This window comes from Escherichia sp. 93.0816, assembly GCF_013368855.2.
Taxonomy (GTDB): Bacteria; Pseudomonadota; Gammaproteobacteria; order Enterobacterales; family Enterobacteriaceae; genus Escherichia; species Escherichia ruysiae.
Genome location: NZ_JABWNC020000007.1, coordinates 1 through 198,315, shown reverse-complemented (window position 1 = coordinate 198,315; position 198,315 = coordinate 1). Strand labels below are relative to the sequence as shown.

Below are 198,315 nucleotides of genomic sequence, written 5' to 3'. Positions count from 1 at the left end.
TGATGGTGATACCACGAGCTTTTTCTTCCGGCGCGTTATCGATCTGGTCGAATGCACGAGCAGCACCGCCGTAGGTTTTAGCCAGTACGGTGGTGATTGCAGCGGTCAGAGTAGTTTTACCGTGGTCAACGTGGCCGATAGTACCAACGTTAACGTGCGGTTTTGTACGTTCAAATTTTTCTTTAGACACGGCTATATTCCTTACTATAGTGCTCTCCCCTTCAGGAGAGAGCACGGGACTTTGGTATTAACCCTGAGGCTTATTTACCACGGGCTTCAATTACGGCCTGAGCAACGTTACTCGGCGCTTCATCATACTTCAGGAATTCCATAGTGTATGATGCGCGACCTTTGGTCAGAGAACGCAGCTGAGTTGCATATCCGAACATTTCAGACAGCGGTACTTCAGCGTGGATCTTAACGCCAGTAACTTCAGATTCCTGACCTTTGAGCATACCACGACGACGGCTCAAGTCACCGATAACGTCACCGGTGTTCTCTTCCGGAGTTTCTACTTCAACCTTCATGATCGGCTCAAGCAGAACTGGTTTCGCTTTCTTAAAGCCTTCTTTAAAGGCGATAGAAGCAGCCAGTTTAAACGCCAGTTCAGAGGAGTCAACGTCATGGTAAGAACCGAAGTGCAGACGAATACCCATGTCTACTACCGGGTAGCCTGCCAGCGGGCCTGCTTTCAGCTGTTCCTGGATACCTTTATCAACGGCCGGGATGTATTCGCCAGGGATTACACCACCTTTAATGTCGTTGATGAACTCGTAGCCTTTCGGGTTAGAACCCGGCTCCAGCGGGTACATGTCGATAACAACATGACCATACTGACCACGACCACCAGACTGTTTCGCGTGTTTACCTTCAACATCGGTAACTTTCTGACGGATAGTTTCACGGTAAGCAACCTGCGGTTTACCTACGTTCGCTTCAACGTTGAATTCACGCTTCATACGGTCAACGATGATGTCGAGGTGCAGCTCGCCCATACCCGCGATAATGGTCTGGTTAGATTCTTCGTCAGTCCATACACGGAAAGACGGGTCTTCTTTAGCCAGACGACCCAGAGCCAGACCCATTTTTTCCTGGTCAGCTTTGGTTTTCGGTTCAACTGCGATGGAGATTACCGGCTCAGGGAATTCCATACGTTCCAGAATGATCGGCGCATCCGGGTCACACAGGGTGTCACCAGTGGTTACGTCTTTCAGACCGATTGCAGCAGCGATGTCGCCCGCGCGAACTTCTTTGATCTCTTCACGTTTGTTAGCGTGCATCTGAACGATACGACCGAAACGCTCACGTGCAGCTTTCACGGAGTTCAGTACGGTATCACCAGAGTTAACCACACCGGAGTAAACACGGAAGAAGGTCAGGTTACCAACAAACGGGTCGGTAGCGATTTTGAACGCCAGTGCAGAGAACGGCTCGTCATCACTTGCGTGACGCTCAGCCGGAGTGTCTTTACCGTCGTCCAGGATACCGTTGATCGCAGGTACGTCAACCGGGGATGGCAGGTAATCAATTACCGCATCCAGCATCGCCTGAACACCTTTGTTCTTAAACGCAGAACCACAGGTTACCAGGATGATTTCGTTGTTCAGAACGCGCTGACGCAGAGCACCTTTGATTTCTGCTTCAGTCAGTTCTTCACCACCCAGGTATTTCTCCATCAGCTCTTCAGAAGCTTCAGCTGCGGATTCGATCAGGTTCTGGTGCCATTCGTTAGCCAGTTCAACCATGTCTGCCGGGATATCTTCGTATTCGAAGGTTACGCCCTGGTCAGCGTCGTTCCAGTTGATAGCTTTCATTTTCACCAGGTCAACAACACCGGTGAAATGTTCTTCAGCACCAATCGCCAGCTGCAGCGGAACCGGGTTCGCGCCCAGACGGGTTTTGATCTGGTTAACAACTTTCAGGAAGTTCGCACCCATGCGGTCCATTTTGTTAACGAACGCAATGCGCGGAACTTTATATTTGTTTGCCTGACGCCATACGGTTTCAGACTGCGGCTGAACACCACCAACTGCGCAGTAAACCATTACCGCACCATCGAGAACACGCATGGAACGTTCTACTTCGATTGTGAAGTCAACGTGCCCCGGGGTGTCGATGATGTTGATGCGATGCGGCTCATACTGCTTAGCCATACCAGACCAGAATGCAGTAGTCGCAGCGGAAGTGATAGTAATACCACGTTCCTGCTCCTGCTCCATCCAGTCCATGGTTGCAGCGCCGTCATGAACTTCACCGATTTTATGGTTTACACCGGTGTAGAACAGAATACGTTCGGTAGTAGTGGTTTTACCGGCGTCGATGTGCGCACTGATACCGATGTTACGGTAGCGTGCGATGGGTGTTGTACGAGCCATTTGTTTCCTCGTTTATCTTTTAGGCGTTCAATTTAAGTAGCCCAAAGCGGGCTGCTTACTGGAAGCGCCCGCCTGGTGACTAAAACTCCGAAGGGATTACCAACGGTAGTGTGCGAACGCCTTGTTGGCTTCGGCCATACGGTGAACGTCTTCACGTTTCTTAACTGCAGTACCTTTGTTTTCTGCAGCATCGGAAAGTTCGTTCGCCAGGCGCAGAGCCATGGATTTATCACCGCGTTTACGAGCAGCTTCAACGATCCAACGCATTGCCAGAGCATTACGACGAACCGGACGGACTTCAACTGGTACCTGATAAGTAGAACCACCAACGCGGCGAGACTTAACTTCGACAGTCGGGCGCACGTTTTCGAGAGCTACTTCGAATGCTTCCAGTTCAGATTTACCAGAACGCTGAGCCAGGGTCTCCAGCGCGCTGTATACGATAGATTCGGCAGTAGATTTTTTACCATCTACCATCAGGATATTTACAAATTTAGCCAGCAGTTCTGATCCGAACTTCGGATCCGGCAGAATTTTACGCTGACCAATGACGCGACGACGTGGCATGGAAATACTCCGTTGTTAATTCAGGATTGTCCAAAACTCTACGAGTTTAGTTTGACATTTAAGTTAAAACGTTTGGCCTTACTTAACGGAGAACCATTAAGCCTTAGGACGCTTCACGCCATACTTGGAACGAGCCTGCTTACGGTCTTTAACGCCGGAGCAGTCAAGCGCACCACGTACGGTGTGGTAACGAACACCCGGGAGGTCTTTAACACGACCGCCACGGATCAGGATCACGGAGTGTTCCTGCAGGTTGTGACCTTCACCACCGATGTAGGAAGTCACTTCGAAACCGTTAGTCAGACGAACACGGCATACTTTACGCAGTGCGGAGTTCGGTTTTTTTGGAGTGGTAGTATATACACGAGTACATACGCCACGTTTTTGCGGGCATGCTTCCAGCGCAGGCACGTTGCTTTTCGCAACTTTGCGAGCACGTGGTTTGCGTACCAGCTGGTTAACTGTTGCCATTAAATAGCTCCTGGTTTTAGCTTTTGCTTCGTAAACACGTAATAAAACGTCCTCACACAATATGAGGACGCCGAATTTTAGGGCGATGCCGAAAAGGTGTCAAGAAATATACAACGATCCTACCGTTACCAGGCGACCTGGCTGGTGTGCTTAACCGTAAGTCTGACGAAATCAGTATAGTCAATGGGAGTGATATCGTTCGAAATTCGACCAGCCAAACCACGAGCGATGAGGTCTTCGTTCAGGGCATAGACCTTAATGGGGGCATTACGCAAACTTTCAAGGTAGCGGTTACCATCAGCTGCGGCAGTGACGCCATCCTGCAATAACAGCAGTTCATCCCCATCGCTGAGCAGACGCAGCAGCGCAGGAAAATCCGTCAGCCAGGGTGAGCGATGTAATGTATGCAGCATGTACGCCTCAAAATCTCAAAATAACATCATAGTTGCCGAGTTCCCGACGCAATGCTTCTGCTTCGAGCGGAGTGACTTCTACAACAAAGGGTGTCTGCGGATCTAACCCACGTTCACGCAGTGAAGCCGCACAAACCCAGCACTGTTCAATGTCATACAGCCCCAGCAGTTTAAAGGTTGCGATATAATCACGCGCCAACACCACATCGGGCTTTTGCCCTGGCAGAAGCTGAAAAACGCCATCGGCAATAAAGAAGACGGCGAGCTCGTCAGTTAATGCAGAAGTCGCCAATAAAGCATCTAATCCTTCACGACCTGCAGCTGTACCATGAGGTGCAGTAGAAAAAACAAACGCAATTCGTTTCATCAGAACTGTACCACCCTGTCACAGGTCAGCGAGGCTTCAGCCAGAGCGCCAAGGCCACTTAAGGTAAAGCCCGGCTGGAGATTTGCAGATGCCAGACCGAGTCTTCCAGCTTCAGTTTCATCGACGATACCGCGACGCAATGCTGCCGCCACGCAAATATTCAGCGCCACGCCATGTTGTGTATTCAGTTGTTGCCAGCCGCGCACAAGGTCAAATTCATCACTTGCCGGAGAGGTCAATTGGTTAGCGTTATAGACCCCTTCCCGATAGAAAAAGACGCTGTTTAACTCATGGCCTTCTGCTATCAGCGCCTGCGCAAACTGAAAGGCACTACTCGCCTGTTGCGTACCGTATGCTGGCCCGGTCACCACGATGGCAAAACGCATTACTTATCTTGCCCCTGGAAATCGCCGCTCTTGAACTGGCGGATGTAGAGATAGACAGTGTGTTTGGAGATGTTCAGACGGTCAGCAACCTGGTTGATCGCGTCTTTAATATCGAAGATCCCTTTCTCGTAAAGATTCAGCACGATCTGGCGATTTTTAGCGTTATTGGCAACATTGCGATCGGCATTCACTTCTTCAATGGTGAACTCCAGCGTTTGGGTAACCAGATCTTCAACAGAAGACGCAAAGTTGACGCTTGAACCGACGTCCGGGGTTTCTGGCGGCACAAAGGTACTCATAATCTGCGAGAAGGGAACATCAAGATTCATATTGATGCACAGCAGACCAATTACACGCTGTTCGCGGTTACGAATGGCGATAGTCAGGGACTTCATTAATACACCGCTTTTGGCGCGAGTAAAATAGCATTTAGAAACGCTGCTATCCGCCCCCGTCATATCGTGCAGCATACGCAGCGCCAGATCGGTAATCGGCGAACCAATCTTCCGGCCTGTATGTTCACCGTTGGCAATACGAATGGCTGAACATTTTAAATCCTGCAAAGAGTGCAAAACGATTTCACAGTGGGAGCCAATGAGCATCGCTAACCCGTCCACCACCGCTTCGTAGGATTTCAGAATATCAAAATCGGTCTGGTCGAAAGGACGTTGATCCAGTAAATCCAACTCACTGGTTTCGTTGGTTAAAAGCGACCTGGACATGAAAAAAAACACTCCTTTTCAGGAGCCTGTCGTTAACTTTTCAGGGCAGGCTCATTAATGATGCGGGTAACTAAATTAATACAGCGAAGGTTCCGCTTTCCAGCACTAATTATATCCGGCCTGTAATAAAAAAAACCGCCGCCTGGTCAGGCGGCGGTTTTTAATGCTTATTTTTTAGCAGAATCTGCGGCTTTAGCATCGGCTTCTGGCTTCGCATCAGCCTTCGGCGCTGGTTTCACATCCAGCAACTCTACGTCAAATACCAGAGTAGAGTTTGGTGGGATCCCCGGAACGCCCGCTTTACCGTAAGCCAGCTCTGGTGGAATAACCAATTTGATCTTGCCACCTTTCTTGATGTTCTTCAGGCCTTCTGTCCAGCCAGGGATCACGCCGTCCAGACGGAAAGAGAGCGGTTCACCACGGGTGTAAGAGTTATCGAACTCTTTACCGTCGATCAGCGTACCCTTGTAGTTCACTACAACAGTATCGCTGTCTTTCGGTGCTTCGCCTTTACCGGCTTCTACTACCTGATAAACCAGGCCAGTCGAAGAGGTTTTCACACCTTTCTCTTTGGCAAATTTCTCGCGGTACTCTTTACCTTTAGCTTCGTTGTCAGCCGCGTCTTTTTCCATCTTCGCCTGAGCAGAAGACTTCACGCGAGCTTCAAATGCTTGCAGAGTCTGTTCGATCTCTTGATCGGAAAGTTTGCTCTTATCAGCAAACGCATCCTGGACACCAGCGATCAGCTGATCTTTATCCAGCTTAATGCCCAACTTTTCTTGTTCTTGCAGTGAATTTTCCATGTAACGACCCAGCGAAGCACCCAGTGCGTAAGCTGATTTCTGATCGTCATTTTTGAACGCTGCTTTGCTGTCAGCAGTTGTAGCAGGTTTCGCCGCTTCGGCAGCAAAAGTAATTGGTGTATGCAGGGCAACGGCCATTGTGGTCGCCAGCAGCGTTACTTTAAACAGTGATTTCATCCATATCTCCAGGATCGGGGCATCTCACCCCAGGGTTAACTATTATCAGAAAGGTACTATAAAGCGTTGTCGGATAAATCTACATACAGACACGCCCTATTATCATCTATTTTCAGACTCTTTTTGTTTAAATTAGTTTCGATGTCGCGAAATGAGTGCTGTCTCTGGCAGCAAAGTTAAGTAGAATCCGCAGCGATCATTCGACCAAAGAGGTGAACCATGCAGGATTTATCAATGGAAGCACGCCTGGCAGAGCTGGAGAGCCGACTGGCTTTTCAGGAAATCACCATTGAAGAACTGAACGTCACGGTGACCGCTCATGAAATGGAGATGGCAAAACTGCGCGATCATCTGCGTCTGCTGACCGAGAAGTTAAAAGCCAGCCAGCCGTCGAACATCGCATCGCAGGCTGAAGAAACGCCACCGCCGCATTATTAAGGCGAAAAAAAAGCGGGTAAGTCCCGCTTTTTTGATACCTTTACGGTATTAGTGGCAACCGCAACCGCCGTTACCTTTACCACCACAGCAGCCTTCGCCACCGTGTTCATGACCGTGATCGTGGCCATGACCACCGCAGCAACCGTCATGGTCGTGATCGTGGTGATGATCGTGCGCGCCATGAACGTGACCATGAGCCAGTTCTTCTTCGGTCGCTTCGCGAATCGCCACAACTTCAACGTTGAATTTCAGGTTCTGCCCCGCCAGCATGTGGTTACCATCAACCACGACGTGATCGTCTTCAACCGCAGTGATCTCAACCGGCACCGGGCCCTGGTCGGTTTCAGCCAGGAAACGCATACCTACCTGCAGTTCATCAACGCCCATAAATACGTCTTTAGGAACGCGCTGCACCAGGTTTTCGTCGTACTGACCGTAAGCGTCGTTCGCGCCAACAGCTACATCAAATTTGTCGCCAACTTCATGACCTTCCAGCGCCGTTTCCAGGCCAGAGATCAGGGAACCGTGACCATGCAGGTAGTCCAGCGGCGCACTCACCGGAGACTCATCAACCAACACACCGTCTTCTGTACGTACCTGATAGGCCAGGCTGACCACCAGGTCTTTTGCTACTTTCATGATATCTCCTGAGCATGGGAAGAATAGTGGCGCAGATTGTATCGGAATTCTGCTGCCGTGTACTCACTAGCTTAAAAAAACTCGGCGCATATCGCTAGTCCGGATGAAAAATCCCAATCACTTGCTCATCTTTGCGAACGTGATCGCGGGCTTCTTTATCGGCTTCACGCATCTGATGCCCACACTTAACACATTCAACAATATCAATATTATTTTCGCGCCACATCGCCATTGAGTCTTGCGCCTGACAGGCCGGGCATTTCGCGCCAGCAATAAAACGTTTTCGGATTGCCATCTTCACCCTCTACTCAAATTCATCCCAGCCATCCATTTGGCGTCGTTCTTGTTGCATTTCACGCTGGAAAATCTCTTCCAGTTCGCGTCGGGCTTCCCTGGCGCGAGAAATTTGTACGGTATCAGCGTGCATCGGGATGAGTTCCCGCAGCATTCGCATATCCAGGCGACGAAAATGCAGTTGTGCCCGCTGCGCCTGATGTGGATGCATACCTAGCGACACTAACGTCTTGCGCCCCAGCTCTAACGCACTGGAGAATGTTTCACGGGAAAACTGTGTCACCCCTGCTTGTAATAACTCATGTGCTTCGACACGTCCGCGCGCTCGCGCAAGAATATGCAAATGCGGGAAGTGCTGCTGGCATATTTCCACCAGCTTCATGGTGTCTTCAGGCTCGTTACAGGTGATGACGATAGACTCTGCGGCCTCTGCACCTGCGGAGCGCAACAGGTCAACCTGTGTGGCGTCGCCGTAATAAACTTTGTAGCCATATTTGCGCATCAGGTTAACGGCGCTGATATCCCGCTCCAGCACGGTAATGCGCATTTTATTCGCCATCAGTAAACGACCAATCACCTGACCAAAACGCCCAAAGCCCACGACAATGACCTGCGGTTTATCATCGTTGACCCACGGTTTTTCATCTTCTTCTTCCGTTCCGTTAAACTGGCGGGATAGCCATTTATCCACCAGCTTCATCAGCAACGGCGTGGTCATCATGGAAAGCGTCACCGTCACCAGCAACAGCGCCATCTGGTCGCCCTGGAATAAGCGTTGCGAAGAAGCGGTAGAAAAGAGGACAAAGGCAAACTCGCCGCCCTGACTCAACACGCCAGCAAACTGCATCCGCTCTGAGCTACGCACGCCATACAATCGCGCCAGCAGATACAACACGAGAATTTTCACCGCCACCAGCACAACCACGCTTATCACTACCCACAGCAGATGGGTATAAAGCACCCCGAGGTTAAGCGACATCCCGACGGAGATAAAAAATAGCCCGAGCAACAAGCCCTTAAACGGATCGATGGCCGTTTCCAGTTCATGGCGATATTCGCTTTCCGCCAGCAACACGCCCGCAATAAACGTACCGAGCGCCATCGACAGCCCCAGCGCATCCATAAACAACGCAGAACCCAGCACCAGCAGCAGCGTCGCGGCGGTGAACACTTCCCGCACGCCAGAAGCCGCAATAAAGCGGAATACCGGACGCAGCAAATAGCGCCCACCAATCAACATGCCGACAAATGCCAGCACCTTCATGCCGATCTTCATCCAGTCGAAATGTTCGTCTGCCGACCCCGCCAACAACGGCACTAACGCCAGTGCCGGGATCACCGCCAGATCCTGAAACAGCAGTACCGAGAAACCTAACTGGCCGGATTCGCTGCGATTCATCCCTTTCTCACGCATCAGTTGCAGTGCCATTGCGGTTGAGGACATCGCAAGGCCAATGCCACCGACCACCGCCGCCTGCCAGGCGAAATCCGTCAGCATCAATAATCCCGCCAGTAACGCCGCGCTTAGCAGCACCTGTGCCGCGCCTACGCCAAAAATCGAACGCCGCAGTTGCCAAAGCTTGGAAGGATTCAACTCAAGGCCGATGATAAACATCAGGAACACCACGCCGAGTTCCGAAAAGTGGAGGATCTCATCGACGTCGCTAATAAACCCCAGCCCCCACGGGCCAATTGCAATCCCTGCCAGCAAATATCCCAACACAGCGCCAATACCCAGCCGCGATGCCAGCGGCACCGCAGCCACCGCCGCGAAGAGAAACAGCACTCCTGCGAGTAAAAAATCGGAACCTTCCATCAGCGGCCTCCTGGAGACAGCGGATTTGCCAGCCAGTCACCGTAGGCTCTGGCGTGACTCGCCAGCTCCTGCGCGCTTTGCCGTCTCGCCCAGTAAATAATGATGGGACTTAACCAATGCATCCGGCACATGCCCGCCGCCAGTTCAAAGGGACGCAGAACATCGCTCATCGGGTAGCGATTCAATGCGTCATAACGGTAAGCACTTTCCGGCTCGCCGGTGGTAATCACGCTACGCCAGTACTTTCCCGCCAGTTGGTTTCCTCCCGGCCCGCTGGCAAAACCACGGCTTAATACCCGGTCCAGCCACTCTTTCAGTAGCGCCGGACAGCTATAGGTATAAAGAGGATGCTGAAAGACAATCACCTCGTGCTCGCGCAGTAATGCCTGCTCACGGGGGATATCAATAAAAAAGTCGGGATAGTGCGCGTAAAGATCGTGCACGGTAACATTGCTGAGCTGCGTGGCCGGTTTAAGCAGTACCCGGTTTGCCACCGAGTCCTGAGATTCCGGATGGGCATACAGCAGCAAAACTTTCGCTGGCTGAGACATCATCCCCCTCCCGGTATGGTTTTTGTGTATAGTCGCTGTTTTGGGCTACCATTGCGCCCGGTGCGGCAGCTCGCCCATACATTACATTATCATAATGATAAGTTAACATAGTCTGAACATACGGCGCCTTATGATTGTTTTTTCCTCGTTACAAATTCGTCGCGGCGTGCGCGTCCTGCTGGATAATGCCACCGCCACCATCAACCCCGGCCAGAAAGTGGGTCTTGTGGGTAAAAACGGCTGCGGTAAATCTACCCTGCTGGCACTGCTGAAAAATGAAATCAGCGCCGACGGCGGCAGCTACACCTTTCCTGGTAACTGGCAACTGGCGTGGGTGAATCAGGAAACACCGGCGCTACCGCAACCTGCGCTGGAATATGTCATTGATGGCGACCGCGAATATCGCCAACTGGAAGCACAGTTGCATGACGCCAACGAACGTAACGACGGGCACGCCATCGCCACCATTCATGGCAAGCTGGATGCTATCGACGCGTGGAGTATTCGTTCCCGCGCCGCCAGCCTGCTGCACGGCCTCGGTTTCAGCAACGAACAACTGGAGCGCCCGGTGAGTGATTTCTCCGGTGGCTGGCGTATGCGTCTTAACCTCGCTCAGGCGCTGATTTGCCGTTCAGACTTGCTGCTGCTCGACGAACCGACTAACCACCTCGATCTTGATGCGGTTATCTGGCTGGAAAAATGGCTGAAGAGCTATCAGGGCACGCTGATCCTGATCTCCCACGACCGTGACTTCCTCGATCCGATCGTCGATAAAATTATTCATATCGAACAACAAAGCATGTTCGAGTACACCGGCAACTACAGCTCATTTGAAGTGCAGCGCGCTACCCGTCTGGCGCAGCAACAGGCGATGTATGAAAGCCAGCAGGAGCGCGTAGCGCATCTGCAAAGTTATATCGACCGTTTCCGTGCCAAAGCGACTAAAGCGAAGCAGGCCCAGAGCCGCATTAAGATGCTGGAGCGTATGGAGCTGATTGCCCCCGCGCACGTCGACAACCCGTTCCGTTTTAGCTTCCGCGCACCGGAAAGCCTGCCTAATCCGTTGTTGAAGATGGAAAAAGTCAGTGCGGGCTATGGCGATCGCATTATTCTCGACTCGATAAAACTTAACCTGGTGCCAGGTTCGCGCATAGGTCTGCTAGGCCGAAACGGCGCGGGTAAATCGACATTAATCAAACTGTTAGCCGGTGAACTTGCGCCAGTCAGCGGTGAAATTGGCCTGGCGAAAGGGATCAAGCTCGGCTACTTCGCCCAGCATCAACTGGAATACCTGCGCGCCGACGAATCGCCTATTCAACATCTGGCACGTTTAGCACCGCAGGAACTAGAGCAAAAACTGCGTGACTACCTCGGCGGCTTTGGTTTCCAGGGCGATAAAGTGACGGAAGAAACGCGCCGCTTCTCCGGTGGGGAAAAAGCGCGCCTGGTGCTGTCTTTAATCGTCTGGCAGCGTCCGAATCTGCTGCTACTCGACGAACCGACTAACCACCTTGACCTCGACATGCGCCAGGCACTAACCGAAGCGTTGATCGAGTTTGAAGGCGCGCTGGTTGTCGTTTCGCACGACCGCCATTTACTGCGTTCCACTACTGACGATCTTTATCTGGTTCACGATCGTAAAGTCGAACCGTTCGACGGCGACCTGGAAGATTATCAACAGTGGTTAAGCGACGTACAAAAGCAGGAAAACCAGACCGACGAAACACCCAAAGAGAACGCTAACAGCGCCCAGGCACGTAAAGATCAGAAGCGTCGGGAAGCGGAGCTGCGTGCGCAAACCCAGCCGCTGCGTAAAGAAATCGCCCGTCTGGAAAAAGAGATGGAGAAGTTGAACGCACAGCTGGCGCAGGCGGAAGAGAAACTCGGCGATAGCGAACTGTACGACCAGAGCCGTAAAGCAGAACTGACCGCCTGCCTGCAACAACAAGCCAGCGCCAAATCAGGGCTGGAAGAGTGCGAAATGGCGTGGCTGGAAGCCCAGGAGCAACTGGAACAGATGCTGCTGGAAGGCCAAAGCAACTGATGGCGCAGATAACGACGACCGATGCCAATGAATTCAGCAGCAGTGCTGAATTCACCCCTATGCGCGGTTTCAGCAATTGTCATCTCCAAACCATGCTGCCGCGTCTGTTTCGTCGTCAGGTGAAATTCACCCCGCACTGGCAGCGGCTGGAGTTGCCCGACGGTGATTTTGTCGATCTCGCGTGGAGTGAAGATCCCGCACAGGCGCAGCATAAACCGCGTCTGGTGGTCTTCCACGGTCTCGAAGGCAGCCTCAATAGCCCTTATGCGCATGGTCTGATCGAGGCAGCGCAAAAGCGCGGTTGGCTGGGCGTAGTGATGCATTTTCGCGGATGCAGCGGTGAACCAAACCGGATGCACCGCATTTATCACTCTGGCGAAACGGAAGACGCCAGTTGGTTTTTACGCTGGCTGCAACGCGAGTTTGGTCACGCGCCAACGGCTGCCGTCGGCTATTCGCTCGGCGGTAATATGCTGGCCTGTTTGCTGGCAAAAGAGGGCAATGAGCTCCCGATTGATGCGGCGGTGATTGTCTCTGCGCCGTTTATGCTGGAAGCCTGTAGTTACCATATGGAAAAGGGCTTTTCCCGCGTTTATCAGCGTTACTTACTGAACCTGTTAAAAGCCAATGCTGCGCGCAAACTGGCGGCCTACCCCGGAACGCTGCCGATTAATCTCGCACAGTTGAAATCGGTACGTCGAATCCGCGAATTTGACGATCTAATCACCGCCAGAATTCACGGCTACGCTGACGCTATCGACTATTATCGTCAGTGTAGCGCCATGCCGATGCTGAACCGGATCGCCAAACCGACGCTGATTATTCACGCCAAAGACGATCCGTTTATGGATCATCAGGTGATCCCGAAACCGGAAAGTCTCCCCCCGCAGGTGGAGTATCAACTGACTGAACATGGCGGTCATGTTGGCTTTATTGGCGGTACATTACTTCATCCGCAAATGTGGCTGGAGTCACGCATTCCTGACTGGTTAACAACGTATCTGGAGGCGAAATCATGTTGATTCCGTGGCAAGACCTCTCCCCCGAAACGCTGGAAAATTTAATTGAAAGCTTTGTGTTACGTGAAGGCACCGATTATGGTGAACATGAGCGTACACTTGAACAGAAAGTCGCCGACGTCAAACGCCAGCTACAGTGCGGAGAAGCGGTGCTGGTATGGTCGGAACTGCACGAAACGGTCAATATCATGCCGCGCAGTCAGTTTCGCGAATAACCTGCAACCGTCGGCGGACGAGATAATAATGATAACCAGGTCATGGAGTTACTATGTCTGCCAAACATCCGGTCATTGCAGTAACAGGGTCCAGCGGTGCGGGAACCACCACCACCAGCCTCGCGTTTCGTAAAATATTCGCGCAGTTAAATCTGCGCTCAGCCGAGGTAGAAGGCGACAGTTTTCACCGCTACACCCGCCCGGAAATGGACATGGCGATCCGCAAGGCGCGCGACGCCGGGCGGCATATCAGCTACTTCGGCCCCGAAGCTAACGACTTCGGCCTGCTGGAACAAACCTTCATTGAATACGGCCAGAGCGGCAAAGGGAAATCTCGCAAATATCTGCATACCTACGACGAAGCCGTACCGTGGAATCAGGTGCCTGGTACGTTTACCCCGTGGCAGGCGCTGCCAGAACCCACCGATGTGCTGTTTTATGAAGGTTTGCACGGCGGCGTGGTCACACCACAACATAACGTCGCGCAGCATGTGGATTTACTGGTTGGTGTAGTGCCTATCGTTAACCTGGAGTGGATTCAAAAACTCATTCGCGATACCGGCGAGCGCGGGCACTCGCGAGAAGCGGTGATGGACTCGGTAGTTCGCTCAATGGAAGACTATATCAACTACATCACACCGCAGTTTTCTCGCACCCATATTAACTTCCAGCGCGTCCCCACCGTTGACACCTCAAACCCCTTCGCTGCAAAAGGCATCCCATCGCTGGATGAAAGCTTTGTGGTAATCCATTTTCGTAATCTGGAGGGAATCGATTTCCCCTGGCTGCTGGCGATGCTGCAAGGCTCGTTCATTTCCCACATCAATACATTAGTGGTGCCGGGCGGCAAAATGGGTCTGGCAATGGAGTTAATTATGCTGCCGCTGGTGCAACGACTGATGGAAGGGAAGAAAATCGAGTAACTCTGCTATTAAGCCGGATAAAATACTCTCCGGCTTCACAACGGGATAGTTAAATTACGCGGCAACCACTTCATACGAGTGAGTAATATTCACCGCTTTTTCCAGCATCAACGCGACTGAGCAATACTTCTCGGCTGAGAGATCGACCGCACGCGCAACCGCTGCGTCTTTCAGGTCACGACCGGTGACGATAAAATGCAGATTAATGTGCGTAAACAGGCGTGGTGCCTCTTCGCGGCGTTCAGAAGTCAATTTTACTTCACAATCGACCACATCCTGACGCCCTTTTTGCAGGATAGAAACCACATCAATTGCGCTACAGCCACCTGCCGCCATCAACACCATTTCCATCGGACTTGGCGCTTTATCGCCAGAGTTGCCATCCATTAAAATCTGGTGACCAGAGGCGGACTCGCCCAGAAAGGTTAACCCTTCGACCCACTTCACACGCGCTTGCATAATCGAAACTCCATTGCGTCAATTTTCCTGACAGAGTACGCGTACTGACCAAATCGCGCAACGGAAGGCGACCTGGGTCATGCTGAAGCGAGACACCAGGAGACACAACGCGAAAGCTATGCTAAAACAGTCAGGATGCTACAGTAATACATTGATGTACTGCATGTATGTAAAGGACGTCACATTACCGTGCAGTTCAGTTGATAGCCCCTTCCCAGGTAGCGGGAAGCACATTTCGGCAATCCAGAGACAGCGGCGTTTTCTGGCTCTGGAGAAAGCTTATAACAGAGGATAACCGCGCATGGTGCTTGGCAAACCGCAAACAGACCCGACTCTCGAATGGTTCTTGTCTCATTGCCACATTCATAAGTACCCATCCAAGAGCACGCTTATTCACCAGGGTGAAAAAGCGGAAACGCTGTACTACATCGTTAAAGGCTCTGTGGCAGTGCTGATCAAAGACGAGGAGGGTAAAGAAATGATCCTCTCTTATCTGAATCAGGGTGATTTCATTGGCGAACTGGGCCTGTTTGAAGAAGGCCAGGAACGTAGCGCATGGGTACGTGCGAAAACCGCCTGTGAAGTGGCTGAAATTTCCTACAAAAAATTCCGCCAATTAATTCAGGTAAACCCGGATATTCTGATGCGTCTCTCCGCACAGATGGCGCGTCGTCTGCAAGTCACTTCAGAGAAAGTGGGTAACCTGGCGTTCCTCGATGTAACGGGCCGCATTGCACAGACTCTGCTGAACCTGGCAAAACAACCGGATGCCATGACTCACCCTGACGGTATGCAAATCAAAATTACCCGTCAGGAAATCGGTCAGATTGTTGGCTGTTCTCGTGAAACCGTGGGGCGCATTCTGAAGATGCTGGAAGATCAGAACCTGATCTCCGCACACGGTAAAACCATCGTCGTTTACGGCACTCGTTAATCCCGTCGGAGTGGCGCGTTACTGAGTAGCGCGCCATTTTGTTTAACCCGATGTGGCGCAGACTGATTTATCATCCCGATATCAACTATGCACTACGACAAACGCTGGTGCTATGTTTGCCCGTGGCCGTTGGTCTATTGCTTGGCGAATTAAGACTCGGGCTGCTCTTTTCCCTCGTCCCCGCCTGTTGCAATATTGCGGGGCTTGATACTCCCCATAAACGTTTTTTCAAACGTTTAATTATTGGTGCGTCGCTGTTTGCCACCTGCAGCTTGCTAACACAACTACTGCTGGAAAAAGATATCCCCCTGCCATTTCTGCTGACGGGGTTAACGTTGATACTTGGCGTTACTGCCGAGTTAGGGCCATTACACGCAAAATTACTTCCCGCATCACTGCTGGCAGCTATTTTTACCTTAAGTCTGGCGGGATACATGCCCGTCTGGGAACCATTGCTCATCTATGCGTTAGGTACACTCTGGTATGGGCTGTTTAACTGGTTTTGGTTCTGGCTCTGGCGCGAACAACCGCTACGCGAGTCCCTTAGCCTGCTGTACCGTGAACTGGCAGATTATTGCGAAGCCAAATACAGCCTGCTTACCCAGCACACCGATCCTGAAAAAGCGTTGCCACCGCTGCTGGAACGCCAGCAAAAAGCGGTCGATTTAATTACCCAGTGCTATCAGCAAATGCATATGCTTTCCGCGCAAAATAATACCGATTACAAGCGGATGCTGCGCATTTTCCAGGAGGCGCTGGATTTACAGGAACACATTTCGGTCAGTTTGCATCAGCCGGAAGAGGTGCAAAAGCTGGTCGAACGTAGCCATGCGGAGGAAGTTATCCGCTGGAATGCGCAAACCGTCGCCGCTCGCCTGCGCGTGCTGGCTGATGATATTCTTTACCATCGCCTGCCGACGCGTTTTACGATGGAAAAGCAAATTGGCGCACTGGAAAAAATCGCCCGCCAACATCCGGATAACCCTGTGGGGCAATTCTGCTACTGGCATTTCAGCCGCATCGCCCGCGTACTGCGCACCCAAAAACCGCTCTATGCCCGTGACTTACTGGCCGATAAACAGCGGCGAATGCCATTACTTCCGGCGCTGAAAAGTTATCTTTCCCTGAAATCGCCAGCACTGCGTAATGCCGGACGATTGAGTGTGATGTTAAGCATTGCCAGTCTGATGGGCACCGCGCTGCATCTGCCGAAATCCTATTGGATACTAATGACGGTATTGCTGGTGACGCAAAATGGTTATGGCGCTACTCGCCTGCGGATTGTGAATCGTTCTGTAGGAACCGTGGTTGGATTAATTATTGCAGGCGTTGCGCTGCACTTTAAAATCCCTGAGGGTTACACCCTGACGCTGATGCTTTTCACTACGCTCGCCAGTTACCTGATATTGCGCAAAAACTACGGCTGGGCGACGGTCGGTTTTACCATTACCGCTGTATATACCCTGCAACTGTTATGGCTGAATGGTGAGCAGTACATCATCCCTCGTCTTATCGATACTATCATCGGCTGTCTGATTGCCTTCGGCGGCACAGTTTGGCTGTGGCCGCAGTGGCAGAGCGGCTTATTGCGCAAGAACGCCCATGATGCCTTAGAAACTTACCAGGAGGCCATTCGTCTGATCCTCAGTAAAGATCCGCAACCTACGCCACTAGCCTGGCAACGAATGCGGGTTAATCAGGCGCATAACACCTTGTATAACTCATTGAACCAGGCGATGCAGGAACCGGCGTTTAACAGCCATTATCTGGCAGATATGAAACTGTGGGTAACGCATAGTCAGTTTATTGTGGAGCATATTAATGCCATGACCACGCTGGCGCGGGAGCACCGGGCATTGCCGCCGGAACTGGCACAGGAGTATTTGCAGTCTTGTGAAATCGCTATTCAACGCTGTCAGCAGCGGCTGGAATATGATGAACCGGGTAGTTCTGGTGACGCCAATATCATAGACTCGCCAGAGATGCTGCCACACGAAGGCGCGTCTGGCACGCTGGAGCAGCATTTACAACGCGTTATTGGCCATCTGAATACAATGCACACCATTTCAGCGATGGCCTGGCGGCAGCGACCACATCACGGGATTTGGTTGAGTCGGAAGTTACGGGATTCGACGGCGTAATATCATCATTGCCAGAAGTAAACCGTAGGTCGGATAAGGCGTTTACGTCGCATCCGACATGCTTTGCCTGATGCGACGATGACACGTCTTATTACGCCCCAACTACCTTCGCCACCGCACTGGCGAAACGTTGCATCCCTTCATCGATATCCGCATCTTCCACCACCAGCGACGGCGCAAAACGCATCACATCCGTCCCGGCGTTCAGCACCATAACACCCGCATCTGCGCCCGCATAAAGGAAATCACGCGCCCGACCTTTGTACTGTGGCTTAAGCTCTGCGCCAATCAACAGCCCCATACCGCGAATATCGCTGAACACATCGTACTGTTGGTCGATCTTCTGCAAATGGTCAACAAAACGCTGACGTTTCGCGCGAATGCCTTCCAGCACTTCAGAGGTATTGATGATATCAAAAGCCGCACCCGCAACCGCACAGGCCAGCGGGTTACCGCCGTAGGTGGAACCGTGAGAACCAGGATGAAACGCAGAAGCAATCTCCGCCGTGGTCAGCATGGCGCTAATCGGGAAGCCGCCGCCTAACGCTTTCGCGGAAGTCAGAATATCCGGTGTCACGCCATAGTGCATATAAGCAAACAGATCGCCGGTACGCCCCATCCCGCACTGCACTTCATCAAACACCAATAATGACTGATGTTGATCGCACAGCTCACGCAGGCCCTGCAAAAACTCTGGCGTCGCTGCCGTCACGCCGCCCTCGCCCTGAATCGGCTCAACAACTACCGCGCAGGTGTGATCATCCATCACTGCTTTCACTGCGTGGAGATCGTTAAAGGGAACGTGGATGATGTCTGCCGGCTTTGGCCCAAAGCCGTCGGAATATTTCGGCTGCCCGCCCACCGAGACGGTAAACAGCGAGCGACCATGAAAAGCGTTATGGAAGGCAATAATTTTGGTTTTGAATGGGCTATGACGCACACAGGCGTAATGACGCGCCAGTTTGAAGGCGGTTTCGTTAGCTTCCGTGCCGGAGTTCATAAACACCACGCGTTCGGCAAACGTTGCCTCAATCAGTTTACGCCCAAGACGCAGCGCCGGTTCATTGGTGAAAACGTTACTGATATGCCACAGAGTTTCGCCCTGGGTTTTTAACGCATTCACCAGCGCAGGATGGCAATGTCCCAACGCCGTAACTGCAATACCACCCGCGAAATCGACATACTCCTTGCCTTGCTGATCCCAGATTCGGCTGCCCTGACCTTTTACCGGAATAAACTCTGCCGGAGCATAAATCGGCAGGATCACTTCATCGAAAGTCGCGCGTGTAATTGCTGTTTGTTCAATTGCCATCTCATGATCACCCTGTTACGCATAAACCAATGTGAAATTATAATCACAAAATATGCATAAAAAATCACTGAATGGCAATCAGAAATCAGCGATGCAGGAAATTAGCCAGCAGTTGATGTCCTTGTTCGCTGAGAATACTTTCCGGGTGGAACTGCACGCCTTCAAGCTCCCACTGGCGATGGCGAATCCCCATAATCTCGCGAGTTTCGCTCCAGGCAGTCACTTCAAAACACGCTGGTAATGAGCCAGGTTCCACCACCAGTGAATGGTAGCGTGTCACGGTGAGTGGATTTGCCAGCCCCCGAAATACCCCCAGGTTGTTATGCGTAATCGGTGAAGTTTTACCGTGCATAACCTTTGCGGCGCGCACAACTTTGCCACCGAAAGCCTGCGCCATTGCCTGATGACCGAGGCAGACGCCAAGAATCGGCAAGCGCCCGGCGTAGTGACGAATAGCCTCAAGGGAGATCCCGGCTTCATCGGGCGTACAGGGGCCTGGCGAGATGACAATTTTCTGCGGTTTAAGGACGTCGATATCCGCCAGCGTCAACGCATCGTTGCGCTTAACCAGCACATCCGCCCCCAGTTCACAAAAGTACTGGTAGAGGTTCCAGGTGAAAGAATCGTAGTTATCAATAAGCAGGATCATGGCGGCTCCGGTACGAAAGAACCGCGCTATTTTACTCAGATTCCCCGGCTTCGCTTACCACTTTGCTAAATATCGTCTGCAGCGCAGAGAGATCGCCCATAGCCCCGCTCTGATTTGCCTGATTCCAGGTCTCTTTTTCGATACCCTGCCAGCTCAGTTGATAGCCTGCATGAATCGCCAGTTGCTCGAAGAAGATCCGCTGTGCCAAGCCACTTCCTGCACGGAATGGATGCAGGACATTGATTTCACAATAGTAATGCGCCAGCCGCTCGACGAACTTCGCTTTCTCAAGACCGACCAGATAACCTTCTTCCTCCAGATCCTGCATCAGGGCATTGCCCTCTTTTTCAATATAGGCAAAGTGGCAGAACGGTGTATCCCCCTGATAAATATCGACTTCACGCAGTTGCCCCGCCCAGTCGAAAATATCCTGATACAGCTGGCGATGAATAGCACGCAAATGCGGTAAACCACGCACCAATGGACCAAGCTCAATGGTCGCGGCACGCAGCGCCGTCATTTCGTAAGCCGCCTGCTCCAGCCGCTGCTGTTGGCGGATATCCAGCCGATTACGCATGATATCGAGGCCAGGATAGAGATACGGGTCGCGCCCTTCGCCGAATTTATCGCTCATAGTGCCTCCTTAGCTCTTCAAGGCGCACCAAAGCCTCAGCGGCAGTCAGTGTCACCAAAGGGATCTCAACACCTTCGAGACGACGGCTGGCCTGAAAATTACGATTACGCTGAAGCTCCCAGAGGCGGGACTTTTGCTTATCGGTGAGTTTCTTCACTTAATGCCTCCCTGAACGTGTCCGTTTGCCACAAGTATAAGCGGCAAATCCGGGTTACGCCGGAAGAGCAGATGCGCGGGCAAGATTGCCCGCGCGAGAAATCGTTACGGCAGGACTTTAGCAGAAAGGATAACTACTGGCTTTGACGGCACATTCTGGTATGGACCAACGTCATGAGTCGGCACCTGGGAAATCTTATCGGCAACGTCCATACCTTTCACCACTTTACCAAAGACGGCGTAGCCGAAATCACGCTGACCGTGGTCGAGGAAGGCATTGTCGGCTACGTTGATAAAGAACTGACTGGTTGCGCTATCTTTGTCCGCAGTACGCGCCATAGCAATAGTGCCGCGCGTATTGCGCAGACCGTTATCAGCTTCATTTTTGATTGGCGGATTTGGTTTTTTCTGCTGCATCTGCTCGGTAAATCCACCGCCCTGAATCATAAAGCCAGGGATAACGCGGTGAAAGGTGGTGTTGTTATAAAAACCGCTGTTCACATAATCGACAAAGTTTTGCACTGATACCGGTGCTTTCTGGCTATCCAGTTCCAGTTCGATATTACCAGCAGAGGTTGTTAACAATACGTGCGGATCCCCTTTCGCTGCCATTGCTACGGGTGAGAGAGCAGAAAGAGCGAAAACAGCTACGAAAGCTGCCAGGGTCGATTTGAACATGAGATTTCCTTAACAGAGCAGAAAAAAAGCAAGTGGAGAGATTCTAAATAGCCTTCAATGACAAGGCCATTCCTTTACCTAATTTTACGTACTTGAAATATATGTAACCTGATGATCACTTTTATTCCGTGATCAGAATCACTTTAAAGTTTGCAAATTAGCAACCGTTTGCAATTAAATATTTAATCAGATCACAAAATCACCTAAAATCGCCCGCTCGCGGCATATCCACTATGCCATTTTATCTTTTAACGCAGGCCAATCATGACTAACAGCAATCGCATCAAGCTCACATGGATTAGCTTTCTTTCCTACGCACTGACCGGTGCGTTGGTTATTGTCACCGGGATGGTGATGGGAAATATCGCCGATTATTTCAATCTGCCTGTTTCCAGTATGAGTAACACCTTCACCTTCCTCAATGCCGGCATTTTAATCTCTATCTTCCTCAACGCCTGGCTGATGGAAATTGTCCCGCTGAAAACGCAGTTACGTTTTGGCTTTCTCCTGATGGTGCTGGCGGTTGCCGGTTTGATGTTCAGCCACAGCCTGGCGCTGTTCTCGGCGGCGATGTTCATCCTCGGGGTGGTCAGCGGCATCACCATGTCGATTGGTACATTCCTGGTAACGCAAATGTATGAAGGGCGCCAGCGCGGTTCCCGTCTGCTGTTTACCGACTCCTTCTTCAGTATGGCAGGGATGATTTTCCCGATGATCGCCGCATTTCTGCTGGCGCGCAGCATTGAGTGGTACTGGGTTTATGCCTGCATCGGGCTGGTGTACGTCGCTATTTTTATTCTGACCTTCGGCTGTGAGTTCCCGGCGCTGGGCAAACATGCGCCAAAAGCTGACGCCCCGGTAGCGAAAGAAAAGTGGGGGATCGGCGTGCTGTTTCTCTCGATTGCTGCTCTGTGCTACATCCTCGGTCAGTTAGGTTTTATCTCCTGGGTGCCAGAGTACGCCAAAGGTCTGGGCATGAGCCTGAACGACGCGGGTACGCTGGTGAGCAACTTCTGGATGTCGTACATGGTCGGCATGTGGGCGTTCAGCTTTATTCTGCGTTTCTTTGACCTGCAACGTATTCTGACCGTGCTGGCAGGCCTGGCTGCGATTCTGATGTATGTCTTTAACACCGGAACACCAGCGCATATGGCGTGGTCTATTCTTGCTCTGGGCTTCTTCTCCAGCGCAATCTATACCACCATCATCACCCTGGGTTCCCAGCAGACAAAAGTGCCGTCGCCAAAACTGGTTAACTTCGTACTCACCTGTGGAACCATCGGCACCATGCTGACCTTTGTGGTTACCGGTCCGATCGTAGAGCATAGCGGTCCACAGGCGGCACTGCTCACTGCAAACGGTCTGTACGCTGTGGTATTCGTGATGTGCTTCCTGTTAGGTTTTGTCAGCCGTCACCGTCAGCACAACACCCTGACCTCTCATTAATTGCCAATGCCGGGCGGCACTTTTGTCGTCCGGCTTTTTCCTCTCATCTCCCGCAACGTGCCTTCATCTCTATAAATGCTTTTATTTTGTCTATTTTTTGCACAAACATGAAATGTCAGACAATTCCGTAACTTAAGAATATTTATACAAATCAGCAATATACCTCTTAAGGAGTATATAAAGGTGAATTTGATTTGCATCAATAAGTGGGGTTGCTGAATCGTTAAGGTAGGCGGTAATAGAAAAGAAATCGAGGCAAAAATGAGCAAAGTCAGACTCGCAATTATCGGTAACGGTATGGTCGGCCATCGCTTTATCGAAGATCTTCTTGATAAATCTGATGCGGCCAACTTTGATATTACCGTTTTCTGTGAAGAACCGCGCATCGCTTATGACCGCGTACACCTCTCGTCTTACTTCTCTCACCACACCGCCGAAGAGCTGTCGCTGGTGCGCGAAGGCTTTTACGAGAAACACGGCATCAAAGTTCTGGTCGGCGAACGCGCTATCACCATCAACCGTCAGGAAAAGGTGATCCACTCCAGCGCCGGGCGTACCGTTTATTATGACAAGCTGATCATGGCGACCGGTTCCTACCCGTGGATCCCGCCGATCAAAGGTTCTGATACTCAGGACTGCTTTGTTTATCGCACCATTGAAGACCTCAACGCGATTGAATCCTGCGCCCGTCGCAGCAAGCGCGGTGCCGTTGTTGGCGGAGGCCTGTTAGGTCTGGAAGCCGCTGGCGCACTGAAAAACTTAGGCATCGAAACCCACGTTATCGAATTTGCCCCGATGCTGATGGCGGAACAGCTTGATCAGATGGGCGGCGAGCAGCTGCGTCGCAAAATCGAAAGTATGGGCGTGCGCGTTCACACCAGCAAAAACACCCTTGAGATTGTGCAGGAAGGTGTCGAAGCGCGTAAAACCATGCGTTTTGCCGACGGTAGCGAGCTGGAAGTTGACTTTATCGTCTTCTCTACCGGTATCCGTCCGCGCGATAAACTGGCAACTCAGTGTGGTCTGGACGTTGCTCCGCGTGGGGGTATCGTAATCAATGATTCCTGCCAGACTTCCGATCCGGATATCTACGCTATCGGTGAATGCGCAAGCTGGAACAACCGTGTATTTGGTCTGGTAGCACCAGGCTACAAAATGGCGCAGGTCGCCGTTGACCACATTCTCGGTAGCGAAAACGCTTTTGAAGGTGCTGACCTTAGCGCCAAGCTGAAACTGCTGGGCGTGGACGTTGGCGGTATTGGCGATGCGCATGGTCGTACACCAGGCGCGCGTAGCTATGTTTACCTCGACGAAAGCAAAGAGATCTACAAACGCCTGGTTGTCAGCGAAGACAACAAAACCCTGCTCGGTGCGGTACTGGTGGGCGATACCAGCGACTACGGCAACCTGCTGCAACTGGTGCTGAACGCTATCGAACTGCCAGAAAACCCGGATTCCCTGATCCTGCCAGCGCACTCCGGTAGCGGTAAGCCATCTATCGGTGTAGATAAACTGCCGGACAGCGCACAAATCTGCTCCTGCTTCGACGTCACCAAAGGCGACCTGATTGCTGCTATCAACAAAGGCTGCCACACCGTTGCGGCGCTGAAAGCCGAAACCAAGGCCGGTACTGGCTGCGGCGGCTGTATCCCACTGGTAACTCAGGTACTGAATGCGGAACTGGCGAAACAGGGTATCGAAGTTAACAACAACCTGTGCGAACACTTTGCTTATTCGCGTCAGGAACTGTTCCATTTGATCCGCGTTGAAGGCATTAAAACCTTCGAAGAACTGCTGGCGAAACACGGCAAAGGCTACGGTTGTGAAGTTTGTAAACCGACCGTCGGCTCGCTGCTGGCCTCCTGCTGGAACGAATACATTCTGAAGCCGGAACATACTCCGCTGCAGGATTCTAACGACAACTTCCTCGCTAACATCCAGAAAGACGGCACCTACTCGGTGATCCCGCGTTCTCCGGGCGGTGAAATCACCCCGGAAGGACTGATGGCAGTGGGTCGTATCGCGCGTGAATTTAATCTCTACACCAAAATCACCGGCTCCCAGCGTCTGGCAATGTTTGGCGCACAGAAAGACGATCTGCCGGAGATCTGGCGTCAGCTTATTGAAGCTGGTTTCGAAACCGGTCATGCCTATGCGAAAGCACTGCGTATGGCGAAAACCTGTGTGGGTAGCACCTGGTGCCGCTACGGCGTTGGCGACAGCGTGGGTCTCGGCGTGGAACTGGAAAACCGCTACAAAGGCATCCGTACTCCGCACAAAATGAAGTTCGGTGTCTCTGGCTGTACCCGTGAATGTTCAGAAGCTCAGGGTAAAGACGTGGGTATCATCGCCACCGAAAAAGGCTGGAACCTGTACGTCTGCGGTAACGGCGGCATGAAACCACGTCATGCGGATCTGCTGGCGGCGGATATCGATCGCGAAACGCTGATCAAATATCTCGACCGTTTCATGATGTTCTACATCCGCACCGCCGACAAACTGACGCGTACCGCGCCGTGGTTAGAAAACCTCGAAGGCGGCATTGATTACCTGAAAGCGGTGATCATTGACGACAAGCTGGGGCTGAACGCACATCTGGAAGAAGAGATGGCGCGCCTGCGTGAAGCGGTAGTGTGTGAGTGGACTGAAACGGTCAATACGCCGTCTGCGCAGACTCGCTTCAAACACTTCATCAACAGCGACAAGCGTGACCCGAACGTACAGATGGTGCCAGAGCGCGAACAGCACCGTCCGGCAACGCCGTATGAACGTATCCCGGTAACTCTGGTGGAGGACAACGCATGAGCCAGTGGAAAGACATCTGCAAAATCGATGACATCCTGCCTGAAACCGGCGTCTGCGCGCTGTTAGGTGACGAGCAGGTAGCAATTTTCCGCCCGTATCACAGCGACCAGGTGTTTGCGATCAGCAACATCGACCCGTTCTTCGAGTCCAGCGTGCTGTCACGCGGGCTGATTGCGGAACACCAGGGCGAGCTGTGGGTCGCCAGCCCGCTGAAAAAACAGCGTTTTCGCTTAAGTGATGGCTTGTGCATGGAAGACGAACAGTTTTCCGTCAAACATTACGAAGCACGAGTGAAAGACGGCGTGGTACAACTGCGCGGTTAATGTTTTAACGGGGGGCGCAATGCCTCCCCTTTTTGCATTGTCCTGTAATGACCTTCGGTATATTGCAGGGCATTTTTTAAACTTTTTGTTTTATTTTTTGTTTTTATTTTTTAAAGGATAATCAAATGTTTACAGACACTATTAATAAGTGTGCGGCTAACGCTGCGCGCATTGCACGCCTGTCAGCAAATAACCCGCTCGGCTTCTGGGTCAGCTCTGCAATGGCAGGCGCGTATGTGGGTCTTGGGATCATCCTGATTTTCACGCTCGGTAACTTGCTCGATCCATCTGTTCGTCCTCTGGTGATGGGCGCGACCTTTGGTATCGCCTTAACGCTGGTCATTATCGCCGGTTCTGAACTGTTCACCGGACACACCATGTTCCTCACCTTTGGGGTGAAAGCGGGCACCATCAGCCACGGGCAAATGTGGGCAATCCTGCCGCAAACCTGGCTGGGTAACCTGGTCGGTTCCGTCTTTGTTGCCATGCTTTATAGCTGGGGCGGCGGTAGCCTGCTGCCGGTAGATACCAGCATCGTTCACTCCGTCGCGCTGGCTAAAACCACTGCACCGGCAATGGTACTGTTCTTCAAAGGCGCATTGTGTAACTGGCTGGTTTGCCTTGCAATCTGGATGGCGCTGCGCACTGAAGGTGCGGCGAAATTTATCGCTATCTGGTGGTGTCTGCTGGCATTTATCGCGTCCGGCTATGAGCACTCCATCGCTAACATGACGCTGTTCGCGCTCTCCTGGTTCGGCAACCACAGCGAAGCCTACACGCTGGCGGGTATTGGTCATAACCTGCTGTGGGTGACGCTGGGTAATACTTTATCGGGCGCCGTATTCATGGGATTGGGTTATTGGTATGCTACGCCGAAAGCGAATCGTCCGGTTGCGGACAAATTTAATCAAACTGAAACGGCTGCAGGTTAATCAGTAAGGGGTTTTTACGTGGATCATTTGCCTATATTTTGCCAATTACGCGATCGCGACTGTCTGATTGTCGGCGGTGGTGATGTTGCGGAACGCAAAGCAAGGTTGCTGTTAGACGCGGGCGCTCGCTTAACGGTGAATGCATTAGCGTTTATTCCACAGTTCACCGCATGGGCAGATGCAGGCATGTTAACCCTCGTCGAAGGGCCATTTGATGAAAGCCTTCTCGACACCTGCTGGCTGGCGATTGCCGCGACGGATGATGACGCGCTTAACCAGCGCGTCAGCGAAGCCGCTGAATCTCGCCGCATCTTCTGTAACGTGGTCGATGCGCCAAAAGCCGCCAGCTTCATTATGCCGTCGATTATTGACCGCTCACCGCTAATGGTAGCGGTCTCCTCTGGCGGCACATCTCCGGTTCTGGCGCGCCTGCTGCGTGAAAAACTCGAATCACTGCTGCCGTTGCATCTGGGCCAGGTAGCGAAATATGCCGGGCAGTTACGCGGTCGGGTGAAACAAAAGTTCGCCACGATGGGCGAGCGTCGCCGTTTCTGGGAAAAATTGTTCGTTAACGACCGCCTGGCGCAGTCGCTGGCGAATAACGATCAGAAAGCCATTACTGAAACGACCGAACAGTTAATCAACGAGCCGCTCGACCATCGCGGTGAAGTGGTGCTGGTTGGCGCCGGCCCTGGCGATGCCGGGCTACTGACGCTGAAAGGTCTGCAACAAATTCAGCAGGCTGATGTGGTGGTCTACGACCGTCTGGTTTCTGACGATATTATGAATCTGGTACGCCGCGATGCTGATCGCGTTTTTGTCGGCAAACGCGCGGGATACCACTGCGTACCGCAAGAAGAGATTAACCAGATCCTGTTGCGGGAAGCGCAAAAAGGCAAACGCGTGGTGCGTCTGAAAGGCGGCGATCCGTTTATTTTCGGACGTGGTGGCGAAGAGCTGGAAACACTGTGCAACGCGGGCATTCCGTTCTCGGTGGTTCCGGGTATTACCGCAGCTTCCGGTTGCTCTGCCTATTCGGGTATTCCACTTACGCATCGCGATTATGCTCAGAGCGTACGCTTAATTACCGGACACTTAAAAACCGGTGGTGAGCTGGACTGGGAAAACCTGGCAGCAGAAAAACAGACGCTGGTGTTCTATATGGGGCTGAATCAGGCTGCGACTATTCAGCAAAAATTGATTGAACACGGAATGCCAGGCGAAATGCCAGTGGCGATTGTCGAAAACGGCACGGCAGTAACGCAACGCGTGATTGACGGTACGCTTGCGCAGTTGGGCGAGCTGGCGCAGCAAATGAACAGTCCGTCTTTGATTATTATTGGCCGGGTCGTTGGCCTGCGCGACAAATTAAACTGGTTCTCAAACCATTAATTAAATAAAATTTTAATCAAGGTCGGATATTTCCGACCTTTTTTATTCACAATAATCATCATATTAATTTTTATCTTCAGCAGACATAAAACAACTTTTTAACCAATTTGTTTTTTAACAACCACCCACAGTTACAGTGGCTTACAAATATAATCGAAATATTAATAGTCCACACACTGACGTGTAATAGATATTCCTGTATTGTTTCTGACGAGCAGCTTGCTTATATTCACATAGATAATGAATATTACTCGATATATTTTACATAGGGAATGAAAATGAATAAATTTATTAAAGTAACACTGGTAGGTGCAGTACTGGCTACATTAACTGCATGTACTGGTCATATTGAAAACCGTGACAAGAACTGCTCTTACGATTACCTGCTGCACCCGGCAATTTCTATTTCTAAAATCATTGGTGGCTGCGGTCCGACTGCACAGTAATCTCTTAACATAAATCGGTTAATACCGGTTTAATTGTCTGACGCCCTCTGTTTTCATCAGAGGGCGTATTTGTTTTTACCTTGCCTTTGAAAATATCGTTCACAACATTAAACGCTGGCAATACTCTCACGCAAAATCCGCAGCACCGTCTCTTCACCGCTACGATTCGGATTAATGCGAATCGCACAATGTTCTAATTGCGGATTCGCCTGGCGAAACGTTCCGGAAAGGCGATAAAAGAGCGGCGGGATCTCATATTTCGACTCCGCACCCACCGGATACGGCAACGCGCCGCGTTTCTGCGCTTCTGCCAGTACCCTGGCGGCAATCGGCTGATGAAATTCCACAATCAACACTTTCGACTGTGCATTGGCAATCACCGCGCTTTTCACTTCCGCCACTGCGCCACCGTTAAGTAAAGCCAGCAACCGTTCAGATACCCCCGCCTGCACCGCATGCATCACCGGCGCGAAAACCAGCCCACGCAAGACTTCCAGCGCCTGAGCGCCCTGAATCTGGCTGCCGCCGGAGTAAAGCGTGGCGCGAATACGGTTGATAACGTCGGCATCGCCTACCACCGCACCAACACCCTCTGGCCCAAACAGCTTGAAGCAGGAAAATGTCGAGACATTCGCCCCGCATTCGCAGCCGATTCGCGCCACCTTCATTACCGCATAGTTATCATCGGTTAACGCAGGAACGCCAGCAGAGCGCAACGTTGCCAGCACATCTGCCAGAATGTAGCGATCCTGCGGCTGCTGCCGCGTATGCTGCACCAGCGCCGCATCAGGTTGTTGCTCGTCTACGACCTGCTTAAGCGCCGACAGGTCATTGAAATCAGCAGTAATAAGCGTCAGCCCCATCTGCTCAATGATGACGCGCGTCGTCGGATAAACGGGCGCGTCATGCACCAGAAGACGCTGCCCTGGTTTCAGCAAAGCCGCCAGCCCGGCACGAATCGCTCCTGTGCCAGCGCCTTGCACCAGCACCGCCGCTGGCGCATGAAACGCATCTGCCAGCACCTGCTCCACACGCTGGGTAATGCGAGGCTGATTCAGCCCCGGCGTTAATCCCAAATCACCGCAGGTAAGAAATTCGCTACCAGGAAAATGGCGACAAATGCTATCCACCAGCGCAAACTGCTTCTGCTGCGCTTCAGCAAGGGTCAGACTTTTCAGAGGAAACGTCTTCATAGGTGCATTCCTTAAGCCGGAACAAACAGGCCAAGCCAGTAAAGAACATTCAGCAGGATGCCGGTGATCATTACTGCCACGACCGGCGCCGCCATTTTTTGTACCGGACGACCGAGAGATTCGTTGAGGAAGTAAATGGCAACCGCAATAGAGAATCCGGTATAACCCGCCATCTTAATTGCCGCGAAAATAGAACCGACCAGCAGCGCCACTTCCATCAGCATATTCATGGCGTTACGGATGTTATCCGACGCATTACGCACTGACGGATAGCGCCCCAGCCATTTGCCGATCGAACGAAGTAACAGGACTTCCGCCGAAATAACTACGGCGCCTAATACCGCCGCAATCATCGGATTCGGCGAGAGATAGCCCACCGCATAAACAAAGGTAAAGCCCGCAACTGCATACACACCCGTAGCTAACGCGGTGGTGGCAATCAACGGTACAAAACCCAGCCCGCGCATAAATTCTGCCAGTGCCGCCTGGTTGATCAGCGTTTGTGATTGTTCCGGCGTTACGCCTGCGGAGTACGCTTTCTCCAGAGTGAAGATCGACACTTCGCTACCGGCAAAAATCTTCATACTGGCAACGGCGGCGATCAGCGCCCCGACAATGGCGATATACGGTAAATTTTTGATAATCCGCGACGTGCGCTCTTCAAACACCGAAAGCCCGCTGGCATCGATATCATTTTCATCACGATGACGCAGGTCATGAGTAATGGCGATCCCCAGCAGCATTACCATGCCAATAAAGATTTCGATGGATTCCGGGTTAAGATGCGGGAAATAGCGCACCACCACCACACGGGTCATCAACACGACGGCAGCGGCGATCAGGCTTTGCTTCCAGCCAAACTGGTAGAAAATCGCCACCAGCGGGAAAAGTGCAAAAGCAGAAACTACCGGCGAACTTAATTCCCCAAGGCTACCTAATACATCCACCGGCAGTGCGGTCAGCAACTGGTTTACCGGCAACAGGCAGGTGAGGATCAGTACCCCCCAGATCGCGCCAAGACCAAACGCCATCAGGCTGTTTATCGCCAGTACGCCGAGAATATCGGTAGGAAGAAAAAGCAGCCATGCATTGAGCAGGCCGGTTTTCAGGGTAAAAGAGATCCCCACCGAGGCCACAAAACCGATGCTCAGACCGAAAGCGATACTCCCCGCCTCGCGACGGTTCATATAGCCTTCAATCAGTTGCGGCAGGATCGGGCGGATACCGTCATGAAAAACAGCCGCCGAGCGATGCGCCAGAAGCGATGTCATACCGGTCAGGCACGCCACCAGGATAATCTGGATATACAGATCCATAGTCGTGCCTTTTATTTCAGATGGTTAATCAGCATCGGAATCGCATGTTCGACGTGCTCAACGGAAAGGCCAAACGCCACCTTTCCTTCGGCGATCATTTTAGCGATATGCTCGTCTTTCGCTTTGATACCCGGCTTGGCAATGGTGCAACTTTTGTTATATCCAATCACCGCGATGGCAATCGACAATGCCGCACCTGCTCCGGTATTACACGCGCCAATGTAGTAATCCAGTTGCCCGGATTTCACTTTCATCGCTGCTTCCATGTCGTTGTGAATGAAAACTTCAAAACAGCCTGGAGCCGTCGTTTCAATGGTTTTTTTAATCTGCTCACGCTGTAAGCCTGCAACGCCAATCTTTTTCATGAGTCTGTCCTTATTGGAAAAATTGAGAGGGATTTTCACGTAACATCACATCCACATCGGCCTGGCTGAATCCTGACTGGCGCAGTTGTGGAATAAAGGTGGTAAATAAATAGTCATAGCCATAACCACCGTTGGCTTTTAAATGGGAGCGACGCGTAATATCCATCGACAGCATGACGCGGTTCAGTAATCCACGGTCGCGTAGTGCATGAAGCATCGCAATGCGCTTTTCGTCCGGGTAGTAACTGTTCTTGCCGATGGTGTCGAACTGCACATACGCGCCGAGTTCGATCATCTTCAAAATGTTGTCGAGGTTGTCTTTCAGATCGCAGTGACCAACGGTGACGCGCGAAAGATCAACTCCGTGGGCTTGCAGCAGAGCCAGTTGTTCCAGCCCCATCGTGCTAAATGACGTATGCGTGGAGATCGGGCGTCCGGTCTGGTTATGTGCCAGCGCGGCGGCAATAAACACCTTCTCTTCCAGCGGCGTAATCTTCCCTTCGCTGGAGCCGATCTCCGCGATGATCCCGGCTTTCAGTTCCGTGCCATCGATACCCTGCTCAATTTCATCGACCATCTCCTGCGCCAGTTCCTGCACGCTGCGGGTCGCCACATGTTCCGGGAAAAACGCGTCCTGGTAATAACCGGTACAGGCCACCACGTTGATCCCCGTCTCGCGCATTACATCGAGCATAAATTGCGCATTGCGCCCCATGTAACGGTTGGTCATCTCAATCACATTACGCACGCCCCGGGTCATCAGGTCGTTCATCTCCTGGCAAATGAACGCATACTGATCAAGGCGGCAGTCCACGTTGTTTTTAAAGCCGGAAAGATCAATATGCAGATGTTCATGGGCGAAGGTGTAGCCCGTCGGATCAAAACTCATAGGGTGTCTCCTGCAAACCGGAGGGAGGAAAGAAAAGAGCGACCATTTTGTGGCGGTGGCGCACGGAAAAATTCACACACGGTAGCCCCCACATCAGAAAGCGTGGTGCGCACACCGAGTTGCGTGTGGATCAGCCCTTGCTGATAAACCAGCACTGGCACCACTTCACGGGTATGGTGGCTGTGACCAATGGTCGGATCGTTACCGTGATCCGCCATTACGACCAGGCAATCATCTGGCTGCATCGCCTCAATAAGCCGGGCAAGGTTACGGTCAACGACCTGCAAACGTTCGGCATAACGTGCGACGTCTTCTGCATGACCAGCGAGGTCGGTTTCCTGGATATTGATGCAAATAAACGCCGTCGGATGCGTGTTAAATTCGTCGAGGGTGATATCCATAATCCGCTGGCTATCCACCAGGTTTTGCCAGCTCACGCCATAAGGATTGCTGACGATATCTGCCACCTTACCCACCAGCACGGTTGGCACGCCCGCTTCATACAGTTTTTGCGGCACTTGTACTTTCTCATCGACGCCGTAGCCCATATGCACGACCTGGAAGCCGTTGTCATAAGCGCCAGAGCGCGGCGCATTGATACCAATAAAGCGCCCTTCTTTGCTTTCTGCGGCATCGATAATGCGTTGACTGTCGGTTAACAGGCCGCCAAATGTAATGACCCGACCGACCTGTACCTGCTCACGCACGATACGACCAATTTTGATTGCGTCGTCAAAAGAGATCACAGAGAGGTTGGCGGTGATGTTATAGACCTGGCCTAAATCCGCCTCGAGATTATCGCCAATCGCAACCGCCTGATTGACCCACAGAAATTGCAGATCATCGCCACGGCGCTCCACCTGCCAACCGGCGGATACTAATGCCTGCTCAACACGGTCAATCACATCGCGAAAGGGCATCCGCAGCGGCGGTAACGGGCGCGTGCCTAAAATTTCCTGATGCCCCATAAAGGTATCGCCACCTTCATGTTGCAGCTCTGCCACGCCCCAGGTTGCGGAGTCTGACGGCTGCATATCGCCTGGCGCATAACCCAATGCGTTGATTAGCCCCAGCTTCTCCAGCGTTGGTAGCTGCAAATGCGGCAACTGGCTCAGGATGTGACCACAGGTATTCGCCCCGGCATCCTGCGGACGCACCAACGTGACATCTTTCATTGCCCCTACGCCAAAGCTATCGATCACTAACACCACAAATCGCGCCATTACGCCTCCAGAGGGTTGCCGAGACTGTCATAACGACCAACGATTTTCGGTTCGCCACGGTGAATACCGGACACCAGCACCACATCGCTACGGGTGACAAAAATCTGCGTGCGAAAACAAAGCACCACTGCACTGCTTACCGGATGCTCGCCTGCCAGCGACAGGGTGTAGTCGATACTGCTGTCATCCACAGTTTTGAGATTGGTTTCAGTAATCTTTTGATTTTCTGGCGTAAATACCAGCGCATGTTGCGCATGACCACGACGGTAATAGCCGCCGCCGTAGCAGTAGCTATCACCACGAAAATGATGGGATATTTCGCTTAACCAGAGCATGGCTACGCGTTCAGGCTGGTCGCCCTGTTGGTTTGCCGGAATGGTGCCCGTCAGCGCATGACCGGGTTCGGCATGAGTAACACCGTATTCCGCCAGCAATGGCAGCGAAGTACAGCTGGTTGCTGAAGGCGCGTTCAGTTGCTCAATCGCAATACCAGATTTCGCCAGTTGATCCCGTGCTTGTACCAGCGTGTGAAGATTCGGCGTCGGCAAAACTTTCCCGGCAGCCTCATCCCAAAGCAGGCAGGGGAAATGGGTAAGTCCCGCCAAATGCAGCCCCGGCAGTTTCTGAATTTCAGCAACCACCTCGTGCAGCGAATGCTGTACAAAACCGCTCTCCTGCCCCGGATAAAGAAAATCATCGTCGCTATAAACTTTGAGCAGCACAGACTGAATCCGCCCCGCTTTCACCGCTGCCGCAGAAACCTCCTGCGCTTTGGCAAGGGTAAACACGGTGATGACGTCAGTGCCCTGTTCAACGGCATCAGCGATCTGGTGACAAGGGATTTGTACCAGATGCCCCTGATGCGCCACCGGCAAACCTGCGCGGCGCATCACTCGCGCCTCTTTGTAATCCACCGCCACAATGCCGCTGTAGCCCAGCGCCAGCAGTTTTTCCGCCAGCCACGGATTGCGACCGAACTGTTTGGTCATCAGATACAGCTCAATACCGTAAAGCCGCGCCGTCTCAATCAGCCGCTTACCGTTTTCCAGTACCTGATCCACGTCGACAACCCAACTGTCCGGGGCTATCTTGCCCTGCTGCCACAGGTTTAGTGCGGCAGAAATCAGTGCCGGGTTCTGGCGTTTCAATGCTTCTACAAACATCTTGTTGCCTCGTTCCTGTTCCTTGAATCAAATATTCATTTTTTTGAATATTTAAGTTATGCGACGTGGATTTGCTGTGGGCTTCAGACCTCTTCGTTAGCGGCCATCCATAATCCATAAAGGTTGGCCAGCAAATAGCCTTCTTCACACGGGTTAACTTCCAGCGCGAATCCCTGCAATAACACCTGGTGCAACTGCATGATCGCTGGCCAGTGGCTACATTGCGCCAGTTCAGCCAGCAATTCGTCATCCAGTGGCTGGATCTGTTCGCCGCGACGACTGCGCATCAGCGCACTCGCCATATGTATCATTGCCATCGTTCCTTGCTCACTGCGCACTGGTAGATGGCATTCTGTTTCCAGTACGTTGACGACCTGCATCATGCCTTTGCAGATGTCCTTATCGATGACCCCTGCATCGCAAAGCAGGTTGAGTCTGGTTTCCATTTTAGATGCCTTTCGTTTAATAACTGGGTTCCTGTTCCCCACTGACCACTCGCTGTTGATGGGCAAGCAGGGCGTGTTTATCAACAACCGCACGCAGCAATTGTTGCATCGGGTAATCATCGGCTCGCGTCAAAACCACGGCTTCAGTAGCCTGTAAAAATCGCGGATCGTCTGTTAGCGGCGTCGCTTCTAATCCCTGCATGGTCAGTTCGCTTTCCGCTACCACATTCCAGATAACCGCATCGACATCGCCTTTAACAATGCGTTGTAAACTCTCGTGATAAGAGAGATCGACTCGCTCCACATCGCTACTGCCAAAAAAGACATCGGTCATGATCTTCTGATCTGCAGAACGGTTATCCAGCCCCACGCGCTTCACGTTACCTGACTCCCCTTTACGGCAAATCAACTGGTGCTCGCCAACGTAGGTATGCGGCCCCAACTCCAGCGCAAGACATAAGCCTTTTTGCGTGAGATAACTTTCCGCCGCCAGTCGCGAAACTACGGCCATGTCATAGACACCGTTAAGCAAACACTCCACGCGAATATCCGCACCACGCATATGTGCATAGTAAAAAGGAATGCCATCAAACTGAGCTTTTAACCCGCTCGCTAAACCTTCGTACAAGCGGGTATAGGGCAAGGGCATCGCACATACCACATTATTGATATCAACATGGGTCAACAGTGCTTTGTTATCCATCTCTACCAGATAACTGCCATTGCGCCCTCGACGTTCAATCCGAATCGCGCCGCTTGACTCCAGATTTTTTAACGCGGCCTGCGTCAGGCCGACGGACGAACGGCATTCAGTTGCCAGTTCATCTATGGTTTTCAGGCGATTACCACACTTTTCACCTAACAAATAACGAGCCAGCGTCGTGATGACGACGCCTTCTTTTTTGATAAACGTTCGACGCATAATAAATTTTCAATAAAATGAATATTTATATCTTCATGAAAATGAAGATAAGGCGCAACAAAGAGATGTGGAAACGGCGAGATGCTTCACATTTTTTGGGGTTATTGCAAATAAGGACGTAAAAAAACCGGGTTTCCCCGGTTTTTGGTATCAATAGTGAATTATGGTTTCGCCACAAAACCAATCGCTTCGTAAACCGCTTTCAACGTACGGGAAGCGTGTGCGCTGGCTTTTTCTGCGCCGTCTTTCATTACCTGTTGCAGGAAGGCTTCGTCATTGCGGAAACGGTGATAGCGTTCCTGCAATTCAGTCAACATACCGGAAACCGCTTCAGCTACTTCGCCTTTCAGGTGACCATACATCTTGCCTTCGAACTGTTTTTCCAGTTCCGGGATGCTTTGACCCGTTACCGCAGAAAGGATATCCAGCAGGTTAGAAACGCCCGCTTTGTTCTGCACGTCGTAGCGAACTACCGGCGGCTCGTCGGAGTCAGTGACCGCACGTTTGATTTTCTTCACTACCGATTTCGGATCTTCCAGCAGACCGATAACGTTATTGCGGTTATCGTCAGACTTGGACATCTTCTTGGTCGGCTCCAGCAGCGACATTACGCGCGCGCCAGATTTCGGAATAAACGGCTCCGGTACTTTAAAGATATCGCCATACAGCGCGTTGAAACGCTGGGCGATATCGCGGCTCAGTTCCAGGTGCTGTTTCTGGTCTTCGCCGACCGGCACCAGATTGGTTTGATACAGCAGGATGTCCGCAGCCATCAGCACCGGATAGTCAAACAGACCAGCGTTAATGTTCTCGGCATAACGCGCAGATTTATCTTTAAACTGCGTCATGCGGCTCAGCTCGCCGAAGTAGGTATAGCAGTTCAGCGCCCAGCCTAACTGCGCATGTTCCGGCACGTGGGACTGAACAAAAATAGTGCTTTTCTCAGGATCGATACCGCAAGCCAGGTACAACGCCAGCGTATCCAGCGTCGCTTTACGCAGCTTCTGCGCATCCTGGCGCACGGTGATCGCGTGTTGGTCAACGATGCAGTAAATACAATGGTAATCATCCTGCATGTTTACCCACTGACGCAGCGCACCCATGTAGTTACCAATGGTCAATTCACCTGAAGGCTGTGCGCCACTAAAAACGATGGGCTTAGTCATTTTTCGATTCCTGATTTTCGCTTTGCGGAAGCCCTAATGCGGGCAGAAGGTCATTTATAGAGTGATAAATTACATCAGGCTGGCTGAGATCGATAGCCTCGCCGTAGTTATATCCGTAGGTTAAGCCAACTGAAGGGCAACCGGCTGCTTTTGCTGCCTGAATATCATTGCGTGAGTCGCCAACAAACAGCATCTGTTGTGGGGCAATGCCCATCCGTTCAGCCACCAGTAGCAGCGGATCCGGGTGTGGTTTTTTGTTTTGTACGTCATCGCCACCGATAACCACGCTAAAGTATTTTGCGATATCCAACGCTTCCAGCAGCGGCGCGACGAACGGCGTTGGTTTGTTGGTGACCAGACCTAGCGGCAAGCCTTTAGCCTGCAACGCGCCAAGCGTATCGGCCACGTGCGGGAACAAAAACGTCCCTTCTTCGGCAACCTCGCCATAATAGCGATCGAACAGCTTACGCAGAATACGTACTTGCTCTTCTGCCGGAATGTCGTCATCAACGGGCGGTTTACCCATCGTTTTACGCAGTGTCGCACGTTCCTGACGCGCCCAGGTCAATGCCCGCTCCATCAGCACATCTGCGCCATTACCAATCCAGGTAATAACACGCTCTTCGCCTGCGACGGGCAACTCCAGCGCATACAGCGCCATATCTACCGCAGCAGCCAGACCGGGAGCACTGTCAACCAACGTACCGTCGAGATCGAAGGCAACGCCGCGAATATCTTCAAACTTACTCATGACTTACCTTTGCCAGTTCACTGCGCATTTCATCAATGACTTTTTTATAGTCTGGCTGGTCGAAAATAGCGGAGCCAGCGACAAACATATCCGCGCCCGCCGCAGCGATTTCGCCAATATTGTTCACCTTCACGCCACCGTCCACTTCCAGTCGAATGTCGAAGCCAGACTCGTCGATACGACGACGTACTTCGCGCAGTTTATCTAACGTTTGTGGAATGAAAGACTGACCGCCGAAACCAGGGTTGACGGACATCAGCAGGATCACATCCAGTTTGTCCATCACGTAATCCAGATAGCTCAGCGGTGTCGCCGGGTTAAATACCAGCCCCGCTTTACAGCCATTTTCTTTAATCAGTTGCAGCGTGCGGTCAACATGCTCGGATGCTTCAGGATGAAAGGTAATGATGCTGGCACCTGCGGCAGCGAAATCCGGCACAATGCGATCGACCGGTTTCACCATCAGATGTACGTCGATAGGGGCGGTAATGCCGTAATTACGCAAGGATTTCAGCACCATTGGTCCAATCGTCAGGTTGGGAACATAGTGGTTATCCATGACGTCAAAATGCACGACATCAGCGCCAGCTGCCAGGGCCTTTGCGGTATCTTCACCCAGGCGGGCAAAATCAGCCGACAGAATTGAGGGGGCAATCAAATACTGTTTCATCCGCTTCTCCTTGAGAATTATTTTTTTGCGGGTGAAACGACTCCTGGTTTGTACAAAGCCAGCAGTTCGTCCACCTTTTTACGTGTGCCGCCGTTGCTGCTTATACTGCGTCGAACTTTGACGACATGCAATTTTGCGCGCTGATACCACTCGCGCGTTAGCGCCGTATCATGGTTAGAAATCAGTACCGGGATCTGACGGTTAACCAGACCTTCGGCGATCTCCGCCAGATGCGCTTGTTGTTCAAGAGTAAAACTGTTTGTGTGATACGCCGTAAAGTTGGCGGTCGCAGATAGCGGTGCATAAGGCGGATCGCAATAGACGACGGATGCATCATCTGCGCGCGCCATGCTATCGGCGTAAGACTCACAATAGAAAAAGGCATTCTGCGCTTTTTCAGCAAAGTGATACAACTCAGCTTCCGGGAAATAGGGTTTTTTGTAGCGACCAAACGGCACGTTAAACTCGCCGCGCAGATTGTAACGACACAGACCGTTGTAACCGTAGCGGTTCAAATATAAAAACAGTACCGCCCGGCGGAACGGATCCTGGCTTTTATTGAACTCTTCGCGGAACTGATAGTAAACCTCGGCGCAATTTGTCTCAGGAACAAACAGCTCGCGGGCAGCCTGCACGTACTCATCAGTACGCATCTTCACAATGTTGTAGAGGCTGATCAGATCGCTATTGATATCGGCAAGGATATAACGAGAAAAGTCGGTGTTGAGAAACACCGACCCGGCACCCACAAAAGGTTCAACCAGACATTCACCCTTAGGCAAATGCCGTTTAATATCATCAAGCAGGGGATATTTGCCCCCTGCCCACTTCAAAAAAGCGCGATTTTTCTTCATGCTGACTAACTAATTACACCTTCTCCGGCTGTGGAGAAAGCTCCGACAGCATCCAGCGCTTCAGGCAACTCCCGCAACGATAAACCATTGCGGGAGATAACCTTGATTACTTCAGATCGGCCTGTACCTGACGCAGCGGTTTCGCCCACGGGTTTTTGGCCTGAACATCGGCTGGCAATGTAGATACCGCTTTTTTCGCTTCTTCTTTCGAAGCATACACGCCAGAAACCAGTACATACCACGGCTGACCATTACGCGTCGTTTCATAGACAACGTAGTTTTTCAGATTCTCTTTCTTCGCCCAACCGTTCAGGTTGTCGTAGTTAGAAGAACTGCTCAGCTGCAGAGTGTAATGGCTGGACGGTGCCGATTTCAACGAACCAACATTACCTGCGGTCTTCGCTCCAGCGGCTGGTGTTGCCGTGGTTTGCGCCGGAGATGCCGTCTGTACTGGAGCCGTAGTCGCCGTCTCTTTTGGTGCTGGCGTTGCGGCTGGCGTAGAAGTCGCAGCCGGTGCCTTCGTGCTCGCCACAGGTGCAGCAGGTTCAGTACGCTTCGGCGTCTGTGCTACCGGCTTCGGTTCCGTTTTCACGGTTGCTTGTGGTTTTTTCGGCTCAATCACTGCCTGCTGACGTGCTGGACGCGTGGTGGTCGGACGTTCAACGGTTTGCGCTTTCGCCGTATCACGCGATGCGTTGCCATTACGAACTGGCGCTACAGTCGCGGGTTCAGTCGGCAGCGTGGAGTTGACCGCCACATTGTTCAGCTGTTGCTGATTTTGCGGCTGGGTCAGCGCGTTATTCAGGTCACCCTGCACTTCAACACGTTGTTGACCATCCATTGCCGCCGGGGTTTGCCCCTGAGTCGGCGTAGAAGAAATCGGCGGCAGAGAAACATCCTGCTGGGTATTTTCCGCAGACGTGGTTCCCGGCGCTGGTTGCACACCATTCGCCTGATCGGCCGCATTGCCAGCAAGATCAATACTCTTCTCGCCAGACGCGGTTTGATCGCTGGAAGAGGTCGAGGGGGCTTTTAGCGCAGAACCGATACCGATGATCAACAGCAGCAGAACCAGAATACCGACGCCCATCATCATATACTGACGAGAAGCCGGTTTGCTGGCTGCTTTTTTGCGCTTACGCGGACGACGCTCTACGCGCTCTTCATCCACAGCTTCATCTTCGGAATCATCAATTTCTTCTTCGATTTCCGGTTCCTCATTGCGCTCTTTTTGCGCACGAGTCGGACGGCGATCGTCAGTTTCATCAAGTTCGATATCATCAAAATTGATCTGCGGTTCGCCACGTTCAGTACGTTCTGAACGCTCAGAAGGTTGACGAGAACGACCAGTACGACGATCGCTGGGATCGGGTTTCAGCTCGTCTTCTGGTTTGAATTCATCCATTTAACACCCCACTAAAAGGTTAATGCTTACCACGTTGCAATTAACCTGAAGCTAATAGACCACTTGATAAGCGGCCTGACCTTTCTTGTTGTTACGCTGATTGACAATCGGCAATAGCGTTAAGGACAAGCTCGTGCGATACACCGCCGCGAACTTCACTCTTACCAATTGCCAGCGGAAGAATTAAGCGCATCTCTCCCGCAAGGACTTTCTTGTCACGCAGCATATGCGGTAAATACGCCTGCGCGGACATTTCGCGCGGCCCATTAACCGGTAATCCAGCCCGCGTAAGCAGGGTAATAATACGCTGCGTTTCGGCAGAACTAAACTGCCCGAGACGTTCCGACGTTCGCGCCGCCATCACCATACCCGCCGCGACCGCCTCACCGTGCAACCAATTGCCATACCCCATTTCCGCTTCAATAGCATGACCAAAGGTATGTCCCAGATTCAGTAAAGCACGTAAGCCGGATTCGCGCTCGTCGGCGGCAACAACTTCTGCTTTCAGCTCACAACAACGACGAATACAGTACGCCATTGCCGAACCATCCAGACTGAGCAGCGCATCCAGATTATCTTCCAGCCAGTTGAAAAACTCACCGTCAAGAATAATGCCGTATTTGATGACTTCCGCCAGCCCCGAAGCTAATTCTCTCGGGGGAAGCGTTTTCAGACAGTCGAGATCCACCACCACTGATGCTGGCTGATAAAAAGCGCCAATCATATTTTTACCGAGGGGATGGTTGACTGCGGTTTTGCCGCCAACGGAAGAGTCTACCTGTGACAGCAATGTCGTCGGGACTTGAATGAAGCGAACGCCGCGCTGATAGCTCGCCGCTGCAAAACCGGTAAGATCGCCTACTACGCCGCCGCCAAGCGCCACCAGCGTCGTATCGCGACCGTGCGGCTTTTGCAACAACGCCGTAAAAACGGTGTCGAGTACTGCCAGGCTTTTATACTGCTCGCCGTCAGGGAGGATAACGCTATCAACGTTAACACCCGCCTGTTCAAGTACGCCGCGAACTTTATCGAGATACAGAGGAGCCAGGGTTTCGTTGGTGACCAACATCACCTGCTCACCCGATTTCAGCGGTAAGAATGAAGCTGGTTCGTTAAACAAACCAGATGCGATGGTAATTGGGTAACTACGTTCCCCGAGAGTGACGACTATCCTCTCCATAACGCGACATCCACCTTAATTACTGTACCCGCAGACGAGTGTATATAAAGCCAGAATTAGTTGCTTTCCAGCATGTGAATAATCTGGTTTGCGACCACTTTGGCGCTTTGATCATCAGTACGAATGGTCACGTCGGCAATCTCTTCATACAGCGGATTGCGTTCATTAGCCAATGCTTCCAGAACTTCACGCGGCGGTGTTTCAACGTGCAGCAACGGGCGTTTTTTATCACGCTGCGTGCGCGCAAGTTGCTTTTCGATGGTCGTTTCAAGATAAACGACAACGCCACGTGCGGAAAGACGGTTACGCGTTTCGCGGGATTTCACAGAGCCGCCGCCAGTAGCCAGCACAATACCCTGTTTCTCGGTCAACTCATTGATGACCTTTTCTTCGCGATCGCGGAAGCCTTCTTCGCCTTCTAAATCGAAAACCCAGCCCACATCAGCTCCGGTTCGTTTCTCAATCTCTTGATCGGAATCGTAAAATTCCATATTGAGTTGTTGAGCTAACTGGCGCCCAATAGTGCTTTTTCCGGCACCCATAGGCCCAACCAGAAAGATATTGCGTTTCTCTGCCATTTTTTCGGTACTACTAAGACTATTCGTTAATGATAAACCCGCTTCGCTCAGAGAGCGCCGCAGGACATGAACTGAAACCTCATAAGATATTGCGAGAGTCAGACTGAAAATTATCTCAATACTCCAGCGGGTTTGGCAACTGAATAAATTGCCCATCCCTCTGCATATCTGGTCGCTGCAGGTGCACTGCCTTGCTATCACCGCTCTGGCGATAAATCACCGGGTAAGATTAGCCTAAAAAAGACAGCAAAATGCCGCGTGAAAGATAAATCACCATCATAAAACGCAGGTAACAAAGAGCACCGACTCTCAAATCGGTACTCCTTGTATGCTAAATACCTGCGCGCGTCAAATAGATGAAACATGTTCAGCATGAAAACATCGCCGTTTTCGAGGTAGTTTACTCACTGGAAACCAACCGTGGCGTGATAAATACCACTAACTCGCGTCGTTCATCTTCTTTTCCATCATGACGAAATAATTGCCCGAACCAGGGGATGTCGCCCAACAGCGGTACGCTATCCTGACCCGATTTATTTTTACGGGTAAAAATGCCACCCAGTGCCAGCGTTTCTCCGCTTTTTACCTCAACTTGCGTTTCGATCTCCTGCTTATCAATCGCCAGCACTTCGCCATCAGCTTGTTGTAGCACCTGCCCCGGAACGTTCTGGCTGATGTGTAATTTCAGTCGGATGCGACCTTTTTGTAATACCGTGGGCGTGACCTCCATTCCCAGCACTGCCTCTTTAAATTCCACCGACGTCGCGCCGCTTTCACCACTGGAAACCTGATACGGGATCTCGCTCCCCTGTTTAATGCTGGCAGGCTGGAGATGTGAGGCCAGCAGACGCGGGCTGGCGATAATATCCAGTTGCTGTTTTTGTTCGAGCGCGGAAAGCTCCAGATCCAGTAAACGCCCGCTGATGCGCCCAATGTTAAAACCGACATGTGTTGTCGCCGTCGCTACGGAGAGATCGCTACCGAGCGTGGTCACTTGCCCAACGCCGCCAGTTTGTTGCGCATCGGCCAGCGTCCATTTCACCCCCAATTCCCGCAAACTTTTTTCATTAATGGTGACAATGTGCGCCGACAGTTCAACCTGCCCGACCGGCAAATCCATTTGCGCTACCCATTGTTCCAGCGCACTTAACGCCGTTTTGTTATCACGCAGCAAAAGGCGATTAGTGCGTTTATCGACGGTCATGCTGCCTTTGGCGCTAAGTAGTTTCTCCCCTGCTTTCGCCAGCTCTCCGGCGTCGGCGTATTGCAGAGTAATATTGCGATTTTCCAGCGGCAGATTTGCCTGCACCCGCGCCTGTTCAGCCTCCTGACGGGCGATATTGTCATTCTGCCAGGCAACAGAATGCACTGAAAGAATGTTGCCTTCCTGGCGCGTTATCAGCCCGGCGCTTTTCACTACGGTTTGTAGTGCCTGTTTCCAGGGAACGTCAGTGAGATGTAACGACACCGTACCATTGACGTCTGGCGAAACCACCAGGTTTAACTTCTCCTGTTCAGCCAGCGCCTGTAACACCTGAGCCACCGGAACGTCATCCACCATCAGCGTCACTTTTTGCGGCTTTGCCGCCTGTACGCTGGGTATCATCATCAACAGTAGTGCGGCTATCCATTGCTTCATTTTTATCTCCTTGCCGTTGCCACAACCACTGTGGCGGTTCGCAGTTTTTTCCGGTTCCCAGCGTTAATGTTTCTGGCGTCAGTTGTAAAATTGTCCAGCCATTCTCCAGCACATCGTTTTGCTGCACCCGTCGCCATTTTTTTTGCCCATCTTTTATTACGCCAATAACGCGCTCGCCTCGCCCTACCATCCCCTGATAACGCCACTGCCTAAGTTCGCTTACCCGGCATAGATCCTCCGGCGGCTTAAAAGGGTCGCGCATACCGGTTAAAAGGCACAAGGCAATACCTGCCAACAACCAGCGTTTAACCCCCATGCGGCATCTCCAGTTGTAGCGTGAACAAAAGAGCGCCACCTTCCACGCTTAACAAAAAACGGCTCACGCTGACGTTGCGCTCTGCCAGCCGTGTAAATGCCGACGGCACAGCTTCCCAGAACGTTTTCAACGCCAACTCGCCTCCCTGAGCGGATGGATGCCAGTAAAGCAGTTGCGCGCCGGGCAACTGAAAATCCAGTGGCGAAAAGGGCAACGTCTTTTCTTCAATGATGGGAGTGGTGTCTACCAGGCGATAAAGTGCAGTCCATTGCTGGTGATTACTTGCCCGCAGTCGAATTAATGCGTCACTCTCTTCATGGTGTGTCGATGAAAGAAAAATGAGCGTAACTAACATCAACAACCAGACTGCCCAGCAAAACTGGCGGATACGGAGTGATGTCGCGAACCACCAGTCAAAAAGAGTGTTCATCGTTAACCGTCCTTGTTAACTGATACTCAAATTGCCAGCGACCTTGAGCATCCTGCTGCGTGGCTCCACGCTGATTGAGCTGAAAAGAAGCATCCTGGCGGAGTGCTTTTTCCAGTGCGTTTAGCGCAGTAATGTTCGTCACAAGTCCCTTTACCTCCAGCGTTCCCTGCTGCCAGCTTATCGTTGTCAGCCAGGCATGTTCGGGTAAAAGCGCCGCCAGTGACTCCAGCGCAGATTGCCAGTCGCGGGTAAATTGTCGCTGGCGCTGACGTTGCAAACGCTGTTCGCGTAATTGTTGGCGTTCAAGCAAACGTGGTTTACTGGTTTGTAGGGTGCTGGCGCGTTGTTGTTCCGCCTGAAGCAAAACAGCGTCAACGCGTACTTCAGCGTTGGTTGTCAAACGCAGCATTAGCGTTATCCCGACAACCAGCAGCAGAGGAGCAACGAACATCAGCAACCAGAAACGAAGAAAGGCCGTCCGGCGTTGCTCTCGCCAGGGCAAAAAATTGATTGGCGGATTCATCAGTACCCCTCCCCAAGCGCCAGCCCCAGCGCGATAGAGAAATCTCCACCTGGCGGCGGTAGCGGCGGCTGACGCACAGAAACCGCATTCCAGGGGTCAAATCCGCCTTCGCCGCATATCGCGAGACTTTCAGAATTAATGGCTAACGTCGCGGCCAGTTCATTCGCGCTTGTCATCCCTACCGCCAGTTTGCGCCCCCAGCTATAACGTGTCGCCCATAGCCACTGTTCGTTATCACGCCAGGCCAGACATTGCTGATGAGAAGGTAAAAAAGGCAGGAATCGCTGCAAAGCGCAGGCGTCTGGGGTAATCGCACTAACGTGAATACGCAATCTTTCTGCCAGGCTAAGCAGCGTTGCCAGCTCTTTGCTTTGCGCAGCGGTCACGTTATAGGCGGGACTTAGCGAATCTTCGCTGTAATCAAAGCGCAGGGAGTCCGGTTCCATATCCAGCTCGCGAGCCATCGTACCTGTCAACCAGGCCATTTGCTCCCGTTCGCCCAGGGACATTGCCGGTCGCGGAAATGCCCTTTGTAACGTTCGGCTAGCGGGAAATGCCAACATAATGTGATGACGGTGTGGCAGTTCACGACTCCACGGTAACAACGTTTTAGTCAGCCGTTCCGCATCAATAATGCGCCCATCTTTGATAATGTCGGTCGCCAGCGGCAAACGCCACCAGCGTTGCAAAAAGCATTCTTTCGCGCCACGCACGATAGCAACCGCCACCGCTTCTTGCTGTTGTAAATGCAAACCAATTTGCCAGGTCTTAAATGCCATTGTGATGATCTCCTTATCCCCCGTCACTCTGACGGGTATATCAATGCGTCTGGCTTGCCTTTATACTACCGCGCGTTTGTTTATAAACTGCCCAAATGAAACTAAATGGGAAATTTCCAGTGAAGTTCGTAAAGTATTTATTGATCCTTGCAGTCTGTTGCATTCTGCTGGGAGCAGGCTCGATTTATGGCCTCTACCGCTACATCGAGCCACAACTGCCGGATGTGGCGACATTAAAAGATGTACGCCTGCAAATTCCGATGCAGATTTACAGCGCCGATGGCGAGCTAATTGCTCAATACGGTGAAAAACGTCGTATTCCGGTTACGTTGGATCAAATCCCGCCGGAAATGGTGAAAGCCTTTATTGCGACGGAAGATAGCCGCTTCTACGAGCATCACGGAGTTGACCCTGTGGGGATCTTCCGTGCGGCAAGCGTGGCGCTGTTCTCCGGTCACGCATCGCAAGGGGCGAGCACCATCACCCAACAACTGGCGAGAAACTTCTTCCTGAGTCCAGAACGCACGCTAATGCGTAAAATTAAGGAAGTCTTCCTCGCGATTCGTATTGAACAGTTGCTGACGAAAGACGAGATCCTCGAGCTTTATCTGAACAAGATTTATCTCGGTTACCGCGCCTATGGTGTCGGTGCTGCGGCACAAGTCTATTTCGGTAAAACCGTCGACCAATTGACGTTGAACGAAATGGCGGTGATTGCCGGGCTGCCTAAAGCCCCTTCCACCTTCAACCCGCTCTATTCAATGGATCGAGCCGTCGCGCGGCGTAACGTCGTGCTGTCGCGAATGCTGGACGAAGGGTATATCACCCAACAGCAGCTTGATGAGACACGCACCGAAGCGATTAACGCCAACTATCACGCACCGGAGATCGCCTTCTCAGCGCCGTATCTCACCGAAATGGTACGTCAGGAGATGTATAACCGTTACGGCGAAAACGCTTATGAAGACGGCTATCGCATTTACACGACCATTACCCGCAAAGTGCAGCAGGCCGCACAGCAAGCCGTGCGTAATAACGTACTGGACTACGACATGCGTCACGGCTATCGCGGCCCGGCCAATGTGCTGTGGAAAGTAGGTGAATCAGCGTGGGATGACAAAAAGATTACCGATACGCTGAAGGCGCTGCCAACCTATGGTCCGCTGCTACCTGCCGCTGTCACCCGCGCCAACCCGCAGGAAGCGACAGCAATGCTGGCGGACGGAACATCTGTGACGCTGCGTATGGAAGGGATTCGCTGGGCACGGCCTTATCGTTCCGATACTCAGCAGGGACCGACGCCGCGTAAAGTGACCGATGTTGTGCAAACAGGCCAGCAAATCTGGGTTCGCCAGGTGGGCGATGCCTGGTGGCTGGCACAGGTGCCGGAAGTGAACTCGGCGCTGGTATCGATCAATCCACAAAACGGTGCGGTTATGGCGTTAGTCGGTGGCTTTGACTTCAACCAAAGCAAATTTAACCGCGCTACCCAGGCACTGCGTCAGGTTGGTTCGAATATCAAGCCGTTCCTCTACACCGCTGCGATGGATAAAGGTCTGACGCTGGCAAGTATGTTGAACGATGTGCCGATTTCCCGCTGGGACGCAGGCGCGGGTTCTGACTGGCAGCCGAAAAACTCACCTCCGCAGTACGCCGGTCCAATCCGTTTACGTCAGGGGCTGGGTCAGTCGAAAAACGTGGTAATGGTACGTGCGATGCGAGCAATGGGCGTGGACTATGCCGCAGAGTATTTGCAACGCTTCGGCTTCCCGGCACAAAACATTGTCCACACTGAATCGCTGGCACTGGGTTCCGCTTCCTTCACGCCGTTGCAGGTGGCGCGCGGGTACGCAGTGATGGCTAATGGTGGCTTCCTGGTCGACCCCTGGTTTATCAGCAAAATTGAAAACGACCAGGGCGGCGTGATTTTCGAAGCGAAACCGAAAGTAGCCTGCCCGGAATGTGATATTCCGGTGATTTACGGTGATACGCAAAAATCGAACGTGCTGGAAAACAGCGACGTTGAAGACGTGGCTATCTCTCGCGAACAGCAGAATGTTTCTGTTCCGATGCCGCAGCTTGAGCAGGCAAATCAGGCATTAGTGGCGAAGACTGGCGCGCCAGAATACGCTCCACACGTCATCAGCACACCGCTGGCATTCCTGATTAAGAGCGCCCTGAACACCAATATTTTTGGTGAACCTGGCTGGCAGGGCACCGGCTGGCGCGCAGGTCGTGATTTGCAACGTCATGATATCGGCGGGAAAACCGGGACGACCAACAGCTCGAAAGATGCGTGGTTCTCGGGTTACGGACCAGGCGTTGTGACCTCGGTATGGATTGGCTTTGACGATCACCGTCGTAATCTCGGTCACACCACGGCTTCCGGAGCGATTAAAGATCAGATCTCCGGTTACGAAGGCGGTGCGAAGAGCGCCCAGCCAGCATGGGACGCTTATATGAAAGCCGTTCTGGAAGGTGTACCGGAACAACCGCTAACGCCGCCGCCGGGTATTGTGACGGTGAATATTGATCGCAGCACCGGGCAACTGGCCAACGGCGGCAACAGCCGCGAAGAGTACTTCATTGAAGGTACACAGCCTACACAGCAGGCGGTGCGCGAGGTGGGAACGACCATTATCGATAATGGTGAGGCACAGGAATTGTTCTAAAAACGACGCCCGGCAGCGTTAATGTTGCCGGGCTTTTACTATGGAAGATGTCGATGAAAATGGAAAGTCACTCTCCTTCTCCTTCGGAGAATTGCAGCGAAAGTAATCGTCAGTTCACCCGGCAATATGCCCCATTCAGCCTTAACCAGACTGATTTTCTAACCATCTACGGCCTTGTTTTACGAAGGTATCATCCCGATAAAGTGCCACGCCTACACAAAGCGGCTCTCTATGACATCATTGCTGTCACGTTTTTCTTGCTATTCCCTGCATCTCTCGTGATTTTAGGGATATTTAATATAGAAATTGAATTATCAGTCTGGAATAACGTCACCGATGACCTTCTGTTTATCCTCAATAAAAACAAAGTATTAGTTATCGTATTTTGGCTACATGGTATGTTTTTTTCAGTAAAGACCTACTGGACAAGGTATAAGCAGAAAAAAGCACAGTCTGATATCTACAATCAAAACGCAATAACGGAAGGATTGAACTTTCAAATCGATGAGACTGGTGTTAAATGCTGGAAAAAATCTGGCACCCACAGCTTTTGTGTCTGGTCAGAGATAAATGACCTTATCCCCTATAAAGATATATTTGTATTGGTTATGAACAAGTCAAGTTTTATATGGCTGAGTGATAAAGAAGAGGAAGCACTGGCGTTTATTCACGAAAAACTCGCCCAGTCACGCCAGCCTGCATAACCAGGGGCTTTACAACCGCCCCTGCCCCTTCAACCACTCGCGCACGAGGAACAGCGCACTGACATTGCGCGCTTCATTGAAGTCAGGCTCTTCGAGCAAATCCATCATATGCGCCAGCGGCCAGCGAACCTGCGGTAGCGGCTCTGGCTCATCGCCTTCCAGCGATTCCGGGTAGAGATCCTGCGCTACCACAATATTCATTTTGCTGGAAAAGTAAGACGGCGCCATGCTGAGTTTCTTCAAAAAAGTCAGATCGTTCGCACCAAATCCCACTTCTTCTTTGAGTTCGCGGTTTGCCGCTTCATAGACACTTTCACCGGGGTCAATTAACCCTTTCGAAAATCCTAACTCGTAGGATTCGGTTCCCACCGCGTATTCGCGGATCAAAATCAGGTGATCGTCCACAATTGGCACAATCATCACGGCTTCCCGGTTGGTTGGACGCATTCGTTCATAAACACGCCGCACGCCGTTGCTGAACTCCAGATCCACGCTTTCGATGGTAAACAATCGGGAACGGGCTACAGTTTCAACATTCAGAATGGTGGGTTTTTGTAATGATTTGCTCATCGTGGAATCTATGCTGTGAAATCAGCAGTTATTGTGCGATATCGGACACGCATTCGGCAATGTGAATTGCATGTTATTTACATTTACGTAACTTAATAAATAATCATTCTCAAATCAAATTAAAAGTCAATAGGTTGAAATAACTCTAGGAATTTGCTGATATTCCGCCCTCAGAGGGTTTGCTATGATCACCGGTCACTGGGATGCGCTTAATGATGCTCAAGTTCAACTCCACGCTTGCCGATAGCCAACCGCAGAATCCTATATTGTGTCCAGGATGCGACTAATCACACCTGACAAATTAAGTAAGATGGGGAAAGCATGAGCACCATTGTGATTTTTTTAGCTGCTTTGCTGGCCTGCTCACTACTTGCGGGATGGCTGATAAAGGTGCGCTCCAGGCGGCGTCAACTGCCCTGGACTAACGCCTTCGCTGATGCGCAAACGCGCAAACTCATGCCTGAAGAACGTAGCGCCGTTGAAAATTATCTCGACAGCCTGACGCAGGTTTTGCAGGTTCCTGGCCCGACGGGTGCCAGCGCAGCCCCCGTTTCACTGACGCTGAACGCTGAAAGCAACAACGTCATGATGCTGACACACGCCATCACGCGTTACGGCATTTCGACCGACGATCCTAACAAATGGCGTTATTATCTCGATTCGGTGGAAGTCCACCTGCCCCCGTTCTGGGAGCAGTACATCAACGATGAAAATAGCGTTGAACTGATCCATACCGATTCGCTGCCGCTGGTTATTTCTCTCAACGGTCATACGCTGCAAGAGTACATGCAGGAAACTCGCGGCTATGCGTTACAGCCTGTCCCGTCAACGCAGGCGTCGATTCGCGGTGAAGAAAGCGAACAAATCGAACTGCTCAATATTCGCAAAGAAACGCACGAAGAGTATGCGCTTAGTCGCCCGCGTGGGCTACGCGAAGCGTTGCTGATTGTCGCCTCTTTCCTGATGTTCTTTTTCTGCCTGATTACCCCGGATGTATTTGTCCCGTGGCTGGCTGGCGGTGCGTTACTGCTGCTGGGAGCTGGTCTGTGGGGGCTATTTGCGCCACCGGCAAAATCATCCCTGCGGGAGATCCACTGTCTGCGTGGTACGCCGCGTCGTTGGGGATTGTTTGGCGAAAACGATCAGGAACAGATCAACAATATTTCGCTCGGTATTATCGACCTGGTCTATCCCGCGCACTGGCAACCTTATATTGCCCAGGATCTGGGGCAGCAAACGGATATCGATATCTATCTTGATCGGCACGTGGTACGTCAGGGACGCTATCTTTCACTGCATGACGAAGTTAAAAACTTCCCGCTGCAACACTGGCTACGCAGTACGATTATCGCAGTGGGTTCGCTGCTGGTGCTGTTTATGCTGCTGTTCTGGGTTCCACTAGATATGCCGCTGAAATTCACCCTCTCGTGGATGAAAGGTGCGCAGACCATTGAGGCCACCAGCGTTAAACAACTGGCAGATGCCGGAGTACGTGTAGGCGATACCTTACGTCTTAGCGGTACAGGAATGTGTAATATCCGCACTTCAGGCACCTGGAGCGCGAAAACCAATTCACCGTTTTTACCATTTGACTGCTCGCAGATCATCTGGAATGACGCCCGTTCATTGCCATTACCAGAATCTGAGCTGGTCAACAAGGCCACGGCACTGACCGAGGCAGTAAACCGCCAGTTGCACCCGAAACCGGATGATGAATCTCGCGTCAGCGCCACATTGCGTTCAGCAATTCAGAAATCCGGCATGGTACTGCTCGATGACTTTGGCGACATCGTGCTGAAAACCGCCGATCTCTGTGCCGCCAAAGATGATTGTGTTCGGTTGAAAAATGCGCTGGTGAATCTCGGCAACAGTAAGGACTGGGACGCACTGGTAAAACGCGCTAACGCTGGAAAACTCGACGGCGTGAATGTATTACTCCGCCCGGTGAGCGCAGAATCACTCGATAACCTGGTGGAAACCTCCACAGCACCATTCATTACTCATGAAACGGCGCGAGCGGCGCAATCACTGAATAGCCCGGCACCGGGAGGATTCCTGATTGTCAGCGACGAAGGCAGCGATTTTGTTGATCAGCCCTGGCCTTCGGCATCACTTTACGACTACCCGCCGCAAGAACAGTGGAACGCTTTCCAGAAACTGGCGCAAATGCTGATGCATACGCCGTTTAACGCCGAAGGCATCGTCACCAATATTTTTACCGATGCCAACGGTACGCAGCATATCGGCTTGCACCCCATCCCGGATCGCTCCGGCCTGTGGCGCTATCTGGGCACGACATTGCTGTTGCTGACGATGCTGGGCAGTGCCATCTATAATGGCGTACAGGCCTGGCGTCGTTATCACCGTCATCGTACTCGCATGATGGAAATTCAGGCCTATTATGAAAGCTGCCTGAATCCACAACTGATCACCCCTTCAGAAAGCCTTATCGAATAACACGTTTGCGCGGCAGGTTATGCTACCCTGTCGCGCAAATTGCTTCACTCTGGAGATTTCCCTCATGCATATCAACATTGCCTGGCAGGACGTAGATACCGTTCTGCTGGATATGGACGGCACGTTGCTCGACCTCGCCTTCGATAACTATTTCTGGCAAAAGCTGGTGCCTGAAACCTGGGGCGCGAAAAACGGGGTCACGCCACAGGAAGCGATGGAATATATGCGCCAGCAATATCACGACGTGCAGCATACGCTAAACTGGTACTGTCTTGATTACTGGAGTGAGCAACTGGGTCTGGATATCTGTGCGATGACCACCGAGATGGGACCGCGCGCCGTACTGCGTGAAGATACCATTCCGTTTCTTGAGGCACTTAAAGCCAGCGGTAAGCAGCGAATTTTGCTCACCAACGCGCATCCGCACAACCTGGCGGTAAAACTTGAGCATACCGGTCTCGACGCGCACCTTGATTTATTACTTTCCACCCACACATTTGGTTATCCGAAAGAGGATCAGCGGTTATGGCATGCGGTGGCCGAAGCTACGGGTCTGAAAGCTGAAAGAACGCTGTTTATCGATGACAGCGAAGCGATTCTCGATGCTGCCGCGCAATTTGGTATTCGTTACTGCCTCGGCGTCACTAATCCCGACTCAGGGATTGCTGAAAAACAGTATCAGCGCCATCCGTCACTGAATGACTACCGCCGCCTGATCCCCTCGCTAATGTGAAGGAGACGCCATGAAAGAAAAACCTGCTGTTGAGGTTCGACTGGATAAATGGCTATGGGCCGCCCGTTTTTACAAAACCCGCGCGCTGGCTCGTGAAATGATCGAAGGCGGTAAGGTGCATTACAACGGGCAGCGCAGTAAGCCGAGTAAAGTCGTCGAACTGAATGCCACGCTCACTCTGCGCCAGGGAAATGACGAGCGAACGGTAATCGTGAAGGCGATTACTGAACAGCGTCGCCCCGCCAGCGAGGCAGCCTTGCTGTATGAAGAGACTGCACAAAGTGTAGAGAAACGCGAAAAAATGGCGCTGGCACGTAAACTTAATGCCTTAACCATGCCGCACCCGGACCGACGCCCGGACAAAAAAGAGCGCCGCGACCTGTTACGATTTAAACACGGCGACAGTGAATAACTGTCACCTGCAAGAGAGATGATTATGCCGCAACATGACCAATTACATCGCTATCTGTTTGAAAACTTTGCCGTGCGCGGCGAACTGGTAACCGTTTCGGAAACCCTGCAACAGATCCTTGAGAATCACGATTATCCGCAGCCCGTTAAAAACGTGCTGGCAGAACTGCTGGTTGCGACCAGCCTGTTAACCGCTACGCTGAAGTTTGATGGTGATATCACCGTGCAGCTGCAAGGCGACGGCCCGATGAATCTGGCGGTTATTAACGGTAACAACAACCAGCAGATGCGTGGCGTGGCGCGCGTACAGGGCGAAATCCCGGAAAATGCTGACCTGAAAACGCTGGTTGGCAATGGTTACGTGGTGATCACAATTACCCCAAGCGAAGGCGAACGCTATCAGGGCGTGGTTGGTCTGGAAGGTGATACCCTGGCGGCCTGCCTGGAAGATTACTTTATGCGTTCTGAACAGCTGCCGACGCGCCTGTTTATTCGCACCGGCGACGTAGACGGCAAACCGGCTGCGGGCGGTATGTTGTTGCAGGTAATGCCTGCGCAAAATGCCCAGCAGGACGACTTCGACCATCTGGCGACGCTAACCGAAACCATCAAAACCGAAGAGTTGCTGACCTTACCGGCAAACGAAGTGTTGTGGCGTTTGTACCACGAAGAAGAGGTGACGGTTTACGATCCGCAGGATGTTGAGTTCAAATGCACCTGCTCGCGTGAACGTTGCGCCGACGCGCTGAAAACGCTGCCGGATGAAGAAGTGGATAGCATCCTGGCGGAAGATGGCGAAATTGACATGCATTGTGATTACTGCGGTAACCACTATCTGTTCAATGCGATGGATATTGCCGAGATCCGCAACAATGCATCGCCGGCAGATCCGCAGGTTCATTAATTAGTTTTTCCGGCAGAGATAACTCTGCCGGATTTCATGACGCAATTGCCTGATGCGCTGCGCTTACCAGGCCTATGAAATAAATCGCAAATTATTGTTGGTCAGATACAGCATCGTATCCGATAAAAGCGTTGTCACTTACTTAAGTTTATTTCCAGCGTTTCACCATCTACCGTCAGATCGCGCCACGCTTTCGGCCTCGTCCCCAGTTTTCCATCCTTCGCAGCTATGAGTAATTTTTCTTTCGTTATTTTGCGCGGAAGTAAACTCATATCAAGCGCGTCCCATTCTTTTCTGGCTGAGTCAAAGCCATAGACAATGACTCTGTCATCATTAAAAACAAACAGGATCCGCTCCGCCTGACCATCACTATTCAGATCTTGCTCGACCAGTACGCAGGCGTCTTTTTCAATACAGGTCATCACGTTATAGCGTTCTTTGATTAAGGCCGACCAGAATGTCGCATCCGGTTTACCTGAACCTGGGGCAATTACCACATTATCGGCTAATGCTTTTTCCGATACCTGCTGCTGAAGATGTTGCTTCCCATCAAACGCCATCAGCAGATCCCGTGCGCGTTTCGGGTCTTTCATATACTCGGCATCGCTTTTCAGCGACTCAAGCGCCGCACGGCCATAGCGACCGCTCTGTTCGAGCATGTAGATACTTACCTGGTCTGGCGTGTTTTTGCTGCTCTGATAACGCGCCATATGACTGTTCACGCTAATACGCATACTGTCCAGCACCGGCGAATTAAGAAGCACCAGTATCGCCAGCACCAATAACGAAACCGTAAGGTTCACTTTGCTCTGAAAAACAAGGGGATTTTGCCCTTTACGCCAGACAATACTGACAAAATATCCCAGCGACCAAACCAGTAACACCACCACAACCAACACGCCATGCAAGCGTTCGGTAGTCCAGCCGTACTGAGCGACCCGCAGCCATAACGCCCAGGCGGCGACTAACACATACAATGGGGCGACCAGCAGAGCGGTTTTAATCAGGCAACGCAACGGACCAGTCCAGGGAAGTGACGCTTTTTGCGGATCGCGGACAATGGTCATTAAGAGCAATTGCAAAAAGGCCAGCGTCAAAAGCAACCCGGCAGCAGAGATGTGGCGAGAAATCGCGCTCAGACCCGTAAACGGCAGGGTGATAATAAACATCAGGGTTAGCAATGATACTAACGGCAGCAACCCCGTGGCGATTAACGTGAACAACTTTTGAATGGAGTCGATTAAACGAGACTGTGTCCGCGCAAGGATCACCGCCAGTGCGGTAACCAGACCTGACGTAAGATAAATAAACCAGTCGGTTGTAAAAAAGAGCGTTTTAAAAAACGTGATACCAACGAGTTTAAACAACTCACTCCACAGTAAAAGCACCAGCCACGTCAGGCCATTGGCGATAAAAATCACCAATAATATAAGTACGTTATGCCATAGCGACTGGTAAAAATAGCTATAGCGGGTACTGTCATTACGCTCACGCAGACTCTGTTGTATCCACGGCAGCAACATCATTCCCATCAGCAGCAGATAACACCCAAAATCCCAAAGCGCCTTTTCCGCTCTCCAGGGACTCATGCCATCAATTTGCCACTTCAGCCAGCCGCTCATCCCGAGAGTGGCAATCAACACTATCGCCAGCCATCCCCAAAGTCGCTTCTGTTTGAAGGACACTACAGAAAATAACAAAACGGATGAAAGCGCCACGGTCGCAGGCACGCCATAAACTATCCAACTGTTATTTTTACCGGCGAGCCAGGAGATCAGCAGGTAGCAAACTAATCCCTGGAGTAATCCGGTAACAACCATTCCCCTGCGTGTCGCGGGTGAAATCTCAACGTTTTCCATGTTGGTTATCCAGAATCAAAAGGAGAGGTAATTATCGCATCCAGGCCGGACTAATTTGTTTTTCTCAGAAAGTAATCAAAAAAAGTTAGCGTGGTGAATCGATACTTTACTCGTTGAATTTGCATCAATTTCACTCAGGAATGCGATTACACTCGCAACATTCTCGCCATATAAACCAAGTTTTAACCTTTTAAGAACATTTTCCACACCTAAAATGCTATTTCTGCGATAATACCAACCGTTTCGTGACAGGAATCACGGAGTTTTGTCAAATATGAATTTCTCCAGATACGTAAATCTATGAGCCTTGTCGCGGTTAACACCCCCAAAAAGACTTTACTATTCAGGCAATACATATTGGCTAAGGAGCAGTGAAATGCGCGTTAACAATGGTTTGACCCCGCAAGAACTCGAGGCTTATGGTATCAGTGACGTACATGATATCGTTTACAACCCAAGCTACGACCTGCTGTATCAGGAAGAGCTCGATCCGAGCCTGACCGGTTATGAGCGCGGGGTGTTAACTAATCTGGGCGCCGTTGCCGTCGATACCGGAATCTTCACCGGTCGTTCACCAAAAGATAAGTATATCGTCCGTGACGATACCACTCGCGATACCTTCTGGTGGGCAGACAAAGGCAAAGGTAAGAACGACAACAAACCTCTCTCCCCTGAAACCTGGCAGCATCTGAAAGGCCTGGTGACCAAACAGCTTTCCGGCAAACGTCTGTTTGTTGTAGATGCTTTCTGCGGCGCTAACCCGGATACTCGTCTTTCCGTCCGTTTTATCACCGAAGTGGCCTGGCAGGCGCATTTCGTCAAAAACATGTTTATTCGCCCAAGCGATGAAGAGCTGGCAGGTTTCAAACCTGATTTTATCGTCATGAACGGCGCGAAGTGCACTAACCCGCAGTGGAAAGAGCAAGGCCTGAACTCTGAAAACTTCGTCGCGTTTAACCTGACTGAGCGTATGCAGTTAATTGGCGGCACCTGGTACGGCGGCGAAATGAAGAAAGGGATGTTCTCGATGATGAACTACCTGCTGCCGCTGAAAGGCATTGCCTCCATGCACTGCTCCGCCAACGTTGGCGAGAAAGGCGACGTTGCAGTGTTCTTCGGCCTTTCTGGCACGGGTAAAACCACCCTTTCCACCGACCCGAAACGCCGTCTGATTGGCGATGACGAACACGGCTGGGACGATGACGGCGTGTTTAACTTCGAAGGCGGCTGCTACGCGAAAACCATCAAGCTGTCGAAAGAAGCGGAACCCGAAATCTACAACGCTATCCGTCGCGATGCGCTGCTGGAAAACGTCACCGTGCGTGAAGATGGCACTATCGACTTTGACGATGGTTCAAAAACCGAGAACACCCGCGTTTCTTATCCTATCTATCACATCGAAAACATCGTTAAGCCGGTCTCCAAAGCAGGCCACGCAACTAAAGTTATCTTCCTGACCGCAGATGCTTTCGGCGTATTGCCGCCGGTTTCTCGTCTGACTGCCGATCAAACTCAGTACCACTTCCTCTCTGGCTTCACCGCCAAACTGGCCGGTACTGAACGCGGCATCACCGAACCGACGCCAACCTTCTCCGCCTGCTTCGGCGCGGCGTTCCTGTCGCTGCACCCGACTCAGTACGCAGAAGTGCTGGTGAAACGTATGCAGGCGGCGGGCGCGCAGGCGTATCTGGTTAACACCGGCTGGAACGGCACTGGCAAACGTATCTCGATTAAAGATACCCGCGCCATTATCGACGCTATTCTGAATGGTTCGCTGGATAACGCAGAAACCTTCACTCTGCCGATGTTTAACCTGGCGATCCCGACAGAACTGCCTGGCGTTGACACGAAGATCCTCGATCCGCGTAACACTTACGCCTCTCCGGAACAATGGCAGGAAAAAGCTGAAACGCTGGCGAAACTGTTTATCGACAACTTCGATAAATACACCGACACCCCAGCGGGTGCCGCGCTGGTAGCTGCTGGTCCGAAGCTGTAATGGTTTGAAGCTGGAGAATATCTATCCAGTATCTTATAGAAAGCAAAACGGGAGGCACCTTCGCCTCCCGTTTTATTTACCCTTCTTTTGTCGCACCCTGCGCCCGCGTTACCGGCAATGGCAGCCAGGCGCGAATGGAAAGCCCGCCCCGCTCGCTGGTGCCAAGTTCCAGCATCCCGTTATGGTTATCGATAATCCGCTGCACAATCGCCAGCCCTAAGCCAGTGCCACTGATAGTACGCGCACTGTCACCACGGACAAACGGCTGGAACAGGTGCTTACGCTGCTCCGGTTCAATACCTGGGCCGTCATCTTCCACCTGGAACCAGGCACGATTCGGCTCCGTGCCGCTGCTGACTTTAATCCAGCCATTGCCGTAGCGGGCAGCGTTGACCACCATATTCGCCACCGCGCGTTTAATTGACAGCGGGTGCATTTTCACTTCAATGCTGCCCGGCTCAAGCGCGGTATCAATTTCCCGCTCATAGCCACTTTCGGCGGCAATCACCTCACCAAGCACAGCGTTAAGATCCGCCAGTTCCATCGGCATTTCCTGCCCGGTGCGCAGGTAGTCGATAAATTGCTCAATGATGGCGTTGCACTCTTCGATATCTTTATTGATCGATTCTGCCAGATAGCTATCCTGCTCGCTCATCATCTCGGTCGCCAGGCGAATACGCGTCAGCGGCGTGCGCAGGTCATGGCTTACCCCCGCCATCAGCAGCGTGCGGTCATCCGCCAGTTGCTTAACACCAGCCGCCATATGGTTAAAGGCGCGGGTAACCGAACGCACCTCCGAAGCGCCATATTCACGCAGCGGCGGCGGAATAATCCCTTTACCGACCTGCAAAGCAGCATGTTCGAGATCGACCAACGGTCGGTTCTGAATACGAATAAACAGCCACGCACCGCCTATCGCTAACAGCATTATCGCCAGCGTATAGCGGAACAGCGGGGAAAAATCGCCCTGATGAATTTCGGTTAGCGGCACACGCACCCAAATATTGGGCGACAGCCAGGTTTTCAGCCAGACGACAGGCGAGCTTTTGTTGACCTCGACGCGAACTTCCGTCGGGCCGCCAAGCTGCTGCGCCATCTGATGGCTTAAGAATTCATAGTGTTGCGCCCAACGCAGCCCGGCCTCTTCGGCGGCTTCATTGGAGTAGAGAGAGATCCCCAGCTCACGGTAGATCTCCCGACGAAAAGCGGGAGGCACAACTAACTGCGTACCGTCCTCCAGTTGCAGTTTGTCAGTCATCAACATACGCACTTCGTACGCGAGGACTTTATTAAACTGCTGGAGACTCGGCAAAATCGCGAAGTTCAGCACCACCAGATAAGTGGTCACCAGGCTGACGAACAGCAAGGTGACGATGAGCAATAACGTGCGGGCAAATGAACTTCGTGGCGAGAAGCGCAATCGCCTCATGCTTTAGAACCGTCCGGCACGAAAACGTAGCCCAGACCCCAGACGGTCTGAATGTAACGCGGATGCGCCGGATCTTCTTCCACCATGCGGCGCAGACGTGAGATCTGCACGTCGATGGAGCGTTCCATTGCGGAATATTCACGACCACGGGCAAGGTTCATTAGCTTATCGCGAGAGAGCGGCTCACGCGGATGGCTGACCAGCGCCTTCAGTACCGCAAATTCACCGCTGGTGAGCGGCATCGGCTCATCTTCACGGAACATTTCGCGCGTACCGAGGTTAAGTTTGAACTTACCAAAAGCAATTACTGCTTCTTCCTGTGACGGCGCGCCCGGTAGTTCGTTCGCCTGACGGCGCAACACTGCACGAATACGAGCCAGCAATTCACGCGGGTTAAACGGTTTTGGAATGTAATCGTCAGCGCCAATCTCCAGGCCCACGATACGGTCCACTTCTTCCCCTTTCGCCGTCACCATAATGATCGGCATCGGGTTACTCTGGCTACGAAGACGTCGGCAAATCGACAAGCCATCTTCACCAGGTAACATCAAATCCAGTACCATAAGATGGAAAGATTCACGAGTCAGCAGGCGATCCATCTGTTCTGCATTAGCGACGCTTCGAACCTGGAAGCCTTGTTCGGTGAGATAACGCTCCAGCAGCGCGCGCAGGCGCATGTCGTCATCGACCACCAGAATCTTGTAGTTCTCTTGCATTCTTTGTACTCCCAAAGGTTCGCAACAATTTGTAAGCGTGTATTCTTAAAAAAGCTTACGTTCGTCACCAGCAAAATCTGGTATGAATTTCAGCCTAAATTGTTACAAAGCATATTAAACAGCAGCTTAAGTATACAATTTATTCGGCGAAACATTATTGATTCTGTTGATATGATCACGTTATACCCAATGTGCGCATTATCAAACAGACAAAGGGAATCAACGAGATGAAAACGCCCCTGGTTACCCGGGAAGGGTATGAAAAACTCAAACAAGAGCTAAATTATCTCTGGCGTGAAGAACGCCCGGAGGTCACAAAAAAGGTGACCTGGGCCGCAAGTCTGGGCGACCGCAGTGAAAATGCTGACTATCAGTATAATAAAAAGCGCCTGCGTGAAATCGACCGTCGCGTGCGCTATCTCACTAAATGCATGGAAAATCTCAAAATCGTCGATTATTCCCCGCAGCAAGAAGGCAAGGTCTTCTTTGGCGCATGGGTAGAGATTGAAAACGACGATGGCGTGACTCACCGTTTTCGAATTGTCGGCTATGATGAAATTTTTGGTCGTAAAGATTACATCTCTATCGATTCCCCGATGGCTCGCGCATTGCTGAAAAAAGAAGTCGGCGATCTGGCAGTAGTGAATACGCCTGCCGGGGAAGCGAGCTGGTATGTTAATGCCATCGAGTACGTAAAACCGTAAGGAAGAGTCTTAACCTCCAGCCTTTGGCTGGCATTTTTGCCAGCCAGTCCGTATAACTATCCCCTGATTTTTGATCCGAAAAGATGAACTCAAACCATGATGAATGATTCGTTCTGCCGCATTATTGCGGGTGAAATTCAGGCGCGCCCGGAACAGGTTGAAGCCGCCGTTCGCCTGCTTGACGAAGGGAATACCGTGCCGTTTATCGCACGTTATCGTAAGGAAATCACCGGCGGTCTGGATGACACGCAGTTGCGTAATCTGGAAACGCGTCTGAGCTACCTGCGTGAACTGGAAGAGAGACGTCAGGCGATCCTCAAGTCTATTTCTGAGCAAGGTAAACTCACCGATGAGCTGGCGAATGCCATCAACGCCACCTTAAGCAAAACCGAACTCGAAGACCTCTATCTGCCCTACAAACCTAAACGTCGTACCCGTGGGCAAATCGCTATTGAAGCAGGTCTTGAGCCGTTGGCCGACCTGCTGTGGAACGATCCATCACATACGCCGGAAGGCGCCGCCGCACAATATGTTGATGCCGATAAAGGCGTGGCAGATACCAAAGCCGCGCTGGACGGCGCGCGCTATATCCTGATGGAACGTTTTGCCGAAGATGCCGCCCTGTTGGCGAAAGTGCGTGATTATCTGTGGAAGAACGCGCATCTGGTTTCTACGGTGGTGAGCGGTAAAGAAGAGGAAGGGGCAAAATTCCGCGACTATTTCGATCATCATGAACCGCTCTCAACGGTGCCTTCTCACCGCGCACTGGCGATGTTCCGTGGTCGTAACGAAGGCATACTCCAGCTTTCGCTGAATGCCGATCCACAGTTCGATGAGCCGCCGAAAGAGAGTTATTGCGAACAAATCATTATGGATCACCTCAATCTGCGCCTGAACAATGCACCGGCGGATAGCTGGCGTAAAGGCGTGGTGAGCTGGACGTGGCGCATCAAGGTACTGATGCACCTGGAAACCGAACTGATGGGCACCGTGCGCGAACGTGCGGAAGATGAAGCGATTAACGTCTTTGCCCGTAACCTGCACGATCTGTTGATGGCAGCCCCAGCCGGACTGCGTGCGACGATGGGACTCGATCCGGGTCTGCGCACCGGGGTAAAAGTCGCAGTGGTCGATGCAACCGGCAAGCTGGTGGCGACCGACACCATTTATCCGCACACCGGACAAGCCGCAAAAGCGGCGATGACCGTTGCCGCTTTGTGTGAAAAACATAACGTTGAGCTGGTGGCAATTGGTAACGGCACGGCTTCCCGCGAAACCGAGCGTTTCTATCTCGACGTGCAGAAGCAGTTCCCGCAAGTGACTGCGCAGAAAGTGATCGTCAGCGAAGCAGGCGCATCCGTTTACTCCGCTTCCGAACTGGCAGCGCAGGAATTCCCGGATCTGGATGTTTCTCTGCGTGGCGCAGTGTCTATCGCTCGTCGTTTGCAGGATCCGCTGGCAGAGCTGGTGAAAATCGATCCGAAATCTATCGGCGTGGGTCAGTATCAGCATGATGTCAGCCAGACGCAGCTGGCTCGCAAACTGGACGCAGTGGTGGAAGACTGCGTTAACGCCGTTGGCGTTGATCTCAACACCGCTTCCGTTCCGCTGTTAACCCGCGTGGCAGGTCTGACGCGCATGATGGCGCAAAACATTGTTGCCTGGCGTGACGAGAACGGTCAGTTCCAGAACCGTCAGCAACTGTTAAAAGTGAGCCGCCTGGGGCCAAAAGCCTTCGAGCAGTGCGCGGGCTTCCTGCGTATTAACCACGGAGATAACCCGCTTGACGCTTCTACCGTTCACCCGGAAGCCTATCCGGTGGTTGAACGTATTCTGGCGGCAACACAGCAGGCGCTGAAAGATCTGATGGGTAACAGCAGCGAACTGCGTAACCTGAAAGCCTCTGACTTTACCGATGAGAAATTCGGTGTGCCGACGGTAACCGATATCATCAAAGAGCTGGAAAAACCGGGTCGTGACCCACGCCCGGAATTTAAAACCGCTCAGTTTGCCGATGGCGTCGAGACGATGAACGACCTGCAACCGGGAATGATCCTTGAAGGCGCAGTCACCAACGTCACCAACTTTGGTGCGTTTGTCGATATCGGCGTGCATCAGGACGGCCTGGTTCACATCTCATCATTGTCGAACAAGTTTGTGGAAGATCCGCACACCGTGGTGAAAGCGGGTGACATTGTGAAGGTGAAAGTGCTGGAAGTAGATCTTCAGCGTAAACGTATCGCCCTGACCATGCGTCTGGATGAGCAGCCAGGTGAAACCAACGCCCGTCGCAGCGGCGGTAACGATCGCCCGCAAAACAACCGCCCGGCAGCCAAACCGCGCGGTCGTGAAGCGCAGCCTGCCGGTAATAGCGCGATGATGGATGCGCTGGCGGCGGCAATGGGCAAAAAACGTTAAACGTCCTGGTTGGCCTACGGTTCGAATTTGCACGAAATCGTAGGCCAGATAAGGCGTTCACGCTGCATCTGGCAACTCACAACGAGCGCCTTGCCTGACATAAAAATGCCGGAAATTATCTCCGGCATTTTTATTCCACAGCTAAATCCACAATATATTTTTGCCAATATTTATCACTGCATTAACAATTAAAACCTTAATTAAACATTAACCAGCCCTAATAATTCGCCATTCGGATTATATTTTTGCTGCGATATAACCTTGAGCCACATCAACATTGAGTCAGATTATTATCTAAACCAACATTCGCACACATTTTAAGTATTGCTGATAGAAACCATTCTCATTATCATTGTGTTGTTGATTATTTAATCTCTCCTTCGTTGGCAAATCATCTGGTCTCATGTCGCTGTCAAACGCCCCATGAGGTAGTTATCCAGTTAATGAGAAACAAGTAGGCCCTTATGCAATACACTCCAGATACTGCGTGGAAAATCACTGGCTTTTCCCGTGAAATCAGCCCGGCATATCGCCAAAAACTGCTTTCTCTTGGCATGTTACCTGGCTCCTCTTTTAATGTGGTGCGCGTCGCTCCACTCGGCGATCCCATTCATATCGAAACCCGTCGTGTAAGCCTGGTATTACGCAAAAAAGATCTGGCCTTATTAGAAGTGGAAGCGGTTTCCTGTTAATACGGTGAGAATAACAATGAAAAAATTAACCATTGGCTTAATTGGTAATCCAAATTCTGGCAAGACAACTTTATTTAACCAGCTCACCGGTGCACGCCAGCGTGTAGGGAACTGGGCTGGCGTTACCGTCGAACGTAAAGAGGGTCAGTTCTCCACCACCGATCATCAGGTCACTCTGGTTGACCTGCCTGGTACTTATTCTCTGACTACCATCTCATCGCAAACTTCTCTGGATGAGCAAATCGCTTGTCACTACATTCTGAGTGGCGACGCCGATCTGCTGATTAACGTGGTGGATGCGTCTAACCTTGAGCGTAACCTGTACCTGACACTGCAACTGCTGGAACTCGGCATTCCCTGCATCGTGGCGCTGAACATGCTCGACATTGCCGAGAAGCAAAATATTCGCATTGAAATTGATGCGCTGTCGGCGCGTCTTGGCTGCCCGGTGATCCCGCTAGTTTCCACGCGTGGTCGCGGTATTGAAGCTCTGAAACTGGCGATTGACCGCTATAAAGCCAACGAGAATGTGGAACTGGTGCATTACGCGCAGCCGCTAATCAATGAAGCCGATGCGCTGGCGAAAGTGATGCCGTCGGACATCCCGCTGAAACATCGCCGCTGGCTGGGTCTGCAAATGCTGGAAGGCGATATCTACAGCCGCGCCTACGCCGGTGAAGCGTCGCAGCATCTGGATGCTGCCCTCGCCCGTCTGCGTAATGAGATGGACGATCCGGCGCTGCACATTGCCGATGCACGTTACCAGTGTATTGCGGCCATCTGCGATGTGGTAAGCAATACTCTGACGGCAGAACCCAGCCGTTTCACCACGGCAGTGGATAAAATTGTGCTCAACCGATTCCTCGGTCTGCCGATTTTCCTCTTTGTGATGTATCTGATGTTCCTGCTGGCTATCAACATCGGCGGGGCGCTACAGCCGCTGTTTGACGTCGGTTCCGTGGCACTCTTTGTGCATGGTATTCAGTGGATTGGCTACACGCTCCACTTCCCGGACTGGCTGACTATCTTCCTCGCCCAGGGTCTGGGTGGCGGTATTAACACCGTTCTGCCACTGGTGCCGCAGATCGGCATGATGTACCTGTTCCTCTCCTTCCTCGAGGACTCCGGGTATATGGCGCGTGCGGCATTTGTGATGGATCGTCTGATGCAGGCGTTAGGCTTGCCGGGTAAATCCTTTGTGCCGTTGATCGTCGGTTTTGGTTGTAACGTACCGTCGGTAATGGGCGCACGAACCCTTGATGCACCACGTGAACGCCTGATGACCATCATGATGGCACCGTTTATGTCCTGCGGTGCTCGTCTGGCAATCTTCGCAGTATTTGCTGCCGCGTTCTTCGGGCAGAATGGCGCGCTGGCTGTGTTCTCGCTGTATGTCATCGGTATTGTGATGGCTGTACTGACGGGACTGATGCTCAAATACACCATTATGCGCGGTGAAGCGACGCCGTTTGTCATGGAGCTGCCGGTCTATCACGTACCACACATTAAGAGTCTGATTATCCAGACCTGGCAGCGTTTGAAAGGCTTCGTCCTGCGCGCCGGTAAAGTGATTATCATCGTTAGCATTTTCCTGAGCGCCTTCAACAGCTTCTCGCTGAGTGGGAAAATCGTCGATAACATCAACGACTCGGCGCTGGCCTCTGTCAGCCGCGTGATCACTCCAGTCTTCAAGCCAATTGGCGTGCATGAAGATAACTGGCAGGCAACGGTTGGACTGTTTACTGGCGCAATGGCGAAAGAAGTGGTGGTCGGTACGCTCAACACTCTCTATACCGCAGAAAACATTCAGGACGAAGAGTTCAATCCGGCGGAATTTAACCTCGGTGAAGAGCTGTTCAGCGCAGTAGATGAAACCTGGCAGAGCCTGAAAGACACCTTCAGTCTTAGCGTACTGATGAACCCAATTGAAGCCAGCAAAGGCGACGGCGAAATGGGTACTGGGGCAATGGGCGTGATGGATGAGAAATTCGGTAGCGCGGCGGCAGCTTACAGCTATCTGATATTCGTCCTGCTGTATGTACCGTGTATTTCGGTGATGGGTGCCATTGCCCGTGAATCAAGCCGTGGCTGGATGGGCTTCTCCATCCTGTGGGGGCTAAATATCGCTTACTCGCTGGCAACATTGTTCTATCAGGTCGCCAGCTACAGCCAGCACCCAACTTACAGCCTGGTGTGCATTCTGGCGGTTGTCCTGTTTAACATCGTGGTTATCGGACTGCTGCGCCGCGCGCGTAGTCGGGTCGATATCGAACTACTGGCAAGCCGCAAAACGGTAAGCAGTTGCTGCGCAGCCAGCACCACTGGCGATTGCCACTAACTAAGGACACGGCAATGGCTTCGCTCATTCAGGTGCGTGATTTGCTGGCATTACGGGGTCGTATGGAAGCGACCCAGATCAGCCAGACGCTGAACACCCCGCAGCCGATGATTAACGCTATGCTGCAACAGCTGGAAAATATGGGCAAAGCGGTACGGATTCAGGAAGAACCTGATGGCTGCCTCTCTGGCAGTTGTAAAAGTTGCCCGGAAGGAAAAGCCTGTCTGCGTGAGTGGTGGATGTTGCGTTAACCTTGTTCCATCGTTCGTTTTGAAAAGCCCGGTATGCATTAGCTACCGGGCTTTTTTGCGTGCGGCTTTCCATAAAAATGCAACTCTTGCAGCATGGAGTAAGTTCCTCTGAAAGTGTCTCGCAGGGATAAAAACTTGCTGATGCACAGCCGTGGAGTGGCGCGTAAAGTCGCGGCATTCAAAAAAACAGGTGAAGGAACGCCATGAGCAAAAAACAGAGTTCCACCCCACACGATGCGCTGTTCAAACTCTTTTTACGCCAACCGGACACGGCACGCGATTTTCTTGCGTTCCATTTACCGGCCCCCATTCACGCGCTCTGTGATATGAAAACCCTCAAGCTGGAGTCGAGCAGCTTTATCGATGACGATCTGCGTGAAAGCTATTCCGACGTGCTGTGGTCGGTGAAAACGGAGCAAGAGCTAGGATACATCTATTGCCTGATTGAACATCAAAGCACCTCAAACAAATTGATCGCATTTCGCATGATGCGTTATGCCATTGCCGCAATGCAAAACCACCTTGATGCAGGATACAAAACGTTGCCGATGGTCGTACCGTTGTTGTTTTACCACGGCATTGAAAGCCCCTATCCCTATTCGCTGTGTTGGCTGGATTGTTTCGCCGATCCCAAACTGGCAAGACAGCTTTATGCCTCTGCATTTCCGCTGATTGATGTCACCGTCATGCCTGATGATGAAATCATGCAGCACCGACGTATGGCGCTGCTGGAAGTTAATTCAAAAACATATTCGTCAACGCGACCTGATGGGGCTGGTGGAGCAAATGGCCTGCTTATTAAGTAGTGGATACGCTAATGACAGACAAATCAAAGGACTGTTTAATTACATACTGCAAACAGGCGACGCGGTACGTTTTAACGATTTTATCGACGGCGTTGCCGAACGTTCACCGAAACACAAGGAGAGTTTAATGACTATTGCGGAAAGATTGCGGCAGGAAGGGTTTCAGAAAGGTATACGTACCAACGCCCTAAATATTGCCAAAACCATGCTGGATGCCGGAGTCTCTCTTGAGGACGTTCTGCGATTTACCAGCCTGACGGTTGAAGACCTTGCTGAAATAAATCATCAATAACGTAAAGGATGGTTTTAATGACAGATGCAGAAAGAGAATATCTTATTAGTCATCTGATTGGTTGTTTATTGGGTCGACGCCTGGAAGCCCTGGATACCGCCAAAAGAATGCTGCAATCCGGAGTCCTTCTTGCAGACATCATGCGCTTTACCGGGGTGTCAGAAGAAAAGTTGGCTGCGGCGAGCCAGTAAAGTTCTGTCTCGCCATTTCAAAAGCCACCTACACCCTCTGCTTTAACGCTACCAGCTGCTGACAAAACTCGTCTGGATGTGAAATAAACGGCGCATGGGCCGCTTTGGCGAAGATATATGATTCGCTGTGCGGCCAGAGTTCATCCAGCATCGGCACTACTTTGCGCGGCACCAGACCGTCGAGATAACCATACAATCGCAAAAACGGCATTGGTACGTTTTGCAGCGGCTGACGAAGATCGACCGTTTTCAGGATTTCCAGCCCACCATTGAGCACCTCAACCTCCGGCATCGGTAATGCCAGAACGGTTTTCTTCAGCGCCCGCGCATCCTGGCGCGCCGTTTCTGTCCCCATGGTTTGCAACGCAAGGAAACGCTCCACCGTACGCTGAAAATCTTCACTTAGCTGCTGCTGGAAACCCGCCAGCACGTCCGGTTTTATCCCCGGCCACCCATCGCGGGCACTAAAACATGGCGACGATGCTACAGTGACCAGCGCCTGAACACGCTCGGGATAGGCTAATGCAATCTGACTTGCCACCAGCCCGCCCAGGCTCCAGCCTAACCAAATGGCTTTATCCGGTGCCTGTTGCAGCACGACTTCAGCCATGTCAGCAAGCGACATCGCACCAAATCCCTGACTGCGCCCGAAGCCAGGCAGATCAACAAGATGTAACGTAAAATGCGAGCTGAGTTCCTCGTCAATGCAACGCCACACTTCGGCATTCAGTCCCCATCCGTGCAGCAGCACAAGATGAACATTCCCCTGACCTTTGGTCTGCCACCAGATGTTATTCATCCGCTATTGTTCTCTTTTGACTTACAAGGATGAACATATGCTAACAGTACCGGGATTATGCTGGCTATGCCGAATGCCGCTGGCGCTAGGTCATTGGGGGATTTGCTCGGTCTGCTCCCGCGCCGCACGTACAGATAAAATGCTATGCCCGCAATGTGGATTACCCTCTACACACTCACATCTTCCCTGTGGTCGCTGTCTGCAAAAACCGCCGCCGTGGCAAAGACTGCTCACTGTTGCCAACTATGCGCCGCCCTTAAGTCCGCTCATCCACCAGCTTAAGTTTTCCCGGCGCAGTGAAATCGCCAGTGCGCTAGCACGTTTGTTACTATTGGAAGTCTTACACGCCCGTCGCACCAGCGAATTACATCTGCCGGATCGTATCGTCAGTGTCCCGCTATGGCGGCATCGCCACTGGCGTCGGGGATTTAATCAGAGCGATTTGCTGTGTCAGCCGTTATCACGCTGGTTGCACTGCCAATGGGATAGCGAAGCCGTCACACGAACAAGAGCCACTGCAACCCAGCATTTTCTCAATGCCCGTCTGCGCAAGCGCAACCTGAAAAATGCCTTTCGCCTTGAATTGCCCGTGCAAGGTCTCCATATGGTGATTGTGGATGATGTCGTTACCACCGGAAGTACCGTCGCAGAGATTGCGCAGTTGCTTTTACGCAATGGTGCGGCGACTGTCCAGGTCTGGTGCCTTTGTCGAACCTTGTAGAGCCTCGATGATGGGCGTATTATAACCAACTAAAATAGTCAACTATTAGGCCATTACTATGATCCGTATTTCCGATGCTGCACAAGCGCACTTTGCCAAACTGCTGGCAAACCAGGAAGAAGGGACACAAATCCGCGTATTTGTGATTAACCCTGGTACACCTAACGCTGAATGCGGCGTTTCTTATTGTCCGCCGGACGCTGTGGAAGCCACCGACACCGCCCTGAAATTTGACCTGCTGACCGCGTATGTTGATGAGTTAAGCGCACCATACCTGGAAGATGCAGAGATCGACTTTGTTACCGACCAGTTGGGTTCCCAGCTAACGCTGAAAGCACCGAACGCCAAAATGCGTAAAGTGGCTGACGATGCGCCGCTAATGGAGCGCGTCGAGTATATGCTGCAATCGCAGATTAACCCGCAACTTGCCGGTCACGGTGGTCGCGTTTCGCTGATGGAAATCACCGAAGACGGTTACGCCATTCTGCAATTTGGCGGCGGCTGTAACGGCTGTTCCATGGTCGACGTAACGCTGAAAGAAGGGATCGAAAAGCAGCTGCTGAACGAATTCCCGGAACTGAAAGGTGTGCGCGATCTCACCGAACACCAGCGCGGCGAACACTCTTACTACTAAGTTATCCCCTCTTTTGTAGATTGCCCGATGCGACGCTAAAGTGTCTTATCGGGCTTTCGTTGTTCTTATGGCGCAGCTTTACTCCGTCCCCCTTCGTTTCCCCACGATAATATGACCAACCTCTCATAATTTAAATTTACCCCGCTCTGGTGATTCTCAAGCGCATTATGTTACCCGTATCATTCTCATGGGCACCAAACACACTCATAACATCTGACTACACTAATACGTTTTAGGGGTCATCAGCCGTGGTGCCGTTATATCTCTGTTCCCAGTTGGGACAACCAGGATTTGTCGTCAGAAACCTGACGTTACCCATAACAAATTAAAGGCCAGGTAAATCATGCCATTAGTCATTGTTGCTATCGGTGTTATCTTGTTATTACTCCTGATGATCCGCTTCAAAATGAACGGCTTCATCGCTCTCGTCCTGGTGGCGCTTGCTGTTGGATTAATGCAAGGGATGCCGCTGGATAAAGTTATTGGCTCTATCAAAGCCGGTGTCGGCGGGACGCTCGGTAGCCTTGCCCTGATCATGGGGTTTGGCGCAATGCTGGGCAAAATGCTGGCAGACTGTGGCGGCGCACAACGTATCGCCACCACGCTGATTGCCAAATTTGGTAAAAAACACATCCAGTGGGCAGTGGTATTGACCGGTTTTACCGTCGGTTTTGCCCTGTTCTATGAAGTAGGCTTCGTGCTGATGCTGCCGCTGGTATTCACCATCGCTGCTGCTGCCAATATCCCACTGCTGTATGTTGGTGTACCAATGGCGGCTGCACTGTCTGTTACTCACGGCTTCCTGCCGCCGCATCCGGGTCCGACTGCGATTGCCACCATCTTCCAGGCCGATATGGGTAAAACCCTGCTGTACGGTACTATTCTGGCGATCCCGACCGTGATTCTCGCGGGTCCGGTTTACGCTCGCGTGCTGAAAGGCATTGATAAGCCGATCCCGGAAGGTCTGTACAGCGCGAAAACCTTTAGCGAAGAAGAGATGCCGAGCTTTGGCGTCAGCGTCTGGACTTCTCTGGTGCCGGTTGTACTGATGGCGATGCGTGCCATTGCCGAAATGATCCTGCCGAAAGGTCACGCTTTCCTGCCGGTAGCAGAGTTCTTAGGTGACCCGGTGATGGCGACATTGATTGCCGTGCTGATTGCGATGTTCACCTTTGGTCTGAACCGTGGTCGTTCGATGGATCAGATTAACGACACGCTGGTTTCTTCCATCAAAATCATCGCGATGATGCTGCTAATCATCGGTGGTGGCGGTGCGTTCAAGCAGGTGCTGGTAGACAGCGGCGTGGACAAATACATTGCTTCCATGATGCACGAAACCAACATTTCTCCGCTGCTGATGGCGTGGTCTATTGCCGCTGTGCTGCGTATCGCGCTAGGTTCTGCAACCGTTGCGGCAATCACTGCGGGTGGTATCGCTGCGCCGCTGATTGCAACGACAGGTGTTAGCCCGGAGCTGATGGTTATTGCGGTTGGTTCCGGTAGTGTGATTTTCTCTCACGTGAACGATCCGGGCTTCTGGCTGTTCAAAGAGTACTTTAACCTGACTATCGGCGAGACCATCAAATCCTGGTCGATGCTGGAAACCATTATCTCAGTGTGCGGTCTGGTAGGCTGTCTGCTGCTGAATATGGTGATTTGATAATACTGATGGCCGGATGCATCGCATCCGGCATCAACCGCACTCTACTTCTTCTTCGCAGCCGCTCTGCGCCGCCTGTCCAGATCCTTCAGCAACTTGTTCACACCATCATCAGCAAACATCGTCTCAAGCGTTGCGGAAAGCTTGCGTCGCCAGTTTTTGTACTGGTAACTGGTGCCAGGAATATTTACCGGTTCGGCCATATCCAGCCAGTCTTCTGGCTGTAGCCCTAACAGGGCACTATTACTGTCGGCAATATAGCGTTGCAAGCCACGATTAAGCGTCGGTGTCATCGACATCAGTGATGCCTTATGCCCGGCACGTTTTGGCAGACAGCCATATTTATGCAGCGCATCCAGCAGCCCTTGCTTCGCCAGCTCGCGATCCTGATACAAACCGCGCAGCACCACTTCATCCGGATACAGCCCCAGCGTTTTGCCCAGCGTTAAATCCCCGCTCTCCCAGTAGCCGCGTAGCGTAGGCAGGTCGTGTGTTGCCGCGACCGCCATCGACTGCTCCGGATACGCTTTTGGTGCGCGGAACGTCTTCTCGTGATCGCTTTCGAAATAGAGCACTTTGTAGGAGTAAACACCACTACTGCGCAGCTTACCGACAATCTCTACTGGCACCGTGCCAAGATCTTCGCCAATCACCATGCAGCGATGGCGTTTACTTTCCAGCGCCAGAATAGCGAGCAGATCATCCACCGGATAGTGAACATATGCCCCCTGATCCGCCGTTTCGCCATACGGTATCCACCACAAACGCAGCATCGACATTACATGGTCAATTCGCAACGCGCCGCAGTTTTGCATATTGGCACGCAGCAGCTCGATAAACGGTTCATAGGCGCGCGCGGTGATGATATGCGGATCCATCGGCGGCAATCCCCAGTTTTGCCCTAACGGGCCGAGGATATCCGGCGGCGCGCCAACCGATGCTTTCAGGCAATATAACTCGCGGTCGCACCAGGTTTCCGCTCCGCCTTCCGCTACGCCAACTGCCAGGTCACGATACAAGCCAATCGGCATTTCATAGCCCTGGCTTATCTCCCAGCAGGCGGCAAACTGGCTGTAAGCCAGCCACTGCAACCAGAGATAAAAATCGACGTCATCACGATGTTCTTCGCAGAACCGACGCACTTCTGGCGAATCTACGTTCTGATACATCTCTGGCCACGCCGGCCAACCCCAGCGCATTTCGTCCTCTTTAACTTGCTGTGCATGTAGCGCGTCAAACGCTGCCTGCCAGAACAGGCTATCGCCCTGCTCAGCAACAAACTGGCGAAACGCTGCCATCTGTTCATCATCACGTTGCGCGAAACCTTTCCACGCCATCCGCAATGCTGTCATTTTTAGGGCAGTAACCGTGGAGTAATCGACCCAGTCAGCATCCCGCGCCTGTTGCAGCGTCTGTTGTGTAGTCGGCATCTGCCACCAGACCTGTGCCTCTTCGCTAAGATGGAAATCTTCGACGGCGTTAACGTCGATATAAACCACATTCAGCCAGCGGCGAGAAGACGGGCTATACGGGCTGGCGCTTTCCGGGTTTGCCGGATAGAGCGCATGAATCGGGTTCAGGCCGATGAACGACCCGCCACGTTTTGCCACATCCACCAGCATCGCTTTAAGATCGCCAAAATCCCCAATACCCCAGTTTTTTTCCGATCGCAGCGTATAAAGCTGAACGCAGGCCCCCCACAGCTTTTGTTTATTCAGCAACGCCTGCGGTTCGTAACAGCGTTTCGGGGCGACAATCACCCGGCAATGCGCGCGCTGGTCGTCCTGGGTAAGCGTCAGCGTGTGATAACCTTCCGGCAGCTTCGTCGGTAGATTGAACGCTTTGCCCCCCGTTATATGGCCTTTGTACTGCGTTCCTTCTTCGGTGGTCAGCAGCCAGCTATATTCGCCGCTGCCCTCCACCACCATCGGCATTTTTTTGCCGCTGGTATAAACCATGACATTCGGGACTGGCGTTACCGCCACTTTCGTGGCGGTACGTTGATGCATCGCGTCAAGCAAACGCCGTTTGGTTTCGGCGCTAATCGACTGCGGTTTACCGTGGGCATTGATGTAATTGGGGCTGATCCCCGCCGCCAGCGCGGCATTATCCAGACGTTTGCTTTCCATCGAGCTTCCTTAGCGTTTTGCCTGCCAGATACGAGCCTGATAATCGCGAATAGAGCGATCCGAGCTAAACATACCGCAGCGGGCGGTATTGAGGATCGCCGCGCGAGTCCAGGCCTCCTGGTCGCGGTACAGCACATCCACCTGCTTTTGTGCCTCTACATAGGCTGCGAAATCCGCCATCACCAGATACGGATCGCCGCCCTGTTTGCCGATACTGTGCAGCATCTGGTCGAAGGCATGCTTATCGCCGTCGCTGTATTTGCCGCTTTCCAGCTCTTTCAATACTGCGTCCAGCACCTTATCTTTCTTCCGCCATTTCACCGGGTCGTAGCCTTTGGCCAGAATTGCCTTCACTTGTTCCACGGTATGACCAAAAATAAAGATGTTTTCTTCACCGACTTTTTCGGCAATTTCAACGTTCGCGCCATCCAGCGTACCCACGGTTAACGCGCCGTTGAGCGCCAGTTTCATGTTGCCAGTACCAGAAGCCTCTTTCCCTGCAGTGGAGATCTGCTCGGAGATATCCGCCGCTGGGATCAGTTTTTCCGCCGCCGAAACGCAATAATCCGGCAGGAACACCACCTTCAGCTTATCGCCAACCTGCGGATCGTTGTTGATCACGTCAGCCACTTTATTGATCGCAAAGATAATATTCTTCGCCAGGTAGTAGCCTGGCGCCGCTTTCGCGCCGAACAGGAATACGCGCGGTACGCGGTCGGCCTGCGGGTTCTCGCGAATTTCTTTATACAGCGCCAGAATATGCAGCAGATTCAGGTGCTGGCGTTTGTATTCATGCAGACGTTTGATCTGAATATCGAAAATCGCCAGCGGATTGATCTCAATACCGGTACGGGCTTTCACAAACTCTGCCAGACGGACTTTATTCGCCTGTTTGATCTCGCGATATTGCTGACGGAATTTCGCGTCATCGGCAAATTTTTCCAGATGGATCAGTTGATCCAGATCGTTAACCCACTCTTTCTTCAGTGATTTATCCAGCAGCGCCGCCAGTGCCGGGTTGCACTGTTTGATCCAGCGACGCGGAGTAATGCCGTTAGTGACGTTATGGAATTTGTTCGGCCATAGCTGGTGATATTCCGGGAACAAGTCTTTCACCACCAGATCCGAGTGCAGCGCCGCCACACCGTTCACCGCAAAGCCGCTTACCACACACATATTGGCCATGCGAACTTGTTTGTCATGCACAACCGCCAGCTTTGCCCACACCGCTTTATCACCCGGCCAGTTTTTTTCCACCAGTTTCTTAAAACGGTTGTTGATTTCATTGATTATCTGCATATGGCGCGGCAGCAGGGCTTTTACCAGTTTCTCATCCCAGCACTCCAGAGCTTCTGGCATCAAAGTATGGTTGGTGTAAGCGAAAGTTTTGCTGGTGATTGCCCAGGCGTCATCCCAGCTCATCTGGTGCTCATCGATCAGCACGCGCAGCAGTTCTGGAATAGCGATAGTCGGGTGGGTATCGTTCAGTTGAATGACTTCGTAATCCGCCAGTTCGTGCAGTTTACGCCCCGCCAGATGATGGCGACGCAGAATATCCGCCACCGAACAGGCACACTGGAAGTATTGCTGCATCAGGCGCAGCTTTTTACCCGCAGTGTGGTTGTCGTTTGGATAGAGAACTTTGGTCAGTTTTTCAGCATTGATGCCTTGTTGTTCGGCGCGCAGGAAGTCACCGTCATTAAATTTGGTGAGATTGAACGGATGAGCATGAGTCGCCTGCCATAAACGCAGCGGCTGTGCCACACCGTTGTGGTAGCCCAACACTGGAAGATCCCACGCTTGCCCGGTAATGGTAAATTCCGGTTCCCAGCGCCCCTCTTTCGTCACTTTGCCGCCGATGCCCACCTGCACATCCAGAGCTTCGTTATGACTAAACCACGGGTAGTTGCCGCGATGCCAGTCGTCTGGCGCTTCAGACTGTTTACCATCGACAAAGGATTGACGGAACAAACCATACTGATAGTTAAGACCATAACCAGTGGCAGACTGCCCGACAGTCGCCATTGAGTCGAGGAAACACGCAGCCAGACGCCCCAGGCCACCGTTACCCAGCGCCGGATCAATCTCTTCTTCCAACAGGTCAGTCAGGTTGATGTCATAAGACTTCAGTGAATCCTGAACAGCCTGATACCAGCCGAGGTTTAACAGGTTGTTGCCCGTCAGACGCCCAATCAAAAACTCCATTGAGATGTAGTTAACATGGCGCTGATTCGCCGCCGGTTTAACGAAAGGCTGGGCTCGCAGCATTTCCGCCAGTGCTTCACTCACTGCCAACCACCACTGGCGAGGGGTCATCTCAGCCGCAGAAGTTAAACCATAACGCTGCCACTGGCGTGACAGGGCTTCCTGAAATTGCTTTTCATTAAAAATGGGTTGTGACATAGGAGTTCCAGTTTTCTTAGATATTAAACACAACGTTATCGTTAGTTTGCCAGGCTCCATGTTGACCTTCCTCATCCTACGGGGGATTAGGCGGGGAGGAGTGACGGGGATGAGCAAGAAAATGTGATCACGACCACTTAAAGGTAGTGCAATCAACTGCAAAAGCATCAGCTCAATGCCAGAGAGCGCAGAAAATCTGCTATTAACAGTAAGAAATGGTCGTTGCGTATTATCAAAAAGCGGAAAGCAACTCTATAAATTAAGTAAAGCGGCGAAATAGTTTCAGTAATGAAATATCCATTGAGGGTCATCTCACTGTTAATAGATTTATTAAGATCAACTTTTTAGATAGACCTTTCATCAGGAATTAAGGCGGTATCGTTGCTTTAATAAGGCTTTTGAACTGAAAGAAAACACCTTAAAATCCAGTATCCACGCTGCATTTGCCTTGTTTTAAGATGAAGTATTAATAAAGATTTGGAATTGTGACAGAGTGCAAATTCAGACACATAAAAAATCGTCATCGCTTGCATTGCACAGGTTTCTGACCGAACTTATAACTATTAATTACGAAGCGCAAAAAAAATAATATTTCCTCAATTTCCACAGTGAAGTGATTAACTATGCTGATTCCGTCAAAATTAAGTCGTCCGGTTCGACTCGACCATACTGTGGTTCGTGAGCGCCTGTTGGCTAAACTTTCCGGCGCGAACAACTTCAGGCTGGTGCTAATCACAAGTCCTGCGGGTTACGGGAAGACAACGCTCATATCCCAATGGGCGGCAGGAAAAAACGATTTGGGCTGGTACTCGCTTGATGAAGGCGATAACCAGCAAGAACGTTTCGCCAGCTATCTGATCGCCGCCGTGCAACAGGCAACCAGCGGGCACTGCGCTATCAGTGAAACAATGACGCAAAAACGGCAATATGCCAGTCTGACGTCACTGTTTGCCCAGCTTTTCATTGAACTGGCGGAATGGCATAGCCCACTTTACCTGGTGATCGACGATTACCATTTGATCACCAATCCGGTGATCCACGAATCAATGCGCTTCTTCATTCGCCATCAACCAGAAAATCTCACTCTGGTGGTGCTGTCACGCAACCTTCCGCAGTTGGGCATTGCCAATCTGCGCGTGCGTGACCAACTATTGGAAATTGGCAGCCAGCAACTGACATTTACCCATCAAGAAGCGAAGCAGTTTTTTGATTGCCGTCTGTCATCGCCGATTGAAGCCGCAGAAAGCAGTCGGATTTGCGATGACGTGTCCGGCTGGGCGACGGCGTTGCAGCTAATCGCGCTTTCAGCAAGGCAAAATACCCACTCGGCGCATAAATCAGCGCGTCGTCTGGCGGGCATCAATGCCAGTCATCTTTCTGATTATCTGGTCGATGAGGTGTTAGATAATGTTGATCTGACCACGCGTCATTTTCTGCTAAAAAGCGCCATTTTGCGCTCGATGAATGATGCGCTAATCACCCGCGTGACCGGCGAAGAAAACGGGCAAATGCGTCTTGAGGAGATTGAACGTCAGGGGCTGTTTTTGCAACGGATGGATGATACTGGCGAGTGGTTCTGCTATCACCCGCTGTTTGGCAACTTCCTGCGCCAACGCTGCCAGTGGGAACTGGCAGCGGAACTGCCGGAAATCCACCGTGCCGCCGCAGAAAGCTGGATGGAACAAGGTTTTCCCAGCGAAGCCATTCATCATGCGCTGGCGGCTGGCGACGCTTTGATGCTGCGCGATATTCTGCTAAATCACGCCTGGAGTTTGTTCAACCACAGCGAACTGTCGCTACTGGAAGAGTCGCTTAAAGCCCTGCCGTGGGACAGCCTGCTGGAAAATCCACAACTGGTATTGTTGCAGGCCTGGTTGATGCAAAGTCAGCATCGCTACGGCGAAGTAAATACCCTGCTGGCACGAGCCGAACACGAGATCCAGGGTATCAGGGAAGGCACCATGCACGCAGAGTTTAACGCTCTGCGCGCCCAGGTAGCCATTAACGACGGTAATCCGGAAGAAGCCGAACGACTGGCAAAACAGGCACTGGAAGAACTGCCTCCGGGCTGGTTCTACAGTCGCATTGTCGCGACCTCTGTACTTGGCGAAGTGTTGCACTGTAAAGGTGAACTAACCCGCTCGCTGGCACTTATGCAGCAAACCGAGCAAATGGCGCGCCAGCATGATGTCTGGCACTACGCCTTGTGGAGTTTAATCCAGCAAAGTGAAATTCTGTTTGCCCAGGGGTTCCTGCAAACTGCGTGGGAAACGCAGGAAAAAGCGTTCCAGTTGATTAACGAACAGCATCTGGAACAGTTGCCGATGCATGAGTTTCTGGTACGCATCCGTGCGCAACTGTTATGGGCATGGGCACGGCTGGATGAAGCCGAAGCCTCGGCGCGTAGCGGGATCGAAGTTTTATCTTCTTATCAGCCTCAGCAACAGCTTCAGTGCCTGGCAATGTTAATTCAATGCTCGCTGGCTCGTGGCGATCTGGATAACGCCCGCAGCCAACTTAACCGCCTGGAAAACCTGTTGGGGAATGGCAAATATCACAGCGACTGGATCTCTAACGCCAACAAAGTTCGCGTTATTTACTGGCAGATGACCGGCGACAAAGCCGCCGCTGCCAACTGGTTGCGTCACACGGCCAAACCGGAGTTTGCGAACAACCACTTCCTGCAAGGCCAATGGCGCAACATTGCCCGTGCACAAATTTTGCTGGGCGAGTTTGAGCCTGCGGAAATTGTCCTCGAAGAACTCAACGAAAATGCCCGCAGTCTGCGGTTAATGAGCGACCTGAACCGCAACCTGCTGTTGCTCAATCAGTTGTACTGGCAGGCCGGACGTAAAAGCGACGCTCAGCGCGTGCTGCTGGACGCATTAAAACTGGCGAATCGCACCGGATTTATCAGTCATTTTGTCATCGAAGGCGAAGCGATGGCGCAGCAGTTACGCCAGCTAATTCAGCTCAATACGCTGCCGGAACTGGAACAGCACCGCGCGCAGCGTATCCTCCGGGAAATCAATCAACATCACCGACACAAGTTCGCTCACTTTGACGAGAGCTTTGTCGAACGTCTGCTAAATCACCCGGAAGTGCCGGAACTGATCCGCACCAGCCCATTGACCCAACGCGAATGGCAGGTGCTGGGGCTGATTTACTCCGGTTACAGTAACGAACAAATTGCGGGCGAACTGGAAGTGGCAGCAACCACCATCAAAACGCATATCCGCAATCTGTATCAAAAACTCGGCGTTGCCCACCGTCAGGCTGCGGTACAGCACGCGCAGAAACTGCTGAAAATGATGGGATATGGGGTGTGAGTCTGGTCGGGTAACACACCTGATCCGACTTGCCTCTCTGCATCATTCAACGCTAACCCGCGTTACGCCATCTGTTTCAGCCAGAATAAACCGCACTGGCAAGAAACGCTCCACCACCGCGATATTGGTCAGCAGATGGCATGAGGGATGAGCAACCGTAAATTCCCCCTCGCCTGCCAGCGCCATCGGCAACACTAACTGGTCTGCGAGATATTCCCCTACCGCAGCCGAACTTGACAGGTAGCGTTTAACCTCTTTCACCAGTTGGGCGGCAACCACTTCGGCACTGACGCGCTTTTCACCAACAGCAAAAAAACGCTCGGTGATGTGTTCGCTGACGACTTCAAGCGAAGCGGTATTTCCTGGCCCCTGCTCGCGCGGCAGACTTTGAATATTCCGCTCATTCAGGGAAAAGCTGGCATCCAGCACGGACATCTCTCTTTCGCCAACATGATGAGGCACTCCAGCCAGTAGCACTTCACCGCACAGTCGCACAATGTTGCCCCGCTCATTCAACGCTAATGCGTTAAGTGATGCCACGGGCGAGACTTCCGTTGCCACCACACCGCCGCCAGCAGGGTAAAAACCGTGGCGCAACAGCGTTGTTTGCTGCTGAATCCCCATCCGCGCCAGCAACGGTTCCAGCACACGGCAGATAAAATCAGCGGGCGGTGCCGACGGGTTATCGGTGCCACCGCTGACTTCAACACGCGAAGACCCGTCGGCAAACCACAGCGCGGGCAGCACCGTTTGCAGCACCAACATGCAGCTACCTGCGCTACCGATGGCGAAGCGGTAATCGCCGCCACGCACGATACCAGGCCGGAAGACCAGGCGCTGCGCCCCCAGCTCCGCGCCTTCCACCGTCGCTCCGCAAATTTCCGTCGCTGCCTTTACCGCCGTCAGATGCTGGCGCAACAGCCCCGGTTTCGCCCGCCCGGCACGAATGCCGGTGATGGTGAACGGTTTACCAGTTATCATCGACAGGCTCAGCGCCGAGCGCAGGATCTGCCCGCCGCCTTCACCCTGTGCGCCATCCAGCGCAATCATCCTTTTCATTATTTATCCTTTTACACACACCACCTGACGCAGGGTGTAGATAACTTCCACCAGATCGCTTTGTGCCGCCATCACCGCATCAATATCTTTATACGCCATCGGGATTTCGTCGATCACTTCGGCATCTTTACGGCATTCCACATGCGCGGTGGCACGAATCTGATCTTCCACGCTAAACAGTTTTTTTGCTTTGGTACGGCTCATCACGCGTCCGGCACCGTGGCTGCATGAACAGAAAGATTCTTCATTTCCCAAGCCACGGACGATAAAGCTTTTCGCGCCCATCGACCCGGGAATAATTCCATATTGACCAGCGCGCGCAGACACCGCGCCTTTACGCGTCACATAGATCTCTTCGCCAAAGTGCTGTTCTTTTTGCACATAGTTGTGGTGACAGTTGATCTCTTCCATTGCCAGCGTTTGCGGCAGTCTTACCGTTTTCTGCGTAATGCTCTGCAACGCCGTAACCACGTTTTCCATCATCGCATCGCGGTTAAGGCTGGCAAAAAGCTGCGCCCAGGCCACGGCTTTCAGGTAATCGTCAAAATATTCCGTACCTTCCATAAAGTACGCCAGATCACGCGACGGCAACGTCTCAAGCTGTTCCTGCATCTCTTTTTGCGCCAGATCGATAAAGTAAGTTCCGATGGCGTTACCGATTCCGCGTGAACCGGAGTGCAGCATAATCCACACCTGATCCGACTCATCAAGGCAGATTTCAATAAAGTGGTTACCCGTTCCCAGCGTTCCCAGGTGTTTGTAATTATTGGTGTTCAGGAAACGCGGATATTTTTGCGTTAACCACTGATAACCTGCTTCAAGCTCGGCCCATTTATCATCGACGTTAGTCGGCGGATTTTCCCACGCGCCTTTATCACGTTTACAACGGCCTGTGGTACGCCCGTGCGGTACGGCAGTTTCAATCGCCTGACGCAGCTCCGCCAGGTTTTCAGGTAGGTCCGCCGCCGTTAAGGCGGTACGCAGCGCGTTCATTCCACAGCCGATATCCACACCTACCGCCGCCGGAATAATCGCCCCTTTGGTCGGGATCACGCTACCAATAGTAGAACCTTTACCCAGATGCACGTCGGGCATTACCGCAATATGTTTGAAAATGAACGGCATCTTCGCCGTATTAATAAGTTGCTGACGCGCATCGGCTTCTACCGACACGCCTTTGGTCCACATTTTTACCGGGGCATTTTCAGTGGTCAGTAATTCATAATTCATTTTGCTTTTCTCTTTTCGTTGATATGTCCTGATAATTGCAACCGTCGTGCCAAAAAATTAAATCAGCAAATTAATTTTATAATTGATTGTTTTTATTTAATTAAAAGCACAAAGTCCGTAAACGGAGATTTTCTATAAAGTCACTTACCCGATAATGAAATATCGTCTTTTATAAGGATATCTAAGATGCGTAAAACTGTGGCTTTTGGCTTTGTCGGAACCGTACTGGATTATGCCGGACGCGGCAGTCAGCGCTGGTCGAAATGGCGCCCATCACTCTGTATATGCCAGCAAGAATCGTTGGTCATCGATCGACTGGAATTGTTGCACGACGCCCGCTCGCGCTCGCTGTTTGAAACGCTTAAACGCGATATCGCCAGCGTTTCGCCAGAAACAGAAGTGGTGAGCGTTGAGATTGAACTGCATAACCCGTGGGATTTCGAAGAGGTCTACGCCTGCCTGCATGATTTCGCCCGAGGTTACGCTTTTCAGCCAGAGTGCGAAGACTATTTAATTCACATCACCACTGGCACCCACGTCGCGCAAATTTGCTGGTTTCTGCTGGCTGAAGCACGTTACCTGCCCGCCCGTCTGGCGCAAACTTCACCACCACGCAAAAAAGAACAGCCCGATAGCCCAGGCGCGGTGGCGATTATCGATCTCGATTTAAGCCGTTATAACGCTATCGCCAGCCGCTTTGCCAAAGAACGCCAGCAAACGCTTGATTTTCTTAAATCTGGCATCGCCACACGTAACCCGCATTTCAACCGCATGATTGAGCAAATCGAAAAAGTGGCGATTAAATCCCGCGCACCGATCCTGCTTAACGGCCCGACTGGTGCGGGTAAGTCATTTCTGGCGCGGCGCATTTTCGAATTAAAACAGGCGCGACATCAGTTTAGCGGCGCGTTTGTTGAAGTGAACTGCGCCACCCTGCGCGGTGATACCGCGATGTCGGCGCTGTTTGGTCATGTGAAAGGCGCTTTTACCGGGGCGCGGGAATCGCGGGAAGGTTTATTACGCAGCGCCAACGGCGGGATGTTGTTTCTTGATGAGATTGGCGAACTGGGCGCAGATGAACAGGCGATGTTGCTGAAAGCCATTGAAGAGAAAACCTTTTACCCGTTTGGTAGCGATCGCCAGGTAAACAGCGATTTTCAGCTTATCGCCGGAACGGTGCGCGATTTGCGCCAGCTGGTTGCCGAAGGCAAATTTCGCGAAGACCTGTACGCACGGATTAATCTCTGGACCTTCACCCTGCCGGGGCTACGCCAGCGCCAGGAAGATATCGAACCTAACCTGGATTATGAAGTGGAGCGCCACGCCTCACTCACCGGCGACAGCGTGCGTTTTAACACCGAAGCGCGGCGTGCCTGGCTGGCCTTTGCGACATCTCCCCAGGCGATATGGCGCGGTAATTTTCGCGAACTTTCTGCCAGCGTTACGCGCATGGCGACGTTTGCCGATAGCGGGCGCATTACTCTGGAAACCGTAGAAGATGAGATTAGCCGTCTGCGCTATAACTGGCAGGAGAGCCGCCCTTCGGCGCTTACGGCGTTGCTGGGCGCGGAGGTGGAAAACATCGATCTCTTTGACCGCATACAACTGGAAAACGTTATTGCTGTCTGCCGTCAGGCAAAGTCGCTCTCTGCAGCCGGACGCCAGCTTTTTGACGTTTCGCGCCAGGGCAAAGCCAGCGTCAATGACGCGGATCGGCTACGCAAATACCTGGCGCGTTTTGGTCTGACGTGGGAAGCCGTGCAGGATCAGCACAGTTCCAGTTGAATATGGTGGTCCGTCAGCACCTGCATCACGCTTACTGGCGGCGGGGCGTCGGTGTAGACGGCATCGACCATGCTGATGCTGCCCATATTGACCATCGCGTTACGGCCAAATTTCGAGTGATCGACAACCAGCATAACGTGGCGCGAGTTCTCAATAATGGCGCGTTTGGTGCGAACTTCGTGGTAATCGAACTCCAGCAGCGAGCCGTCGCTATCGATGCCGCTGATCCCCAGAATGCCGAAATCAAGGCGGAACTGGGAGATAAAATCGAGCGTTGCTTCGCCAATGATCCCGCCATCGCGGCTGCGTAATTCGCCACCGGCGAGGATAATACGGAAATCCTCTTTCACCATCAGCGTATTAGCGACGTTAAGGTTGTTGGTGACAATGCGCAAATTGCTGTGATTGAGCAGCGCGTGAGCCACCGCTTCCGGCGTGGTGCCGATATCGATAAAAAGCGTCGAGCCGTTAGGGATTTGCTCCGCCACTTTGCGGGCAATACGCTCTTTTTCTTCGGTCTGGGTGGCCTTACGATCGTGCCACGGCGTGTTAACGGAACTGGAAGGCAGCGCCGCGCCGCCATGATGGCGCAGGATCAGGTTTTGCTCCGCCAGCTCATTGAGGTCGCGGCGAATAGTCTGCGGGCTGACGGAAAAGTGTTCTACCAGTTCCTCGGTACTGACATAACCCTGCTGTTTAACCAGTTCAATAATACCGTTGTGACGTTGTGTTTGTTTCATTTATAAATCCCTGGAATCATTTTCGTTTTCGCGCATTGAGCGAATCAACAAAAGCCATCGCTAACCCCACGGCTAACCCGGCGATGTGTGCTCCGTTCGCCATCGACATCCCAAACAAATCAAACCATCCGGCGACAATCCAGATCAGCGCAAAGATAATTAACCCACGTTGCAGGTAAATGCCACTTTGCGGATCGCGTTCGCCACGTAGCCAGACGTAGCCCATCAGCGCATACACCACGCCAGAAAGCCCGCCAAACCACGGCCCGCTGAATTTTTGCTGCACATAGCCGCTTAACAGGGCGCTAATGAGAGTAATGACAATTAGCTTACCGCTACCGAGGCGTTTTTCTACCGCACCGCCGAGATACCACCACCAGAGCAGGTTAAAAAGGATATGCATCAACGAGAAGTGCATCAACGCATGGGTGAAGTAACGCCAGAACTCAAATTTCAGTGTTGGATCGAATGGCCAGGCCAGCCATAACATCACTTCTTGATCGCCGATAATTTGCATGGCGATAAACACCACCACGCAGGCGATCATCATCACCCAGGTCACCGGCCCCGCGCGTTCACGCAAGGTGGCAAAGAAAGGAAAACGGCGATAGTGCAGACCACTATCGGTATGGCCTGACTGCCAGCTGGCGGCGAGATAACGCGGATCTGCCGGGTTTTCGAGAAAACGCGCCAGCTCCGCCCGCACGCGTTCAGCCTGGGATTCATCCGCCAGCCAGACATCGCTTTGGTTATGTTGTTGAATAGTGAGGATAACGCCCTGCGTCGCCATGTAATCAACAAAGGCCTGCGCCACGCGGGGGTTAGCAAAAGAGGTAATCATCAACATCGTTGCTGTCGCTTATTCCACACAAAAGGGGACAGTATAAAGCGTTACGCGCCGTACGCCACCTCTGCAGGAAACTGACGCTGCCAGGCTTCAAAGCCGCCATCAATGCTATAGACCACATCGTAGCCCTGTTGTAGCAGATACTGCGCCGCGCCTTTGCTGCTATTACCGTGGTAACACATCACCATGACCGGCGTATCGAAGTCATTATCACGCATAAACGCGCCCAGCGTGTCGTTAGTCAAATGGAAAGCCTGTGTTGCATGACCCATAGCGAAACTTTGTGGATCGCGAATATCGACCAGCACCGCCTCTTTTTCCTGCAACTTCTGGTGCGCGTCGGTAACGTTAATACATTCGAACTGATCCATGCGTCTCTCTTTCTTTACAAACAAGTGGGCAAATTTACCGCACAGTTTACGTTGAAGCGGCAGATAAACGCCATAATGTTATACATATCACTCTAAAATGTTTTTTCAATGTTACCCAAAGCGCGATTCTTTGCTAATATGTTCGATAACGAACATTTATGAGCTTTAACGAAAGTGAACGAGGGCAGCATGGAAACCAAAGATCTGATTGTGATAGGTGGCGGCATCAATGGTGCTGGTATCGCGGCAGACGCCGCTGGACGCGGTTTATCCGTGCTGATGCTGGAAGCCCAGGATCTCGCTTGCGCGACCTCTTCCGCCAGTTCAAAACTCATTCACGGCGGCCTGCGCTACCTTGAGCACTATGAATTCCGTCTGGTCAGCGAGGCGCTGGCTGAACGTGAAGTGCTGCTGAAAATGGCGCCGCATATCGCCTTCCCGATGCGTTTTCGCCTGCCGCATCGCCCACATCTGCGCCCGGCGTGGATGATTCGTATTGGTCTGTTCATGTACGATCATCTGGGTAAACGCACCAGCCTGCCGGGATCAACCGGTTTGCGTTTTGGCGCGAATTCAGTGTTAAAACCGGAAATTAAGCGCGGATTCGAATATTCCGACTGTTGGGTCGACGACGCTCGTCTGGTACTCGCCAACGCCCAGATGGTGGTGCGTAAAGGCGGCGAAGTGCTTACCCGGACTCGCGCCACCTCTGCTCGCCGCGAAAACGGCCTGTGGATTGTAGAAGCGGAAGATATCGATACCGGCAAAAAATATACCTGGCAGGCGCGCGGCCTGGTTAATGCTACCGGCCCGTGGGTGAAACAGTTCTTCGACGACGGGATGCATCTGCCTTCGCCTTATGGCATTCGCCTGATCAAAGGCAGCCATATTGTGGTGCCACGCGTGCATACCCAGAAGCAGGCCTACATTCTGCAAAACGAAGATAAACGTATTGTGTTCGTGATCCCGTGGATGGACGAGTTTTCCATCATCGGCACCACCGATGTGGAATACAAAGGCGATCCAAAAGCAGTGAAGATTGAAGAGAGTGAAATCAATTACCTGCTGAAAGTGTATAACACGCACTTTAAAAAGCAGTTAAGCCGGGACGATATCGTCTGGACCTACTCCGGCGTGCGCCCGCTGTGTGATGATGAGTCCGACTCGCCGCAGGCTATTACCCGTGATTACACCCTTGATATCCATGACGAAAACGGCAAAGCACCGCTGCTGTCGGTATTCGGCGGTAAGCTGACCACCTACCGCAAACTGGCGGAACATGCGCTGGAAAAACTGACGCCGTATTATCAGGGTATTGGCCCGGCGTGGACGAAAGAGAGCGTGCTGCCGGGTGGTGCCATTGAAGGCGACCGCGACGATTATGCCGCCCGCCTGCGCCGCCGTTACCCGTTCCTGACCGAATCGCTGGCGCGTCATTACGCACGCACTTACGGCAGCAACAGCGAGCTGCTGCTCGGCAATGCGGGGACGGTAAGCGATCTCGGGGAAGATTTCGGTCATGAGTTCTACGAAGCGGAGCTGAAATATCTGGTAGACCACGAATGGGTTCGCCGCGCCGACGATGCCCTGTGGCGTCGCACAAAACAAGGTATGTGGCTGAGTGCGCAGCAACAGTCTCGTGTGAGTCAGTGGCTGGTAGAGTATACGCAGCAGAAATTGTCGCTGGCATCGTAAATTAACGTAAGGTGGTCAGATTTCAATCTGACCCCTTTTAGATTCAGGGAATTACCGCAAAGCCCACGCCATCATACCCAACGAAACAAAACTCAGGCACGCTACCCACTCGCCCCACTTCTGCCTCTGGCTTCTATTTTTGCTACGCCACTGGCAATAATATCCCAACGCAAACCCAAACTGTGCGCTTATCGGACCGACAAAACCAGTCCACGGCTGTGGCCAAAATGGCGAAAAATTCAGGGGTAACCAGATAACACTCAGAAAGAAACTGCGCAGATTTTCCAGCAAAGCAATTCGCGCTGGCGCGACATAGAAAATGATATTCCACAGAAGCAACCAGAAATAAACTGGTGTGAATACCAGCCAGCAATGAGGTCTGTTTTTTAGTTCCGATGGCGTTCTGCAAGCAAATTGCCAACCAACACCCACCATTGCACAGAAAACAAGCGCATATTCAGCCGATAACCAAAGTTGTAATTCCAGAAGTGAAATACGCCGGATAATGAGCGGGATTGAGAACAGTATTTCCCCCAAAAAGCTCAATGTGATACTAAAAGCCGCCAGCGCAACCACCGTCGGCCATACTAACAACGGCACAATAACAAAGCCGAGAAATAGCGGAGAAATATAAAGTCTGATTTTATTCATCTTTATTATCCTGATGATTCAGGTGATGCGTCATACATCGCGCATAAACACTCATCAATCATCCAGTCGTCTTCCCAGATCTGATAATCTGTCCACCGCTCCGGCTGTTTTAGCGGATTCTATTTCACAAGCTAAAGTGTAATGCTCGAAAGGTGGTGAAATATTCTGGTATGCAGCATAACTCTCAGGAAAAGAGAGTAAGCAACTGCTGACAAGTAATAATGTCTTCATACTCATATCCATATCTGCATCCTACTTACTTAATTATTTAATATCTAATAACGTTTTATACAGCGGCACATACCCCACATCCTCTACCAATTGTTGTCCCTGCGGGCTTAAAAACCAGTCAACGAATTTCTGCGTTTCCGACGTGGGATTTTCGCGCGTCACCATATAAGCATCCACAAGGTATGGATAAGTTCCGTTGCGAATATTTTCCTCAGTTGGGGAGATACCGTTAATTGCCAGTAATTTGATCTGCTTGCGCATTTTGAGCATGTTGTCATTCATACGCGTGACATAATAATGAAAGGTATAACCAACGGAAGATGGTGTATTTTGGTAGTCGGCTACTTCGGTAATTAAACCGCCCATGAGATCAATTACAGTGGATTTTTTAGCTGGCAGCATTGGGGTGTCTTGCATAACCAGTCCCTTCATAACCGTTTGGCTTCCAGAATCCTCTGGCCTCTGCCAGACTTTTATACGTTCGTCACTACCGCCCACTTTATTCCAGCGACTCACTTTACCGCTAAAAATGTCTTTGACCTGCTGTTCGCTAAGTGAATTAACGGGGTTTTTGATATCAACGATAAAGACAAAGGCTTCGCGGGCGAAAGCGGTATATTTCAGCTTAACCCCCGCTTGTTCTGCTCGTTTTTTCTGCCCTTCTGACGGTTGTGCGACAAAAATAACGGTCGCAGTACCTTTAATTAGACTATCGTAGGCTTCTGCTGTTCGGGTTTGCTGCAAACCATACGCTTGCCAGGCACGCGAGGTTCGATCCGCATCTTTCGGCTCGGGTATTAATTGATAATATGCAGAGGCATACAGCGGGTATAAGGCCGTAGCGCCGTACACTCTTGGCCATCTTGACCAATCTTCGCTGTAATGTAATTCAGGTTGACCATGCAGAGAAGTCAGTCCATGGCTCTCTTCTTCTCTGACACTGTTATAGTACCCTTCCCGGTCGACACATCCCGCCAGTAATGCCGTGCCTAATAGTAAAATACCGGTGAATTTATTCATCGCGCTGATTCCTTTCTCTCCAGGGTTATTTCATTGTTGGATACATCGGCACATAACCCACATCTTCCACCAGACTCTGTCCTTGTGGCGTTAAAAACCATTCCACCAATTTTTGTGTTTCTGACGTCGTATTTTCCCGCGTCACCATAAAAGCATCGACTATATACGGATATTTGCCGTTACGAATGTTTTCCGCAGTCGGTGTAATACCGTTAATCGCTAACAACTTGATATTCTTATCGGCATTCATTTGCGTCGCGTAATAGCGGAAGGTATAGCCAATGGAGTTGTTTGTATTACGGTATTCAGCAACGACTTTAATCATGCCTTCCATCACGCTTGCCACTTCGGTTTCCTGCGGCGAGATCATGCGGACATCTTTCATCACCAGTGATTGCATCACCGTCTGACTGCCTGAGTCTTCCGGGCGTTGCCAGGTCTGGATCTCTTGATCATCTCCCCCAACAGTACGCCAGTTAGTAATAGCGCCACTAAAGATGTCACGCACTTGTTGTTCTGTCAGGGAATTAACCGGGTTATCTGCATTAACGATGAAAACAAATGCTTCGCGGGCAAAGGGGGCGTATATCAAAGTGACGCCCGATTCCTCTGCACGCTTTTTCTGCCCACCAGAAGGTTGCGCCACAAAGATAATATCGGCATCGCCCTTAACGATTTTGTTATACGCCTCCGGCGTGCGAGAGTTATCCAGATATTCCCTGACGTGAAAATCTTCCGGTATAACGCTTAACGCATAAAAGGCAGAGGCATAAATGGGGTACGCTGCCGTAGCACCATCGAGTCGCGGCCAATTTTGCGTAAACTGAATTTGTGGTTTACCACGCAGTGGCGTCAGTTGATTATTGAGTTTGTCGGGTCGCCAGGCCCAGGTATCAATATCTTCGCGAACACCGACACCGGGATTAAGCTGTTTATATAAATGAGCCTGATAACCAGCGACAAAACCCAGCAGGAGAAGGATAAACAGAAGTGAATTACGGTAACGTAGCCCGAATGTGCCGGTTAAAGGATGTCTTGTCGGCCAGGCGTATCCCAGCGAAAAACTGATATGCGCCCCAACGGGAATAATGACCATCCACCAGTACTCACCACCGACTAATGTGACTAACAAAACGCCCAGCCAAGGAAGCATAAGATCTGCCAACCAGCCCGAACCCATCTGGCGAAATTGATAATCTGCCAGATGTAGCGTGATTATCCAGCCAACCAGGGTTAATAATGCAGGTAATAAAAAAAGACATTGTCGCCAGACGGCTATTTCTCTGTTTTCTGGGGCGCTATCTCTCGCCCACACTCGACCCGAGAAAAATATCACTATCGCACCCAGCGCCAGCATAAAAACGTTGAGTAAAAGGTAAATTGTTGGTGTGAGGAGTAGATTGCAAAACTCAAGAATAGCGGCAATCCCGGCACCCAGCATGGCAATAACCGCTGCCAAAAATTGCGCCAGTATGGGAATACCGAAAAAAGTCATTACCAGCGAGGTCAAAATCCATTTTCTGTTTTGCATCATTCTGTCCATTCTTTCTGAATGGCGAAATTATACTCCTCCAGTATCCTCGTCCCCGCTGGACACTTTTCCGAAATAAAGGCGAAAAAAAACGGGACCTTTTGGCCCCGTTCTATTTTTAGCGAAATTACAATCTCACCGGATCAATATGCCAGATAAGATCGGCGTACTCTTTGATAGTCCGGTCAGAAGAGAAATAGCCCATATTTGCGATGTTCAGCATCGCTTTGGCTGTCCACTCTTCCGGACGCTCGTACAGTTCGTCAACTTTATCCTGACAATCGACATAGCTGCGATAATCCGCCAGCACCTGGTAGTGATCGCCAAAGTTGATCAGCGAATCAACCAGATCGCGGTAGCGACCCGGATCTTCCGGACTAAACACACCGCTGCCGATTTGCGTCAGCACCTGATGCAGCTCTTCATCTTTCTCGTAGTATTCACGCGGTTTGTAGCCCTGACGACGCAGCTCTTCCACTTCTTCCGCAGTGTTACCAAAGATAAAGATATTGTCCGCTCCGACATGATCCAGCATTTCGACATTCGCACCGTCCAGCGTACCGATAGTCAGTGCGCCGTTAAGTGCAAACTTCATGTTACTGGTGCCGGAGGCTTCCGTACCCGCCAGCGAAATCTGTTCGGAAAGATCGGCTGCCGGAATGATCAGCTGCGCCAGGCTGACGCTGTAGTTCGGGATAAACACCACTTTCAGCTTATCGCCAATCTGTGGATCGTTGTTGATCACTTTCGCTACATCATTGATCAAATGGATAATGTGCTTCGCCATGTAATAGGCCGAAGCCGCCTTACCGCCAAAGATATTCACTCGTGGAACCCACTTCGCATCTGGATCGGCCTTGATGCGGTTATAGCGGGTGATCACGTGCAACACATTCATCAATTGACGTTTGTATTCGTGAATACGTTTGATTTGCACATCAAACAGCGCCTTCGGATTCACCACCACATTCAATTGTTGGGCGATGTACTCCGCCAGACGCTTTTTGTTCTCCAGTTTCGCCTGATGAACAGCATGATTGACCATCGGAAAATCACAATGCTGTTGCAACTCGTTTAATTGACTCAGATCGGTACGCCAGTTACGACCGAGGTGTTGATCCAGCACACCTGAAAGCGACGGATTCGCCACCGCCAGCCAGCGACGCGGGGTCACACCGTTGGTAACGTTGGTGAAACGTCCAGGGAAGATCTTCGCAAAGTCAGCAAACAGCGATTGCACCATCAGATTAGAGTGCAGCTCCGATACGCCGTTAACTTTGTGGCTGACCACAACAGCCAGCCAGGCCATGCGCACACGACGCCCATTCGATTCATCAATGATCGACGCCCGTCCCAGCAGGTCGGTATCGTTCGGATACTGCTCCTGCAAGGTTTTCAGGAAATAGTCGTTGATTTCAAAGATAATCTGCAAATGGCGCGGCAGAATTTTACCCAGCATATCGACCGGCCAGGTTTCCAGCGCCTCGCTCATCAGCGTGTGGTTGGTGTAGGAGAAGACCTCGCAGCACACTTCAAAAGCGTCGTCCCAGCTAAATTTGTGCTCATCGATCAGCAGACGCATCAGCTCAGGAATCGACAGCACCGGATGGGTGTCGTTGAGGTGAATCGCGATTTTATCCGCCAGATTATCGTAGGTTTTATGCAACTGATAATGGCGACTTAAAATGTCCTGAATGGTCGAAGATACCAGGAAATATTCCTGACGCAAACGCAGTTCACGTCCGGAATAGGTGGAGTCATCCGGGTACAGTACGCGGGATACGTTCTCAGAGTGGTTTTTATCTTCCACTGCCGCGAAGTAGTCCCCCTGGTTAAATTTACCAAGATTAATTTCGCTACTGGCTTGAGCACTCCACAGACGCAAAGTGTTGGTCGCGTCAGTATCATAACCGGGGATGATTTGGTCGTAAGCTACGGCCAGAATTTCTTCGGTTTCAATCCAGCGAGTTTTCTTACCTTCTTGCTGAATACGTCCGCCAAAACGCACTTTGTAGCGCGTATTGTGGCGTTTAAATTCCCACGGATTGCCGTACTCCAGCCAGTAGTCCGGAGACTCTTTCTGACTGCCGTTAACGATGTTCTGTTTGAACATACCGTAGTCATAACGGATGCCGTAACCACGCCCTGGCAATCCTAAAGTCGCCAGCGAATCCAGGAAGCAGGCCGCCAGACGCCCCAGGCCACCATTACCGAGACCTGGGTCATTTTCTTCATCAATCAACTCTTCGAGATTTAATCCCATCGACTCCAGCGCACCCTGGACATCGTCATAAATACCTAACGACAGCATGGCGTTGGAGAGAGTACGGCCAATCAAAAACTCCATCGACAGGTAGTAAACCTGGCGAGTTTCTTGTGATAGCTGGGCACGATTCGAGCGTAACCAGCGCTCCACGAGACGATCGCGCACAGCAAATAACGTTGCGTTCAGCCATTCATGTTTATTGGCGACGACCGGATCCTTTCCAATCGTAAACATCAGCTTGTAAGCGATAGAGTGCTTAAGAGCTTCTACGCTTAGCGTGGGCGATGAATATGTAAACGGAGCATTCATATAGGCGTTTCCTGAAAACTATTTCAAGCGATAGTAAAGCTCACGGTACGACTTCGCCGCGACCTGCCAGCTAAAATCCATTGCCATAGCCTGACGTTGCACAAACCGCCACAGTGAAGGGCGAGACCACAGAACAAAAGCGCGTCGAATAGCCCGTAACAGCGACCAGGCATTACTATCTTCAAAGACAAACCCACTGGCGACGCCATCTGCAAGGTTCTCAAGAGAACAGTCAGAAACCGTATCAGCAAGCCCACCGGTACGCCGCACCAGTGGCAGCGTGCCGTACTTCAATCCATAAAGTTGCGTTAAGCCGCACGGTTCAAAACGACTGGGAACCAGAATGACGTCCGCGCCGCCCATAATGCGATGCGAAAATGCTTCGTGATAACCAATCTGTACACCAACCTTGCCGGGATGCTCCGCCGCTGCAGCAAGAAAACCTTCCTGCAATATCGGATCGCCCGCACCGAGCAGTGCCAGTTGTCCGCCCTGTTCCAGAAGACCCGGTAAGGCTTCCAGCACCAAATCCAGTCCTTTCTGGCTGGTCAGACGGCTCACCACTGCAAAAAGCGGCACTTTATCGTCAACCTTAAGCCCCATTGCGATTTGCAACTGGCGCTTATTCTCCGCTTTATCCTCCAATGAATCGCGGGTGTAACGCGAGGCTAAAAGTAAGTCCGTCTCTGGACTCCATATTTTCTCGTCCACGCCGTTCAGTACGCCGGAAAGTCGTCCTTCACGATGACGCTGCTGGAGTAAACCTTCCATACCGTAGGCAAACTGTGGTTCAGTAATCTCACGAGCGTAGGTCGGACTAACCGCTGTAATGTGGTCGGCGTAATACAATCCGGCCTTCAGGAAAGAGATTTGCCCGTTGAATTCCAGCCCGTGAACATTAAAGAATGACCATGGCAATTGGATGTCATTCATGTGATGTGCATAAAACATGCCTTGATAGGCCAGGTTGTGCACAGTAAACACCGACTTCGCCGGACGCCCGTGTGCCGCCAGATACGCAGGCGCAAGACCCGCATGCCAGTCGTGCGCGTGCACAACATCGGGGCGCCAGAATGGGTCAAGGCCGCTTGCCATCTCCGCTCCAACCCACCCGAGCAGTGCAAAACGCAATACGTTGTCGGTGTAAGCAAATAAGTTGGTATCGTGATACGGGCTTCCGGGACGATCGTAGAGATGCGGTGCATCAATCAGGTAAATGCCAACCCCGTTGTAATGCCCAAACAGCAGCGTGAAATGTCCGGCGAAGGTATCGCGGCGAGATACCACCTTCGCATCGGTCACGCCACGGCGAATATCGGGAAATGCAGGCAACAGTACGCGAGCGTCAACGCCGTCTGCGATTTGTGCTGCGGGTAATGCCCCAATAACATCAGCCAGACCGCCGGTTTTAAGCAGCGGGAACATCTCTGAACATACATGTAAAACCTGCATTATCGCTCCTGTTTATACCCTAACTTCCGTAGCATTTCGCGCGTAACCAGCACAATGCCTTCTTCTGAACGATAGAAACGACGTGCATCCTCTTCTGCATCCTCACCAATCACCATTCCTTCCGGAATGACACAAGCGCGGTCAATGACGCAGCGACGCAGACGGCACGAGCGACCTACCCATACTTCCGGCAGCAATACGGCGGAATCAATGTTGCAGAATGAATTCACGCGAACGCGTGAGAACAGAACGGACTGCACCACCACCGAACCAGAGATCACACAACCGCCGGAAACCAGTGAGTTAAGGGTCATCCCATGGCTACCGGAGCGATCCTGAACGAATTTCGCTGGCGGCAATGATTCATTGTAGGTGCGAATCGGCCAGTTGCGATCGTACATATCCAGTTCCGGCACGACAGAAGCCAGATCCAGGTTCGCTTTCCAGTAAGCCTCCAGTGTCCCAACATCACGCCAGTACGGCTCGGCGTCCGGATCGGACTGTACACAAGAGAGCGGGAATGGATGCGCATAGGCGAGGCCTGCTTCGGTAATTTTTGGAATCAAATCCTTACCAAAGTCGTGGCTGGAGTTTTCATCACGATCGTCTTCTTCCAGCAATTCATACAGGTACTCTGCGTCAAAGACGTAGATCCCCATACTTGCTAAAGATTTGCTCGGATCGTTTGGCATTGACGGCGGGTTAGCCGGTTTTTCAACAAATTCGATAATTTTATCGTTTCCATCAACCGCCATAACGCCAAATGCAGAGGCTTCTTCAATCGGTACAGGCATACAAGCAACGGTGCAACGTGCGCCTTTTTCGACGTGGTCGATAAGCATACGCGAGTAGTCTTGCTTGTAGATATGGTCACCCGCCAGGATCACTACGTACTCCGCTTTATAACGGCGGATAATGTCGAGGTTTTGGGTAACGGCATCTGCCGTACCGCGATACCAGTTCTCCCCTTTCATTCTCTGCTGCGCTGGCAGCAGATCGACAAACTCGTTCATTTCTTCATTGAAGAACGACCAGCCGCGCTGAATATGCTGTACCAGAGTGTGAGACTGGTACTGGGTGATCACGCCCATACGACGGATACCGGAGTTGATACAGTTGGACAGTGCAAAGTCGATAATACGGAACTTGCCGCCGAAGTGTACGGCAGGCTTTGCTCGTTTATTGGTTAAATCCTTCAGGCGAGTACCGCGTCCCCCCGCCAGAATCAGGGCAACAGACTTCAATGGCAGCTGGCGCGCCAACATTAAGTGATCGTTCTTCTCTAAACTAATCATGACTAACTCCTTTTTTATCATCTCTGGAACACACACAGTCCGTGTGCAGGTCCCGGCCAGACAGCCGTAATCACTGGGTTATCCTCTCCAGCGAATGGGGGAATGGCACGCCACTCCCCAGCAGGTAAAACAATCTCTGTTACCTCAAGCGTGGCGTTTATTGCGATCAAGAAACGATCCGAAAGCAAAATTTGCAGCTGCTTTGGCCCGTTCTGCCACTCATCCGAGCTTAAAGATTGAGCATATCGATTCAGCCAACGGACATTGCCGTCGCCTTCTTCCCACCAGCGATCCTCTGCCAAAGCAGGAATGCGCTTGCGCAGATGGATTAACGCGGCGGTAAACGCGGTTAAGCCACTGCTTGCTTGCGACCAGTCTAACCACGTTAGTTGGTTATCCTGACAGTAAGCATTGTTATTGCCATGCTGGCTGTGACCGTGTTCGTCACCGGCCAGTAACATCGGCGTACCCTGGGAGAGCAACAACGTTGTTAACAGGGCGTGAATGCTGTCGCGCCGCCGTTCAACCAGATCAAGAGTACCGCCTAACCCTTCTTTACCATGATTGTTACTGTAATTGTTGTTGGTTCCGTCGCGATTTTCTTCTCCGTTTGCTTCATTGTGTTTATGGTTAAAACAAACGCAGTCGCGAAGCGTAAAACCGTCATGCGCCGTGACCAGATTAATCGCAGCACTCGGCAGACGGCCATTACGTTTAAAAACATCACTGGAAGCGGCAAAGCGTCCGGCAAACTCCCCCAGCGACAGGTTATAGTGCAGCCAGAAGCGCCGGGCAGCATCGCGGAAATGATCGTTCCACTCGGCAAACAGCGGCGGGAAATTCCCCACCTGATAGCCACCGGGCGCGATATCCCACGGTTCGGCAATCAGCTTCACTTGCGAAAGTACCGGGCAATTCTGAATAGCCGTAAACAGAGGCGCATCCTGACGAAACTCCGGCGTTCGCCCCATGACTGTAGCGAGATCGAAGCGGAAGCCATCAACATGACAAGTTTCCACCCAATAGCGTAGACAGGCGCTGGCGTACTCCACCACAGCTGGATGGCTCAAATTGAGCGTATTGCCGCAACCGGTCCAGTTGTGATAATCGCCGTCTTCTCTTATCCAATAATAGCTACGGTTATCGATCCCGCGCAGGGAGAATAACGGGCCGTCGAGATCCAGTTCCGCACTGTGGTTGAGAACGATGTCGAGAATGACCTCAATGCCCGCTTTGTGCAGGGCTTTGACTGCATCGCGGAACTCATCCAACGCCGTGTCGGGCGAGCATGCATACGCCGGATGCAGTGCAAACAGCGCCACCGGGTTGTAACCCCAGTAGTTACTCAACCCCATTCGTTGCAAGCGCGGCTCACTGGCAAATTGCGCGATCGGCAGCAGTTCCAGTGCGGTAATGCCCAACTGTTTTAAATAGTTGATCATCACCGGATGCCCCAGGGCTTTATAGGTTCCACGGATCTCGACCGGGATCTCCGGGTGCAAGTAGGTTAAGCCTTTGACATGGGCTTCATAAATGATGGTACTGCCCCACGACGTGCGCGGCGGGGCATCATCTTCCCAGTCATAGTGATCCACGACCACTACGCATTTCGGCGCAATAGCAGCGTTGTCGCGATAGTCAGGATCACTATGCCCGGCGTGCAGCAGCGGGTTATCTTTAAATTCCCCGACAATTTGCCGCGCGCAAGGATCAATCAACAACTTCGCCGGGTTAAAGCGATGCCCCATGGCGGGTTGCCATGGGCCATGAACGCGGTAACCATAACGCAAACCCGGGCGCGCATCCGGCAGATAACCGTGCCAGATGTCACCACTTCGTCCTGGCAAATCATACCGATGTTCGATGCCCTGAGCGTCAAACACACACAGCTCTACCCGTTCGGCATGAGCGGAGAAGAGCGTGAAGTTAACGCCCTGGCCGTCGTAATGCGCGCCAAGAGGAGCGGGATTGCCAATGGCAAGTTGTGTCATTATCCCTCCCGAACCAGCCAGATAGTGGCCAGCGGCGGTAGCGTAAGGCTTAATGAATGCTGGCGACCGTGGCTGGCGATCTCATCACTGTGTACCGCGCCGCCATTACCGGTATTGCTACCGTGATAGTGCATGGAATCAGTATTGAGGATTTCACGCCATTTACCCGGCTGATTAATGCCAAAGCGATAATCATGGCGTGGCACCGGCGTAAAGTTACTGGCAACGATAATTTCATTACCCTCTTTATCACGGCGAACAAAAATCAGCACCGAACGTTCATGGTCATCCACCACCAGCCATTCAAAGCCATACGCGTCAAAATCCAGCTCGTGCAATGCTTTGTGATAGCGATAAGTGTGGTTCAGATCGCGCACCAGACGCTGGACACCGTGGTGCCAGTTGTCGCCGCCTTCCAGCAGGTGCCAGTCAAGGCTGGCGTCGTGGTTCCACTCGCGCCCTTGAGCAAATTCATTACCCATGAACAGCAGTTTTTTGCCCGGAAACGCCCACATCCAGGCATAGTAGGCTCGCAGATTGGCAAACTTCTGCCATGCATCGCCCGGCATTCTGTCGAGAATCGATTTTTTGCCGTGCACCACTTCGTCGTGCGACAACGGCAGGACGAAGTTTTCAGTGTAGTTGTAGAGCATCCCGAAGGTGAGTTTATCGTGATGGTATTGACGATAAACCGGGTCGAGCTTCATGTAGTCCAGGGTGTCGTGCATCCAGCCGAGGTTCCACTTGTACCAGAAGCCGAGGCCGCCGATATCCTGCGGACGAGAAACGCCAGGGAAGTCGGTAGACTCCTCCGCCATTGTTACCGCGCCAGGAACTTGCTCGCCGATAATACGGTTGGTATTGCGTAAAAATTCAATCGCTTCCAGATTCTCGCGCCCACCAAACTCGTTGGGGATCCACTCGCCCTCTTTACGGCTGTAGTCGCGATAAATCATCGAAGCCACCGCATCGACACGCAGCGCATCAATACCAAAACGTTCAATCCAGTACAGCGCGTTGCCAACGAGGAAATTACTGACTTCACGACGCCCATAGTTGTAAATCAGGGTATTCCAGTCCTGATGGTAGCCTTCACGGGGATCGCTGTGTTCATACAGATTTGTTCCGTCAAATTCGGCAAGCGCAAAGTCATCAGTCGGGAAGTGCCCCGGCACCCAGTCAAGAATGACGTTCAAACCGGCTGCATGTGCGGCATCAATGAAATAGCGGAAGTCATCGCGAGTACCAAAACGGCGAGTTGGCGCGTACAGACCCGTCGGTTGATAGCCCCAACTACCATCGAATGGATGTTCGTTAATTGGCAGCAGTTCGAGGTGGGTAAAGCCCATCCATTTAGCGTAAGGCACCAGTTGATCGGCCAGTTCGCGATAGCTTAACCAGAAGTTGTTGTCGGTGTGACGACGCCAGGAACCCAGATGAACTTCATAGATAGAGATTGGCGCATCAAACTGATTCGCTTTTTTGCGCTCTTCGGTCTGCACGACCTTTTCAGGCAGTCCGCAAATAAGGGAAGCGGTTTCCGGACGCATCTGTGCTTCAAAGGCATAAGGATCAGACTTCAAACGCAGATTGCCATTGGCATCAATCATTTCGTATTTATAGAGCTGACCGTTATGCGCGCCAGGGATAAACAGTTCCCAGATGCCGCTCTCTTTACGCAGGCGCATCGGATGACGACGACCATCCCAGTAGTTGAATTGCCCGACAACCGAGACTCGGCGGGCATTGGGTGCCCAGACAGAAAAACGCGTGCCGGTAACGCCATCCATGGTATCTGCGTGTGCGCCTAAGGTTTCATACGGGCGCAGGTGAGTACCTTCAGATAACAGCCAGGCATCCATTTCCTGAATTAAAGGGCCAAAACGGTAAGGGTCATCAATAAGATTCTGCTGACCATGCCAGACAACAGCCAACTGATAGCGGAAAAAATTCTTACGTCGTGGAATGACGCCACTGAAGAATCCACGAGAGTCGAGACACTCCAGTTTAGCGACTTTGCGTCCGGTTTTTGGTTCAATCACCCACACATCGGTGGCGTCAGGTAAAAGGGCGCGGACTTCCAGTCCTGCTGTAGTTTTATGCATTCCCAGTACGGAAAATGGGTCTGCAAAATGGCCTGCAATTAGCGCGTTTATCACGTCTCTATCGATACGAACGGACATGCTTGTCTTCCTGTTTTATTGTGTCACCCCATCCAACTGATTTTTGACATCTGGTTGTGACATTTTTTTGACCTGAACGGCGCAGCACTCTGTGCATCCTCTCTGCGTCGTCCTCCCTTCAGGTAAGGCAGTGAATACTCATGTATTCTGCCACCCTTAAAGAATAGCCAATGCTCTATCTAACTCCCGGTAAATCATGAAACATCTGCGCTTACTCCTGTATTACGCACTAAAAGGGGCGGCATTGCGCCCCAGATTTAATGAATAAAGATTACGCCAGTTGACGAAGCATCCGGCGCAGCGGCTCCGCTGCCCCCCACAGCAACTGGTCACCTACGGTAAAGGCTGACAGAAATTCTGGTCCCATATTCAGCTTACGCAGGCGGCCTACCGGCGTGGTCAGCGTGCCAGTAACGGCTGCTGGGGTTAGCTCACGCATAGTGATTTCCCGATCGTTTGGTACGACTTTCGCCCACGGATTGTGAGCCGCCAGCAGTTCTTCCACGGTCGGAATAGATACATCTTTTTTCAATTTGATGGTGAATGCCTGACTATGGCAGCGCAATGCCCCGACGCGCACGCATAAACCATCTACCGGAATCACAGAAGATGTGTTGAGGATCTTGTTGGTTTCCGCCTGCCCTTTCCATTCTTCGCGGCTCTGACCGTTATCAAGCTGTTTGTCGATCCACGGAATCAGGCTACCCGCCAGCGGAACACCAAAGTTATCCACCGGCAACTCGCCGCTGCGGGTTAAGGTCGTGACTTTGCGTTCAATACTGAGAATAGCAGAGGACGGGGTTGCGAGTTCATCCGCCACATGGCCATACAGTTGGCCCATCTGGGTTAACAACTCCCGCATATGTCGCGCACCACCGCCGGAAGCCGCCTGGTAGGTTGCAACGGAAACCCAATCAACAAGATCATTGGCGAATAAACCGCCTAACGACATCAACATCAGGCTTACGGTACAGTTACCGCCAACAAAAGTCCTGATGCCTTTATTTAATCCGTCAGTAATGACGTCCTGATTGACCGGGTCAAGGATGATGATGGCGTCGTCTTTCATGCGCAGAGAAGATGCTGCGTCAATCCAGTAACCTTGCCACCCGTTCTCACGGAGCTTTGGATAGATTTCGTTGGTATAATCGCCGCCCTGACAGGTTACGATGATATCGAGGGCCTGCAGCGCCTCCAGATCAAAGGCATCCTGAAGTGTGCCGGTAGTACCGCCAAAGGACGGTGCAGCCTGACCAGGCTGGGAAGTCGAAAAGAAGACAGGGCGAATGGCGTCGAAGTCGCGCTCTTCAACCATGCGTTGCATGAGAACGGAGCCGACCATACCGCGCCAGCCGATAAAACCAACATTTTTCATAAGCGTTTTTTTCCTGCAAAGATGTGTGCTGTATATATGTGCCGGTGTCCTCGAGGCACATCTTTCACCATACAAAAAGCAGCCAAAGTCGCAAGTGAAATTAATCAATGATAGCGAAGCAATCAGTAATGCGACTTATCCTGCTTTCAAAGCACGCAGAAAGTCCAACGCAATTATCAGGGAACTTGAGTTATGAATGAAATCATTTCTGCAGCAGTTTTATTGATCTTGATTATGGATCCGCTCGGAAACCTACCTATTTTTATGTCCGTACTGAAACATACTGAACCGAAAAGACGTCGGGCAATCATGGTGCGAGAGTTGCTTATTGCTCTCCTGGTGATGCTGGTGTTCCTGTTTGCGGGTGAGAAAATTCTGGCATTTCTTAGCCTGCGGGCGGAAACCGTCTCCATTTCTGGCGGCATCATTCTGTTTCTGATCGCCATTAAGATGATTTTCCCCAGCGCCTCGGGAAACAGCAGTGGGCTTCCGGCTGGTGAAGAGCCGTTTATCGTGCCATTAGCCATTCCGCTGGTCGCCGGACCGACGATTCTCGCCACGCTGATGTTGCTGTCTCATCAGTACCCGAATCAGATGGGGCATCTGGTGATTGCCCTGCTGCTGGCCTGGGGTGGCACATTTGTCATCCTGCTACAGTCATCGCTGTTTTTACGTCTGTTGGGCGAGAAAGGGGTGAATGCGCTGGAACGCCTGATGGGATTGATTCTGGTGATGATGGCAACCCAGATGTTCCTCGACGGCGTTCGGATGTGGATGAAGGGGTAAGGTTCAAACAGGTGCTGCACACAACCTGACGCGGCACCTGTTTTATTACCTGAACTGATAATGACCTTCGCCCAATCGGATAACTCTTCCCTCTTCTTCTGCGCGATTCAGCCATACACTAGCTTGTTCGATGGTTAAACCAGTATAAGACGCCAGCCTTTCAATACTTATCGATTCCTTTGCAAGGATCGCCAGTTCCGCTACAAAGAGTTGATAAAAATCGACAGGCGTATGCGCGGGCATTCCTGCGTAATTTGCGTCATCTTCATGTAGTGAAAACAGTTCTGGTTGAGCGTTACGGCGTACTCTGTCATACATCAGCCCAGGAACGTCTGGCAGTCTGATCGTCACATTTTCAGCCTGTTCAGCACTCCATGACGCCCCATTTTCTACTAATCGTGAATTGGCTGATTGCTCATCCTGATTTGGTTTAACCAGAACAGGCAGCCACTGATGTTTTAATGCCTCCATCGCCCCAGTTATCGTTCCACCGGTCATTCCCGCACGCACAACCATTGCGCTTTCAGCAAGGCAATAAATATATTTATTCCGCGCCATCGCATTGCCGACGGTGAAACGTACTTCTGGGTAAAACGGCGAAATCAACACCAGATTGCCTGCTATAAGCCCTTCACGCCATTTCACTAACGTGCTCGTTTTTAACAAGCTATCAGCTAATACGCCAACGGCCGTTCCCCCTGCCTCTAGTGCCGACGTCATTGCACATTCATCAATACCTCGCGCACCACCAGAGATAACGCAAATCCTCTGTTGAGCCAGTTTCGCTGCCAGTTGTTGGGTATAGCGCAAATCGGCAGTCGGAGCATCTCGCGAGCCAACAATCGCCATACCTTCCGCTTGCAGTAATGCTTTATTCCCGCAGCCAAATAAAACGGGAGGGGCATCCGTTCGCAATCGGTTTTTCAAGCGAACGGGATAATCGGCATCGCCTCGGGTTAAGATCCATAAACCAGCGCGTTGCCACTTATCTACCGCCAACGCCAGACTATGACCGCGCGCCAGCAAGCCAAGAATACGCTCCTGAGAAATACGCGGATCGCTCCAGCCTGTAAGTTTCTCTTGCGGTTGCGGCACCAGAAGATCGGCGGGACTGATACGTTGGTGCTTCAGCCATAATGCAAACTTCCCCCATTCACTATTGCTAAGAGGTTTATGCTCACTCGCCGCCGCGCGAAAAAAATCGCTGGTTAGCAGGAGAGTCGCTTGTGCATTGGCTGAAAGATTCATCAATTTTTTACCGAGGTAGAAGCAAGGGCAAGAGGATAAACCGTCGGGCAACCTGCCTGGCGTAACAGTGCTGTCAGAACTGTCAGCGTCCATGCAGAATCCACGATATCGTCAACCAGCAACGCCGGGCCTGGCATCAAAGGAGGGGTAATCACAAACGCCCCGTCGAGATTTTGACACTGGTGAAAACGGTTTTGCTGCATTTTCTGTGGTGGATTGTCCACGACTTTTCCAATGGCATCAATAAAAGGTAAGCCAAGTTTCGCCGCCAGTCGCCGGGCAAAATCAGGAACCAGGTCGAGGTGCCTTAATGAAGGAACGCAGCATACCCAGGTTGGTTCAGGATGCGGATTCCAGCGTTGGCGAACCATTTCCGCACATGCCTCCACCAGCTCATCACTGAAGCGCCCCATATTTTTCTCCTGTGCTACCTGCTTTCCCCACCCGGAATCCCCCCAACGAGAAAGGATTCGCCCCGTAGATCCTTGTAAATCCGCAGGTAAGTTCCCTTTAAATCCGTATTGTGTAAAAGCCCCAGATGCCACCTGTTTATTGAGATTTAATGGCAGGTCAGCGTGTTTAATAAATAAATTTGCTGCATGGAGTAAGCCGCTATCAATGTCGGGCGACAACAACGGATGCTGAAGACAACTGCTACATTTACCACAACGTTCGGCACTTGGCTCATCGAGTGCGCGGCGCAGAAATTGCATTTTGCACTCCTTAGTCGTGATATAGCTTTCAACGTCTGCCAGTTCACTTTTTCTCTGATTCATCAAATGGTTAATTCTTTCATGGTCAGGAGAAAAACTGACGATAGTTCTGCGCCATAATTTCTCGGTATACACCACAGGCGATGGATTTTCAGCTACCAATAATTTCAGTGCTTTTTCTATTTGCCCATAACGGAGATTCGTCCGTTGTTCAATGCCTCGTAGAGTAAGACCGTCATTCTCGCTAAGTACATTGAGTATTTCATGAATTTGTGCCTCCGCAGGAAAGGCGCTTTCACGGAAGAATTGATGAATAGCGCGGTCTTCGCCACCACAAAGCAATATGCCAACTGCGGAATCTATAGCACGCCCGGCGCGCCCCACCTGTTGGTAGTAACCGACAATCGACCCTGGCATCTGATAATGAATGACGAAACCTAAATCAGGTTTATCAAACCCCATACCTAATGCCGTCGTCGCGACCAGCACTTTGATTTTATTTGCCAGCAGTGCCTGCTCCAGATATTCCCTGGCAGTATTAGAATCTTCCGCGCCTTCACAAGTCACGCCGCTGTAGTACGCAAATGCACTGATACCATTTTTCCTTAACCACTCGGCGACAAGTTCGGCATCGCGCGTAGTCAGGGTATAAACAATTCCCGATTTGGAAAACTGAGGGATAACCGTCGCTAACCATGCCAGACGGGATGACTGTTCACCTAAGACTAAGGCATCAAGCGCCAAACTTTCGCGAGCCAGCGTTCCACGCTGAATCACAATGTCACCCAATTGCTGACGGATATCCTCAACGACACGGTTATTCGCTGTCGCGGTTGTACCCAGAACAGGGGTATTCGCAGGCAACTGGCGCAAAATATCTAATATACGTCGGTAATCCGGGCGAAAATCGTGCCCCCAATCAGAGATGCAGTGCGCCTCGTCGACCACAAGCAAGCCAATACGATCGGCTATAGGATATAAAACCGTTTCGATAAAGTCCTGGTTTGCCAAACGTTCCGGGGAAACCAGCAAGCAATCGACCTCACCTTGCAGCAAATTATCGCTAATGCGCTGCCATTCTTCCCTGTTTGTAGAATTCAACGTTTCAGCCGTAATACCTAACCGTTCAGCGGCGGCAACCTGGTTACGCATCAGGGCAAGCAAAGGAGAGATGATAATTGTCGGGCCAGCGCCGCGATCGCGGAAGATTTTACTGGCGATGAAGTACACGGCGCTTTTCCCCCAGCCAGTGCGCTGTACAACCAGCAGTTTTCGCCGCTGATTAACCACCGCATCTATAGCTTCCCATTGCCCTTCCCTGAAGGTAGCGGTGGTGTTACTTAACATCCGCTGTAACAGCAATTCAGCTCCGTGTTTCTCCATCATCTTCTCCTGCGTCCGTTAACGCAGTGATTAGAACGGATAATGAGCCAGTATTTTTGCGAGAGAGATCAAAAAGATGAAGAGAGGAAAAAAGAGAAATGAATTACTGCGAGCAAGCTCGCAGTAATTTGTCGCGGTAATTAACTCAACAGCTGGAACGCAATCATCCCGACGATAGCACCGACAGTGCCGAGGATGGTTTCCATCATGGTCCAGGTTTTCAGCGTTTCGGCTTCGGTCGCGCCGGTAAATTTACCGAACAACCAGAAACCAGCGTCGTTAACGTGGCTGACAACAATCGAACCACCAGCGATACAAATCGACAGCGCCGCCATTTGCGCACCGGAGTAGTTCAGTTGTTCAATAACCGGCATCACCAGCCCCACTGCCGTTAAGCAGGCAACCGTTGCAGAACCCTGAATGATACGCACCGCTGCTGCCAGCACGAAACAGGTAATCGCAATCGGCAGGCCCATCCCGGTTAACGCTTCGCCCAGTGCCGGACCTACGCCAGAGTCAACCAGTACCTGTTTGAACACGCCGCCCGCACCAATTACCAGCAGAATGATCCCCGCCGGTTGCAGCGCGTGACCGCAAATCTCCATCACTTTGTCTTTCGGCATACCCTGACGCATCGCCAGACCATAAATCGCCACCAGACAAGCAACCAGAATCGCGGTAAACGGATGGCCGATAAACTCAAACCATTCGTAAGCGGTAGAGCCTTCCGGCACAAAACGCGCGGCAATGGTTTTAAGACCTACCAGCACCAGCGGCAACAGGATTAGCGACAGGCTGAATCCGAAAGATGGCATTTTGCCTTCGCCGAGATGCGGTTCGCTGATGTCGTCAGGAATATGCAGTTCCACGTAGCGGCTGATGAAATTACCCCACAGCGGCCCGGCAATAATCATTCCCGGAATTGCCGCACACAGGCCAATCAAGATCATCCAGCCAAAGTCGGCGTTCATCTGCGATGCCAGCAGCATTGGCGCTGGCCCCGGCAATAAGAACGCCGCCGCTGCCGCCACGCCGGCGAATAACGGGATAACCAGTTTCACCAGGTTCGTGCCGGTATGGCGCGCCATTGAGAAAGCAACGCTAATCAGCAGAACAATCGCCACTTCAAAGAACAGCGGTAGCGCACAAACCAGCCCCGCAAGGCCAATGGCATAATGCGCGCGGCTGTGACCGAAGGATTTGAGCATTTTGACGGCAATCTGATCGACTGCGCCGGTTTCATGTAAGATCTTGCCAAACATGGCTCCCAGAGCGACAACCACCGCCAGGAAGCCGAGGGTGCCTCCCATCCCTTTTTCCATCGTCGCTGCGATTTTATCGAGCGGCATACCGGAAAAAAGGCCAGCCCCCATAGACACCACCATCAAAGCCAGGAAAGCGTGCATACGCGCTTTCATGACTAAAAACAGCAGCAGTAAAACAGACCCTACTGCTGTTAAAACAAGCGTTAATGTACTCACTACTTATTTGCCTTTTTTAATAACCTCAATGGTGCTTGCCACAACACCTTCCAGCGGTTGATCGATATCCACCACCAGTACATCGGTTTCGTCCGCACCCGGTTCTTGCAGCGTTTCAAACTGCGTCACCAGCATTTGGGTTTTAAAGAAATGGCCTTTACGCGCTTTCAGACGGCTTTCAATTACATCAAAATCGCCTTTCAGGTAGATGAAAGAGAGATTCGGATTACCCGCGCGCAGCAGGTCGCGATAGTGCTTTTTCAGTGCGGAACAGACGATCAGCGACACTTTATTGGTGCGCTGCATAGCAAACGCGGCGTCGTTCAGTGCCTGTAACCACGGTTTGCGATCGTCATCATTCAGCGGTTCACCGGACGCCATTTTTTCGATATTGCGACGCGGATGGAGGAAATCGCCATCAAGAAACGCGGCATGAAGTTGATGCGCCACTTCACTGGCGACCGCAGATTTGCCGCTGCCCGATACGCCCATCAAGACGTAAATGTGGTGATCATGGTTAGTCGTGCTCAAAGTGGTGCCCCCACAATACAAGAATTAAAAATGTTACGGGTAACTGTTATCGGTAACATTGTCCAGCCGGACAAAATCAGAAGCAATATCCATCCGTGCCTTAAGTGTATAAGTGTGAGCTACTTCAAATTTGTGAGCTTAAATAGATCCGCCCGGTGACAAGGTGAAACCTAAATCTAACATTTTCGGTGTCACTGCTTCGCCACGAATACGCGCCAGCAGGCGTTCAGCGCCAATGCTGCCCATCCGCTCACGCGGTGTCAGCACGCTCGCCAGCCGTGGCTCCATCACCTGGCCAATATCATGACCGTGGAAACCGGCAATTGCCATATCGTCAGGGATTTTCAGCCCCAGACGCTGACATTCAAACGCCGCGCCGACAGCCAGGTCATCGTTGGTACAGAATACGCCATCTAACTGCGGATATTCCCGCCGCGCCTGGCGAATCAGTTCAATACCTGAAGAGTAAGAAGAAGATTGTTCAACCATCACGCTATATGGCACCAGGCCGGCATCCAGCATCGCCTGTTCGTATCCCTTCTGTTTGATGATAGTACGTTCGTCGAGACGTGCGCCGAGATAGGCAATGTGACGATGCCCGCGAGCAATAATGGCGGTGGTCATCTGGCGTGCCGCTTCAAAGTTATCAAACCCGACGGCGATATCGAGGCACGGAGATTTACTGTCCATCAGCTCCACCACTGGAATACCTGCCACTTCAATCATCTTTAAGGTGCGCGGCGTGTGGGTTCGTTCGGTGAGGATCAGCCCGTCGATATTCCATGAGAGCATTGATTCGAGGCGCTCTTGTTCCATTTCCGGTTTATAACCGTAGTGCGCCAGCATAGTCTGATAACCGTGCGCGTCGGTAACGCTTTCGATGCCGCGTAATACTTCCGCGAAAACCTGGTTGGTGAGAGAAGGTAACAGAACGCCAATTGCCCGGCTGGTGGCATTTGAGAGGATATCGGGCGCGCGGTTGGGAATATAACCCAGTTCATCAAGAGCGGCGGCAATCTTGCCACGTAAGGCGACGGAGACCTGCTCCGGGTTGCGTAAAAAACGGCTGACCGTCATTTTGGTCACGCCTACACGGTCAGCCACATCCTGAAGTACGGGTCTTTTCTTTTTCATCGTCCTGAAGGGTACAAAAGGGATAGATTCCTTTAGTTTACCACGGACGCATCACAACCTTCCTGATTCCTCAGGAAGGTTTGTGAGATAAATTTAGACTGGTGGCAAATCGAACAGCAGAATTTCACTGTCGCTATCGGCGTGGATGGAGATTGCCTGCTCATCCCAGATTGCCAGACCATCACTGGTCGAGGCTTTCACACCGTTAATGGTGACATTGCCTTTCACCACCTGGATCCAGACGCGGCGTTCAGCGGCAATCTGATGCACCGACTGTTCATCTTTCAGCAGCGCCCAGCGATACAGTTCCATATCCTGATGCACTTTCAACGAACCATCACGCGCATCCGGCGAAAGCACCAGTTGTTTGCCCTGCACGGCATCAAAGCGACGCTGTTCATAACGCGGCGTAATGCCGTTTTCTTCAGGCATGATCCAGATCTGATACAGATGCAGACGCTCGGTGCTGCTGGGGTTGTACTCTGAGTGACGAATACCCGTACCCGCACTCATTATCTGGAACTCGCCCGCCGGAACCTGCTCTTTATTGCCCATGCTGTCCTGATGCTCAACAGTACCTTCCAGCACGTAGGTCAAAATTTCCATATCTTTATGTGGGTGAGTGCCGAAACCCTGCCCTGCTTCAATCACGTCGTCGTTAATGACACGCAGCGCGGAGAAGCCCATAAAATTCGGATCGTAATAGTTGGCAAAAGAGAAAGTGTGCCAGGAGTCCAGCCAGCCATGATTCGCATGACCACGTTCATTTGCTTTGCGTAAGTAGATCATTTGTATTCACCCCCTGAATGTTTTCGATGGGCTTAGTGTGGACCCGATCCGCCTGGGATGATAGAGGGTGAAAATTGACCCCTCTGTTCAAAAAAATTGAACTATTCGAGGAGCCATCAAACTTACTTCGCGAGAGTCACTGTAGAGGGAGAAGCTTGTTCAAAACCACGTTCAAGGATTTCCAGATTAGTAAGAACTTCAGATTCCTTGACGTAATTTGGTGCACCGTTGGTGATGGTTTGATACAGCGCATCATATACGCGTCCGTAGTCGCCCACCTCCGGCTTCATCTCTTCTCTTACAGTCACGCCCTCGTCATTGACATACTCCAGCACACCGACCGAATCATCCACTGCGAATCCCGGTTCGCCCGGCATAATATTAGCCTTCAGGCTGGTTTCCTGCTGGTCGATGCCGTATTTAATAAATGTACCTTTCTTACCGTGAACGATAAATTTCGGATAATCGATTTTCACCAGATGGCTGGTTTTGACGATGGCTTTCAAATCACCATAAAACAGCTGCGCTTCGAAGGTGTCGTCCGGATTGGCTTTATTACGCAGGCTGCGAATGTCGTAAGCCACATGATCCGGGCGACCGAACAGCGAGATAATCTGGTCGAGGGTATGCACGCCAAGGCCATAAAATGCGCCATCCTGCGGCAGTCCAGGTTTGGTTTCTGCCACCGGGCGGTAGTAGTCAAAATGGCTTTCCACTTCGACAATCTCTCCCAGCTTGCCGCTTTCAATCGCTTTTTTCGCCGTCAGGAAGCAGGAATCAAAGCGACGATTCTGATACGGCGTGACGGTCAGCCCTTTGCTTTTCGCCAGCGCAAACAGCTCTTTCGCCTGCGCAAGCGTCGGGGTGAACGGTTTTTCAACCAGCACATTTTTCCCGGCTTCCAGCGCACGCTTCGCATACTCGAAGTGGCTGTCCGCGTGAGTGCAGACGACAATCAGCTTAACGTCAGGATCGTTTAATACTTCGTCGAGATCGCTGGTGAAATGGATATGCGAGTAGACAGGAGCCTGTTCTTCCGGCTTCGCATGGCGGCGGAAAATATGCGCGACATGCCAGCTATCCTTGCGGTTAAGTACATACGGCAGATGGTAGCGGGTGGTGCTTTTGCCGAAGCCAATAAAGGCGCAGTTGATGGCCATGATTTCGTCCTTTTTTAAGGTGGTTAGTTACACCTTAACGCAAAGCGGACGCGGTTCCTATGCCTGTGCTTCAGTACGTCAGATTGTTGGCAAAGTGCACTTTGATCATGCCGGATGCGGCGTGAACGCCTTATCCGACCTACGGTTCAGGACTATTTGTAGGACTGATAAGCGTAGCGCATCAGGCGATTTTGCATTTGTCTCAACACGAGGAACATTCCCCGTGGACAAAATGACAAGCAAAAAAAAGCCAGCACCCGGCTGGCTAAGTAATACTGGAAGCAATGTGAGCAATGTCGTGCTTTCAGGTTCTCCGCGAGGGTCTTCCTGATCGCGAGACAATAATAATCATTCTCATTCGCACTTGTCCAACACTTTTTGTAAAAAAATGCATTTGACTCGCATTTGAAAGTCAATGATGTTGAAAGGGACATTTACCCCAAAGAGGACAGAGGAATGAGTGAGATAGTGATACGCCACGCTGAAACGCGCGATTACGAGGCCATTCGGCAAATTCACGCCCAGCCGGAGGTGTATTACAACACACTACAGGTGCCTCATCCTTCCGATCATCTGTGGCAGGAGCGACTCGCCGATCGTCCCGGCATCAAACAGTTAGTCGCCTGTATTGATGGAACCGTCGTGGGTCATCTCACCATTGACGTGCAGCAACGCCCGCGCCGCAGTCATGTTGCCGATTTTGGTATCTGCGTCGACTCCCGCTGGCACAATCGCGGCGTCGCCAGCGCCCTGATGCGAGAGATGATTGAGATGTGCGACAACTGGCTGCGGGTAGATCGCATTGAACTAACCGTGTTTGTCGATAATGCCCCGGCAATTAAGATCTATAAAAAACACGGCTTTGAGATTGAAGGAACTGGTAAAAAGTACGCGTTGCGAAATGGCGAATATGTCGATGCGTATTTTATGGCGCGGGTGAAATAAAGAATTTGTAATCTAAGTTTGTCATTTAAGCCCTCACCTACCGGTAGAGGGCTTAAGATATTAATACCCCGCTGTTAAATCATCCACCGAGCGCGGGTCAGATGCCCCATACAACTCACCGTCCGGCCCAACCATAATGCTTTGCGTGCTGCCCATCGCCTCTTTCAGCGCCACTTTCTGACCTTTTGCTTCCAGCAGTTTGAGCGTATCCGGGCTAAATCCTTTCTCAACACGCAGCTCGTCCGGCAACCACTGATGGTGGAAACGCGGCGCATTGGTCGCTTCGGCAACGTTCATTCCATAATCGATGCTGTTCACCACCATTTGCAGCACGGTGGTGATAATCCGGCTCCCGCCTGGGCTACCGGTGACCAGCCAGGTTTTACCTTCTTTCACCACAATGGTTGGTGACATCGATGACAGCGGGCGTTTGTTCGGCCCGACGGCGTTGGCATCACCGCCCACCAGCCCGTAAACGTTCGGTACGCCCGGTTTGGCGGAGAAATCATCCATCTGGTTATTGAGCAGAATACCGCTCTCGCCCGCAACAATACCCGTACCGAAGGTGGTGTTCAACGTATAGGTCACCGCTACCGCGTTACCGTCTTTATCCACCACTGAGTAATGGGTAGTTTGGTTACTCTCATAAGGCGCAAGTTTGCCTGGGCGAATTTCGCTGGACGGCTTCGCTTTATTGATATCAATTTGATCGGCAATGGATTTGGCATAGGCTTTATTGGTCAGCGCCTGCCACGGCACTTTGACGAAATCCGGGTCGCCAAGATATTCCGAGCGGTCGGCGTAGGCGTATTTCTCAGCTTCTGCCATGATTTGCATCGCATCGGCGCTGCCAAAGCCATATTTCTTCATATCGAAGTTTTCCAGGATATTCAGAATCTGCACGATATGAATCCCGCCGGAGGATGGCGGTGGCATGGAGTAAACCTGATACCCGCGATAATCGCCGCTAATCGGTGTGCGTTCCACCGCTTTATACGCCGCTAAATCTTCTTTGCTTACCAGGCCGCCGTTTTTCTGCATCTCCTGGGCGATCTGCTCAGCTATCGTGCCTTTGTAGAATTCGTCCGGGCCATTTTCAGCAATCATCTCCAGGCTCTTTGCCAGATTCGCCTGCACCAGTTTGTCGCCCTTTTTCAGCGGCTCGCCCTCTTTCCAGAAGATAGCCTTGCTGTTTTCGTGATTCGGCAGCACTTCACTGCCGTAAGTTTTGAGATCGTCGGCCAGCGCATCGTTAACGATAAAACCATCGCGCGCCAGTTTAAACGCCGGTTGCACCACTTTGTTCAGCGGCATGGTGCCGTACTTCTCCAGCGCCAGCGAGAAGCCTGCGACCGTGCCAGGCGTTCCTGAGGCCAGATGCGAAGTGAGTGATTTTTTGCTGTCCGGGTTGCCCTGATCATCGAGGAACATATCGCGGGTTGCTTTGGCGGGTGCCATCTCACGGAAGTCGATAGAAGTCGTATTGCCATCTTTAGTGCGAATCAGCATAAAACCGCCGCCGCCCAGATTCCCCGCCTGCGGATGCGTTACCGCCAGCGCATATCCCACTGCCACGGCGGCATCAACGGCATTACCACCTTCTTTAAGGATATCCACCCCCACCTGAGTGGCAGTAGCATCCACAGACGCCACCATCCCCTGCTTCGCGCGTACCGGATGAAAGACATCTTCCTCCACGCCATACGAGACAGGCGGCGGCGCAGGTGGCGCGGCTGCCGCACTAAAACAACATCCTGAAAGCAAAGCTGTAATCGCCGCCCGGCGTAAAAACGTCGGTTTTATCATCGTTATTCTCCAGTTATGTGTGGGGCAACCCCAGCTAAGCCTGGTATATAACTCTGAATTAATCATCGTTTTGCCGGGAAGCGAGTAAACTTAAAGGATATCTTCAGAGGAGGATACGCGATGAAACGACTTCTGCTTTTGACGGCACTCCTGCCGTTTGTCGGCTTTGCACAGCCCATTAATACTCTGAACAACCCTAACCAGCCGGGGTATCAGATCCCCAGTCAGCAGCGGATGCAAACCCAAATGCAAACGCAGCAAATCCAGCAAAAAGGGATGCTGAATCAGCAACTGAAAACGCAGACGCAATTACAGCAGCAACATTTAGAAAATCAGATTAACAGCAACTCGCAGCGGGTATTGCAGTCGCAGCCGGGGGAGCTAAATCCCGCCCGGCAGCAAATGCTGCCCAACACCAACGGCGGGATGTTAAACGGCAACCATAATATGGATAGTTCGTTGAATCAGCAGCATATGCTGCCGGAGAGGAAAAACGGCGACATGCTGAATCAGCCCAGCACGCCGCAGCCTGATATTCCGTTGAAAACTATTGGGCCGTAAAGTTCGGACCAATCACGTCAATCGCATCGGTGCAAATGCAATCCACGCCCCAGCGCAGCAACTCTGCCGCGCGCTGGGGTCTGTTGACGGTATACACCAGAATCCGTAATCCAGCGTCTTTCAACTGCCTCACTCGCACTTTATCGAGCAACTTATGGTTGAGATGAATAGAGACGCAGCCCAGCCGCGTGGTCAGTTCGCGCCAGTCGTCGCGCCACTCATCAAGCAACAAACCGCGCGGCAGTTCCGGTGCAGCCTGTTGCGCAGCTTCTAAAGCATCAATCTCAAACGATGACAGCAGCGGCGGCGTCATACCTGCCCAAAGCTCGCGCGCCGCCAGCGCCACCATTTTGCCCGTTAATGGCCCAGTGCCAGTGGTGGGTTTGATTTCGATATTCGCCATCATCCCATGTTCGCGGCAGCGTTCCGCCACCTGCAAAAGCAAGGGCAGCGGCTCGCCTTTAAACGCTTTGCTGTACCAACTGCCTGCATCCACGCGCAGTAAATCCTGCCAGTTCAGTTCGCCAGCTACGCCCCAACCGTTGCTGGTACGTTCGAGATTATCGTCATGGAGCAAGAAGATCTCGCCATCTTTCGATAACTTCGCGTCAAATTCGATCATCTTATGACCGTATTTTGCCCCCACATCGATTGCCGCCAGGGTGTTTTCCGGAGCCAGTTTACCGCCGCCACGATGGGCGACGATGCGGGGATAAGGCCAGTTACTCATACTCGTTGTCCTGTTTCACCATCAAAAAGATGTAGCTGATTTTCCGGCAGATGCAGCCACAACGTGCTGCCTGCCGTCGGGCGCTCCTGATGCGCCAGTCTTACTACCAGCTTCTGTTCGCCCCAGCGTCCGTGCGCCAGGTTATCTGCACCGAGGATCTCCAGCGTGTCCATCACCAGCGGCACACCGCCTTCTGTTTGTGAGCTTAACGCAATATGTTCCGGGCGAATACCGAGGGTCATTTTACGTCCGGCATACTGCCGGTAGCTACCGTTTAGCGGCAGAGCGATCCCCCCGTCCAGTTCGAAATGCGAGCCTTCGTTATTCACGCGGCCTGTCAGCAGGTTCATCGCCGGACTGCCGATAAAACTCGCCACAAACAGGCTGGCGGGTTTTTCGTAGACTTCAACCGGTGTGCCAATCTGTTCGGCAACGCCACCGTTCATCACCATCACCCGCTGGGCGAGCGTCATCGCCTCAACCTGATCGTGAGTAACGTAGAGTGAAGTCGTTTTCAGACGACGGTGCAATTGCTGCAACTCAAGGCGCATCTGCACGCGCAGCTTGGCATCGAGGTTAGAGAGCGGCTCATCAAACAAAAATACCGCTGGATCGCGCACAATCGCGCGCCCCATCGCCACACGCTGGCGCTGACCGCCGGAAAGCTCGCGCGGTCGGCGCTTAAGCAGGCCGTCCAGCTCCAGAATGCGCGCCGCTTCTTTAACGCGCTCGGCTATTTGCTGCTTGCCCATGCCGCGAATTTTCAGCCCCCACGCCATGTTTTCTTCGACGCTCATATGCGGATAAAGCGCGTAGTTCTGAAACACCATCGCAATCCCGCGATCTTTCGGCTCCATTTCGGTCACACGCTCATTGTTGATCCAGATATCGCCCTCGGTCACCCGCTCCAGCCCGGCAACCATGCGCAGCAGCGTCGATTTCCCGCAGCCAGACGGCCCGACCATCACGATAAATTCGCCATCCGCCACATCAAGGGTCAGCGGTTTAATGACCTGGGTTTTGCCATCCCAGCTTTTGGTTACTGCCTGTAATTTCAGTCCTGCCATCTTATTTCTCACTATCGACCAGGCCGCGCACGAAGGCACGCTGCATCACTAAAACAATCACCACCGGAGGGATAAGCGTTAACAACATCGCCGCCATTACCGAGTTCCATTCCGTGGTGCCTTCGCCAGTGGCGATCATCCCTTTGATCCCTGCCACGGTGGTGCCGAGATCAACGTCGGTAATAATCAACAACGGCCACAAATACTGATTCCAGCCGTAGATAAAGGTGATCACAAACAGCGCCGCCAGATTAGTTTTGGACAACGGAAAAACGATGTCGCAAAAGAAGCGCATTGGCGATGCGCCGTCGATCCGCGCCGCTTCCACCAGCTCATCCGGCAGCGTCATAAAGAACTGGCGGAACAGGAAGGTGGCGGTCGCCGAGGCCATCAGCGGCAGCGTTAAACCTGCGTAGCTGTCGAGCATCTTCAGATTGGCGATCACTTCTACCGTCGGGAAGATACGCACTTCAACTGGCAGCATCAGGGTGATAAAAATCATCCAGAAGAAGAGGTTACGCAGCGGAAAACGAAACCAGACAATGGCAAATGCCGAGAGCATCGAGACGGTAATTTTGCCGAGCGTAATGCTGAACGCCATCACGAAGCTGTTAAGCAACATCCGCCAGAACGGCGCACTATTCGTGCCTACCCCGTTTACCCAGATGTTGTGGATATTCTCCAGCAGATGCGTGCCGGGAATTAGCGTCATCGGCGCGGCGTAGACGGCTTGTTTATCCAGCGTCGCCGCGACAAACGCCACGTACAGCGGGAAGAGGATCACCGCGATCCCGAGGATCAGCATGGTATGGCTGAATATTGTCAGCCACGGACGGTTCTCAATCATTGGTAACGCACCTTGCTTTCAACATAGCGGAACTGCACCACCGTCAGCACGATGACGAGGAACATCAACACCACCGACTGCGCGGCAGACGAAGCCAGATCCAGTCCGGTAAAGCCTTCGCGGTAGATCTTATAAATCAGCGTCGTGGTAGCCTGAACCGGCCCGCCGGACGTGGCGGCGTCGATCACCGGGAAGGTGTCGAAGAAGGCGTACACCAGGTTCACCACCAGCAGGAAGAAACTCACCGGAGCGATAAGCGGCAGCGCAATCTTAAAGAAGCGGCGAATCGGCCCTGCGCCGTCGATGGCTGCGGCTTCAATCAACGAACGGGGAATGGATTGTAGCGCGGCATAGAAGAACAGAAAGTTGTAGCTGATTTGCTTCCACACCGAGGCAAACACCACCAGAAACATTGCCTGACCGCTGTTTTGCGCGTGGTTCCAGTCGTAGCCGAACTCAGCGAGAAAATGAGTGATCAGCCCACGGCCGGGGTTAAACAGGAAGATCCACAATACGGCGGCAACGGCGGGAGCCACGGCATACGGCAGCAGCATCAAGGTTTGATAGAAACGGCTGCCGCGCACGATGTACTCCACCAGCGCCGCGAAGAACAGCGACACCAGCAAACCGCTGACGGTGACAAAGGTGCTGAATTTTATCGTCGTCCAGAAGGAGTCGAGATAATAGCTGTCATGAAACAGCGTGACGAAGTTATCCAGACCGACAAACTGGCTGGAGAAACCAAACGGATCGACGCTTTGTAGCGAGTACCACAACGCTTCGCCCGCAGGCCAGATAAAAAAGATAACGGTGATGATGAGCTGCGGCGCGACCAGCAGATAAGGCAGCCAGCGCGAGCGGAACACCGGACGGGATGATGACATAAATAAACTCTTCGTGTTGTGTTCCCCTCACCCCGGCCCTCTCCCCAGAGGGGCGAGGGAGAAAGGCGGTGCGGCGTTTTGCCATTGAGTCAACTTCGCTCTACCACGCCGGGTGGTTCCCTTCGCCTTCAGAACGAAGTGACAAACCGACACGGCACTTTTCCACCACGCCGATCGGTCCCCTCTCCCTTTGGGAGAGGGTTAGGGTGAGGGTAAGAGAATTAAGACTTCGTAGACTGCTCAAAGCGGCGCAGTAACTGATTCCCACGCTCAACGGCAGTATCCAGCGCCTGCTGCGGTGTCTTCTTACCGGTCCACACGCTCTCCAGCTCTTCATCCACAATCACGCGGATCTGCGGCATGTTGCCCAGACGCAGCCCTTTGGTGAACGGCAACGGCGGCTTGTTCAGCATCTGACGCGTCGCGGTATCTGCCCCAGGGTTTTTCTCGTAAAAGCCCTGCTCACGTGTCAGGTCATACGCCGCTTTGGTGATCGGCAGATAACCGGTTTTCTGATGCCACTCAGCAGCGTTTTCTGGCTTCGCGAGGAAGTCGAGGAACTTCGCCACGCCGGTGTAAGTTTCTTTATCTTTGCCCTGCATTACCCACAGACTGGCTCCGCCGATAATGGCGTTTTGTGGCGCATCTTTCGCATCAGCGTCGTAAGGCATCATGCCAACGCCGTAGTTGAATTTGGCGTACTCGCGAATGTTGGCAAGAGAACCGGAAGAAGCGGTCGTCATCGCACAATCACCGTTATAGAATTTCTCGGTGGATTCATCCTTACGCCCGACATAGCTGAAATCGCCCTTCTTGTTCATCTCTTCGAGCATGGCGATGTGTTTCACCTGCTCCGGCTTGTTGAACTCCAGCACCGCATCTGTGCCGTCAAAGCCGTTGTTTTTGCTGGCAAACGGCAGACCGTTCCAGGCGCTAAAATTTTCCAGTTGGATCCAGCCCTGCCAGCCGCTGGCGTAGCCGCACTTCATGCCGGAGGCTTTCAGTTTCGCGGCATAGTCCGCCAGATCCTGCCAGGTTTTCGGCGGCTGTTCCGGGTCTAAACCCGCTTTCTTGAAGGCGTCTTTGTTGTAATAGAGAACGGGAGTCGAGCTGTTGAACGGCTGGGAGAGTAAGTGGCCGGTTTTGCTGTCGGAGTAGTAGCCTGAAACCGTCGGCACAAACTGCGATTCATCGAAGTTAATCCCCGCCTCTTTAAACACGTCATATACCGGTTTAATGGCTTTCGACGCCATCATGGTAGCGGTGCCAACTTCATAAACCTGCAAAATAGCCGGAGCGTTGCCGGTACGAAATGCGGCAATCCCCGCACTTAAATTCTGTTCGTAGTTGCCTTTATAGGTCGGTACAATTTTGTAATCCGGGTTTTCGGCGTTAAAACGTTGGGCCAGAGAATCCACCTCTTTACCCAGTTCCCCTTCCATAGAATGCCAGAACGGAATGGTCGTCACTGCCTGTGCATTCCCCATTAACGCCAGTCCGAGCGTCAGTGCTGAAGCTGTATAATGTAACGGTTTCATCGTTTATCTCTCTTGTTGTACCGAATGCGCGAATTCACGCGTTTTATGCTCGCGGGGTAACATGACATGCTCGAATTACAGAAAAATAACTTTTTTGTTACATTTGTAAGATAGTAAGGTGTCAGAAAGATGACAAGGCAGTGACGGTACGGGTGAGGGAAAATGGGAGATGGGGCACGGATAATGTCACGTTCGGAAAATTTAACGCGCCAGAGGTCATCTGGCGCAGGTCTTAATGAACAATGCTCTGCTTCAGCCGCTCATTGGCGGTCTTAATCCATTCCCGGTGGCGTTTTCTATAATGCGGTCTCGAGCGTTTGGCCATATCAACCACAGCAACATATTGCTCATTAGCTTCACGTAGTCGATTAATTTTCGCCAGCATTTCCGCATAGTAAATTCGCGCCTGCGGGCCGGGGTAATAAGAAATCAACACTGTAAACTCGCTTTCCGCGTCGGCATATTTTTCTTGTGCAGCTAAGGTTCTGGCGAATAGCAAATGCCCTTCTGCCGACTGAAAATCGGGGTTATAACGCATCACATCTTCCAGCGTCTGCTGACAGGTGGCGAACTCCTGAATGGCAAATTGCGCCTGCGCCAGGCTTAACATCATTGCCGCTTCATGGGCGAAAATTCCGCTTAACGCCTGCTGATAATGGGGAACAGCTTCATGGTAACGCCCGAGGCGCGCCAGTTCGTTGGCAAGCTGGTAGTGATTTTGATTAGTCTCGGCAATCGCCAGCTCTTCGGTTAATTTGCGCAGGTGGCGTTCCGGGTTGATTTTGTCCTGCAAGCGCATCAGCAAAGTACGCCCGTGACGGTCAGCGCCCGTTTCAGGCAGCATCACCATGACGAAATACGCCACGCAGCCAATCACCGGAAAACAGAAGATGATAAAAATCCAGTACCGCTCTTGTCCGGTACGGTAAGCATGGATACAGCAAAGCAGCTCAAGCATGACGACAACGGCATAATGCATGGGAGGAAACCTTTCCGTGGCAAATAAGTGGTCTGGTTTTAATCCTCCCGGTCAGTCGAAACAAGTCTGTATACGGACGAATAACCCGACAGAACTGAGCTGCCGGGTTATCGATAATTTACCCGCCTAAATACGCGCTTCTCACCGCTTCGTTCGCCAGCAGCGCGTCGCCGGTATCAGAGAGCACTACATGGCCGTTTTCCAGCACATAGCCGCGATCCGCCAGCTTCAACGCCTGGTTAGCGTTCTGCTCGACGAGGAAAATAGTCATCCCCTGCTCGCGCAGTTGTTCGATGGTGTCGAAAATTTGCTGGATGATAATCGGTGCCAGCCCGAGCGATGGCTCATCAAGCAGTAGCAAACGCGGATTGCTCATTAGCGCACGACCAATCGCCAGCATCTGCTGCTCACCGCCGGACATGGTGCCTGCCCGCTGAACACGGCGCTCATGCAGACGCGGAAACAGCTCATACACCCACTTTATACGCTCCTGAAACTGGTCGCGTTCGGCAAAGAAGCCGCCCATTGCCAGGTTCTCTTCCACCGTCATTCGTGAGAAGACACGACGCCCTTCCGGGACAATCGCTACCGCTTCACGCATGATTTTCGCCGTCTGCCAGTCGGTAATGTCTTTATTATCAAACACAATTCGCCCACTGGTGGCGCGCGGGTCGCCGCATAACGTGCCGAGTAAGGTGGTTTTCCCCGCACCGTTCGCACCTATCAGGGTGACAATCTCGCCCTGATTGATATGCAGGCTCACCTCATGCAGCGCCTGGATTTTGCCGTAGTGGGCGCTGACTTTGTCAAAGGACAACATGACTTTTTCCATCTTATGCCTCACCTAAATAGGCACGGATCACGTCCGGATTATTACGGATTTGCTCCGGCGTGCCGTTTGCCAGTGGCGTCCCCTGATTGACCACGTAAATTCTGTCTGAAATCCCCATCACCAGCTTCATATCGTGTTCAATCAACAAGATAGTGGTATTGTGATGGTTACGCAGCTCGGCAATCAGCTCATCCAGCTCTTTGGTCTCTTTCGGGTTAAGACCTGCCGCCGGTTCGTCGAGCATTAAAATCTCCGGCTGCGTTACCATGCAGCGGGCGATCTCCAGGCGGCGCTGGTCACCGTAAGCCAGGTTACTCGCCTGACGGTTAGCGTGTTCCAGCAAACCAATACGCTCAAGCCAGGTGGCGGCTCGGTCGAGCGCCTCACTCTGGGCGCGACGGAAAGAAGGCGTTTTCAACAGGCCGGAGAACAGCCCGGTTTTCAGTTGCTGATGCTGCGCCACCAGCAGGTTTTCAATCACCGTCATTTCACGGAACAGGCGCACATGCTGGAAGGTGCGCACCACGCCCATGCGGGCAATTTGCTGGCCGGGCAAACCTTCCAGATGCTGATCGCGCAGTAAAATGGTGCCGCCGGTGGGTTTGTAGAATCCGGTCAGGCAGTTAAAGACCGTGGTTTTTCCGGCACCGTTAGGGCCGATTAACGAGACGATCTCCTGCGGGTACAGTTCAAGATTGACGTTGTTCACCGCCAGCAGGCCACCGAAGCGCATCATCAGGCCGTTAACAGATAATAAGGGCTGATTCATGCCTGCTCTCCTTTCGCTGCGCCGTTCTTCAGCTTGAGTTGCGGGCGCGTCATGGGCAGCAAGCCCTGCGGACGCCAGATCATCATCAGCACCATCAAACCACCGAGCATTAACATGCTGTATTCGTTGAAATCACGCATCAACTCGCGCGACACCACCAGCAAAATTGCTGCCAGAATCACCGCAAACTGCGATCCCATGCCACCAAGCACCACTATTGCCAGTACAAAGGCTGATTCGGCAAAGGTGAAGGATTCCGGACTGACAAAGCCCTGACGCGCCGCAAACAGCGTTCCGGCAAAACCCGCAAACGCGGCGCTGATGGTAAAGGCGGTCAGCTTGATACGGCGCGGGCTTAAGCCCAGCGAACGGCAGGCGATCTCGTCTTCACGCAACGCTTCCCACGCACGCCCCAGCGGCATCCGCAGTAAGCGGTTAATGACAAACAGACTTAGCACCACCAGCAGCAAGGCCACCAGATAGAGGAAGATGACGCGATCGGAGGGATCATATTTCAGGCCAAAGAAATTGCTGAAGGTATCCCAGCCGCCTTCACGGGCGGTACGGCTGAACTCAAGGCCGAAGAAAGTGGGTTTCGGGATCTGACTGATGCCGTTCGGACCGCCGGTAATTTCGGTGTTATTGAGCAGCAATATGCGCACAATTTCGCCGAAACCGAGGGTAACGATCGCCAGATAGTCGCCGCGCAGACGCAGCACCGGGAAGCCAAGCATGAAGCCCGCCGCCGCTGCCATTAACCCGGCAATTGGCAGGCAGGTCCAGAAGCCCAGACCGTAATAGTGATTGAGCAGCGCAAAGGTGTAAGCGCCGATGGCGTAAAAACCGCCGTAACCCAGCACCAGCAGGCCAGACAGCCCCACCACCACGTTCAGCCCGAGGCCGAGGATAATGTAGATCATGGTCAGGGTGGCGATATCCACCGTCCCGCGTGAGACCATAAACGGCCACGCCACCGCAAGCACCAGCAGCGCCACGAGGAACAGTTTCTGCTTCACCGTGGAGCCATCAATCGCGGGCAGAATAAACTTCGGCCCGGAAACGCTTTTTAGCCCTTTCTGGAAAGCAGGTCGCACAAGCTGGAAGAAAAAAACCACCGCCGTGCCGATAAACACCCACTGCCAACGGATGTCGGAAGCCGTATCAACCACCAGTTTGGTACCGTCCAGCTCCAGTTGGACACCCATAAAGACGCCCGCCAGAACAAAGAACATCGAGGCAGAGAGCAGCGCCATTGCAATATGCATCGGTTTCATACTTTCTCTACCTCCGGGCGACCCAGAATACCGGTCGGCATCACCAGCAGCACCAGGATCAGCAGGGCGAATGAGACCACATCTTTATATTCCGTACTCAGATAGGCAGAAGAGAGCGCCTCCGCAATCCCCAGAATCAACCCGCCAATCATCGCCCCCGGAATGCTGCCAATCCCACCGAGCACCGCTGCGGTAAAGGCTTTCATCCCGGCCATAAAGCCGATGTAGGGGTTAATCACACCGTAGAACTGACCGAGCAGAACCCCCGCCACCGCCGCCATCGCCGCGCCAATCACAAAGGTCAGCGCAATCACCCGGTCGGTGTTGATGCCAAGCAGGCTCGCCATTTTCAGGTCTTCGGCGCAGGCACGACAGGCGCGCCCCATGCGCGAATAACGAATGAAAATCGTCAGCGCCAGCATGGCGAGGAAGGTGACAATCCAGATCACCGCCTGCATGGTGGTAATAGACGCAGAGAAGTTTTCGCTATGACCCACCACCCACTGACCGTTAAACAGGCTGGGCAGCGCCACATCGCGCGAACCTTCGGTCAGACTGACATAGTTTTGCAGGAAGATGGACATACCGATTGCAGAAATGAGTGCAATCAGTCGCTTAGAGTTGCGCACCGGGCGATAGGCCACCCGTTCGATACTCCAGCCGTAGGCGCTGGCAATGACGATTGCGCCGACAAATCCCGCCGCCACCAGCAGCCAGCCGGTATCAATGCCCAGCATCATCAGTGCAGCGATGATCATAAAGGAGACGTAGCTGCCAATCATGTAAACCTCGCCGTGGGCGAAGTTGATCATGCCGATAATGCCGTAAACCATGGTGTAGCCGATGGCAATCAGCGCGTAAGTACTGCCCAGCGTGACGCCGTTAAACATCTGCTGCAAGAAATACAAAAACTGCTCAGACATAAGGTAACCTTTCTAAACCCGCCCGCATTTCACGGGCGGTGGGATTTTCACTTGGCTGCCGTGGATGAACCGTCGGCGTGCCACTGGAAGACACCAAAATCAAATCCCTTAAGATCGCCTTTTTCATCCCAGTTCAGCGGCCCAATCACGGTGTTTGCACCGTTAGCTTTTAAATCTTTCACCAGCGCCAGCGGCTCATCGCTGCCGGTACGCTCAAGGGCAGTCGCCAGAGATTGCACCGCCGCGTAGGTGATCCAGACATAAGGTCCGGACGGATCTTTCTTGTCTGCTTTCAGCGTATCAACGATGCCTTTGTTTGCCGGATCCTGGTCATAGCGTTTTGGCATAGTGACCAACATACCTTCGGCAGCATCACCGGCAATATTCGACAGCGACGCATTACCCACACCTTCCGGCCCCATAAACTGGGTTTTCAGGCCAACGGAACGCGCCTGGCGCAGCATCTGCCCCATTTCAGGGTAGTAACCGCCGTAGTAAACGAAGTCGATGTTTTCTTTTTTCAGGCGGGCGATCAGCGCGGAGAAATCTTTCTCTCCAGCGGTAATGCCGTCGAAGAAGACGACGTTGGCGTTAGCCGCTTTCAGCCCGTCCTGCACTGAACGCGCCAGCCCTTCGCCATATTGTTGTTTGTCGTGAATGATGGCGATGCGCTGGGGCTTCACCGTCTCAAGAATGTATTTCGCTGCGGTTGGCCCCTGGGAAGAGTCCAGCCCGGCAGTACGCATGATGTGTTGATAACCGCGTTGGGTCAGCTCCGGATTGGTCGCTCCCGGCGAGATCATCAGGATACCTTCGTCTTCATAGATATCCGACGCAGGTTGGGTAGAAGAGGAACACAGATGACCAATAACATATTTAATGCCGTCGTTAACGATTTTGTTGGCAACCGCAACGGCTTGTTTTGGGTCGCAGGCGTCGTCATATTCCACGCCAACCAGCTTATCGCCTTTAATTCCCCCTTTAGCATTAATGTCTTTAATCGCCTGACGCGCGCCGTTAAATTCCATATCGCCCCACTGGGCAATCGGGCCGGACATCGCGCCAACAACGGCAACTTTAATATCGTCAGCTAAAGCAGTGTGTGAAATTGCCAGTGCAATCATCCCTGCGATGATAGTTTTCGCATTCCGTTTCATAGTCAAAAATCCCCACTCGTAATGTTGTGTTGCTTTGTTTTTTATGTGTTAACAAATCAGACTGTTCTTTTTTATACTGCGCTGTTTTTGCCTGTCCGATTAAGGGTTTAGCGCAGTTTTTTGTGATGATATCGATTAAAATCCCTATTTTTCAGTCGATTAAGAACAGATAATATTCTGAATTAATTGATAGATAAACAGAAAAAAGCGCAGTTGTCAGCATAAAATAACGGTACAAAGGACGGAATAATTCACTACCATTCAGGGGATTATGCTGGACAATTTTCATTCTATAATGTTTTTAATTTGTAATTATTGCTGAAAAAAAATTAATCACCTGCCAAAAGAAATAAAAAAGAGAAAGCCTCCGATTAAATTATTTCGCTACACTGGTTCCACTTTTGTGATTTGTACGGGTTCCCCATGAAGCTGACCATCATTCGATTAGAAAACTTTAGCGACCAGGATCGGATTGACCTGCAAAAGATCTGGCCGGAGTATTCTCCTTCCTCTTTACAGGTTGACGATTCCCACCGTATTTACGCCGCGCGTTTTAACGAGCGCCTGCTCGCTGCCGTGCGAGTAACCTTAAGCGGCACCGAGGGAGCGATGGATTCCCTGCGTGTACGGGAAGTCACCCGCCGACGCGGCGTAGGGCAATATCTGCTGGAAGAAGTGTTACGTGATAATCCCGGCGTTTCATACTGGTGGATGGCGGATGCAGGCGTGGAAGATCGCGGTGTGATGACGGCGTTTATGCAGGCACAGGGATTTACGGCACAACAAGGCGGCTGGGAGAAGCGTTAATCGCTCTGTGTAAAAAGCAGTTCTATGGATTTGGTTGGGAAAAATAACGCATTTTCGTTTTCTCCGACCAACGGGATAAAGCCCAGCGACTGATAAAACGTATGGGCTTTTTCATTCAGCGCCTCGACAAAAAGACCGTGAATACCTACCGCTAAAGAGGCTGACCAGACGACTTTCATGGCATGAGCAACCAGTGTTGCTCCCCATCCCTGCCCCTGTATTGAACGATCAATTGCCAGACGCCCAAGAGTGACGCTGGGAATATTTTTGTAGGGAATTTTTTTCTGTTTCGATTTCGAGGGCAATGCGGCTCGCTCAAAACAACTGCCGGATAATGTGTAATATCCCAGTATTTGACGTTCTGGGGTGTTGCCGCGAAGGATGTACGCTCGTAGAATTTTATTGCGATGTTGACGAACCAGATGTGTTGTCAGAAAGAGACTTAAGGCTTCCTCGCCGCAGTCGAATCGCTGTAGATCATAATCTGCATCATCGGTCAGAATCTCTATCGTCAGATCATCCATAAATTATTACATTCCCTGAAGACGTTTTGCCGCACGTTTTAGCTTTTCACCTGGTGACGGCGGATTACTCAGCGCATCCATCACCCGCGTCCAGGACTCCTCATTAAGGATCACTCGCCGATGCTGTTCAATCACTTCTGCAGCCCGCTGCGAGGCACTATTCAACATAAATTGGCTGACGGACTGATTAGATATCGCCGCCGCTTCCTCAATTAGACTTTTGTCATCGTCAGTTAAACGCAGATCGATACGCTGCTTTTTAACAGCAGACATGTAAACTCTCCTGCTACTTATAAATATGTACGGGATTCTACCGTACATTAAGCATATCCTGGATTGTTTAATCTTTCTACAACCATTTCGACAAACACAAAAAAACCCGATGGCGGTTCAGCTCATCGGGCATTTTCATTTATCTATCTGTTACTTCGCATCGGTCGCCGTGCCGTTGGCGTGCCAGTCAAACACGCCGAACTCAAAGCCTTTCAGATCGCCTTTCTCATCCCAGGTCAGCGGTCCCATCACCGTATCAACCGAGTTCGCTTTCAGGTATTTGGCGATCTCCGCCGGATCGTCAGACTGATTCAGCCCGGCCTGCAAAGATTGCAGCGCCGCGTAGGTGGTCCAGACGAATGCGCCGCTTGGATCCTGTTTTTTCGCTTTGATCGCATCAACAATCGGTTTGTTCGCCGGAACCTGATCATAGTTCTTCGGCTTGGTTACCAGCAGTCCTTCCGCTGACTCGCCCGCGATATTAGACAGCGAAACGTTAGCCACACCTTCCGGCCCCATAAACTGAGTTTTCAGCCCCGCCGCGCGCGCCTGACGCAGGATCTGCCCCATTTCCGGGTGATAACCGCCGTAGTAAACGAAGTCGATATTCTCTTTCTTCAGACGTGCCACCAGCGTCGAGAAATCTTTTTCTCCGGCGGTGATGCCATCAAAGAACACCACGTTAGCATTGCCTTTCTTCAGGCCGTCCTGCACCGCACGCGCCAGACCTTCGCCGTACTGTTGTTTGTCGTGGACGATAGCAATACGCTGCGGTTTCACTTTCTCAAGAATATATTTTGCCGCCGTCGGCCCCTGGTCGGAGTCCAGACCGGTGGTGCGCATAATCAAGTTATAGCCACGGGCAGTCAGCTCTGGCGCGGTTGCCGCTGGGGTGATCATTAAAATGCCTTCGTCTTCATAAATGTCAGACGCTGGCTGCGTTGATGAAGAACAGAGGTGACCAATGACATATTTAATGCCGTCGTTAACGACTTTGTTCGCCACCGCAACCGCCTGTTTCGGGTCACAGGCATCGTCATATTTTACGATTTGCAGTTTGTTGCCTTTAATGCCGCCTTTGGCGTTGATATCCGCAACCGCCTGCTCTGCGCCGGTAAACTCCTGGTCGCCGTACTGCGCAACCGGACCGGACATTGCGCCCACGACGGCGACTTTAATATCTTCTGCCAGAGCCATATTGCTGAATGCCAGCGCGATACATCCTGCCAGTAACGCTTTACCCTTTATATTCATCCTGAGAATCCCCATTCTTCTGGTTATTACGTGTGTTGTGATGTTGTTGTTCAGCACTTTATTTCGTTTTATGCATGACTACCCGTGCTTTAGCAGCATACTCTGCTAAAACATACCCCATTTTTATGATATTGGAATAGATATTTTGACAGTTTATTAACAAACTGCTCGTGGGTTGGCTTTTGCCAGAAGGGAAAATTGATTATTGCAGAGGCCAAAAAACAAAAACCCCGGACTCTCATCCAGGGTTCTCTGCTTAACAGCGGAAATTACGCTTCAATAGCAGCGCGAAGTTTTTTCATCGCATTCTTTTCAAGCTGACGCACACGTTCAGCGGAAACACCGTAACGGTCGGCCAGTTCCTGCAACGTAGATTTGTTGTCTTCGTCCAGCCAGCGCGCGCGGATGATGTCCTGGCTACGTTCGTCCAGACCCTGCATCGCATCGGTCAGTCGGTTTGCCGCCTGCTCTTCCCAGTTATCGTCTTCAATGCCGTCGGCAAAGTTAGATGATTTATCCTGCAAATAAAGCACCGGAGCCATCGGCTGGCTGTCGGAATCGTCGTCGGAAGACATGTCAAAAGTCATGTCCTGTGCCGCCATACGTGATTCCATCTCACGGACGTCTTTGCTGGTTACGCCCAGTTCGCGAGCCACCATTTCGACTTCATCCTGATTAAACCAGCCCAGACGCTGCTTGGTTTTACGCAGGTTAAAGAACAGCTTGCGCTGCGCTTTGGTGGTCGCAACTTTGACGATACGCCAGTTACGCAAAACGTATTCGTGGATCTCTGCTTTGATCCAGTGAACGGCGAAGGAGACCAGGCGCACACCCACTTCCGGGTTGAAACGGCGCACTGCTTTCATCAGGCCGATGTTACCTTCCTGAATCAAATCCGCCTGTGGCAGGCCATAGCCCGCATAATTACGAGCAATATGAACAACAAACCGCAGGTGAGACAGGATCAGCGTTTTAGCTGCTTCCAGATCGCCATGGTAATGCAGCTTTTCAGCCAGCGCCCGCTCCTCGTCAGCCGACAACATCGGCCACGCGTTAGCTGCCCGGATGTAAGAATCCAGGTTGCCAACAGGGGCTAAAGCTAAACTTTGCATTTTGTCAGTCATTCAAATCCTCTCAATCGATATCTTCTGGCGCTTCAGTGGTAGCAACAACTGTGCCAGAGCTTAAGAGCAACGAGATTATCATTCACAGTTTTATCAGACCGTGATTTTATCCACAAGTTCAATGCTGGCTTGTGAATAAATTACGCACAAAATGTGACATAGAGATGAAATACCGGGAAGAGACAACGGGGTCTCTTTCCCTGCTACGGAACCCATTGCAGGGAAAGAGTATAACACGCTTTTATTATTCCGGCGTAAAGTGCCGTAAATGTTGTACCGTGGCAAGCCATGCTGCCACCCAGCCAATCATCGAACATACCAGCAGCAACAGCAGGCATTCATCGAACGATAAACCATTGATATCAAACTTCGTTCCAAATACCTGCGCCACTTCCGCAACTGCCGATGACAAACGCAGCACCAGAATTTCGGACAAAATTAATGACAGCAATGCGCCAGAAAATCCCAGCAGCGCGCCACCGTACAGGAACGGGCGCAGGATGAAACCATCCGTTGCACCAATCAGTTTCTGCACGTTAATGGAGTCACGACGGGCAAATATGCTCAGACGCACGCTGTTGCCGATAACCAGGAACACTGCCGCCACCATCAGCACGCCAATCATCGCCGAAACGCGCCCTACCAGCCCAGTCAGTGCGGTCAGACGGGCAAACCAGCTATCGTCCATTCGCACTTCATCGATGCCGTTAATTTGCGTGATGCGATCACGCAACGTATTCAGCGACTCCGTCCCCTGAAAATCGAGTTTTGGGATCACCACCGCCACTGCCGGAAGCGGGTTTTCCTCCAGCATGTCCAGCGCGCCGCCAAAACCAGACCAGTTACGGAACTCGCCCAACGCGTCTTCACGAGAAAGATAGTTCACTTTCTCCACACCCTGTTCGGCCTGCAACTGTGCCACCACACCCGCTGCTGCGTCATCGTCCAGCGTTTTTTGCAGATAAACGGTGATTTGCGGTGAGGGATAATACTGCGTCGCCGCCTGGTTAACGTTTTTGTACACCATATAGCAGACGCTTGGCAGCGTCAGGGAAATGGCGATGACCATCACCGTTAAAAACGTGGCGAACGGTTTGCTTTTGAGATCCTGCAAAGCGCCGTGGAACGCATAACGCACCTGTTCGTTGAAAACGTTGGTTTTGCGATTTACCGGTTTTGGCGAGGATTTCGCGCGTTTCGGCGCGTTACGACCACCGTCGCCAGAACCGCCGACCGATTTACGGAAGCGATCCAGACGTCCGCCAAACTGCCGGATATGATTGATTGCATCGCGCTTATTCATGGCCCACGCCTCCATGCAAGTGACCATCGCTCAGGGTGAGCATACGATAGGAACGCCGCGAAATCAGGTTGATGTCGTGCGTTGCCATCAATACCGTTACCCCAACGCGGTTAAACTCTTCAAACAGACGTAAAATTCCTTCCGACAGCGCGTCGTCAAGGTTACCGGTCGGTTCGTCCGCCAGCAGTACCGCAGGTTTGTTAACCACCGCGCGGGCAATGCCAACGCGTTGTTGTTCACCGCCAGAAAGCTGAATCGGAAAGTTCTTCGCTTTGTCCAGTAGCCCGACTTTATCCAGCGCCGCCGATACACGACGACGAATATCGTCACCGCTGGCACCGGCGATAATCAACGGGATCGCCACATTATCGTAGACAGTACGATCCATCAGTAGATGGTGATCCTGGAAAATCATGCCAATCTGGCGGCGCAGAAACGGAACTTCACGGTTTTTCAGACGCGTGATGTCATGGCCGCTAAACCAGATTTTCCCGGCGCTGGGCCGCTCAATCCCACAGATCAGCTTCAGGAGGGTACTTTTCCCTGCACCGGAATGACCGGTCAGAAACGCCATCTCACCCGGCTGCATATGGAACGTAACGCCCTGCAGCGCCTGTCTCCCACCGAGATAAGCCTTGCTGACATGTTCAAAGCGAATCATTGTTAATCCTCTCGGGCAAAAAGTGCCTCTATAAAGTCGTCCGCCTTAAACGGACGCAAATCCTCAATACGTTCGCCGACACCAATATAGCGAATAGGGATACCAAACTGGTCAGCCACCGAGAAAATTACCCCGCCTTTCGCCGTGCCGTCCAGTTTCGTTAACGTGATGCCGGTTAAGCCGACTGCTTCATGGAACAGTTTGGCCTGGCTTACCGCATTCTGCCCGGTGCTGGCATCGATAGTCAGCATAACTTCATGCGGCGCTTCAACGTCGAGTTTCTTCATCACACGGACGATTTTCTTCAGCTCTTCCATCAGGTGCGATTTGTTCTGCAAGCGTCCGGCTGTATCAGCAATCAGGACATCAACATTACGCGCCTTAGCGGCCTGAATGGCGTCGAAGATAACTGAGGCGGAGTCCGCACCGGTATGCTGAGCAATCACCGGAATATTGTTGCGCTGCCCCCAGACCTGAAGCTGCTCAACTGCAGCCGCACGGAAAGTATCGCCCGCCGCCAGCATCACCGATTTACCTTGTTGTTCAAACTGACGCGCCAGCTTACCGATAGTCGTGGTTTTACCCACGCCATTAACGCCTACCATCAGGATTACGAACGGTGTTTTGCCTTCGACGTTCAGCGGTTCATCGACCTTCGCCAGAATATCACCCATCTCTTCTTTCAACAGACCGTAGAGCGCCTCAGCATCGCGAAGCTGTTTGCGGGTCGCGCCTTCAGTCAGATTGGTGATGATTTTGCGCGTGGTTTCCACGCCCACATCGGCGATGAGCAATTGCTCTTCCAGCTCTTCAAACAGATCATCGTCGATTTTTTTACCACGGAACAGGCTGATAAATCCGGAACCGAGGTTTTCTTTGGTTTTCAGCAGGCTGCGTTTCAGGCGAGCGAAGAAACCTTCTTTGGTTGGTTTTTCCTGCTCCTGGGCTACCTCTTCCACCGGCTGATCTTCTTCTGCCGGAGGAACGACCATCACCGCCTCTTCTGCCGCTTCGGCAGCCAGCGCCTGTGCTTCCAGCTCTTCGTCGGTGATTTCTTCTTTCGCTGCTTGTTCTTCCGCCGCTTCGACAATCTCCACGGTTTCCGCTTCGGCCTGCCACTCTTCTGGCAAAACTTCTTCGACTTTAACGTCTTCCGGCAGCGGCAGCTCTTCACGCTCGATAGCCACTGGCTCTGGCGTGACTTCAGGTTCAACTACCGGCGCTGGCGTTTCTTCAACTATCGGTTCCGGTTCTGCAATAACTTCCGGCTCGACAACCGCTTCAGGTTGCGCTTTTTCACTTTCAACAACCTGTTCAGTGAATTCCACAACGTCGGCAGCAAAAGTTTCCGCCTCAGCTTCAGTATGCGCCTTCGGCTGTTCTTCAACGGGTTGTTCAGCAACTTTCTCAGGCTCTTGCGCCTGGACGGTTTCTTCTACAACCGGTTGTTCGTTTTGGGTTTCTGTCTCTTTTTCCGGGATCTGCTCTTTTTGACCAAAGCCCAGCCAGGAAAAAAAGCCACGTTTTTTTTCTTTCGCCATCTGCGACTACACTCCTCGCTGTTGCTTCATGGCACAGCGTTAACGCTATGTACATAGCAGCTAAAAAAATGATGAAATAGTCTACCACTTAACTTAATCCACATCACCGCCTGCAAGTATGTGTTATCTGGCGGATTGAGCAATTTACCATGAAAAAACCGAATCATTCCGGCAGCGGTCAAATCCGCATTATTGGCGGGCAGTGGCGAGGCCGTAAACTCCCGGTTCCTGATAGCCCAGGTCTACGCCCTACCACCGATCGCGTGCGCGAAACGCTGTTTAACTGGCTGGCGCCGGTCATTGTTGATGCGCAATGCCTGGATTGCTTCGCAGGTAGCGGTGCGCTGGGGCTGGAAGCCTTGTCACGCTACGCTGCGGAAGCTACGCTGGTTGAGATGGATCGCGCGGTATCTCAGCAGTTAATCAAGAATCTGGCGACGCTGAAAGCGGGCAATGCGCGAGTCGTGAACACCAATGCGATGTCTTTTCTAATGCAAAAAGGAACGCCGCATAATATTGTGTTTGTTGACCCTCCGTTCCGCCGTGGCTTGTTGGAAGAAACCATTAATTTACTGGAAAACAACGGCTGGCTGGCTGACGAAGCCTGGGTATATGTTGAAAGTGAAGTAGAAAATGGCCTGCCCACCGTTCCTGCCAACTGGTCGTTATATCGCGAAAAAGTGGCTGGTCAGGTCGCTTATCGGCTGTATCAGCGTGAAACACAAGGAGAAAGTGATGCTGATTAATATCGGACGTTTGTTAATGCTTTGCGTTTGGGGGTTTTTGATCCTCAATCTTTTTCAGCCCTTCCCACGCCCGCTAAATATTTTCGTTAACGTGGCGCTGATTTTTACCGTGCTGATGCATGGTATGCAGCTGGCGCTGTTGAAATCGACCTTGCCGAAAGATGGCCCGCAGATGACCACTGCCGAAAAGGTGCGGATTTTCCTTTTCGGCGTGTTTGAACTGCTGATCTGGCAGAAGAAATTTAAAGTTAAAAAATAAGCTTATTTGTCGCCAACAAAGCTGACAAAGCGCGTTCCTTTATAGCTCAGCGTACCTTGATCGCCCACTGTCAGGGCATGGTACTGCTGGGCGTCGAGGCGGAACGTCTGCTCCAGTCCACCGCTTTGTGGTTTGAAGCTTGCCTCATAGCGCATACTGGTGCCCGCCGGAGTCACTTCCTGCTGGCGCGAACGACGATCGTTAATCGGTTTTTCCCGCTTGTTACTCACCACCACCAGCTTTTGCTGGAGCGGCGCCATATCATTATCAGCTTTTTCCCGCCGCTGTTGCATAAAACGAAACGATGCGGCGACGATAATTAAGCCAATGATAACAATAAAGAAAAGAGGTGGTTTGCTCATCTTTATCCCTCATCGGAAAATGCGGAAATAAGCATACCCTGCCAGTTATGGTGTTGTCATCCGTCCATCCTCGCCACTAAACTGATTAGCAAGACCGTAGGCATTCCGCTTACGAAAAAATAACGAATTCAAGGAACTAAGATGCTTTGGTCGTTTATCGCTGTCTGTCTTTCCGCATGGTTATCTGTGGATGCATCGTACCGTGGGCCAACCTGGCAACGCTGGGTATTTAAACCGTTAACCCTTCTGCTACTGCTGTTGCTGGCCTGGCAAGCGCCGATGTTCGACGCTATTAGCTATCTTGTGCTGGCGGGGCTGTGTGCCTCACTGCTGGGCGATGCGTTAACCCTGTTACCACGCCAGCGTCTGATGTACGCCATCGGCGCGTTTTTCCTCTCACACTTGCTGTACACCATCTATTTCGCCAGTCAGATGACGCTCTCTTTCTTCTGGCCTTTGCCACTGGTGCTGCTGGTTCTGGGCGCGCTGTTACTGGCTATTATCTGGACGCGTCTCGAAGAGTTCCGTTGGCCTGTCTGTACTTTTATCGGTATGACGCTGGTGATGGTGTGGCTGGCAGGTGAACTGTGGTTCTTCCGCCCGACGGCTCCGGCACTCTCTGCCTTTATGGGCGCTTCGTTGCTGTTTATCAGTAACTTTATCTGGCTGGGTAGCCACTATCGCCGACGCTTCCGTGCGGATAACGCCATTGCTGCGGCTTGCTACTTTGCCGGTCACTTCCTCATCGTCCGCTCGCTGTATCTCTGATAAAACTTGACTCTGGAGTCGACTCCAGAGTGTATCCTTCGGTTAATGAGAAAAAACTTAACCGGAGGATGCCATGTCGACTCCCGACAATCACGGCAAAAAAGCCCCTCAATTTGCCGCGTTCAAACCGTTAACCACGGCACAGAACGCCAACGACTGTTGCTGCGACGGCGCATGTTCCAGCTCACCCACACTCTCTGAAAACGTCTCCGGCACCCGGTATAGCTGGAAAGTCAGTGGCATGGACTGTGCCGCCTGTGCGCGCAAGGTAGAAAATGCCGTGCGCCAGCTTTCTGGCGTGAATCAGGTACAGGTGTTGTTTGCTACCGAAAAACTGGTGGTAGATGTCGACAATGACATCCGTGCGCAAATTGAATCGGCGGTGCAAAAAGCAGGCTATTCCCTGCGCGATGAACAGGCCGCTGAAGAACCACAAGCATCACGCCTGAAAGAAAACCTGCCGCTGATTACGCTTATTGTGATGATGGTAGTCAGCTGGGGGCTGGAGCAGTTTAATCATCCGTTCGGTCAACTGGCGTTTATCGCGACCACGCTAGTTGGTCTGTACCCGATTGCTCGCCAGGCATTACGGCTGATCAAATCCGGCAGCTACTTCGCCATTGAAACGTTAATGAGCGTAGCCGCCATTGGCGCGCTGTTTATTGGCGCAACGGCTGAAGCTGCGATGGTGTTATTGCTGTTTCTGATCGGTGAACGACTGGAAGGCTGGGCCGCCAGCCGCGCACGTCAGGGCGTCAGCGCGTTAATGGCGCTGAAACCGGAAACCGCCACGCGCCTGCGTAACGGTGAGCGGGAAGAGGTGGCGATTAACAGCCTGCGGCCTGGCGATGTGATTGAAGTTGCGGCGGGTGGACGTTTGCCTGCTGACGGTAAACTGCTCTCGCCGTTTGCCAGTTTTGATGAAAGCGCCCTGACCGGCGAATCCATCCCTGTGGAACGCGCGACGGGCGATAAAGTCCCGGCAGGCGCCACCAGCGTTGACCGTCTGGTTACGCTGGAAGTGTTGTCAGAACCGGGCGCCAGCGCCATTGATCGCATTCTGAAACTGATTGAAGAGGCCGAAGAGCGCCGCGCACCGATTGAGCGTTTTATTGACCGTTTCAGCCGTATCTACACGCCGGCAATTATGGCCGTCGCCCTGCTGGTGACGCTGGTGCCACCGCTGCTATTTGCCGCAAGCTGGCAGGAGTGGATTTATAAAGGGCTGACGCTGCTGCTGATTGGTTGCCCGTGTGCGTTAGTTATCTCCACGCCTGCGGCGATTACCTCCGGACTGGCAGCAGCGGCACGTCGTGGAGCGTTAATTAAAGGCGGCGCGGCGCTGGAACAGCTAGGTCGTGTTACCCAGGTGGCGTTTGATAAAACCGGTACGCTGACCGTCGGTAAACCGCGCGTTACCGCGATTCATCCGGCAACGGGCGTTAGCGAATCTGAACTGCTGGCGCTGGCGGCGGCGGTCGAGCAAGGCGCAACGCATCCACTGGCGCAAGCCATCGTTCGTGAAGCACAGATTGCTGCACTCGCCATTCCCGCCGCCCAGTCACAGCGGGCGCTGGTCGGCTCTGGCATTGAAGCGCAGGTCAACGGAGAGCGGGTGCTGATATGCGCTGCCGGGAAACATCCGGCTGTTGCATTTGCTGGTTTAATTAGCGAACTGGAAAGCGCCGGGCAAACGGTAGTGCTGGTAGTGCGTAACGATGAAGTGCTTGGTGTCATTGCATTGCAGGATACCCTGCGCGCCGATGCCGCCACTGCCATCAGTGAACTGAACGCTCTGGGCGTCAAAGGGGTGATCCTCACCGGCGATAATCCGCGCGCAGCGGCAGCCATTGCCGGTGAACTGGGGCTGGAATTTAAAGCAGGATTATTGCCCGAAGATAAAGTCAAAGCGGTAACGGAGTTGAACCAACATGCGCCGCTGGCGATGGTCGGCGACGGTATTAACGACGCACCAGCCATGAAAGCCGCCGCCATCGGGATTGCTATGGGCAGTGGCACAGACGTGGCTCTGGAAACCGCCGACGCGGCGTTAACGCATAACCACCTGCGCGGTCTGGTACAAATGATTGAGCTGGCACGCGCGACTCACGCTAATATCCGCCAGAACATCACCATTGCGCTGGGGTTGAAAGGGATCTTCCTCGTCACCACACTGTTAGGTATGACCGGCCTGTGGCTGGCGGTGCTGGCAGATACAGGTGCGACGGTGCTGGTGACGGCAAATGCGTTAAGGTTGTTGCGCAGGAAGTAACGGTGTTGCCTGATAGCCTCTGGCTATCAGGCTTAGTGCTGGGCCGGGAACGGTGGCATGGTCAGGAAAGCGTAATATAGCGCCAACATCAGAATGATGGAGATAACACTGAATGTAGCAACCAGACGGGATGCTAATGATGGTCTTTTGAACATCATCCACAGTGCATAAGCAAACCCGACACCGTTAAGTAAAGGTAAAAAAATCATTAGCCAGAGCCAACCCCAGCCAAATACCCCCAGCCATCCAATCGCAACGATAAAAACAGGGAGCAGCCAATTGGGGGTGAAGATCGCCAGCAATCCCAGCAATGCCAGACAAACTGGAATTAAATAATCCATTTTTGCATTCCATTACGCTTACATGCCGTATACCAGATGCGGCGTAAACGCCTTATCCATTTTACAAACCAATTGCAAGCCGCAAAATTGAGCGCGATCGGTCCCCTCGCCCCTCAGGGGAGAGGGTTAGGGTGAGGGGAAAAGGCGGCATCGAAGCCAATCTGCCCTATCAACCACCTTTACGAATCAAATAGCGATAAGGCAGCCCATCCGTCTCTTTGGCGACCAGTTCGTGTTCCATAAAGGTACAAAACCCAGGAATATCGCGGGTCGTTGCCGGATCATCAGCAATAATCAGCAACGTTTCGCCAGGCTGCATATTGCGCACGGTTTTGCGCACCATCATCACTGGTTCCGGGCAGCGCAGGCCAAGAGCGTCAAGAGTGTGGTCAGGGCTGGAAAAGAGATCGGTCATTTTCTTCTCACCATATAAAAAAACGGCGCTAGTTTACGCCCTGTGAGTCCGTTAGCAAACCAGGTTAACGATTGCGTGAAAATTAACCATTGCATTGTCAACATAAAGCAGTATCATGCGGCGGCTCGAAAAAAGGGTAAGCACGTTATTATCTCACTATAAAATAACGTGTCGTACGTATTGGGTTCCCTCACCCCAATGGCTAATCAAAAAGGTACAATATGAACGCTTTCTCACAAACTCAACGCTATAAGGCGTTGTTCTGGTTATCGCTATTTCACCTGCTGGTGATCACCTCCAGTAACTATCTGGTACAGCTTCCAGTCTCCATTTTCGGTTTTCATACCACCTGGGGCGCGTTTAGCTTTCCGTTTATTTTCCTTGCTACCGACCTGACTGTACGTATTTTTGGCGCGCCGCTGGCTCGTCGCATCATCTTTGCGGTGATGATTCCCGCGTTGCTGATCTCCTACGTCATCTCATCACTGTTTTATATGGGTTCATGGCAGGGATTCGGCGCTCTCGCCCACTTCAACCTGTTTGTCGCCCGTATCGCTACCGCCAGCTTTATGGCCTACGCGCTGGGACAGATCCTCGACGTGCACGTTTTTAACCGCCTGCGTCAGAGTCGTCGCTGGTGGCTGGCTCCGACGGCTTCCACACTGTTTGGTAACGTCAGCGATACGCTGGCCTTCTTCTTCATTGCATTCTGGCGCAGCCCGGATGCCTTTATGGCTGAGCACTGGATGGAAATCGCGCTGGTTGATTACTGTTTCAAAGTGTTAATCAGTATCGTTTTCTTCCTGCCAATGTATGGCGTATTACTCAATATGCTATTGAAAAGACTGGCAGATAAATCTGAAATCAACGCTTTGCAGGCGAGTTAAAGGTTCGTTATCAGAGTTGTGATAAGATGGACGAATGAGCCGTTATGGCCGTTTATCGAAAGGAAGAAGTCAATGCGCAATCTGGTTAAATATGTCGGAATTGGCCTGCTGGTTATGGGGCTTGCGGCCTGTGATGATAAAGACACTAACGCTACGGCGCAGGGTTCGGTCGCAGAAAGTAACGCTACCGTGAATCCCGTCAACCTGCTTGATGGCAAGTTAAGTTTCTCGCTGCCAGCGGATATGACCGACCAGAGCGGTAAGCTGGGAACGCAGGCCAATAACATGCACGTCTGGTCCGACGCCACCGGGCAGAAAGCAGTCATCGTCATCATGGGCGATGACCCGAAAGAAGACCTGGCGGTGCTGGCGAAGCGTCTGGAAGATCAGCAACGTAGCCGTGATCCGCAGCTGCAAGTGGTGACCAACAAATCTATTGAGCTGAAAGGTCACAAAATGCAGCAGTTAGACAGCATTATCTCCGCGAAAGGCCAGACGGCGTACTCTTCCGTCATTCTGGGTAATGTGGGTAATCAACTGCTGACCATGCAAATCACGCTGCCTGCTGACGATCAGCAAAAAGCGCAGACCACCGCAGAAAACATCATTAATACGCTGGTTATTCAGTAAGTTTTAAGATGATGAGACGGTCTCTGGTACTTCCACCGGAGGCCGTTTTTTTAATCGCCACGTCAGCAATAACGCGATTGCTACCAGCCCCGCCGCTGCCAGATAAATCACCGGCACGCCCGCCCAACTCATCACCAGCCCAGCCAGTGGTCCGGTCACGCCCAGCGATAAATCCATAAACACAGTGTATGTTGCCAACGCCGCCCCCTGATTCTGCTGTGGCACCGCTTTTACCGCCACCACGCCCAGTGCCGGAAACACCAGCGAAAACCCAGCGCCAGCCAGCAAGACGCCGATTTTCGCCATCCACGGTACGGTGGCTACGCCAACCAATAGCAGGCCGATTATCTCAACGCTAAAGCAGATCATCGCCACATTTAAGCCGCCGATACGATTAATGCCATTAGGAAATAACAGTCGCGTACCGACAAACGCACAGCTAAACAGCGTCAGCGCGAAAGCCGCACCGTCCCAGCCCTTAGCATCATAAAACAGTGTGATAAAGGTGGCGATGACGCCAAACCCGGCGGAAGCCAGTGCCAGCACCATACCGTACAGCCAGACGCGCCCAAGCACCGCGCGAAACGGCAGTGGCTTGCCTTTGCTGGCTTTCACCGACGGACGCGGGATCGCCAACAAAATGGCCACCAGCGCCACGCCCATAATGATTAATGCCAGCGTCTGCAACCCGCCCCAGTGATAAAACAGCACGCCCAACGGCGCGCCCATCGCCATCGCCCCGTAAGTGACAATGCCGTTCCACGAAATCACCCGCCCGATATGCAGTGAGCCAACCACGCCAACGCCCCACAGTGTCGATCCGGTTCCGGCAAAACTTTGCCCAATGCCGAGGATCACGCGCCCCAGGCACAGTAATAACAGGCTGATGACGGGCAGACTGGCGGTTAATCCTGCGGTCAGATAGCCCAGCCCACTCAAAAAACAGCCACACAAACCGAAGACGACTATCTTTTTTGGCCCCAGCAAATCGGCGTAACGCCCGGCGTGAGGGCGACTCAGCAAGGTGGCGAAATATTGCAGGCTGATAACCAGCCCCGCCCAGAAGGCACTAAATCCCATCACATCATGGACATAGCCCGGCAATACGGCGAGCGGCAACCCGATGGTGAGGTAGTTGGCGAAGTTAAACATGACAATGGAGACAATGCGCAGGTTAAGACGCAATCCATTTAGCGCGGGTTCGGGCATGGGGATCACCACATTTTTACAACAGTGTTTCATTTTTACCACGGGCAGGCGTGGAAATCAGCAGTAAGAATCAGAATATTGCTGGCGTGACTCCCGCTACACTTAATACAAAAAGTCACAAGGAAGCCCCAATGGAAACCCCTCAACCGGATAAAACAGGAATGCATATACTGCTCAAGCTGGCCTCGCTGGTAGTGATCCTCGCCGGCATTCACGCAGCGGCAGATATCATTGTGCAACTGTTACTGGCGCTCTTTTTCGCCATCGTCCTCAACCCGCTGGTCACCTGGTTTATACGTCGTGGAGTACAACGCCCCGTTGCCATTACCATTGTGGTGGTGGTGATGCTGATAGCACTTACTGCGCTGGTCGGCGTGCTGGCGGCATCGTTTAACGAATTTATCTCTATGCTGCCGAAATTTAATAAGGAACTGACCCGTAAACTCTTTAAATTACAAGAGATGTTACCGTTTCTTAATCTGCATATGTCGCCAGAACGAATGCTCCAGCGGATGGATTCGGAAAAAGTTGTCGCCTTCACCACGGCGCTGATGACCGGGCTTTCCGGCGCAATGGCGAGCGTGCTTCTGCTAGTGATGACCGTAGTTTTTATGCTGTTTGAAGTGCGCCACGTGCCTTACAAAATGCGTTTTGCGTTGAATAATCCACAGATTCACATCGCCGGACTACACCGCGCCTTAAAAGGTGTTTCACACTATCTTGCATTGAAGACGCTGCTCAGTTTATGGACAGGCGTCATCGTCTGGCTGGGGTTGGCGCTAATGGGCGTACAGTTTGCGCTGATGTGGGCGGTACTGGCGTTTTTGCTCAACTACGTTCCCAATATTGGCGCGGTGATCTCCGCCGTGCCGCCAATGATTCAGGTGTTGCTGTTTAATGGCGTTTACGAATGTATTCTGGTTGGCGCACTGTTTTTAGTTGTCCATATGGTCATCGGCAATATTTTAGAGCCACGGATGATGGGGCATCGACTGGGGATGTCCACCATGGTGGTGTTTCTGTCGTTGTTGGTTTGGGGATGGTTACTCGGTCCGGTTGGTATGCTGCTTTCGGTGCCATTAACCAGCGTCTGTAAAATCTGGATGGAAACCACCAAAGGCGGCAGCAAACTGGCGATTTTACTGGGACCGGGACGACCGAAAAGTCGGTTACCGGGATGAGGCGACAAGTGATACGATACGCACTTTCCTTTTCCATTAAACGTTGGCTCTGATATGTATCGGATAGTTCTGGGGAAAGTTTCGACCTTAAGCGCAGTTCCACTGCCACCGGCTTTATGCGATCAAGCACCGCAAGGTCCACGACGCGAACGCTGGCTGGCGGGACGTGCATTGCTTTCACACGTGCTTTCTCCACTACCGGACATCATCTACGGTGAACAGGGCAAACCCGCATTCGCACCGGAAACCCCGCTGTGGTTCAACTTAAGTCATAGCGGTGACGATATCGCCCTGCTATTGAGCGATGAAGGCGAAGTTGGCTGCGATATCGAAGTGATTCGCCCGCGCGCTAACTGGCGCTGGCTGGCAAACGCGGTGTTCAGCCTCGGAGAACATGCTGAAATGGACGCCGTGCATCCTGATCAGCAACTGGAAATGTTCTGGCGCATCTGGACGCGCAAAGAAGCCATCGTTAAACAGCGCGGCGGCAGCGCCTGGCAAATTGTCAGCGTAGACAGCACCTACCAGTCATCGCTGTCTGTCAGCCATTGTCAGCTTGAAAATTTAAGTCTGGCAATCTGCACTCCTACCCCCTTTACGCTCACCACCGACGCGGTGCAATGGATAGATTCGCTTAACTGATCCGCCCATCCGACTGCCTATCTATTGATCCAGAACAGGTTATCAGTATGACGAATACTTAAAATCGTCATACTTGAAACCGATGACTCTACATGAGCGGGCGCAGTTTTCCCCGTTTTTAGGGAAGGTAGGGGGATTATCACCGTATTTTACCCTCACCCCAACCCTCTCCCTGAAAGGGAGAGGGGGCACACCGTGCAATGATTGGCTATTGCAGTTACAGTCACAAAAGCGCACGGATCGTCCCCTCGCCCCTTCGGGTAGAGGAGGCACACCGTGCAATGATTGGCGATTGCAGTTGCAGTCACAAAAGCGCACGGATCGTCCCCTCGCCCCTCTGGGGAGAGGGTTAGGGTGAGGGGAACAAACAGCACCGGGGCCGCGTATGCAGAGTCATTACCAGGTTTCAACATAGCGAATCGTCGCCATACTTATTTCGCCAACCATTTATCCATTGGGGCTACTATGTTCTCCACACTCCGCCGCATACTCATTGCGCTGCTAACTTGTGCCACCTTTTTCGCACATGCTGCCGCGCCAGATGAAATCACCACCGCCTGGCCGGTGAATGTCGGGCCACTGAATCCGCACCTTTACACACCGAACCAGATGTTCGCCCAGAGCATGGTTTATGAACCGCTGGTGAAATATCAGGCAGATGGTTCGGTGATCCCGTGGCTGGCAAAAAGCTGGACCCATTCGGAAGATGGCAAAACCTGGACTTTCACCCTGCGTGATGACGTGAAATTCTCCAACGGCGAACCATTTGATGCAGAGGCGGCGGCAGAAAACTTCCGTGCAGTGCTCGATAACCGTCAACGTCACGCCTGGCTGGAGCTGGCAAACCAGATTGTTGATGTCAAAGCACTCAGCAAAACCGGGCTGCAAATCACCCTGAAAAGCGCCTACTATCCTTTCCTGCAAGAGCTGTCCCTGCCCCGCCCTTTCCGCTTTATCGCCCCATCGCAGTTTAAAAACCATGAAACCATGAACGGGATTAAAGCGCCGATTGGCACCGGGCCGTGGGTTTTGCAGGAATCGAAACTGAATCAGTACGATGTCTTCGTCCGTAATGAAAACTACTGGGGCGAAAAGCCGGCGATTAAAAAGATCACCTTCAACGTGATCCCGGATCCGACCACCCGCGCGGTAGCTTTCGAAACCGGTGATATCGACCTGCTGTACGGTAACGAAGGGTTATTACCGCTCGATACCTTCGCCCGCTTTAGCCAGAATCCGGCTTACCATACCCAACTGTCACAGCCGATCGAAACCGTGATGCTGGCGCTCAATACTGCCAAAGCCCCCACCAACGAGCTGGCAGTGCGGGAAGCTCTTAATTACGCGGTAAACAAAAAATCGCTGATTGATAACGCGTTGTATGGCACCCAGCAGGTCGCCGACACCCTGTTTGCCCCTTCCGTGCCCTACGCTAATCTCGGCCTGAAGCCGCGCCAGTACGATCCGCAGAAAGCGAAAGAATTGCTGGAAAAAGCAGGCTGGACGCTGCCCGCCGGCAAAGATATCCGCGAGAAAAACGGTCAGCCGCTGCGCATTGAACTGTCGTTTATCGGCACCGATGCGTTAAGCAAATCAATGGCGGAAATCATTCAGGCCGATATGCGCCAGATTGGCGCTGATGTCTCGCTGATCGGCGAAGAAGAGAGCAGTATCTATGCTCGTCAACGCGACGGTCGTTTTGGCATGATTTTCCACCGTACCTGGGGAGCGCCTTACGATCCACACGCCTTTCTGAGTTCGATGCGCGTACCGTCGCACGCTGACTTCCAGGCTCAGCAAGGTTTAGCCGACAAGCCGCTGATTGATAAAGAGATCGGCGAAGTGCTGGCGACCCACGACGAAACACAACGTCAGGCACTGTATCGCGACATTCTGACCCGTCTGCATGACGAGGCGGTTTACCTGCCTATCAGTTACATCTCAATGATGGTGGTATCAAAACCGGAGCTGGGTAACATCCCCTACGCGCCGATCGCCACCGAAATTCCGTTCGAACAGATTAAACCGGTGAAACCTTAATGTTGCGTTACGTATTACGCCGCTTTCTGCTGCTGATCCCGATGGTGCTCGCCGCCTCGGTGATTATTTTTCTGATGCTGCGCCTCGGTACCGGCGACCCGGCGCTCGATTATTTGCGTCTGTCTAACCTGCCGCCGACGCCGGAGATGCTGGCCTCTACCCGCACCATGCTGGGACTGGATCAGCCGCTGTACGTCCAGTACGGCACCTGGTTGTGGAAGGCGCTGCATCTTGACTTTGGTATCTCATTCGCCAGCCAACGCCCGGTACTGGACGATATGCTGAACTTCCTGCCCGCCACGCTGGAGCTTGCAGGTGCGGCGCTGGTATTAATTCTGCTCACTTCCGTACCGCTCGGTATCTGGGCGGCGCGCCATCGCGACCGTCTGCCGGATTTCGCCGTACGTTTCATCGCGTTTCTCGGCGTCTCAATGCCTAACTTCTGGCTGGCGTTTTTACTGGTAATGGCGTTTTCAGTGTATCTGCAATGGCTGCCCGCGATGGGTTACGGCGGTTGGCAGCACATCATTTTGCCGGCGGTTTCCATCGCCTTTATGTCGCTGGCGATTAACGCGCGACTGCTGCGCGCCAGTATGCTGGACGTCGCAGGTCAGCGTCACGTCACCTGGGCGCGGCTGCGCGGTTTGAACGACAAACAGACCGAACGCCGTCACATCCTGCGCAATGCCTCGCTGCCGATGATCACCGCCGTGGGGATGCACATCGGCGAACTGATCGGCGGGACGATGATTATCGAAAACATCTTTGCCTGGCCGGGCGTCGGGCGCTATGCGGTATCGGCGATTTTCAACCGCGACTATCCGGTGATTCAATGCTTTACGCTGATGATGGTGGTGGTTTTTGTGGTCTGTAATTTGATTGTCGATTTGCTCAACGCTGCGCTGGACCCGCGCATTCGTCGTCATGAAGGAGCGCACGCGTGAATTTTTTCCTCTCTTCCCGCTGGTCGGTACGCCTGGCGCTGATCATTATCGCCCTGCTGGCGCTGATTGCGCTCACCAGCCAGTGGTGGCTGCCGTATGACCCACAGGCGATTGATCTGCCGTCGCGCCTGCTCTCGCCGGATGCGCAGCACTGGCTGGGCACCGATCACTTAGGGCGTGATATTTTCTCGCGGCTGATGGCGGCGACCCGCGTGTCGCTCGGCTCGGTAATGGCCTGCCTGCTGCTGGTGCTGACATTAGGGCTGGTCATTGGCGGTAGTGCGGGGCTGATTGGCGGGCGTGTCGATCAGGCCACCATGCGCGTCGCCGATATGTTTATGACCTTCCCGACCTCGATTCTGTCGTTCTTTATGGTTGGCGTGCTCGGCACCGGGTTAACCAACGTCATTATCGCCATCGCCCTGTCGCACTGGGCGTGGTATGCGCGCATGGTGCGAAGCCTGGTGATTTCGCTGCGCCAGCGCGAGTTTGTGCTGGCATCACGGCTTTCTGGCGCGGGGCATGTGCGGGTGTTTGTTGATCATCTGGCAGGCGCGGTGATCCCCTCGCTGCTGGTGCTGGCGACGCTGGATATCGGCCATATGATGCTGCACGTCGCGGGGATGTCCTTCCTCGGCCTCGGCGTGACCGCGCCGACCGCCGAATGGGGCGTGATGATTAACGACGCGCGTCAGTATATCTGGACTCAGCCGCTGCAAATGTTCTGGCCGGGGCTGGCGCTGTTTATCAGCGTGATGGCCTTTAACCTGGTGGGTGACGCACTGCGCGATCATCTGGACCCTCATCTGGTGACGGAGCACGCACACTAATGCCACAACAGATTGAACTACGTAATATCGCGCTACAGGCCACGCAGCCGCTGGTGCACGGCGTATCGTTAACCCTGCAACGCGGGCGAGTGCTGGCGTTAGTTGGTGGTAGCGGCAGTGGGAAATCATTAACCTGCGCCGCTGCGCTGGGCATTCTGCCCGCAGGCGTTCGCCAGACGGCGGGGGAAATTTTAGCCGATGGCAAGCCGGTTTCGCCTTGTGCGCTACGCGGGATAAAAATTGCCACCATCATGCAGAACCCGCGCAGCGCCTTTAATCCGCTGCACACCATGCACACCCACGCGCGGGAAACCTGCCTGGCGCTGGGGAAACCCGCCGATGACGCCACGCTTACCGCTGCCATAGAAGCAGTGGGGCTGGAAAACGCCGCGCGCGTGCTTAAGCTGTACCCGTTCGAGATGAGCGGCGGTATGTTGCAGCGCATGATGATTGCGATGGCGGTGCTGTGTGAATCGCCGTTTATCATCGCCGATGAACCGACCACCGACCTTGATGTAGTAGCGCAGGCGCGCATCCTCGATCTGCTGGAAAGCATTATGCAAAAACAAGCGCCGGGGATGCTGCTGGTCACCCATGATATGGGCGTTGTGGCGCGTCTGGCGGATGACGTGGCTGTGATGTCACACGGTAAGATTGTCGAACAGGGCGATGTAGAAACGCTGTTTAACGCCCCCAAACATACGGTGACGCGCAGCCTGGTTTCCGCTCATCTCGCCCTCTACGGTATGGAGCTGGCATCATGACTTTACTTAACGTCTCCGACCTTTCCCATCACTATGCCCACGGTGGATTTAGCGGAAAACATCAACATCAGACGGTGCTGAATAACGTTTCCCTGACCCTGAAAAGCGGTGAAACCGTCGCCCTGCTGGGACGCAGCGGCTGCGGAAAAAGCACCCTCGCGCGGCTACTGGTAGGCTTAGAATTGCCCTCACAAGGGAATATTAGCTGGCGCGGCGAACCGCTGGCGAAACTCAATCGCGCCCAGCGTAAAGCGTTCCGCCGCGATATTCAGATGGTATTTCAGGACTCCATCAGCGCCGTGAATCCGCGCAAAACCGTGCGCGAGATCCTGCGTGAACCGATGCGCCACCTGCTATCACTGAAAAAATCCGAACAACTGGCGCGCGCCAGCGAAATGTTGCGCGCGGTCGATCTCGACGACAGCGTGCTCGACAAACGCCCACCGCAGTTAAGCGGTGGCCAGCTCCAGCGCGTCTGCCTGGCGCGCGCACTGGCGGTCGAACCGAAACTGCTGATTCTGGATGAAGCGGTTTCTAACCTTGATCTCGTATTACAGGCGGGCGTCATTCGTCTACTGAAAAAGCTGCAACAACAGTTTGGCACCGCCTGCCTGTTCATCACCCACGACTTACGCCTGGTGGAACGCTTTTGCCAGCGGGTGATGGTGATGGACAACGGGCAAATCGTCGAAACCCAGGTGGTGGGAGATAAATTAACCTTTTCCTCTGACGCCGGACGTGTGCTACAAAACGCGGTATTACCCGCATTCCCCGTGCGCCGTCGCGCCACTGAAAAGGTTTAACGCAAATGCAACGAGTCACCATCACGCTTGATGACGATTTACTGGAGACGCTGGACAGCCTGAGCCAGCGCCGTGGCTATAACAACCGTTCCGAAGCTATCCGCGATATTCTGCGTAGCGCCCTGGCCCAGGAAGCTACCCAGCAGCACGGCACGCAAGGTTTCGCAGTGCTGTCGTATGTGTATGAACACGAAAAACGCGACTTAGCCAGCCGTATTGTCTCTACGCAGCATCATCACCACGATCTCTCGGTCGCCACGCTGCATGTGCACATTAATCACGACGACTGTCTGGAAATCGCCGTGCTGAAAGGCGACATGGGCGACGTGCAGCATTTTGCCGATGACGTTATCGCCCAGCGCGGCGTGCGGCACGGGCATTTACAGTGCCTGCCGAAGGAAGATTGAGTTATTTCTGAAACGCGGAAAGAAAAGATATTAACTGAACTTAATTTATAAAATTAAGTTCAGTTGCATAGATAGATCCTGTAAAGGCAGATGTTCTGCGTAATGAACACAGCTAAAATTTATAAATGATTCAAACGCTCATTCAGCGTTTCAATAATATAGGTATTAACAGAGACTTGTTGCTGCGCAGCCGCATTATTAAGGCGTTCACTCAGCGATTCTGGATAGCGTAACGTAAAGGTCTTAATCTTTTCTGTACGCGCATAAGGCTCAATACCCGCAGCTTTACAATCCTCAAGATACTCTCGCAGGGAAAGCTCCCCTTCTTTTTGCAGCCCCTGAATACTGTCAGAGACAAAATCACAATAACCTGACAAGCCCAGGAATTTGCCACGAAATGCATTCAGCTCCGGCACGTAGGTGATAACAGCAGGTTGCCCGGCAATCTCCATAGAGTTTGGCGTCTTCAGTTTGATCATGGTTTTACCCCTATACTTAGTAACCAGTCACGCACGCTTTCTACAGCGCCTTTATCGGTATCTGGCGACGGATGAGGCCGATGGAAACACGCAACGCTCATATTTAGTATGAACTTACAACGCGAGCCTCTTCCTTCCTTAATTTCTCCGCCTAATGCTTTAACCAGTGACTCTATATCAGTCCATTTGATTCCTTGAGGCACAGGTGATTTAAATATTTGATCCAATGTATTTTTTTGTTTCTTCCGTAAAGCCTGTACCTGAGTTCTCATGGCATGTCCTTATGACTTCACTTTATGACATCAATAGTATGACATCACAATATGAAGTCAAGTTTCCCTTCCTTACGCCATTGTCCCAATCGTCTTCCTGAATCGCAGCAGTGCGATGGTGAAAAACGCGCCGCCTATCGCCATTAGCGTCAGGAACTGCGGCCAGACGATTTCGAATCCGGCACCACGGTAGAGAATGGCCTGCGCGAGGCTAACAAAGTGTGTCGTCGGCATGGTCAGCATAATGTCCTGCACCATCTGCGGCATACTTTCGCGAGGCGTGGAGCCACCGGAAAGCATTTGCAGCGGCAGCAGCACCAGAATCACCAGCAGCCCCAGTTGCGGCATTGAGCGCGCTATCGTCCCCATAAAAATACCGATTGACGTGGTGGCAAACAGACTGAGCGCCACGCCCAGCATAAACAGCGGGATCGAGCCTTCTATCGGTACGCCCAGCACGCCTTTTACCATCAGCACCAGCGATAATCCCGACACCACCAGCACCACCAGCCCCATCGACCAGACCTTCGCCATCATGATCTCAAACGGCGTTATCGGCATCACCAGTAAGTGTTCCACCGTGCCGTGTTCACGCTCGCGGATCAGCGCCGATCCGGTCAGCACAATCGCCAGCATGGTAATGTTGTTGATGATCGCCATCACCCCGCCAAACCACGCGGGATCGAGGTTCGGGTTAAAGCGCATTCGGGTTTCCAGCGATACCAACGGTTCGCTGTTATCACGGTAGCGCGCGATAAAGCTGTTCACTTCACTGTTGATAATATTCTGGATATACCCGTTGCCGGTAAATGCCTGGCTCATGCGCGTGGCATCGACGTTCACCTGAATATCCGGCTGGCGTCCGGCGAGGACATCACGCTGAAAATTAGGCGGAATATTTATCGCGAAGGTATAGCGCCCGGCGTCCAGCCCGGCATCCATCTCATCGGCGGTGATCATCTCCGGCGGCAAAAACCACGGGCGGTAGAAACTGTTAACGATCCGGTTCGACAACTGCGATTGATCCATATCGGCAATGGCGATCGGCGCCAGGTTCAACGATCCTGGCGTAACGGTCGCTGACGAATACACCGACACCGTAAACGAGAAGACAATCAACGTCAGCATCGCTTTATCACCGAGCAGACTGCGCAATTCTTTGATACCCAGATTAAAAATATTGCGTAAATGGCGCATCATCCCTCCTGTTTTTTCAGCAGCAGGATACTTAAGCCCATCACCAGCGGGATGGCTATCAGCAACGGGATAAAAAGTTGCCACAAATCAGTCAGATCCAGCGCCTTCGAGAACGTTCCGCGGGCGATAGTCAGAAAATGACTGGTCGGGTAAACCTCGCCGATCCAACGTCCAGGCCCTTCCAGCGAAGCTACCGGATCGATCATCCCGGAAAACTGTGTCGCCGGGATCAACGTGATAATCGCCGTTCCGAAAATGGCGGCAATCTGGCTTTTCATAAAGGTGGAGATCAGCAGCCCCATTCCGGTGGCAATGATGATATACAGCAGCGCCGCCAGGGTGAGCGTCAGGAAACTGCCTTTATGCGGTACGCCAAACACAAACACCGACAAGGCGCAGAGCAGGAAAAAGTTCAGCATCCCCAGCGCGATGTACGGCAGCTGTTTGCCAAGCAAAAACTCGCTACGGGTGGTGGGGGTCACGTAAAGGTTGATAATCGACCCTAGCTCTTTTTCCCGCACCACGCTAAGGGCGCTTAGCATTGACGGGATCATCATCAGCAGAAGCGGGATCACCGCCGGAACAATCGCTGGCAGGCTTTTTACATCCGGGTTATAGCGGTAGCGCGTCTCAATATTCATCAGCCCGCTTTGGCTGGCGGGCGTCGATTGCCGACTTGCCACATCCTGAAGCCAACTCTGGTGCATTGCCTGCACGTAACCTTTTACCGTTTCGGCACGACTGGGCATCGCTCCGTCGATCCAGACGCCGAGTTCCACAGGCGTACCGCGCGCGATATCTCGCCCGAAATTGGGTGGGATCTCAATCGCCACCGTGATATCGCCCGCACGCATTCGGCGGTCAAGCTCGTCATAACTGGTGAGCGGCGGCTGTTCGATAAAGTAACGGGAACCGGAGAGATTGAGCGTCCACGCCTGGCTACTGACGGTCTGGTCGCGGTCGAGCACCGCAAAGCGCAGGTTTTCCACATCCATACTGATGCCATAGCCCATTATCAGCATCAGGATCACCGTTCCCATCAGCGCCAGCGTCGAACGAACCGGATCGCGGCGCAGTTCCAGTGCTTCACGGCGGCTGTAGCTGAACAGACGGCGCAGGCTAAATCCCTGACGCGGCGCGTGGGTGGTGTCGTGTACCACGGGCGGCGCTTCGGTTTCGTTGCTCTGCCCCGCCGCTTCCTGCAAACAGGCGATAAATGCCTCTTCCAGACTGGCGGCTCCGCGTTTCTCAACCAGTTCCTGCGGTGTACCGCTGGCGAGCACTTTTCCGGCGTGCATCAGCGAGATACGGTCGCAGCGTTCCGCTTCGTTCATAAAGTGGGTGGAGATGAAAATGGTCACTTTGTCCTGGCGCGAGAGATCCACCATCAACTGCCAGAACATATCCCTCGCCACCGGATCGACGCCAGAAGTAGGCTCATCGAGGATTAACATCTCCGGGCGATGAATCACCGCTACCGCCAGTGAAAGCCGCTGACGAATGCCGAGCGGCAATGACTCAGGCAGCACATCTTCAACGTCGTTGAGCTTAAAGCGCTCGCTCATTTCAGCAACTCGCGCGGGAATTTCCGCTTCCGGAATGTGAAACAAACGGGCATGTAACTCCAGGTTTTGCCGCACGGTGAGTTCGTTATAGAGCGAAAACGCCTGCGACATATAGCCCACCCGACGGCGAGTATCGATATCTTTTGGATCAACCGGTTGCCCAAACAGCCACGCCTCACCTTCGCTGGCGGGCAGCAGTCCGGTAAGCATTTTCATGGTGGTGGATTTACCGCAGCCGTTCGAACCGAGGAAGCCAAAAATCTCCCCGCGTGGAATGCGGAAATTGACGTGATCAACGGCAACGAAGGAACCAAAACGCATGGTCAGATCGCGCGCTTCGATGGCAATCTCTGCGTTTTCAGGTTGATACGGTGGGATCACTACCGCCTGATGCGCCTGGCGTTGCGCTTGCGGTAACAGATTAATAAATGCTTCTTCCAGCGTGGCGCTTTGTGTTTGCTGACGCAGTTCTTCGGCGCTACCGGTCGCCAGCACTTCTCCGGCATTCATCGCCACCAGCCAGTCGAAGCGTTCGGCTTCTTCCATATAGGCGGTGGCGACCAGCACGCTCATATTGCTCTGCCGCTGGCGAATACTGTCGATGAGATCCCAGAACTGAGCGCGAGAGAGCGGGTCAACCCCCGTCGTTGGCTCATCAAGAATCAACAATTCCGGGTCGTGGATTAACGCACAGCATAGTCCAAGTTTTTGCTTCATCCCGCCGGAGAGCTTTCCCGCCGGACGATCGCGAAACGGTGCTAACCCGGTGCTGGTCAGCAGCTCATTAATTCGGACTTCCCGCTCCGCTTTGTCGTGGCCAAACAGGCGGGCGAAAAAATCGACGTTTTCATACACCGACAAGGTGTGGTAGAGATTTTTTCCCAGCCCCTGCGGCATCCAGGCGATACGCGGGCAGACGTCGCGGCGATGCTTCGGGTCGCGCATATCGCCGCCCAATACCATCACGTTGCCCCGCTCAATGACGCGGGCACCGGAAATCAGCGATAACAAACTCGACTTCCCGACGCCGTCCGGGCCAATCAGCCCAACCATGCAGCGAGCCGGAATATCGAGAGTGATATTGTTCAGCGCAACGGTCTTTCCATAATGCTGGCTCACGCCCGCCAGTTGCGCGACAGGCGGAACGGGAACCAGTTCCAGATGCGTCATTGCGGCAACCTCACCACCAGGTCTTCAGGCCACGGACGTTCTTCGTTCACCCGCACCCACGCCACGCCCGGCAAACCGGTTTTGACATATTCCAGATGCTGCTGGAGTAATTCCGGTGGGATACGCGCTTTGACGCGGAACATCAGTTTCAGTCGTTCATCGCTGGTTTCGACGGTTTTTGGCGTGAACTGGGCGACGCTGGCGACAAAACTGATAGTCGCAGGAATACGCAGATCTGGCGCGGCATCGAGGATCAGCCGTGCTTCGCCGCCTAGTTTCAGTGTGCCCGCCTGTTCGGTTGGCAGGAAGAAGGTCATATAAACGTCGCTCAGATCGACCATATTCAGCACCCGACCGCCTGCCGCCAGCACTTCGCCTGGCTCAGCAACCCGATACTGCACGCGTCCATCGCGCGGGGCTTTTAGCTCACTATCGTCGATATCTGCGGCGATACGCCGTTCAGTGGCTTGCGCAGCTTCTACACGAGTTTGTGCCTGAATGATATTGGTACGTGCCGCTTCAATAGCGGCTTTAGAAGCTGAAACCTGGGCTTTTGCCGACTCCAGCGCAGCACGGGCGCTTTCGGCGGCGGCGCGGTCGTCATCCAGTTGTTGCGCAGAAATAGCTCCACGATGGGCGAGCGAGCGGGAACGCGTATGACGTTTTGCTACGGAGTCCAGTTCGGCCTGGCGTTGATTAACCAGTGACTGTGCGGCACGAGTTTCACTTTGCCGCTGTTCCAGCAAAGCCTGCGCGGCGGCAACGGCACTTTGCGCCTCTTTGATTTGCGCGATGGCTTCCAGTCGCTGCTCCTGCAACACACGAGTGTCCATCTTCGCCAGCACTTCGCCTTCGCGGACAAACTGCCCCTCTTTCACCAGAATGGTGTCGATACGCCCGGCAATTTTACTGGCGATATCCACTTCCGTCGCTTCAATGCGACCATTACTGACGGCAAAACCCTCCGGTACACCTGCCGGACGCAATAACCACCACGCCAGGACGGCAGCAACCGCCAGTAACCCTACAACCCACCACGCCAGATGGCGCTTAATCTTATCCATAATCGACCCGCCATAATCCCTGTAAGTAAACGGCGCGTGTTACAGCAGCCGCCGAACGATGTTCAGCGAATTCTTCCATCCGGGATGAGAAGGAAACGGCATATACGACCAGGGCGCCGCAAGATGAGCGCCAACGGGGAAGGCTTAGTGAAAACGGGTAGTAATGTTGTCATCATCAGCATTCCTGGCCGTAAATGAAACACGCATACTCATAAGTTAAATCAATTAAATACTAACAGTTATATTCATGTTGTCTATTTCATTACAATCAGCTTGTGATACATCACGATGTTCTACATTTCGATTACGTTTTTAACCCAAAATATCCTTAACAGGAACGGTGACTATCACACAGCGTTATTATTCTCTTGTGTACAAATATCTTAACGAAAGGTAATAAGGTATTTTTGCGAAAAGAGGGTGGATGAGAAAAAGCAGCGTTTTAAGCAACGATGAAAAATAAGGAAAAGATATTAATTCAGAATTAGCTGTAGGATAAATATTTATTTGCCAGCATTAACTCGCCTATAAAATTCAATACTCAGAACAATAAATCCGGTTATAGTAAAGTTACTTTTTACAATTAGTGGTATCTCATTGTTATATTTAATTGACTAAAAATACTACTTACACGCTTTCTGACATTAGCGGAAACGCATATGGAGATTGAGATGAACATATATATCGGATGGTTGTTTAAATTAATCCCTTTGATAATGGGTATAATATGCATCGCGTTAGGTGATTTTGTATTAGCAGGTTCTGGGCAAAGTGAATATTTCGTTGCAGGACATGTTTTAATTTCTCTTTCTGCAATATGCCTGGCGTTGTTCACTACAGCATTTATTATCATCTCTCAGTTAACTCATGGTGTGAATAAATTCTACAACACGCTATTTCCTATTATTGGTTATGCAGGTTCCGTTGCAACGATGATTTGGGGATGGTCTCTGCTGGCAAGCGATAATGTGATGGCGGATGAATTTGTTGCCGGGCACGTTATTTTTGGTGTTGGGATGATTGCCGCCTGCGTATCAACCGTCGCGGCATCTTCCGGGCATTTTCTGCTCATCCCGAAAAACGCAGCAGGGAGTAAAAGCGATGGAACTCCGCTTCAGGCTTATTCTTCGTTTATTGGTAATTGCTTAATTGCCGTGCCACTACTTCTGACTCTCTTTGGTTTCCTCTGGTCAGTTACGCTTTTGCGTAGTGCAGATATTACAGCGCATTATGTTGCAGGCCATGTACTCCTGGGGCTAACGGCAATTTGCGCTTGTCTTATTGGTCTGGTCGCCACCATTGTTCATCAAACGCGGAACACATTCTCAGAGAAAGAACATTGGCTCTGGTGTTATTGGGTTATTTTGCTCGGCTCACTTACCGTTATTCAGGGTATCTACGTATTAATCAGTTCAGATGCAAGCGCCCGTCTGGCACCCGGCATTATTCTCATTTGTCTGGGAATGATCTGCTACAGTATTTTCTCCAAAGTGTGGTTGCTGGCGTTAGTCTGGAGACGCACCTGTTCGTTAACCAACAGAATACCAATGATACCGGTATTTACCTGCCTGTTTTGCCTGTTCCTCGCGGCGTTCCTTGCTGAAATTGCGCAAATCGATATGGCTTACTTTATTCCCTCGCGGGTTCTGGTAGGCTTGGGTGCAGTATGTTTTACGCTGTTTTCAATCGTTTCTATATTAGAAGCGGGTTCTGCGAAAAAATAATGGCTCTCGCCGGGTTGTGGTTATGCTACAGCCCGGCGAATATTAATACTTCCCGTTATTCACGCAGCACTCTTCACGCAGAAAACTAATAATTCCTTCCAGAACATCATATTGCGAGACACACATCAACGTGCGACTTTCGCGGTTTTGCTTAACCAGACCAACGGAGACCAGCGCCGAGATATGGTGGCTTAAGGTCGATGCGGGGATCGCGAGTTCCTTCTGTAACTCGCCTACCGGCATCCCGCGCTCTCCCGCTTTGACCAGATGACGAAAAATAAACAAACGGGTAGGATGACCTAATTCTTTCAGTGCCTTAGCGACATCTTCCAGTTCCATAAGTAGTTTCTCCGGTTAATTGATATTTCGATGATACCAGAAATATCTTGCTCATCGTTCATAATTTCGATAATTTTAGAAATATAGTTTTATAGAGAGTATAAAATGTTTGAATGGTTACCAGGGCTGCGCGACGCCGCCGGGATGTTCCTGTTCTTAGCCGTAGAGCTATCGTTACTTTTTCTTCTTATCAGTGCTGGTGTCAGCGTAATCCGTCAGAAAATCCCGGATCATAAGATCCAGAAAATGATGGGTGCGCGTAAAGGGCGCGGTTATTTGCTGGCAGCAATGTTAGGTGCAGTGACTCCGTTTTGCAGTTGCTCAACCATTCCCATGCTTCGCGGTCTTCTTTCTGCAAAAGCGGGATTTGGCCCAACGCTCACCTTTTTGTTTGTTTCACCATTACTCAACCCGATTATCGTCGGGCTAATGTGGGCAACATTTGGCTGGAAGGTAACGTTGCTGTACGCCGTTATTGCGTGCGGTGTTTCGCTGAGCGCCAGTTTGTTACTGGATTTTGTTGGCTTCGAACGATACGTCATACCGGCGAAGGCGAGCAACGCGAGCTGCTGCAAACCGGTGTCCGATAAACCCGTTATTAACTTGCGCTCCTCGACGTTTACGCCACAAACCACATCTTGCTGTACCGCAAAACCTGCTGTTAATTGCTGTAGTGCAGCCAAAACGGCTCCCCCCAGCCTGCTGACTCAGGCAATAAAGGATGCATGGCTGCAATTTAAAGAAGTGCTGCCCTACCTGTTAATTGGGGTACTAATTGGCTCATTTATTTACGGCTTTATTCCAGCGCAATGGATTGCAGCACATGCCGGAACGGATAATCCACTGGCCATCCCCTTGAGCGCGGTTATAGGTATCCCGCTCTATATACGTGCAGAGGCCGTAATTCCCCTCGCGTCGGTATTAATGACCAAAGGCATGGGGATAGGAGCTGTAATGGCACTCATCATCGGTAGCGCGGGTGCCAGCTTAACAGAAGTTATTTTGCTGAAATCGATGTTTCGCACGCCGATGATTATTGCCTTTCTGATGGTAATTTTAGGAATGGCAGTGGTCATGGGATATGTAACGCAGACGTTATTCTGAGGCTGTAGCGTTAAAAAAAGTTTCAATATTTGACATGAAAATAATGTCACTAAAAACACAACAAATTGATATGTAACGATATCTACATGTGACAAAAACAAATTCAGAGAACCGGATAATCCAGATATCCATCTTTACCGCCGCCAAAGAATTTCTCCTTGATGGGCGCATTCAGCGGTAAATCGTTTTCCAGACGATACGGAAGATCCGGGTTGGCAATAAACGGACGACCAAAACCAATCAGATCAGCCCAGCCGTTAGCCAGCGCCTCTTCGGCGCGCGCTTTGGTGTATTTACCGGAGTAAATCAGCGTGCCGTGGAAAATTATGCGCAGCGCTTCTTTAAAGGCCGCTGGCATCACCGGCGCATCTTCCCAGTCGGCTTCGGCAATATGGATATAGGCAATCCCCAGCTCGTTCAGTACGCTTGCCGCCGCGAGGTAGGTCGCTTCCGGCGTATCGTCTCTGGAGCCCATCAGCGTAGTCAGCGGCGCGAGACGAATTCCTACACGCTCTTTACCAATCGCCGAAGAGACAGCTTCCACCACCTCTTTCATAAAGCGCAGACGATTTTGCAGCGAGCCGCCGTATTCGTCATCACGCAGGTTGGCCTGCGAGTCAATGAACTGGTTAATGAGATAGCCGTTCGCGCCGTGCAACTCAATACCGTCAAAGCCAGCGGCAATCGCATTACGCGCCGCCTGTGCATAGTCATCAACGATTGACGGGATCTCTTCCAGCGTCAGTGCACGTGGCATGTCATGCTGAACCATCTCGCCAACGCCGTTCTCCGGACCACGGCCTTCCACATCGACAAACACTTTTACCCCTTCGGCCTGAATTGCCGAAGAAGACACCGGTGCGGCACCGTTCGGTTGCAGCACGGTATGAGACACGCGACCGACGTGCCACAGCTGAGCAAAAATTTTACCACCTGCGTGATGTACCGCATCGGTCACTTTTTTCCAGCCAGCAATCTGCGCCTCAGAATAAATACCCGGCGTCCAGGCATAACCCTGCCCCTGCTGGCTGATTTGCGTACCTTCGCTGATGATAAGTCCAGCACTGGCACGCTGCGCGTAATAGTCCGCCATCATGTCAGTCGCAACGTCACCCGCACCGGCGCGGGAACGCGTCATCGGTGGCATTACAATACGGTTTTTTAATGGCAACGCATTCAGCGCATATTTAGCAAATAACATAATGGGTTCCTCGCGCGATTATTTATACAGTTCGGCACTCATGGTGACGGTATTGCCCATGCGAGCGCTGGTAATTTTGTATTCAGAGGCGTTCATCTCTTTCGCTTTCTGCGCAATAACCGCTTCCGCAGAATCCAGTGTTGTACCGGTTGCTGTCACGCTTTGCGCCGATGCGTTAAACGCCGCGACAGAGAAAAGAGAAGCCGTAAAAATTGCGATGATCGTTTTCATGTTTATATTCCAGAGTGTCTTAATTGTTTGGCGTTTATTAACGCGATGGGGAGAGAATACGCCTGCTGCCTGATAACATAAATGATACAAATGACAATAGACTATTCTGTTTTTGTTAATAATCAGACGCCGGACGTGCCGACGCCTGTCGATCGCATCAGGCAACAAAGTTGTCCTTCAGCGCCTTGAGACCATCCCGATAGATGCCGGTAAACAGCGCCTCGGCCTCTTCGTTCGTCACATTCACCGGGGTGAATTCACCGAACCATTCCACACGGGAAACCTGGCTGTCGGCGGTTTCATGAACGGTAATGGTGGAGAGGTAATCCACCACCGGGAACGGTGCCTGAATAATGGAATAGGTATAACTGCGTTGACGGTTATCAAACGCTTCCAGACGTTCAACCACAGTGCCGCCGTCAGAGGTTGTCAGCGAACGAACGCGACCACCTTCTGTCACCACGCTTTTCGGGATGAATGGCAGCCAGTCTGGCAGCGCATCAAAGCCGCCCATCAATTGCCATACGGCGTCGGCAGAAGCCGGGATTTCGATTGATACAGTTGTTTTAGCCATGATAATTTTCTCTTAATTTATAGGGTTACATAGTCAGGGTGTCGACGACACCGCCATCGACGCGCAGGGCTGCCCCTGTGGTTGCCGAGGAAAGCGGTGACGCGAGATAAACCGCCAGATTCGCCACTTCTTCCACATCCGCCGCACGCTGGATGATGGAGCTCGGACGCGAGGTTTTAACAAACTCATCGGCCTGTTCACGCGCACTGCGTCCCGACTGTGCAGCGGCATCCGCCAGCATCTCTTTCAGGCCATCGGTAAAGGTTGGCCCTGGCAGAATGGCGTTGACGGTCACACCGGTTCCCGCCAGTCGTTTCGCCAGACCATGAGAGACCGCCAGATTCGCGGCTTTGGTGACGCCGTAGTTGATCATGTCGCCAGGGATTGCCACGCCGGATTCAGACGAGACAAAGATAATCCGCCCCCAGCCCTGTTCCGTCATGCCTGGCGCATAGTGACGCGCCAGACGAACGCCGGAGAGGACGTTGACGTTATAGAAGTGCATCCACTCATCATCCGGCACGCTAAAGAAATCTTTATCGTTGAAAATACCCAGATTATTGACCAGCACATCAGCCGTTGGGACTGCAGCGATCAGCGCAGCCACGCCGTCTTCGGTGCTGAGATCGGCCACCACGCCGCGCAGTGACGCTGTGGGAGTTTGTGCCGCAATCGCAGCCATGGCGTCATCAACGCCGCTCTGTTTACGGCCGACGACAACCACCGTTGCGCCTGCTTTTGCCAGTCCGGCGGCGATACCCTGCCCAATGCCGGAGGTTGAGCCGCTGACCACCGCGACTTTACCTGTCAGATCCAGTTTCATCGTTTTCTCACCAGGTTGATTAACGGGTCGGCAGCGGAGCGTTTTCCGCAACCAGATTTTGACGGCGCATTTCTGCCCAGAACTCAGCCGGAACAGGCGCATTCAGTGCAGCCAGATCTTCTGCCATACGGCCAGGACGGCTGGAGCCAGGAATAACCGCCGCAACGGCCGGGTTTGCCAGCGCGAACTGCAGCGCAGCTGCTTTAACGTTCACATTGAAACGTGTGGCAATGGCGTTAATTTGCGCCACTTTCTGCTGGATGGCCGCAGAGGCTTTCTGATATTCAAAGTGCTCGCCGCCTGCCAGTACGCCAGAGCTGTACGGACCGCCGACAACGATATCCACATTCTGTTCCAGTGCTTCTGGCATCAGGCGTTGCAACGCACGTTCGTGATCCAGCAGGGAATAACGCCCCGCCAGCAGGAACGCATCTGGCTTCGGTTCGTCCAGCGCCAGCGTCAGTTCGCAAGGTTCGACGCGGTTCACACCCAGTCCCCAGGCTTTAATCACACCTTCGTCACGCAAACGTGTCAGCGCACGAAACGCACCGGTACGGGCAATGTTGAACTGCTCCAGCCAGCTGTCACCGTAGAAGTCCTGCGCCGGGTCGTGGATCCAGACAATATCCAGACGGTCTGTTTTCAGGCGTTTCAGGCTGTCTTCAATCGAGCGCAGCGTGGCGTCAGCAGAGTAGTCATTCAGAATTTTGTTTTTCAGACCGTGTTCGAACAGGCCACCTTTTTCCCCGAAATCACGTTTTGCTGGATCTTCCATTTCGTCCAGCATGATGCGGCCGACTTTGCTGCTCAGAACATATTCATCGCGTGGATACTGAGACAGCGCTTCACCCATGCGGATTTCAGAAAGGCCAGAGCCGTACAGCGGCGCGGTATCGAAGTAACGCACGCCCAGGTTCCAGGCTTCGCTCACGGTGGCGTGAGCCTCTTCTTCCGGGATGGCACGGAACATGTTGCCGAGCGGTGCGCCGCCTAAGCCAATTTTGCCGGGAAGTAAATTTTTGATGCTCATAAGATGTCCTCAATTATTCGGTTTGGGTTCGGGCGTTTTTTTGCTATCGCCCTGTGACGTGGATCACATTACCTTGCGAGGTTGTGACTTGATAGGACATAATTCGTCTGACTTAAGTCCTTTGAGGTCTAACATGATTGATTTACGCCAACTGAAGTACTTCGTGGTGGTCGCAGAAGAAGAGCACGTGGGACGCGCAGCCGAGCGATTACATATCTCGCAATCACCGCTGAGCCGCCAGATTGCACAACTGGAAGAACGGCTGGGGCTGATGCTGTTTGAGCGTAATCAGCAGCGCATTCGCCTGACCGCTGATGGACAGACATTCCTTGCCGAAACACGTTCGTTGCTGACACACGCCAACCGTCTGGAGTCGTTAGGCAAACGCCTGGGGCGTGGTGAAGATGGTGGCTTGTGTATTGGCTATATTGAAAACGCCATGCATTCCGGTGTGCTTTCTACGGCGCTACGAACGTTACGTGTATCGCGTCCGAATGTGCATATCGCTCTTTACAGCCAACCACCGGCTACCCAGATTGAAGGCCTGCGCCAGCGCAGTCTCGATTTTTCTCTGGTCGATACGCCGCCCGCCGACAGCGAGCAGGATCTGGAATATATTCAGGTTCTGGATGATCGAATGTTGTTGGCCTTACCGCAAAATCATCCTCTGGCGCAGGAGGAAAACCTTGTCGCGTCGCAACTTGGCGATGAGCAGTGGATTGCGGTGATTCATAACGACGATGCGCATTCTCGCGATCATTTTGTCGCAGCCTGTGTTAACGCTGGGTTTAATCCTGATATTCGCCTGGAAGCGGGTGAACCACTCACGGCATTAGGTCTGGTCGCTGCGGGATTAGGTCTGGCCTTAATTCAACATAGTCTGCGTCATAATGCGCCGGAAGGGGTGGTATTACGTGAATTGCCGTGGATGAATTATTCAACGCAATTATGGGCAGCATGGCATAAAGCCAACCAACGTCCGCTGGTTTCCCATTTCCGCCAGATTCTGCGCGGTGAATAAAACATTAAGCGGGAACCATTAGTTCCCGCTTCCCGGCCTTGATGTTGATAACGGCGCCGAATTTTTATTATTTATTCACAGCCGCCAAATCCTGCGCACAAGCCCATGCGCTCGACCACGCCCACTGGAAGTTATAGCCCCCCAGCCAGCCGGTGACGTCCATCACTTCACCAATGAAGTACAGCCCCGGCACTTTGCGCGCTTCCATTGTCCGTGAAGAGAGTTCGTTGGTGTCCACACCGCCGAGCGTCACTTCGGCGGTACGATAGCCTTCGGTGCCGTTGGGTTGTACGCGCCAGTCGGTCAATGTGGTAATCAGCGCCTGTTGATCGCGCACGTTGAGCTGTTTTAGCGAGACGTCCGGGATTTGCCCCAGTTGTTGTAACCGTTCAACCAACCGTTTCGGCAGATGAACCGCCAGGGTGTTCTTCAGGCTCTGGTTTGGATGTGCGTTACGCTGCTCATTAAGGAAGGTTTCGAGATCCACATCCGGTAGCAGATTGATGCTGACAAATTCGCCCGGCTGCCAGTAGCTGGAAATCTGTAATACCGCAGGGCCGGATAAGCCACGATGAGTGAAGAGTAAGTTCTCGCGGAATACGGTGCCGTTTTCAGCGGTGATCACCGAAGGCACCGCCACGCCCGCCAGCACCTGTAACTCTTCCAGCAACGGTTTATGCAGGGTGAATGGCACCAGGCCAGCGCGGGTTGGCAACACATTGAGGCCAAATTGTTCGGCAATCTTATAACCGAACGGCGATGCGCCCAGACCAGGCATCGAGAGGCCTCCGGTGGCAATGACCAGTTTATCGCAGCCGACGGTCATACCGTTCAGTTCAAGCGTAAACCCCGTTTCATCCTTTGCCACACTCAGCACTTCGCTGCGCAATCGGAAGGTCACATTACCCTTTTCACACTCATCCACCAGCATGTCGACAATCTGCTGTGCAGAGTCATCACAGAAGAGTTGTCCTAACGTTTTCTCGTGCCAGGCGATGCCGTGTTTATTGACCAGATCAATGAAATCCCACTGGGTAAAGCGGGCGAGAGCTGACTTACAAAAATGCGGATTCTGGCTCAGATAGGCGCCAGGTTCGACATAAAGGTTGGTAAAGTTGCAGCGCCCACCGCCAGACATGAGGATTTTGCGCCCCGGTTTTTTACCATTATCAATCAGCAAAACTCTGCGTCCCGCCTGACCTGCCAGCGCAGAACAGAACATACCAGCCGCACCAGCGCCTATAATAATGGCATCAAACCTTTCCACGTTGCGCTCCTCTTAGAAAAAACGGGCGTGAATTGTAAAGATTCCTCAGTGGTCGCACCAGCATCAATATTACTTAGGGGAAGTATTTACCTGAATTATATAAGATAATTATTTTTTGAGTAAAAATCATACAGGAGGCAAATCAAAAAAATCTATATTTCACTTTGCCCGCGCCGCGAAAGTCACTGATAATGCGCCGCGTTCATGTCCTCAAAATGGCGTAACGTCCTATGCTACATTTGTTTGCTGGCCTGGATTTGCATACCGGGCTGTTATTATTGCTTGCACTGGCTTTTGTGCTGTTCTACGAAGCCATTAATGGTTTCCATGACACAGCCAACGCTGTGGCAACTGTCATCTATACCCGCGCGATGCGTTCTCAGCTCGCTGTGGTTATGGCGGCAGTGTTCAACTTCCTGGGTGTTTTGCTGGGTGGTCTTAGTGTTGCCTATGCCATTGTGCATATGCTACCGACAGACTTGCTGCTTAATATGGGATCGTCCCATGGTCTCGCCATGGTGTTCTCTATGTTGCTGGCGGCGATTATCTGGAACCTGGGTACCTGGTACTTTGGTTTGCCTGCATCCAGCTCCCATACGCTGATCGGCGCAATCATCGGTATTGGTTTAACCAATGCGTTGATGACCGGTACGTCAGTGGTGGATGCACTCAATATCCCGAAAGTATTAAGTATTTTCGCATCTCTGATCGTTTCCCCTATTGTCGGCCTGGTGTTTGCTGGCGGTCTGATTTTCTTGCTGCGTCGCTACTGGAGCGGCACTAAGAAACGCGCCCGTATCCACCTGACCCCAGCGGAGCGTGAAAAGAAAGACGGTAAGAAAAAGCCGCCGTTCTGGACGCGTATCGCGCTGATCCTTTCCGCTGTCGGCGTGGCGTTTTCTCACGGTGCGAACGATGGTCAGAAAGGCATTGGTCTGGTTATGCTGGTGCTGATTGGCGTCGCACCAGCGGGCTTCGTGGTTAATATGAATGCCTCAGGCTACGAAATCACTCGTACCCGTGATGCAATCAACAACGTGGAAGCTTATTTTGAGCAACACCCTGCACTGCTGAAACAGGCGACCGGTGCTGATCAGTTAGTACCGACTCCGGAAGCAGGCGCAACACAACCTGCGGAGTTCCATTGCCATCCGTCGAATACCATTAACGCGCTCAATCGCCTGAAAGGCATGTTGACTGCTGACGTGGAAAGCTACGACAAGCTGTCGCTTGACCAACGTAGCCAGATGCGCCGCATTATGCTGTGCGTTTCTGACACCATCGACAAAGTGGTGAAAATGCCTGGCGTCACAGCAGATGATCAGCGTCTGTTGAAGAAACTGAAGTCCGATATGCTGAGTACCATCGAGTACGCTCCGGTGTGGATCATCATGGCGGTCGCGCTGGCGTTAGGTATCGGTACGATGATTGGCTGGCGTCGCGTGGCAACGACTATCGGTGAGAAAATCGGTAAGAAAGGCATGACCTACGCTCAGGGGATGTCTGCCCAGATGACGGCTGCGGTGTCTATCGGCCTGGCGAGTTATACCGGGATGCCGGTTTCCACCACTCACGTACTCTCCTCTTCCGTAGCGGGGACGATGGTTGTTGATGGTGGCGGCTTACAGCGTAAAACAGTAACCAGCATTCTGATGGCGTGGGTGTTTACCCTCCCGGCTGCGATACTGCTCTCCGGCGGGCTGTACTGGATCTCCTTGCAGTTCCTGTAATCGCACGCATAAAAACGAGCGGGTCAGTTTTCTGACCCGCTTTTTTTTATGCGTTATTGCTGTGGTACTTAATGCCAGATCATCAATGCAATCAGGCTTACCACGACCAGACCACACAATGCGCTGGTCAGAATAAACTGCCGACGCACACGCTCGCAGCGACGAATAAACTCATCATCGTGATGATCGCGATACCTCTGAGCATAGATATACCAAACGAGACGCACCTGTTTGTTAGGTTGGCCATGTGAGGTAAAAAAGCCCCCTCCATCTACATATTGATAGAGCAATGGATCGCAATTACGCAGTACCACTAACAACGCGCGTAGTGATGAGAAATAGCGCGCCATGTTAACAATGCAAACGACACATAAAGCCCAAAATAATGCGACGGTGCTTATCATACCTCCTCCCCGGCGACCGGCCCACGGAGTTCCACTCCGGGGCTACCGCTCCCGATACGCTGCCAATCAGTTAACACCAGGTCCTGGAGAAACCGCTTTTGTCGTGACGCACATCCGAGCGGCTCTATAGATAGTGTAGGAGATCAGCTTGTTTTTTTTCCATAAGGTTAACCACTATCAATATATTCATCTCGAAAATTTGATTATCTGATTGGTAAGCAAGGCGGATTGACGGATCATCCGGGTCGCTATAAGGTAAGGATGGTCTTAACACTGAATCTTTACGGCTGGGTTAGCCCCGCGCACGTAGTTCGCAGGACGCGGGTGACGTAACGGCACAAGAAACGCTAGCTGGCCAGTCATCGACAACTTTATGGAAGGAGTAACACTATGGCTTATAAACACATTCTCATCGCGGTCGATCTCTCCCCGGAAAGCAAAGTTCTGGTAGAGAAAGCAGTCTCTATGGCTCGCCCCTACAATGCGAAGGTTTCTCTGATCCACGTAGATGTAAACTACTCTGACCTATACACCGGGCTTATTGATGTGAATCTGGGTGATATGCAGAAACGCATCTCCGAAGAGACTCATCACGCGCTGACCGAGCTCTCCACCAACGCAGGTTACCCAATCACTGAAACCCTGAGCGGCAGCGGCGATCTGGGTCAGGTTCTGGTGGATGCAATCAAGAAATACGATATGGATCTGGTTGTTTGTGGTCATCACCAGGACTTCTGGAGCAAACTGATGTCTTCCGCGCGTCAACTTATCAACACCGTTCACGTTGATATGCTGATTGTTCCGCTGCGCGACGAAGAAGAATAATCATCCCCTCCCGACTTGCTCCCGACGCCCGCTTATGCGGGCGTTCTGCTTTTGCGCACTCCTGGCCTGCAGGCTCATAGATACATAGAGCTATCCAAATTTTCAGCACCTCAAAAAACAGAATGTAAAACCATCTTACTTCAAACAACCAGCATGATTATCTGGTTACTTTCTGTCGAAATAGTGCATATAACTATTTACCACATCAATATTAAAAATCTTAGACATATGTAAAATCTTTCGCGCGCAATCACTTACGCGTTCATACTTTTCAGGATGGTATTGGAAGGTTAATAAATATGAATACAACAACACCCACCGGGATGCTGCAACAACCTCGCCCATTTTTCATGATCTTTTTTGTCGAATTATGGGAGCGATTCGGCTACTACGGCGTGCAAGGCGTGCTGGCGGTTTTCTTCGTTAAACAGCTCGGATTCTCACAAGAGCAGGCCTTTGTCACCTTTGGCGCTTTTGCTGCGCTGGTCTATGGACTTATCTCCATTGGTGGCTATGTCGGCGACCACCTACTTGGGACTAAACGCACCATTGTTCTTGGGGCTATTGTGCTGGCGATTGGTTACTTCATGACCGGAATGTCGCTACTTAAGCCTGATCTGATTTTCATCGCCCTGGGCACTATTGCCGTCGGCAACGGCTTGTTTAAAGCCAACCCGGCAAGCCTGCTTTCTAAATGCTATCCACCGAAAGACCCGCGTCTGGATGGTGCTTTCACACTGTTTTACATGTCGATTAATATTGGTTCATTGGTGGCGTTGTCGCTGGCACCCGTGATTGCCGATAGATTTGGTTATTCCGTTACCTATAACCTGTGCGGGGTAGGTTTGATTGTCGCGCTACTGGTCTACATCGCCTGTCGCGGGATGGTGCAAGATATTGGTTCAGATCCTGACTTCCGACCACTGAACTTCGGCAAACTGTTGTACGTGTTGATGGGCAGCGTAGTGATGATCTTCGTCTGTGCATGGCTCATGCACAACGTAGAAGTCGCCAATCTGGTGCTGATCGCCCTCTCCATCGTCGTCACCATTATCTTCTTCCGTCAGGCATTCAAGCTGGATAAAACCGGGCGCAATAAAATGTTCGTCGCCTTTGTGCTGATGCTCGAAGCGGTGGTGTTTTACATCCTCTACGCCCAGATGCCAACGTCGCTGAACTTCTTTGCCATCAACAACGTGCATCATGAAATTCTCGGTTTTTCCATCAACCCGGTCAGCTTCCAGGCGCTTAACCCGTTCTGGGTGGTACTCGCCAGCCCAATACTGGCGGGCATTTACACTCATCTGGGTAACAAAGGCAAAGACCTCTCGATGCCGATGAAATTTACTCTCGGCATGTTTATGTGCTCGCTGGGTTTTCTGACTGCCGCCGCTGCTGGGATGTGGTTTGCTGATGCGCAGGGGCTGACATCACCGTGGTTTATCGTGCTGGTTTACTTGTTCCAGAGCCTGGGTGAACTGTTTATTAGCGCCCTGGGTCTGGCAATGGTTGCTGCCCTGGTGCCGCTGCATTTGATGGGATTTATTCTGGGGATGTGGTTTCTGACGCAGGCTGCCGCGTTCTTGCTCGGCGGCTATGTGGCAACATTTACCGCCGTGCCAGACAACATTACCGATCCGCTTGAGACGTTACCTGTTTATACCAACGTGTTTGGTAAGATTGGTCTGGTCACGCTGGGCGTTGCAGTAGTGATGTTGATGATGGTGCCCTGGCTGAAACGAATGATTGAGACACCGGAAAGCCATTAATTATTTTTGCAGAAAAACGGGTAGCTATAACGTTACCCGTTTTCACTTTTACACCGGCGTACCCGCATAAATATCAAAGCGATGCCCTTTGGTAACAACCGCGTTCGGTGTGGCGACATTCGCCAGCGGCGGCGCATAATCCGGGCGCTTCACCACCACGCGTTTGGTCGCCAGCAACCGCGCAGGCTCCAGCAACCCATCGGCATCGAGATCCGGCCCCACCAGCGACTGAAACACACGCATCTCTTTCTTCACCAGCGCGCTTTTCTGCTTATGTGGGAACATCGGGTCAAGATAGACCACCTGCGGGCGCGGAGTAATATCGGTCAGCGCCGTCAGGCTGGAGGCGTGAATCAACTGCAACCGTTCCTGCAACCAGCTGCCGATTTCCGCATCGGCATAGCCACGCGCCAGGCCGTCATCGAGCAATGCGGCAACCACCGGATTACGTTCCAGCATCCGCACGCGGCAGCCGACCGAAGCCAGTACAAAGGCATCGCGCCCTAAACCTGCGGTCGCATCGACGACATCCGGCAGATAATCGCCTTTAATGCCCACCGCTTTCGCTACCGCCTCACCGCGACCGCCGCCGAATTTGCGTCGGTGCGCCATTGCCCCGCCGACAAAATCAACGAAAATGCCGCCAAGTTTCGGCTCATCACGCTTACGCAGTTCCAGATGCTCCGGCGTTAACACCAGCGCCATCAGGTTGTCTTCATCATGTTCCAGCCCCCAGCGAGCCGCCAGAACAGATAAGGCGCCGTCTCCGGCGCCCGATTCATCAATTAAGCAGATTTTCACTGAATGATCAGCCCTTAATGCCGTAATGCTCCAGCATCGCATCCAGTTGCGGTTCGCGACCACGGAAGCGTTTGAACAGTTCCATAGGCTCTTCTGAACCGCCACGGCTCAGAATGTTGTCGAGGAACGACTGTCCAGTATCACGGTTGAAAATCCCCTCTTCCTCAAAGCGCGAGAAGGCATCCGCCGCCAGCACATCGGCCCACAGGTAGCTGTAGTAACCTGCTGCATAACCACCGGCAAAGATATGGCTAAATGCATGTGGGAAACGACCCCATGACGGAGACGGCACCACAGCAACCAGTTTCTTGATTTCTGCCAGGGTTTCGAGGATTTTCGCTCCCTGATCCGGGCGGAACTCTGCATGGAGGCGGAAATCGAACAGGCCGAACTCTAGTTGACGCAGAATAAACAGCGCCGCCTGGTAGTTCTTCGCCGCCAGCATTTTATCCAGTAGCTCTTTCGGCAGCGGTTCGCCGGTTTCATAGTGACCGGAGATAAATGCCAGCGCCTCCGGCTCCCAGCACCAGTTTTCCATAAACTGGCTCGGCAGTTCGACCGCATCCCACGGCACTCCGCTGATACCGGAAACACCGGCAGTTTCGATGCGGGTCAGCATATGATGCAGACCGTGACCGAACTCGTGGAACAGGGTGATCACTTCGTCATGGGTAAACAGTGCCGGTTTACCGTTCACCGGGCGGTTGAAGTTACAGGTCAGATAAGCGACCGGTTTTTGCAACGAACCGTCGGCTTTACGCATCTGGCCTACGCAGTCATCCATCCACGCCCCACCGCGCTTGTTTTCACGGGCATACAGGTCGAGGTAGAAGCTGCCGCGCAGTTCGTTGTTCTCGTCATACAGTTCGAAGAAACGTACATCCGGGTGCCAGACATCAACATCTTTACGCTCTTTAGCGGTGATGCCGTAAATACGTTTCACCACTTCAAACAGGCCGTTAACCGCTTTGTTTTCCGGGAAGTACGGACGCAGTTGTTCGTCACTGATGCTGTAGAGGTGCTGTTTCTGTTTTTCGCTGTAGTAAGCGATATCCCACGGCTGCAACTCATCGACGCCAAATTCCGCTTTGGCGAAGGCGCGCAGTTGCGCCAGCTCTTTTTCACCTTGCGGACGCGCACGTTTTGCCAGGTCGGTTAAGAAATCAAGCACCTGCTGCGGGTTCTCCGCCATTTTGGTAGCCAGTGATTTGAAAGCGTAGTTTTCAAAGCCCAGCAGTTGCGCCAGTTCGTGGCGCAGGGTGAGGATCTCTTCCATCACCTTGCTGTTGTCCCACTTACCGGCGTTCGGGCCTTGATCGGAGGCGCGGGTGCTGTAAGCGCGATACATCTCTTCGCGCAGAGACTGATTGTCGCAGTAGGTCATTACCGGCAGGTAGCTTGGGATATCCAGCGTCAGCAGGTAGCCTTCCAGTTCTTTCGCTTCGGCCTGGGCTTTTGCCGCAGCCAGCGCGCTTTCTGGCATCCCCGCCAGCTCAGCTTCGTCGGTAACGAGTTTAGTCCAGCCCATCGTCGCATCGAGGACGTTGTTGCTGTACTGGTTGCCCAGCTCGGAGAGACGGGTGGCAATCTCGCCGTAACGTTGCTGTTTCTCTTTCGGCAGACCGATGCCCGACAGTTCAAAATCACGCAGTGCGTTATCAACCGCTTTCTTCTGTGCCGTGTTCAGCGTGGCGTAATGATCGCCATCGCGCAGATCGCGGTACGCTTTGTACAGCCCTTCGTGTTGCCCTACCCAGGTGCTGTATTCCGACAGCAGCGGCAGCGTTTGTTCGTAGGCTTCGCGCAGCTCCGGGCTATTTTTCACCGAGTTCAGGTGGCTGACCGGGGAGAAAATACGTCCCAGCACATCGTCCACTTCTGCCAGCGGTTGGCAGAGATTTTCCCAGGTGTACGGTGCCCCCTGCGCTACCACGCGCTCCACATTTTCGCGACAGTCGTTCAGCGCCTTAGTCACGGCAGGAACGACATGTTCCGGGAGAATTTTAGAAAACGGAGGCAATTCAAAGGGAGTCAGTAACGGATTCGTCATAGGTACAGTCCTGGTTAAATAGAGGGAACGAAACGCTCACAGGCGCTTTCGCCGGAGGCGACGCTGACGTCTTATCCGACCTACGTTAATAGGCCGATGCCATCCGACGCGTAATGGGTAATAGCATGGGGTTAAGTGTAGTGAATTTCAATGAGAAACGTTACGCTTTCGCGGCGGCGGCCTCTTTTCGGTATACTGTCCTGATATGCTTTTGTGCGTCCCGAATACGGGCCGATTTTTACTTACCGGAACACCTTTACCCATGCTCAGTTATCGCCACAGCTTTCACGCTGGCAACCACGCCGACGTCCTTAAACATACCGTTCAGAGCCTGATCATTGAGTCGCTGAAAGAGAAGGATAAACCGTTTCTCTATCTCGATACCCACGCGGGTGCCGGGCGTTATCAGTTAAGCAGCGAACACGCCGAGCGTACTGGCGAATATCTCGAAGGCATCGCCCGTATCTGGCAGCAGGACGATTTGCCCGCAGAACTGGAGGCGTACATCAATGTGGTTAAACACTTCAACCGTAGCGGTCAGTTGCGTTACTACCCCGGATCACCGTTGATTGCTCGCCAGCTACTGCGCGAGCAGGACAGTCTGCAACTGACCGAGCTGCACCCGAGCGATTACCCGTTGCTGCGTTCTGAATTTCAGAAAGACAGCCGTGCGCGCGTAGAAAAAGCCGACGGTTTCCTGCAACTGAAAGCAAAACTGCCGCCAGTTTCCCGCCGTGGTTTGATACTTATCGACCCACCGTATGAAATGAAAACCGACTATCAGGCGGTGGTCAGCGGGATAGCAGAAGGCTACAAACGTTTCGCTACCGGCACCTACGCATTATGGTATCCGGTGGTGTTGCGCCAGCAGATCAAGCGCATGATCCACGACCTGGAAGCGACCGGCATTCGCAAAATTCTGCAAATTGAACTGGCGGTGCTGCCAGACAGCGACCGCCGTGGTATGACTGCTTCCGGCATGATTGTGATTAATCCACCGTGGAAGCTGGAGCAGCAAATGAATAACGTGCTGCCGTGGCTGCACAGCAAACTGGTTCCGGCAGGCACCGGACACGCTACCGTAAGCTGGATCGTGCCGGAGTAATTGCAACCATCGCTGGCACCTATTACGTCTCGCGCTACAATCGCGGTAATCAACGATAAGGACACTCTGTCATGACTAAACACTATGATTACATCGCCATCGGCGGCGGCAGCGGCGGTATCGCCTCCATCAACCGCGCGGCTATGTACGGTCAGAAATGCGCGCTGATTGAAGCCAAAGAACTGGGCGGCACCTGCGTGAACGTTGGCTGCGTGCCGAAAAAAGTGATGTGGCACGCGGCGCAAATCCGTGAAGCGATCCACATGTACGGTCCGGATTATGGTTTCGATACCACTATCAATAAATTCAACTGGGAAACGTTGATCGCCAGCCGTACCGCCTATATAGACCGTATTCATACTTCCTATGAAAACGTGCTCGGTAAAAATAACGTTGATGTAATCAAAGGCTTTGCCCGCTTCGTTGATGCCAAAACGCTGGAAGTAAACGGCGAAACCATCACGGCCGATCATATCCTGATCGCCACCGGCGGTCGTCCGAGCCACCCGGATATTCCGGGCGTGGAATACGGTATTGATTCCGATGGCTTCTTCGCCCTTCCTGCTTTGCCAGAGCGCGTGGCGGTTGTTGGCGCGGGTTACATCGCCGTTGAACTGGCGGGCGTGATTAACGGCCTCGGCGCGAAAACGCATCTGTTTGTGCGTAAACATGCGCCGCTGCGCAGCTTTGACCCGATGATCTCTGAAACGCTGGTCGAAGTGATGAACGCCGAAGGCCCGCAGTTGCACACCAACGCCATCCCGAAAGCGGTAGTGAAAAATGCCGATGGTAGCCTGACGCTGGAGCTGGAAGATGGTCGCAGTGAAACGGTGGATTGCCTGATTTGGGCGATTGGTCGCGAGCCTGCCAATGACAACATCAACCTCGAAGCCGCTGGCGTTAAAACTAACGAAAAAGGCTATATCGTCGTCGATAAATATCAAAATACTAACGTTGAAGGTATTTACGCGGTGGGCGATAACACAGGCGCAGTGGAACTGACGCCGGTCGCGGTAGCGGCAGGTCGCCGTCTCTCTGAACGCCTGTTTAACAACAAGCCGGATGAGCATCTGGATTACAGCAACATTCCGACCGTGGTCTTCAGCCATCCGCCGATTGGTACTGTTGGTTTAACGGAGCCGCAGGCGCGCGAGCAGTACGGCGATGACCAGGTGAAAGTATATAAATCCTCTTTCACCGCGATGTATACCGCCGTCACCACTCACCGCCAGCCGTGCCGCATGAAGCTGGTGTGCGTTGGACCGGAAGAGAAGATTGTCGGTATTCACGGCATTGGTTTTGGTATGGACGAAATGTTGCAGGGCTTCGCGGTGGCGCTGAAGATGGGCGCAACCAAAAAAGACTTCGACAACACGGTTGCCATTCACCCGACGGCGGCAGAAGAGTTCGTGACCATGCGTTAAATGTTAAAGGGCAAAGAGTGGTGTGCTCTTTGCCCTTAGCTACGTTTCCGCTATCAGTTCAGAAGCTGAAGCAGGAAGCGGATCAGTTCCAGTAGCGCAATTAACGCCCCAAGAACGATGATTGCTTTATCAATCACCCGTTTTCTCCATGCGATGGAGTGAGAATGCATCCGCTTACTCATCCATTGCCTGTCACGGCGCATGTCCCATTGTTAGATGACGACTATCTCACTCCGGCCAGAGCATCAGTTAACGGCACCACCCGTACAACTGATCAGGACTTTGAAAGCGTTTATGCGCATTGCCAGAGTGAAAATGCCTCAGAGCTAACTGGATAATCATACAGTACATACAGGTTATAAAACCAGCACGTCCTTGCAATAGTTTCAGTATGGTATTAGCATTGATGCGTTAGATGATGACTATCTCACTCCAGCCAGAGCCACCAACTCAGGGCTGGAAAGTAAAAAACCGACGCAAAGTCGGTTTTTTTACGCCCTGATTCAGACCGCCTTTCAAATGAATACCCAACTCAAAATTCACACCCATTACCTTCCTTTGCACCTACGCATCCGTTAAACCATATATGTTTTTGACTTATCCGTTTTGAAGAGAGACACTGCCTGCAACAATCAGGAGCGCAATATGTCATTTCTTTTACCCATCCAACTCTTCAAAATTCTTGCCGATGAGACCCGCCTGGGCATCGTATTATTGCTCAGTGAGATGGGTGAGTTATGCGTGTGTGATCTCTGTACGGCCCTGAATCAGTCGCAGCCCAAGATCTCACGCCACCTGGCATTGCTACGGGAAAGCGGTTTATTGCTGGATCGCAAGCAAGGTAAGTGGGTTCATTACCGTTTATCGCCGCATATTCCTTCCTGGGCTGCAAAAATTATTGAGCAGACCTGGCGATGTGAACAGGAAAATGTTCAGGCTATTGTCCGTAACCTGGCCCGACAAAATTGTTCCGCAGACAATAAGAACATTTGCAGTTAAAAATTTTATCTAAACACATATGAAATTTCGCATGTGTTATATCCGGGAGGCATTATGTTACTGGCAGGCACTATCTTTGTCCTGACCATCGTATTGGTTATCTGGCAACCGAAAGGTTTAGGCATCGGCTGGAGTGCAACGCTGGGCGCAATGCTGGCGTTAGTTACAGGCGTGGTTCATCCGGGCGATATTCCTGTGGTGTGGAATATCGTCTGGAATGCAACTGCCGCATTTATTGCCGTTATTATCATCAGTCTGCTGCTGGATGAATCCGGCTTTTTCGAATGGGCGGCGCTGCACGTTTCACGCTGGGGCAATGGTCGTGGTCGCCTGCTGTTTACCTGGATTGTCCTGCTCGGTGCCGCCGTTGCAGCTCTGTTTGCCAATGATGGCGCGGCGCTTATTTTAACGCCGATTGTCATCGCCATGCTGCTGGCATTAGGTTTCAGTAAAGGCACTACGCTGGCGTTTGTGATGGCGGCCGGATTCATTGCCGATACCGCCAGCCTGCCGCTTATCGTCTCGAACCTGGTGAATATCGTTTCGGCAGATTTCTTTGGTCTTGGCTTTCGCGAATACGCTTCGGTAATGGTGCCGGTGGATATCGCCGCGATACTGGCTACCCTGGTGATGTTGCATCTCTATTTCCGCAAAGATATTCCGCAGAACTACGATATGGCGCTGCTGAAATCTCCCGCCGAAGCGATTAAAGATCCTGCCACCTTCAAAACTGGCTGGGTTGTTTTACTGCTTCTGCTGGTGGGATTTTTCGTCCTGGAACCACTCGGCATTCCGGTAAGCGCCATTGCGGCGGTGGGTGCGCTGATTTTGTTTGTAGTCGCTAAACGCGGTCATGCTATCAATACGGGTAAAGTGCTGCGCGGTGCGCCCTGGCAGATTGTCATCTTCTCGCTCGGTATGTATCTGGTGGTTTATGGCCTGCGCAATGCGGGGCTGACAGATTACCTTTCTGACATACTCAACGTACTGGCAGATAACGGCCTGTGGGCCGCGACGCTGGGCACCGGATTCCTGACCGCCTTCCTCTCTTCGATCATGAACAATATGCCTACGGTACTGGTTGGTGCGTTGTCTATTGATAGCAGCACGGCGTCTGGCGTCATCAAAGAAGCAATGGTTTACGCCAACGTTATTGGCTGCGATCTGGGGCCGAAAATTACACCTATTGGTAGCCTGGCAACGCTGCTCTGGCTGCACGTACTTTCGCAGAAGAATATGACGATTACCTGGGGATATTACTTCCGCACAGGAATTATCATGACCCTGCCGGTACTGTTTGTAACGCTGGTGGCGCTGGCGCTACGCCTCTCTTTCACTTTGTAATGAGATACTGATATGAGCAACATTACCATTTATCACAACCCGGCCTGCGGCACGTCGCGTAATACGCTGGAGATGATCCGCAACAGCGGTACAGAACCGACCATTATCTATTATCTGGAAACCCCACCGACTCGTGATGAGCTGGTAAAACTCATTGCTGATATGGGAATTTCTGTTCGCGCCCTGCTGCGTAAAAACGTTGAACCGTATGAGGAATTGGGTCTGGCAGAAGATAAATTTACTGACGATCGGTTAATCGACTTTATGTTGCAACACCCGATTCTGATTAACCGTCCAATCGTGGTAACGCGGCTGGGAACCCGCCTGTGCCGTCCTTCGGAAGTGGTGCTGGAAATTCTGCCTGATGCGCAAAAAGGCGCGTTCAGCAAGGAAGACGGTGAGAAAGTGGTTGATGATTCGGGTAAACGATTAAAATAAATAAAGGGGGGTGGCTGTGCCCCCCCAATCTCTGACGAAGCGCGTATCATTTCTTACCGGATGCATGATCGTGCAATTTCAGTAAATTGCGCTTCCTGCCCTCGCGGATAAATAGTTTCCATTTTAATAAATGGTTATCACCATAATGCTAATAATTAGCACTCCATGCAACATGAGAGAAAAAATAAACTCATTATAATAATTAAATAAAGAACTAATATTACGAGGAGACGGATAATAACATCATATGTCAATGCTATCCGGGACTAATATTCAAGGATATAAATATCAGACAGGTTTACGTTACTATCAGGCATATCGCCTAAGAATCGGATGAAAACTATAAAGAAATATCTATTATGGTTTTAACATTTGTTGATAAGGATAGTAACATGAACAAGACAAAAGGTGCACTCATCTTCAGCCTTTCATTTTTTCTTGCCGCATGTAGTTCGATTCCGCAAAATATCAAAGGCAATAACCAACCTGATATTCAAAAAAGTTTTGTTGCTGTTCATAACCAACCAAATTTGTATGTTGGTCAACAGGCACGCTTTGGCGGTAAGGTTATCAACGTTATTAACGGCAAAACAGATACGTTGTTAGAAATCGCCGTATTACCGCTGGATAGCTATGCCAAACCTGAAATTGAAGCCAACTATCAGGGTCGCCTGCTCGCCAGACAAAATGGCTTCCTTGACCCAGTGAACTACCGCAATCACTTTGTTACCGTTCTCGGCACAATTCAGGGCGAACAACCTGGATTTATCAATAAAGTCCCGTATAACTTCGTTGACGTGAATGTACAAGGTATTCAGGTGTGGCATTTGAGAGAAGTGGTCAACACCACCTACAACCTGTGGGATTACGGCTACGGCGCATTCTGGCCTGAACCAGGCTGGGGCGCACCTTACTACACTAATGCGGTTAGCCAGGTAACACCAGAACTGGTGAAATGATTTAGTTTAAAGATGCAGATATTTTTCAAATATCTGCATCTTTAGTATGAATATTTATATATAACTATAATTATAATATCCTCTCTATTTATTACCTTTGGCACCTGATTATAAAGTTAATGTCCGCAACAGGAGTCGGTTATGTTTCTTATAATTACCAGGGATACAATGTTTTTCACCGCCATGAAAAATATTTTAAGTAAGGGTAATGTCGTTCATATACAGAACGAAGAAGAGATCGACTTAACATTGCATCAGAATGCCTTAGTGATTATTGACACGTTAATGAATAATGTCTTTCATTCTTCAATACTCAACAAAATTGAACATCTGAAGCCTGTTCATGTCATTGTTTTCTCACCATTTAATATTAAACGTTGTCTGGGAAAAGTCCCGGTAACCTTTGTCCAGAGAAATATTACGATTATTGACTTTGTCGCGCTGCTTAATGGCAGTTACTGTTCTGTGCCAGAAGCGGATGTGTCACTCTCATGCAAACAACATCAGGTTCTGACCTGCATTGCTAATCAAATGACGACGGAAGATATTCTGGGAAAATTAAAAATTTCGCTGAAAACATTCTATTGCCATAAACACAATATTATGATGATTCTTAACCTTAAGCGGATCAACGAACTGGTACGTCATCAACATATTGATTATCTGGTCTGAACTCGCCAGCTGATATTTATAAAGAGGCCCGGCGACCGCCAGACCTCCGCACAATCACGCTTTACGCAGTAACACCTTCCTGCGTCAATGCCGCAATCTGTTTACGCCATTGCGCTTGCTCCTGTTCGCCTTCTGTACGTTGACCATAGAGCTGCGCAATCTGCGTACCATCATGGGCAAACAATTCCAGACTGGTCACATAACCGTCACTGGCGGGTTTACGAGTAACCCAGGTTTCAGCAATGCACTCCTCTAAAAGGTGAAGAGTAAACGTTGGGTTGAAAATATTCAGCCAGCCTTTCATCGGCACCACTTTTTCAACCACACCGGTGAAGATCTGTACGCAACCACGGTTGCCAACAAATACCATGATCTCATTAGCATCTTGCTGGGCGGATTCCAGTATCTGCGCCAGCGCGCTGTTGGGTACTTTGCAGGCCAAATCGTCTGCCACCAGATTAAACGCCTGCTGACGAGTCAGGTTGTGGCGCTTGAGCAACGTAAAAAACTGATGAACGTCGGTCATCGCCCGCCACTCTTGCTCGACCACACTGGCATCTACGTCGGTTTGTGCGGCAGTCGCATCAGCGGCTTTTAACTCAAGCGGCGTATTCTCTTCGACGATAAAACGCCCCAGAAGCTCGTTCCATGCCGCCATGTCAGTATTGTCGGTGGCATAAACTTTCAGTAACGCATCGCCCTGATGATCAAAGAACTGAATACTCTGGCGTTCGCCGCGAGCCGTGGTTTCTTTTATATGGAAAACACTGTCCCACTGATTGAGAAACAGTCGCAAATCCAGCGCGCGCGGGTTGAGTATTAATCCGGCATGACCGTTCAAATGCTGGTTCGTGAAAGCACCAATCTGCTCATGAACAGCATATTCGTTCCGGCAAATGCATTTGGTTTCGCCAACGCTTTCCAGTGCCGCCAGAATTTCACGAATATTGCCACGCATCCGCCACGCATCGTGCGTGACACGGGCAAATGCCAGCTCTGCTTCGCTAATATTCATTAAACCTGCGATGTCACGCGCGTACTTTCCGGGATTTTGTTCTTTTAACTCAAGCCAGCGTGTGTAGTGGTTCATTGTCTCTCTTCCTTCCAGATAAACGCCCCGAAATATCGGGGCAGATGATTACCATTGATAACTCACGAAAATTTTTCCGTTACGACCATCCTGCGGGATACCCTGCGGCGACCAGTACTCTTTATCGAAGGCGTTGCCCAGTACCAGTGTGGTGGTCATGCCTTTGAGTGCCTGCTGTCCTTGATAACTAACGTAGAAATCATTCACCCCGTAGCCCGGTTGTTTACTGTAACTGCTGCTGACATGTGTTGAGCGATCGGCAAACGTACCGACCCAACCGACAGAGAAGCCGCTGTGGGCAATGGGAATATTCAGGGTGCTGGTAACAGTATCCGGATTAATGCTGGAGATATATTCACCGGTGTCGGTGTCTTTGCCACGGGTACGGTTATAGGCCACATCAAGGCTAAACAGATCAGTGGTATATTTCGTCATCACATCCCAACCCCAGATTTTGGCGTTCGGGACGTTATACGACATGGTCGTCGCCGCTGCGAAATCGACGGTAGTGGAGATGTAGTCCTTCGCTTTGGTATCAAAGTAGCTGGCTTTAAATTCCAGGGCATCATTGGACAACATCAGGTCATCAAAACGCAGCCCAAAGCCGTACTCCTGAGTTTCGTTGGTTTCCGGACGCAAATTCGGGTTCGGCACCCAATAGTTGGTATAGAAACGACCAATCGAGAAGTGCTTAGAATCGTTATACATTTCGCCCATCGTCGGGGCGCGGAATGCCTGCGCATACGAACCAAATAACATCAGCCAGTTGGTCGGGTTGATAGTCATCCCTGCACGAGACGACCATTTGTCGGCATCCACATCTTTGTAACCGTCGCTGCTACCGCGATAGCTGTCATAGCGGGTTCCGCCGAGCAGGGTAATCGGCAGATCGCGTAAGGTTATCTCATCTTGCAGCCAGCCAGAGCTGAAATCGATTTTCGCTTGCGGGAAGCCCGTCGTCGCACCGCCAGGATGTTGTTCCTGACGATAATACTCACCGCCATATGTCAGCAGATGAGAGGCAAAACTGTCGGCAAACAGAGTGGAACGGTTCTCCAGTTTGGCACCTTTTGTTGTCTGTTCACGATACTCGCCGGAACTCCCCGTGTTCTGCGCATTAATACGGACTTCCGACCAGTAAACTTTTGCATCGGCATTTAACCAGTCGTTGCCCAACGGAGCGAGTTTATAAGCAAGCTGCGCATCACGTTGAATCGTGGAGCGATCAACCATCGGGTTGCTGCTATCAGAAGCCTCAACGGTCTGCGGATTTTTGGGTTCACGCGCGTCGTTATTGTAATAACGCACTAACCCGCTCAGAGACTGGGCAGAATCAATTTGCCAGGTTCCTTTCGCCAGCATGTTGTTGATAGCCTCGTCATTCGGCGCGGTTTCACCATTGCTCTGGCGTAAATCACCACGATCGCGACTGGACCAGGCCACAATACCATCCAGATTTTCAGTTCGCCCAAAAGCACTGGCGCCCAGCCCCAGGCTATGATCGCCCGTGCCGCCAGTGCCAAAGACACGAAAACCACTGCTTTGTCCTTCCTGCAATAAATCTTTTGCATCGACCGTATCGTAGGAGATAACCCCTCCCAGCGCGCCACTGCCATACAGTAATGCCGAAGGCCCACGGACAATCTCAACACGTTTGATCAGCGCCGGATCGAGGAAAGTACCATTCAGGTGTCCGGTATCAGTTCCCTGACGAACACCATCGACAAGAACCAGCACGCCGCGATGATCATAGCCACGCATATTCACATCCTGACCATTTGTGCGTCCCGTACCATCAAGAGTAATCCCAGGAACATGGCGCAGCAGATCGGTGGCTGAAGTGGCCGTTTGGTTTTCAGGGGCGGAAGTGTCGATAACGCTGACCATCATTGGCGCTTCGAAGGAACTGCGGGCATTCCCCGTTGCAGTAACAGTCATGGTTTCAGTAGCAAAAGCAATCGTCGGCAAGCTGGCGGAAACAGCCAAAGCCAACAAACTCAAGCGCAACGAGGTAAATTGCGGACGTGACATAGCGATTCTCCATGAGGAAAATAAAAAATGCTGGCTGCCTGGGTAAAAACCGGGGTGGCTGGCGAAAATAAATTTATTTACGATTCAAGGCGATAGTATTAGCCAGGTGAGTTAATTGGCGTTTATATCCCGTGAAATTACCTGGTATTTCTGACAATTGCGCAAATACACGCCCTCTTTATCAGGCCTGGTGGTACACCACGTCTGGAGTGAAGAGTGCAGTGCGTTATCCCTTACAAAAGTTATAGTTTCATTATCCATATGATCATATTTTGTTAAATGTCAACTTGATAATGAGAATTATTATCGATCAATTTTTTATGATCAAGCTTTTTTTAACCGCTATTAACACACTAAACAGGGGGTTATAAAATCTGTTTATGTCTCATCAACCACAGCCTCCTTGTCACAATTCGCCCCACCGCGCCGTAACGAATCTTTGTCGTTAACTGCAATAATTTTGCTATCTCTTTGCCCTGCAACCCGCAACATTGCTGGTATTTCGCCTTTTTCCCGCCCTCAAATTTAGTCGGTAACAATAACGTTAGCTGACGAATCATCTTGATAAAAATCAAAAATAAATACGCTTGTAACGCCTTGTGTATTGAATCGATGGTGGTATTTCATATATAACTCAAATGATAATCATGATCATTCTCAATTTGATAAGAGTTCTCATATGATGCCAAGGATCACCACCAGGCCGTGTCTTTTTTCCCCACTAACGTTATGTATTTCAGCCGTGGCCTCTGCCGCGAAGACCACGGTAAATCATATCCCCATGAAAAAACTGTTTACGGCAGTACTGGCTCTTAGCTGGGCTTTTAGCGCAACGGCGACCGAACGTATCGTGGTTGCTGGAGGGTCACTGACGGAACTAATCTACGCGATGGGTGCTGGTAACCGCGTGGTTGGTGTCGATGAAACGACATCTTATCCACCAGAAACCACCAAACTGCCGCATATTGGCTACTGGAAGCAACTGAGCAGTGAAGGCATTTTGTCACTTCGCCCGGATAGCGTAATTACCTGGCAGGATGCCGGGCCACAAATTGTGCTCGACCAACTACGAGCGCAGAAAGTCAACGTCGTCACCCTGCCGCGTGTGCCTGCCACCCTTCAGCAGATGTACGCCAACATTCGCCAACTGGCAAAAACGCTACAGGTTCCTGAACAAGGCGAGGCGCTGGTGACACAGATCAACCAACGCCTGGAGCGAGTACAGCAAAACGTGGCGGCCAAAAAAGCTCCGGTTAAAGCGATGTTTATTCTCTCCGCAGGCGGCAGTGCGCCACAGGTTGCCGGTAAAGGCAGCGTCGCAGACGCCATTCTGTCGCTTGCCGGAGCAGAAAATGTCGCTACCCACCAGCAGTACAAAAGCTACAGCGCGGAATCGCTGATTGCGGCTAACCCTGAAGTGATTGTCGTCACCTCACAAATGGTCGATGGCGATATTAATCGGCTGCGTTCTATTGCCGGAATTACCCACACCGCCGCCTGGAAGAACCAGCGCATTATCACCGTTGATCAAAACCTGATTCTGGGAATGGGCCCGCGTATTGCTGATGTCGTTGAATCTTTACACCAGCAGCTTTGGCCGCAATAAACGGATTTAAATCAGACGTATGAACATGAAAAACACCCTGGATCTCACGCCACATTTTGCTTTAGACGGAGACCAGCCATTTAAAGACAGGCGCGCCATGATGCCGTTTCGTGGGGCCATTCCGGTCGCCAAAGAACAACTGGCACAAACCTGGCAAGAGATGATTGGTCAAACGACTTCACCTCGTAAACGACTGGTTTATCTGCATATTCCTTTTTGCGCGACACACTGCACGTTTTGTGGTTTTTATCAGAATCGTTTTAACGAAGATGCGTGCGCTCGTTACACCGATGCCCTGATTCGAGAAATCGAGCTGGAGGCAGAGAGCGTATTGCATCAGTCCGCACCCATCCACGCGGTCTATTTCGGTGGCGGCACACCTTCCGCGCTCTCGGCGCGCGATTTGTCCAGAATCATCACCACACTACGAGAGAAATTACCACTGGCACCCGATTGTGAAATCACCATTGAAGGCCGGGTACTGAATTTTGATGCTGACCGAATCGATGCTTGCCTTGACGCAGGAGCAAATCGTTTCTCGATTGGTATTCAGTCATTTAACAGCAAAATTCGCAAGAAAATGGCACGCACCTCTGATGGTCCGACCGCCATTGCGTTTATGGAAAGCCTGGTCAAACGCGACCGTGCTGCGGTGGTGTGCGACCTGCTGTTCGGCCTGCCAGGTCAGGATGCGCAAACCTGGGGAGAAGACCTAGCTATTGCCCGCGATATCGGCCTCGATGGTGTCGATCTCTATGCGCTCAATGTCCTGCCCAACACGCCGCTGGGCAAAGCCGTGGAAAACGGGCGCACTACCGTGCCCTCTCCGGCAGAACGTCGCGATCTCTATCTGCAAGGGTGTGACTTCATGGACGATGCCGGTTGGCGCTGCATCAGTAACAGCCACTGGGGTCGCACCACACGCGAACGTAATCTCTATAACCTGCTGATTAAACAGGGTGCCGATTGTCTGGCCTTTGGTTCCGGCGCTGGCGGTTCGGTTAATGGTTACTCCTGGATGAACGAACGCAACCTTCAGACCTGGCATGAATCCGTCGCGGCAGGCAAAAAACCGCTGATGATGATCATGCGTAACGCCGAACGTAATGCGCAATGGCGTCATACCTTGCAGTCAGGTGTTGAAACAGCGCGTGTACCGCTGGATGAACTTACGCCACATGCCGAAAAACTCGCGCCGTTACTGGCTCAATGGCACCAAAAAGGCTTAAGCCGCGATGCGTCAACTTGCCTGCGGCTGACTAATGAAGGTCGTTTCTGGGCAAGCAATATTTTGCAGTCTCTTAATGAACTAATTCAGGTACTTAATGCGCCAGCGATTGCGCTTGAAAAACCATAACAGGAGTGATTTATGAGCCATGTCTCGTTACAAGAATTTTTGAAAACGGAGCCGGACGGTACGCTGGAAGCGATCGCCGAACAATACAACACCACACTGCTGGAAGTAGTGAAAAATCTGCCCTCTCCGACGGTCGTGTCAGGCGATAAATTCGATACTGTCTGGGATACCGTCTGCGAATGGGGCAACGTCACCACGCTGGTGCATACTGCCGATGTGATCCTCGAATTTAGCGGCGAACTGCCTTCGGGTTTCCATCGTCACGGCTATTTCAACCTACGCGGAAAGCACGGCATGTCCGGGCATATCAAAGCAGAAAACTGCACACATATTGCCTTGATCGAACGTAAATTCATGGGCATGGACACCGCCTCTATTCTCTTTTTCAATAAGGAAGGCAGCGCCATGCTGAAAATCTTCCTCGGCAGGGATGACCATCGTCAGCTCCTGAGCGAACAAGTCAGCGCCTTCCATGCTCTGGCGGCATCTCTGAAGGAACATGCCTGATGACGCCGTGGCTACTCTTTGGCGCAGGCGGAAAGGGAGTTGGAGCCAGAACGCTTGCACTGGCGCTGGCGGAACAACGTCCGGTCGTTGCTGTCGTTCGTCATGCCGATGCCGCCACGAAACTGGCGCAACAAGGTGTGCAGGTTTTTACTGGCGACGCCTGTGATGCCAGCGTGGTCGCAGCGGCCTGCCGCGCGGCAGGCCCGGATGCGCTTGTTATCTCAACAATGGGTGGCGCACAGGATTATCTGGCGCACAGAACAGTGATTGATGAGGCCGAAAAGGCCGGCATCAGTCGCATGATTCTGGTGACCTCTTTGGGATGCGGAGATAGCTGGCCGTTTTTATCGGATCGCGCCAAAGCCGCGTTTGGTCAGGCGGTACGGGAAAAAACGCTGGCGGAAAGCTGGCTGCAAACCAGCCAACTTGATTACGCCATTCTCCGTCCAGGCGGTCTGCTTGATGGCGCAGCAACGGGTAAAGCGTTACGGATACAAAATCAGGAATGCCATGGTTTTGTCCGCCGTGCCGATGTCGCTGCACATATTGCTGAACTGGCCAGTCAGCCGACACTCAACAAGCAGATCTACAGTCTGATTGAACCAGATCTGAAACCAGCGTAATCCCCTCCCGGCGCGGAATATCCGCGCCGTAATGTCGTAATGGAGTTTTGCGTGCTCAAGGATTCATTTTCTTCCGCCAGTGTCTTTATGGGGCTATCACTATTATTGCTTGCTCTGGTGCTGTTCGGTGCCAGTCAGGGAGCGTTAAAGATCAGTTTTGATGCCCTTTTTGATGAGGAATACCGCGATATCTGGCTGAATATTCGCCTGCCTCGCGTTTTACTGGCAGTGCTGGTAGGCGCAGCGTTGGCAACCGCCGGGGTGATTATGCAGGGGCTTTTTCGCAACCCCATGGCTGACCCTGGATTACTCGGCGTCAGTAGCGGTTCAGCATTAATGGTTGGCGTGGCTATTGTCCTGCCCTTTTCCTTCCCGGTGGTGCTGGTGCTCTATGAGCAAATGGTATTTGCCATCGCCGGCAGTTTAGTGGTCTGTACCGTCATTTTTCTCATCACGCAGCGCCATCGCGATGGCAGCATGATGCAATTGTTACTGGCCGGGATCGCCATCAATGCCCTGTGCGGTGCGGCGATCGGCGTACTGAGCTATATCGGCGATGAACAGCAGCTACGACAACTCACACTGTGGATGATGGGTAATCTCGGTCAGGCGCAATGGCCGACGTTATTGGTCGCCAGTTCATTCATTCTGCCAGCCATTATGGCAACAACCTGTCTTGCCGGAACGCTAAATTTACTCCAGCTTGGTGATGAAGAAGCCCACTACCTCGGCGTCAACGTTAAACGTAAACGCCAGCAATTACTGTTGATTAGCTCGCTGCTGGTTGGCGCTGCCGTATCGGTAAGCGGCATTATCGGCTTTATTGGCCTGGTGATCCCGCATCTGATTCGCATGACGACCGGGGCAAATCACCGCTGGTTAATCCCTTGCTCTGCCCTCGCCGGCGCCTGTTTATTGCTGATGGCAGACACGCTTGCCCGCACGCTGGTACAGCCAGCAGAAATGCCCGTGGGATTATTAACCAGTCTGCTTGGCGGCCCTTATTTTATGTGGTTGATTCTGCGTAACCGGAGGATCACATGATCAGCGCCAAAAACCTGGTTTATAGCCTTCATGGACGGCGTCTGACTGACAATGTTTCGCTGACTTTTCCCGGCGGAGAAATTGTTGCCATTCTCGGCCCTAATGGCGCGGGAAAATCCACGCTGCTTCGCCAGCTAACCGGCTATCTTCAACCTGATAGCGGCGAATGCCGGTTGTTTAATAAGCCATTAAATGAATGGTCAATCACCGAACTGGCGAAACACCGAGCCGTGATGCGTCAAAATAGCCATATAGCATTTCCATTCAGCGTACAGGAAGTGATCCAGATGGGGCGGCATCCGCATCGTACTGGCAATCAGAGTGGTGAAACGGTGCAGATTATGCAGTTATGCGACTGCCAGGCACTCGCTAACCGCGACTACCGGCAATTATCCGGCGGTGAACAACAGCGTGTGCAATTGGCTCGCCTGCTGGTGCAACTCTGGGAACCAGTCCCCTCACCGAAATGGTTATTTCTTGATGAACCAACGTCGGCGCTGGATATTCACCATCAACAACATCTGTTTCGTTTATTACGCCAGTTAGTTCGCGAACGGCAATTTAACGTCTGCTGCGTATTGCACGATCTTAATCTTGCAGCCCGTTATGCTGACCGTGTTGTTTTGATGCAAAAAGGAAAGGTTGTCGCAAATGGCAAACCGCAGGACGTATTGACACAACAGGCGCTAACAATGCTCTATGGCGCGGATATTACCGTGCTGAAAGATCCTGCCAACCACTCACCACTGATCGTCCTCGATCATTAAAACCAACAGGAGTACCGCTCTGGTACTCCTGCCGAATAAATAACGATACAGATTAGCTAATTGAAACGCCTTTCACCCCTGCCATGCCTTTTAATAATCGCAACAGGTCTTCTATCGACGTTGTGGCATGAAGCTGGATATCAATGGAAACCACGTCATGATCTTCATTTTCCTGCAACGAAACTAAATCTGTTTTTATTTTTTGCTGCTTAAACCAGTCGAGCATTGATAGCGTATTACCGTTCACTAATGTCAGCTGTAAATGGTAATTTTTGTTCATCAGGCGGAAGGTTAATTGATGGAAGACTTCCAGCACCAGCAAGGTCATCACGGAACCGTAAATCCCCAGTTCATACATGCCGCTACCAATCACCATACCAATGGCAGCCGTTACCCAAATATCCGCAGCGGTCGTTAAACCGACAATATTTTGATTGCGAACGAGGATGTTCCCTGCACCGATAAATCCGACGCCAGTGACGACCTGAGCGGCAATACGGCTGGGATCAAGCCCGACATGATCCAACGACAGCACATCAGCAAAACCATATTTCGACACAATCATGAACAGCGCACTGCCCATGCCAATCAAGACATGAGTACGTAAACCAGCACCCTTGCCGCGTATTTGCCTTTCTATGCCAATAGCACCACAAACAATTGCGGCCAGGATCAAACGAATAATAAATTCGGTAGTCATATAAAAACGCAAAAAGGAGCAGCAAGATGGCTCAGCTTGCTACTCCTTTTTGCTTTATTCCTGTTAATTCGGCAGGACATTTGCCAATTTATCTTTAAAGGTATACAAATTTTTCTGCGGATTTTTCTTACAATATTCAATCACTTTAGGGATCTGAGTCAGGTCAGTTTCATTTAAGGTTACTGTATCGCCACCTTTATAAACTGTTTCTTCATGCAGCATCCACCATGCAACAGGTGTCATTGCTTTCGGATTCAGGTCAATAAATTCCTGACAAGTCATATCTTTAGCCGATTCATTAGCCGCCAGTGCAGATTGCGCATTAACCAGTGACAGTGCCGCTACAGCGCCAACGAAAACAATGGCTTTACGTAGAGATGCAATATTCATTTTACAACCCATTCAATAAATAATTGATATATGAACAGGAGGATTACCTGCTTTATAAGCAAGATATTCCGGCCTGTTCAATATTTAAGGAAATACGATGTAACGCATTCCCGTAATTACATATCTTTCTTAATTTTGTCCCATTCGCCTTTAACTTTATCTTTAAAGCTGGCTTTTTTATCCTGGGTACAAGCCTGAACGATCGCAGGGGTTACGGTTGCAATACCCTGAACATCTAAAACCGCATCTTCCGGTTTGTCTTTATTATTCAGAGCTTCAGCAAAACCGACAGCAGTCGGCTGGAAGGATTCGTCTACAGCCAGGAAGTCTTCACAGGTCCAGGAGTTGACAGGTTTTTTATTGTCAGCTGCTTTTTGCGCATCTGCTGCATTGCTCACTACAGGTAGAAGAAGCAGCCCACCAAGAATAACGCCTAATACTTTTTTCATCGTAATATCCTCAACTATAAAGTGAAAGAGCCGTCACGAATCAATTTCGACATTGAGGTTATAACCTGGTTTTCTGGGTATGTCATGTTGAGACAAAATATCAAAATCAGATATTTTTATTCTAATACAACAAGTTACACGGTCATCAAGCACGGTAATTAGGAAATTTTTATTAAATCAACTGCATTCTCAGATGCATTTTTGGCATAGATTGATAGCAGGGGTTTTCCTTCTTAAATTTATAGGGTGGTCCTATGTTATATATAGATAAGGCAACAATTTTGAAGTTTGATCTGGATATGCTTAAGAAGCATCGCAGAGCGATCCAGTTTATTGCAGTACTGCTGTTCATCGTCGGTTTACTGTGTATCAGTTTCCCGTTTGTTTCTGGTGATATTCTAAGCACGGTAGTTGGCGTATTATTAATCTGCTCGGGCATTGCACTTATTGTTGGATTATTCAGCAACCGCAGTCATAATTTCTGGCCTGTATTATCGGGGTTCCTCGTGGCAGTAGCCTATTTATTGATCGGCTATTTCTTTATCCGTGCACCGGAACTAGGGATTTTCGCCATTGCAGCGTTTATTGCGGGTCTGTTCTGCGTCGCAGGGGTTATTCGCCTGATGAGCTGGTATCGTCAGCGTTCAATGAAAGGTAGCTGGCTACAACTCGTTATTGGTGTGCTGGATATCGTCATTGCCTGGATATTCCTTGGCGCAACACCGATGGTTTCAGTGACATTGGTATCTACCCTGGTAGGGATCGAACTCATATTTAGCGCCGCCAGCCTGTTCAGTTTTGCTAGTTTGTTCGTTAAAAAATAATAACTAGCCGACGTATCTCCGCTCTATTTTTTAGCCTGCCTCATAGTCACGCACAATGATTATGAGGTGGCTAATACCCACACCACCGCATAGCTACTTTGATAAAACACGTACTATCGTTGAAATAAATCGCGCACAGCGATTAAATCAACTATCTGAAATTTTTGTATTTTTTATTTATTTCACGGCGAATTAGCCATTTCAAACATTATCATGGCTGATATTTTTCGTTGTCAGGTTTAATGTTTTAGAAGTGCTGTGAGAAAGTGAACTGAGGGTTCCATAAACATCGATGCTATGGGTAGATAAACAAATATTCCAGAGTTTATTTTTTCACTATCAATGCACTAAAAGAAAGCTGGCAATCCAATTGCCAGCTTAAATAGAAACAAGGAGACTCAATATTTAAATCGGATTACGCTTTAACTTTAGTAATATTCTTCAGAGATCACAAATGGATTATTTATAACTTATTCTTGGGTAGAAGTCCGCAGCGTGTTAATGTTTTGTTTATTAATTACAAATCAATAACAACCAGGAATCTTACCTAGGATCAATATATGGACCAGATGATGGCTAAATCTGAAGTTTTGATTAGTGTTAATAGACGTATTAGTTCACGAAGGGCAAGGTTCTTATAGGCGTTTACTATATTGAACACCATATTCGGACATGGATGTAAATAATGAAAAGGACAGCATGTTCGAAACGATAACGGCTAAGGAGCAAGTTATGATTTTTCTCATGACGAAGGATTCTTTTCTTTTACAGGGCTTTTTGCAGTTGAAAGATAATCACGAAATGATAAAAATCAATTCCCTGTCAGAGCTCAAAAGCATAGGCAACAAACCATTCAAGGTGATCATTGATACCTATCATAATCATATCCTTGATGAAGAAGCTATTAAGTTTCTTGAGAAATTAGATGCCGAAAGAATCATTGTTCTGGCACCTTATCACATCAGTAAACTGAAAAGTCAGTCGCCTATTTATTTTATCAGCCGCAAAGAAAGTATTAAAAACCTGATTGATATTACTTATGGAAAACACTTACCCCATAAGAATTCTCAATTATGTTTCTCGCATAATCAATTCAAAATTATGCAACTGATTCTGAAAAACAAAAATGAAAGTAATATCACATCAACACTGAATATTTCGCAGCAAACGTTAAAGATCCAGAAATTCAATATCATGTACAAGCTGAAACTGAGACGTATGAGCGACATCGTGACTCTGGGAATTTCTTCTTATTTTTAATAAGGCGCCGAAGTGACCCAGCGATAATTGTCTGAAATTAATGGCTGGCATGACGAGGGATGCAAATGCTGACTCCATTACTCCCGGTGATAACCCAAGGAGAAGCGAAAACGAACTTATTCCCCTGGTTTATGTATCCACCAGTAGAAACCTTCGTTGCCCGGATGCAGACAGAGACTGTCGGCAGAACGGCAACATTTTTTTTGCCATTAACGTCACAATATTGGTCACTCTGCCTACATGCTTCCTCGCTGGCTTACAACCTCATGACTTGCATTATGCCGCTGGTCTGTAAATCCCTCATACCTCACCCCACGCGTAATTCAAAGAACCGTTATTTCTCACGAGTTTTCAGGGACTAAAATGAACAGAAAAAGAATACTGTTAATACCGTTGTTATTCTGCGGCGCGATGCTCACCGCCTGCGATGACAAATCGACGGAAAATGCCGCCGCCATGACACCTGAAGTGGGTGTGGTGACACTCTCTCCCGGTTCGGTCAATGTGATGAGCGAACTGCCCGGCAGAACAGTTCCTTATGAAGTTGCTGAGATACGCCCCCAGGTGGGCGGCATTATCATTAAACGCAACTTTATCGAAGGCGATAAAGTTAACCAGGGCGACTCGCTGTATCAGATTGATCCTGCACCTTTACAGGCAGAGCTGAACTCTGCCAAAGGTTCGCTGGCGAAAGCTCTCTCCACCGCCAGCAATGCCCGCATCACCTTTAACCGCCAGGCATCGTTGCTGAGGACCAACTACGTTAGCCGTCAGGATTACGACACCGCGCGCACCCAACTGAATGAAGCAGAAGCCAATGTCACCGTCGCTAAAGCGGCTGTTGAGCAGGCGACGATCAATCTGCAATACGCGAATGTCACCTCGCCGATTACGGGCGTCAGCGGAAAATCGTCGGTTACCGTCGGCGCATTAGTTACCGCTAATCAAGCGGATTCCCTGGTTACCGTGCAGCGTCTTGACCCGATTTATGTCGATCTCACCCAGTCGGTACAAGATTTTTTGCGCATGAAAGAGGAAGTCGCCAGTGGGCAGATCAAGCAGGTTCAGGGCAGTACGCCTGTGCAGCTTAATCTGGAAAATGGCAAACGTTACAGCCAGACCGGCACGCTGAAATTTTCCGACCCGACAGTAGATGAAACCACGGGTTCCGTCACGTTGCGCGCGATTTTCCCCAATCCAAATGGTGACTTACTGCCAGGCATGTACGTCACAGCATTAGTGGATGAAGGTAGCCGCCAGAATGTGTTACTGGTGCCGCAGGAAGGCGTTACCCACAACGCTCAGGGTAAAGCGACGGCGCTCATTCTGGATAAAGACGATGTCGTGCAGTTACGCGAAATTGACGCGACCAAAGCTATCGGAAACCAGTGGGTTGTTACCTCTGGTTTGCAGGCTGGCGATCGGGTGATCGTTTCCGGTTTGCAACGCATACATCCGGGTATCAAGGCACGCGCAATTTCCTCCAGCCAGGAAAACGCCAGCACCGAATCGAAACAATAACGTTGCAGGCTTAAGGGGACTTTCATGGCTAACTATTTTATTGATCGCCCGGTTTTTGCCTGGGTACTTGCCATTATTTTGATGCTCGCAGGCGGTCTGGCGATCATGAACTTACCGGTTGCGCAGTATCCGCAGATTGCGCCGCCGACCATCACCGTCAGCGCCACCTATCCGGGCGCTGATGCGCAAACGGTAGAAGACTCAGTCACTCAGGTGATTGAGCAAAATATGAATGGGCTTGATGGCCTGATGTATATGTCATCAACCAGCGATGCAGCAGGTAATGCATCCATCACCCTGACCTTTGAGACGGGAACATCGCCCGATATCGCGCAGGTTCAGGTACAAAATAAACTGCAACTCGCCATGCCATCGCTCCCCGAAGCGGTACAGCAACAAGGAATTAGCGTCAATAAATCGAGCAGCAATATTCTGATGGTGGCGGCGTTCATCTCTGATAACGGCAGCCTCAACCAGTACGACATCGCGGACTATGTGGCTTCTAATATTAAAGATCCACTCAGCCGTACCGCAGGTGTCGGTAGCGTACAGCTCTTTGGTTCAGAGTACGCCATGCGTATCTGGCTGGACCCGCAAAAACTCAATAAATACAATCTCGTTCCTTCTGATGTTATTTCCCAAATCAAAGTACAAAACAACCAGATTTCTGGCGGTCAACTGGGGGGGATGCCACAGGCGGCAGACCAGCAACTGAACGCTTCAATCATTGTGCAGACGCGTCTACAAACGCCGGAAGAATTTGGCAAAATCCTGCTGAAAGTTCAGCAAGATGGTTCGCAAGTATTGCTGCGCGACGTTGCTCGCGTCGAGCTGGGGGCGGAAGATTATTCCACCGTGGCGCGCTATAACGGCAAACCTGCCGCCGGTATCGCCATCAAACTGGCTACCGGGGCAAACGCGCTCGATACCTCGCGGGCAGTAAAAGCAGAGCTCAACCGCTTATCAGCCTATTTCCCCGCCAGCCTGAAGACGGTTTATCCTTACGACACTACGCCGTTTATCCAAATTTCAATTCAGGAAGTTTTCAAAACGCTGGTTGAGGCAATCATCCTCGTCTTCCTGGTCATGTACCTGTTTTTACAAAACATTCGCGCTACGATTATCCCGACTATCGCCGTGCCGGTGGTTATTCTCGGTACGTTCGCGATTTTGTCGGCGGTCGGTTTTACCATCAACACCCTCACCATGTTCGGGATGGTGTTAGCTATAGGGCTTCTGGTGGATGACGCCATCGTGGTGGTGGAAAATGTCGAGCGCGTGATAGCGGAAGATAAACTGCCACCGCAGGAAGCAACGCATAAATCGATGGGACAAATCCAGCGTGCGTTGGTCGGGATTGCCGTTGTTCTGTCCGCCGTATTTATGCCAATGGCCTTTATGAGCGGCGCGACCGGGGAAATTTATCGCCAGTTCTCCATTACGCTGATTTCATCCATGTTACTTTCGGTGTTTGTGGCGATGAGCCTGACTCCGGCACTTTGCGCCACCATTCTGAAAGCCGCACCGGAAGGTGGTCACAAACCGAACGCCTTGTTCGAACGCTTCAACCATCTGTTTGAAAAATCGACTCAGCACTATACCGACAGCACCCGCTCACTGCTGCGTTGCACTGGTCGCTATATGGTGGTTTACCTACTGATTTGTGCCGGGATGGCGGTACTGTTCCTGCGTACACCGACCTCTTTCTTACCGGAAGAGGATCAGGGGGTCTTTATGACCACCGCGCAGTTACCGTCAGGTTCCACCATGGTTAACACCACGAAAGTGCTGCAACAGGTGACTGATTACTATCTGACAAAAGAGAAAAATAATGTCCAGTCGGTGTTTACCGTTGGTGGCTTTGGCTTCAGCGGCCAGGGGCAAAACAACGGTCTGGCGTTTATCAGCCTCAAGCCGTGGTCTGAACGCGTCGGCGAGGAAAACTCGGTGACCGCAATCATTCAGCGGGCAATGGTGGCTCTGAGCAGTATCAATAAAGCGATGATTTTCCCGTTCAACTTACCTGCGGTAGCGGAGCTGGGTACAGCATCAGGTTTTGATATGGAACTGCTGGACAACGGCAACCTGGGGCACGAAAAGCTGACCCAGGCGAGAAACGAGTTGTTGTCGCTGGCAGCACAATCACCCGATCAGGTAACAGCGGTTCGCCCGAACGGCCTGGAAGATACGCCGATGTTCAAAGTGAACGTCAACGCCGCAAAAGCCGAAGCGATGGGCGTGGAACTGTCTGATATCAACCAGACCCTCTCTACCGCCTTCGGCAGTAGCTACGTCAACGACTTCCTCAATCAGGGGCGTGTGAAAAAAGTGTATGTCCAGGCCGGAACTCCGTTCCGTATGCTGCCGGACAACATCAACCAATGGTATGTACGCAACGCCTCTGGCACGATGGCGCCGCTTTCTGCCTATTCTTCAACAGAATGGACCTACGGTTCGCCGCGACTGGAACGTTACAACGGCATTCCGGCGATGGAGATTTTAGGGGAAGCCGCTGCCGGGAAAAGTACCGGTGACGCGATGAAATTTATGGCGGATCTGGTCGCTAAACTTCCGGCGGGCGTCGGCTACTCCTGGACCGGGCTGTCATATCAGGAAGCGTTATCATCCAACCAGGCTCCCGCACTGTATGCCATTTCACTGGTCGTGGTGTTCCTCGCCCTCGCCGCGCTTTATGAAAGCTGGTCAATTCCGTTCTCGGTGATGTTAGTTGTACCGTTGGGTGTCATTGGTGCACTACTGGCAACTGACCTGCGCGGCTTAAGCAATGACGTCTACTTCCAGGTTGGTTTGCTGACCACCATCGGGCTTTCCGCCAAGAACGCCATCCTGATCGTCGAATTTGCGGTTGAGATGATGCAGAAAGAAGGCAAAACACCGGTAGAAGCGATTATCGAAGCGGCGCGGATGCGTTTACGCCCAATCCTCATGACCTCTCTGGCCTTTATTCTCGGCGTACTGCCGCTGGTTATCAGTCATGGCGCTGGTTCCGGCGCACAAAACGCGGTAGGTACAGGCGTTATGGGGGGGATGTTTGCAGCAACGGTGCTGGCAATTTACTTCGTTCCCGTCTTTTTTGTCGTTGTGGAACATCTCTTTGCCCGCTTTAAAAAAGCGTAACGTATGAATGAGAGTAAGGTTGAACATGAGCGTTCGGCCTTACTCTTTCCTCGCAACCACTCACTACTCAACAACCAGCTAATCGTGAGGAATACCAGACTTAACAAACAGCAGTGAAAGTAGAAACCACTCCAGCCATTGGTCATCAATTTGAACAGCACAATACAGACCAGCATTCCCGTAATTATATGAATTGTTAGCTTAATAATCCCAAACATGCCGCGTCTTTTCCTCCTGAAAATACTAATACCCGTTTGCGAACTGCCAAAGAGAACTTGCCGTTGGTTCCGGCAGAGATAATCAGGAAAGAGTTTTACATGCAGCGAGTGTGAGATCCTGACCAATACCCAAAATCAGGAGAAGGTTCCCGGCGAATGCTGTGCAAACTGATGTGGTGTGATGCCATAATATTGTCGAAATGTATTTATAAAGTACGACGTACTGCTATACCCACATTTTTCAGCAATGGTATGTAGAGGAACTTGCCGTAACTCAAGTAGTCTTCTGGCCATCGACATCCTCGAGGCGAGTAATATTTTACTGAAGCAAGTATTTTCTTCCTGCAACTTTTTTTTGATTAAGCTCTCACTGGTATACATTGTTTCTGCGATATCACGCAGATACCAGCGTCTGGCTATATCAAAGCTAATAATACGTTCAACTTTCCCCGATACAGTGCTGATACTGTTAAAAAGTAAAGGTATAAACTCTTTCTTATGAGAAAACATTGATAAGCAGGAAAGATAGAGCATATTGCTCAATATCGGAGAATTTACAGCGGATTTAGCAAAACTATCAAAAATCGCTATCACCAGAGGCATGGGCGGCTCTGGGTTAATTAATAAACGATTTTTGTTATGTAGCCCCAAATTATGTGGTGCCTGACGAATATTTTGTAAGTAATGACAAACCGTCAGCTCATCGATATCCAGACGTCGCGTATCATGTGAACAAAACGAAAAATCGTCTGCCAAACTTTTCTCCAGTAGTAGAATACTCTCTTTGTTCAACGATATTTTTTGCTGTTCATGATAAATATCGAACGAACGGCAGGCGAGGATCACCGTGCAAACATGAGCCATGACTATCCCTTATATTCCATTACTGCGATTATTTCAATTTCAGTATACTGATGAAATGATGCCTGACTGTTCCTCAGGGCTAAAACTGCCATATTTAGTAGGATCATAATTTACCTATTACGCAAATTTGCATAACAGTTAATTGGAAGTAAGTAAATACAATAAAAATATATTTTTAAAAATCGTATAGCCTATGTTTATAAAAATTTGGCTGATCTTATCTCCAGCAAACGTTATATTTAACTTACTGAGAGCACAAAAGTTTCCCGTGCCAACAGGGAGTGTTATAACGGTTTATTAGTCTGGAGACGGCAGACTATCCTCTTCCCGGTCCCCTATGCCGGGTTTTTTTTATGTTCGGGCAGACTTTGTAATCTTATTCTTACAGCCGAACTATAAAATTTTCTTCTGTAACAAGCCTTGTCATTGAGTCGCCATTGAATCTTCCTTGTGCTATTTGTTCCTGATACTCAGTGGGTGTCATCCCATAATAATTTCGAAAAACGTAAATAAAATATGACATGCTGTTATAGCCACAGGACATTGCTACACGTTTTATTGGAATACCAGGCATTACAACAAGTTGTAATGCACGCTGCATTCTACATTCGGTGAGCAGTTGTGAATAAGACGTATCTTCTTCACGCAATTTTTTCTTTAACAGACTCTGACTCATCAGTAACTCGTTGGCGATCTGTGATAGTGTCCATTGATGAGCGATATTATTGTTGATAACTGTACAAACTCGCGTGCGCATATTGGGATGTAATATGTTCACAAGTAGCGGTATAAACTGCTCATCCTCAAGAAAAACGGACAATAATGCAAATATTAATGCTCTTTTGCGCAATACCTCACCATAGCGGAGATTATGTTGCTGCGAGAGTTGTGCAACTTCCTGAAAAACTGGAATTTCTTTGGCGCAGTGGTGAATAATTAACGAAGGTGCTTTTTTATGAGCATGGAAAATTAATGCCTCCTCCTTGAGCATCTGGAGAAATAATGAAAGCGTTTCCTTCGTGACAAATACTAAATTTTCTAAGGAGTTAGAAACTAAAACCTGACTTGCATCCGCGCAGACCAAATCGCCGCCATTCAAATAGCGATATTCACCATTAGCCATGGTGAGAATATATTTATGTCTTGCGTACGCAATGAGACAAGTGCCATGTTGTGATTGCATAGTTGACTTAATATAACATAAACATATTACTGTTTATTAATGTAGCACGCGTTATATCTAAGTCAAATTTACTGGCATATAAATTTAAACGAAGCGGTGAGAAAAAGGATAATGAGTGGGATAAATTGCGCAGCATTATGGTATTTATAATACAAAAAATGCTTAGATAAAAATGCAAGATAATGAATATCAGGCGAATAATACCTCAGGGTGATATTTCACCTATGTCATTATAATTTATAAACATTCATACTTTATACCACTTAATAACAATATGAATATAAACCAATATTTCCGGGTTATATTCTGATCGAACTCTCAGCCCCGGCTAGCAAGCCGGAGCGGAGGTTCCTTATAGCATCCTGTTATCAGGTATGTTTAAAGCTATTTTGATGGGCAATACCCTGCAGTTTCGGGTGATCGCTGAGATATTTCAGGGAGGCTTTGTAGT

188 protein-coding genes and 1 pseudogene are annotated in these 198,315 nt (G+C 51.6%); 74 read left to right on the top strand and 115 right to left on the bottom strand.

Annotated elements, in window-relative coordinates; all coding sequences use genetic code 11:
- The 9 genes from HEM79_RS10825 to fkpA form a co-directional block, all read right to left on the bottom strand.
- A partial coding sequence (locus HEM79_RS10825) for a GTP-binding protein (RefSeq protein ID WP_021498352.1) occupies nucleotides 1-190 on the bottom strand: 190 nt, incomplete at its 3' end.
- A 70-nt stretch (nucleotides 191-260) separates the two neighbouring features.
- Entirely contained in the window at nucleotides 261-2,375 is a 2,115-nt protein-coding gene (gene fusA / locus HEM79_RS10820) for an elongation factor G (protein WP_000124700.1), read from the bottom strand.
- Nucleotides 2,376-2,471: 96 nt separating this feature from the next.
- Entirely contained in the window at nucleotides 2,472-2,942 is a 471-nt protein-coding gene (gene rpsG / locus HEM79_RS10815) for a 30S ribosomal protein S7 (protein WP_001138043.1), read from the bottom strand.
- 96 nt (nucleotides 2,943-3,038) lie between these two features.
- Nucleotides 3,039-3,413 carry a 30S ribosomal protein S12 gene (gene rpsL, locus HEM79_RS10810; protein WP_000246815.1) on the bottom strand — a complete coding sequence of 125 codons (375 nt, stop codon included), beginning with the start codon at nucleotides 3,411-3,413 and terminating at the stop codon, nucleotides 3,039-3,041.
- Between the two features lie 125 nt (nucleotides 3,414-3,538).
- Nucleotides 3,539-3,826, bottom strand: a complete 288-nt coding sequence (gene tusB, locus HEM79_RS10805; RefSeq protein ID WP_021550099.1) for a sulfurtransferase complex subunit TusB — start codon at nucleotides 3,824-3,826, stop codon at nucleotides 3,539-3,541.
- A gap of 7 nt (nucleotides 3,827-3,833) precedes the next feature.
- Nucleotides 3,834-4,193, bottom strand: coding sequence for a sulfurtransferase complex subunit TusC (gene tusC / locus HEM79_RS10800; protein WP_000820726.1), 360 nt, complete (start codon nucleotides 4,191-4,193; stop codon nucleotides 3,834-3,836).
- Complete coding sequence (gene tusD / locus HEM79_RS10795; RefSeq protein WP_001209682.1) at nucleotides 4,193-4,579, bottom strand: sulfurtransferase complex subunit TusD; 387 nt, start codon at nucleotides 4,577-4,579, stop codon at nucleotides 4,193-4,195. The genes tusC and tusD overlap by 1 nt, the downstream gene beginning before the upstream one ends.
- Complete coding sequence (locus HEM79_RS10790; protein WP_010357572.1) at nucleotides 4,579-5,301, bottom strand: helix-turn-helix transcriptional regulator; 723 nt, start codon at nucleotides 5,299-5,301, stop codon at nucleotides 4,579-4,581. The genes tusD and HEM79_RS10790 overlap by 1 nt, the downstream gene beginning before the upstream one ends.
- 167 nt (nucleotides 5,302-5,468) lie before the next feature.
- A complete protein-coding gene (gene fkpA, locus HEM79_RS10785; RefSeq protein ID WP_000838278.1) occupies nucleotides 5,469-6,281 on the bottom strand; it encodes an FKBP-type peptidyl-prolyl cis-trans isomerase in 813 nt (270 codons plus the stop codon).
- Nucleotides 6,282-6,500: 219 nt separating this feature from the next.
- Here fkpA and HEM79_RS10780 point away from each other — a divergent pair, with 219 nt between their 5' ends.
- Nucleotides 6,501-6,719 (top strand): protein SlyX, encoded by a 219-nt coding sequence (locus HEM79_RS10780; RefSeq protein ID WP_001153620.1) that lies wholly within the window; start codon nucleotides 6,501-6,503, stop codon nucleotides 6,717-6,719.
- Between the two features lie 48 nt (nucleotides 6,720-6,767).
- On the opposite strand, the gene slyD is transcribed toward HEM79_RS10780, so the two are convergent.
- From slyD to kefG, 4 genes are all read right to left on the bottom strand, one after another.
- The gene (slyD, locus tag HEM79_RS10775; protein ID WP_000861334.1) at nucleotides 6,768-7,358 is read right to left on the bottom strand and encodes a peptidylprolyl isomerase; all 591 of its coding nucleotides are present in this window, start codon (nucleotides 7,356-7,358) and stop codon (nucleotides 6,768-6,770) included.
- 94 nt (nucleotides 7,359-7,452) lie between these two features.
- A complete protein-coding gene (locus HEM79_RS10770) occupies nucleotides 7,453-7,653 on the bottom strand; it encodes a YheV family putative zinc ribbon protein (RefSeq protein WP_001007730.1) in 201 nt (66 codons plus the stop codon).
- Between the two features lie 9 nt (nucleotides 7,654-7,662).
- On the bottom strand, nucleotides 7,663-9,468 hold the full coding sequence (gene kefB, locus HEM79_RS10765; RefSeq protein ID WP_000399133.1) for a glutathione-regulated potassium-efflux system protein KefB: 1,806 nt from the start codon (nucleotides 9,466-9,468) through the stop codon (nucleotides 7,663-7,665).
- Complete coding sequence (kefG, locus tag HEM79_RS10760) at nucleotides 9,468-10,019, bottom strand: glutathione-regulated potassium-efflux system ancillary protein KefG (RefSeq protein WP_001297514.1); 552 nt, start codon at nucleotides 10,017-10,019, stop codon at nucleotides 9,468-9,470. The genes kefB and kefG overlap by 1 nt, the downstream gene beginning before the upstream one ends.
- Nucleotides 10,020-10,149: 130 nt before the next feature.
- Here kefG and HEM79_RS10755 point away from each other — a divergent pair, with 130 nt between their 5' ends.
- The 4 genes from HEM79_RS10755 to HEM79_RS10740 are packed head-to-tail and all read left to right on the top strand — an operon-like array spanning nucleotide 10,150 to nucleotide 14,220.
- Nucleotides 10,150-12,063 (top strand): ABC transporter ATP-binding protein, encoded by a 1,914-nt coding sequence (locus tag HEM79_RS10755; RefSeq protein WP_176241408.1) that lies wholly within the window; start codon nucleotides 10,150-10,152, stop codon nucleotides 12,061-12,063.
- Nucleotides 12,063-13,085 (top strand): hydrolase, encoded by a 1,023-nt coding sequence (locus tag HEM79_RS10750; RefSeq protein ID WP_176241407.1) that lies wholly within the window; start codon nucleotides 12,063-12,065, stop codon nucleotides 13,083-13,085. Before HEM79_RS10755 ends, HEM79_RS10750 begins: the two co-directional genes overlap by 1 nt.
- Entirely contained in the window at nucleotides 13,079-13,297 is a 219-nt protein-coding gene (locus HEM79_RS10745) for a YheU family protein (protein ID WP_000907085.1), read from the top strand. Before HEM79_RS10750 ends, HEM79_RS10745 begins: the two co-directional genes overlap by 7 nt.
- A gap of 53 nt (nucleotides 13,298-13,350) precedes the next feature.
- Nucleotides 13,351-14,220 carry a phosphoribulokinase gene (locus HEM79_RS10740; RefSeq protein ID WP_001274700.1) on the top strand — a complete coding sequence of 290 codons (870 nt, stop codon included), beginning with the start codon at nucleotides 13,351-13,353 and terminating at the stop codon, nucleotides 14,218-14,220.
- A 54-nt stretch (nucleotides 14,221-14,274) separates the two neighbouring features.
- Here HEM79_RS10740 and HEM79_RS10735 read toward each other — a convergent pair whose 3' ends face one another.
- Nucleotides 14,275-14,679 carry an OsmC family protein gene (locus HEM79_RS10735; RefSeq protein ID WP_001148908.1) on the bottom strand — a complete coding sequence of 135 codons (405 nt, stop codon included), beginning with the start codon at nucleotides 14,677-14,679 and terminating at the stop codon, nucleotides 14,275-14,277.
- A 301-nt stretch (nucleotides 14,680-14,980) separates the two neighbouring features.
- Between HEM79_RS10735 and crp the strand changes: the two genes are divergently transcribed.
- Nucleotides 14,981-15,613, top strand: coding sequence for a cAMP-activated global transcriptional regulator CRP (crp, locus tag HEM79_RS10730; RefSeq protein WP_000242755.1), 633 nt, complete (start codon nucleotides 14,981-14,983; stop codon nucleotides 15,611-15,613).
- 50 nt (nucleotides 15,614-15,663) lie between these two features.
- Nucleotides 15,664-17,754, top strand: a complete 2,091-nt coding sequence (locus tag HEM79_RS10725; RefSeq protein ID WP_176241406.1) for a YccS/YhfK family putative transporter — start codon at nucleotides 15,664-15,666, stop codon at nucleotides 17,752-17,754.
- 91 nt (nucleotides 17,755-17,845) lie between these two features.
- Here HEM79_RS10725 and argD read toward each other — a convergent pair whose 3' ends face one another.
- The 5 genes from argD to ppiA form a co-directional block, all read right to left on the bottom strand.
- On the bottom strand, nucleotides 17,846-19,066 hold the full coding sequence (gene argD, locus HEM79_RS10720) for a bifunctional acetylornithine/succinyldiaminopimelate transaminase (RefSeq protein WP_176241405.1): 1,221 nt from the start codon (nucleotides 19,064-19,066) through the stop codon (nucleotides 17,846-17,848).
- Between the two features lie 85 nt (nucleotides 19,067-19,151).
- Nucleotides 19,152-19,715 carry an aminodeoxychorismate synthase component 2 gene (gene pabA, locus HEM79_RS10715; protein ID WP_176241404.1) on the bottom strand — a complete coding sequence of 188 codons (564 nt, stop codon included), beginning with the start codon at nucleotides 19,713-19,715 and terminating at the stop codon, nucleotides 19,152-19,154.
- 31 nt (nucleotides 19,716-19,746) lie between these two features.
- On the bottom strand, nucleotides 19,747-20,349 hold the full coding sequence (locus tag HEM79_RS10710) for a putative adenosine monophosphate-protein transferase Fic (RefSeq protein ID WP_001280620.1): 603 nt from the start codon (nucleotides 20,347-20,349) through the stop codon (nucleotides 19,747-19,749).
- Nucleotides 20,339-20,506, bottom strand: a complete 168-nt coding sequence (locus HEM79_RS10705) for a YhfG family protein (RefSeq protein ID WP_000736855.1) — start codon at nucleotides 20,504-20,506, stop codon at nucleotides 20,339-20,341. Before HEM79_RS10705 ends, HEM79_RS10710 begins: the two co-directional genes overlap by 11 nt.
- Nucleotides 20,507-20,610: 104 nt before the next feature.
- Entirely contained in the window at nucleotides 20,611-21,183 is a 573-nt protein-coding gene (gene ppiA / locus HEM79_RS10700) for a peptidylprolyl isomerase A (protein ID WP_000477213.1), read from the bottom strand.
- Nucleotides 21,184-21,447: 264 nt separating this feature from the next.
- On the opposite strand from ppiA, the gene tsgA reads away from it, so the two are divergent.
- The 6 genes from tsgA to HEM79_RS10670 all read left to right on the top strand — a co-directional run bounded on the left by tsgA (nucleotide 21,448) and on the right by HEM79_RS10670 (nucleotide 28,527).
- The gene (gene tsgA, locus HEM79_RS10695) at nucleotides 21,448-22,629 is read left to right on the top strand and encodes an MFS transporter TsgA (protein ID WP_000185241.1); all 1,182 of its coding nucleotides are present in this window, start codon (nucleotides 21,448-21,450) and stop codon (nucleotides 22,627-22,629) included.
- A gap of 261 nt (nucleotides 22,630-22,890) precedes the next feature.
- The gene (gene nirB, locus HEM79_RS10690; protein ID WP_000049233.1) at nucleotides 22,891-25,434 is read left to right on the top strand and encodes an NADPH-nitrite reductase large subunit; all 2,544 of its coding nucleotides are present in this window, start codon (nucleotides 22,891-22,893) and stop codon (nucleotides 25,432-25,434) included.
- Entirely contained in the window at nucleotides 25,431-25,757 is a 327-nt protein-coding gene (nirD, locus tag HEM79_RS10685; RefSeq protein WP_000084764.1) for a nitrite reductase small subunit NirD, read from the top strand. Before nirB ends, nirD begins: the two co-directional genes overlap by 4 nt.
- Nucleotides 25,758-25,882: 125 nt before the next feature.
- Complete coding sequence (gene nirC, locus HEM79_RS10680; RefSeq protein ID WP_000493563.1) at nucleotides 25,883-26,689, top strand: nitrite transporter NirC; 807 nt, start codon at nucleotides 25,883-25,885, stop codon at nucleotides 26,687-26,689.
- Between the two features lie 18 nt (nucleotides 26,690-26,707).
- The gene (gene cysG, locus HEM79_RS10675; RefSeq protein ID WP_016159519.1) at nucleotides 26,708-28,081 is read left to right on the top strand and encodes a siroheme synthase CysG; all 1,374 of its coding nucleotides are present in this window, start codon (nucleotides 26,708-26,710) and stop codon (nucleotides 28,079-28,081) included.
- Between the two features lie 278 nt (nucleotides 28,082-28,359).
- Entirely contained in the window at nucleotides 28,360-28,527 is a 168-nt protein-coding gene (locus HEM79_RS10670) for a YhfL family protein (protein WP_001031838.1), read from the top strand.
- A gap of 107 nt (nucleotides 28,528-28,634) precedes the next feature.
- Here the strand turns inward: HEM79_RS10670 and HEM79_RS10665 are convergent, their stop codons facing one another.
- From HEM79_RS10665 to hofM, 20 genes are all read right to left on the bottom strand, one after another.
- Nucleotides 28,635-29,720: an aminotransferase class I/II-fold pyridoxal phosphate-dependent enzyme gene (locus HEM79_RS10665; protein WP_176241403.1), complete on the bottom strand. Its 1,086-nt coding sequence runs from the start codon at nucleotides 29,718-29,720 to the stop codon at nucleotides 28,635-28,637.
- Nucleotides 29,721-29,731: 11 nt separating this feature from the next.
- Complete coding sequence (locus HEM79_RS10660) at nucleotides 29,732-31,036, bottom strand: YhfT family protein (protein ID WP_176241402.1); 1,305 nt, start codon at nucleotides 31,034-31,036, stop codon at nucleotides 29,732-29,734.
- A gap of 11 nt (nucleotides 31,037-31,047) precedes the next feature.
- Complete coding sequence (locus tag HEM79_RS10655; protein WP_010349555.1) at nucleotides 31,048-31,401, bottom strand: DUF2620 domain-containing protein; 354 nt, start codon at nucleotides 31,399-31,401, stop codon at nucleotides 31,048-31,050.
- A 10-nt stretch (nucleotides 31,402-31,411) separates the two neighbouring features.
- Nucleotides 31,412-32,290, bottom strand: a complete 879-nt coding sequence (locus HEM79_RS10650; protein WP_176241401.1) for a phosphotriesterase-related protein — start codon at nucleotides 32,288-32,290, stop codon at nucleotides 31,412-31,414.
- Complete coding sequence (locus HEM79_RS10645) at nucleotides 32,287-33,513, bottom strand: phosphopentomutase (RefSeq protein ID WP_176241400.1); 1,227 nt, start codon at nucleotides 33,511-33,513, stop codon at nucleotides 32,287-32,289. Before HEM79_RS10645 ends, HEM79_RS10650 begins: the two co-directional genes overlap by 4 nt.
- Complete coding sequence (locus HEM79_RS10640) at nucleotides 33,513-34,676, bottom strand: YhfX family PLP-dependent enzyme (RefSeq protein WP_176241399.1); 1,164 nt, start codon at nucleotides 34,674-34,676, stop codon at nucleotides 33,513-33,515. The genes HEM79_RS10645 and HEM79_RS10640 overlap by 1 nt, the downstream gene beginning before the upstream one ends.
- Before the next feature lie 83 nt (nucleotides 34,677-34,759).
- Nucleotides 34,760-35,122 carry a PRD domain-containing protein gene (locus HEM79_RS10635; protein WP_176241398.1) on the bottom strand — a complete coding sequence of 121 codons (363 nt, stop codon included), beginning with the start codon at nucleotides 35,120-35,122 and terminating at the stop codon, nucleotides 34,760-34,762.
- Nucleotides 35,123-35,138: 16 nt separating this feature from the next.
- On the bottom strand, nucleotides 35,139-36,044 hold the full coding sequence (gene yhfZ / locus HEM79_RS10630; protein ID WP_176241397.1) for a GntR family transcriptional regulator YhfZ: 906 nt from the start codon (nucleotides 36,042-36,044) through the stop codon (nucleotides 35,139-35,141).
- 161 nt (nucleotides 36,045-36,205) lie between these two features.
- Nucleotides 36,206-37,210, bottom strand: a complete 1,005-nt coding sequence (gene trpS, locus HEM79_RS10625; protein WP_000165546.1) for a tryptophan--tRNA ligase — start codon at nucleotides 37,208-37,210, stop codon at nucleotides 36,206-36,208.
- Nucleotides 37,203-37,961, bottom strand: a complete 759-nt coding sequence (gene gph, locus HEM79_RS10620; protein ID WP_000032690.1) for a phosphoglycolate phosphatase — start codon at nucleotides 37,959-37,961, stop codon at nucleotides 37,203-37,205. The genes trpS and gph overlap by 8 nt, the downstream gene beginning before the upstream one ends.
- The gene (gene rpe, locus HEM79_RS10615) at nucleotides 37,954-38,631 is read right to left on the bottom strand and encodes a ribulose-phosphate 3-epimerase (RefSeq protein WP_000816280.1); all 678 of its coding nucleotides are present in this window, start codon (nucleotides 38,629-38,631) and stop codon (nucleotides 37,954-37,956) included. The genes gph and rpe overlap by 8 nt, the downstream gene beginning before the upstream one ends.
- Nucleotides 38,632-38,648: 17 nt before the next feature.
- Nucleotides 38,649-39,485 (bottom strand): adenine-specific DNA-methyltransferase, encoded by an 837-nt coding sequence (gene dam, locus HEM79_RS10610; protein ID WP_000742146.1) that lies wholly within the window; start codon nucleotides 39,483-39,485, stop codon nucleotides 38,649-38,651.
- A 106-nt stretch (nucleotides 39,486-39,591) separates the two neighbouring features.
- Nucleotides 39,592-40,890: a cell division protein DamX gene (gene damX / locus HEM79_RS10605; protein WP_176241396.1), complete on the bottom strand. Its 1,299-nt coding sequence runs from the start codon at nucleotides 40,888-40,890 to the stop codon at nucleotides 39,592-39,594.
- A gap of 91 nt (nucleotides 40,891-40,981) precedes the next feature.
- Nucleotides 40,982-42,070 (bottom strand): 3-dehydroquinate synthase, encoded by a 1,089-nt coding sequence (aroB, locus tag HEM79_RS10600; protein ID WP_176241395.1) that lies wholly within the window; start codon nucleotides 42,068-42,070, stop codon nucleotides 40,982-40,984.
- Between the two features lie 56 nt (nucleotides 42,071-42,126).
- Nucleotides 42,127-42,648 (bottom strand): shikimate kinase AroK, encoded by a 522-nt coding sequence (gene aroK, locus HEM79_RS10595; RefSeq protein WP_000818618.1) that lies wholly within the window; start codon nucleotides 42,646-42,648, stop codon nucleotides 42,127-42,129.
- Nucleotides 42,649-43,048: 400 nt separating this feature from the next.
- Nucleotides 43,049-44,287, bottom strand: coding sequence for a DNA uptake porin HofQ (gene hofQ, locus HEM79_RS10590; protein ID WP_071599064.1), 1,239 nt, complete (start codon nucleotides 44,285-44,287; stop codon nucleotides 43,049-43,051).
- Entirely contained in the window at nucleotides 44,199-44,603 is a 405-nt protein-coding gene (locus HEM79_RS10585) for a DUF2531 family protein (RefSeq protein WP_176241394.1), read from the bottom strand. The genes hofQ and HEM79_RS10585 overlap by 89 nt, the downstream gene beginning before the upstream one ends.
- Complete coding sequence (gene hofO / locus HEM79_RS10580) at nucleotides 44,593-45,033, bottom strand: DNA utilization protein HofO (RefSeq protein WP_176241393.1); 441 nt, start codon at nucleotides 45,031-45,033, stop codon at nucleotides 44,593-44,595. Before hofO ends, HEM79_RS10585 begins: the two co-directional genes overlap by 11 nt.
- Nucleotides 45,017-45,556 carry a PilN domain-containing protein gene (locus HEM79_RS10575; protein WP_176241392.1) on the bottom strand — a complete coding sequence of 180 codons (540 nt, stop codon included), beginning with the start codon at nucleotides 45,554-45,556 and terminating at the stop codon, nucleotides 45,017-45,019. Before HEM79_RS10575 ends, hofO begins: the two co-directional genes overlap by 17 nt.
- Entirely contained in the window at nucleotides 45,556-46,335 is a 780-nt protein-coding gene (hofM, locus tag HEM79_RS10570) for a DNA utilization protein HofM (RefSeq protein WP_176241391.1), read from the bottom strand. Before hofM ends, HEM79_RS10575 begins: the two co-directional genes overlap by 1 nt.
- Before the next feature lie 119 nt (nucleotides 46,336-46,454).
- Between hofM and mrcA the strand changes: the two genes are divergently transcribed.
- The gene (gene mrcA, locus HEM79_RS10565) at nucleotides 46,455-49,007 is read left to right on the top strand and encodes a peptidoglycan glycosyltransferase/peptidoglycan DD-transpeptidase MrcA (protein ID WP_016159535.1); all 2,553 of its coding nucleotides are present in this window, start codon (nucleotides 46,455-46,457) and stop codon (nucleotides 49,005-49,007) included.
- Nucleotides 49,008-49,060: 53 nt separating this feature from the next.
- A complete protein-coding gene (locus HEM79_RS10560) occupies nucleotides 49,061-49,711 on the top strand; it encodes a hypothetical protein (RefSeq protein WP_000781536.1) in 651 nt (216 codons plus the stop codon).
- 9 nt (nucleotides 49,712-49,720) lie between these two features.
- On the opposite strand, the gene nudE is transcribed toward HEM79_RS10560, so the two are convergent.
- The gene (nudE, locus tag HEM79_RS10555) at nucleotides 49,721-50,281 is read right to left on the bottom strand and encodes an ADP compounds hydrolase NudE (protein WP_176241390.1); all 561 of its coding nucleotides are present in this window, start codon (nucleotides 50,279-50,281) and stop codon (nucleotides 49,721-49,723) included.
- A gap of 321 nt (nucleotides 50,282-50,602) precedes the next feature.
- Between nudE and igaA the strand changes: the two genes are divergently transcribed.
- The 4 genes from igaA (at nucleotide 50,603) to hslO (ending at nucleotide 54,786) form a co-directional block, all read left to right on the top strand.
- A complete protein-coding gene (gene igaA / locus HEM79_RS10550; RefSeq protein ID WP_016159536.1) occupies nucleotides 50,603-52,738 on the top strand; it encodes an intracellular growth attenuator protein IgaA in 2,136 nt (711 codons plus the stop codon).
- Between the two features lie 64 nt (nucleotides 52,739-52,802).
- Nucleotides 52,803-53,471, top strand: coding sequence for a GMP/IMP nucleotidase (gene yrfG, locus HEM79_RS10545; protein ID WP_001295168.1), 669 nt, complete (start codon nucleotides 52,803-52,805; stop codon nucleotides 53,469-53,471).
- Nucleotides 53,472-53,481: 10 nt separating this feature from the next.
- Nucleotides 53,482-53,883 (top strand): ribosome-associated heat shock protein Hsp15, encoded by a 402-nt coding sequence (gene hslR / locus HEM79_RS10540; protein ID WP_000660491.1) that lies wholly within the window; start codon nucleotides 53,482-53,484, stop codon nucleotides 53,881-53,883.
- Nucleotides 53,884-53,907: 24 nt separating this feature from the next.
- A complete protein-coding gene (gene hslO / locus HEM79_RS10535; protein ID WP_001135574.1) occupies nucleotides 53,908-54,786 on the top strand; it encodes an Hsp33 family molecular chaperone HslO in 879 nt (292 codons plus the stop codon).
- Nucleotides 54,787-54,920: 134 nt separating this feature from the next.
- On the opposite strand, the gene HEM79_RS10530 is transcribed toward hslO, so the two are convergent.
- Complete coding sequence (locus tag HEM79_RS10530) at nucleotides 54,921-56,645, bottom strand: DUF4153 domain-containing protein (protein ID WP_176241389.1); 1,725 nt, start codon at nucleotides 56,643-56,645, stop codon at nucleotides 54,921-54,923.
- Nucleotides 56,646-57,021: 376 nt separating this feature from the next.
- On the opposite strand from HEM79_RS10530, the gene pckA reads away from it, so the two are divergent.
- A complete protein-coding gene (gene pckA, locus HEM79_RS10525) occupies nucleotides 57,022-58,644 on the top strand; it encodes a phosphoenolpyruvate carboxykinase (ATP) (protein ID WP_001309803.1) in 1,623 nt (540 codons plus the stop codon).
- Nucleotides 58,645-58,720: 76 nt separating this feature from the next.
- Here the strand turns inward: pckA and envZ are convergent, their stop codons facing one another.
- Both envZ and ompR read right to left on the bottom strand, forming a co-directional pair.
- Nucleotides 58,721-60,073 (bottom strand): two-component system sensor histidine kinase EnvZ, encoded by a 1,353-nt coding sequence (gene envZ / locus HEM79_RS10520; protein WP_001253710.1) that lies wholly within the window; start codon nucleotides 60,071-60,073, stop codon nucleotides 58,721-58,723.
- On the bottom strand, nucleotides 60,070-60,789 hold the full coding sequence (ompR, locus tag HEM79_RS10515; RefSeq protein ID WP_001157751.1) for an osmolarity response regulator transcription factor OmpR: 720 nt from the start codon (nucleotides 60,787-60,789) through the stop codon (nucleotides 60,070-60,072). Before ompR ends, envZ begins: the two co-directional genes overlap by 4 nt.
- A gap of 227 nt (nucleotides 60,790-61,016) precedes the next feature.
- Between ompR and greB the strand changes: the two genes are divergently transcribed.
- The 7 genes and pseudogenes from greB (at nucleotide 61,017) to HEM79_RS10480 (ending at nucleotide 68,481) form a co-directional block, all read left to right on the top strand.
- Nucleotides 61,017-61,493: a transcription elongation factor GreB gene (greB, locus tag HEM79_RS10510; protein WP_000856744.1), complete on the top strand. Its 477-nt coding sequence runs from the start codon at nucleotides 61,017-61,019 to the stop codon at nucleotides 61,491-61,493.
- A gap of 96 nt (nucleotides 61,494-61,589) precedes the next feature.
- Entirely contained in the window at nucleotides 61,590-63,911 is a 2,322-nt protein-coding gene (locus HEM79_RS10505) for a Tex family protein (RefSeq protein ID WP_176241388.1), read from the top strand.
- Between the two features lie 464 nt (nucleotides 63,912-64,375).
- Nucleotides 64,376-64,603, top strand: coding sequence for a ferrous iron transporter A (feoA, locus tag HEM79_RS10500; protein ID WP_001200455.1), 228 nt, complete (start codon nucleotides 64,376-64,378; stop codon nucleotides 64,601-64,603).
- A gap of 16 nt (nucleotides 64,604-64,619) precedes the next feature.
- Nucleotides 64,620-66,941 (top strand): Fe(2+) transporter permease subunit FeoB, encoded by a 2,322-nt coding sequence (gene feoB / locus HEM79_RS10495; protein WP_000737001.1) that lies wholly within the window; start codon nucleotides 64,620-64,622, stop codon nucleotides 66,939-66,941.
- 14 nt (nucleotides 66,942-66,955) lie between these two features.
- Nucleotides 66,956-67,192: a [Fe-S]-dependent transcriptional repressor FeoC gene (feoC, locus tag HEM79_RS10490; protein WP_000157593.1), complete on the top strand. Its 237-nt coding sequence runs from the start codon at nucleotides 66,956-66,958 to the stop codon at nucleotides 67,190-67,192.
- A 203-nt stretch (nucleotides 67,193-67,395) separates the two neighbouring features.
- Nucleotides 67,396-68,290 (top strand): annotated as a pseudogene (gene rpnA, locus HEM79_RS10485) (recombination-promoting nuclease RpnA).
- Nucleotides 68,291-68,307: 17 nt separating this feature from the next.
- Nucleotides 68,308-68,481, top strand: coding sequence for a hypothetical protein (locus tag HEM79_RS10480; RefSeq protein ID WP_165797960.1), 174 nt, complete (start codon nucleotides 68,308-68,310; stop codon nucleotides 68,479-68,481).
- Nucleotides 68,482-68,509: 28 nt separating this feature from the next.
- Here HEM79_RS10480 and bioH read toward each other — a convergent pair whose 3' ends face one another.
- Nucleotides 68,510-69,280 (bottom strand): pimeloyl-ACP methyl ester esterase BioH, encoded by a 771-nt coding sequence (gene bioH / locus HEM79_RS10475; RefSeq protein WP_016159542.1) that lies wholly within the window; start codon nucleotides 69,278-69,280, stop codon nucleotides 68,510-68,512.
- Between the two features lie 37 nt (nucleotides 69,281-69,317).
- Between bioH and gntX the strand changes: the two genes are divergently transcribed.
- The 3 genes from gntX (at nucleotide 69,318) to gntT (ending at nucleotide 72,295) form a co-directional block, all read left to right on the top strand.
- Nucleotides 69,318-70,001, top strand: coding sequence for a DNA utilization protein GntX (gene gntX / locus HEM79_RS10470; RefSeq protein ID WP_010352788.1), 684 nt, complete (start codon nucleotides 69,318-69,320; stop codon nucleotides 69,999-70,001).
- 58 nt (nucleotides 70,002-70,059) lie between these two features.
- Nucleotides 70,060-70,635 (top strand): Fe-S biogenesis protein NfuA, encoded by a 576-nt coding sequence (nfuA, locus tag HEM79_RS10465; protein WP_000619389.1) that lies wholly within the window; start codon nucleotides 70,060-70,062, stop codon nucleotides 70,633-70,635.
- Nucleotides 70,636-70,978: 343 nt separating this feature from the next.
- Nucleotides 70,979-72,295 (top strand): gluconate transporter, encoded by a 1,317-nt coding sequence (gene gntT, locus HEM79_RS10460; protein ID WP_001131744.1) that lies wholly within the window; start codon nucleotides 70,979-70,981, stop codon nucleotides 72,293-72,295.
- Between the two features lie 44 nt (nucleotides 72,296-72,339).
- Here the strand turns inward: gntT and malQ are convergent, their stop codons facing one another.
- Both malQ and malP read right to left on the bottom strand, forming a co-directional pair.
- On the bottom strand, nucleotides 72,340-74,424 hold the full coding sequence (gene malQ, locus HEM79_RS10455) for a 4-alpha-glucanotransferase (RefSeq protein ID WP_176241387.1): 2,085 nt from the start codon (nucleotides 74,422-74,424) through the stop codon (nucleotides 72,340-72,342).
- A 9-nt stretch (nucleotides 74,425-74,433) separates the two neighbouring features.
- Nucleotides 74,434-76,827: a maltodextrin phosphorylase gene (gene malP / locus HEM79_RS10450; protein ID WP_176241386.1), complete on the bottom strand. Its 2,394-nt coding sequence runs from the start codon at nucleotides 76,825-76,827 to the stop codon at nucleotides 74,434-74,436.
- Between the two features lie 623 nt (nucleotides 76,828-77,450).
- Between malP and malT the strand changes: the two genes are divergently transcribed.
- Nucleotides 77,451-80,156, top strand: coding sequence for an HTH-type transcriptional regulator MalT (gene malT, locus HEM79_RS10445; RefSeq protein ID WP_000907057.1), 2,706 nt, complete (start codon nucleotides 77,451-77,453; stop codon nucleotides 80,154-80,156).
- Between the two features lie 42 nt (nucleotides 80,157-80,198).
- Here the strand turns inward: malT and rtcA are convergent, their stop codons facing one another.
- Entirely contained in the window at nucleotides 80,199-81,215 is a 1,017-nt protein-coding gene (rtcA, locus tag HEM79_RS10440) for an RNA 3'-terminal phosphate cyclase (RefSeq protein WP_176241385.1), read from the bottom strand.
- A gap of 3 nt (nucleotides 81,216-81,218) precedes the next feature.
- On the bottom strand, nucleotides 81,219-82,445 hold the full coding sequence (rtcB, locus tag HEM79_RS10435; RefSeq protein ID WP_176241384.1) for an RNA-splicing ligase RtcB: 1,227 nt from the start codon (nucleotides 82,443-82,445) through the stop codon (nucleotides 81,219-81,221).
- A 186-nt stretch (nucleotides 82,446-82,631) separates the two neighbouring features.
- On the opposite strand from rtcB, the gene rtcR reads away from it, so the two are divergent.
- On the top strand, nucleotides 82,632-84,230 hold the full coding sequence (gene rtcR / locus HEM79_RS10430; protein ID WP_176241383.1) for a DNA-binding transcriptional regulator RtcR: 1,599 nt from the start codon (nucleotides 82,632-82,634) through the stop codon (nucleotides 84,228-84,230).
- On the opposite strand, the gene HEM79_RS10425 is transcribed toward rtcR, so the two are convergent.
- The 3 genes from HEM79_RS10425 to glpE are packed head-to-tail and all read right to left on the bottom strand — an operon-like array spanning nucleotide 84,212 to nucleotide 86,188.
- Nucleotides 84,212-84,970, bottom strand: coding sequence for a DeoR/GlpR family transcriptional regulator (locus tag HEM79_RS10425; protein ID WP_000815099.1), 759 nt, complete (start codon nucleotides 84,968-84,970; stop codon nucleotides 84,212-84,214). The genes rtcR and HEM79_RS10425 overlap by 19 nt on opposite strands.
- Before the next feature lie 16 nt (nucleotides 84,971-84,986).
- Nucleotides 84,987-85,817, bottom strand: coding sequence for a rhomboid family intramembrane serine protease GlpG (gene glpG / locus HEM79_RS10420; RefSeq protein ID WP_021550070.1), 831 nt, complete (start codon nucleotides 85,815-85,817; stop codon nucleotides 84,987-84,989).
- 44 nt (nucleotides 85,818-85,861) lie between these two features.
- A complete protein-coding gene (gene glpE / locus HEM79_RS10415; protein ID WP_000371935.1) occupies nucleotides 85,862-86,188 on the bottom strand; it encodes a thiosulfate sulfurtransferase GlpE in 327 nt (108 codons plus the stop codon).
- Between the two features lie 189 nt (nucleotides 86,189-86,377).
- On the opposite strand from glpE, the gene glpD reads away from it, so the two are divergent.
- Entirely contained in the window at nucleotides 86,378-87,883 is a 1,506-nt protein-coding gene (gene glpD / locus HEM79_RS10410) for a glycerol-3-phosphate dehydrogenase (protein WP_176241382.1), read from the top strand.
- A 51-nt stretch (nucleotides 87,884-87,934) separates the two neighbouring features.
- Here the strand turns inward: glpD and HEM79_RS10405 are convergent, their stop codons facing one another.
- The 9 genes from HEM79_RS10405 to asd all read right to left on the bottom strand — a co-directional run bounded on the left by HEM79_RS10405 (nucleotide 87,935) and on the right by asd (nucleotide 102,187).
- Nucleotides 87,935-88,534, bottom strand: a complete 600-nt coding sequence (locus HEM79_RS10405) for a hypothetical protein (protein ID WP_176241381.1) — start codon at nucleotides 88,532-88,534, stop codon at nucleotides 87,935-87,937.
- A 264-nt stretch (nucleotides 88,535-88,798) separates the two neighbouring features.
- Entirely contained in the window at nucleotides 88,799-89,785 is a 987-nt protein-coding gene (locus HEM79_RS10400; protein ID WP_176241380.1) for a PstS family phosphate ABC transporter substrate-binding protein, read from the bottom strand.
- A 25-nt stretch (nucleotides 89,786-89,810) separates the two neighbouring features.
- Nucleotides 89,811-91,319, bottom strand: coding sequence for a PstS family phosphate ABC transporter substrate-binding protein (locus HEM79_RS10395; protein WP_176241379.1), 1,509 nt, complete (start codon nucleotides 91,317-91,319; stop codon nucleotides 89,811-89,813).
- A gap of 124 nt (nucleotides 91,320-91,443) precedes the next feature.
- A complete protein-coding gene (glgP, locus tag HEM79_RS10390; RefSeq protein WP_000993435.1) occupies nucleotides 91,444-93,891 on the bottom strand; it encodes a glycogen phosphorylase in 2,448 nt (815 codons plus the stop codon).
- 18 nt (nucleotides 93,892-93,909) lie between these two features.
- Nucleotides 93,910-95,343: a glycogen synthase GlgA gene (glgA, locus tag HEM79_RS10385; protein WP_176241378.1), complete on the bottom strand. Its 1,434-nt coding sequence runs from the start codon at nucleotides 95,341-95,343 to the stop codon at nucleotides 93,910-93,912.
- The gene (glgC, locus tag HEM79_RS10380) at nucleotides 95,343-96,638 is read right to left on the bottom strand and encodes a glucose-1-phosphate adenylyltransferase (protein ID WP_000624234.1); all 1,296 of its coding nucleotides are present in this window, start codon (nucleotides 96,636-96,638) and stop codon (nucleotides 95,343-95,345) included. The genes glgA and glgC overlap by 1 nt, the downstream gene beginning before the upstream one ends.
- Before the next feature lie 17 nt (nucleotides 96,639-96,655).
- Nucleotides 96,656-98,629 (bottom strand): glycogen debranching protein GlgX, encoded by a 1,974-nt coding sequence (gene glgX / locus HEM79_RS10375; RefSeq protein ID WP_000192584.1) that lies wholly within the window; start codon nucleotides 98,627-98,629, stop codon nucleotides 96,656-96,658.
- Nucleotides 98,629-100,812, bottom strand: a complete 2,184-nt coding sequence (gene glgB, locus HEM79_RS10370) for a 1,4-alpha-glucan branching enzyme (protein WP_000116223.1) — start codon at nucleotides 100,810-100,812, stop codon at nucleotides 98,629-98,631. The genes glgX and glgB overlap by 1 nt, the downstream gene beginning before the upstream one ends.
- 271 nt (nucleotides 100,813-101,083) lie before the next feature.
- Nucleotides 101,084-102,187 carry an aspartate-semialdehyde dehydrogenase gene (gene asd, locus HEM79_RS10365; protein WP_176241377.1) on the bottom strand — a complete coding sequence of 368 codons (1,104 nt, stop codon included), beginning with the start codon at nucleotides 102,185-102,187 and terminating at the stop codon, nucleotides 101,084-101,086.
- 192 nt (nucleotides 102,188-102,379) lie between these two features.
- Between asd and yhgN the strand changes: the two genes are divergently transcribed.
- Complete coding sequence (gene yhgN, locus HEM79_RS10360; protein ID WP_001002547.1) at nucleotides 102,380-102,973, top strand: NAAT family transporter YhgN; 594 nt, start codon at nucleotides 102,380-102,382, stop codon at nucleotides 102,971-102,973.
- Nucleotides 102,974-103,018: 45 nt separating this feature from the next.
- On the opposite strand, the gene HEM79_RS10355 is transcribed toward yhgN, so the two are convergent.
- The 7 genes from HEM79_RS10355 to HEM79_RS10325 all read right to left on the bottom strand — a co-directional run bounded on the left by HEM79_RS10355 (nucleotide 103,019) and on the right by HEM79_RS10325 (nucleotide 111,412).
- Nucleotides 103,019-104,314, bottom strand: coding sequence for a DNA-processing protein DprA (locus HEM79_RS10355; protein ID WP_176241376.1), 1,296 nt, complete (start codon nucleotides 104,312-104,314; stop codon nucleotides 103,019-103,021).
- Nucleotides 104,221-106,317, bottom strand: a complete 2,097-nt coding sequence (locus HEM79_RS10350; protein ID WP_176241411.1) for a RecQ family ATP-dependent DNA helicase — start codon at nucleotides 106,315-106,317, stop codon at nucleotides 104,221-104,223. Before HEM79_RS10350 ends, HEM79_RS10355 begins: the two co-directional genes overlap by 94 nt.
- A gap of 140 nt (nucleotides 106,318-106,457) precedes the next feature.
- Entirely contained in the window at nucleotides 106,458-107,798 is a 1,341-nt protein-coding gene (gene gntU / locus HEM79_RS10345) for a gluconate transporter (RefSeq protein WP_000105942.1), read from the bottom strand.
- Nucleotides 107,799-107,801: 3 nt separating this feature from the next.
- The gene (gene gntK / locus HEM79_RS10340; protein ID WP_000108328.1) at nucleotides 107,802-108,329 is read right to left on the bottom strand and encodes a gluconokinase; all 528 of its coding nucleotides are present in this window, start codon (nucleotides 108,327-108,329) and stop codon (nucleotides 107,802-107,804) included.
- A 138-nt stretch (nucleotides 108,330-108,467) separates the two neighbouring features.
- Nucleotides 108,468-109,463, bottom strand: coding sequence for a gluconate operon transcriptional repressor GntR (gene gntR / locus HEM79_RS10335; RefSeq protein ID WP_000730250.1), 996 nt, complete (start codon nucleotides 109,461-109,463; stop codon nucleotides 108,468-108,470).
- Nucleotides 109,464-109,556: 93 nt separating this feature from the next.
- A complete protein-coding gene (gene yhhW, locus HEM79_RS10330) occupies nucleotides 109,557-110,252 on the bottom strand; it encodes a quercetin 2,3-dioxygenase (RefSeq protein WP_000639809.1) in 696 nt (231 codons plus the stop codon).
- Nucleotides 110,253-110,374: 122 nt separating this feature from the next.
- Nucleotides 110,375-111,412, bottom strand: coding sequence for an oxidoreductase (locus HEM79_RS10325; protein WP_176241375.1), 1,038 nt, complete (start codon nucleotides 111,410-111,412; stop codon nucleotides 110,375-110,377).
- Nucleotides 111,413-111,868: 456 nt separating this feature from the next.
- Here HEM79_RS10325 and yhhY point away from each other — a divergent pair, with 456 nt between their 5' ends.
- A complete protein-coding gene (yhhY, locus tag HEM79_RS10320; RefSeq protein ID WP_176241374.1) occupies nucleotides 111,869-112,357 on the top strand; it encodes an N-acetyltransferase in 489 nt (162 codons plus the stop codon).
- Between the two features lie 60 nt (nucleotides 112,358-112,417).
- On the opposite strand, the gene ggt is transcribed toward yhhY, so the two are convergent.
- Nucleotides 112,418-114,163 carry a gamma-glutamyltransferase gene (gene ggt, locus HEM79_RS10315; RefSeq protein ID WP_176241373.1) on the bottom strand — a complete coding sequence of 582 codons (1,746 nt, stop codon included), beginning with the start codon at nucleotides 114,161-114,163 and terminating at the stop codon, nucleotides 112,418-112,420.
- Between the two features lie 120 nt (nucleotides 114,164-114,283).
- Here ggt and HEM79_RS10310 point away from each other — a divergent pair, with 120 nt between their 5' ends.
- Nucleotides 114,284-114,724, top strand: a complete 441-nt coding sequence (locus HEM79_RS10310; protein WP_176241372.1) for a DUF2756 family protein — start codon at nucleotides 114,284-114,286, stop codon at nucleotides 114,722-114,724.
- On the opposite strand, the gene ugpQ is transcribed toward HEM79_RS10310, so the two are convergent.
- The 11 genes from ugpQ to livK form a co-directional block, all read right to left on the bottom strand.
- Nucleotides 114,711-115,454: a glycerophosphodiester phosphodiesterase gene (gene ugpQ / locus HEM79_RS10305; protein ID WP_176241371.1), complete on the bottom strand. Its 744-nt coding sequence runs from the start codon at nucleotides 115,452-115,454 to the stop codon at nucleotides 114,711-114,713. The two genes, HEM79_RS10310 and ugpQ, sit on opposite strands and share 14 nt — an antisense overlap.
- Complete coding sequence (gene ugpC, locus HEM79_RS10300; protein WP_176241370.1) at nucleotides 115,451-116,521, bottom strand: sn-glycerol 3-phosphate ABC transporter ATP binding protein UgpC; 1,071 nt, start codon at nucleotides 116,519-116,521, stop codon at nucleotides 115,451-115,453. The genes ugpQ and ugpC overlap by 4 nt, the downstream gene beginning before the upstream one ends.
- A 1-nt stretch (nucleotide 116,522) precedes the next feature.
- Nucleotides 116,523-117,368 (bottom strand): sn-glycerol-3-phosphate ABC transporter permease UgpE, encoded by an 846-nt coding sequence (gene ugpE, locus HEM79_RS10295; RefSeq protein ID WP_000572164.1) that lies wholly within the window; start codon nucleotides 117,366-117,368, stop codon nucleotides 116,523-116,525.
- Complete coding sequence (gene ugpA, locus HEM79_RS10290) at nucleotides 117,365-118,252, bottom strand: sn-glycerol-3-phosphate ABC transporter permease UgpA (protein WP_000099289.1); 888 nt, start codon at nucleotides 118,250-118,252, stop codon at nucleotides 117,365-117,367. Before ugpA ends, ugpE begins: the two co-directional genes overlap by 4 nt.
- Nucleotides 118,253-118,473: 221 nt before the next feature.
- Nucleotides 118,474-119,790, bottom strand: a complete 1,317-nt coding sequence (ugpB, locus tag HEM79_RS10285; RefSeq protein WP_176241369.1) for a sn-glycerol-3-phosphate ABC transporter substrate-binding protein UgpB — start codon at nucleotides 119,788-119,790, stop codon at nucleotides 118,474-118,476.
- A 232-nt stretch (nucleotides 119,791-120,022) separates the two neighbouring features.
- The gene (locus HEM79_RS10280; RefSeq protein ID WP_176241368.1) at nucleotides 120,023-120,769 is read right to left on the bottom strand and encodes a tetratricopeptide repeat protein; all 747 of its coding nucleotides are present in this window, start codon (nucleotides 120,767-120,769) and stop codon (nucleotides 120,023-120,025) included.
- 118 nt (nucleotides 120,770-120,887) lie between these two features.
- Complete coding sequence (livF, locus tag HEM79_RS10275) at nucleotides 120,888-121,601, bottom strand: high-affinity branched-chain amino acid ABC transporter ATP-binding protein LivF (RefSeq protein WP_176241367.1); 714 nt, start codon at nucleotides 121,599-121,601, stop codon at nucleotides 120,888-120,890.
- A 1-nt stretch (nucleotide 121,602) separates the two neighbouring features.
- Nucleotides 121,603-122,370, bottom strand: a complete 768-nt coding sequence (gene livG / locus HEM79_RS10270) for a high-affinity branched-chain amino acid ABC transporter ATP-binding protein LivG (RefSeq protein ID WP_001075510.1) — start codon at nucleotides 122,368-122,370, stop codon at nucleotides 121,603-121,605.
- Nucleotides 122,367-123,644, bottom strand: a complete 1,278-nt coding sequence (gene livM, locus HEM79_RS10265; RefSeq protein ID WP_176241366.1) for a branched chain amino acid ABC transporter permease LivM — start codon at nucleotides 123,642-123,644, stop codon at nucleotides 122,367-122,369. The genes livG and livM overlap by 4 nt, the downstream gene beginning before the upstream one ends.
- Nucleotides 123,641-124,567 (bottom strand): high-affinity branched-chain amino acid ABC transporter permease LivH, encoded by a 927-nt coding sequence (livH, locus tag HEM79_RS10260; protein ID WP_001295097.1) that lies wholly within the window; start codon nucleotides 124,565-124,567, stop codon nucleotides 123,641-123,643. The genes livM and livH overlap by 4 nt, the downstream gene beginning before the upstream one ends.
- A 47-nt stretch (nucleotides 124,568-124,614) precedes the next feature.
- On the bottom strand, nucleotides 124,615-125,724 hold the full coding sequence (gene livK / locus HEM79_RS10255; protein WP_176241365.1) for a high-affinity branched-chain amino acid ABC transporter substrate-binding protein LivK: 1,110 nt from the start codon (nucleotides 125,722-125,724) through the stop codon (nucleotides 124,615-124,617).
- Nucleotides 125,725-126,147: 423 nt separating this feature from the next.
- Between livK and panM the strand changes: the two genes are divergently transcribed.
- On the top strand, nucleotides 126,148-126,531 hold the full coding sequence (gene panM / locus HEM79_RS10250; RefSeq protein WP_105281201.1) for an aspartate 1-decarboxylase autocleavage activator PanM: 384 nt from the start codon (nucleotides 126,148-126,150) through the stop codon (nucleotides 126,529-126,531).
- On the opposite strand, the gene ataT is transcribed toward panM, so the two are convergent.
- From ataT to ftsY, 7 genes are all read right to left on the bottom strand, one after another.
- Nucleotides 126,528-127,055 carry a type II toxin-antitoxin system toxin acetyltransferase AtaT gene (gene ataT, locus HEM79_RS10245; RefSeq protein ID WP_176241364.1) on the bottom strand — a complete coding sequence of 176 codons (528 nt, stop codon included), beginning with the start codon at nucleotides 127,053-127,055 and terminating at the stop codon, nucleotides 126,528-126,530. The genes panM and ataT overlap by 4 nt on opposite strands.
- A gap of 6 nt (nucleotides 127,056-127,061) precedes the next feature.
- A complete protein-coding gene (gene ataR / locus HEM79_RS10240) occupies nucleotides 127,062-127,328 on the bottom strand; it encodes a type II toxin-antitoxin system antitoxin AtaR (RefSeq protein ID WP_001277103.1) in 267 nt (88 codons plus the stop codon).
- Nucleotides 127,329-127,478: 150 nt separating this feature from the next.
- Nucleotides 127,479-128,582 (bottom strand): branched chain amino acid ABC transporter substrate-binding protein LivJ, encoded by a 1,104-nt coding sequence (gene livJ / locus HEM79_RS10235; RefSeq protein WP_176241363.1) that lies wholly within the window; start codon nucleotides 128,580-128,582, stop codon nucleotides 127,479-127,481.
- 269 nt (nucleotides 128,583-128,851) lie between these two features.
- Nucleotides 128,852-129,706: an RNA polymerase sigma factor RpoH gene (gene rpoH / locus HEM79_RS10230; protein WP_000130220.1), complete on the bottom strand. Its 855-nt coding sequence runs from the start codon at nucleotides 129,704-129,706 to the stop codon at nucleotides 128,852-128,854.
- 244 nt (nucleotides 129,707-129,950) lie between these two features.
- Nucleotides 129,951-131,009 (bottom strand): permease-like cell division protein FtsX, encoded by a 1,059-nt coding sequence (gene ftsX / locus HEM79_RS10225; RefSeq protein ID WP_001042009.1) that lies wholly within the window; start codon nucleotides 131,007-131,009, stop codon nucleotides 129,951-129,953.
- On the bottom strand, nucleotides 131,002-131,670 hold the full coding sequence (gene ftsE / locus HEM79_RS10220) for a cell division ATP-binding protein FtsE (RefSeq protein ID WP_000617723.1): 669 nt from the start codon (nucleotides 131,668-131,670) through the stop codon (nucleotides 131,002-131,004). The genes ftsX and ftsE overlap by 8 nt, the downstream gene beginning before the upstream one ends.
- Nucleotides 131,671-131,672: 2 nt before the next feature.
- Complete coding sequence (ftsY, locus tag HEM79_RS10215) at nucleotides 131,673-133,211, bottom strand: signal recognition particle-docking protein FtsY (RefSeq protein WP_176241362.1); 1,539 nt, start codon at nucleotides 133,209-133,211, stop codon at nucleotides 131,673-131,675.
- Nucleotides 133,212-133,360: 149 nt separating this feature from the next.
- Here ftsY and rsmD point away from each other — a divergent pair, with 149 nt between their 5' ends.
- Both rsmD and HEM79_RS10205 read left to right on the top strand, forming a co-directional pair.
- Entirely contained in the window at nucleotides 133,361-133,957 is a 597-nt protein-coding gene (gene rsmD / locus HEM79_RS10210; RefSeq protein WP_000743184.1) for a 16S rRNA (guanine(966)-N(2))-methyltransferase, read from the top strand.
- Nucleotides 133,947-134,216 (top strand): DUF1145 family protein, encoded by a 270-nt coding sequence (locus tag HEM79_RS10205; RefSeq protein WP_010353660.1) that lies wholly within the window; start codon nucleotides 133,947-133,949, stop codon nucleotides 134,214-134,216. Before rsmD ends, HEM79_RS10205 begins: the two co-directional genes overlap by 11 nt.
- 2 nt (nucleotides 134,217-134,218) lie before the next feature.
- Here HEM79_RS10205 and HEM79_RS10200 read toward each other — a convergent pair whose 3' ends face one another.
- Entirely contained in the window at nucleotides 134,219-134,578 is a 360-nt protein-coding gene (locus tag HEM79_RS10200; RefSeq protein ID WP_000042880.1) for a DUF2500 domain-containing protein, read from the bottom strand.
- A gap of 141 nt (nucleotides 134,579-134,719) precedes the next feature.
- Here HEM79_RS10200 and HEM79_RS10195 point away from each other — a divergent pair, with 141 nt between their 5' ends.
- Nucleotides 134,720-135,346, top strand: coding sequence for a lysoplasmalogenase (locus HEM79_RS10195; protein WP_176241361.1), 627 nt, complete (start codon nucleotides 134,720-134,722; stop codon nucleotides 135,344-135,346).
- Between the two features lie 73 nt (nucleotides 135,347-135,419).
- Entirely contained in the window at nucleotides 135,420-137,618 is a 2,199-nt protein-coding gene (gene zntA, locus HEM79_RS10190) for a Zn(II)/Cd(II)/Pb(II) translocating P-type ATPase ZntA (protein WP_176241360.1), read from the top strand.
- Between the two features lie 32 nt (nucleotides 137,619-137,650).
- On the opposite strand, the gene HEM79_RS10185 is transcribed toward zntA, so the two are convergent.
- Together HEM79_RS10185 and tusA are read right to left on the bottom strand one after the other, a co-directional pair.
- Nucleotides 137,651-137,959, bottom strand: coding sequence for a hypothetical protein (locus tag HEM79_RS10185; protein ID WP_176241359.1), 309 nt, complete (start codon nucleotides 137,957-137,959; stop codon nucleotides 137,651-137,653).
- 169 nt (nucleotides 137,960-138,128) lie between these two features.
- The gene (gene tusA / locus HEM79_RS10180; RefSeq protein WP_000130621.1) at nucleotides 138,129-138,374 is read right to left on the bottom strand and encodes a sulfurtransferase TusA; all 246 of its coding nucleotides are present in this window, start codon (nucleotides 138,372-138,374) and stop codon (nucleotides 138,129-138,131) included.
- 221 nt (nucleotides 138,375-138,595) lie between these two features.
- Between tusA and HEM79_RS10175 the strand changes: the two genes are divergently transcribed.
- On the top strand, nucleotides 138,596-139,261 hold the full coding sequence (locus HEM79_RS10175) for a 7-cyano-7-deazaguanine/7-aminomethyl-7-deazaguanine transporter (protein WP_000991081.1): 666 nt from the start codon (nucleotides 138,596-138,598) through the stop codon (nucleotides 139,259-139,261).
- 72 nt (nucleotides 139,262-139,333) lie between these two features.
- Entirely contained in the window at nucleotides 139,334-139,891 is a 558-nt protein-coding gene (gene dcrB, locus HEM79_RS10170; RefSeq protein ID WP_001245301.1) for a phage sensitivity protein DcrB, read from the top strand.
- A 3-nt stretch (nucleotides 139,892-139,894) separates the two neighbouring features.
- On the opposite strand, the gene HEM79_RS10165 is transcribed toward dcrB, so the two are convergent.
- Entirely contained in the window at nucleotides 139,895-141,133 is a 1,239-nt protein-coding gene (locus HEM79_RS10165; protein WP_176241358.1) for an MFS transporter, read from the bottom strand.
- Between the two features lie 98 nt (nucleotides 141,134-141,231).
- Between HEM79_RS10165 and HEM79_RS10160 the strand changes: the two genes are divergently transcribed.
- The 8 genes from HEM79_RS10160 (at nucleotide 141,232) to nikR (ending at nucleotide 148,711) form a co-directional block, all read left to right on the top strand.
- Nucleotides 141,232-142,281 (top strand): AI-2E family transporter, encoded by a 1,050-nt coding sequence (locus HEM79_RS10160; protein WP_016158904.1) that lies wholly within the window; start codon nucleotides 141,232-141,234, stop codon nucleotides 142,279-142,281.
- Between the two features lie 54 nt (nucleotides 142,282-142,335).
- Nucleotides 142,336-142,923, top strand: a complete 588-nt coding sequence (acpT, locus tag HEM79_RS10155; protein WP_176241357.1) for a 4'-phosphopantetheinyl transferase AcpT — start codon at nucleotides 142,336-142,338, stop codon at nucleotides 142,921-142,923.
- Between the two features lie 465 nt (nucleotides 142,924-143,388).
- Nucleotides 143,389-144,963: a nickel ABC transporter substrate-binding protein gene (gene nikA, locus HEM79_RS10150; protein ID WP_176241356.1), complete on the top strand. Its 1,575-nt coding sequence runs from the start codon at nucleotides 143,389-143,391 to the stop codon at nucleotides 144,961-144,963.
- Nucleotides 144,963-145,907, top strand: a complete 945-nt coding sequence (gene nikB, locus HEM79_RS10145; protein ID WP_000947068.1) for a nickel ABC transporter permease subunit NikB — start codon at nucleotides 144,963-144,965, stop codon at nucleotides 145,905-145,907. Before nikA ends, nikB begins: the two co-directional genes overlap by 1 nt.
- On the top strand, nucleotides 145,904-146,737 hold the full coding sequence (nikC, locus tag HEM79_RS10140; RefSeq protein WP_001008963.1) for a nickel ABC transporter permease subunit NikC: 834 nt from the start codon (nucleotides 145,904-145,906) through the stop codon (nucleotides 146,735-146,737). Before nikB ends, nikC begins: the two co-directional genes overlap by 4 nt.
- Nucleotides 146,737-147,501 (top strand): nickel import ATP-binding protein NikD, encoded by a 765-nt coding sequence (nikD, locus tag HEM79_RS10135; protein WP_176241355.1) that lies wholly within the window; start codon nucleotides 146,737-146,739, stop codon nucleotides 147,499-147,501. The genes nikC and nikD overlap by 1 nt, the downstream gene beginning before the upstream one ends.
- Nucleotides 147,498-148,304, top strand: a complete 807-nt coding sequence (gene nikE, locus HEM79_RS10130; protein WP_016158900.1) for a nickel import ATP-binding protein NikE — start codon at nucleotides 147,498-147,500, stop codon at nucleotides 148,302-148,304. The genes nikD and nikE overlap by 4 nt, the downstream gene beginning before the upstream one ends.
- Nucleotides 148,305-148,309: 5 nt before the next feature.
- On the top strand, nucleotides 148,310-148,711 hold the full coding sequence (gene nikR / locus HEM79_RS10125; protein ID WP_001190062.1) for a nickel-responsive transcriptional regulator NikR: 402 nt from the start codon (nucleotides 148,310-148,312) through the stop codon (nucleotides 148,709-148,711).
- Nucleotides 148,712-148,830: 119 nt separating this feature from the next.
- On the opposite strand, the gene HEM79_RS10120 is transcribed toward nikR, so the two are convergent.
- The 6 genes from HEM79_RS10120 to HEM79_RS22620 form a co-directional block, all read right to left on the bottom strand.
- Nucleotides 148,831-149,190 (bottom strand): type II toxin-antitoxin system HicB family antitoxin, encoded by a 360-nt coding sequence (locus HEM79_RS10120; protein ID WP_000593555.1) that lies wholly within the window; start codon nucleotides 149,188-149,190, stop codon nucleotides 148,831-148,833.
- Complete coding sequence (locus tag HEM79_RS10115) at nucleotides 149,187-149,462, bottom strand: type II toxin-antitoxin system HicA family toxin (RefSeq protein WP_176241354.1); 276 nt, start codon at nucleotides 149,460-149,462, stop codon at nucleotides 149,187-149,189. Before HEM79_RS10115 ends, HEM79_RS10120 begins: the two co-directional genes overlap by 4 nt.
- Nucleotides 149,463-149,534: 72 nt before the next feature.
- Nucleotides 149,535-150,659 carry an ABC transporter permease gene (locus tag HEM79_RS10110; RefSeq protein WP_176241353.1) on the bottom strand — a complete coding sequence of 375 codons (1,125 nt, stop codon included), beginning with the start codon at nucleotides 150,657-150,659 and terminating at the stop codon, nucleotides 149,535-149,537.
- Nucleotides 150,659-153,394: a ribosome-associated ATPase/putative transporter RbbA gene (rbbA, locus tag HEM79_RS10105; protein ID WP_176241352.1), complete on the bottom strand. Its 2,736-nt coding sequence runs from the start codon at nucleotides 153,392-153,394 to the stop codon at nucleotides 150,659-150,661. The genes HEM79_RS10110 and rbbA overlap by 1 nt, the downstream gene beginning before the upstream one ends.
- On the bottom strand, nucleotides 153,391-154,458 hold the full coding sequence (locus HEM79_RS10100) for an HlyD family secretion protein (protein WP_000357899.1): 1,068 nt from the start codon (nucleotides 154,456-154,458) through the stop codon (nucleotides 153,391-153,393). The genes rbbA and HEM79_RS10100 overlap by 4 nt, the downstream gene beginning before the upstream one ends.
- A 62-nt stretch (nucleotides 154,459-154,520) precedes the next feature.
- The gene (locus HEM79_RS22620) at nucleotides 154,521-154,634 is read right to left on the bottom strand and encodes a hypothetical protein (protein ID WP_212976463.1); all 114 of its coding nucleotides are present in this window, start codon (nucleotides 154,632-154,634) and stop codon (nucleotides 154,521-154,523) included.
- Between the two features lie 495 nt (nucleotides 154,635-155,129).
- On the opposite strand from HEM79_RS22620, the gene HEM79_RS10095 reads away from it, so the two are divergent.
- Nucleotides 155,130-156,182, top strand: a complete 1,053-nt coding sequence (locus tag HEM79_RS10095) for a DUF2776 family protein (RefSeq protein WP_176241351.1) — start codon at nucleotides 155,130-155,132, stop codon at nucleotides 156,180-156,182.
- A 42-nt stretch (nucleotides 156,183-156,224) separates the two neighbouring features.
- On the opposite strand, the gene HEM79_RS10090 is transcribed toward HEM79_RS10095, so the two are convergent.
- Nucleotides 156,225-156,521 (bottom strand): ArsR/SmtB family transcription factor, encoded by a 297-nt coding sequence (locus HEM79_RS10090; RefSeq protein WP_000418114.1) that lies wholly within the window; start codon nucleotides 156,519-156,521, stop codon nucleotides 156,225-156,227.
- A gap of 105 nt (nucleotides 156,522-156,626) precedes the next feature.
- Here HEM79_RS10090 and HEM79_RS10085 point away from each other — a divergent pair, with 105 nt between their 5' ends.
- Nucleotides 156,627-157,625 (top strand): permease, encoded by a 999-nt coding sequence (locus HEM79_RS10085; RefSeq protein WP_176241350.1) that lies wholly within the window; start codon nucleotides 156,627-156,629, stop codon nucleotides 157,623-157,625.
- A 103-nt stretch (nucleotides 157,626-157,728) separates the two neighbouring features.
- Here HEM79_RS10085 and HEM79_RS10080 read toward each other — a convergent pair whose 3' ends face one another.
- The 5 genes from HEM79_RS10080 to HEM79_RS10060 form a co-directional block, all read right to left on the bottom strand.
- Nucleotides 157,729-158,826, bottom strand: coding sequence for an alkene reductase (locus HEM79_RS10080; RefSeq protein WP_000895476.1), 1,098 nt, complete (start codon nucleotides 158,824-158,826; stop codon nucleotides 157,729-157,731).
- Nucleotides 158,827-158,844: 18 nt separating this feature from the next.
- Entirely contained in the window at nucleotides 158,845-159,057 is a 213-nt protein-coding gene (locus HEM79_RS10075; RefSeq protein ID WP_000848792.1) for a YdgH/BhsA/McbA family protein, read from the bottom strand.
- Between the two features lie 157 nt (nucleotides 159,058-159,214).
- Nucleotides 159,215-159,631: an SRPBCC family protein gene (locus HEM79_RS10070; RefSeq protein WP_001140838.1), complete on the bottom strand. Its 417-nt coding sequence runs from the start codon at nucleotides 159,629-159,631 to the stop codon at nucleotides 159,215-159,217.
- Between the two features lie 25 nt (nucleotides 159,632-159,656).
- A complete protein-coding gene (locus HEM79_RS10065) occupies nucleotides 159,657-160,454 on the bottom strand; it encodes an SDR family NAD(P)-dependent oxidoreductase (RefSeq protein WP_000762716.1) in 798 nt (265 codons plus the stop codon).
- 19 nt (nucleotides 160,455-160,473) lie between these two features.
- A complete protein-coding gene (locus HEM79_RS10060) occupies nucleotides 160,474-161,484 on the bottom strand; it encodes an aldo/keto reductase (protein ID WP_000023622.1) in 1,011 nt (336 codons plus the stop codon).
- Between the two features lie 133 nt (nucleotides 161,485-161,617).
- On the opposite strand from HEM79_RS10060, the gene HEM79_RS10055 reads away from it, so the two are divergent.
- Nucleotides 161,618-162,505 (top strand): LysR substrate-binding domain-containing protein, encoded by an 888-nt coding sequence (locus HEM79_RS10055; protein ID WP_000566329.1) that lies wholly within the window; start codon nucleotides 161,618-161,620, stop codon nucleotides 162,503-162,505.
- A 67-nt stretch (nucleotides 162,506-162,572) separates the two neighbouring features.
- Here the strand turns inward: HEM79_RS10055 and HEM79_RS10050 are convergent, their stop codons facing one another.
- Complete coding sequence (locus tag HEM79_RS10050) at nucleotides 162,573-163,772, bottom strand: BaiN/RdsA family NAD(P)/FAD-dependent oxidoreductase (RefSeq protein WP_176241349.1); 1,200 nt, start codon at nucleotides 163,770-163,772, stop codon at nucleotides 162,573-162,575.
- A 230-nt stretch (nucleotides 163,773-164,002) separates the two neighbouring features.
- Between HEM79_RS10050 and pitA the strand changes: the two genes are divergently transcribed.
- On the top strand, nucleotides 164,003-165,502 hold the full coding sequence (pitA, locus tag HEM79_RS10045; RefSeq protein WP_000902771.1) for an inorganic phosphate transporter PitA: 1,500 nt from the start codon (nucleotides 164,003-164,005) through the stop codon (nucleotides 165,500-165,502).
- A 68-nt stretch (nucleotides 165,503-165,570) separates the two neighbouring features.
- On the opposite strand, the gene uspB is transcribed toward pitA, so the two are convergent.
- The gene (gene uspB / locus HEM79_RS10040) at nucleotides 165,571-165,906 is read right to left on the bottom strand and encodes a universal stress protein UspB (protein WP_000626187.1); all 336 of its coding nucleotides are present in this window, start codon (nucleotides 165,904-165,906) and stop codon (nucleotides 165,571-165,573) included.
- A 390-nt stretch (nucleotides 165,907-166,296) separates the two neighbouring features.
- Here uspB and uspA point away from each other — a divergent pair, with 390 nt between their 5' ends.
- Nucleotides 166,297-166,731 (top strand): universal stress protein UspA, encoded by a 435-nt coding sequence (gene uspA, locus HEM79_RS10035; RefSeq protein WP_000323571.1) that lies wholly within the window; start codon nucleotides 166,297-166,299, stop codon nucleotides 166,729-166,731.
- A 299-nt stretch (nucleotides 166,732-167,030) separates the two neighbouring features.
- Nucleotides 167,031-168,500: a dipeptide/tripeptide permease DtpB gene (dtpB, locus tag HEM79_RS10030; protein WP_176241348.1), complete on the top strand. Its 1,470-nt coding sequence runs from the start codon at nucleotides 167,031-167,033 to the stop codon at nucleotides 168,498-168,500.
- 48 nt (nucleotides 168,501-168,548) lie between these two features.
- On the opposite strand, the gene rsmJ is transcribed toward dtpB, so the two are convergent.
- Together rsmJ and prlC are read right to left on the bottom strand one after the other, a co-directional pair.
- Nucleotides 168,549-169,301, bottom strand: coding sequence for a 16S rRNA (guanine(1516)-N(2))-methyltransferase RsmJ (gene rsmJ / locus HEM79_RS10025; RefSeq protein ID WP_021550036.1), 753 nt, complete (start codon nucleotides 169,299-169,301; stop codon nucleotides 168,549-168,551).
- A gap of 7 nt (nucleotides 169,302-169,308) precedes the next feature.
- On the bottom strand, nucleotides 169,309-171,351 hold the full coding sequence (gene prlC, locus HEM79_RS10020) for an oligopeptidase A (RefSeq protein WP_085461361.1): 2,043 nt from the start codon (nucleotides 171,349-171,351) through the stop codon (nucleotides 169,309-169,311).
- Nucleotides 171,352-171,613: 262 nt separating this feature from the next.
- Here prlC and rlmJ point away from each other — a divergent pair, with 262 nt between their 5' ends.
- Both rlmJ and gorA read left to right on the top strand, forming a co-directional pair.
- Nucleotides 171,614-172,456 (top strand): 23S rRNA (adenine(2030)-N(6))-methyltransferase, encoded by an 843-nt coding sequence (gene rlmJ / locus HEM79_RS10015; RefSeq protein WP_176241347.1) that lies wholly within the window; start codon nucleotides 171,614-171,616, stop codon nucleotides 172,454-172,456.
- A gap of 71 nt (nucleotides 172,457-172,527) precedes the next feature.
- Nucleotides 172,528-173,880, top strand: coding sequence for a glutathione-disulfide reductase (gene gorA / locus HEM79_RS10010; protein WP_000160811.1), 1,353 nt, complete (start codon nucleotides 172,528-172,530; stop codon nucleotides 173,878-173,880).
- 53 nt (nucleotides 173,881-173,933) lie between these two features.
- On the opposite strand, the gene dinQ is transcribed toward gorA, so the two are convergent.
- Nucleotides 173,934-174,017 carry a damage-inducible type I toxin DinQ gene (dinQ, locus tag HEM79_RS10005; RefSeq protein ID WP_001295215.1) on the bottom strand — a complete coding sequence of 28 codons (84 nt, stop codon included), beginning with the start codon at nucleotides 174,015-174,017 and terminating at the stop codon, nucleotides 173,934-173,936.
- Nucleotides 174,018-174,525: 508 nt separating this feature from the next.
- Here dinQ and arsR point away from each other — a divergent pair.
- From arsR to HEM79_RS09980, 5 genes are all read left to right on the top strand, one after another.
- Entirely contained in the window at nucleotides 174,526-174,879 is a 354-nt protein-coding gene (gene arsR, locus HEM79_RS10000) for an As(III)-sensing metalloregulatory transcriptional repressor ArsR (RefSeq protein ID WP_176241346.1), read from the top strand.
- Nucleotides 174,880-174,933: 54 nt separating this feature from the next.
- Nucleotides 174,934-176,223: an arsenite/antimonite:H(+) antiporter ArsB gene (gene arsB / locus HEM79_RS09995; protein WP_176241345.1), complete on the top strand. Its 1,290-nt coding sequence runs from the start codon at nucleotides 174,934-174,936 to the stop codon at nucleotides 176,221-176,223.
- 12 nt (nucleotides 176,224-176,235) lie between these two features.
- Nucleotides 176,236-176,661 (top strand): glutaredoxin-dependent arsenate reductase, encoded by a 426-nt coding sequence (arsC, locus tag HEM79_RS09990; RefSeq protein WP_000065789.1) that lies wholly within the window; start codon nucleotides 176,236-176,238, stop codon nucleotides 176,659-176,661.
- Between the two features lie 392 nt (nucleotides 176,662-177,053).
- The gene (gene slp / locus HEM79_RS09985) at nucleotides 177,054-177,620 is read left to right on the top strand and encodes an outer membrane lipoprotein Slp (protein ID WP_001044202.1); all 567 of its coding nucleotides are present in this window, start codon (nucleotides 177,054-177,056) and stop codon (nucleotides 177,618-177,620) included.
- Nucleotides 177,621-177,761: 141 nt separating this feature from the next.
- Nucleotides 177,762-178,292, top strand: a complete 531-nt coding sequence (locus tag HEM79_RS09980) for a helix-turn-helix domain-containing protein (RefSeq protein ID WP_000478613.1) — start codon at nucleotides 177,762-177,764, stop codon at nucleotides 178,290-178,292.
- 61 nt (nucleotides 178,293-178,353) lie between these two features.
- On the opposite strand, the gene chuS is transcribed toward HEM79_RS09980, so the two are convergent.
- Nucleotides 178,354-179,382, bottom strand: a complete 1,029-nt coding sequence (gene chuS, locus HEM79_RS09975) for a hematinate-forming heme oxygenase ChuS (RefSeq protein ID WP_176241344.1) — start codon at nucleotides 179,380-179,382, stop codon at nucleotides 178,354-178,356.
- Nucleotides 179,383-179,430: 48 nt separating this feature from the next.
- Nucleotides 179,431-181,320 (bottom strand): TonB-dependent heme/hemoglobin receptor ChuA/ShuA, encoded by a 1,890-nt coding sequence (gene chuA, locus HEM79_RS09970; protein WP_309245441.1) that lies wholly within the window; start codon nucleotides 181,318-181,320, stop codon nucleotides 179,431-179,433.
- Between the two features lie 775 nt (nucleotides 181,321-182,095).
- On the opposite strand from chuA, the gene shuT reads away from it, so the two are divergent.
- From shuT to HEM79_RS09940, 6 genes are read left to right on the top strand one after another with little or no spacing between them, the layout of a single operon-like run.
- Complete coding sequence (shuT, locus tag HEM79_RS09965; RefSeq protein WP_176241410.1) at nucleotides 182,096-183,019, top strand: heme ABC transporter substrate-binding protein ShuT; 924 nt, start codon at nucleotides 182,096-182,098, stop codon at nucleotides 183,017-183,019.
- A gap of 19 nt (nucleotides 183,020-183,038) precedes the next feature.
- Nucleotides 183,039-184,376 (top strand): heme anaerobic degradation radical SAM methyltransferase ChuW/HutW, encoded by a 1,338-nt coding sequence (gene hutW, locus HEM79_RS09960; protein WP_176241343.1) that lies wholly within the window; start codon nucleotides 183,039-183,041, stop codon nucleotides 184,374-184,376.
- Nucleotides 184,377-184,388: 12 nt separating this feature from the next.
- Entirely contained in the window at nucleotides 184,389-184,883 is a 495-nt protein-coding gene (gene hutX / locus HEM79_RS09955; protein ID WP_000020032.1) for a heme utilization cystosolic carrier protein HutX, read from the top strand.
- Entirely contained in the window at nucleotides 184,883-185,506 is a 624-nt protein-coding gene (chuY, locus tag HEM79_RS09950) for an anaerobilin reductase (RefSeq protein ID WP_176241342.1), read from the top strand. The genes hutX and chuY overlap by 1 nt, the downstream gene beginning before the upstream one ends.
- A gap of 51 nt (nucleotides 185,507-185,557) precedes the next feature.
- Nucleotides 185,558-186,550 carry a heme ABC transporter permease ShuU/ChuU gene (shuU, locus tag HEM79_RS09945; protein WP_309491258.1) on the top strand — a complete coding sequence of 331 codons (993 nt, stop codon included), beginning with the start codon at nucleotides 185,558-185,560 and terminating at the stop codon, nucleotides 186,548-186,550.
- Nucleotides 186,547-187,317 carry a heme ABC transporter ATP-binding protein gene (locus HEM79_RS09940; RefSeq protein WP_176241341.1) on the top strand — a complete coding sequence of 257 codons (771 nt, stop codon included), beginning with the start codon at nucleotides 186,547-186,549 and terminating at the stop codon, nucleotides 187,315-187,317. The genes shuU and HEM79_RS09940 overlap by 4 nt, the downstream gene beginning before the upstream one ends.
- A gap of 52 nt (nucleotides 187,318-187,369) precedes the next feature.
- Here the strand turns inward: HEM79_RS09940 and HEM79_RS09935 are convergent, their stop codons facing one another.
- From HEM79_RS09935 to hdeA, 3 genes are all read right to left on the bottom strand, one after another.
- Entirely contained in the window at nucleotides 187,370-188,017 is a 648-nt protein-coding gene (locus HEM79_RS09935; protein ID WP_176241340.1) for an MgtC/SapB family protein, read from the bottom strand.
- Between the two features lie 63 nt (nucleotides 188,018-188,080).
- Nucleotides 188,081-188,407, bottom strand: a complete 327-nt coding sequence (gene hdeB / locus HEM79_RS09930; RefSeq protein ID WP_016158878.1) for an acid-activated periplasmic chaperone HdeB — start codon at nucleotides 188,405-188,407, stop codon at nucleotides 188,081-188,083.
- A gap of 116 nt (nucleotides 188,408-188,523) precedes the next feature.
- Complete coding sequence (gene hdeA, locus HEM79_RS09925; protein WP_000756548.1) at nucleotides 188,524-188,856, bottom strand: acid-activated periplasmic chaperone HdeA; 333 nt, start codon at nucleotides 188,854-188,856, stop codon at nucleotides 188,524-188,526.
- 254 nt (nucleotides 188,857-189,110) lie between these two features.
- On the opposite strand from hdeA, the gene hdeD reads away from it, so the two are divergent.
- From hdeD to mdtF, 4 genes are all read left to right on the top strand, one after another.
- The gene (gene hdeD, locus HEM79_RS09920; RefSeq protein WP_000965661.1) at nucleotides 189,111-189,680 is read left to right on the top strand and encodes an acid-resistance protein HdeD; all 570 of its coding nucleotides are present in this window, start codon (nucleotides 189,111-189,113) and stop codon (nucleotides 189,678-189,680) included.
- 732 nt (nucleotides 189,681-190,412) lie between these two features.
- A complete protein-coding gene (gadE, locus tag HEM79_RS09915; RefSeq protein WP_000576683.1) occupies nucleotides 190,413-190,940 on the top strand; it encodes an acid resistance transcriptional activator GadE in 528 nt (175 codons plus the stop codon).
- 411 nt (nucleotides 190,941-191,351) lie between these two features.
- On the top strand, nucleotides 191,352-192,461 hold the full coding sequence (mdtE, locus tag HEM79_RS09910) for a multidrug transporter subunit MdtE (protein ID WP_309491257.1): 1,110 nt from the start codon (nucleotides 191,352-191,354) through the stop codon (nucleotides 192,459-192,461).
- Nucleotides 192,462-192,485: 24 nt separating this feature from the next.
- Nucleotides 192,486-195,599: a multidrug efflux pump RND permease MdtF gene (mdtF, locus tag HEM79_RS09905; protein WP_176241338.1), complete on the top strand. Its 3,114-nt coding sequence runs from the start codon at nucleotides 192,486-192,488 to the stop codon at nucleotides 195,597-195,599.
- A gap of 353 nt (nucleotides 195,600-195,952) precedes the next feature.
- Here mdtF and gadW read toward each other — a convergent pair whose 3' ends face one another.
- The 3 genes from gadW to HEM79_RS22615 all read right to left on the bottom strand — a co-directional run.
- On the bottom strand, nucleotides 195,953-196,681 hold the full coding sequence (gene gadW, locus HEM79_RS09900; protein WP_176241337.1) for an acid resistance transcriptional activator GadW: 729 nt from the start codon (nucleotides 196,679-196,681) through the stop codon (nucleotides 195,953-195,955).
- Nucleotides 196,682-197,063: 382 nt separating this feature from the next.
- Complete coding sequence (gene gadX, locus HEM79_RS09895; protein WP_176241336.1) at nucleotides 197,064-197,864, bottom strand: DNA-binding transcriptional regulator GadX; 801 nt, start codon at nucleotides 197,862-197,864, stop codon at nucleotides 197,064-197,066.
- A gap of 368 nt (nucleotides 197,865-198,232) precedes the next feature.
- The coding region (locus tag HEM79_RS22615) for a hypothetical protein (RefSeq protein WP_286178571.1) at nucleotides 198,233-198,315 on the bottom strand (83 nt) is incomplete at its 5' end.

Bases quoted from the DNA above. Each gene is read 5' to 3' on its own strand.
- fusA (WP_000124700.1), bottom strand. From the start codon at position 2,375: ATGGCTCGTACAACACCCATCGCACGCTACCGTAACATCGGTATCAGT.
- rpsG (WP_001138043.1), bottom strand. From the start codon at position 2,942: ATGCCACGTCGTCGCGTCATTGGTCAGCGTAAAATTCTGCCGGATCCG.
- rpsL (WP_000246815.1), bottom strand. From the start codon at position 3,413: ATGGCAACAGTTAACCAGCTGGTACGCAAACCACGTGCTCGCAAAGTT.
- tusB (WP_021550099.1), bottom strand. From the start codon at position 3,826: ATGCTGCATACATTACATCGCTCACCCTGGCTGACGGATTTTCCTGCG.
- tusC (WP_000820726.1), bottom strand. From the start codon at position 4,193: ATGAAACGAATTGCGTTTGTTTTTTCTACTGCACCTCATGGTACAGCT.
- tusD (WP_001209682.1), bottom strand. From the start codon at position 4,579: ATGCGTTTTGCCATCGTGGTGACCGGGCCAGCATACGGTACGCAACAG.
- HEM79_RS10790 (WP_010357572.1), bottom strand. From the start codon at position 5,301: ATGTCCAGGTCGCTTTTAACCAACGAAACCAGTGAGTTGGATTTACTG.
- fkpA (WP_000838278.1), bottom strand. From the start codon at position 6,281: ATGAAATCACTGTTTAAAGTAACGCTGCTGGCGACCACAATGGCCGTT.
- HEM79_RS10780 (WP_001153620.1), top strand. From the start codon at position 6,501: ATGCAGGATTTATCAATGGAAGCACGCCTGGCAGAGCTGGAGAGCCGA.
- slyD (WP_000861334.1), bottom strand. From the start codon at position 7,358: ATGAAAGTAGCAAAAGACCTGGTGGTCAGCCTGGCCTATCAGGTACGT.
- HEM79_RS10770 (WP_001007730.1), bottom strand. From the start codon at position 7,653: ATGGCAATCCGAAAACGTTTTATTGCTGGCGCGAAATGCCCGGCCTGT.
- kefB (WP_000399133.1), bottom strand. From the start codon at position 9,468: ATGGAAGGTTCCGATTTTTTACTCGCAGGAGTGCTGTTTCTCTTCGCG.
- kefG (WP_001297514.1), bottom strand. From the start codon at position 10,019: ATGTCTCAGCCAGCGAAAGTTTTGCTGCTGTATGCCCATCCGGAATCT.
- HEM79_RS10755 (WP_176241408.1), top strand. From the start codon at position 10,150: ATGATTGTTTTTTCCTCGTTACAAATTCGTCGCGGCGTGCGCGTCCTG.
- HEM79_RS10750 (WP_176241407.1), top strand. From the start codon at position 12,063: ATGGCGCAGATAACGACGACCGATGCCAATGAATTCAGCAGCAGTGCT.
- HEM79_RS10745 (WP_000907085.1), top strand. From the start codon at position 13,079: ATGTTGATTCCGTGGCAAGACCTCTCCCCCGAAACGCTGGAAAATTTA.
- HEM79_RS10740 (WP_001274700.1), top strand. From the start codon at position 13,351: ATGTCTGCCAAACATCCGGTCATTGCAGTAACAGGGTCCAGCGGTGCG.
- HEM79_RS10735 (WP_001148908.1), bottom strand. From the start codon at position 14,679: ATGCAAGCGCGTGTGAAGTGGGTCGAAGGGTTAACCTTTCTGGGCGAG.
- crp (WP_000242755.1), top strand. From the start codon at position 14,981: ATGGTGCTTGGCAAACCGCAAACAGACCCGACTCTCGAATGGTTCTTG.
- HEM79_RS10725 (WP_176241406.1), top strand. From the start codon at position 15,664: ATGTGGCGCAGACTGATTTATCATCCCGATATCAACTATGCACTACGA.
- argD (WP_176241405.1), bottom strand. From the start codon at position 19,066: ATGGCAATTGAACAAACAGCAATTACACGCGCGACTTTCGATGAAGTG.
- pabA (WP_176241404.1), bottom strand. From the start codon at position 19,715: ATGATCCTGCTTATTGATAACTACGATTCTTTCACCTGGAACCTCTAC.
- HEM79_RS10710 (WP_001280620.1), bottom strand. From the start codon at position 20,349: ATGAGCGATAAATTCGGCGAAGGGCGCGACCCGTATCTCTATCCTGGC.
- ppiA (WP_000477213.1), bottom strand. From the start codon at position 21,183: ATGTTCAAATCGACCCTGGCAGCTTTCGTAGCTGTTTTCGCTCTTTCT.
- tsgA (WP_000185241.1), top strand. From the start codon at position 21,448: ATGACTAACAGCAATCGCATCAAGCTCACATGGATTAGCTTTCTTTCC.
- nirB (WP_000049233.1), top strand. From the start codon at position 22,891: ATGAGCAAAGTCAGACTCGCAATTATCGGTAACGGTATGGTCGGCCAT.
- nirD (WP_000084764.1), top strand. From the start codon at position 25,431: ATGAGCCAGTGGAAAGACATCTGCAAAATCGATGACATCCTGCCTGAA.
- nirC (WP_000493563.1), top strand. From the start codon at position 25,883: ATGTTTACAGACACTATTAATAAGTGTGCGGCTAACGCTGCGCGCATT.
- HEM79_RS10670 (WP_001031838.1), top strand. From the start codon at position 28,360: ATGAATAAATTTATTAAAGTAACACTGGTAGGTGCAGTACTGGCTACA.
- HEM79_RS10665 (WP_176241403.1), bottom strand. From the start codon at position 29,720: ATGAAGACGTTTCCTCTGAAAAGTCTGACCCTTGCTGAAGCGCAGCAG.
- HEM79_RS10660 (WP_176241402.1), bottom strand. From the start codon at position 31,036: ATGGATCTGTATATCCAGATTATCCTGGTGGCGTGCCTGACCGGTATG.
- HEM79_RS10655 (WP_010349555.1), bottom strand. From the start codon at position 31,401: ATGAAAAAGATTGGCGTTGCAGGCTTACAGCGTGAGCAGATTAAAAAA.
- HEM79_RS10650 (WP_176241401.1), bottom strand. From the start codon at position 32,290: ATGAGTTTTGATCCGACGGGCTACACCTTCGCCCATGAACATCTGCAT.
- HEM79_RS10645 (WP_176241400.1), bottom strand. From the start codon at position 33,513: ATGGCGCGATTTGTGGTGTTAGTGATCGATAGCTTTGGCGTAGGGGCA.
- HEM79_RS10640 (WP_176241399.1), bottom strand. From the start codon at position 34,676: ATGTTTGTAGAAGCATTGAAACGCCAGAACCCGGCACTGATTTCTGCC.
- HEM79_RS10635 (WP_176241398.1), bottom strand. From the start codon at position 35,122: ATGGAAACCAGACTCAACCTGCTTTGCGATGCAGGGGTCATCGATAAG.
- yhfZ (WP_176241397.1), bottom strand. From the start codon at position 36,044: ATGCGTCGAACGTTTATCAAAAAAGAAGGCGTCGTCATCACGACGCTG.
- trpS (WP_000165546.1), bottom strand. From the start codon at position 37,210: ATGACTAAGCCCATCGTTTTTAGTGGCGCACAGCCTTCAGGTGAATTG.
- gph (WP_000032690.1), bottom strand. From the start codon at position 37,961: ATGAGTAAGTTTGAAGATATTCGCGGCGTTGCCTTCGATCTCGACGGT.
- rpe (WP_000816280.1), bottom strand. From the start codon at position 38,631: ATGAAACAGTATTTGATTGCCCCCTCAATTCTGTCGGCTGATTTTGCC.
- dam (WP_000742146.1), bottom strand. From the start codon at position 39,485: ATGAAGAAAAATCGCGCTTTTTTGAAGTGGGCAGGGGGCAAATATCCC.
- damX (WP_176241396.1), bottom strand. From the start codon at position 40,890: ATGGATGAATTCAAACCAGAAGACGAGCTGAAACCCGATCCCAGCGAT.
- aroB (WP_176241395.1), bottom strand. From the start codon at position 42,070: ATGGAGAGGATAGTCGTCACTCTCGGGGAACGTAGTTACCCAATTACC.
- aroK (WP_000818618.1), bottom strand. From the start codon at position 42,648: ATGGCAGAGAAACGCAATATCTTTCTGGTTGGGCCTATGGGTGCCGGA.
- hofQ (WP_071599064.1), bottom strand. From the start codon at position 44,287: ATGAAGCAATGGATAGCCGCACTACTGTTGATGATGATACCCAGCGTA.
- HEM79_RS10585 (WP_176241394.1), bottom strand. From the start codon at position 44,603: ATGGGGGTTAAACGCTGGTTGTTGGCAGGTATTGCCTTGTGCCTTTTA.
- hofO (WP_176241393.1), bottom strand. From the start codon at position 45,033: ATGAACACTCTTTTTGACTGGTGGTTCGCGACATCACTCCGTATCCGC.
- HEM79_RS10575 (WP_176241392.1), bottom strand. From the start codon at position 45,556: ATGAATCCGCCAATCAATTTTTTGCCCTGGCGAGAGCAACGCCGGACG.
- hofM (WP_176241391.1), bottom strand. From the start codon at position 46,335: ATGGCATTTAAGACCTGGCAAATTGGTTTGCATTTACAACAGCAAGAA.
- HEM79_RS10560 (WP_000781536.1), top strand. From the start codon at position 49,061: ATGAAAATGGAAAGTCACTCTCCTTCTCCTTCGGAGAATTGCAGCGAA.
- nudE (WP_176241390.1), bottom strand. From the start codon at position 50,281: ATGAGCAAATCATTACAAAAACCCACCATTCTGAATGTTGAAACTGTA.
- igaA (WP_016159536.1), top strand. From the start codon at position 50,603: ATGAGCACCATTGTGATTTTTTTAGCTGCTTTGCTGGCCTGCTCACTA.
- yrfG (WP_001295168.1), top strand. From the start codon at position 52,803: ATGCATATCAACATTGCCTGGCAGGACGTAGATACCGTTCTGCTGGAT.
- hslR (WP_000660491.1), top strand. From the start codon at position 53,482: ATGAAAGAAAAACCTGCTGTTGAGGTTCGACTGGATAAATGGCTATGG.
- hslO (WP_001135574.1), top strand. From the start codon at position 53,908: ATGCCGCAACATGACCAATTACATCGCTATCTGTTTGAAAACTTTGCC.
- HEM79_RS10530 (WP_176241389.1), bottom strand. From the start codon at position 56,645: ATGGAAAACGTTGAGATTTCACCCGCGACACGCAGGGGAATGGTTGTT.
- pckA (WP_001309803.1), top strand. From the start codon at position 57,022: ATGCGCGTTAACAATGGTTTGACCCCGCAAGAACTCGAGGCTTATGGT.
- envZ (WP_001253710.1), bottom strand. From the start codon at position 60,073: ATGAGGCGATTGCGCTTCTCGCCACGAAGTTCATTTGCCCGCACGTTA.
- ompR (WP_001157751.1), bottom strand. From the start codon at position 60,789: ATGCAAGAGAACTACAAGATTCTGGTGGTCGATGACGACATGCGCCTG.
- greB (WP_000856744.1), top strand. From the start codon at position 61,017: ATGAAAACGCCCCTGGTTACCCGGGAAGGGTATGAAAAACTCAAACAA.
- HEM79_RS10505 (WP_176241388.1), top strand. From the start codon at position 61,590: ATGATGAATGATTCGTTCTGCCGCATTATTGCGGGTGAAATTCAGGCG.
- feoA (WP_001200455.1), top strand. From the start codon at position 64,376: ATGCAATACACTCCAGATACTGCGTGGAAAATCACTGGCTTTTCCCGT.
- feoB (WP_000737001.1), top strand. From the start codon at position 64,620: ATGAAAAAATTAACCATTGGCTTAATTGGTAATCCAAATTCTGGCAAG.
- feoC (WP_000157593.1), top strand. From the start codon at position 66,956: ATGGCTTCGCTCATTCAGGTGCGTGATTTGCTGGCATTACGGGGTCGT.
- HEM79_RS10480 (WP_165797960.1), top strand. From the start codon at position 68,308: ATGACAGATGCAGAAAGAGAATATCTTATTAGTCATCTGATTGGTTGT.
- bioH (WP_016159542.1), bottom strand. From the start codon at position 69,280: ATGAATAACATCTGGTGGCAGACCAAAGGTCAGGGGAATGTTCATCTT.
- gntX (WP_010352788.1), top strand. From the start codon at position 69,318: ATGCTAACAGTACCGGGATTATGCTGGCTATGCCGAATGCCGCTGGCG.
- nfuA (WP_000619389.1), top strand. From the start codon at position 70,060: ATGATCCGTATTTCCGATGCTGCACAAGCGCACTTTGCCAAACTGCTG.
- gntT (WP_001131744.1), top strand. From the start codon at position 70,979: ATGCCATTAGTCATTGTTGCTATCGGTGTTATCTTGTTATTACTCCTG.
- malQ (WP_176241387.1), bottom strand. From the start codon at position 74,424: ATGGAAAGCAAACGTCTGGATAATGCCGCGCTGGCGGCGGGGATCAGC.
- malP (WP_176241386.1), bottom strand. From the start codon at position 76,827: ATGTCACAACCCATTTTTAATGAAAAGCAATTTCAGGAAGCCCTGTCA.
- malT (WP_000907057.1), top strand. From the start codon at position 77,451: ATGCTGATTCCGTCAAAATTAAGTCGTCCGGTTCGACTCGACCATACT.
- rtcA (WP_176241385.1), bottom strand. From the start codon at position 81,215: ATGAAAAGGATGATTGCGCTGGATGGCGCACAGGGTGAAGGCGGCGGG.
- rtcB (WP_176241384.1), bottom strand. From the start codon at position 82,445: ATGAATTATGAATTACTGACCACTGAAAATGCCCCGGTAAAAATGTGG.
- rtcR (WP_176241383.1), top strand. From the start codon at position 82,632: ATGCGTAAAACTGTGGCTTTTGGCTTTGTCGGAACCGTACTGGATTAT.
- HEM79_RS10425 (WP_000815099.1), bottom strand. From the start codon at position 84,970: ATGAAACAAACACAACGTCACAACGGTATTATTGAACTGGTTAAACAG.
- glpG (WP_021550070.1), bottom strand. From the start codon at position 85,817: ATGTTGATGATTACCTCTTTTGCTAACCCCCGCGTGGCGCAGGCCTTT.
- glpE (WP_000371935.1), bottom strand. From the start codon at position 86,188: ATGGATCAGTTCGAATGTATTAACGTTACCGACGCGCACCAGAAGTTG.
- glpD (WP_176241382.1), top strand. From the start codon at position 86,378: ATGGAAACCAAAGATCTGATTGTGATAGGTGGCGGCATCAATGGTGCT.
- HEM79_RS10405 (WP_176241381.1), bottom strand. From the start codon at position 88,534: ATGAATAAAATCAGACTTTATATTTCTCCGCTATTTCTCGGCTTTGTT.
- HEM79_RS10400 (WP_176241380.1), bottom strand. From the start codon at position 89,785: ATGAATAAATTCACCGGTATTTTACTATTAGGCACGGCATTACTGGCG.
- HEM79_RS10395 (WP_176241379.1), bottom strand. From the start codon at position 91,319: ATGATGCAAAACAGAAAATGGATTTTGACCTCGCTGGTAATGACTTTT.
- glgP (WP_000993435.1), bottom strand. From the start codon at position 93,891: ATGAATGCTCCGTTTACATATTCATCGCCCACGCTAAGCGTAGAAGCT.
- glgA (WP_176241378.1), bottom strand. From the start codon at position 95,343: ATGCAGGTTTTACATGTATGTTCAGAGATGTTCCCGCTGCTTAAAACC.
- glgC (WP_000624234.1), bottom strand. From the start codon at position 96,638: ATGATTAGTTTAGAGAAGAACGATCACTTAATGTTGGCGCGCCAGCTG.
- glgX (WP_000192584.1), bottom strand. From the start codon at position 98,629: ATGACACAACTTGCCATTGGCAATCCCGCTCCTCTTGGCGCGCATTAC.
- glgB (WP_000116223.1), bottom strand. From the start codon at position 100,812: ATGTCCGTTCGTATCGATAGAGACGTGATAAACGCGCTAATTGCAGGC.
- asd (WP_176241377.1), bottom strand. From the start codon at position 102,187: ATGAAAAATGTTGGTTTTATCGGCTGGCGCGGTATGGTCGGCTCCGTT.
- yhgN (WP_001002547.1), top strand. From the start codon at position 102,380: ATGAATGAAATCATTTCTGCAGCAGTTTTATTGATCTTGATTATGGAT.
- HEM79_RS10355 (WP_176241376.1), bottom strand. From the start codon at position 104,314: ATGGACGCTGACAGTTCTGACAGCACTGTTACGCCAGGCAGGTTGCCC.
- HEM79_RS10350 (WP_176241411.1), bottom strand. From the start codon at position 106,317: ATGGAGAAACACGGAGCTGAATTGCTGTTACAGCGGATGTTAAGTAAC.
- gntR (WP_000730250.1), bottom strand. From the start codon at position 109,463: ATGAAAAAGAAAAGACCCGTACTTCAGGATGTGGCTGACCGTGTAGGC.
- yhhW (WP_000639809.1), bottom strand. From the start codon at position 110,252: ATGATCTACTTACGCAAAGCAAATGAACGTGGTCATGCGAATCATGGC.
- HEM79_RS10325 (WP_176241375.1), bottom strand. From the start codon at position 111,412: ATGGCCATCAACTGCGCCTTTATTGGCTTCGGCAAAAGCACCACCCGC.
- yhhY (WP_176241374.1), top strand. From the start codon at position 111,869: ATGAGTGAGATAGTGATACGCCACGCTGAAACGCGCGATTACGAGGCC.
- ggt (WP_176241373.1), bottom strand. From the start codon at position 114,163: ATGATAAAACCGACGTTTTTACGCCGGGCGGCGATTACAGCTTTGCTT.
- HEM79_RS10310 (WP_176241372.1), top strand. From the start codon at position 114,284: ATGAAACGACTTCTGCTTTTGACGGCACTCCTGCCGTTTGTCGGCTTT.
- ugpQ (WP_176241371.1), bottom strand. From the start codon at position 115,454: ATGAGTAACTGGCCTTATCCCCGCATCGTCGCCCATCGTGGCGGCGGT.
- ugpC (WP_176241370.1), bottom strand. From the start codon at position 116,521: ATGGCAGGACTGAAATTACAGGCAGTAACCAAAAGCTGGGATGGCAAA.
- ugpE (WP_000572164.1), bottom strand. From the start codon at position 117,368: ATGATTGAGAACCGTCCGTGGCTGACAATATTCAGCCATACCATGCTG.
- ugpA (WP_000099289.1), bottom strand. From the start codon at position 118,252: ATGTCATCATCCCGTCCGGTGTTCCGCTCGCGCTGGCTGCCTTATCTG.
- ugpB (WP_176241369.1), bottom strand. From the start codon at position 119,790: ATGAAACCGTTACATTATACAGCTTCAGCACTGACGCTCGGACTGGCG.
- HEM79_RS10280 (WP_176241368.1), bottom strand. From the start codon at position 120,769: ATGCATTATGCCGTTGTCGTCATGCTTGAGCTGCTTTGCTGTATCCAT.
- livF (WP_176241367.1), bottom strand. From the start codon at position 121,601: ATGGAAAAAGTCATGTTGTCCTTTGACAAAGTCAGCGCCCACTACGGC.
- livG (WP_001075510.1), bottom strand. From the start codon at position 122,370: ATGAATCAGCCCTTATTATCTGTTAACGGCCTGATGATGCGCTTCGGT.
- livM (WP_176241366.1), bottom strand. From the start codon at position 123,644: ATGAAACCGATGCATATTGCAATGGCGCTGCTCTCTGCCTCGATGTTC.
- livH (WP_001295097.1), bottom strand. From the start codon at position 124,567: ATGTCTGAGCAGTTTTTGTATTTCTTGCAGCAGATGTTTAACGGCGTC.
- livK (WP_176241365.1), bottom strand. From the start codon at position 125,724: ATGAAACGGAATGCGAAAACTATCATCGCAGGGATGATTGCACTGGCA.
- panM (WP_105281201.1), top strand. From the start codon at position 126,148: ATGAAGCTGACCATCATTCGATTAGAAAACTTTAGCGACCAGGATCGG.
- ataT (WP_176241364.1), bottom strand. From the start codon at position 127,055: ATGGATGATCTGACGATAGAGATTCTGACCGATGATGCAGATTATGAT.
- ataR (WP_001277103.1), bottom strand. From the start codon at position 127,328: ATGTCTGCTGTTAAAAAGCAGCGTATCGATCTGCGTTTAACTGACGAT.
- livJ (WP_176241363.1), bottom strand. From the start codon at position 128,582: ATGAATATAAAGGGTAAAGCGTTACTGGCAGGATGTATCGCGCTGGCA.
- rpoH (WP_000130220.1), bottom strand. From the start codon at position 129,706: ATGACTGACAAAATGCAAAGTTTAGCTTTAGCCCCTGTTGGCAACCTG.
- ftsX (WP_001042009.1), bottom strand. From the start codon at position 131,009: ATGAATAAGCGCGATGCAATCAATCATATCCGGCAGTTTGGCGGACGT.
- ftsE (WP_000617723.1), bottom strand. From the start codon at position 131,670: ATGATTCGCTTTGAACATGTCAGCAAGGCTTATCTCGGTGGGAGACAG.
- ftsY (WP_176241362.1), bottom strand. From the start codon at position 133,211: ATGGCGAAAGAAAAAAAACGTGGCTTTTTTTCCTGGCTGGGCTTTGGT.
- rsmD (WP_000743184.1), top strand. From the start codon at position 133,361: ATGAAAAAACCGAATCATTCCGGCAGCGGTCAAATCCGCATTATTGGC.
- HEM79_RS10205 (WP_010353660.1), top strand. From the start codon at position 133,947: ATGCTGATTAATATCGGACGTTTGTTAATGCTTTGCGTTTGGGGGTTT.
- HEM79_RS10200 (WP_000042880.1), bottom strand. From the start codon at position 134,578: ATGAGCAAACCACCTCTTTTCTTTATTGTTATCATTGGCTTAATTATC.
- HEM79_RS10195 (WP_176241361.1), top strand. From the start codon at position 134,720: ATGCTTTGGTCGTTTATCGCTGTCTGTCTTTCCGCATGGTTATCTGTG.
- zntA (WP_176241360.1), top strand. From the start codon at position 135,420: ATGTCGACTCCCGACAATCACGGCAAAAAAGCCCCTCAATTTGCCGCG.
- HEM79_RS10185 (WP_176241359.1), bottom strand. From the start codon at position 137,959: ATGGATTATTTAATTCCAGTTTGTCTGGCATTGCTGGGATTGCTGGCG.
- tusA (WP_000130621.1), bottom strand. From the start codon at position 138,374: ATGACCGATCTCTTTTCCAGCCCTGACCACACTCTTGACGCTCTTGGC.
- HEM79_RS10175 (WP_000991081.1), top strand. From the start codon at position 138,596: ATGAACGCTTTCTCACAAACTCAACGCTATAAGGCGTTGTTCTGGTTA.
- dcrB (WP_001245301.1), top strand. From the start codon at position 139,334: ATGCGCAATCTGGTTAAATATGTCGGAATTGGCCTGCTGGTTATGGGG.
- HEM79_RS10165 (WP_176241358.1), bottom strand. From the start codon at position 141,133: ATGAAACACTGTTGTAAAAATGTGGTGATCCCCATGCCCGAACCCGCG.
- HEM79_RS10160 (WP_016158904.1), top strand. From the start codon at position 141,232: ATGGAAACCCCTCAACCGGATAAAACAGGAATGCATATACTGCTCAAG.
- acpT (WP_176241357.1), top strand. From the start codon at position 142,336: ATGTATCGGATAGTTCTGGGGAAAGTTTCGACCTTAAGCGCAGTTCCA.
- nikA (WP_176241356.1), top strand. From the start codon at position 143,389: ATGTTCTCCACACTCCGCCGCATACTCATTGCGCTGCTAACTTGTGCC.
- nikB (WP_000947068.1), top strand. From the start codon at position 144,963: ATGTTGCGTTACGTATTACGCCGCTTTCTGCTGCTGATCCCGATGGTG.
- nikD (WP_176241355.1), top strand. From the start codon at position 146,737: ATGCCACAACAGATTGAACTACGTAATATCGCGCTACAGGCCACGCAG.
- nikE (WP_016158900.1), top strand. From the start codon at position 147,498: ATGACTTTACTTAACGTCTCCGACCTTTCCCATCACTATGCCCACGGT.
- nikR (WP_001190062.1), top strand. From the start codon at position 148,310: ATGCAACGAGTCACCATCACGCTTGATGACGATTTACTGGAGACGCTG.
- HEM79_RS10120 (WP_000593555.1), bottom strand. From the start codon at position 149,190: ATGATCAAACTGAAGACGCCAAACTCTATGGAGATTGCCGGGCAACCT.
- HEM79_RS10115 (WP_176241354.1), bottom strand. From the start codon at position 149,462: ATGAGAACTCAGGTACAGGCTTTACGGAAGAAACAAAAAAATACATTG.
- HEM79_RS10110 (WP_176241353.1), bottom strand. From the start codon at position 150,659: ATGCGCCATTTACGCAATATTTTTAATCTGGGTATCAAAGAATTGCGC.
- rbbA (WP_176241352.1), bottom strand. From the start codon at position 153,394: ATGACGCATCTGGAACTGGTTCCCGTTCCGCCTGTCGCGCAACTGGCG.
- HEM79_RS10100 (WP_000357899.1), bottom strand. From the start codon at position 154,458: ATGGATAAGATTAAGCGCCATCTGGCGTGGTGGGTTGTAGGGTTACTG.
- HEM79_RS22620 (WP_212976463.1), bottom strand. From the start codon at position 154,634: ATGATGACAACATTACTACCCGTTTTCACTAAGCCTTCCCCGTTGGCG.
- HEM79_RS10095 (WP_176241351.1), top strand. From the start codon at position 155,130: ATGAACATATATATCGGATGGTTGTTTAAATTAATCCCTTTGATAATG.
- HEM79_RS10090 (WP_000418114.1), bottom strand. From the start codon at position 156,521: ATGGAACTGGAAGATGTCGCTAAGGCACTGAAAGAATTAGGTCATCCT.
- HEM79_RS10085 (WP_176241350.1), top strand. From the start codon at position 156,627: ATGTTTGAATGGTTACCAGGGCTGCGCGACGCCGCCGGGATGTTCCTG.
- HEM79_RS10080 (WP_000895476.1), bottom strand. From the start codon at position 158,826: ATGTTATTTGCTAAATATGCGCTGAATGCGTTGCCATTAAAAAACCGT.
- HEM79_RS10075 (WP_000848792.1), bottom strand. From the start codon at position 159,057: ATGAAAACGATCATCGCAATTTTTACGGCTTCTCTTTTCTCTGTCGCG.
- HEM79_RS10070 (WP_001140838.1), bottom strand. From the start codon at position 159,631: ATGGCTAAAACAACTGTATCAATCGAAATCCCGGCTTCTGCCGACGCC.
- HEM79_RS10065 (WP_000762716.1), bottom strand. From the start codon at position 160,454: ATGAAACTGGATCTGACAGGTAAAGTCGCGGTGGTCAGCGGCTCAACC.
- HEM79_RS10060 (WP_000023622.1), bottom strand. From the start codon at position 161,484: ATGAGCATCAAAAATTTACTTCCCGGCAAAATTGGCTTAGGCGGCGCA.
- HEM79_RS10055 (WP_000566329.1), top strand. From the start codon at position 161,618: ATGATTGATTTACGCCAACTGAAGTACTTCGTGGTGGTCGCAGAAGAA.
- pitA (WP_000902771.1), top strand. From the start codon at position 164,003: ATGCTACATTTGTTTGCTGGCCTGGATTTGCATACCGGGCTGTTATTA.
- uspB (WP_000626187.1), bottom strand. From the start codon at position 165,906: ATGATAAGCACCGTCGCATTATTTTGGGCTTTATGTGTCGTTTGCATT.
- uspA (WP_000323571.1), top strand. From the start codon at position 166,297: ATGGCTTATAAACACATTCTCATCGCGGTCGATCTCTCCCCGGAAAGC.
- dtpB (WP_176241348.1), top strand. From the start codon at position 167,031: ATGAATACAACAACACCCACCGGGATGCTGCAACAACCTCGCCCATTT.
- prlC (WP_085461361.1), bottom strand. From the start codon at position 171,351: ATGACGAATCCGTTACTGACTCCCTTTGAATTGCCTCCGTTTTCTAAA.
- rlmJ (WP_176241347.1), top strand. From the start codon at position 171,614: ATGCTCAGTTATCGCCACAGCTTTCACGCTGGCAACCACGCCGACGTC.
- gorA (WP_000160811.1), top strand. From the start codon at position 172,528: ATGACTAAACACTATGATTACATCGCCATCGGCGGCGGCAGCGGCGGT.
- arsR (WP_176241346.1), top strand. From the start codon at position 174,526: ATGTCATTTCTTTTACCCATCCAACTCTTCAAAATTCTTGCCGATGAG.
- arsB (WP_176241345.1), top strand. From the start codon at position 174,934: ATGTTACTGGCAGGCACTATCTTTGTCCTGACCATCGTATTGGTTATC.
- arsC (WP_000065789.1), top strand. From the start codon at position 176,236: ATGAGCAACATTACCATTTATCACAACCCGGCCTGCGGCACGTCGCGT.
- slp (WP_001044202.1), top strand. From the start codon at position 177,054: ATGAACAAGACAAAAGGTGCACTCATCTTCAGCCTTTCATTTTTTCTT.
- HEM79_RS09980 (WP_000478613.1), top strand. From the start codon at position 177,762: ATGTTTCTTATAATTACCAGGGATACAATGTTTTTCACCGCCATGAAA.
- chuS (WP_176241344.1), bottom strand. From the start codon at position 179,382: ATGAACCACTACACACGCTGGCTTGAGTTAAAAGAACAAAATCCCGGA.
- chuA (WP_309245441.1), bottom strand. From the start codon at position 181,320: ATGACTGTTACTGCAACGGGGAATGCCCGCAGTTCCTTCGAAGCGCCA.
- shuT (WP_176241410.1), top strand. From the start codon at position 182,096: ATGCCAAGGATCACCACCAGGCCGTGTCTTTTTTCCCCACTAACGTTA.
- hutW (WP_176241343.1), top strand. From the start codon at position 183,039: ATGAACATGAAAAACACCCTGGATCTCACGCCACATTTTGCTTTAGAC.
- hutX (WP_000020032.1), top strand. From the start codon at position 184,389: ATGAGCCATGTCTCGTTACAAGAATTTTTGAAAACGGAGCCGGACGGT.
- chuY (WP_176241342.1), top strand. From the start codon at position 184,883: ATGACGCCGTGGCTACTCTTTGGCGCAGGCGGAAAGGGAGTTGGAGCC.
- HEM79_RS09940 (WP_176241341.1), top strand. From the start codon at position 186,547: ATGATCAGCGCCAAAAACCTGGTTTATAGCCTTCATGGACGGCGTCTG.
- HEM79_RS09935 (WP_176241340.1), bottom strand. From the start codon at position 188,017: ATGACTACCGAATTTATTATTCGTTTGATCCTGGCCGCAATTGTTTGT.
- hdeB (WP_016158878.1), bottom strand. From the start codon at position 188,407: ATGAATATTGCATCTCTACGTAAAGCCATTGTTTTCGTTGGCGCTGTA.
- hdeA (WP_000756548.1), bottom strand. From the start codon at position 188,856: ATGAAAAAAGTATTAGGCGTTATTCTTGGTGGGCTGCTTCTTCTACCT.
- hdeD (WP_000965661.1), top strand. From the start codon at position 189,111: ATGTTATATATAGATAAGGCAACAATTTTGAAGTTTGATCTGGATATG.
- gadE (WP_000576683.1), top strand. From the start codon at position 190,413: ATGATTTTTCTCATGACGAAGGATTCTTTTCTTTTACAGGGCTTTTTG.
- mdtE (WP_309491257.1), top strand. From the start codon at position 191,352: ATGCTCACCGCCTGCGATGACAAATCGACGGAAAATGCCGCCGCCATG.
- mdtF (WP_176241338.1), top strand. From the start codon at position 192,486: ATGGCTAACTATTTTATTGATCGCCCGGTTTTTGCCTGGGTACTTGCC.
- gadW (WP_176241337.1), bottom strand. From the start codon at position 196,681: ATGGCTCATGTTTGCACGGTGATCCTCGCCTGCCGTTCGTTCGATATT.
- gadX (WP_176241336.1), bottom strand. From the start codon at position 197,864: ATGCAATCACAACATGGCACTTGTCTCATTGCGTACGCAAGACATAAA.